Source organism: Citrobacter portucalensis, assembly GCF_023374935.1.
In the GTDB taxonomy this organism is placed as follows: domain Bacteria; phylum Pseudomonadota; class Gammaproteobacteria; order Enterobacterales; family Enterobacteriaceae; genus Citrobacter; species Citrobacter portucalensis.
Genome location: NZ_CP092466.1, coordinates 4484144 through 4714829, shown reverse-complemented (window position 1 = coordinate 4714829; position 230686 = coordinate 4484144). Strand labels below are relative to the sequence as shown.

Below are 230686 nucleotides of genomic sequence, written 5' to 3'. Positions count from 1 at the left end.
AATGGTTGCAGAAAAAGCAAGATGTCGAATTTAAGCTCAAGTTCTATCAGCAACACGGTGTTGAAACTAAGCTACAAAAGCAAATTGACTTTGAGCGGGATGAACGAAAAGCACAACAAGTCATTCAAGGTGCTGAGCATTATCTTTCCGAACTCAATAGTTTTGTGGCCAGTTTTGAAGATGAGCTAAAAAACCAGGCTTTGTATAAATCTGCCCAGAATCAGATATTTTTTGATGACTTTTTTGCGACCTACCAGCAGTTGATTACTGGCTTTGATGGCATCAAGCAAACAGTGCTCAATGGTCACAATACGGTTGCACTATTACAGCAGAAGCTAGCTGGCTTTGTACAACAAAAGCAGGCGCTAAAAGAAGAGTTTGCCGAGATTGAACGCAAACTGGCCACCGAGCTTAAGCAAGCCGGTGCACAGGCAATTAGCCCGCAAGAGTTTAAGCAGCTTAAAAGCCTATTAGACCAAGCCGATCAAATGTTAGCCATACTCGCCAAAAGCGAGCAGCAGTATGCAGATTTGAATCAATCCCTAGAGCGTGAATTAGCGCAGCTTAATGATTTATGGCTGGAGGAGTACCGCACTATTGAGCAGGTACTGAACAAAATCAATCGGGTTGATTCGCCCCTTAAAATTGTGCCGCAATTTAAAGCGAATAAGGCTGCCATGCTTAAGCACATTCAAGACTTGTATCGCGGGAGCCGTATTCGTGAAGCAACGTTGCAAAGTGTGGTGGATGAATACAGTGATTTCGCAGCGGCCTATCGCGACGTTGAAAAGCTGAAAAGCACGCTTAGCGGGTCTTTTGATACCTTCTGGCAGTATTTTGAAGACAACCTAGAAGCCTTGTTAACCTGGCAAGTGCCGAATGTATTTACTATCGAGTATCACGGCAAAGCACTGGCGCACCACTCGTTGGGGCAACGGGCATCGGCGTTGATGCTGTTTGTGCTAAGTCAGCAAGAAAACGACGTGGTGATCATTGATCAGCCAGAAGATGATTTGGACAACCAAACCATCTATGACGATGTCATCAAGCTGATTAGAGAGCTTAAACCTTCTACTCAGTTTATCTTTGCGACACACAACGCCAATATTCCGGTGCTGGGTGATGCGGAACAGGTGATTGCCTGTGAGTATCAAGATGACCATATCGCGTTAGTTAACGGCAGCATTGACTGTGCTGACGTTCAGCAACGCATTGTAAGTATTATGGAAGGTGGTGCCGAAGCCTTCGAGAAACGTAAGCAGGTATATGAAGCATGGAAACCGAAGAACTCTTAGCGATTATTGCCAACGGTGAAGATTCAAGGCATCAGTTTAAACAAAATATTACCCGAGCTGAGAGTTTGGTGCCGGAGTTGGCGGCATTCAGTAATTCTAAAGGCGGTTTATTGTTGATCGGGGTTACTGATGACGGTGACATTCAAGGGCTAACCGTTGACGATATGGGACGCATCAACCAGCTCGTTTCTAATGCAGCCAAGGATGTAAAACCACCGATTTCCGTTACCACGGAAAATGTTGCTTTACCCAGTGGTATGGTGATGGTTGTTGATGTGCCTGAAGGCATAAGCAAGCCTTATATGGATGGCAACCTACATGTATGGGTAAAAAATAGCGCTAACAAATCCAAAGTCAGTGCGCGAGAAGAGCTGTTGAGAATGTTTCAATCATCTGCGTTGGTCCATGCGGATGAGATATCTGTGAACGGTAGTTCTATTACAGACGTAGACCAAGAGTTTTTTGACGCATTTTTTGAAAGGGAGTACGGCGAACGAGTTGAAGACCAAGACGTATCCCGTGTTCAACTGCTTGAAAACATGAATTTGGCAAAGAACGGGCAGCTTAACATCTGCGGCACTTTGCTGTTTGCGTCACGTCCACAAATACGCTTACCCGTTTTTATTGTAAAAGCGGTGGCTTTTCCGGGTGTTGATATCGAAGACGAGCATTATATCGACAGCCAGGATATTAACGGCAAGCTATCGGATGTTTTCCAAAAGGTTCTGGGTTTTGTGTTGGCTAACATTCGCCATGTGCAGAATGAACAAGGCTTCAACTCAGTCGGCGAGCCTGAAATTCCGCGAATCGTGCTTGAAGAGCTTATTGCCAATGCGCTTATTCATCGCGATTACTTTGTATCCGCGCCGATTAAGGTTTTGGTGTTTGCTGATCGAATTGAAATCGTGAGCCCTGGTCACTTGCCCAATAACTTAACGATAGAAAATATCAAAATGGGTAACTCGAATGTTAGAAACCCAATTTTGGCCTCATTTGCCCCAAAAGTGTTGCCATATAGGGGCTTGGGGAGCGGCATAAAACGAGCGATAAAAGCCTATCCAGACATTGAGTTTATTGACGACAGGGCTGGCAATGCGTTTAAAGCCATTATCAAAAGACGCATAGAATAAGGATGTTAGAATGAGTAACGTTGGTCAGCGTGAGCGCGCTACCCAAAATCGTATCGTTCAGTTTTTTCAAACTGACTTAGGTTATCGCTATTTAGGCGATTGGCAGGATCGCGCTAATAATAAAAATATTGAAGTGGATATCCTCGTTAATTGGCTAAAAAAACGCGGTGTCAGCGAGGCGTTGATCAATCGTGCTATTCGCCAATTGGATACGGCAGCAGCGCTGGGCGAAGGTAAAAAGCTCTATTACGCCAACAAAGAGGTTTATCGCCTGCTGCGTTACGGCGTGAAAGATAAAGAAGGCGCAGGTCACTTAAACGAAACCGTGTGGCTGATTGACTGGAAAAACCCAGAAGCAAACGATTTTGCCATTGCCGAAGAAGTCTCTATCAAGGGCGAGAACAAAAAGCGTCCAGATATTGTGCTGTATGTCAATGGTATCGCGCTAGGTGTGATTGAGCTGAAACGCTCTTCTGTGTCGGTTTCCGAAGGTATTCGCCAGAACCTCGACAATCAGAAGAAAGATTTTATCCGTAACTTCTTTACCACCATGCAATTGGTGATGGCGGGTAACGACACACAAGGCTTGCGTTACGGCACCATTGAAACACCAGAGAAGCACTATCTTGAATGGAAAGAAGAGATAGAAAACGGGTATAACCATAAACTCGATTTCCATCTGAGCCGCGTGTGTAACAAAGCGCGCTTTCTGCAAATTGTCCATGATTTTATTGTTTTCGATGCGGGTATTAAAAAGACCTGTCGTCATAATCAGTTCTTTGGTATTGAAGCGGCAAAACGCCATATCGCAAGGCGAGAAGGCGGCATTATTTGGCACACGCAAGGTTCTGGTAAAAGCCTCACTATGGTGTGGCTGGCCAAATGGGTACGCGAAAATGTCAAAGACGCCCGTGTATTGATCGTGACCGATCGCACTGAGCTGGATGAGCAGATTGAAAAGGTGTTCACTGGTGTTGAGGAAGATATTTATCGCACCAAAAGCGGTGCCGATTTGGTGGCGACGCTCAATCAGCCCAACCCTTGGTTGGTTTGCTCTTTAGTCCATAAATTTGGTCGGCAGTCTGATTCGGAAAACGATACCGCGACGGATGAGTTTATTGCCGAGTTAAAGAAATCGCTACCATCGGACTTTAAAGCCAAAGGCGATTTGTTTGTGTTTGTGGACGAGTGTCACCGTACTCAATCGGGCAAGTTGCACGAGGCGATGAAATCCATCCTGCCAGAAGCCATGTTTGTCGGCTTCACCGGCACGCCCTTGATGAAGAAAGACAAGAAAAAATCGGTTGAGGTATTTGGCCCTTACATTCATACCTATAAATTTGATGAAGCCGTGGCCGATGGTGTGGTGCTTGATTTACGCTATGAAGCACGAGATATCGACCAAAATGTCACTTCGCAGAAAAAGGTCGATGAATGGTTTGAAGCCAAAACTCGCGGCTTATCTCGATTAGCGAAAACCCAGTTGAAACAGAAATGGGGCACCATGCAAAAGGTGCTGTCCAGTAAATCGCGTTTGCAGCAAATTGTGAACGATATCTTACTGGATATGGACACTAAGCCACGCCTGATGGATGGCTACGGCAATGCCATGTTGGTCTGCTCTAGTGTCTATCAAGCTTGTAAAGCTTATGAAATGTTCAGCCAAACAGATTTAGCCGGTAAGGTGGCTATTGTCACCAGTTTTCAGCCGACCGCTGCAAGCATTAAAGGGGAAGAAACCGGTGAGGGTTTAACGGAAAAGCTCTTTAAATACGATATTTACCGCAAAATGCTTGCGGATTACTTCGAGCAACCGGAAGACAAGGCCGCAAATCGCGTTGAAGAGTTTGAAAAAGAAGTTAAAAAGCAATTTATTGATGAGCCAGGACAAATGCGCTTGCTCATCGTGGTCGATAAGTTGCTGACTGGCTTCGACGCCCCTTCGGCTACCTATTTGTATATCGACAAACAGATGGCTGATCACAATCTGTTTCAGGCCATTTGCCGCGTGAACCGCTTGGATGGCGATGATAAAGAATACGGTTACATCATTGATTACAAAGATCTGTTCCACTCGTTGGATAAAGCGATTTCTGATTATACTCAAGGCGCATTTGATGGTTATGACAAGGAAGACGTTGCAGGGCTGCTGAAAGATCGTTTAGAGCAAGCCAAGCTCGATTTGGATAATGCGCTGGAAATGGTGCGCGCCTTGTGTGAGCCGGTAAAAGCGCCACGCAATACGGAAGACTACATTTATTATTTTTGTGGTAAGTCAGGTCTGAACCAAGACGAGCTCACCGAGAAAGAAGCACTGCGTTTAACGCTTTATCAGAACGTTGCCAAACTGCTGCGTGCGTTCGCCAATATCGCCAATGAAATGCCTGATGCAGGCTATTCTGCGCAAGATGTAGACTTGATAAGAGCAGAAGTTGCTCATTTTGAAAAAGTCCGTGACGAAGTAAAACTGGCCAGTGGCGATTTGGTAGAAATGAAACGCTTTGAGCCTGCCATGCGCCACTTGTTAGATATGTATATTCGTGCGGATGACAGCGAAGTACTGATGGATTTTGAAGAGCTGGGGCTTATTGAGCTCATTGTCGAAAAAGGTGCTGATGCCGTGGAGGCTTTGCCTGAAAGTATTCGTAAGAATCAGGAAGCCATGGCCGAAACCATCGAAAATAACGTGCGTAAAACCATCGTTGATGAAAACCCGGTTAACCCTAAGTATTACGAGCAAATGTCGGTGTTATTGGATGAGCTGATTGAGCTTCGTCGCCAAAAAGCGATTGAATATCAAGAGTATTTGGAAAAAATCCGCGAGTTGTCTCGTAAGGTTATACGTCCGGAGCAGACAGCGGCTAACTATCCGCCATCGATGGACTCTAATCCAAAACGCGCGTTTTACGATAATTTTGGTCAAGATGAAGTGCTGGCTACCAAAATAGATAGTGCCATTCGTTATACCAAAAAAGCGGATTGGGTGGGAGATCGCTTTAAGGAGCGAGAAATTGCCAATGCGGTGCGAGAAGAAACGACGGGGTATGATGTGGATATTCAGGGTGTAATGGAATTGGCAAAAGCGCAAAAAGAGTACCATTGATGCCTAAGGTAGAAATTGGTTCTATTGCGATGCAGTTAAATCGTAAGGCAATTAAAAACCTTCATATCAGCGTGTTGCCACCTGATGGGCGTGTGCGTGTTTCTGCTCCTGAATCTATGACAGAAACCGCAATCCGTATGGCAGTGATCAGCCGCATTCCTTGGATCAAGAAACAGCAGAGTGATTTTGCCAAACAACCTCGCCAATCTGATCGAGCAATGGTTAGCGGTGAATGTCATTACCTGTGGGGCAGGCGTTATCGTCTGAATCTTATTGAGCGTTCCGGAAAGCATGAAATCAAGCTAGGTCGTGGTCGATTGCATTTATATGTCAATCCCGCAACAACGCTTGAGAACAAGACGCTGGTAATGAACTCATATTATCGAGATGCACTTAAAGCGCGAATCGCTGAGTTACTGCCTGTTTGGGAGGACAAGATCGGCGTTACAGCTGCCGATTGGGGAGTCAAAAAGATGAAAACCAAATGGGGTAGCTGCAATATTAAGGCAAAGCGCATTTGGCTAAATTTAGAGCTCGCGAAAAAGCCTCCCGAATGTCTAGAGTACATATTGGTACATGAATTGGTGCATCTGCTAGAGCGTAATCATAATGAGCAATTTAAGGCGCACATGGATAGATTACTGCCTGATTGGCGAGAGCGCCGTGATTTGTTAAACCGAATGCCTTTAGCACACAACAGTTGGATTTATTAAGGATTTACGTATTTTGCGTGTAATTTGGTGCTCATAAAGAAGCCACTATGAACACAAAACAGAGCTCGACGTGTGAAATTCTGGGTGTTCACATAAATCAGAGTGCACCCTTTTAGGGGCTAGCTTTCCGTGTCAGACTTATATGTGACTGGTAGTTAAACTAAATGTAGTATTAACTTTCACATGTGAAAGTTCTAGGGTCACAGCTTAAAACCGTGATTTGAACCATCCGGTAGATCGACATGAAGGCGAAGTTTTCCTCCTGCTGATGCAACAAGCTGCTTCAGTCTCTGTAGGCTATCGATTGTGCAGTTATCAATGTGGCAGCCTGCATCAGCCCCGATACGTTCTAGTAACTCGATTAAATGGATATGGATTAGCTGCCTCGAAGCGATTTCTTTTGCGGAATCAACGAGCTCTTGAGGTTGTTCTGCAATGATATCTTCTAATTTTCTGCTCATTTTTTCGGCCTTTGGGTTGAGCTGAAAAACTTTCACATGTGAAAGTTTTTCCTAGAACAGTATGTGTGGGTATTTTAACCATCAAAGAGAAGTAAAACCAATTTTTCCTTGGCTGAATAAAGCTTGTTACCCCACTTACCATCGAATCAGCATACTTTTACTCTATTCCCTAACATGGAATCTTTTTCACCCCAAAAGGGCAATTACAGAGTTTTACTCGTCTGGGCGTCTGTTGTACTCTTTACTTATCGTCAGCGCTTGCTGGCTATAATGGTAGCTGGCCCAAAACAGCAATATATTAACCTAAGGAGACAATCCCTCTAGGGTACTCTTACATAATCATTGGAGAGAGGCATGACCAACCGGGTACTCCAAGCCCCGTTTGGTTTTTTGTTGAACGGGTGCTGTCGCTGAAAGTGTCAAGTTATTATCTTTACGTTTAGCGGGTAGCAATCCCATAGCACTAGCCCAGAATGTTGACAATATTGAGCTTAACTTAACAAGATTGGGTTGTTGTTACAGTAAAAGTCAATATTTTCAGTGGCTTGAGATGTTTTTGCGTTGTGTTATGTGAACTACCGTTCTAATCCCACTGCGCTACGCTGAAAATAATGGCTACCTCAAGACTGGGGTAGCCATATGCAATTTTGTTATCAGTTCAACACCATCGGCCAATCTGGCGGTGTGTGGCTCATCACGTCAACCATTACGGTTTCAATGTTCTTCCAGATAGCGGACATATCCACCAGGGTTATGCCGAGCAATCCAGTCGCAAACCAGCAGGCAAAAACCAGCCCCAAACCGCTGCTAATGACGGCCAGGCCAATATAATCTGATTTACGAAAACGGATATTGAGCGTACTGGCTAAAAACATCAGCACCGCGCTGAGTAGTTGCCACCGCAGAAGAACCACGCCAGTTGTTATTGTCGCCATGAAAAACGTCCTCAGAAAGTCTGGATGCCCAGGACAGCGCGGGGGTGTTCACCGAGGGTGTGATACTCTGGCTATCGACGGGCAATAACATGAATGAAACATTGTTTCTGTTACATGATTTTTGTGAACTATATCACATCTGGTCGTTTGTTCACCAGTATTGGCCGTTATTTTTGCAGGCTTATAACCACTCTAAATGTGTGGTTTTGTTTAATGAAGAGTTGATAATAAATAACCATCTTTTAAACATACATTTAATCTACTTGTTATATTTATCCTAAATTAAACGTTAAAAAAATTTAATGAATTTCTTAAATGCAGCCAGGATAATGCTCATAAAAAATTACTCCGTGGGGATAATAACGTTATGAAATAAGCATAACTTTAAGTTTGCCTTACGGAAAAATAATATCATCATCAACTATTATCAGACTTTTACATAGAGAAGTCTGTTGCTAATACTGATAGATTCATGCAACTTAATCAGTCGGTGTTTATAGCATCCTGCCTTGATGGGTTCTGGCATATACGAAACAGGGAAATAGGGCTGACATGAATCACAGTGCGCGACGCAAGATGCTGAAGTTCCTGGGAACATTCATGGTGGTATTGTTCCCCGTGGTGCTGGCGATATGGTTTGCGCACATCCGGGCGATGACCGAAACCCATAGCCAACTCCGCTCTTTTGCTCAACTGGTGTTAAATAAAACAGAATTGGTGATCCTACAAGCTGATTTGGCGCGTGATATGGCCCAGTTGTATCAGGGTAAGATGTGTACCCCGGCACATCAGAAAAGTATGCTAAATATTATTCGCGGTCGTTTATATATCAGTGAGCTAATTTATGCGCAGGGCGATCATTTTTTGTGCTCTACGTCTATGACGCCGCCTGTTACTTATATTATGCCGACACCTGACTATAAACGTACGCCGGATATCGCCATCTATTACTACCGCGATACCCCTTTTTTCGCTGGCTACAGAATGACGTACATGCAACGCGGGAACTACGTCGCAGTCATCAATCCATTGTCCTACAGCGAAGTCATGTCAGATGATCCGGATCTCTCCTGGGGCGTGTATGACACAGTAACAGATACGTTTTTCTCTGCCAGCGAAGCGGCAAATATTGCGCAGTTCGCGCCGCTCATACGCGGTGAAGCCTCGACCTTTCAACAAGACGATCGCTTCTACACCATCGTGCATTCTGAAAAACGTCCAATTGCGATTATTGTGTCGACCTCAGACAACCGAGTAAGTCAGATTTTCTATCACGAGGCGGTATTAACCATCCCCTTCGGGATTATCTGCAGCATCCTGATATTGCTAATGTGGTGGCGCACGCGCCAGGAATACTTATCCCCTCGGCGTTTGCTAAAACGCGCGATCAAAAAACGTCAGCTTTGCCTGCATTACCAGCCGATTATTGATATTAAGAATGGGCAATGTGTTGGTGCTGAAGCTCTGCTGCGCTGGCCGGGCTGTAAAGGTGAGGTGATGAGCCCGACGGAGTTTATTCCGCTGGCTGAAAAAGAGGGAATGATTGAGCGGATCACGGATTATGTCGTTGAAGAGGTGTTCAACGATTTGGGGTATTTTCTTTCGGCGCATCCTCAGCTTTCTATATCGATTAACCTTTCCGCTTCTGACTTTCATTCATCCCGATTGATTGCTCTGATTAACGACAAAAATCGTGAGTACTCCGTGGCGGCCCAGCAAATTAAAGTCGAAGTGACCGAGCGTGGGTTCATAGATGTACATAAAATGACCCCCGTAATCCAGGCGTTCCGCAAAGCGGGTTATGAAGTGGCATTTGATGATTTTGGCACGGGATATTCCAATCTGCATAATTTGTCAGCGCTGAATGTCGATATCCTGAAGATCGACAAATCGTTTATTAGCACGTTGTCCACTAACAGCACCAGTCACTTGATTGCCGAACATATTATTGAGATGGCACAAAGCTTACACCTGAAGACGATTGCGGAAGGGGTGGAAACGAAGGAGCAAATCGAATGGCTGCTTGAACGCGGCGTACAGTATTGTCAGGGCTGGTATTTTGCGAAGGCGCTGCCGCCGCAGGAGTTCATGCACTGGATACAACGGTCGCCCGCCATACTGACGCAGAGCGGGCAATAATCTTACAGACGATGGCGGTAGTCGCTGGGAGTACGATCAAATTCGCGGCGAAACACACGCGAGAAGGTTTGTTGCGACACATAACCAAGATCCATCGCGATATCAAAAATAGGTCGCTCAGTTGTCCGCAGTTCAACGGCGGCCAGCAAAAGCCGACGCTGGCGGATGTAGTCACCCAAGGTCTGGCGCGTCACCGTGCGGAACATTCTTTGTAAATACCACTTCGAGTAACCTGATTTTTTCGCCACCGCCTCAATGTTCAGCGGTTGATCGATATGTTCATCAATCCATTCAATAAGGGTCTGAATAATCTGCTGATGGGACATAGGGCTGCCTCTTTCTCAGTATTCGATTCGTCGTTTTGTCTGTGGGCGAGTATAATTCCTCAAGTTAACTTGAGGTAAAGCGATTTATGGAAAAGAAATTACCCCGGATAAAAGCGCTGCTCACACCAGGTGAAGTCGCCAAACGTAGCGGCGTGGCGGTATCGACCCTGCATTTCTATGAAAGCAAAGGGTTAATCAGTAGCATGCGCAACAGCGGCAATCAGCGCCGATACAAACGTGATGTGTTGCGTTACGTCGCGATAATCAAGATTGCTCAACGCATCGGGATCCCGCTGGCCACGATCGGTGACGCGTTAGGGGTATTACCTGAGGGGCATTCGCTTAGTGCCAAAGAGTGGAAGCAGCTCTCTTCGCAATGGCGTGAAGAACTGGACCGACGCATCCATACTTTGGTGGCGCTACGTGATGAGCTGGATGGGTGTATTGGTTGCGGATGCTTGTCACGTAGCGATTGCCCGTTGCGTAACCCTGGCGATCAGCTTGGCGAGCAGGGGACCGGAGCGCGCCTGCTGGAAGATGATTAATTGGTTTAAAATATGTGACGGGTATGAAGGATATAAAACTAAAGCGCCACAGAGGGCGCTTTAGTTTGGTTCCGGTCTTTGTCTTTCACTCTATCCCGCTGGTTCACGGGAGGGTTTCCCCCGACATCAACACCCCTCAGTCGAGCACATTAGGGGAGGTTCCGGCCTGTGTTGATAATGTAAGTGTAAGCCACCTCCCTCCATTTGCCAGTGAAATGGTGATTTTTTAGCCAAAAAATTTTACGCATCTGCACCTGTTTTCTTGCGCGAGTTGCGCGAAATAAACACGTCGATATTGTAATAACTCCGCGAAATTTGTTGCCAAATTGCGCATTGACGATAACGTTTGCGCATCGACTGGTTATTTCTTGCGCGTTATAAGAAGAAATGAGTAAAAAGCGGCAAAGTTCAGTTGAAAACCAGCGTATGATCGCTGGATAATCGTTTGCTTTTTTTTACCACCCGTTTTTTATGCGCGGAGCTAAACGTTTGCTTTTTTGCGACACCCCTATTGACGCAAACCTGGCACATGGAGAAAACGTTTAGCAGGCAGTGGATTGTCCAGCACGCATAATGACGAAAAAATAAACTCTCAGGGGATGTTTTCTATGTCTACGCCTTCAGCGCGTACCGGCGGTTCACTCGACGCCTGGTTTAAAATTTCGCTCCGCGGCAGTACCGTTCGTCAGGAAGTCGTTGCCGGATTAACGACCTTCCTGGCCATGGTCTACTCCGTTATCGTGGTTCCGGGGATGCTGGGTAAAGCCGGGTTCCCACCTGCTGCTGTATTTGTGGCGACCTGTCTGGTCGCGGGCGTCGGTTCTATTGTGATGGGCCTGTGGGCAAACCTGCCGCTGGCAATTGGTTGCGCCATTTCTCTGACCGCATTTACCGCATTCAGCCTGGTGCTGGGCCAACATATTAGCGTGCCCGTTGCGCTGGGTGCGGTGTTCCTGATGGGTGTCCTGTTTACCATCATTTCCGCGACCGGTATCCGTAGCTGGATCCTGCGCAATCTGCCGCAGGGCGTTGCGCATGGTACGGGGATTGGTATCGGCCTGTTCCTGCTGCTGATTGCGGCAAACGGTGTCGGTCTGGTAATTAAGAACCCGCTGGACGGCCTGCCGGTTGCGCTGGGTGACTTCGATACCTTCCCGGTCATTATGTCGTTAATTGGTCTGGCGGTGATTATTGGCCTCGAAAAACTGAAAGTACCGGGTGGCATTCTGCTGACCATTATCGGTATTTCTGTGGTTGGTCTGATTTTCGACCCGGCCGTGCATTTCTCCGGCATTTTTGCCATGCCGTCTCTGAGTGATGAAAACGGCAATTCGCTGATCGGCAGCCTGGATATCATGGGGGCACTGAACCCGATTGTCCTGCCGAGCGTGTTGGCGCTGGTCATGACCGCTGTCTTCGATGCAACCGGAACCATCCGCGCGGTAGCCGGACAGGCGAATCTGCTGGATAAAGACGGACAGATTATCGACGGTGGCAAGGCGCTGACCACTGACTCCCTGAGCAGTGTGTTCTCTGGTCTGGTGGGTGCAGCTCCGGCGGCGGTTTACATTGAATCCGCAGCGGGTACGGCGGCAGGCGGTAAAACTGGCCTGACAGCGATCACCGTTGGCGTGTTGTTCCTGCTGATTCTGTTCCTCTCTCCGCTCTCTTATCTTGTACCTGTGTACGCAACGGCACCTGCGCTGATGTATGTGGGTCTGTTGATGCTGAGCAATGTTGCGAAAATCGATTTCGCTGACTTTGTCGACGCAATGGCAGGACTGGTTACGGCCGTATTTATCGTGCTGACCTGTAACATCGTTACCGGCATCATGATTGGCTTTGCTACCCTGGTAATTGGCCGCATCGTTTCTGGTGAATGGCGCAAACTGAACATCGGCACCGTGGTGATCGCCATCGCGCTGGTGGCCTTCTACGCCGGCGGTTGGGCTATCTGATTCTGATTTCCTGATGATCCTAAAAACGGGTGGCTTTGGCCGCCCGTTTTCATTTTCAGAACACACTCGTTGTCTTTTGCGTTACTCTCAATTAGATAGAATTGAGGCACGACGCCTCTCATTAGCAATCATAAGAAACATCGCAAACAGGGAACGCATGGAAATCTTTTTCACCATACTCATCATGACCCTTGTGGTCTCGCTGTCGGGGGTATTTACTCGCGTATTGCCCTTCCAACTTCCTTTACCTCTTATGCAGATCGCCATCGGCGCCTTGCTGGCGTGGCCGACGTTTGGTTTGCATGTGGAATTCGATCCTGAGCTGTTCCTGGTTCTGTTCATCCCGCCGCTGCTCTTTGCCGATGGCTGGAAGACGCCAACGCGTGAGTTTCTTGAGCACGGGCGAGAGATTTTCGGCCTGGCGCTGGCGCTGGTGCTGGTCACGGTGGTCGGCATTGGCTTTATGATTTACTGGCTGGTGCCGGGGATCCCTCTCATCCCAGCCTTTGCTCTGGCTGCTGTGCTATCGCCAACCGATGCCGTCGCACTTTCCGGCATTGTGGGAGAGGGACGTATACCGAAGAAAATCATGGGTATCCTGCAGGGCGAAGCGTTGATGAACGACGCCTCCGGTCTGGTCTCTCTGAAGTTTGCCGTCGCCGTGGCGATGGGGACGATGGTGTTTACCGTTGGTGGCGCAACGCTTGAGTTCTTCAAAGTGGCGATTGGCGGCATCCTGGCTGGTTTTGTCGTCAGTTGGCTGTACGGCCGCTCCCTGCGCTTTCTCAGCCGCTGGGGCGGTGACGAGCCGGCAACGCAAATCGTCCTGCTGTTCCTGCTACCGTTTGCGTCTTACCTAATTGCGGAACATATCGGCGTTTCCGGTATCCTCGCGGCGGTCGCTGCCGGGATGACGATCACCCGTTCCGGGGTGATGCGCCGCGCGCCGCTGGCGATGCGTTTACGTGCTAACAGTACCTGGGCGATGCTGGAGTTTGTATTTAACGGCATGGTCTTCTTGCTGTTAGGGCTACAGTTACCGGGAATTCTGGAGTCTTCTTTGGCGGCGGCTGAGGCCGATCCGAATGTTGAAATCTGGATGCTGTTTACCGATGTCGTGCTGATTTACGTGGCGCTAATGCTGGTGCGTTTTGGCTGGCTGTGGACCATGAAAAAGTTCAGTCTGCGCTTCCTGAAGAAAAAACCGATGGAGTTTGGATCCTGGACGACGCGTGAAATCATGATCGCCTCTTTTGCCGGTGTACGCGGGGCCATTACCCTCGCCGGTGTGCTCTCCATTCCACTGTTGTTACCGGACGGTAGCGGCTTCCCGGCGCGATATGAGCTGATCTTCCTTGCCGCAGGCGTGATCCTGTTCTCGCTGTTTGTTGGCGTGGTGATGCTGCCGATTCTGCTACAACATCTGGAAGTGGCAGACCACTCGCAGCAGCAGAAAGAGGAACGTATTGCCCGCGCCGCCACGGCAGAAGTGGCGATTGTCGCGATCCAGAAAATGGAGGAGCGACTGGCCGCAGACACCGAAGAGAACATCGATAACCAGTTGCTCACCGAGGTGAGTTCACGCGTGATTGGTAACCTGCGCCGACGCGCCGACGGGCGCAACGATGTGGAAAGCTCGATGCAGGAAGAAAACCTCGAGCGACGTTTCCGCCTGGCAGCGCTGCGTTCAGAACGCGCGGAGCTTTATCACCTGCGCGCCACGCGTGAAATCAGCAATGAAACGCTGCAAAAACTACTGCACGACCTGGATTTGCTGGAAGCGCTGTTGATTGAGAATCAGTAAACGATAGCGCCTGATGCGCTACGCTTATCAGGCCTACAAAACCGGCAACAGCGATGTAGGCCGGATAAGGCGCTAGCCGCATCCGGCGAAGGGGTGCCTGATGCGCTACGCTTATCAGGCCTACAAGACCGGCAACAGCGATGTAGGCCGGATAAGGCGCTAGCCGCATCCGGCGAAGGGTGGGCCAAATGCCGCGCAACTGGCTGCAAGAAATTATTCATCGTGTAATTTGCGAGCGGCTTTCCTGAACGAATCCATCCCTCTTGTCGATTCCCTCTTTTCTCCATACGGTTGAGGAAAGGGGGAAACATGTCCAACTATCGACGAAATTACATCAATGGGGGAACCTGGTTTTTTACGGTAAATCTGCAGGACCGTCGAAGCCATCTTCTGACTCCCAACATTCACGCGCTTCGGTGTGCAATCGCTGCGGTCAATAAGGTTAGGCCTTTTCGCATCAATGCGTGGGTCGTTTTACCCGAGCATATGCATTGTATATGGACGTTACCTGGCAATGATGCGGATTATTCCTCTCGCTGGCGGGAAATTAAGAAGCATTTCACCCACTCATTGTCTTCCCGACATATCTGGCAATCTCGCTTTTGGGAGCACACCATCCGTGATGAACATGATTATCGCCAGCATGTTGATTATATTTACATTAACCCGGTGAAGCACGGTTGGGTAAAGCAGGTACAGGCTTGGCCTTTTTCAACATTTCATCGTGATGTGAGGCACGGTTTGTACCCGCAAGATTGGGCAGGTGAAATCATGGATTTTAATGCGGGTGAACGTGCCTGATGCGCTACGCTTATCAGGCCTGCAACACCGGCATACCGATGTAGGCCGGATAAGGCGTTAGCCGCATCCGGCATTTTACGACGCTTGCGGTAGCCAAAACCCTTCACAGCATTTGAGCCACGCCTGGGCGCTGTGCGACAGATACACGCCTTCGCGCCAAATCATGCCCAACTGCCAGCGTAAGTCACTCTCCAGAGGGATCCAGCGCAACGTTTGCTTATCCAGCCGCTGGCAAATCGGCTCCGGTAAAATGGCAATCCCGACCCCGGCTTGTACCATTGCCGCCAGAAAATCCCACTGCCCGCTGCGCACCGCGATGCGGGGTTTGACGTTGTGTTGGCTAAACAGCTCAAGCAATTGGCGGCTCAACGCGAAATCTTCGTTGTAGATAAGCAGCGGATGTTCCGCCAGCGCCTCGGGGGAAATGGATTCGCACGTTGTCCACTGACCGGAGCGAGGAACCAACACGCAGAGTGGATGGCTAAAAAGCGGTAAGGTTGCCAGACCGCTCTCTTCTTCAACTGGCAGCGCGGTCATCGCGACATCCAGGTCACCGTTCATTACCGCCTGCTGAACGGTTAAGCCGCCAAATTCAGAGACCTTCAGCTCAACGCCGGGATAGCGCTGGCGAAACAGGCCGATCGGCCCAGCCATTAACATCCCCACCATGGGCGGGATACCGAGGCGCAGCACGCCCTTGTTGAGGTGATTTATGTCACTGAGTTCCGCTTCAAGCTGGCGAAACTCGGCAAGGATCGCCAGGCCGCGTTCGAAAACGACCTGCCCGGTATCGGTTAACAGCAGTCGCCGACCATCGCGGATTAACAGCGTGCAGTTAAGCTCGTCTTCAAGGTTCTTCAACATCTTGCTGATGGTGGGCTGGGTGACAAAAAGCTTCTCCGCTGCGCGGGTAAAGCTCTGCTGACGAACCACCTCAACAAAATATCGCAGCGTTCTGATATCCATGATTATTCCTTAAGACTATGCCTGCAATGAGTTTAATTCATTTCAGTCCTGGACGGGGGCTCTCTATACTGGCGCTCTCTATTTTTTAAGGACATACCCTCATGGCTGTGGCGATAAGCCGCGTGACGCCTGCTGTTATTCATCGACTCCAGATTCCCGTTCAGGTTCTGTTGTATGCAGGTCTCTTTGTATTTGCTCAATATCTTGTCTCCTGGCTGCATCTGCCGCTTCCTGCCAACCTGGTCGGGATGGTGCTGATGCTGGCGTTAATTGTCTGTCGGGTTATCCCGCTGAACTGGATTCGCGCAGGTGCTCGCTGGTTACTGGCTGAAATGCTGCTGTTTTTTGTTCCGGCGGTGGTCGCCGTTGTGAACTACACGCAGCTGTTGCTGGTTGATGGCTGGCGTATATTTGCCGTGATTGCGATCAGTACGCTGATGGTGCTCGGCGCAACGGCGTGGGTGGTGGATAAAGTGTATCGCTATGAAATGCGCAGGCTAAACCGTGAGTAATTTCCAGTTAAGCGTGTTGTGTCTGGTGATTACGCTGGGTATCTACTTTGCCAATAAGCGCCTGTATCGCCGTTTTCGTAAATTACCCCTAATGCCATTAGTTCTCACCCCGGCCCTGCTGGTGCTGATGCTGGTCTTCGGCCATATCTCCTGGCAAAACTATATCGGTGAATCGCACTGGTTGCTGTGGTTGTTAGGCCCAGCGACCATCGCGTTTGCCGTTCCGGTGTATGACAACCTTGCCGTGATTAAGCGTCACTGGATGTCGCTGACGGCGGGCGTGGTAACGGCAACGCTGGTGGCCGTCACCAGTTCCGTATGGCTGGCGCGCCTGTTTATGTTGCCTGATGAGATCCAACGCAGTCTGGCGGTGCGCTCCGTCACCACACCGTTTGCGCTGGCGGCGGCAGAACCGTTGGGCGGGCAGCCGGACCTGGTGGCATTGTTCGTGGTGGTGACCGGCGTATTTGGTATGGCGGTCGGCGATGTGCTGTTTTTACGGCTTTCCATTCGTGAAGGGATGGCGAAAGGCGCAGGATTTGGCGCAGCATCGCACGGCGCAGGCACGGCACGCTCTTATGAACTCGGTCAGCAGGAAGGGGTCGTTGCCAGCCTGGTGATGATGCTTTCCGGCGTGGTAATGGTGCTGGTGGCACCGCTGGTGGCGAGGCTGATGTTCTGAGAAAGGATGTAATCCTCCGGCCCGAAAGCCGGAGGAGAAGGGAAGTTAGTGCGCGCGACCTTGTTCTACGCCGTACCCGGTCTGGGAACGGATGAACTGAGCACGGAACTGCTCGCGTTCGCGGTTGCCTTCTTCTGAGTTGTCGGTGGCAGAGAAGAACCAGATCCCGAGGAATGCTACGCTGATGGAGAACAGCGCCGGATACTCATACGGGAAAATGGCTTTTTCGTGACCGAGGATCTGGACCCAAATCGTTGGACCAAGAATCATCAGCACCACTGCCGTCAGCAGGCCTAACCAGCCACCCAACATTGCGCCACGCGTGGTCAGTTTCGACCAGTACATAGAGAGCAGAATGATGGGGAAGTTACAGCTCGCCGCGATGGCGAAAGCCAGGCCGACCATGAATGCGATGTTCTGGTTTTCGAACAGCACGCCGAGCACGATGGCAATCACGCCCAGCACCAGCACGGTGATTTTCGAAACCCGCAGCTCTTCACGTTCGGTGGCGCCTTTGCGGAACACGTTGGCGTACAGGTCGTGAGACACTGCCGATGCGCCCGCCAGCGTCAGACCGGCAACCACCGCCAGAATGGTGGCAAACGCCACGGCTGAGATGAAGCCGAGGAACAGGTTACCGCCCACCGCATTCGCCAGGTGAACCGCCGCCATGTTATTACCGCCAATCAGCGCGCCCGCAGCATCTTTGTACGCCGGATTAGCACCTACCAGCATGATTGCGCCAAAGCCGATGATAAAGGTCAGGATATAGAAATAACCCATAAAACCGGTGGCGTAGAACACACTCTTACGTGCTTCACGGGCATCGCTAACCGTGAAGAAGCGCATCAGGATGTGCGGCAAGCCCGCCGTACCAAACATCAGGCCGAGACCTAACGACAGTGCGGAGATTGGGTCTTTTACCAACCCGCCCGGGCTCATAATGGCTGAACCTTTCGGGTGTACCGCCATCGCTTCGGTGAACAGATTATTGAAGCTAAAGCCGACGTGCTTCATCACCATAAAGGCCATAAAGCTGGCACCGAACAGCAACAGTACGGCTTTGATGATCTGTACCCAGGTGGTCGCCAACATGCCGCCAAACAAAACGTACATCATCATCAGCACGCCAACCAGTACGACAGCGATGTGATAGTTCAGACCAAACAGCAGCTCAATCAGCTTACCTGCGCCAACCATCTGCGCGATCAGATACAGCGCAACCACCACCAGGGAACCACAGGCGGACAGAATACGGATTGGCCCTTGCTTCAGACGATAAGACGCAACGTCTGCAAAGGTGTAACGACCCAGGTTACGCAAACGCTCAGCAATCAGGAACAGGATAATTGGCCAGCCGACCAGGAAGCCGAGTGAATAGATCAGCCCGTCATAACCGGAGGTAAAGACCAGCGCGGAAATCCCGAGGAACGATGCCGCCGACATATAGTCGCCCGCAATCGCCAGCCCGTTCTGGAAACCGGTGATGTTACCGCCAGCGGTGTAGTAATCATTACGTGAACGTACGCGCTTAGACGCCCAGTAGGTAATGCCGAGCGTAAAGATGACGAAAATCAGGAACATAATAATCGCCTGCCAGTTGGTTGGCTGGCGTTGGACTGCACCGCTAATAGCATCCGCCGCGTTTGCGGCGAAGGGCAGCGTGGCGGCAAGCGCCGTCAGGACTCTCTTCATGATGCTTTAACCTCGTGCAAAACCGCATTGTTCAGGCGATCGAATTCACCGTTTGCCCGCCAGATATAGATCCCGGTCAGGATGAAGGAGATAAGGATCACACCGACCCCAATCGGAATACCGCGGGTGACGCTGGTTCCCGCGTGTAGCGGAGTACCCAGCCATCCCGGCGCAAAGGCAATCAATAATATAAAGCTGATATAAACTGCCAGCATGATGATGGACAGAATGGTGGCAAACCGTTGCCGTTTTTCTACTAACTCCCTGAAACGCGCACTGTCTTCTATCCGCTGATAAATTTGGTCATTCATCACAGAGCTCTCCAGAGGTCCCCCTGCGTCTTTCGTGCTACAGGTTCGTTGGCCGCACTCGCCCACCCCAGTCACATAGTGAACTATGCTCTTGGGGATGTGCTCGCTTGCCGCCTTCCTGTAACACGAAATCCTTTGGGGGAGGTTTTTTATATTTCCCTCCCGGTGAAGAGAGGGTAGGGTCAGATTTGTAGGCCGGATAAGACGCTTTCGCGTCGCCATCCGGCATTTTCAGGACTTTGTTATGATGGCATCGCGATGGCCTGCTTCTCTTCGAGCAGTTTCTCCACGACGCCAGGATCGGCGAGGGTCGAGGTATCGCCCAGATTGCTGGTATCGCCCGCCGCGATTTTGCGCAGGATGCGGCGCATGATTTTGCCGGAGCGGGTTTTCGGCAGTGAGTCGGTCCAGTGCAGCACGTCTGGCGTTGCCAACGGACCAATTTCTTTACGCACCCAGTTGCGAACCTCGGCGTACAACTCAGGTGACGGCTCTTCACCGTGATTCAGCGTGACGTAGGCGTAGATCGCCTGGCCTTTAATATTATGCGGAATTCCCACCACCGCGGCTTCGGCAATCTTCGGATGCGACACCAGCGCCGATTCGATTTCAGCCGTTCCCAGACGGTGGCCAGAGACGTTCAGCACATCGTCCACACGTCCGGTAATCCAGTAATAGCCATCTTCGTCACGGCGCGCGCCGTCGCCGCTGAAGTACATATTCTTGAAGGTAGAGAAGTAGGTTTGCTCAAAGCGTTCGTGATCGCCAAACAGCGTTCTCGCCTGGCCTGGCCACGAGTCGGTAATCACCAGGTTGCCTTCGGTCGCGCCTTCCAGCGGATTACCTTCGTTATCGACAATCGCAGGCTGCACGCCAAAGAACGGACGGGTTGCGGAACCGGCTTTCAGCTCGGTAGCGCCCGGCAGTGGGGTGATCATGAATCCCCCGGTTTCGGTCTGCCACCAGGTATCGACGACCGGACATTTTTCGTTGCCGATCTTCTTCCAGTACCACTCCCACGCTTCCGGGTTGATCGGCTCGCCAACGGAACCAAGGATACGCAGCGACGAACGGTCAGTACCTTCAATCGCTTTGTCGCCTTCTGCCATCAGTGCGCGAATGGCGGTCGGTGCGGTATACAGAATATTGACCTGGTGCTTGTCCACAACCTGTGACATACGCGCAGGCGTTGGCCAGTTTGGTACGCCTTCGAACATCAGCGTGGTTGCGCCGCAGGCCAGCGGGCCGTACAGCAGGTAGCTGTGTCCGGTTACCCAACCCACGTCAGCGGTGCACCAATAGATATCGCCTTGATGGTAATCAAACACGTACTTAAAGGTGGTTGCAGCGTAGACCAGATACCCGCCGGTAGTGTGCAGCACGCCTTTCGGCTTGCCGGTTGAACCGGAGGTATACAGGATAAACAGCGGATCTTCCGCGTTCATCTCTTCCGGTTGGTGTTCTGAGCTGGCTTTCTCGATAAGATCGGACCACCACAGGTCACGGCCTTCCTGCCACTCCGTTTTACCACCGGTACGTTTGAGGACGACCACATGTTCAACGGTCTTCACGTTCGGGTTTTTCAGCGCATCATCGACGTTCTTTTTCAACGGGATAGCGCGTCCGGCGCGTACGCCTTCATCGGCGGTGATCACCAGGCGTGAATTAGAGTCGATGATACGTCCGGCGACGGCTTCCGGTGAGAAACCACCAAAGATGACAGAATGCACGGCCCCAATGCGGGCACAGGCCAGCATGGCAACCGCAGCCTCTGGCACCATCGGCATATAAATGGCCACCACGTCACCTTTTTTAATGCCTAAATCCAGTAGCGTATTGGCGAAACGGCAGACATCGCGATGCAACTCGCGATAGGTAATGTTTTTGCTTTGGGTAGCGTCATCGCCCTCCCAGATAATGGCGGTACGATCGCCGTTTGCCTGCAGATGGCGGTCAAGGCAGTTTGCGGCCAGGTTCAGGGTGCCGTCTTCGTACCATTTAATAGACACGTTGCCTGGTGCGAAGGAGGTGTTCTTCACCTGGCTGTACGGCTTGATCCAATCAAGAATCTTTCCCTGCTCGCCCCAAAATGTGTCGGGTTCGTTAACGGATTGCTGGTATTTCTCTGCGTACTGCTCCGGATTTATCAGGCAACGATCCGCAATGTTTGCGGGAATAGCGTGTTTATGTATTTGGCTCATGGCTTTTGTTCTCCTTGTAGGATGTTAATAATATGTCTCATAAACGTTAAATGTAGGGGCTTTGAGAGTTTTGTTTAGTATTTGCGCGGCAGATCACGCAATAAACGAATTGTGCAAATTAGCGACAAACTGAATTTTGAAGGGAACTAGCAAAAATTGATTAAATCTCGCGATAACATGCAGTTACCTAAAGGATTGTTGAAAAGGTGATCTGTCTCTGAATTAGACAAAAGAGTGAGAGATTAGAGGGGTGTTATAACTCTAAAGTGGTATTTTACATACACTTACAATTGATTAAAGACAACATTTTAAGTGTGGTTTCTTGTTACAAATAGGGTGGAGCAATGTCATGACAGTATTCGTGTGGTTGCTGTTGTGGAAAACAATAAAAGAACCGCCATTGCAGATAATGGCGTCATCTGGATGAGACCCCTATGGCAAGGATAAAATCACGCGTACGCCGTTTCTTCAGCCTGTTATTACCTTTATTATTTATTTCTGCTGTTCACGCTGAACAAACTTCTGTACCTGCAAAAACCGTCACCGTTGAAGCGAAGAATGAAACTTTCGCACCTCAGCATCCCGATCAATATCTCTCCTGGAAAGCCACGTCTGAGCAATCAGCCCGTGAAGATGCGCTGGCAGAAGATCCGCGTCTGGTGATCCTGTGGGCGGGATACCCATTCTCGCGCGATTACAATAAACCGCGGGGACACGCGTATGCCGTGACCGATGTCCGTGAAACCTTACGCACAGGCGCACCAAAAACGGCAGAAGATGGTCCGTTGCCGATGGCCTGCTGGAGCTGTAAAAGCCCGGACGTAGCGCGTCTTATCCAGAAAGATGGTGAAGATGGCTACTTCCACGGTAAATGGGCGCGCGGCGGTCCGGAAATTGTTAACAACCTCGGTTGTGCGGATTGTCATAATACCGCGTCACCAGACTTCGCCAAAGGCAAGCCAGAACTGACCCTGTCGCGTCCTTATGCAGAACGCGCGATGGAAGCCATCGGTAAACCGTTTGAGAAAGCCGGTCGCTTTGACCAGCAATCCATGGTCTGTGGCCAGTGCCACGTGGAATACTACTTCGACGGTAAAAACAAAGCCGTTAAGTTCCCGTGGGACGACGGCATGAAAGTCGAGAACATGGAGAAATACTACGACAACATTGCTTTCTCTGACTGGACCAACTCCCTGTCTAAAACGCCGATGCTGAAAGCGCAGCACCCGGAGTATGAAACCTGGAGTGCGGGCATTCACGGCAAGAACAACGTGACCTGTATCGACTGCCACATGCCGAAAGTGCAAAACGCGGAAGGCAAGATCTACACCGACCATAAGATTGGTAACCCGTTCGATAACTTCCCTCAGACCTGCGCGAACTGCCACACCCAGGACAAAGCGTCCCTGCAAAAAGTGGTCGCCGAGCGTAAACAGGCCATTCATGACCTCAAAATCAAGGTTGAAGATCAGCTGGTTCATGCGCACTTCGAAGCGAAAGCCGCATGGGATGCTGGTGCGACTGAAGCGGAAATGAAGCCGATTCTGGAAGATATCCGCCACGCACAATGGCGCTGGGACCTGTCTATCGCCTCACACGGTATTCATATGCACGCGCCGGAAGAAGGTCTGCGGATGCTGGGTAGCGCAATGGATAAAGCCGCCGACGCGCGTACCAAACTGGTCCGTCTGCTGGCGACCAAAGGCATCACGCATGAAATTCCGTTGCCGGATATCTCGACCAAAGAGAAAGCCCAGGCGGCGATTGGTCTGAACATGCAGCAAATCAATGCTGAGAAGCAGGACTTCATCAAAACGGTGATTCCGCAGTGGGAAGAACAGGCACGTAAAAACGGTCTGTTAAGCCAATAACCCCATTCCGCCCCGCAAGGGGCGGATAACTCAACGGAGTGAATATGAGCGTATTACGTTCGTTATTAACTGCTGGGGTGCTGGCGTCAGGCTTGTTATGGAGCCTGAGTGGAATCACTGCCACGCCAACGCCGCAGGAGTCGGATCAACGCTGGACGGTTACCCAACAGCGTAATCCGGATGCCGCCTGTCTGGACTGTCATAAGCCGGATACCGAAGGCATGCATGGTAAGCATGCGGAAGTCATCAACCCGAATAACAAATTGCCGGTCACCTGCACCAACTGTCACGGCCAGCCGTCACCGAACCACCGTGAAGGGGTGAAAGATGTGATGCGCTTTAATGAGCCGATGTACAACGTGGAGCAGCAGAACAGCGTCTGTATGTCCTGTCACCTGCCTGAGCAGCTGCAAAAAGCGTTCTGGCCGCACGATGTCCACGTAACCAAAGTGGCGTGTGCCAGCTGTCACTCACTGCATCCGAAGCAAGACACGATGCAGACGCTGAGCGATAAAGGACGGATCAAGATTTGCGTCGATTGCCACAGCGATCAGCGTAACAATCCGAACTTTAACCCGGCGTCGGTACCGTTGCTTAAGGAGCATCCATGAGTTGCTCTCGTCGCCAGTTTATCACCGGCGTCGGCGCGCTGGTGGCAGTGAGCGGGACGGCGGGGCGCGTTGTGGCGAAGACGCTGAACATCAACGGCGTGCGTTACGGTATGGTACATGATGAGTCATTATGCATCGGCTGTACGGCCTGTATGGATGCTTGTCGCGAAGTCAACAACGTGCCGGAAGGTGTATCGCGTCTGACGATTATTCGCAGTGAGCCGCAAGGAACGTTTCCTGATGTGAAGTATCGCTTCTTCCGTCACTCGTGCCAGCACTGCGACCACGCTCCCTGCGTCGACGTCTGCCCGACGGGGGCATCGTATCGCGATGCCGCCAGCGGCATTGTGGATGTGAACCCGGACCTTTGCGTTGGCTGCCAGTACTGCATCGCCGCGTGTCCTTATCGCGTGCGCTTTATCCATCCGGTGAGCAAAACGGCGGATAAATGCGATTTCTGCCGGAAAACCAACCTGAAAGCGGGTAAACAGCCCGCCTGCGTTGAGTCATGCCCGACGAAGGCGCTGACGTTTGGTAATCTGGACGATCCTAACAGCGATATCTCCCGTTTGTTGCAGCAGAAAACGACCTACCGTTACAAGCTGGCGTTGGGTACAAAACCGAAGGTCTACCGCGTTCCCTTTAAATTTGGGGAGGTGAGCCAATGACATCCGCTTCTGCATTTCATTTTGAATCCCTGGTGTGGGACTGGCCCATTGCCATCTATCTGTTCCTGATTGGCATCTCAGCCGGACTGGTTACGCTGGCGATTCTGCTGCGTCGTTTCCATCCGGAGGCGGGTGGTTCGGACAGCACGCTGTTGCGCACTACGCTGGTGTTAGGCCCAGGGGCAATTATCCTCGGTCTGTTAATTCTGGTGTTCCACCTGACGCGTCCATGGACTTTCTGGAAACTGATGTTCCACTACAGCTTCACTTCGGTGATGTCGATGGGGGTCATGCTGTTCCAGTTGTACATGGTGGTGCTGGTGCTGTGGCTGGCAAAAATCTTTGAAAAAGAGGTGATTGCTCTGCAACAGCGCTGGCTGCCGCGGTTAGGTATCGTGCAGAAAGTGCTAACGCTGATCGCGCCGTTCCATCGTGCGCTTGAGACGTTAATGCTGGTGCTGGCGGTCCTGCTCGGGGCGTACACCGGCTTCCTGCTGTCGGCGCTGAAATCCTACCCGTTCCTGAATAACCCGATCCTGCCGGTGCTGTTCCTGTTCTCCGGGATCTCCTCCGGGGCAGCGGTGGCGCTGATCGCCATGGCGTTACGCCATCGTAGCAACCCGCACAGCACTGAAGCACATTTCGTGCATCGCATGGAAGTCCCGGTGGTGTGGCTGGAGATCTTCCTGCTGGCGGCGTTCTTTGTTGGTCTGGCGCTGGGCGATGACGGCAAAATGCGCGCGCTGGCGGCGGCACTGGGCGGCGGTTTCTGGACCTGGTGGTTCTGGCTTGGCGTGGCTGGGCTTGGGCTGATACTACCGATGCTGCTAAAACCCTGGGCCAACCGCAGTTCGACGTTTCATGGCGTGCTGGCAGTGTGCGGCGCCAGCCTGACCGGCGTACTGCTGCTGCGCTTTTTTATACTCTATGCGGGTCAGCTAACCGTTGCGTAAGGTGATATCTGGACGTTCTCCTTCCTGAAGCCGGTTTTCTGGCGCTGTTATTAAGCCTCGGGGTCAACGTGTTGACCCCGCTTGCCGTGTTGGTGGGTGTCCGCCAGCGCTGGCAAGGGGTGATGCGCCTGGCAAGCGTTGGTGTGTGGGCGCAATTTGCCCTGCTGCTGCTGGCTTTTGTCATTCTGGTATTCTGCTTTTTGACCAGCGATTTTTCGGTGGTCTACGTTGCTCAACACAGCTATAGCCTGCTGCCGTGGGGATTAAAACTGGCGGCGGTGTGGGGCGGTCATGAAGGATCGCTGCTGCTGTGGGTGCTGTTTCTTTCCGGCTGGAGCGCGCTGTTCGCTTTACGCTATCGGCGTGATACCGACGCGCTGTTTCCGCTGACGCTCAGCGTTCTTTCAATGATAACGGCCCTGCTGCTGCTGTTTGTGGTGGTATGGTCCGATCCGTTCGTGCGCATCTTCCCGCCTGCCATTGAAGGGCGCGACCTTAACCCGATGCTGCAACATCTCGGGTTAATCCTCCATCCACCTCTGCTGTATCTGGGTTACGGTGGTTTGATGGTGGCGGCAGGCGTGGCGCTGGCCTCGCTGCTACGTGGTGACTTTAATGCGCAGAGCGCCTGGGTGTGCTGGCGCTGGGCGCTGCCCGGCTGGTGCGCGCTGACGCTGGGAATTATCCTCGGCTCCTGGTGGGCCTATTGCGAGCTGGGCTGGGGCGGCTGGTGGTTCTGGGACCCGGTTGAAAATGCCTCCTTATTACCCTGGCTTTCCGCCAGCGCGCTGCTGCATAGCCTGTATATCACGCGCCAGCGCGGAATCTTCCGCCACTGGTCGCTGCTACTGGCGATCGTCACGCTGATTTTATCGCTGCTTGGGACGCTGATTGTACGTTCCGGCATTCTCGTTTCGGTGCATGCTTTCGCGTTGGATAACGTCCGCGCCGCGCCACTGTTTGCGCTGTTTACCGTGTTGAGTCTGGCGTCGCTCGGGCTGTACGCCTGGCGGGGCCAGCAAGTCCGGCAGAATGCGCGTTTTGGCGGTTGGTCACGCGAGATGCTGATTCTGGTTGCGCTGCTGCTCTTTAATGCGGTGCTGCTGATTGTGTTGATTGGCACGCTCTACCCGATGATTTACGGGCTGTTCGGCTGGGGACGGCTCTCCGTAGGCGCACCGTACTTTAACCGCGCTACGCTGCCCTTTGGCCTGCTGATGCTGCTGGTTATCGTGCTGGCAACGGTCAGAAGCCGCAACGTGTCTTTCCGCATCCAGCTTCCGGCACTGCTGGCGCATGCCGGGGTGCTGGTGTTTGCGGCGGGGATCGTCTTTTCCAGCGGTAGCCGTCAGGAGATAAGCCTGAACCTGAGCCCTGGGCAGCAGGTTGAACTGGCGGGTTACATTTTCCGTTTTGAGCGTCTCGACCTGGAAGCCAAAGGTAACTACACCAGTGAAAAAGCGCAGATCACTCTGTGGCACAATGAGAAACGTATTGGCAGCCTGCAACCTGAAAGGCGCTTCTATGCCGCGCGCCGTCAACAGATGATGGAGCCGGGGATCCGCTGGAATCTGATGCATGACTGGTACGCGGTAATGGGTGAAAAAACCGGACCTGACCGCTATGCCATGCGTTTGTACGTGCAGACCGGCGTGCGCTGGATTTGGGGTGGGGGACTGTTAATGGTCTTTGGCGCGATGCTGAGCGGATGGCGAGGGAGAAAGCGCGATGCGTAAATTAATTACAACGTTGCCGGATGGCGGCGTAAACGCCTTATCCGGCCTACAGGGGGCGCGAACCGTAGGCCGGATAAGCGCAGCGCCATCCGGCAAAAAGTTTTTACTCTTAACGCTCGTCCTGTTTTTCATCACTTTCGCCACCCATGCCCAGGTGGTGGACACATGGACGTTTGCCAACCCGCAGCAGCAGGAACAAGCGCTTTCTATTGCCAGCCAGCTTCGCTGCCCACAGTGTCAAAACCAAAACTTGCTGGAATCCAATGCACCGGTAGCGGTTAGTATGCGCCATCAGGTTTATAGCATGGTGGCGGAAGGGAAAAGCGAAGCCGAGATAACGACATGGATGACCGAGCGTTATGGTGACTTCGTGCGCTACAACCCGCCGCTGAATGAGCAAACGCTGCTGCTGTGGGCGTTGCCGTGCCTGCTGTTATTGCTGGTAGGTGTGGTGGTCTGGCGAGTGAGAAGACGTCAGCATACGGAGGAAGGTGAACAATGAACCAGTCCGAATCGCTGTTACGCCCAATGCCTGTGAAGCGGCTGACCGCTGCGGCGGTGCTGATGGTTGTGGCCTGCATTGGAGGCTACTTGTTGACGCCAAAATGGCAGGCGGTTCGTCAGGAGCAAACGAGACTGGCAGACCCTTTACATGCTTTCTCCGATGAAAATGTTCAGGAAAAACAGTTGCTTTTGCTGCAATTGCAGATTCGCGCTAATCCCCAGGACGGCGTGAAATGGGCGCAACTCGGGGAGTACTATCTTTGGCAAAACGCGTATCATAATGCGCTGCTGGCCTACGAACAGGCGCTGCGTGTCGGCGGTGAAAATGCTGAGATCTATTCAGCGATGGCAACGGTATTGTATTACCAGGCCGGACAACATATGACGCCGCCCACTCGCGAGATGATTGATAAGGCTCTGGCGCTGGACCCGGCAGAGGTCACCGCGCTGATGCTGTTAGCCTCAGATGCGTTTATGCAGGCAGACTACGCCCAGGCTATTTCAGTGTGGCAAAAGGTTATGGATTTAAATTCGCCTAGGGTGAACCGGGCACAGCTCGTTGACTCTATTAATATGGCGAAGTTATTGCAGAATCGGCAAAAATAAATTTGTTTTTTTTGTGATTTGTATCATTTGGCCTGTTTAAAAAACAGGCAAACGAACAAATGGGCGAAAAAAACTCACACCATGACTTCTTCATTTTTGAACATATTAAAATTCTTTTATAACAAAAAGTTATTCATCAATACCGCGATAAAATTGCATTTTTATGCATAAAATCAGCCAAAAGCCCTGTTCTTAGAGGGTTGCGCGGAATGCCATGCAGATGATAATGATAATAAGCGTTAAAAAACTCCATAAACGAACGCAACACAATTCATACCCTTTCAGTATGTACTATTCCCACACACCGCATGTGGAATAGCGCTCCATCGAGGAAGTCCGTTGTTATGAAAAATTTGAAAGTCAGCCTGGCATGGCAGATTCTAATCGCCATGGTGCTGGGCATTCTGCTAGGGAGTTACCTGCATTACCATAGTGACAGCCGTGAATGGCTGGTTGTAAACCTGCTGTCACCGGCGGGCGATATCTTTATCCATCTGATCAAAATGATCGTTGTGCCCATTGTCATCTCTACGCTGGTTGTCGGTATTGCCGGAGTCGGTGATGCAAAACAGCTGGGCCGCATTGGCGCCAAAACTATTCTCTATTTCGAAGTGATCACCACCGTGGCGATTATCCTTGGGATCACGCTGGCTAATGTGTTCCAGCCGGGTTCCGGGATTGATATGTCGCAACTGGCGACCGTAGATATTTCGAAATATCAAAGCACGACTGCAGAAGTACAGAGCCACGCGCATGGTTTGATGGGGACAATTTTGTCACTGGTGCCGACCAATATCGTCGCCTCGATGGCAAAAGGCGATATGCTGCCGATTATCTTCTTCTCGGTGCTGTTCGGTTTAGGCTTGTCTTCCCTGCCGGCAACTCACCGCGAACCGCTGGTTACCGTGTTCCGTTCTATTTCCGAAACCATGTTTAAAGTGACCCACATGGTTATGCGCTATGCGCCAGTCGGCGTTTTCGCGCTGATTGCCGTTACCGTCGCGAACTTCGGTTTTGCCTCTCTGTGGCCGCTGGCGAAGCTGGTGCTGTTGGTGCACTTTGCCATCCTGTTCTTCGCGCTGGTGGTGCTGGGGATTGTCGCGCGTATCTGCGGTTTGAGCATCTGGATCCTGATCCGCATTCTGAAAGACGAGTTGATTCTGGCTTACTCTACCGCCAGCTCCGAGAGCGTACTGCCGCGTATTATCGAGAAGATGGAAGCCTATGGCGCGCCAGCTTCAATCACCAGCTTTGTGGTGCCGACCGGCTACTCATTCAACCTTGATGGTTCAACGCTGTACCAGAGTATTGCTGCGATCTTTATTGCACAGCTGTACGGTATCGACCTGTCGCTGTGGCAGGAAATCGTGCTGGTGTTGACGTTGATGGTGACCTCGAAAGGGATTGCGGGCGTGCCGGGCGTATCATTCGTGGTGCTGCTGGCAACGCTGGGCAGCGTGGGGATCCCGCTGGAAGGCCTGGCGTTTATTGCTGGTGTTGACCGTATCCTCGACATGGCGCGTACCGCGCTGAACGTGGTGGGTAACGCACTGGCGGTGCTGGTTATCTCCAAGTGGGAACACAAATTTGACCGCAAAAAAGCGCTGGCCTATGAGCGCGAAGTATTAGGTAAGTTTGATAAGACCGCCTTGTAGGTCAGATAAGGCAACGCCGCCATCCGGCAACCTGCTCCGGGTTGCCTGATGGCGCTACGCTTATCAGGCCTACAACGACTACCCGTTGGTTAACTTTTCAAACTCTTCGCAGCCGGTATCGAATCCTTCCGTACAGCTCAGATTCAGCCAGTGCAGTGCCTTCTGTTTATTCTTCACGATAAAACCCTGCTCACCGTTTAAGAACATCATCCCGGCCCAGTATTCGGAATAGCCGGTGCGGGAAATGGCAGAGCTACGTTTGAAATACCACGTCGCTTTCTCATCGTCTGCAGGAATACCCACGCCGTTGGCGTAAATCAGCCCAAGCAGCATTTGCGCGTCGACGGCGGAGTCGTTTTCCAGGTCCTCGGAGGCGTTTTGCAGCAAGGTAATGGCTTTGGGGTAATCGGTGTGTCCAGCCTGAGTGTTGACCAGAATACGCGCCAGCGTAATTTCCCCGGTTTTACTGCCTGCCTGGGTCGCTTTTTCCGCCAGCGTTTTGGCCTGGGGGTAATCCAGACTGACCGGGTTAGTAATCTTAATCTGTGCCAGCAATGCGTAAGCATCGGCATCACCATTGTCGGCGGCTTTTTGCGCCCAATATTCCGCTTTACCCAAATCGCCTGAGCTAAACCAGGTATCAGCGAGGAAATATTGTGCACGTCGGTCTCCGGACTCGGCGGCTTTCAAAAACTGACTACCGGGCTCTTCGGCATGGACAAAGCATGTCATTAACACCATCAAGGCGAAAAGTCGTTTCATCTTATATTTAGATTTAGTGTAGGGAATGAACAGTATAGAGAGATTATGTGCATAAAAAAACGGCCTCCGAATGGAGGCCGTCAGGGGAAGCTTAACCCATCGCGCTTTCGCGTAGGCTGGCTTTCAGCTTGGTGTACTCATCAATGACATACTGCTCGGCAGCGCGCTGATCGGCAATGCGTTCAACGTTTACAGCACAGTACTTGTACTCCGGCGTTTTGGTAATCGGACTTAAGTTCTCGGTTACCAGTTCATTACATGCACCAATCCACCACTGGTAGGTCATGTAAATCGCGCCTTTGTTTGGACGATCGCTGACTGCCGCACGGGTAATGACCCGGCCTTTACGCGAGTTCACCCACACCAGCTCTTCATCCTGGATGCCCAGGCGTTCTGCGTCGGCGGTGTTGATCTGGGCATAGCCCGGTTCATCCGCCAGCGCGGCCAACGCCGCACAGTTACCGGTCATCGAACGGCAAGAGTAGTGGCCGACTTCACGCACTGTAGACAGTACCATCGGGTACTCCTCAGTGAGTTTGTCGATTGGCGCTACCCAGTCGCAGGTGAAGAACTGCGCCAGGCCGTTCGGGGTGTCGAACTTCTCTTTGAAGAGATAAGACGTACCCTGGTCGGCTTCTGAGGTGTCGCGGCAAGGCCACTGGATATAACCCAGTTCGCCCATTTTCTCGTAAGTGGCACCATAGAAATCCGGGCACAGATGACGCAACTCGTCCCAGATTTCCTGGGTGTTGTTGTAGTGCATCGGATAGCCCATACGGGTGGCGATTTCACTGATAATCTGCCAGTCCGTTTTCAGATCCCACTTCGGCTCAACGGCTTTAAAGAAGCGCTGGAAGCCACGGTCAGCTGCGGAGAATACGCCTTCATGCTCACCCCATGACGTAGACGGTAAAATAACGTCTGCGGCAGCGGCAGTTTTGGTCATGAAGATATCCTGCACGATAACCAGTTCCAGATCCTCAAAGCCTTTGCGCACTGCGGAGAGTTCAGCATCGGTTTGTAATGGATCTTCACCCATGATGTACGCCGCGCGGACTTCGCCATGCGCTGCACGGTGCGGCAGTTCGCTGATGCGATAACCGGTATGAGCAGGCAGACTTTCCACGCCCCAGGCTTTAGCGAACTTCTCGCGGTTAGCCGGATCTTTCACATACTGATAGCCCGGATAGGTATCCGGCAGCGCGCCCATGTCACATGCGCCCTGAACGTTGTTCTGCCCACGAACCGGGTTAACGCCCACGCTCGGCTTACCGAGGTTGCCGGTCAGCATTGCGAGGCTGGTCAGTGAACGCACGGTTTCCACGCCCTGATAGAACTGGGTAACACCCATGCCCCACAGGATTGCCGCGCTTTTCGCCGTGGCATACATACGTGCAGCCTGACGAATATCCTGCGCGCTAACGCCCGTGATATCTTCGACAGACTCCGGCGTATAGCCTTCGACGATCTTGCTGTACTCTTCGAATCCTTCCGTACGGGAGGCGACGAACGCCTGGTCGTACAGTTTTTCTTCGATGATGACATGCCCCATGGCGTTGAGCAGCGCGATGTTCGAGCCGTTTTTCAACGCGATGTGCATGTCGGCAATACGCGCGGTTTCAATTTTGCGCGGATCGCAGACGATGATTTTCGCCCCGTTACGTTTAGCATTAATCACGTGATTCGCCACGATCGGGTGGGAATCCGCCGGGTTATACCCGAAGATGAACACTAAATCCGTGTTATCAATTTCATTGATAGCATTACTCATTGCGCCGTTACCGACCGATTGGTGCAGACCTGCAACCGATGGGCCGTGTCAGACGCGAGCGCAGCAGTCAACGTTATTGGTACCAATAACGGCGCGCGCGAATTTTTGCATTACATAGTTGGTTTCGTTACCTGTACCGCGAGATGAACCGGTCGTCTGAATAGCGTCCGGGCCGTACTTCGCTTTGATGGCGCTCAGGCGATCGGCGACGTAATTCAGCGCTTCATCCCAGGAAACAGATTCCAGTTTGCCGCCACGCTGGCGACGGATCATAGGGGTTTTCAGACGAGGGGTCAGGATCTGGGTATCATTGATAAAATCCCAGCCATAGTAGCCCTTCAGACACAGGGTACCCTGGTTGGTTTTCCCCTGCGCCGCTTCAGCCCGGACGATTTTGCCGTTATCGACCACCAGGTTGATTTTGCAACCTGATGCGCAATATGGGCAAACCGTGACGACTTTTTTCATCGGTCTCGCTCCAGTTAATCAAATCGCGCATACGCGCTTGTCGTTTTTGTTATGCATCTTTTATGCCATGTTTTTATCAGGGGCATTAGTCGATATTACGGGCGAATTTTGCGCAAAACCCTGACGAAAAACAGGCTGTCGTCATATTTGACGTGACGAATCTCCAATACGTGACGCCCCGGCAGTGTGACCGAGGTTATGTTTCCCGCACATCCTTGTGCCTTATCGCTGTCACTCTGTGCAGAATCAATCACACTCATTTAAGTTGGCCAGAAATGGGGAAAAACAATGAAGCCAGCCATACTGGTTGTGGATGATGACATCGCTGTCTGCACGCTTTTACAGGATGTGCTGAGCGAACACGTCTTTACGGTGACCGCCTGTCACACCGGGCAGGAGGCGCTGCGCTGCATTGAGACTCAGCCGGATATCGCTCTGGTATTGCTGGACATGATGTTGCCCGATATCAACGGTCTGATGGTGTTGCAGCAGGTGCAAAAGATGAGACCCGGATTACCGGTAGTCATGCTGACGGGCTTAGGCAGCGAGTCGGATGTGGTGGTCGGACTGGAAATGGGGGCTGACGACTATATCGGTAAGCCGTTCAATGCGCGGGTGCTGGTGGCTCGGGTAAAGGCGGTGCTCAGACGCGTTGGCGTGTTAACGGCAGAAAGCGGCGGCCCACAGACCACGGGGCTTTCTTTTAATGGCTGGCATCTTGATACCGCCGGTTGCCAGTTACATAATCCCCAGCAGTTGAAGGTGGAGTTGACGCAAGGGGAATACAGCCTGCTGTTGGCGCTGGCCCAAAATGCCCGGCGGGTGCTGAGCCGGGAACAACTGCTGGAGCTGACGCGCAGCGACAGCGTTGAGGTGTTTGACCGCACTATTGACGTGTTAATCATGCGGTTGCGGCGAAAAATAGAGAACAACCCGCACCAGCCAATGTTGATCAAAACCCTGCGCGGGCTGGGTTATGTGTTTGCCGCCGACGTGCAACATCACGATAAGGCGGCGTGAACGTGTGCAGTTGCCGGATGCGGCGTAAACGCCTTATCCGGCCTACAAAAGCGATAACAACTCCGTAGGCCTGATAAGCGCAGCGCATCAGGCGTCAGCCATTTCTGCTTTCAACTCTGCCAGCGTCTTCGCGCCATCTATCGCATTCGCGCACAGCAAACTTGCCCGCGCACAGGCGTGTGCCAACCTGACGCTGTCCGTCAGCGACCAGCGCTCATGACAGCCATACAAAAATCCAGCGCAAAACGCATCTCCCGCCCCGACGCTGCCAACGATCTCCTCCTGCGCCAGGTACTGCGACGGGATCCAGACGCCCGGCAGATCCGGCGCTTCACCCCAGGCACCTTCCGGACAGTGGATCACCACCCGCTGGCGTACACCTGCATCCAATAATTCGCGTGCGGCGGTGGCGATGTGCGCAATATGCAGTTCGCCGTTGGGCTGGCGGATCTCCAGCCCGCTGAACTCCCCGGCTTCCAGCTCGTTAATCACCAGATAGTCTAGATGGCGCAGGGCTGGCATCACCAGCGGTTGATAGCGCGGGTCGCCCTTGCGTGAGACCAGATCCAGCGACGTTTCAAAGCCGTTGTCGCGCATTTGCGCCAGCAGGCGTGCGCTACGCGTCCCGTACTCCTCATCCGGCATGTCCAGACTGTCGAGCAGCAGCAGATATCCCAGATGGAAGATTTTCATCGAGGTATCCAGTTGCTCAAACGCAGGCAGATCGAGTAGCCGATTGGCACCGGGCGAGTGGAAAAAGGTGCGCTGACCGCTGGGATCGGTCATCACCTGCGACATCGACGTGGGGGCGAATGTGGTGCGCTGCACGTGTTGGCGATTAACGTGATACTGCTCCAGCATCGCCATGATGTAGTCGCCGTCGCTGTCCTGACCGATTAACCCCACCGCCTGTAACGGCAGCCCGGTGTGCATTTTTGCCAGCGTCAGCAGCACATTGAGCGGTGCACCGCCCGTGGCGCGTTCGCTACGGGTGATTTCCGCCAGCCAGCCGCGTTCCGGCCACTGCACAATTTGATGCACGTGATCGACCAGCATGTTACCTGCGGCGATAACGCCTTTGCGTTCCATCAGACCCGTCCCGCGCTGCCAAAAATGCGCATCTGTTCCGAAACGGTATCGGTAATGGCCTCTTCAATGCCGAGCAGCAGTTCGGCGAATTCGTCGTACAGCGGCTGGCGATTCGCCATCCGTGTTTCTACCGCCGACAGCGCCGCCTGCGACATGCCGGTATAGAAGTTGATTTTGTGAATGCCGAGTTCAATCGCACGCTTGAAATCGTCGTCGCTGATGCCGGAGCCGCCGTGCAGTACCAGCGGGATTGCCGCCTGCTGGCGAATGGCTTCCAGACGCGGGAAGTCGAGCAGCGGTTCGCCTTTGTATTTGCCGTGGGCATTGCCAATGGCGACCGCCAGCGCGTCAATCCCGGTTCTGTCGACGAAATCACGCGCCATCATTGGGTCGGTAAACAGCGACTCGTCGGCATGACCGTACAGCGCGCCGCCCTCATCACCGCCCACCGCACCCAGTTCGGCTTCCACCGACACGCCGACGGCATGGCACATTTTCACCACTTCGCGGGTCTGGCGGATATTTTCTTCATACTCCAGCGTGGAACCATCGAACATCACTGAACTGAAACCTAAGCGTAGCGCCCGCACCACTGACTCAAAGTGCAGGCCGTGGTCAAGGTTCAGCACCACCGGAATGTCATGCCGCGCGGCTTCGAACTTGACCGCCTCGACCAGAGAATCCAGCGAGATATATTTAAAATGTACTTCGGCGATATTGATGATAAACGGCGAACGTTCCTGCTTTGCCGCGGCAAACAGCGCGCGCAGGAAGTGTGAATCCAGAACATTAAATGCCCCTAAAGCATAGTGATGCTCACGGGCATGTGCAAGGCCATCAGCGAGAGATATCAACGGCATAATGCGCTCCTTGGTTAGCGGAACAGGCGATATTCGTTACACAGCACCAGCTGCGCCGGCTCGTCTTCTTCAATGTCGTTATAGCGGGCGATCGGTTGCAGAAAGTGGTTATCGTGGTCGTCGTCATTAACAGAAGAAACCTCGCCGACCAGCACGTCGCCAAAACCTTCTTCCGCCCAGAAGCTGTGATACAGGCCCGGCGGCAGGCAGATGCTTTCACCCGGCGTCAGGCGTAACTGACTGCCCGCTGCATGGGTTTGCCGACAGCCGTCAATCACTACGCTCACGTCGCTCTCCTCCGTTTGTTCCCGGATCCCCGCATTCCACAGTTCCACAACTAAATTGCCGCCGCCGCGATTGATAATGTCTTCGCGTTTGCGCCAGTGAAAATGCATCGGCGTGACCTGCGCATCGCGAACATGCATGATTTTCTCGGCGTAGCATTTCTCGTAAGGCATTCCTTTCGGCGAGCCATTACGCAGAGTGAACAGCGTTAACCCTTGCGCGGCGAAATTGTTGCCGCCAAATGCGGTGACATCCCAACCGAGCTTAAGGTCGAACACTTCGCTCCAGGCTGTGGCATCAAGCTTGCGCCATTGGGTCGGGGGGAAGCTGGCAAAAGGGGGGAGATGCACGTCGTGCTGAGAGAAAAACTGGCGCGTGTGGCCAAGGATCTCGTTTATTGCGGAGCGTTTCATTGATTCTCCTGTGGCTGATAAGATGACCTTTATGCGGCCCTCTCTCAAAGGGAGAGGGAGAAAACCAAAATCTTTCCTTAGGAACACATGGGCATAATCCAGTTACCTCTCCCCTCACAGCAGAATAGGGAATAGTTATATTTTATTGTGTTTTTTTATGGGAGGATGTGATTTATTCAATAAAAAAATAAATAAAAAGAATGCTTCTATAAATGTTATTGTAAATCATTGGGTTAATGTTTTGTTTTTTTTGTTCCCTCTCAGTTTTTGGAACCATTTGGATGTGACTGCTTGATCGTTGCCTCACGGTGAAAAACGAATGCGGCGTTATATAAATCGTTTTGTTAAAAAATTATTTCATTGAATCTAAAATCGCGTCAGTTAATCGTTTATTTATATGTCGTAATTATATTACGTGTTTGACTAATAATAATTAATTTACTTTCCAGATTTTTTCAGTAAAAAAACAACCTTTTTTTATTATTGTTGATATGCTGACAGGACTTTATTTCTTATGTATTACTTTCTTTTTGCAAGGGATGCGATAATGAAAAAGGGTTCGGGTTTCTATAATCTTGAAGGTATAGTTTCAGAGGAGAGTATCAATAAGTATTTATTCTCCGTAAGGGGCGAGAGTAAGTTAGGGTTGCTGGATGTTGAAACAATTGAAGGTCATGAAAAGTTAAGTAAACCATACAGTTATAAAATTACATTCACATCAAAACAAAAAAGCATCCCTCCTGACTCACTTCTTAACATTGAAGGCTCGCTGAAAATCAGAGCACCTAATCATAGCTGGAATAAATATATTCAAGGTTCTGAGATGTGGCTATATGAACGGCAAATTGAAGGCGTCATTACGTCATTTTCGCTTATTAGTACATCAGCGGATGAATCACTGTATGAAATCAGGCTGGAGCATAAGCTGGCATTACTCTCACGACGCAAGCGTTCGGCTATTTACCTGAACATAAATGTGCCGAAACTGGTCACGCAGATCCTCAAAGAACATGCTTTTGCCGATTATGAAATCGACTTTGATAATCTTGTTTGTATCTATCCCAACCGGGAAATGATCGTCCAGTGGGAGGAGTCGGATTTAGCGTTTATCAGCCGCATCCTGTCAGAAGTTGGGATCTGGTTCAGGATCGCAAATCATCATGCTGTTTCGCACATTATGGTGGTTATCTTCAGTGATTCACAATGCCAGTACATTTTTGATCAAAAGATTATGCACTCATCCCACGCTGGGCTGACATCAAATGATTATTCGATCGATAAGCTGGTATCAAAGCACAATGTTGTCTCGGCAGACGTTAGGGCGAAGAACTTTGATTACAGGCTGGCAAACTCGCTGATGCTAAATGCTGACGCCGATGTGTCTGCGGAAAGGGCTACGACATATGGCACAGAGTATCGCTATGCGGATATCCATCATCAGCCGGGATCGCAATTTGCCGAGGTGCAGCCAGGTGAATCCAGCTGGTTCTATGCCAAACTGCATCACGAAATTATTCTTAATAATCAGTCCATTTTAAACGGTGTGACCACCAGTCCGTCGATCGTGCCGGGGATGGTGCTGGAAATCGACGGTACCATTCCACATGCTTTCGACTCTGGATTTGTGGTAACGGCAATGCGGGTGACGGGGAGGCGAGATGCAGCGCTCCAGTCCCGGCTTATCGGTATTCCCTACAACCAGAACGTTTGTTTTCGACCTCAGCCGCTACCCCGGCCACGTATTGCGGGTACTGTTCCCGCGATCGTTTCATCATCAATAGACAATGACAAATATGCTCATATCGATGTGCAGGGTCGATATTGGGTGAAGTTTGATTTTGACCTCGACCAGCACAGGCAAGGTTATGAAAGCATGCCCGTTCGTCTGGCGCGGGTTTATGCCGGCGATACTTATGGTCATCACTTTCCGCTCATCCAGGGCACAGAGGTCGCCATTGCGTTTGAAGGCGGCGATCCGGAAAGACCTTTCATTGCGCATGCCTTGCATCATGCTCCAAAGCCTGACCCCGTCACCAGCCGCAACAATACCCGCAACGTCATCCGCACTGCGGGTCTTAATAAGCTGCGGATGGAGGATCGGCGCGGGCAGGAACACGTCAAACTGAGTACCGAGTACGGTAAAACGCAGTTGAATATGGGCCATCTTGTTGATGCTGGTGGTAAACCGCGCGGCGAAGGCGCAGAACTGCGCACCGATGACCGGGCGGTCCTGAGGGCGGCAAAGGGGATATTACTCACGACCGAGGCGCAGCCAAAAGCCCAGGGCAAGCAGCTTGATATGAGCGCAGTGGTTCAGCAGCTTCAGGCCGCGCTTACGTTGGCAACGTCGCTTCAGCAAAGTGCGCTGACGGCGCAGGCGTTAAATGTCGAACTTGGACCGCAGCAGCAGCTTAACGCCGCACTTGAACAGCTCACCCGCTCGGGACTGGTGGCCTACGCCGATCATGGTATGGCCCTGCTTACGCCACAAACGATGGCATTATCAGCAGACAAAGATTTGTCGCTAAACGCCGCCAGCAACGGCAGTTTTAACGTCTTTAAAAAACTCTCAATGGCCGTTGGACAGGGCCTGTCACTTTTCAGCAGAGCTATCGGAATCAAAATCATCGCCGCAAAAGATGATATTTCCGTCCAGGCGCAGCGCGGCGAAATGGGCCTGCTTTCTGATAAGCATTTTCATATTCAGAGTATGAACGGCAACGTAACCATCAGCGCCAGGAAGAATATCCAGCTTTTGTGCGGTGGTGGCGGTATCAGAATAAATGAAGACGGCTCTGTAAAAATATTCTCCCCCGCAAAAGTGCAGTTGAAAGGCACCACTCTTGACTGGAGCGGACCGGAGTCGGCGAAAGATAAAACCCCTGTCTTTCAGGAGGAGCAGTTTCATCGCCGTATTAAATTACATGGCTCTGGCAACCCGGACGATGTTCTGAAAAAGACAAAATTCAGACTGACTAAGGCATCAGGTGAAACCATTGAAGGCGTCACAGACGATGAAGGAATGACGCCGTTATTGGATATGACTGAAATGGACGAAATGAAAATGGAGATTTTGCCAAATGAGTAACAGTCCCTTTAATCCGCGGGTGGTGGCGACCGGTGTACAGGGCGTGCCTAAATCAACGGGCGGAAAAATGGCTGTCTGCGACGTGCCCGTTAAGTATCCCATGCCCTGTATTGTGATCCTTGTGCACGGTGTCAACGATGTTGGCGAGGCCTATCAGAATCAGGAGCAGGGTATTATCGCTGGCCTGAATGAACGTCTGGGCCGCACGGATATGTATCCGCATGAATGGCAGCAGTACAAAATGGATATGGGCGATGGCGAGCAGCAGAATGTAAAAATGCCCGGACGCAGCCCGGTAATTCCATTTTATTGGGGATATAAACCTGTCGATCATGCGACGTATATAGAAGACCAGCGGCGTTATCGCGAAGAACGGGCAAAATCAGGAGACGCCGCAAAACTGCCTTACAACGCCTATCAGGAAGATGACAACACAAAGCTGGAAAAGCTGGGGCATATTCCCCAAACCACCTTGAAATATCAGAATGATAATTTTGGCAACGTGCTGGACGATGTGTATGCCAAAGGCGGGGGTACCTTTGCCAATGCGACAACCACTATTCCGGATATGTTAGGCCCTGGCTCCGGTGGCCCTGCGAACGCTACGGCAGGATTTGCTTCATTTCATCTGAATGCTGGGGATTTTACGCACCCTATTTATGATAATCCGCACCGTATTTATCAGTTTTTTGCCGCGCAGCGGCTGGCTGATTTAATCCTGATGATTCGAAGAGAACCGGCAACAAAATTCGATCCCATTAATATTGTTGCGCACTCCCAGGGGACTATTATCACTATGCTGGCCAATATGCTGGTTATGCAGGCTAATGAGAAACCCGCTGACTGCGTGATACTTAATCATTCTCCCTACGCACTGGAAAAAACGGCTGCTGAAGGTATGACGCCTGGACATCATCAAACGGATCGCGCCCGACAGCAGACGTTTAAAAATTTCTGTCATTTAATGGCGACCAACGCCAGATATGGCAAGGGGGAATATCACACGCAGGCCGAGATTGATGAACTAGAAGGCGCGCTGTGCCTGAGTAAAACCAATTCTCAATGGCGCAAGAATAAACTCTATACGCGTAATAACTTTGGCAAGGTATATAACTATTTTTGCCCCAATGACAGTGTGGTTTCATTACTTAACGTTCAGGGGTTGGGCTGGCGGGGAGTCCCCCACGACATTGCCAGCGGCATAGACAATCTGCGCCAGCGGGTTTTCTGCGAAAATGGTCCGGAAATAGGCGGCAGCCCACTGAGCGTGCCTTTTGAAATGCCGGCGTTAAAAAAGGGTTGTTTTGATCAGGATACGCTGGCGACCAGACAATATACATTTGCGGATGTTGTTGTGAATGGTGAGCAGCTCCCCGTCACCTTCAGACACCAGTTACAGGGTGCGGGAAGTAAGTATAAATATTCGATAGCGCCGGGTTCACCCGATCAGGACATCTCATTTTCTGCAAAAGCCACGGTTATTGCGCGCACTGAGACAGATTTCAAAAATCTCAGCGGCGCAGGTTTCGATTATTTACAGCCGGGCCAGGAATTAACGCCAACTGAACTTGCGATGTTCTCCAAAAAATATGGTAAGCCTTATACCAAAGGCGTTGTTCTGGGCGGGGGATACAATAAGACCGTTCAGTTGATTTATGAAAAAACGCCGGATGAGCTGCAAAAAGAATGGCTGCAATCAGAGCGGATTGGTTACAGCCAGCATTCCTCTATTGTTATGTCGAGAGATGCCCCCGCGAAAGCGATGGCCTTCGATCTGGCGGTGGGGATATGCGGGGCATTCGATCACCGCTGCGGAGAATTCTGGACTGAGCTACTCCTGCGCGGAGACTGGCGTATGAAGCGTAATGGTCTGCCAATAACTGTGGATTATTATAATACAGGAGTTCTAAGTGCTTTATATACAAAACCATTTATGAACAGGCCGGATGATATTTTACCAAAAGGTCAATTTGGTGTTGTTAATGAATATTGCCATTCAACAACGGTTAAACCTGCCAGACATAATGAAATATACAATACCGAGACTCCCAATCTGCAATGGGATATGCCAAAACCGCTTAACGTTTAAGGATGAATTATGAAACCAGGAATTATGGTAAGAGTATTAATCGGCGCAGTTTCACTATTCTCTATCACTGCCTGTACAAAAAAAATACCCTCGCAGGTTATTTATCGTTACGACGATAATCGTTATCTGGAGTTAAAAGGCTATTATTGTGAGGGAGCACTTTGGTATCACGATGGTAAAAAAAATATTCACAAAGAGTTAATTGATGGAAGATTTGCCTCCTTCAGACTTTTCTCGGGAAACTATATTCATCCTTCTGATAAATATATACTTATCCCAAACTGGGAGCCGACTGCTTATCTGATATCGAAAGATTATGGACAAACGTGGCAGGTGGCAACATATATGGCCTCTTTCCCGGCGCTGGAGAGAAACTCAGATGGTATTATGCGCGACTATCCTGAAGGAAAAGAAATAAAAAGAGTGGTGGTGGTCAATAACCAGGCGTTTATTTCCACAGCGCAGGGCCATTTGTATATGAGTTCATATCCTTTTGACGACCCGCGTCTGGCGCCGGGTGGTCCGGGTATAGATTATCAATACTTTGATGACACCTATTATCTCTACAGACCTGGCAAGCATAAATCCGGTGGCAAGTATGTGGACGGCCATACCAGTCCTGAGTTTCCTGGTGCTGCGTGGGGAACGGTGGTGTTTATGAAAGCATCCTTAGCCAATTTAACGGAAGGTTATAAGGCTAACTATCAAAACCTGCCGGACAAAGAACCGGAGGTGGTGGGCTATAAGGGCTGGACCCGGATGTACTGCGATATGGATGCAGGGAAATAATCTGCAATGGGATATGCCAAAACCGCTTAACGTTTAAGGATTAGTTATGCTAATGGGAGATGTGGTAAGAGTAATCGTCGCAGCAATTTCACTATGTGCTATCACTGCCTGTACAAAAAAAACACCATCACAAGTTATTTATCGCTATGATGATAGCCGGTATCTCGAACTAAAAGGTTTCGATTGTGAAGGTGCACTTTGGTATCATGATACCAGGCGGAATATACATAAAGAATTAGTAAATGGCATTTATTCAACGTATCAGATATTTTCCGGGGTATATATTCATCCGTCAGATAAGTATATTCTTATACCGCGATGGGAGCCAGGTGCATACACAATATCTAAAGACTATGGACAAACGTGGCAGGTCGCAACGTATATGTCCCCATCTCAGGGGCAAGAGAAAAATTCTGATGGGAATATGGTAGATAGACCTGAAGGAAAAGAAATAAAAAGAGTGGTGGTAGTTAATAATCAGGCATTTATTACCACGGCGAAGGGGCATTTATATCTGAGCTCATACCCTTTTGACGACCCGCGTCTGGCGCCGGGTGGTCCGGGTATAGATTATCAATACTTTGATGACACCTATTATCTCTACAGGCCAGGCAAGCATAAATCCGGTGGCGAGTATGTGAACGGCCATATAAGACCTGAATCTCCAGGTGATGCCTGGGGAACGGTGGTGTTTATGAAAGCATCTTTAGCCCATTTAACGGAAGGTTATAAGGCCAACTATCAAAACCTGCCGGACAAAGAGCCGGAGGTGGTGGGCTATAAGGGCTGGACCCGAATGCACTGCGATATGGATGCAGGGAAATAATCTGCAATGGGATATGCCAAAACCGCTTAACGTTTAAGGATGAATTATGAATAAGGGAAGTGCGTTAAAAATAATAATCGGAACTATTTCGCTATGTGCTATCGCTGCCTGTACAAAAAGAACACCCTCACAGATTATTTATCGCTATGATGATAACCGATATCTGGAATTAAAAGGCTATAATTGTGAGGGAGCGCTTTGGTATCATGATATCAGGCGGAATATACATAAAGAATTAGTAAATGGCATTTATTCAACGTATCGGATATTTTCCGGAGTATATATTCATTCGTCAGATAAGTATATTCTGATACCGCGATGGGAGCCAGGTGCATACACAATATCTAAAGACTATGGACAAACGTGTCAGGTCGCAACGTATATGTCCCCATCTCAGGGGCAAGAGAAAAATTCTGATGGGAATATGGTAGATAGACCTGAAGGAAAAGAAATAAAAAGAGTGGTGGTAGTTAATAATCAGGCATTTATTACCACGGCGAAGGGGCATTTATATCTGAGCTCATACCCTTTTGACGACCCGCGTCTGGCGCCGGGTGGTCCGGGTATAGATTATCAATACTTTGATGACACCTATTATCTCTACAGGCCAGGCAAGCATAAATCCGGTGGCGAGTATGTGAACGGCCATACCAGTCCTGAGTTTCCAGGTGCTGCGTGGGGAACGGTGGTGTTTATGAAAGCATCTTTAGCCCATTTAACGGAAGGTTATAAGGCTAACTATCAAAACCTGCCGGACAAAGAGCCGGAGGTGGTGGGCTATAAGGGCTGGACCCGGATGCACTGCGATATGGATGCAGGGAAATAATATGAAAGGTGTAATCAGGCTAAACGATCCGCTGGAAAATGGCGGATATGTCAATAAATCTTCTGGTAGCAAGTTTATGGGAATTCCTGTCGCTTTACAGGGGGATACTGTGGTTTGTATTCTGCACAAAGGTACCTTCCCAATACTTGATTTTGAGCCAACCTGGACAATGGACGGCAAAGGCGTCGTTGTGGATGGCTGTAGGGCCGCATGTGGTTGTGTAATTAAAACCACACTGCCAACGGCGGGGACAAGCAAATGAGGAAATGGAAGATACCAAGCAAGAATCCCTATGAAGAACCAGAAAAATTCCCGCTTAATATTATGCTGATCATTAGCTGTGCTATCTTTCTGTTTTTTATAACGTACAATATATTCAGCTGGTTGCAGGACAAGAAAGTTCCTGATGATCTGATATGGAATGCAATAGGTATCCCGTCGCTAATAGTGTTAGCAATCTGGTGTGTGGTGGTAATCACTTACGGTGTTATATCTTTTCCATGTTACTATGCGGGTTATCTTGAGAAGTATGGTATGAACCAGTGGAAAAACTGGGCAATACGGGCATTGCCTCTTTTAGACTATTCATCCATTCTCCCGGTGCCTGAACTGGCATTAAAAATTCAGAAACTAGAGGGTGAAGCGCCAGCAGGTTCTGCAACGCCGTTACGCATTGATATTGAAGTTGACTCAATGGATGACACCAGAGTTGATAAAGTACTAAGGCAGTTGATAGAGCCCCTCAAATGTTCTCTTGTCAGGGATTATCGGCCTTTTACTACCTGGCTGTACGTTAAGGGAGCGGATGACACTATCGGCAATAGTTTCAAGGCGGTGCTGGCAAGTCTGAGCATCCCCAAAGATAAGGTCGGAAAAATTAATATTCTTCACAAATGTCCTGATTATTTTTTAATAAATGAGTGGGTTGATTTAAATATTTCTGAAAATAACCTGGTTATTACCGTTGAATTGCATGATGAAAATAATGCTGATTTTTTTGAAAGTGCTAACGCCTTTATTTTTACCAATACACAACTGCTTAAAGATAAAGACACACCTTTATATTTATTACGCATGATGGACAGTACCCCTTACTATCTTGATGAAATCGTAAGTACATATCTTTCTGCACAGCAAGTTGATGTTAGTAAAATTAAAAAACTATGGTTCAACTCACTGGATAAGCAGTCAAAATTCGTATTGTTTAGTGGGATAGAAAACGCAAAAACGAGCATTTTGGCCGATAGTCGATATGAACTGGAGGTCGTCACCGGGCGAAGCACAGAGGTTCAGCGCTGGGTTGTATTAGCGTTGGCTGCGGATGCTGCAAAATATGGTCAAGGCCATCAGTTATTCGCCAGTACATCCGCAGATACTATTCAATCCGGCATAATAGCTGCTAAATATCCAGGATCGTGTCCGGCACTTGATAAGCTGGATTTCCATGATTATTGGAGAGTCATAAAATTGTGCGCAATTATTTTATGGTGTATGGGATTTGTAAGTCTCGTACCACTGGAACTGTTCCAAAGTCACCCCTGGTATACGTTTACACCTTTAGTTATTGGTATTCCGGTTATTTATACGGCGGTTATGATTTTTTCTTTTATGCTGAGTCATAATATAGAGGAGGAAATGGATATTTATTACTCTCAGTTTTTATGAGGTAAGCGCCCTGACGGGCGCTCTTGCTTCTTTGACTCTCTTTGTGACAGGAGAGCATTAGTCGGTTCAGGATTTATTTAACCGTCCAACCCTTATAACTGCCGACGTTGTTTTTATCGATCATCGTCACCGGGATCAGCACGGGTTCTTTCGGAGCGGGTTTCCCCTGCAATATGTCATAGCCGATTTCGACCGCTTTGGCAGCCATCACCTGCGGATCTTGTGCCGGAGTCGCCACAAATAGTGAGTTTTCGCGCTTAAGCGCTTCTTCACCGTCCGGGGATCCATCTACGCCGACAATAAAGAATTCGCTACGCTGCGCCTGTTTTGCCGCCAGATCGGCACCGATCGCCGTCGGATCGTTAATGGCGAATACGCCGTCGATCTTCGGATTCGCCGCCAGTAACGCGGTCATGATCTCCAGCCCGCCTTCGCGACTGCCTTTGGCGTTTTGGTTATGCGACAGCACCTTGATGTCCGGGTGGCGTTTGAACTCAGTCTGGCAGCCTTCCACGCGGTTCTGGACGGCGGAAACCGGCGGCCCGTTGATGATGACGACGTTGCCTTTGCCTTTCAGGCGGTCGGTAATGTATTTACAGGCCATTTCACCTGCCTGGGTGTTATCGGAGGTAATGGTCGCGTCTGCGCCTTCCGCCGCCACGTCAACGGCAACCACCACAATCCCGGCGTCTTTCGCGCGTTTTACCGCCGGGCCGATGCCTTTGGAGTCGGCGGCGTTAAGGATAATCATGTCGACTTTTGCGGCAATAAAGTTGTCGATCTGCGACACCTGTTGCCCCAAATCGTAACCGCTGGAAACCAGCGTTACTTTAACGCTATCACCTGCCAGCTTGCGTGCTTCCAGCTCCGCGCCTTTGGTGATCTGCACGAAGAACGGGTTGGCCAGATCGCCCACCGTAACGCCGATCGATTTCAGTTCTTTTGCCTGCACAAACGGAGCTGCAGCAAGCAGGGCGCCAGCACAGAGCGCGGTTACTAATGGCTTCAAACGCATACTCGTTTCCTCACGTAGGGTATTGTTGTTATACGCCTGATGGCGCTGCGCTTATCAGGCCTACGAATGTTTAGGCCAGTAAGCTTGTCTATGCACTTTGATGGTGTCGGGTACGGTATTTGTCGATCAGCACCGCTATGATGATCACCGCCCCTTTGATCACCAGTTGCCAGAAATAGGAGACGCCCATCAGCGTCATGCCGTTATTGAGCGTGGCGATTATCAACGCCCCCACCAGCGTGCCGGTGATAGTGCCGATCCCGCCAACAAAGCTGGTGCCGCCGAGGATCACCGCCGCGATGGCGTCCAGCTCGTAACCCATACCTAAGTTGCCGTTGGCGCTATACAGCCGCGAGGCGCTCATCACCCCGCCAAGACCTGAGAGCAAACCGCTCATGCCGTAGACGAACAGCAGCACCAGCCACACTTTGATCCCGGTTAAACGTGCGGCCTGCATATTGCCGCCGACCGCGTAGATATGAACGCCGAGCGTGGTGCGGCGCAGAATGAACCAGCACACCACCACCACCGCCAGCGCAATGACCACCAGCCACGGAACCGGGCCGAGATAGTTGTTACCGATCCACTCAAAGCTGATATTGGAGTTAATCACCGTTGTACCGTCGGCCAGCAGATAGGCCGCACCGCGCAGCGCTGTATAGGTTCCAAGCGTGACGATAAACGGCGGTAGTCCGGCAAAAGCGACCAGCGCGCCGTTAAACAGCCCCAGCACCAGACCGAGCATCAGCGCCGCCGGAATCGACAGCATGGCAAGCTCAGGAATAAGAGAAACGACCATGGCTGCGACAGCGGTGGTACCGAGAATCGAGCCAACCGAGAGGTCGATCCCACCGGTCAAAATAATGAAGGTCATGCCAGCCGCCAGCACGATGTTGATTGAGGCCTGACGGGTAATATTCAGCAGGTTGCTTTCGGTAAAAAAGTTAGGCGCGATAAAGCCAAATACCGCCACAATCAGGATGAGAATCGGTAAGATACCGACCGTTTGCATCAGATCGCTCATCAGCATTTTTTTTGCGGAGGCGGATTTCGCCACCTGCTGGGGAGTGGTTGGATTATTCATGGGGCACCGCCTGATGGTGGGAGTCGTTCACGCCGGTTGCCAGCGTCATAATATTTTCCTGGGTAATACTTTGTCCGTTCAGCTCGCCGGCAATGCTGCCTTCCCGCATGACGTACACGCGATCGCTCATACCGACGACTTCCGGCAGTTCGCTGGAGATCATCAGGATCGCTACGCCTTTGCGCGCCATATCGTTCATGATCCGGTAGATCTCGCTTTTGGCACCGACGTCCACGCCGCGCGTGGGTTCATCGAGGATCAAAATACGTGGGCCGATCGCGACCCAGCGTGAAATCAGCAGTTTTTGCTGATTACCGCCGGACAGCCCACCCGCGCGTACCTGTGCGTGCGGCACGCGGATGTTGAGCAGCTTGATGGCGTCATCGGAAATAGCCTGCGCCTTTTTGCGATCAAGCATGCCCCAGTTGGCGTCACGCTCCAGCGTTGCCATGGTGATGTTTTCTGCCGCTGCCAGCTCTAAAAATAATCCCTGTTCTTTGCGGTTTTCCGTCAGAAAGCCAATGCCGTGGTCAATCGCCTCGCGGGGGGAGTGGATCACTACCGGTTCACCGTCTACTTCAATCATGCCGCCGATGGCTTTACGCACGCCAAAAATAAGCTGAGCCAGTTCAGAACGCCCGGCACCGACTAACCCGGCCAGGCCGACGATCTCCCCGGAGCGCACCAGCAAGCTGCACGGCTGGACTTTATGGCCGTCGGTCAGGTGATGAACATTGAGGCGTGCTTTACCTAAGGGAATGTCGCGCTCTTTGTTGAACAGATCGCTCAACGGACGGCCCACCATCATGCGTACCAGCTCCGAGGCGTTGAGCTTGTCGCGGGTCAGGCTGCCAACATATTGCCCGTCACGCAGGACGCTGACGCGGTCCGAAAGTTCGTACACTTCCGCCATGCGATGGCTGATGTAGATAATCGCCATCCCCTCATCGCGCAGGCGCATGATCAGTTCAAACAGGCGGTGGGTTTCACGTGAGGAGAGGGCGGCGGTGGGTTCATCCATTACCAGAATGCGGCTGTTACGGTGCAGGGCGCGGGCAATTTCCACCTGCTGCTGTTCGGCGATGGTCAACGTCATCACACGGTCGCTAGCCTTAAACTGGGCGCCGAGTCGGTCGATGACTTTCTGCGACTGCATGACCATCTCTTTACGCTGGACCAGCCCGCCGCGCGACAGCTCGCTGCCAAGAAAGATATTTTCCGCTACCGTCAGGTTCGGCGCGAGCTGCATCTCCTGATAAATCAGCGTGATGCCTGCGCTAAGCGCATCTTTAGGACCGCGAATATGGAACGGCTGACCGTCAATCAGGATCTCACCGCTGGTGGCGGTATAGGCGCCCGCGAGGATCTTCATCAGGGTGCTCTTCCCCGCGCCATTCTCGCCCATCAGGGCATGAATCTCACCTGGCCAGACCGTTAAATCGACCCCTTTCAGCGCATAAAATTTGCCAAACGCTTTAGCAATGTTGCGCATCTCCAGAACCGGTGTCCTGCTCATGGCGGATCTCCTGTGGGGTGGCCGATATCAGCAGTCCATCACAGGAATGTAAATGCAAAATGTCAGAAGCCGTTCATATTTGTCATATTGCGATTTTTCTTCACGGAGCGTGATATGCCGCAACCGGGACGTCACTTTTTCGCCAGTGCGCGCGGACGATTGCTGTTCTTCAATCTGCTGGTGGTGGCGGTCACGCTGATGGTAAGCGGCGTGGCGGTGCTGGGTTTTCAACACGCAAGCCAGATTCAGGAGCAGGTGCAGCAGCAAACCGTTGACGACATGACCGGTAGCATGAACCTGGCGCGGGATACGGCGAACGTGGCGACGGCGGCGGTGCGGCTGTCGCAGGTGGTCGGGGCGCTGGAATACAAAGGGGAAGCGGAGCGGCTGCAGGAGACGCAAAGGGCGCTGAAGCAGTCGCTGGAACAACTGGCTACCGCGCCGCTGGCACAGCAAGAGCCGGTGCTGGTCGAGCGTATTATCCAGCGCAGTAATGAACTACAAAGCAGCGTAGAAGGGATGTTGCAGCGCGGGCAGCGGCGACACCTGGAGCGTAACGCGTTGCTCAGTTCGCTGTATCAAAATCAAAGCTATTTACGTCATCTGCAAAAGTTGACCGGCGCGCAGGATGATGCGTTGCTGGGGCAGATGGACCGCTTAATTGTTGCCGCCATCGACACGCCCACGCCGCGTTCGGTGGTGAAACAACTGGATGCGGTGATGCCTGCGCTTCCCTTGCGCCATGCTAGTCCGCTGATTAGCGGTATCCTCAACGACTTCAACCAGGAGCTGCATAAGCTGGAGCCGCTCTCTTCCGCGCTGGAGCAGAGCGATTTGGCCATCAACTGGTATATGTTTCATATCAAAGCGCTGGTGGCGATCCTCAACAGCGATATCAATCAGTATGCCTCGCAGGTGGCGCTGATCTCAGAGCAGCGGGTGGCGCAAAGCCATCAGGAACTGCAATCCGGCGCGTTGTTTATTTTAGTGTTTGCGCTGCTGGCGGTGGTGATCACCGGTTTTGCCGGGTGGTATATCTACCGTAATCTCGGTTCCAACCTGACGGCCATTTCACGGGCGATGACCCGGCTGGCGCACGGTGAATCAGACGTCAGCGTCCCGGCCCTGCAGCGTCGCGATGAGCTGGGCGAGCTGGCCCGCGCTTTTAGCGTCTTTGCCCGTAACACCGCGTCGCTGGAGCACACAACCCGACTGCTAAAAGAAAAAACCAGCCAGATGGAAATCGATCGCACCGAACGTCAGGGGCTGGAAGAAGCGCTGTTGCACAGCCAAAAGCTGAAGGCGGTGGGGCAACTGACGGGTGGATTAGCACATGATTTCAATAACCTGCTGGCGGTTATTATTGGCAGTCTGGATCTGGTGAATCCGGAGTCGCCCGATGCGCCACGGGTCAATCGGGCGCTAAAAGCCGCCGAGCGTGGGGCGTTGCTTACCCAGCGACTGCTGGCCTTTTCGCGCAAACAGTCGTTGCACCCTCATGCGGTGGAGCTGAAAACGCTGCTGGAAAATCTGGGCGAACTGATGCGCCACTCTCTTCCGGCCATGTTGACGCTGGAGATTGAAGCCCAGTCTCCCGCCTGGCCCGCGTGGATTGACGTCAGCCAACTGGAAAACGCTATTATCAATCTGGTGATGAACGCCCGTGACGCCATGGACGGGCAGGCGGGCACGATTAAAATCCGTACCTGGAATCAGCGGGTCACGCGCAGCGATGGGCGCAAGCAGGATATGGTGATGCTGGAGGTTGCCGACCAGGGGAGCGGGATGTCACAGGAGGTGAAAGCCCAGGTCTTCGAGCCGTTTTTCACCACCAAACAGACCGGTAGCGGCAGCGGACTGGGGCTGTCGATGGTTTACGGTTTTGTGCGCCAGTCCGGAGGTCGGGTGGAGATTGAAAGCGCTCCCGGGCAGGGAACGACGGTCAGGCTGCAACTGCCTCGCGCCGTTGTGCCGGTGCAGGCTCAGGCAGAACCGGTGGCGGTACATGCGGCGAACAGCGGTGAAAAACTGGTGTTGGTGCTTGAGGATGAAGCCGATGTACGCCAGACGTTGTGCGAGCAGTTACACCTGCTGGGCTACCTGACGTTAGAGGCCGCCAACGGCGAACAGGCGATGCATATGCTGGCGGCTTCATCCGAGATTGATATTTTAATCAGCGACTTAATGCTACCAGGAGGGTTGAGCGGCGTGGATGTGGTGAATCATGCGCTGGCACATTATCCGCAGTTGTCCATCCTGCTGATTAGCGGTCAGGATTTACGTCCGGCGCATAACCCGGCGTTGCCGGATGTGGCGCTATTGCGAAAGCCTTTTACTCGGGGAGAGCTGGCGCAGGCGCTGCGGCATTCGCGTAATTGAGATTCCTCCGCTACCCGCGCAAATACGCTTTGATTACCGTGGGGCGAGTTTCTTGATGAGGCTGGTTTTATGCAACGCTCCGCGACATTCCTTCTTTTTAGTTTGCTAATGCTGACCACCGTATCGGCACAGGCGGATATTATCGATGACGCCATTGGTAATATTCAGCAGGCGATTAACGACGCATACAAACCGGACAACGGGCGGGATTATGATGACTCCCGTGATGAAAGCTGGCAGCGCCAGATGAGTGACGACCGGCGCAGGCAATATGACAATCGCCGCCGCCAGTTTGAAGATCGACGTCGCCAACTGGATGACCGCCAGCGCCAGCTCGATCAAGAACGGCGTCAGTTAGAGGACGAAGAGCGCAGAATGGAAGAAGATTACGATCGTTAGCGAAATCTTTCGCTGGCAAGATTATAGACTTCACTACGCTCGCGTTTACCGACGGCAACGACCACGATGACCAGGGTGTCGTCAATGACTTGATAAACAAGACGAAACCCTGATGTTCGTAGTTTGATTTTGTAGCAATCTTTTATTCCCCTGAGCTTTGCTGAAGGAATATGCGGATTTTCACAGCATTTCTTTAGTTTTTTGGCAAATTGCTGCTGAATAGCTTTATCAAGTTTTTGCCATTCTTTCAGCGCATCTTCCCTGAACTTTACCGTATAACTCATAAGTAGCTGTCCAGATCCACATCCACCAGGGGTTGTTGGCTACGTTCATGGACTAATTTAACCAGCTGTTGATCGTCCAGCGCATCGAGCATTTTTTCGTAAAGCTCTGCTGGCACGCAATAAAAAGCGGGCTGGTTACGGTTCAGAATTGCGACCGGAAACCCATCTCCTGCGCTAACAGTCGCCATCGGGTTCTTTTTTAGCTCACTCACACTCGCGGTGGTATCGCTTAAAATGATATGCGGCATAACCTCTCCTAAAGACCATTTAACTGGTCTTAATATAGGATTTAAGAGACCTGTTAACAAGTCTTATTGTCCGGGAAATTACTCCAGCACAATCTCCATTCCGTCATATCCTGCCTCAATCCCTACTGGTAGCGGATGTTCCATCATCCACAGGTCAAACTGATGGCTGATATGCGTCAGGATCACCCGTGGGCAGCGGATAACTTCGTTTAAGGCGATAACGGTGTTTAAATCACAATGATTGCGCGGTGGCTCGGCGCGCGGGGCATGGCTGCAGTCGATGATAATCACCTGAGGCTGGTTATTGTGGAGAAACTTCAACGTCTTGTCGGGAAGTACGGCGGTATCGGAGAGCCACGCCACGCGGCTATGTGCGGTCTCCAGCAGATAACCAAACGTCAGCTTTGAATGGTTGAGCGGTAGCGGTGTTACCTGCAATCCTTGCAGGTCGAACACCACGAACGGTGCCACGGTATGGCTAAAATCGAGGATGCCGGGATGCTTAAACAGATCGTCGCAACCCTGTTCATCCGACGGACCGTACACCGGGATAGTCGCCCCCACACCCCAGCGCAACGGAAACAGCCCTTGCACATGATCCATATGATAGTGGGTCAGTAGAAACTGCTGGAAGCTGCCCGCTGGCCAGTCGTCCATCAGATGTGGGAGCCCCGCGTCCAGCAGCGTCACCGTATTATTGAACTTGACCACCCCGCTACAAGGGCGTCGACGGTATTGCGCCTGTAAGCGTGCTCGTTGGCAGGCCGCACAGTCGCAGCCATATGTCGGCACCAGCTGCGCGCCGCCCGTTCCCGTCAGCGTAATGGTCAGACTCATGGCTCCCCCTACAACGGTTTAGTGAAGCGAAAATGGCTCTGGGTATAGCCTTCGCGCTGATAAAAACGGTGAGCGTTAAGGCGTTGAGTGCTGGTGGAAAGCTCGGTCATCTCTGCACCCGCTTCGCGCGCGGTGGCTTCGGCCCAGGCCAGTAACTGACTGCCTACCGTTAATCCTCGCGCCTGCGGCATCACCACCAGTTCCTGTATTTCGCCAATCCAGTTAGCGTGGTGCAGATGAAACTGCAGGTGCAGACCGATCAAGCCGACGACCTGTCCGTCGAGCAGCGCCAGTTGGTAGTGCATATTGGGATCTTGCAGATTTGCGGCGTACCCGGCACTAAAGGCCTGCAGGTCGAATTGACCCTGTTTCAACTCACAGATGAGCGCATAAACCGCATCGGTATCGTATAGCGTTGCGCGGCGTAATTCACAGACAGACATGTTTCTTCTCCTTGCGTCCCATCAGTGTGAGTAGTGTATCGACAGACTGTAGTAAACTTCCATCGTTGTTCAGGACGTGGCAGTCATACGGGGCGTAGCGGGCTGCGCGCTCAAGACGGGCGGCGATTTCCGTTTCGCTCTCCCGTCCACGAGCCTGCAAGCGCTGGCGTAAAATCGCCGGAGAAACCTGTAAGCAAATGGAGAGTAAAGATGTGCCGTAACGGGCCTGCGCCTGGGGCAGATGTGCACGCGAGCCGTTGACCACCACATCAAAACCGGCGTGTAGCCAGAGGTCAATCTCCACACCAACGCCGTAGTAGAAGCCATTGGCGTGCCAGCTCAGTGCCAGCAGGTTCTGCCCGGCGCGGGTAAAAAATTCTTGTTCGCTCAGCGCAATATGATTTTCATTCCCGGCGTTGGCGGCGCGGGTGATGTAACGGTGCGCCACCAGCAGTTGCGCCGGTTCCTGCTGGCGGAGTTCGGCCAGCAGACTGTCCTTACCGGAGCCGGATGGCCCCATCAGCCAGATCAGTTTACCCATAGTCAGAATACCCTTTTGCCCTGACGCCAGACGTGGTCGATATGGATGTTGCCGCCTTTGCGGTGTGCCAGCACCAGATCCGCGCGTTTGCCTTCGGCTACAACGCCACGATCGTCGAGATTTAATGCCCGCGCCGGATTGCGGGTCACCATGTGAATGGCCTGCGGCAGGGTAAAGCGGTTGGCGTCGTCATCCGCCACGCGAAATGCCGCGTCGAGCAGGCTGGCGGGGTAGTAATCGGAAGAAAGAATATCCAGTAGCCCCAGCTCAGCCAGCTTATGCGCCGCCACATTGCCGGAATGAGATCCTCCGCGCACGATGTTCGGCGCGCCCATCAGCACGTTCATACCATGCAGGCGCGAGGCTTCAGCCGCTTCGAAGGTGGTGGGAAATTCGGCGATCACGCTGCCAAGCTGGTGCGATTCCAGCACATGATCATGGGTGGCATCATCATGGCTCGCCAGCGCAATCTGGCGCTCACGACACATCTGGGCAATCGCCGCGCGATTGGGCTGTGACCAACGCGCCGCCAGCGCTAACTGTTCTTCTTCATAGCGGGCCATCTGCTCGTCGGTGAGCGAATACTTGCCTTGATAATACTCGCGGTACTTCTCGCGATTGGCGAACTGACGCTGGCCTGGCGAGTGATCCATCAGCGACACCAGCGTTACCGGCTCGCGGCTGACCAGTTTTTCAAACAGCGGCAGGGTAGTGTGATGCGGCAGCTCACAGCGCAGGTGCAGGCGATGCTCGGCGCGATTGACCCCGCGCTTTTGCGTCTCTTCGACTGCATTGATCATCTTCTCCAGATTTTCCAGACGGTCGCCGCCGTCGCGTACATCGCCAATTGCCACCGCGTCCAGCACGGTGGTAATGCCGCTGGCGACCATTAGCGCGTCGTGACTGCTCATCGCCGAGTGGGCAGGCCAGTCTACCTTCGGGCGCGGGGTGAAAAATTTGTCGAGATTATCGGTATGCAGCTCGATAAGCCCTGGTAGCAGCCAGCCGCCTTCGCCGTCCAGCGCCTCAGGTAGACGGCTCTGGGTTTCGGCAAAGGCGCGAATAACGCCGCCCTCAATTTCCAGCGATCCTTGCACCACTTCATCTTCCAGCACCAGCTTTACGTTGTTAATAATCATGCTGTGGTTCCCATCAGGTGCAGACGATCCGCTACGCGGTCGCGCACGGTTTGATCGTGAAAAATGCCGACAATGGCTGCGCCGCGGGCTTTCGCTTCTTCAATCAATGCAACGACGGCGGCGCTATTTTTGGCGTCCAATGAGGCGGTAGGCTCATCGAGTAGCAGAATCGGGTAATCGACGATAAACCCGCGGGCGATGTTGACGCGCTGCTGCTCGCCACCGGAAAAGGTTGATGGCGCAAGGTGCCACAGGCGTTCCGGTACGTTCAGGCGGGTAAGCAGGTTAGCTGCTTTGGCTGTACACTCCTCACGGGAGACCCCCAGATCCAGCAGCGGTTGCATCACCACGTCCAGCGCGGAAATCCTCGGGATCACGCGCAGGAACTGGCTCACCCAGCCGATGGTTGAACGGCGAACCTCCAGTACTTTGCGCGCCGGGGCCTGCACCAGATCGACCCATTCATCGCTGTGGCGGATGTGGATGTGTCCTTCATCCGGCAGGTAGTTGGCGTACAGCGAACGCAGCAATGTAGATTTGCCGCTGCCCGAGTGACCGTGCAGCACCACGCATTCGCCGCTTTTAACGTCCAGAGTGGCGTTTTGCAGCACCGGCAGACGCACGCCGTTTTGCTGATGCAGGACAAAGGTTTTACTGACATTTTCAACGCGGATCGCGTTCATTTTTAGCCTCTTTAGACATTTTTGCGTTCAATTGCCTGATGGCGCTTCGCTTATCAGGCCTACAACCAATGACGCTCCGTAGGCCGGATAAGACGTAGCCGCCATCCGGCACAAGCGATACCACTCCGTAGGCCGGATAAGGCATAGCCGCCATCCGGCACAAGCGATGCCGCTCCGTAGGCCGGATAAGGCATAGCCGCCATCCGGCACAAGCGATGCCGCTCCGTAGGCCGGATAAGGCGCAGCCGCCATCCGGCACAAGCGATACCGCTCCGTAGGCCGGATAAGGCATAGCCACCATCCGGCACAAGCGATACCACTCCGTAGGCCGGATAAGGCATAGCCACCATCCGGCACAAGCGATACCACTCCGTAGGCCGGATAAGGCATAGCCGCCATCCGGCACAAGCGATGCCGCTCCGTAGGCCGGATAAGGCATAGCCACCATCCGGCGCAAGCGATACCGCTCCGTAGGCCGGATAAGGCATAGCCGCCATCCGGCACAACAAAAAATCAGTTCTGCAACACCGACGACACCAGCAACTGGGTATACGGATGATGCGGGTCGTCGAGTACGCGGTCGGTTAACCCACTTTCCACCACCTGACCCTGCTTCATCACCAGCAAACGGTCCGCCAGTAGACGCGCCACGCCCAGATCGTGGGTGACAATCACCACCGCCAGATCCAGTTCCACCACCAGGCCACGCAGCAAATCCAGCAGTTTGGCCTGTACCGACACGTCCAGCCCGCCGGTGGGTTCATCCATAAACACCAGCTTTGGGTGGGTGACGAGGTTGCGGGCAATCTGCAGGCGCTGCTGCATGCCGCCAGAAAAGGTGGTGGGCAGATCGTCGATACGCGAGGCAGGGATCTCTACCTCCTCCAGCCAGCGCTGCGCGGTGGCGCGGATGTCGCCATAGTGGCGCGCGCCGGTGGCCATCAGGCGTTCGCCGATATTGCCGCCTGCGGAGACCTGACGGCGAAGGCCATCCAGCGGATGCTGATGCACCACGCCCCATTCGGTGCGCAGCAGACGGCGACGGTCGGCCTCATTCATGCCGTACAGCGAACGGTTCTGATACAAAATCTCACCGCTCTGCGGCGTCAGCCGTGAAGAGATCGATTTCAGCAGGGTGGTTTTGCCGGAACCGGACTCGCCGACGATGCCCAGCACTTCGCCAGGCCACAGGTTAAACGAGACGTCGCTGAAGCCTTTGCCCGGCGCGTAGAGATGGGTCAGGTTGTTGACTGAAAGCAGCGGTTGCGTCATTTGCTGAGGGCCTCGCTCTGTTGGCGGCAGTAGTCGGTGTCGGAGCAGACAAACATGCGTTTGCCGGTGTCATCGAGCACCACTTCATCGAGATAGCTGTGGGTTGAGCCGCAGATGGCGCAAGGCTCATCCCAGCTCTGCACGGTAAACGGGTGATCGTCGAAATCGAGGCTCTCTACGCGGGTGTAAGGTGGAACGGCATAGATGCGTTTTTCGCGACCTGCGCCAAACAGTTGCAGGGCCGGCATCATGTCCATCTTCGGATTGTCGAATTTCGGGATGGGCGACGGGTCCATGACGTAGCGGTTATTGACCTTCACCGGATAGGCGTAGGTGGTGGCGATATGGCCGAAGCGGGCGATATCTTCATACAGTTTCACCTGCATGATGCCGTACTCTTCCAGCGCGTGCATGGTGCGAGTTTCCGTTTCACGCGGTTCGATAAAGCGCAGCGGCTCAGGGATCGGTACCTGGAAGATGATTATCTGATCTTCCACCAGCGGCGTTTCCGGGATGCGGTGGCGGGTCTGGATCAGCGTCGCATCTTCCGTACGCTCAGTGGTATTCACCCCGGTCACACGCTTGAAGAAATTACGAATCGACACGGCGTTAGTGGTGTCGTCTGCGCCCTGGTCAATCACCTTCAGTACGTCCGGCTCGCCAATCACGCTGGCGGTAAGCTGAATACCGCCGGTTCCCCAGCCGTAGGGCATCGGCATTTCACGTCCGCCAAACGGGACCTGGTAACCCGGGATTGCCACCGCTTTCAGAATTGCGCGGCGGATCATGCGTTTGGTCTGCTCATCAAGATAGGCAAAGTTGTAGCCGGAGAGGTTAGTGGTCACGGGTGGCCTCCTGTTGCAGGCGTTTGAGCAGTTCCAGTTCGGCCTGGAAATCGACGTAATGGGGAAGTTTGAGGTGCGAAACAAAACCCGCCGCCTCGACGTTATCCGCATGCGCCAGCACGAACTCTTCGTCCTGCGCCGGTCCTGTGACCGTTTCATCGTATTCGGCTGCCTGTAGGGCGCGGTCCACCAGCGCCATCGCCATCGCTTTACGTTCGCTCATACCGAACACCAGCCCGTAGCCGCGGGTAAAATGGGGAGATTCGTTTTCTGGTGCGACAAACCCGTTCACCATTTCGCATTCGGTCATCAGCAGTTCGCCGACGTTCACCGCAAATCCCAGCTCTTCCGGTACGGTTTCCAGTGCCACATAGCCGCTGCGGATTTCGGTGGCAAACGGGTGGTTGCGCCCGTAGCCGCGCTGGGTGGAGTAGGCCAACGCCAGCAGATAGCCCTCATCACCGCGCATCAGCTGTTGCAGACGTGAAGCACGTGAGCAGGGGTAAACCGGCGGCGTGCGGGTGATGTCGTCGGGTGTCGCGCCATCATCCTCTTCACGCTTTGCCAGCCCCTGGTTGGCCAGCAGGGAAAAAACGTGCGGGGAGGCATCCTGCGCGCTATCCGCGCAGCGCAGAGGCGGCGTTTCGCCATTGGCCAGCAGGGTAAAATCCAGCAGGCGATGGGTGTAGTCATAGGTTGGACCCAACAGTTGCCCGCCGGGAATATCTTTGTAGACCGCCGAGATTCGGCGCTCAAGGCGCATTTCTGCGCTGTTAACCGGTTCACTGACCGCCACTTTTGCCAGCGTAGTGCGGTAGGCGCGGAGCAAGAAGATGGCTTCGACGTTATCGCCGCTGGCCTGCTTCAGCGCCAGTGCCGCCAGTTCGCGGTCGGCAATGCCGCCTTCGGTCATCACCCGGTCAACGGCCAGGTTCATCTGCTGTTCGATTTGCGCCACGCTCAGTTCAGCTATGGTTTCATCGCCCCGGCGTCGGTTTTCCTGTAGGGCGTGGGCGTTGGCTATCGCCTTTTCGCCCCCTTTGACGGCGACGTACATCAGCACACCTCCACATGGGTGGTTCGCGGAATAGCCAGCAGGCGTTCGCCGCAGGTGAGGATCAAATCGACCCCCAGTGGGAACGGGTGCGGGCGTTCGGTGAGTTCGTGAATCAGGCATTCCGGCAGCTGTGGCGCGATCATGCGCTCTTCGGCAATGCCCGCTCCGGTCAGACGCAGCATGCGTCCGCCGCTTAAGCCAGAGACCTGCACAATCAGCGTGGCGCTGGTCTCTGGCGCGACGGCTGAACCGGCGGAGAGGGCGTTAAGCTGTTCGCTGCTGATGCGCTCGTCGGCGACGGCAAAGGCCGCCAGCTGCGGCTGATCCACCAGCGGCGCGTTGGTATGAAAACGCAGGTTCTGGCGGGCAATATCGTTATCCATCGACGGCGCCAGCCAGACCGGCGTGTCGCCATCGACCAGGGTCAGCAGCACGCTGGTGGTCGCCAGACCCAGCGGCTGCCAGCCGTGTTTCAGTTGATGCAGGGCGACGATTACGCCCGGTTCGCTCATGGCTTTCAGCAGGCGACGAAAGCTCTGCTGAGCATCCTGAACGGGTAAATTAAAAGCGGTCAGAAGTGCTGTAGATCGTGTCATGCGTTATCTCCGCGTACCAGCGTGAAGAAGTCGACCCGGCTGGCGTTGACTTCGGCACGGCGTGCGTTAATCAGCGCATCGCGTTCCGCTTCCAGCGGGGCAATTAAGGTTTCCATTAGGTTCTGGAAATGCGTTTGTTCCTGCAGCAGTGCGTCAATCACCGCGCACTGCTCGGCATGTTGTTTATTGCGTCCCAGCAGGTAGCTGTAACCCAGCGTGCCGCTCTGCAGGCGTACCACTGCGCGGGTAAGCGTGGTGTCGCCAGCAAAGAAGCGGTTGCCGGTACCGCCCATACGGGCCTGGATCTGCATCAGTCCGCTTTCCGGAGCGCGGATAAGTTCATAGTCCGGCGTTAGTTTGAGCGCGGTGATGCGGGCGTTCAGGGCATCGGCATTGCTGTAAGCCAGCGCGCGCATCCAGCGCTGGCGGGTGGCGGTATCGAAATGCATTCAGTGCTCCATAGTGAATTCGATCATGTCGGCGCGGGTCAGGCTGACGGAGTATTCCGCCGCGTGTTCTTCGCCTTCACGGTGGTTCAGGGTGCGCACGCACAGCAGCGGCGCCATATTGGGGATTTCCAGTACCTTGCTCTCTTTGGCCTGCGCGCGGCGGGCGCTGATGCGCGTTTGCGTGCGTAGCAGCGTCAGACCGGACTGTTCGCGCAGGTAGTCATGCAGTGAACCGCTGTTGAAGCCTTGCAGCAGCGGCCACAGCGAGAGGTCGGAAAAATAGTGGTCGATCTGGCACAGTGCGATACCGTTAACCCGGCGCAGGGTGCGCAGGTGAATCACGTTATCGCCCTCGTTTATGCTGAGCGCATCGGCAATGTGGCTGGAGGCCGGACGCAGCACCGCCAGCAGTTTTTCGCTGGTGGGATGGCTGCCCTGGTCCAGCAGATTCTGACTAAAGCGCGCCTGGGCATTAAGCGGGTAATCGAACGGGCGCGTCAGCACCAGCACGCCGACGCCCTGACGACGCTGAACCCAACCGCGTTCAACCAACTGGTCAATGGCGCGGCGCAGGGTGTGGCGGTTTACCTCGTAGCGCGCGGCAAGCTGCTGCTCGGCGGGCAGATAGTCACCGCAGCGATAATGTTGACGTAGCTCCTGCTCAAGTCTCGCGGCAATTTCCTGATAACGCGTTGGATAACTGGTCGGATGTGTAGACAAGTGCATAGCAATCAATGCCTCGCTAATCAGATAAAGTGCTTACGCAAACGCTGGGAAAGGAAATCCAACAGGCTGACGGTGACGATGATTAACACCATCAAGGCGCAGGTTTGCTGGAACTGAAAGCCGCGAATCGCTTCCCATAAGGTCACGCCAATACCGCCTGCACCCACCATTCCGACCACCGTGGCCGAGCGAACGTTGGATTCAAAGCGATACAGCGAGTAGGAGATAAGCAGCGGCATCACCTGCGGCAGAACGCCGTACAGAATCTCTTCAATTTTGTTGGCACCGGTGGCGCGAATGCCTTCTACCGGACCTGGCTCAATAGCTTCTACCGCTTCGGAAAGCAGTTTGGAGAGCACCCCGGTAGTGTGGATAAACAGCGCCATCACCCCGGCGAATGGGCCTAAGCCGACGGCGACCACGAACAGCATCGCGAAGACCATTTCATTGATGGCGCGGCAGGCGTCCATCGCTCTGCGCATCGGCTGGTAAATCCACCACGGCACGAGGTTATCGGCGCACATCAGGCCGAAGGGAATTGATAGCACAACGGCAAGGGCAGTCCCCCAGACGGCAATTTGCAGGGTGACGGCCATTTCACCGAGATAGTCCTGCCACTGGCTGAAGTCCGGCGGGAAGAAGTCGGCGGCGAAGGTCGCCATATTGCCGGAATCCTGGATCAGCGTGAGCGGGGCCATTTCGGCACCTTTCCACGAGACCACCAGCACGGCGAGAAGAATGGCCCAGCTCAGCAGCGAGAACCAGCTACGTTTGGGCGGGGCGACGGTGATGGTTTGCATGTTTAGCTCCTGGGTGTCGATGTTTCGGGTCTGTTGTAGGCCGGATAAGGTGCTGGCACCGCCATCCGGCATGGAATCCCTTGCATTGCCTGATGGCGCTGCGCTTATCAGGCCTACAATTTGGTCACCAGGTTTACTGCACCGCTTTGGTGACGCTGGTCATAGCGCCCAGTGCGGCGGTCAGACGGTCAAGGTCATCGAGCTGCGCTTTCAATGCCGAGGTTTTGCTGGTTTTCTCTTCCTCGTTCAGCCCTTTGTTGTCCTTCACACCCTGCATCTCTTTAAACAGTGCCAGCTGGCGAATCGGCACCAGTTGCAGATCGCTGGAGGCGCGGAACGGTGCCCATCCCAGGCGTTCCAGTACGGTTTTCTGTTCCGGCGTTTTGCCGTAATTCATAAAGAAGTCGTACACCTTGTCCTTGGTGGTTTCGGAGAGGTTTTTACGCCAGACGATCGGATCGCCCGGGATCAGCGGCGACTTCCAGATCACCTTCAGTTCTTTCAGTTTTTCCGGCGCGGAAGTTTTCAGCTTGTCGAGGTTTTCGGTGTTGTTGGTGGCGACATCGACCTGCTTGTTGGCGACGGCCAGCGCGTTGGTTTCGTGTCCGGCGTTAACGGTGCGTTTGAAGTCGCTGGCGGAGATGTTGTTTTTGGCGAAGACGTAGTAACCGGGGACGAGGAAGCCTGACGTTGAGTTGGGATCGCCGTTGCCGAAGGTCAGATCCTTACGTTTGGCGATCAGATCGTTCAGGTTATTGATCGGACTGTCTTTGTTAACGATCAACACGCTCCAGTAACCTGGGGATCCGTCGGCGGCGACGGTCTGGGCAAACACTTGCCCATTAGCGCGATCCACCGCTTCCATTGCCGAGAGGTTGCCGTACCAGGCGATATCAACTTTGTTAAAGCGCATTCCCTGGATGATCCCGGCGTAGTCCGGGGCGAAGAAGGCGTTCACTTTCACGCCCAGTGATTTTTCCATGTCCTTCAGGAACGGTTCCCACTGCGGTTTCAGGTTTTGCTGTGATTCGGTCGAAATAATGCCAAAGTTCAGCGCTTTTTCCTGCTCTTCGGCATGGGCCGGGGTGAGCAGTGTGCTGAGACTAAACATGCTGGTGAAAGCCAGCGCGGCAACGGTCTTATAGCTCATTTCCATTCCTCATTGTGGGGATGTCAGGCAGCCTGCGCGTTCTGTTCGACGCGGTTCATGCTGCGGTAGAGATGGTCAAAACGATCGTTATCAAAATGCTGGCTGCTGCCATCAAAGAAGACGTTGCCCTGGCGCAGCGCGACGATGCGTTCGCAGTAGCGCAGGGCGTAATCCACCTGATGCAGCGTGACGACCACGGTGATGCCGTCGGTCTGGTTTATGTCGCGTAGGGTGTCCATCACGATCCGTGCGGATTCCGGGTCCAGCGAAGCAATCGGCTCATCGGCGAGGATCACTTTGGCCTGCTGCATCAGCGCGCGGGCGATTGCGACACGCTGCTGCTGACCGCCCGAAAGCGTGGAAACGCGCTGGTATGCAAAGTGCGCCATGCCCACGCGGGTCAGCGCCTGGAGCGCGCGCTGTTTTTGTTCCTGGCTAAACCAGCTAAAACAGGTACGCCAGAACGGCGTGCTGCCGAGCGCGCCAATCAGGACGTTCTCCAGCACCGTCAGGCGGTTCACCAGATTGAACTGCTGGAAGATGTAGCCGGTGTGGGCGCGGCTTTTGCGGATATCGCGCGCCAGGCGGCCTTCATGTTGAACGGTGCGGCCCAGCAGCTCGACGCGGCTACCGGGGGATTTATTACCGGTGATCAAACCGCTTAAATGACGTAAAAGGGTGGATTTGCCGGAGCCAGACGGCCCAAGCAGAGCCACCATCTCACCGGAACAGATGTTCAGATCAACCGCATTGAGCGCCTGATGTTGATTGAAGGACTTGGAGAGTTTCTCGACGCGAATAATCGTTTGCATGATGCGGCCTCCCTAAAAAAGTGGCCCCATCGTGGCGGATTAATGTGACGTTTTCGTTAAGGGATGGTTACTCGACGATGAAGAGTTGAGTGCTATTTGATGACAGTACGGGAGGGCTGGCCTCCCGTTGGATTACTCTGTAGGGTGTTGCTGTTGTTTGACGACGTTGATCATCCACGGCACGCCATACTGGTCGCTCACTTTACCGAAACCGTGGGCCCAGAAGGTTTCCTGCCAGTCCATTTCGATTTTTCCGTTTGCTGCCAGGTTATCAAACCAGCGTTTGCCTTCATCGACGTTTTGCGTGTCGAGCACCAGCGTGAAGCCAGAGTAGTGAGCATTTCCGTGCGGGGCGCTATCGCTCATCATGATGTCACTGCCCGCAACGCGCAGGTTGGCGTGGGCGATGGCGGTGTCGGGGAATTTCATGCCTGAAGGGCAACCATCTTCGCTTGCCTGCGCCGATTTGGGCATTTCACCGAAGTTGATTTTGTAGAGTAGCTCAGCGCCTAACGTTTTTTGATAGTAGGCGATAGCGTCAGCGCAGTTGCCTGCAAAGGAGATATAGGGACTTAACGGCATAATCTTTACCTCAGGTAAAAGAAGCCAATTAAGTGTAGTTAGCGTCTGCAAAAATAAACCAGGCGGGAAGTATGAGCTTCCCGCCTGGCAGATGAGCTGGTGTTGACCTGATTAGCGTCGCGTTATCAGGCAATTAGCATCAGTTCTTTTTCACAAACTCAGATTTCAGCTTCATTGGGCCAAAGCCATCGATTTTGCAATCGATGTTGTGGTCACCTTCAACCAGACGAATGTTTTTCACTTTGGTACCAATCTTCAGCATGGAAGAGCTACCTTTTACCTTCAGGTCTTTCACGACGGTAACGCTGTCGCCGTCAGCCAGCAGGTTGCCGTTGGCATCTTTAACGATCAGTTCGTCGCTGTCCTGCGCCGGTTCAGCATCGTTCCATTCGTGAGCGCATTCCGGGCAGATGAACATGCCGTTATCTTCGTAAGTGTATTCGGAGTTGCATTGCGGGCAGTGTGGTAATGACATGTGGATTTCCTCAAAAGTCAGCAGGGGCAAATGCGCCCAAAAAATGGCAGATTGCCGAAAAAGGCCGCAATTATACATAAAATCCCTGCATTTGTCGGGACTACTGCGCGATTACGCAAAATGATCTGCTGTAAAGACCCTCTGCTTTCACCTCAATGAAAGTATGGCGGAATATTTTTTAAGGGAAATTGCTACGCTTAGATATTTAAGATAAGGTGAGGCGAAATATCTGATATTCATAGGTAACATTGCTTAGAAATGCCTAAGTCATTGTGATTGAATATCATTGAACCCCTTAAATTTAGTAGGGGGATTCCGCTGGCATTTTTTAAAACTGAACTACGCTGTCTATCTTTCTTACTTATTTTCATAAGTGAGAGGCATCAGGCCAGCGGTTATACACCAAATTTATTTTAATAATATCAATTGGTTGTTTTGATTTTAATTATTTCTATACGTAATTATAAAAGCCAAAAAATCTATAAATAAAACGATTGGGCTAAATAAAAGTAATGCCATTTGCGTTAAGGAAAAATTTTCCATGCACACACAGACAATTTATGAATTAAGTCAGGAAGCGGAACGCTTGCTGATGCTCTCGCTTGAACATCTCAGGCAATTGCAAAAATTGCCCGTGACCTCGTTGGATGATGTCGCGCTAAAACAAGGAGAGCATAGCAGTCAGGTTGTTCAGCCCCTGCATTTCAGCGCGCGTGGCATGGATGTCCAGCAAGCAACGCTCAATAATGAGCTGCGCAAGATTACGCGTCTGGAAATGGTGCTGGCGATTGTTGGCACGATGAAAGCGGGAAAATCGACGACGATTAACGCGATTGTGGGGACAGAGGTGTTACCTAATCGTAATCGCCCCATGACGGCGTTACCAACGCTAATACGCCATACGCCGGGGCAGAAAGAGCCGGTGCTGCATTTTTCACATGTCGCGCCGATCGATGCCTTAATGAAGGTTTTGCAGCAACGCGTGCGCGAGTGCGATCGCCTGCGTCTTACGCAGACCCTGGAAATTGACAAGGATATGAATGTCCTGCTGCAACATATTGAAAATGGTGTGGCATTTGAACGGTATTATCTTGGCGCACAGCCTATTTTCCATTGTCTTAAAAGCCTGAACGACCTGGTGCGCCTGTCAAAAGCATTGGACGTTGATTTTCCTTTTGCTGCCTATGCTGCGATTGAGCATATTCCGGTTATTGAGGTTGAATTTGTCCATTTGGCTGGACAGGCAAGCTACCCAGGGCAATTAACGCTGCTGGATACGCCGGGGCCGAACGAGGCGGGACAACCGCACTTACAAAAAATGCTCAATGAACAGCTGGTGCGGGCCTCTGCGGTGCTGGCGGTGTTGGATTACACCCAACTGAAATCGATTTCCGATGAGGAAGTGCGTCAGGCGATTATGGCGGTCGGCAAGTCAGTTCCTCTGTATGCGCTGGTGAACAAGTTCGATCAGAAAGACCGCAACAGTGACGATGAAGACCAGGTGCGGGCGTTGATTTCCGGCACATTGATGCAAGGCGGAATCGCCCCTGAAAGAATTTATCCGGTCTCCTCAATGTGGGGCTATCTGGCGAACAGGGCGCGTCATGAGCTGACGATGCGCGGGCGACTGCCGGATCATCAGGAGCAACGTTGGGTGCAGGATTTTGCCGAAGCGGCGCTTGGCAGACGCTGGCGCACCACCGATCTTGACGATACGGAACACATCCGCCATGCCGCCGACCTGTTGTGGGAAGACTCGCTGTTTGAACAGCCGATCCAGAAAGTGATCCACGCCGCTTATGCTAATGCTTCGTTGTATGCGCTTCGCTCTGCGTCACATAAGTTATTGAACTATGCACAAAGCGTGCACGAATATCTGGAATTTCGCGCCCACGGGTTAACGGTCGCCTATGACAAACTGCGGCTGAACATCACGCATATTGAAGAGGATATGCAGCAGTTAGAAGTGAGCCAGGGGCGGGTGAGCGATGAAGTCAGCCATGAAGTAGAACTGGCGCTGGAGGCTGCCGCTGCCTATCTCAGTGAGCAACAGACTGAGATTCTTTGCGGTATCAATACGTTCTTTGTCAAAGATAACGTCCTGATGATGTCACAACACGGTCTGGGGAATGCTGTGAATACGGCAGAAATGGCCGGAGAGATGTTGGTGCTGCATGATGAAGGGCAGGCGAAAATTGTGTTAGATAAAATTCGCTCATCCTGTGAGGGGGTATTGCTGGCGGCGCAGGAAAGCATCAGCCGGGACTTAGCCCTGCGTTTTGAACAGCTTGAGTCGACGCTCTCCCGGGCGCTAAATGACGCGATGCGGCCAATTGAGCAAAGGGTGAAAGAGGAGCTAAACCACGCCGGTTTTCGTGCGCGGATCCGTTTTCCAGCGTTCCATACGGCGATGTTTAATTTCAATACCCGCCAATTGTTTAACGAGGCCATTGAGCAGGATATTCCGGCAGAAAATGCGCCGTCTACTGGCGGTGTGGTGCGTGACACTTTCTCTCGTTGGCTAAATCAACCCAACTGGGGATGGAATGATTACGTCGAAACAAAAACGCGTTATCTCATTGATATGGGCGCATTGCATAAAAACCTTGTGCAGTACGTCTCCCAGTTTTGCCAACAAATTCGTAAAGCTTTAGCTGCTCAGGTCGATATCTCCGTTACGGCTGGCATGGCCACATTTTTTGCTGATTTCTCTCTGTGCCTGGCGCAATTGCAGGCGAGTCTGAGTGAGAGCCTGACGCTACGCCAACAAAATGAATCGGCGGTGAATGCAATGAATGAGCAATTGCAGCAGCGCATTACGATTGCGGCATGGCTTTATGAAGATTCCCGATTGCTGCGTGACGATATCAATACCCTTTTTGCAACCGAGCACACATGACTAACGTTTTACTGGAAGGCCCCGGGAGGACGCTGGAGTGTGTCTACCCGAAGTTTATGGTCGATCTGGTTCAGGGAGATGAAACCAAACGTTCCGGCGGTTTTCTGCAACAGCAGAAGCGGCTGCGTGCGCGTCTGACGCAGGAAGTGTTATCCCAAACGCAACTGCGTGCGTGGGTGATGGCGGGAGTGTCCAGCGAGCATCTGGTGATGCGCCTTAAGCTGGTGGAGAAGCTGGCAGGCATGATTGACCCGGGTCATCTGGCGCTGGTACGGATCGCCGAAGGGCTGATGTTTTTGCAACAAACAGAACACCCGCGTGGGCTTTCAACCCCCGGTCTTTTACAGCAAATAAATTCACTGACTGACTGGTTTACCCAACGCGCGGCGTATAAAGAGAAGGCGCTGACCCAGCGCGGCCTCACGGTTCAGGCGGGCGAGCATAGCGAACAAATTTTTACCCGCTGGCGGGCTGGCGCGTATGACGGCTGGTCGTTACCAGGACGCTGTTTTGTCGCGCTGGAGGAGCTACGTTGGGGGGCTTTTGGTGATGCCTGCCGGTTAGCGAATGCCGATGTGGTGTTAATGCTAAAAGATAACCTGCGAACCATGGCGGCTCAGGCATTGGCGGACAGCGTGAATGCAGCGCCCGCTACGCGTCATTACTATCATCATTGGCTCAGCACGCCAGCTGTCGGCGGATCGGGCGAGTATAACGATATGCTGAGCTGGCTGGGGAGCTGGTGCGATGCGCAACGCCATCCGGTAAGCTGGTCGGTGACGCAGCGGTGGCAAAACGTGGCCTTGGGGATGCCGCGATTGTGTTCGGCAAAGCGGCTGGTCGATGCGATGGTTGAGGAGATTTTTGCACCGACCCTGCTCGTCAATTGAGCAGGGCTGGTGAGTAGGATAAAGGCAGGTTTAGTGGTGCAGAGAGTCTGCCGGGGTGGCCACCGCTTCGTTGGTGACCAGGTTTTTATTAAAACGTTTGGCGTACAGCGCGGTGATAATCGGCACCAGAATGGCGGTGACAATTACGCTGGCGGCAACCAGCGCCGTAGCGGATGCGGCAACCGGTTCGAACGCTGGGTTAATCTGGGCGATAATCACCGGGTTTGCTACCGCAGCGCCTGCTGCTGAAGAGGCTGCAACGCCTGCCGTACCGTTCCCGCCACCAATAACACGGTCAGCAATAATCAGCGGGATACCGGTGATGACGATAACCGCGACACCCAGCATGATACCCAGCAGACCGGTATCAACGATCACGCTCAGGTTAATAGTGTTACCCAACGCGAAGCCGAAGAACGGGATCAACACCGGTGTGGCTTTGCTGAAGAAAGAACGCAGGTCGTGATCCAGGTTGCCCAACGTAAAGCCAATCAGGAACGGTAATACCGCGCCGATGAAATGGTGTGGCTCGAAGGAGGCCAGACCCGCAGAGCCGAGGATCACCATGGTCATTAACGGACCGGATTCCAGAGACATCAACACAAATGCGCCGGACTCTTCTTTGGTGCCGTACTGGTTCATCAGGCTGGCGTACAAACCACCGTTGGTCATGTCCATTGCGGAGACAATTGCCAAAACTGAGAGGCCTGCAAAGAACCCGGTTTGAATACCGGTATCAGGAATAAATGAAGCAGCAATCATTGCCACTACCCACGCCACGGCTATTTTGGTTATTACCAGCGTACCGGACTTGCGTAATACCGTACCGGTTGCCCGCAAATCAATAGATGCGCCGATACAAAAAAACCACACTGCCAGAATCGGTACCGTTCCGCTGATCATTCCTTTGGTAAACGAACCGAAATACGCACCGGTATCCGGAGCTAACGTATTTAACACTGCGCCTAATAACAGAGGAATCAACATCATTCCGCCGGGGATGCGTTCAATCGTGGCTTTAATTTTCATAAACGTCCTCATGTCTTGTCGCTGCTAAAACTCGCGCAAGAGGGTAAAAATTAATAAATTCAAATGGTTACTGGTATTTCTTGACAAAGAAAATCGCTATCTCTTTGTTTTATAAAATCTAACGCGGCATACGTTGAGCGTGTTGCTGCTCCCAGGGATATTGCGTCTGGAATTAGTTTGCATTCATGGGAACATTGATTCAATCAAAATAAAACGATGTTTTAGTTATCTTCATCACATATTCCGAGCAAAAGTTCCCGGCCGCTCTGATTATTAAAAAAGCTGTGATCTTTTTGTGAAGGGATTAGGTGGTTTTTTTGCTAGCAGAATAATAGTGACCGCTGTGATTGTTGGTGCAATAAAGCGATTTATTCTTGTATTTAATTGTCAGTAAATCGCAAGCATTACATGTAAAAAAGCTGACTAAGAATGACCTAATTTACGCATGTTGACGAAATGAAAAACTATATGTGAAGTTGATCACAAATTTAAACGCTGTTAGGGTAAAGAGGTCATTAACCGCCCAATCAGGCGTCAACAGGTTCGGTTGTACTGTGCGTTTCTCGTCAGTGTAAGTAAACCTGCTACGCTTGTTACAGGGAATGCGCCTGTGCATTCCCCGCTCGGTGATGACCCTGACGCATGGGCGTTAGGGGACTCGAACTGGAGCGTGACAGGGCTAAGTCTATGAGGACGAGTATGCTAAAAAGGAAAAAAATAAAACCGATAACGCTGCGCGACGTTACCATCATTGATGACGGTAAATTGCGAAAAGCCATTACCGCAGCGTCGTTAGGTAATGCGATGGAGTGGTTCGATTTTGGTGTTTATGGATTTGTTGCTTACGCATTAGGTAAAGTGTTCTTCCCGGGGGCTGACCCCAGCGTGCAGATGGTTGCTGCACTCGCCACCTTCTCTGTTCCCTTTCTGATTCGACCGCTTGGCGGATTGTTCTTCGGTATGCTCGGCGATAAATACGGTCGTCAGAAGATACTCGCTATCACCATCGTGATCATGTCGATCAGTACATTCTGTATCGGTCTTATTCCCTCTTATGCCTCAATTGGTATCTGGGCACCGATTCTGCTGTTGCTGTGTAAGATGGCGCAGGGGTTCTCGGTCGGCGGAGAGTATACCGGGGCATCGATTTTTGTCGCAGAGTACTCGCCAGACCGTAAGCGCGGATTTATGGGCAGTTGGCTGGACTTCGGCTCGATTGCCGGGTTTGTGCTGGGCGCGGGCGTGGTGGTCCTGATCTCAACTATCGTCGGCGAGGATAACTTCCTTGAGTGGGGCTGGCGTATTCCGTTCTTCCTGGCGCTACCGTTAGGGCTGATTGGTTTGTACCTGCGCCATGCGCTGGAAGAGACGCCGGCGTTCCAGCAGCACGTGGATAAACTGGAGCAGGGCGATCGTCAGGGTCTGCAGGAAGGTCCTAAGGTCTCGTTTAAAGAGATTGCGACTAAGCACTGGCGCAGCCTGTTGGCATGTGTTGGTCTGGTGATTGCCACCAACGTCACCTACTACATGCTGCTCACCTATATGCCGAGCTATCTGTCGCATAACCTGCATTACTCTGAAGACCACGGCGTGTTGATTATTATCGCCATCATGATTGGTATGCTGTTTGTGCAGCCGATTATGGGGTTGCTCAGCGACCGTTTTGGGCGTCGTCCGTTTGTGATCATGGGCAGTATTGCGCTGTTTGTGCTGGCGATTCCGGCATTTATTCTGATTAACAGTAACGTTATCGGCCTGATTTTCGCCGGGTTGCTGATGTTGGCGGTGATCCTCAACTGCTTTACCGGGGTGATGGCGTCAACGTTACCGGCGATGTTCCCGACGCATATTCGCTACAGTGCGCTGGCCGCCGCGTTTAATATCTCGGTATTAATCGCCGGTCTGACTCCGACATTGGCCGCATGGCTGGTGGAAAGCTCGCAGAATCTGATGATGCCCGCTTATTATCTGATGGTGATTGCGGTAGTAGGTTTGATTACCGGCGTGACCATGAAAGAGACGGCTAATCAGCCGCTGAAAGGCGCGACACCTGCTGCTTCGGATATTCAGGAAGCGAAAGAGATCCTCGGCGAACACTACGATAACATTGAACAGAAAATCGAAGATATCGATCAGGAAATTGCTGAGCTACAGGTTAAGCGCACGCGTCTGGTGCAGCAGCATCCGCGTATTGAAGAGTAACGGTATTATTGCCTGATGGCACTACGTTTATCAGGCCTACGGGCAGCATTGTACTCAGTAGGCCGGATAAGGCGCTAGCCGCCATCCGGCGCATGGCCCGGGCATTCGTGTTATTGCCTGATGGCACTACGTTTATCAGGCCTACGGGCAGCATTGTACTCAGTAGGCCGGATAAGGCGCTAGCCGCCATCCGGCGCATGGCCCGGGCATTCGTGTTAATGCCTGATGGCACTACGTTTATCAGGCCTACGGGCAGCATTGTACTCAGTAGGCCGGATAAGGCGCTAGCCGCCATCCGGCGCATGGCCTGGACATTCGTGTTATTGCCTGATGGCACTATGCTTATCGGGCCTACGGGCAGCATTGTACTCAGTAGGTCGGATAAGGTGTCTTATGATATCAACTTAAGGTTGGCTTAATCTGTGTCAGGCAAACTCTCCTCCATAGTTTCGGAGGAGAGTGTCATGAAAACCCGTATTTATGAAAGTTTGACCACCGTGTGCAGCGTGCTGATCGTCAGCAGCTTTTTGTATGTGTGGGTGAGCTCTTACTGATTTTTCGCCAATTCCACCCATGCGCGAGTGCCGCTGGCTCCCTGGCGATTTTGCAGATAGAAATGCCCGTGATGTAACTGGGTGATGCGACTGACAATGCTCAGCCCCAGCCCAATCCCACCAAAACGGCTGTCCATACGGACGAATGCTTTACTCAACTCCCCGCATTTACTTTCATCAATGCCCGGCCCTTCATCCTCGACGGCCAGGACGGCATCATGCTCGGTGTTCAGGCTAATCGTAATATGGGTGCCTTCCGGGCTGTAACGATGCGCGTTTTCCACCAGATTTCGTAGCAGCATCCGCAACAGCGTAGCATCGCCACGCACGACAACGTCCGCCGCGCTTTGTGGCAGGAGCAGCGTCTGTTTCCGTTGGTCCAGCATGGTGCTGAGTTCATCGTAAGAGGGCAGAATAACGTCCTCCAGCAGTTTGACATGCTGATAGCTCCCGGCCGAAAACGACTGTCCGACGCGGGCGAGTTGCAGCAGCTGCGATACGCTGTCCATCATTTGATCAAGGCGGGCAATCAACGGCGTAACGTCGACCTTATGGGTTTTGGATAATAATTCCAGATGCAGGCGAACGCCTGACAGCGGTGTGCGCAGTTCGTGGGCGACATCGGCGGTAAATAAACGTTCGTTTTCAATAGTGCTGGTCAGCCGCGTTACCAGGTCATTGAGCGCTGAGACAACGGCCTGGATCTCAACGGTTGAGCTGTGAATTTCAATCGGGGCCAGGTTATCGGCTGCTCGTGCCTCTAACTCTTTTTGCAGATCGGCAAGGGGACGGGTTATTCGTCGCACCGCCTGGTAGCAAATTAGCAGCGTCAGGCTGACCATAAAGATGCCGGGGACGATCAGGCTGGCGATAGCCTCGCGGATCTCATGCATGATGTGGCGATCGTTGTTACGGTTATCGCGCAGCGCCTGTTCGAATAACTGTATTTGCTCGGTACTTTCGTGCCACAACCAGAAGGTGCTAATGAGCTGAAAGACCAGCAGAATTAGACCGATCGTCAGTATTAACCGTTGGCGAAGAGGGAGAGGTCGTTTTAGATATTGCAGCAGCTTCACTTAGCTTTCCTCAGTGGCGACCAGCATATAGCCAAATCCCCTGACCGTGCGGATACGTGATTTCCCCACTTTATCGCGCAGATTATGGATGTGGACTTCCAGAGTATTGGTCGACGGTTCGTTATCCCAACTGTAGATGTCGTTATACAGAATTTCCCGGTGAACAGGACTGCCTGCCTTGAGCATCAGACGCGACAGGAGCGCGTATTCTTTCGGCGTTAAGATAACCTCTTGTCCGTCCATCCACACCTGGCGACGACCGATATTCAGCGTCAGATTGCTGACAATTAATTCACTTTCACCCTGATTGTTGTGGCGACGCAGAAGTGCCCGGATGCGGGCGTGCAGTTCTTCCAGTGCGAACGGTTTGACCAGATAGTCATCGGCACCCACGTCCAGCCCGCTGACCCGGTCTTTGAGCGTGTCACGGGCGGTGAGGATCAGCACGGGGAGAGAGTATTTCTTCTGTCTGATGCGGGTCAGGAAGTGCAAGCCGTCTTCATCCGGCAAGCCCAGGTCCAGAACAACCAGACTGTAATGTCCGGTCTCCAGACACTGCTCGGCTGCACGGGCGGTTGACACGCCATCACAGGCGTAGCCTTCTGTTTGCGCAGCGAGTATCAGTCCCTGTAATAACAACGTATCGTCTTCAACAATCAGGATTTTCATTCGTTTAGTCTCCCCGGCAGGGTTGCAGAATATCATCTGCCGCCTGATATTTCTGTGTTTGCACGCCCGTTAATCCCAGCAGAGTTGAGAAGAGATTATCCTGCGAGAAGTCTTCTGAGCTTGCCCGTTTTTGCAAACATGTCTGAGAGACCTGATAGCGTTGCTGATAATCCTCGGAGAGCCACAGCAGCATCGGCACATGTTTTTGTGTATCTGGTGCAATCGAATACGGCAGGCCGTGCAAATAGACGCCATTTTCCCCTAAGGATTCGCCGTGATCGGAAAGATACACCAGGCTGGTGGTGAAATTATCCTGATGTTCTTTCAGTATATTGATCGCTTTATCAACAATATAGTCAACGTAAAGAATGGTGTTGTCGTAAGTATTGACCAACTGTTGCTGCGAACAGGTCTGGATTTCGTTGGTATCGCAGGTTGGCGTAAATTTCTTAAACTGCGCAGGATAGCGGTTGTAATAGGTCGGACCGTGGCTGCCGATGGTATGCAGCACAATCACGCCGTCGCCTTGCAGATTATTAATGTACTCTTCCAGCCCGTGGAACAGGACTTCATCGTAGCATTCGCCGTCAATACACTGCCCTGGCAGGTTCAACTTAGTCATATTCTGGTGTGGAACCCGGTCGCAAGCCCCTTTGCAGCCGCCGTCGTTATCGTTCCACAGAACGTTAATTCCCGCCCGCTGAATGATGTCGAGTACGCCTTCCTGATGCTGTGCCAGTTCTTCGTCGTAGTGCGCGCGTGGCATATCCGAGAACATGCAGGGTACTGATACTGCCGTTGCCGTTCCGCAGGATGTGGTGCGGGGGAAATAGACCACATCATCTTTTTCCAGCAGCGGATTGGTCTGGCGCGAGTAGCCTGACAGCGAGAAGTTATCGCCGCGCGAGGTCTCGCCGAGAACCACAATCGTCAGGTTCTTACGCTTTTCTTTCACCATCAACGGATTGCGATGTGCATCCTCGCCAATGCGCACCAGCGGCAGGTGGGCCAGTCGCTGGTGTGAATACCAGGATGACGTCGCCACAATGCTGTTGGATGGACTGAGGGATTTCACCAGTTCTTTGTTGTTGCGAAACAGTGAGGCGTAATCTTTATAGAAGAACGCAGCGACCAGTACGATCAGTAGCGCGGAGATCAGAATGTTCGCGCCACGAAATAGTACGCTGCGCATAACTGGCGTGATCGGTTTGATTTTTACCCAGCAGGCAATGAGCGCGGCCAGAATGCCGCTCACCCCGAGTGTGATGAGCATTTGCGGCGTCAGCAAAGCAAAGGTTTCGGCGGGCGTAGTGTCCATCATATTGGCGATCATCGAGCGGTCGATGATGATGCCGTAGGTCATGATGAAATATTGGGCCGATGCGCCAACCAGAATGAAAATGCATGCCACCAGGCGATTAAGCCACAGGAATGAGGCCAGCGTCAGCACGATGTTCATGACGCTGAACGCGACGACCGGCATTGATAAAAACACCAGCACGTTACGCACAGAGTCCAGAGGCAGGTCTTGCAGCACTTGTTTATAGAACGCAATGTTCAGGAAGGTCGCAAGATAAAATGAGATCAGCAGAAGCCAGCTGATTAGCCCGAGAGTGGGCCTTTTAAACAAGAGCTTTAACATTAAGGGGGTTCCATCGACTATGTGGCGCAAATCCTCTCAAAGTAAAATTAAGCCAACCTTAAGTTCTTAATGTTGATTTTTCGAAGAGCGGTAGGAGAACGTTGACCCGATGAACTTACGCCATCGGGCCACGACGATTGTTGGCGTTAGTTATTGTTTACCGGGGCATCCAGTGGATACGGGTTTTTATGGATCCGGTTGTAGTTCAATGCGTACAGCGCGGTGATGATCATCAGCGTGACGAACGACCACATCACTTCTTTGGCACCGGAACCGACAACCGCCCAGATGCAGTAGACAAAGGCGATAAAGGTCACCAGTAAGTACATCGGGCGTGCTTTACCAAAGTGGCCATGGCCGAGCAGCAGCAGCGCGGCGCAGGTGTACAGATACGGCACCAGGGTGAAGATAACGGAAACCGAAGAGACCAGACCAAACTCTTTCGCTGCGTTTGGCGACATGCTGCTGAACTGGAAGATGGTCATCAGGATGCCGACGATAATTAACCCGGCCACTGGCGTACCGGCTTTGTTCACGCGGGCAAAAATCGGTGGGAACAGGCCGTCATCGGCTGCGGCTTTGGCGGTTTGCCCGGCAAGCAGCGTCCAGCCGCCCAGAGAACCAAGACACCCGGCAGCAGCACAGAAGGAAACTATCGCCCCAGCGGTGTCACCCAGCGCCATACGTGCGGCATCACCGAACGGAGAGGCTGATACACGCAGCGCCGCGTTAGGGATCATACCCATGATTGCGGTGGTGGAGAGCACGTAGCAAACAGCGGCAATCAGCACGCCGCCCATGGTAGCGATAGGTACGTTACGTTTGGGATTTTTAACCACGCCAGCCGCAACGGAGGCGCTTTCCACCCCGATAAATGACCACAAGGTGACGTTCAGAGTGCTTTGAATCGCGCCAAAGGTGTTCATCCCGCTGACGTTCCAGGCTGCCATATAGGTTTCACCGCGGAACCAGAACCAGCCGAAGACGGCAATCCCGACAATTGGCACCAGTGCCAGTACCGTTGCGACGGCCTGCACGCGGGTGATCATTTTCGGTCCGACAATGTTCAGTAATACGAAGATCCACAGCACTACGACGCAGGTTAGCGTCAGGACCAGCGGATCTTTTAAGATGGGGAAGAAGTAGCTCAGGTAACCGACGCCAATGACCACCATGGCGATGTTACCAATCCAGCAGGCCAGCCAGTACAGCACGTTGGTCTGGTAGCCCAAAAAAGGACCGAAGCAGCGGCGGGCGTAAGCATAAGAACCACCGGGACTGGAGTCTAAGGACGACATTTTGGCGTACACCATCGACAGTGCCAGAGCACCGATAATCGTGACCAACCATCCGTAGATTGCAATCCCGCCAGTTGACGCAAGGTTTGCGGGTAGCAGGAATACACCGGAACCCATAATATTCCCCGACACCATAAGGGTGACGGGGATTAAGCCCACTTTGTGAGCATCAGCATCCGTCGACATATTTTTTAACTCCTGATAAGGATAAATGACGCCTTATCATACCTCGTCAAAAGTCTGTTTAATGATGACGGAGCTGGGGTATCGCTAATGCTGATATTATTATGGCTTATCGCTAACTGATTAAAAATCAGGCGGCGGATGGCTCCCTATGTTGGCTAACATAATGCAGAGGCGTCATCCCATAGAACTCTTTGAATACGGAGATAAAGTATGAGGTACTGTTATATCCACACAGTTGAGAGACCTGAGAAATGTTTTTGCCGTCCATCAGTAATTGATTGACAGCATATCGCATGCGACATGTGGTAATTATTTGGCTGTAACTTGTATTTTCACTTTTGAGCTTTTTCTTTAACAAACTGGGACTCAGACATAAGCAACTGGCAACCATGCTTAAATTCCAGTCTTTATGTATATCGCTCTCAATAATGTGATAAACGCTATCGCTGATACAGTTGCGTAGCATATACATGAGCAAAGAAATAAACTTTTTGCTGTCGAGAAAGCGTGATAACACCGTGAACAGTAGCGAACGCGTACGCTCTCTTTCAGCTTCGTTCACTGTGTCCATTACGCTGTGTTGGGCAGCCACCCTGAAGACATCCGGCGTCAGACACGCGGCGGTCATCACTGGGCTGGCACTGCGTTGCCAGAGTGGGATCTGTGAAAGGTCTTTATTTAAAAAGCGCAGATAATCTTTAATGATATCGCGGCTGATATGTACGACCAATGCGTTATTAAGTGATGAGAAATCGATAATATTATTATCGCATGCCACCAGTGCCATATGATTAGCTTTTAAACTGATGGCTTCTTTACCGTTAATCCTTAACCAAACATCCTTCTCCGTTAATACAACAACACAAGCTTCTTTGCTGCAAAGCCTCATACCCAACTCCAGGAATATGAACATAAAACACCGTAGCTCAACATCAGATGAGCCAAATCGGCTAAATTGAAATTGTATGATGAAACCAGGACTGCAATAAAATAACGTGTCTGAAATTAATTACAATGTTTGGCGGGATTTTTCTTATGTACACATTTTTGTACGCAAGTGGAAAGGCGCTATTTGCGTATAAAAAAAGCGCGGGGTGGTCCCGCGCAAAAAGGTATGACAATGTTATTGTTTTGCAGCAATACTCAGGAATTACTCAAGCATGACATGTCTACCTTAAACATCGGACTATCTATAAAACGACATTATGCTTTCACGCACATAACGTGGTACACACCGTCAATAATTTCCGTTCCTTCGGTTTCATGTTCAAATCCAGGGAAGTGGTGGTCCCAGGACTGCAACGAACGTAGATAACTAATCTGCGGGCTATTGGCGTCGCCAAAGTTTTCCCCGGACAGCAGCATCGGAATTCCTGGTGGGTAAGGAATAACGGAATTCGCGGCTATACGACCCGGCAGATTTTCAATGGCCACCATCTCAACGTTATCGCTGACTATCGCGTTATAGGCTTCACGCGGGGTGATTTCAGCAACAGGCAGGCCGGAGTAGGCCGCGTTAAGACGTGCGCCTGGGTTGTTCTCTTTCAGCCAGGCGAACATGGTGTCGCCCAGATCGTGAATGCCCATGTTGGCGTAAGTGTCTGGATGTTCCTCAACCAGTTCTGGCATCACCTGTGCCAGCGGGGTATTGGCATCGTAATGGTGTTTGAAAGAGCACAACGTGTTGATCAGTGTGCCCCATTTCCCGCGGGTAATCCCCATGGAGAACAGGAACATAATCTGGAAATCGGTGGTGCGTGTCGGCACGATGCCGTGACGGCCAAGCCAGGCGGTGACCAGTGCAGCCGGTACGCCGTTCTCTTCCAGTTCACCATCGTCGCCCATCCCCGGAGCCAGAATGCTGACTTTGATCGGGTCCAGCATGCTCCAGTTATCCGGCAGGTCTTTAAATCCGTGCCAGGATTCACCCGGGCGCATTACCCAGCAGTTCTGGTCGGTGGTCAGGAGTTGGGTTGGCGCATCGGCAAAGTCATAGGTTTTGCCGGTCTGCGGATCGGTCACAATCTCTTTGTTCCACGGTTTGAAGAACCAGTCGCCTTCGGCGGTGAATTCTTTGTACAACCGTGCCATGGCCTGACGGAAATCGACCGCTTCGTCGATCACTTCCTGGGTGAGCGACAGGCCGCTGTTACCGTCCATCATGGAGACCGCCACGTCGTTTGAGGCGCAGATGGCATACAGCGGAGAGGTAGTGGCGTGCATCATGTACGCCTGGTTAAAGCGGGAGAAGTTCACGGCCCCACGACCTTCACGAACGTGAATGTAAGATGCCTGAGAAAGCGCATTCAGCAGTTTGTGGGTCGAGTGGGTGGCAAAAACGGTAGGACCGTTATGATCGCCCGGCGCGCCACGCATGGCGTAGTGATCGGCGTAAATTGGGTTGAAGCGAGCATAGCCATACCAGGCCTCATCGAAATGGATGCGATCGCTGGTTTGCGCGAGCAGGTCCTGGGCCTCTTTGGCGTTGTAGCAAACACCGTCGTAGGTACAGTTGGTCACAACGCTGTAAGACGGTTTTTGCCCGGCTTTACCTTTGGTCAGCGGGCTTTCGCTGATCTTTTTCTGCAATGTTTCAGGCTGCATTTCCTGCGGGTAGATAGGCCCGATAATGCCGTACCGGTTGCGGCTTGGCACCATGTACACCGGTTTTGCCCCGGTGAGGATAAGCCCCTGCTCGATGGATTTATGGCAGTTACGATCCAGCACCACGACGTCATCATCGGTCATACAAGCCTGCATGATGGTGCGGTTAGAGCCGGAAGTCCCGACCACCACGGACCAGGAGCGGTCAGCGCCAAACACGCGGGCGGCATATTTTTCGCTCTCGCCAAACGCGCCGGTATGATCCAGCAGCGAGCCGAGCGATGCGCGTTCAATACCCATGTCGCTACGGAATAAGTTTTCACCATAGTAATCATGGTAGAAACGACCGGCCGGCGTTTTGGTGAATCCGACGCCGCCCTGGTGACCCGGAGCTGCCCAGGAGTATTCATGGATGTCGCCGTACTTCATCAGCGCGCTGAACAGCGGTGGCAGAAGTTGTTGGCGGTAGCGGGTCATCGCCGCAACGGCGCGACCGGCGATAAAGTCTGCGGTATCTTCCAGAATCCAGGCGAATTCATCGACAAGCTCCAGCAGGTCGCGATCCAGCGATGCGGTGGCTTTTTCGCGATCGCCCAGCAGGAAAACGGGAACGTTTTGCTGGCGCTCGTGGAGCTTGCCGATCAATTGCCTGACGTTCAGATGCTCGTCTTGTTGTTCCATTTGATAGCTGAACATCAGGCAATCAATGGCTTCATTGGCGGCGAGGATTGCGTAACCATCGTCGAATGAGGTGGACTTAATGACGGTAACATTTTGGCGGCTTAATGCGTCAGCCAGACGTTCGACAGCGCTACCGACCCAGGTGTCCTGATGCAGAAACTCACTTTCAACAATTAATACTTTCATCATCTTTTACCCGGTTGTGGAAAGGTTGCAATCTATGAATTGCAGACACACCGTATGAATGTGACGCAGGCAAGTATTATCCTGTCAAAATGGGCTGTAAAGCGGGTAAAAAATAGTCCGATTTGTGTTTAATTTGTTTTTAAACAGTAGGTTATGTTTGCTTGTTGGCGGTTTTTCACCGCCGTTTATCGACAGGGGGAATATTTTTTTGGCTGATACTGATATTGCCGAATGATATTAACCAGCGATTGTTTGCCGATGCTGCTGGCTTAGTTTGCGGTACTGCTGCGGCGACATGCCGACAAACTTGCTGAAGGTGTCATAAAAACGGCTGCTGGATCGGAATCCGGCGGTCAACGCAACGTCGAGAATGGTTTTATCGGTATCGCTAAGCAATGCGCGGACGTGATTAATCCGCATTGCCGTGATGTACTGCTTCAGGGTGAGTTGCATTACGCGTTGGAAAATCCCCATCGCGTAGTTGGCGTTGAGCTTCACGTGTTCCGCGACGTCGTTGATGGTGAGCGCCTGATCATAGTTGTCGGCAATAAAGCTCAGCATTTGGCTGACGTAAAACTGGGCGTGCCTCGACACGCTGTTTTTGTGGGTCCGCGAGGTTTTATTGACCAGGATAGGCTGCCAACCGGAAAGGCTAAACCGTTTGAGCATCAGACCAATTTCATCAATGGCGAGCTGGCGAATTTGTTCGTTCGGGTTGCTCAGTTCCTGTTGCCAGCGCTGAACCTCAAAGGTGCTCAACTGCTGCGACGCCAGCGATTTGATGACCATTCCATGTGTAACATGGTTGATCAGCTCGCGATCCAGCGGCCAGGAGAGGAAAAGGTGCATCGGTAAATTGAAGATAGCCATACTTTGGCAGTTGCCCGGACGCGTGAGCTGATGCGGTGTACAGGCCCAGAATAGCGTGATGTGTCCCTGTTTTATCTGCACGACTTCGTTGTTGATAAGGTACTCGACGTCACCATCAAACGGAACATTGATCTCCACCTGCCCATGCCAGTGGCTGGCAGGCATAGCATGCGGTGAGCGCAACTCGATATCCATCCGTTGATATTCTGAGTACAGCGATAGCGGGCTGCGGGTTTGTTCTTCATCGCTACTGCACATGTGCGGATCGGGAGGGAGAGGCGATGTCGGTAATGTACTCATGGTTGCTCCATTTCCTGAATTATCAGAATCATGTCATTTAACACGTATTAAGGCTGAGAATCAGGACACAAATTGGACCGTTACCATTGAGCATAGCGACATTTTGCGGCCGCATACTCTGCTTTTTGGGTAATTTTGTCCCATAAACTCAGATCCAATAGGGCGCAGAGTGATGATCTGAGTTTATGGGAATGCTCAGCAGGGAAGTCGGAGGTTTTCATCTATGCGCTGTGCCACCATGACTGTGTTCACTAATGTTCTGGAGAGTCATGATGTCTGCACCCAAAATTACCTTTATCGGCGCCGGTTCCACGATTTTCGTCAAAAATATTCTTGGGGACGTCTTTCACCGCGATGCGCTTAAATCTGCGCATATCGCCTTGATGGATCTCGATCCTACGCGTCTGGAAGAGTCACACGTTGTTGTGCGCAAGTTGATGGATTCTGCGGGCGCGTCTGGACGAATCACCTGCTATACCGATCAAAAAGCAGCATTACAGGATGCTGATTTTGTGGTGGTCGCTTTCCAGATTGGCGGCTATGAACCTTGTACCGTCACCGATTTTACGGTGTGTAAACGCCATGGTCTGGAGCAGACGATTGCCGACACGCTGGGGCCGGGCGGCATTATGCGCGCGCTGCGCACCATCCCGCATTTATGGCAGATTTGTGAGGATATGACCGAAGTCTGTCCGCAGGCCACAATGCTTAACTACGTTAACCCGATGGCAATGAACACCTGGGCAATGTATGCGCGCTATCCGCATATTAAGCAGGTTGGGTTGTGTCATTCGGTGCAGGGGACGGCGGAGGAGTTGGCCCGCGATCTGAACATCGACCCTGCTTCTTTGCGCTATCGCAGTGCCGGGATCAACCATATGGCGTTTTATCTGGAGCTGGAGCGCAAAACGGCGGACGGTGCCTATGTGAATCTCTACCCGGAACTGCTGGCGGCCTATGAATCCGGTCAGGCGCCGAAACCAAATATTCACGGAAATACCCGTTGCCAGAACATTGTGCGTTATGAAATGTTCAAAAAATTGGGGTATTTCGTCACCGAATCGTCGGAGCACTTCGCTGAATATACGCCGTGGTTTATCAAACCGGGGCGTGAAGATCTGATTGAGCGCTATAAGGTGCCATTGGATGAATATCCGAAACGTTGTGTGGAACAGTTGGCGAACTGGAAAAAAGAGCTGGAAGAGTACAAAACGGCTGAGCGGATCGACATTAAACCGTCGCGCGAATATGCCAGCACTATCATGAACGCTATCTGGACCGGTGAACCGAGCGTCGTGTATGGCAACGTTCGCAATGACAATCTGATCGATAACCTGCCGCAAGGCTGCTGCGTTGAGGTCGCTTGTCTGGTTGATGCGAATGGTATTCAGCCAACGAAAGTCGGGACTCTCCCGTCACATTTGGCGGCCATGATGCAAACCAATATCAATGTTCAGACCCTGCTAACGGAAGCCATCCTAACGGAGAATCGCGATCGCGTTTATCACGCGGCGATGATGGATCCGCATACCGCCGCGGTACTGGGGATTGAAGAGATTTATGCTCTGGTGGACGACCTGATCGCGTCTCACGGCGACTGGCTGCCGGCCTGGCTGCACCGTTAATACACAATCACGCCGGGCATTGCATCCGGCGTTTAACCTCTGACGTTTCCTCTTACAGAAGGCGGGCGCTGGTAACAGCGACCCGATACCCTATGAGCATATCTCTGACAACAAAACTCAGTTATGGATTTGGAGCGTTTGGTAAGGATTTCGCCATCGGTATTGTGTACATGTACCTGATGTATTACTACACCGACGTAGTGGGATTATCGGTGGGGCTGGTCGGAACGTTGTTCCTGGCGGCAAGGATCTGGGATGCGGTAAACGATCCCATCATGGGCTGGATTGTGAACGCCACCCGATCGCGCTGGGGAAAATTTAAACCCTGGATCTTGCTCGGTACGCTGGCGAACTCATTGGTGCTGTTTTTGCTTTTTAGCGCACATCTTTTTGAGGGTACTGCGCAGGTCGTATTTGTTTGCGTGACGTATATATTATGGGGAATGACCTACACCATTATGGATATTCCATTCTGGTCACTGGTGCCAACCATTACGCTGGATAAACGCGAGCGTGAACAACTGGTGCCGTACCCCCGTTTCTTCGCCAGCCTTTCTGGGTTTGTTACCGCAGGCGTGACGCTGCCTTTTGTGAGCTATGTTGGCGGAGCAGATCGTGGTTTTGGTTTTCAGATGTTTACACTAATTCTCATCGCGTTCTTTATCGTTTCCACCGTTGTGACGCTACGGAATGTGCATGAGGTTTATTCGTCAGACAGTGAGGCCACGGCAGACAGCAGTCGTCTTGGGTTGAAAGCGATCGTTGGGCTCATCTATAAAAATGACCAGCTATCCTGCCTGTTAGGTATGGCACTGGCTTACAATATTGCATCTAATATCATTGCTGGCTTTGCCATTTACTATTTTACCTACGTGATTGGCGATGCAAGTCTCTTCCCGTACTACATGTCTTACGCAGGTGCGGCAAACCTGTTGACGCTGATTTTCTTTCCTCGGCTGGTAAACGCGTTGTCACGACGGATCTTGTGGGCTGGGGCATCGGTGTTGCCGGTGCTTAGCTGTAGCGTACTACTGGTGATGGCGCTGGCAGATTTCCATAATATCTTACTGATTGTTATAGCGGGTGTTTTACTGAATATTGGTTCTGCGCTTTTCTGGGTGTTGCAGGTCATTATGGTGGCGGATACCGTTGATTACGGCGAATACAAACTTAATGTTCGTTGTGAAAGTATCGCTTATTCGGTGCAGACAATGGTGGTAAAAGGTGGGTCAGCATTTGCCTCTTTCTTTATCGCGTTGATACTCGGAGTGATTAATTACGCGCCAAATGTCGCGCAGTCTGCCGAAACCATCGTTGGCATGCAGTTTATTATGATAGCGCTACCCGCACTCTTTTTTGTGGTGACCTTAGTCCTATATTTCCGCTTTTATCGACTGAATGGCGACACCCTGCGCAGGATCCAGATCCATTTACTGGATAAGTATCGCAAGGTGCCGCAGCACCATGAGCAACCGGATATCCCGGCTATTGCGGTAGTGGCTCCAGGCGATGTGAAGGCATAGCGATGGAATGGCATTCGTTGATTGGGTATTTGGCGGCCAGCCTGACAACGCTCTCTTTCTTACCGCAAGCCATTAAGGTTATTGCCACCCGCAACACGCAAGGCATCTCCAGTTTGATGTATGTGATGTTTGTGTGCGGGCTGGTTTTGTGGCTGATTTACGGATTATTGATTGAAGATACTGCCGTCAGCATGGCGAACTTTCTGACACTGTTGTTCGCCTTGCCGATTCTGGTTATCAAGTATCGCAGTAGGTAATGTAGATTGCCGGAGAAGCGTTAGCGCTCTCCGGCCGTTTTCAACTGCCGATTGTGCCAGCCCGCTAACGCGAGGACCATTGTTAACGCACCGAGCAGGGCGCAGAACATGTCCGACTGGGTATCCCACGGATCACCTTGCGTGCCAAGGAAGTCATCCGCACCTTGTCCCATTGCCAGCGCCGCCCACCATTCGATCAGTTCATACATTGCGCTAATCGCCAGTGCTACGCAGCAGACCAAAAATGCCAGCATCTTACGACCACGGACAATATTGCCGCGCACTAAAATCTCTCTTGCCGTCAGGGCTGGTACCAGCCCCTGGAAGAAGTGGCCCAGCTTGTCATAGGGGTTTCGACTGAGATCCAGCCATTCCTGAACCTGAAAACCGACGGGGACTTTGGCGTAGGTATACATCCCGCCTACCATCAGAATGATGGCGTGCAAGAAAATCAACGTATAAAGCAGCGGCGTCAATGGGTACTGCTTCATGGTTGCCAGTAACAGCGGGACGACAATAATGACTGGCGTGACTTCCATCAGCCAGGTGATTTTCTCCGAGGCAGAGATACCGGTGTAGATAAGAATCAGCGCCAGGATCAATGCGCCGGTGCGCAAGATTGTGGGGTTCAGAGTGCGGAGCATTGCGAATTCACACGTAATGGAAAAGGTCACTATTCCCTGTGAACGGCAAAAATTCAATACCAGTAAATGGGGGGATAAAGTTGGCCCGGGGGGATCGCTGGACTGACGCCAAAAATTTAGTGCCAGTCCAGTGCCGGGCCGAATGGGTTACTTCGCGCAGTTAGCGCATTGTTTGCTGACGATTTGCTGGAAGAAATCGTTGCCTTTGTCATCGACCAGAATGAAAGCCGGGAAATCTTCTACTTCGATTTTCCAGATAGCTTCCATACCCAGCTCCGGGTATTCCACGCATTCCAGATGCTTAATGCTCTGCTGCGCCAGTACCGCTGCTGGTCCACCGATGCTGCCCAAGTAGAAGCCGCCGTGTTTGTGGCAGGCGTCAGTCACCTGCTGGCTACGGTTACCTTTTGCCAGCATGATCATGCTGCCGCCGTGAGACTGCAACAGGTCAACGTAGGAGTCCATACGACCCGCGGTGGTTGGACCTAAAGAACCGGACGGGTAGCCTGCAGGCGTTTTGGCCGGACCCGCGTAGTAGATCGGATGATCTTTCACGTACTGCGGCAGACCTTCGCCGGACTCAATACGTTCTTTTAACTTCGCGTGGGCAATGTCACGACCAACAATGATAGTACCGCTCAGTGACAGACGAGTAGAAACCGGGTACTGAGAGAGCTGGGCGAGGATCTCTTTCATTGGGCGGTTAAGGTCAACTTTAACCACTTCGCCTTCGCCCGCCTGGCGCAGAGATTCCGGAATGTACTGACCTGGGTTATGTTCCAGTTTTTCAATCCAGATCCCTTCGCGGTTGATCTTGGCCTTGATGTTACGGTCTGCGGAGCAAGAAACACCCATACCAACCGGGCAGGACGCGCCATGGCGAGGCAGGCGGATCACGCGGATATCATGTGCGAAGTATTTCCCGCCGAACTGAGCACCAAGGCCGAGTTTCTGCGCTTCTTCCAGCAGTTCTTGTTCCAGTTGCAGATCGCGGAACGCCTGGCCGTGAGCATTACCTTCAGTCGGCAGCGCGTCATAGTAGTGTGTGCTGGCCAGCTTCACCGTCTTGAGGGTGCTTTCCGCTGACGTACCGCCAATAACGAATGCGATGTGATACGGAGGGCAAGCTGCGGTACCCAGCGTGCGCATTTTCTCAACCAGGAAGTTTTTCAGTTTGCCGGGAGTCAGCAGCGCTTTGGTTTCCTGATACAGATAGGTTTTGTTGGCTGAGCCGCCGCCTTTGGCCACGCACAGGAATTTGTATTCGTCGCCGTCCACGCTGTACAGATCGATCTGTGCGGGCAGGTTGGTGCCGGTATTCACTTCTTTGTACATATCCAGCGCCGCGTTTTGTGAGTAGCGCAGGTTATCTTCGATATAGGTATTAAATACGCCTTTGGAGAGCGCCGCTTCATCGCCGCCGCCGGTCCAAACACGCTGACCTTTTTTACCCATGATGATTGCCGTACCGGTGTCCTGGCAGGTTGGCAACACGCCTTTGGCGGCGATTTCGGAGTTTCTCAGGAACTGCAGCGCCACGTACTTATCGTTTTCGCTGGCTTCGGGATCATGGAGAATTGAGGCGACTTGCTGTTGGTGTTCTGGGCGGAGCATGAAGGAGGCATCGTGGAAGGCTTGCTGGGCCAGTAGTGTAAGTGCTTCAGGGGCTACTTTCAGGATTGTTTCGCCTTCAAACTCGCCGACGCTGACGTGATCGGATGTCAGCAGGTAGTACTCAGTTTTGTCTTCCCCCAGTGGGAAAGCCGCCTGGTAAGTGAATTCAACTTTTGACATTTGCTTCCAGCCTTTTCATTTTTCTCAGGAATTTTAAAATTCTCTGTGTCTTCATGGTGGCGTGCCGTACCAACGTGGACGGCACGCGAACTGTGATTACAGGAAACCGTACATTGCGGCGAAGATCCAACCAAAGACACAGGATACGCTTACGCCGATCAAGCCAGGCAGAATGAAGCTGTGGTTGATAACGAAGCGGCCGATGTGGGTGGTGCCGGAACGGTCAAACTGGATAGCAGCCAGATCGCTCGGGTAGGTCGGCAGAATGTAGTAACCGTAACATGCCGGAGCAGAAGCCACGATGTACGCGGGATCAACCCCGATTGCCAGCGCGACCGGAACAATCGCTGCCAGCGCCGCTGCCTGGGAGTTTACAAATTTGGATACCAGCAGCAGAACAATTGCATAGGCCCACGGATACTCTTTCACCATATTGCCCAGCACACCTTCGATTTCTGTCATGTGCGCGCCGAACATTGTTTCTGCCATCCAGGCAATACCGTACACCGCCACAATCGCGATCATACCGGAACGGAAGACTTCGTTTTTAGATATTGAAGCGGGATTGGTCTTCGTCAAGATAATAATCAGCGCACCGGTCAGCAGCATGAACATCTGGATAACCAGCACCATTGACAGCGGTTTGCCGCTAAAGGTAGGACGCAGCTCAGAGAACGCGCCAAGCACGGCAACAACGGCGATAGCAGCCAGGAAGATCCACATGGCCAGCCAGTTGCTTTTCGGCAGCTTTTTGTCTAACAGCGTGGCGGTATCGCCATACACATAGTTGTGGTTTTCAGGTACGGAAATGAACTTCTGGAATTCTTCATCTTTATCCAGATCCTTACCACGGAACCAGCTGAAGATACCGATCGCCAGGATACCCAACAGGGTAGACGGGATGGTGATGCTGAGCAGGTCGAGGAATTCGAGATGCTTGCCTTCAAACGTTACGTTACCCAGCATTGCCACCAGTGACACCACGGCTACAGAAACCGGGCTGGCGATAATCCCCATCTGCGCGCCGATAGAACTCGCCGCCATCGGACGTTCCGGGCGAATATTGTTCTTAATGGCAACGTCATAAATGATTGGCAGGATGGTGTATACCACGTGCCCTGTACCGCAGAGAATCGTCAGGGTGCAGGTAACGAAAGGTGCGACGATGGAAACGTATTTTGGGTTACGGCGCAGCAGCTTTTCAGCGATTTGCAGCATAACGTCAAGGCCGCCGGAGGCTTGCAAGGTTGCCGATGCGGCCACCACGGCAATAATAACCAGCATGACATCTACAGGTGGTTTACCCGGCTGGAGATGGAAAACGAAAACCAGAATGACCAGGCCGATACCGCCTAATAAACCCAGCGCGATACCGCCCTTTCTGGCACCATAAAACAAACATATTAATATTATGAGAAGTTGTATACTAAATAACATTTTATTTACCCTCGCGAAAAACCCAGTCAATTTTTTGAAAAATGGATCTGTGCCACATTCTTTTTTGCCAGAATAAGCATCAAAAAATGGTCAGTATTCGATATGTCCGTATTTGCGATTAATGTTCAAATGTCTTGCTAGAATGTTTTTTTAAAGTTATGGCGATATTTAGTTTTTTTCTGTGGCTTTGATCAGAGGTGAGAATCCTCAGGCGATGGGAAGCAGAGCTGAACATGGAGAGCCGCGGTTGACGCTGTAATTTATCTGTTTTGCGTTTTCCGCTATTACATGAACCACCGGCAGAATGAGTGAGTGGGTTATTTATGTGATCACGGTCACGCCATTTCATGATGTGATGAAGTTGGCGTGGGGATACTTTTATTTGCTCACAAAAATGTACGGTGTCCATGGTACGTAGCATGGTCTCCATTGCTACCAGTCTAGATTTTGTATGTCTGGTTAATTTCAGACTAATCCTTTATGGGTAAAAATACACACTCTGCGAGTTAGATAATACTTAATTAACTTTTGTTATCGATTTTGAAATTAAAAACAGTGTGATGTTTGTCAATATTAAAATAATACATTTAACATGCCGGATACAAATATATTTGATCTAACGCAAATTTATAATTTTACAGTGCCAGCTGGTGAAATTGGGATTTTTCATTATTTTAATAATTGTTACTTTCAAATAACAAATAATCCCAAGTGTATTTATTGGCAATATTGTTTAAGCAATGAGTAGTGTTCAGCCTGCACGCGATAACGATAAACAGGTCTGCCGGTCACGCCATAATGGATGCTGGTAAATAAGATGTGACAATTGACGAGCCAGATAAGGTATTTACGGCAAGAGACGCGCGAGATATTGACCTCGTTGGCCAGCTCATCCGTGGAGAACTCCTGATCCTGGTGCTCATCAATCCACTGACACAGCGTGCGTAACGTTTGTGGCGTTAACCCTTTAGGTAAGCGCCGTGCTTCCTGTTCATTGGAAGAGCTGCCGTGAATCAGCTGGTCAAGCTCAGACTGTTCATAATACTGATGCTTGTCCATCTCATTTTTCTTGTGCAGCCAGCCGGTGAGCGCCTCTTCAAACCGGGAAGCCTGGAAAGGTTTGATCAGGTAGTCAACAACACCGTAGTGAAGTGAATCTTTGATGGTGGTGGCATCAGCGGCGGAAGAGATGACGATGACATCACACTTGCAACCTTCGCTGTGCAGAACCGGTAGCAGGTCCAGACCGTTTTCTTTTTGCATATAAATATCTAGCAAAATCAGATCGATATGATGACCGCTATGAAAGATTATCTCTTTTGCTTTCTCCAGCGTGGAGGCTGTGCCGCAGCAGTGAAAACCGGAGAGTTGCGCGACATAACGGCGGTTTAATTCCGCTACCATTGCATCGTCATCGACAATTAAGACATTGATCATCTGCTGGCCCTCTCACCATTCCACGGTAACTGTACAAAAAATTGGGTGAAGATCCCAGGTTCAGACTCGACGGAAATATTACCGCCAACGTTTTCAACCTGTTGTTTAACAAGCGCTAAACCAACGCCCCGTTCGGTTCCTTTTGACGAAACGCCCTTCTCAAAGATGTGCTCAATGTTTTCGGGGGCAATCCCCGGACCATCGTCATTCACTTCGCAATGCAACCAGCCGTGTCGATAATGCAAGGATACGCTGATCTCACCACCAGGTTCTTGACCTAGCGCTTCCAGGGCGTTTTCAATCAGATTCCCCAGAACGGTAATCAGCACCGCCACCTGATCTTCGTTGCTATTTTCCGGTAACTGGCTTTCATTGCTAATGACCAGACTATGGCCTAAATCAGATGTGCGATTAATCTTACTGAGTAAAAATCCTGCGATCACCGGTGATTTTATTTTTCCTAACAGTGAGCCAATTTCTTCCTGATAATTGTTTGCGGTCTTCAGGATGTAATTTTCAAGCTGCTTATAACTTTTCAGATGCAATAATCCCAGAATCACGTGCAATTTATTCATGAATTCGTGGGATCGTTCACGAAGTGCGTCGGCATAGTTGACCATACCATCCAGACGTTGCATTAGTTTTCGGACTTCAGTCTTATCTCTGAATGTTGAAATGGCACCGATGATTTTACCGTTGCTGAGTACCGGGACCGTGTTAATTAAGAGTAGCCGATCCTTCACCATGATCTCTTCATCGCGGCGCGGCGTTCCGTCATGTAGTACCTGTGAAAAATCGACCACCTGTGACCACGCATGGCTGAGTGTGGAGAGCTGGGCATCATCTTGTGATTTGTGATAATCCAGCAGCTCCTGCGCAGCCTGGTTAATCAGGGTCACTTCACCGCATTCGTCAACGGCAATAACACCTTCCTTTATAGAGTGCAGCATCGCCTGGCGTTGTTCGAACAGATTGGAGATTTCATAAGGCTCCAGGCCAAACAGAATGCGCTTGAGGACTTTGACAAATACCCATGTACCGAGCAGTCCAACCAGTACGCCAAATAAGATTGACCAGATGATGCTGCCGCGGCTGTTATTGATCTGCTCAGTCACCCGGCTTAGCTCAAGGCCGATCGACACGACGCCAATCTGCCGGTGATGTTCGTCATAGATAGGAGTAAATACACGTAGAGCTTTAGCCAGGAATCCGCGATTAATGGCGACATTCTCTTTACCCTGCAGGGCCAGCAATATGTCATCACCTTTAAATGGCTGACCGATTCGCTGCGCTTCGGGATGGGAGTAACGAATGCTTTGCATATCAGTGACGACGATGAACAAAAAGTCGTTGCTCTTATTCACCGCCTGGGCAATCGCCTGAATGCCGCTTTCCTCGGGCTTTTTCATTAGTCCCTGGCGGATCTCCGGAGAGTTGGCTAGCGTTCGTGCGACCGCAAGCGCTTTACTCGCTAATGCATCGCGCGTCATGTTGCTGATCTGCGAGAAATAAATCAGATGAACGACAAGCAGCACGGAGAAGAGTACTGCACTAACCATGAGGATCACGGTGGTGCCAAGCTTCATCGGGCGTTTACGTATAGCAGTACGTTGCAGGGAGTATCTCATCACGGTCCTGAAATCACGGTTTGTGCGGGTATTATTGCCTGATGGGGTGCGTAATTCAAAGGTGGTAGGGATTATGGCGCTTAAGTTGTCAGTCCTTCTTCTTTATATAGCGTAGAGTGAATTTCTTTCTATATAGAGGTTTTCATAATAGAGGTTTTCATACCGATTCTCTCCCTTTTTAGGGACGCTTACAGATAATTTCCTTACGATTGTGGATAACTCTGTGTGTAAATGGGTATAAGGCGGGGTTTTGCTGTGGAATGCAGCAGTCAGTCATTTTTCTGTCATTTAAGGGTTGCGGGCCGCAGGAAACTCCCTATAATGCGCCTCCATCGACACGGCGGATGTGAATCACTTCACACAAACAGCCGGTTCGGTTGAAGAGAAAAACCTGAAAATGAGGGTTGACTCTGAAAGAGGAAAGCGTAATATACGCCACCTCGCGACAGAGCGCTAAAGCGCGTCGCAACTGCTCTTTAACAATTTATCAGACAATCTGTGTGGGCACTCGAAGATACGGATTCTTAACGTCGCAAGACGAAAAATGAATACCAAGTCTCAACGAGTGAACACGTAATTCATTACGAAGTTTAATTCATTGAGCATCAAACTTTTAAATTGAAGAGTTTGATCATGGCTCAGATTGAACGCTGGCGGCAGGCCTAACACATGCAAGTCGAACGGTAGCACAGAGGAGCTTGCTCCTTGGGTGACGAGTGGCGGACGGGTGAGTAATGTCTGGGAAACTGCCCGATGGAGGGGGATAACTACTGGAAACGGTAGCTAATACCGCATAACGTCGCAAGACCAAAGAGGGGGACCTTCGGGCCTCTTGCCATCGGATGTGCCCAGATGGGATTAGCTAGTAGGTGGGGTAACGGCTCACCTAGGCGACGATCCCTAGCTGGTCTGAGAGGATGACCAGCCACACTGGAACTGAGACACGGTCCAGACTCCTACGGGAGGCAGCAGTGGGGAATATTGCACAATGGGCGCAAGCCTGATGCAGCCATGCCGCGTGTATGAAGAAGGCCTTCGGGTTGTAAAGTACTTTCAGCGAGGAGGAAGGTGTTGTGGTTAATAACCGCAGCAATTGACGTTACTCGCAGAAGAAGCACCGGCTAACTCCGTGCCAGCAGCCGCGGTAATACGGAGGGTGCAAGCGTTAATCGGAATTACTGGGCGTAAAGCGCACGCAGGCGGTCTGTCAAGTCGGATGTGAAATCCCCGGGCTCAACCTGGGAACTGCATCCGAAACTGGCAGGCTAGAGTCTTGTAGAGGGGGGTAGAATTCCAGGTGTAGCGGTGAAATGCGTAGAGATCTGGAGGAATACCGGTGGCGAAGGCGGCCCCCTGGACAAAGACTGACGCTCAGGTGCGAAAGCGTGGGGAGCAAACAGGATTAGATACCCTGGTAGTCCACGCCGTAAACGATGTCGACTTGGAGGTTGTGCCCTTGAGGCGTGGCTTCCGGAGCTAACGCGTTAAGTCGACCGCCTGGGGAGTACGGCCGCAAGGTTAAAACTCAAATGAATTGACGGGGGCCCGCACAAGCGGTGGAGCATGTGGTTTAATTCGATGCAACGCGAAGAACCTTACCTACTCTTGACATCCAGAGAACTTAGCAGAGATGCTTTGGTGCCTTCGGGAACTCTGAGACAGGTGCTGCATGGCTGTCGTCAGCTCGTGTTGTGAAATGTTGGGTTAAGTCCCGCAACGAGCGCAACCCTTATCCTTTGTTGCCAGCGATTCGGTCGGGAACTCAAAGGAGACTGCCAGTGATAAACTGGAGGAAGGTGGGGATGACGTCAAGTCATCATGGCCCTTACGAGTAGGGCTACACACGTGCTACAATGGCATATACAAAGAGAAGCGACCTCGCGAGAGCAAGCGGACCTCATAAAGTATGTCGTAGTCCGGATTGGAGTCTGCAACTCGACTCCATGAAGTCGGAATCGCTAGTAATCGTGGATCAGAATGCCACGGTGAATACGTTCCCGGGCCTTGTACACACCGCCCGTCACACCATGGGAGTGGGTTGCAAAAGAAGTAGGTAGCTTAACCTTCGGGAGGGCGCTTACCACTTTGTGATTCATGACTGGGGTGAAGTCGTAACAAGGTAACCGTAGGGGAACCTGCGGTTGGATCACCTCCTTACCTTAAAGAACCGACCTTTGCAGTGCTCACACAGATTGTCTGATGAAAAGTAAATAGCAAGGCGTCTTGCGATTGAGACTTCAGTGTCCCCTTCGTCTAGAGGCCCAGGACACCGCCCTTTCACGGCGGTAACAGGGGTTCGAATCCCCTAGGGGACGCCACTTGCTGGTATGTGTGAGTGAAAGTCGCCGACCGAAGTATCTCAAAACTGACTTTCGAGTCACGTTTGAGATATTTGCTCTTTAAAAATCTGGATCAAGCTGAAAATTGAAACGACACACTGTTTCATTTCTCCGTAATAAGAAATGAAAAGCGGTGTGTTCGAGTCTCTCAAATTTTTGCAAGTCGATGATGAATCGAAAGAAACATCTTCGGGTTGTGAGGTTAAGCGACTAAGCGTACACGGTGGATGCCCTGGCAGTCAGAGGCGATGAAGGACGTGCTAATCTGCGATAAGCGTCGGTAAGGTGATATGAACCGTTATAACCGGCGATTTCCGAATGGGGAAACCCAGTGTGATTCGTCACACTATCATTACGTGAATACATAGCGTAATGAAGCGAACCGGGGGAACTGAAACATCTAAGTACCCCGAGGAAAAGAAATCAACCGAGATTCCCCCAGTAGCGGCGAGCGAACGGGGAGCAGCCCAGAGTCTGAATCAGCATGTGTGTTAGTGGAAGCGTCTGGAAAGTCGCACGATACAGGGTGAAAGTCCCGTACACAAAAGTGCATGTGTTGTGAACTCGAAGAGTAGGGCGGGACACGTGGTATCCTGTCTGAATATGGGGGGACCATCCTCCAAGGCTAAATACTCCTGACTGACCGATAGTGAACCAGTACCGTGAGGGAAAGGCGAAAAGAACCCCGGCGAGGGGAGTGAAAAAGAACCTGAAACCGTGTACGTACAAGCAGTGGGAGCACCCTTTGGGGTGTGACTGCGTACCTTTTGTATAATGGGTCAGCGACTTATATTCTGTAGCAAGGTTAACCGAATAGGGGAGCCGAAGGGAAACCGAGTCTTAACTGGGCGTTAAGTTGCAGGGTATAGACCCGAAACCCGGTGATCTAGCCATGGGCAGGTTGAAGGTTGGGTAACACTAACTGGAGGACCGAACCGACTAATGTTGAAAAATTAGCGGATGACTTGTGGCTGGGGGTGAAAGGCCAATCAAACCGGGAGATAGCTGGTTCTCCCCGAAAGCTATTTAGGTAGCGCCTCGTGAACTCATCTTCGGGGGTAGAGCACTGTTTCGGCTAGGGGGTCATCCCGACTTACCAACCCGATGCAAACTGCGAATACCGAAGAATGTTATCACGGGAGACACACGGCGGGTGCTAACGTCCGTCGTGAAGAGGGAAACAACCCAGACCGCCAGCTAAGGTCCCAAAGTCATGGTTAAGTGGGAAACGATGTGGGAAGGCACAGACAGCCAGGATGTTGGCTTAGAAGCAGCCATCATTTAAAGAAAGCGTAATAGCTCACTGGTCGAGTCGGCCTGCGCGGAAGATGTAACGGGGCTAAACCATGCACCGAAGCTGCGGCAGCGACACTATGTGTTGTTGGGTAGGGGAGCGTTCTGTAAGCCGTTGAAGGTGTGTCGTGAGGCATGCTGGAGGTATCAGAAGTGCGAATGCTGACATAAGTAACGATAATGCGGGTGAAAAACCCGCACGCCGGAAGACCAAGGGTTCCTGTCCAACGTTAATCGGGGCAGGGTGAGTCGACCCCTAAGGCGAGGCCGAAAGGCGTAGTCGATGGGAAACAGGTTAATATTCCTGTACTTGGTGTTACTGCGAAGGGGGGACGGAGAAGGCTATGTTAGCCGGGCGACGGTTGTCCCGGTTTAAGCATGTAGGCGGAGGTTCCAGGTAAATCCGGTACCTTTTAACGCTGAGGTGTGATGACGAGGCACTACGGTGCTGAAGTAACAAATGCCCTGCTTCCAGGAAAAGCCTCTAAGCATCAGGTAACACGAAATCGTACCCCAAACCGACACAGGTGGTCAGGTAGAGAATACCAAGGCGCTTGAGAGAACTCGGGTGAAGGAACTAGGCAAAATGGTGCCGTAACTTCGGGAGAAGGCACGCTGATATGTAGGTGAAGTGATTTACTCATGGAGCTGAAATCAGTCGAAGATACCAGCTGGCTGCAACTGTTTATTAAAAACACAGCACTGTGCAAACACGAAAGTGGACGTATACGGTGTGACGCCTGCCCGGTGCCGGAAGGTTAATTGATGGGGTTATCCGTAAGGAGAAGCTCTTGATCGAAGCCCCGGTAAACGGCGGCCGTAACTATAACGGTCCTAAGGTAGCGAAATTCCTTGTCGGGTAAGTTCCGACCTGCACGAATGGCGTAATGATGGCCAGGCTGTCTCCACCCGAGACTCAGTGAAATTGAACTCGCTGTGAAGATGCAGTGTACCCGCGGCAAGACGGAAAGACCCCGTGAACCTTTACTATAGCTTGACACTGAACACTGGTCCTTGATGTGTAGGATAGGTGGGAGGCTTTGAAGTGTGGACGCCAGTCTGCATGGAGCCATCCTTGAAATACCACCCTTTAATGGCTGGTGTTCTAACGTAGACCCGTAATCCGGGTTGCGGACAGTGTCTGGTGGGTAGTTTGACTGGGGCGGTCTCCTCCTAAAGAGTAACGGAGGAGCACGAAGGTTAGCTAATCCTGGTCGGACATCAGGAGGTTAGTGCAAAGGCATAAGCTAGCTTGACTGCGAGAGTGACGGCTCGAGCAGGTGCGAAAGCAGGTCTTAGTGATCCGGTGGTTCTGAATGGAAGGGCCATCGCTCAACGGATAAAAGGTACTCCGGGGATAACAGGCTGATACCGCCCAAGAGTTCATATCGACGGCGGTGTTTGGCACCTCGATGTCGGCTCATCACATCCTGGGGCTGAAGTAGGTCCCAAGGGTATGGCTGTTCGCCATTTAAAGTGGTACGCGAGCTGGGTTTAGAACGTCGTGAGACAGTTCGGTCCCTATCTGCCGTGGGCGCTGGAGAATTGAGGGGGGCTGCTCCTAGTACGAGAGGACCGGAGTGGACGCATCACTGGTGTTCGGGTTGTCATGCCAATGGCATTGCCCGGTAGCTAAATGCGGAAGAGATAAGTGCTGAAAGCATCTAAGCACGAAACTTGCCCCGAGATGAGTTCTCCCTGACCCTTTAAGGGTCCTGAAGGAACGTTGAAGACGACGACGTTGATAGGTCGGGTGTGTAAGTGTAGCGATACATTGAGCTAACCGATACTAATGAACCGTGAGGCTTAACCTTACAACGCCGAAGATGTTTTGGCGAAGAGAGATATTTTCAGCCTGATACAGATAACATCGACATGCCCAGGAGGTGTGTTGATAAACAGAATTTGCCTGGCGGCTGTAGCGCGGTGGTCCCACCTGACCCCATGCCGAACTCAGAAGTGAAACGCCGTAGCGCCGATGGTAGTGTGGGGTCTCCCCATGCGAGAGTAGGGAACTGCCAGGCATCAAATAAAAGCGAAAGGCTCAGTCGAAAGACTGGGCCTTTTGTTTTATCTGTTGTCTGTCGGTGAGCGCTCTCCTGCCCAGGACAAATCCGCCGGGAGCGGATTTGAACGTTGCGCAGCAACGGCCCGGAGGGTGGCGGGCAGGACGCCCGCCATAAACTGCCAGGCATTAATTAAAGTGAAGAAGCCCATCCTGACGGATGGGCTTTTTTGCGTCTGTGCGGGATGAAAACCGCCGGATGCGGCGTGCCGCCTTATCCGGCCTGCAGGGGCCGGGCTGAACGTATTTTGTAGGCCTGATAAGCGCAGCGCATCAGGCACATCACAACACCGCACCATCGGGTGCAAAGCTATATCCTGAGCCTCCATAACACAAGCCATCCTGCGGTATATGCAGTAAACCCCCAATCTGAATTTTCTGTATTACCTCCCGAAAATATCAGGATCGCCTGCGACAGTTACGTGTACCTTTATCTATAAGTAAGGGTCTATCCGGAGAATAAAGTGTTCGGAAAAATGGTATTAAACTACATGCCAGGGCTAAAAAATTTATTAGCGTACGATAAAAGCTGGCTAAAACATGATGTTAAAGCCGGGTTATCCGTTGCTGCCGTAGCACTACCGGTTGCGATTGCTTACGCTGAGTTGGCGGGAGTCGGGGCTATCGTCGGATTATATTCCTGTGTTTTGCCAATGCTAGCTTATGCGCTGTTTGGTTCTTCCCGCCAATTGATTGTTGGTCCTGATGCCACGACCTGCGCGGTAATTGCAGCCGTTGTAGTTCCTCTTTCTGCCGGAAACCCAGAACTTCACTGGCAGTTGACAATTGTCATGACTGTGATGATGGGGGGATGGTGCCTGCTTGCCAGTAAATTTCGCCTGGGTGCGCTTGCTGACTTGCTTTCGCATCCCATTCTAACGGGTCTGCTTAACGGGGTTGCCGTGACGATTATTGTCGGGCAACTCGGTAAGGTGTTGGGGATTACGCTTGATGAAGAGCAAGTGATTGAGAAGATCATTGCCCTGCCTGGCCGACTCTCAGAAATTCATTTATTAACCTTAGGTATCTCCATCCTAACGTTAGCGATTTTAATAGCTATCAAAACGTTTCGTAGCCAATGGCCAGCACCGTTGATTGCTATTGTGATAACAACGGCGCTGGTATGGATTACATCTGCGCAGCAGTATGGGATTGCCACTATTGGGGGATCGGGATTTCAGTCTGGTTTGCCCGTCGTTCACTGGGGATCGTTTCAGCCTGGTCTGGCGCGTGATTTATTGATCCCTGCGCTGAACCTGGCGTTAGTCAGTTTTGTTAGCCTGATGCTAACCGCTCGCAGTTTTGCCGCAAAAAACGGATACGAAATAAATGCTGATGCTGAGTTCAGGGCTTTGGGTGTCGCGAATCTAATGTCTGGCTTATCTCAGGGGTTTGCGATTAGCGGAGCCGATTCCCGGACTGCGGTAAATGATTCCTCTGGAGGGAAAAGCCAGCTTGTTTCCGTTGTTGCTGCCTTAATCATCGGAATCGTCGTGGTATTTTTCACGCAGCCATTACAATTTATTCCGGTATCTGCATTAGGCATTGTTCTAATTTATGCATCGTGGTCATTAATTGATTTACGCGGACTCTGGAACCTGAGGCGAAGAAATAAACCCGCATTTCGCCTGGCGTTCTTCACCTTTGGCTGTGTTCTGATTATTGGTGTTATTCAGGGCATTGGCCTTGCGGTATTGCTGGGTCTGTTGCAGTTCCTGCGCACAGTTTTCCGTCCTACTGAACACTTATTGGGAATTGACGAACATGGAATGATTCACTCATTAGGTAATTCAACTGATGTGAAAATGATCCCTGGCGTGTTGATGTACCGATTTAACTCACCGCTGACTTATTTTAATGTGGCCTATTTTAAGCGCCGCGTTTTGAATTTAGTCGATGGTGCAGTACTACAACCTAAATGGGTGGTCATTGACGCCGTTTCTTGCTTTACCTATTCAGATATCAGCGTTCTGGCAACCATTAATGAGTTAAAACGGGACCTGAAGGGGCGGCAGATTAAGTTAATTCTTGCGGGCCGAAAAACGGAGTTAACACGCTGGTTTAAGGAGAGTCGACCGACAATGAAAGATGACGACATGATTCTGGCACCAGACCTTTATTTGGCGCTCCGGTTCATTCAAAGCAAAGAAAGCATGAGTGAGGGTGAATCTGGCGTTGTTGAATAATGCAGATTTAGGTAAGTGATCAGGCTGGATGGAAGGTCTGGGGGCGGATTTTTCGTCCAGCAGGACCTGACATTGACCGGAATCCACAAAGCAAGGAAATCAGCCCGTAAACTGATTTTGCCGAATCAACATAACGCCGGGCCCGAGGTGCCTGTGGCGATGAACATGCCCAGGCACCCATTTGCTAAAGGGCGATCAGCATCCGCGCGGGGACGGTGAGATCCCCGGCAGAGCATTGATACCGACATGCTACCTGAAATATAAGCAGTGTGACTGTTGTTAACCTTACGCTATGAATGCGACAGATCGCTTAAATGCTTTCCTTCCCATTGCTGGCTTCGAGCTCGCGAATCAGGCGCTTGTTGATCTTGCCGACGCTGGTTTTGGGAATTTCCGGGACTATCCTTATCTGCCGTGGGATCGCCCATTTAGTGATGTGGCCGCGGTCGACGAATCCTTGCAGATGTGCCGCTATGGCCTGCGGCTCCAGGTCTTCTCCTTCCTTGCAAACCACCAGAGCCAGGGGGCGTTCGCCCCACTGTTCATCAGGTATCCCGACGACGGCTACCGACCTGACCGCCGCGTGTGAGCTGATGAGGCTTTCCAGCTCCAGCGTGCTTATCCACTCACCGCCCGTCTTGATTACGTCTTTGATGCGATCCTTGATTTCCACTATCCCATGGGGATCGATAGAGGCAATGTCGCCGGTATGCAGCCAACTGCCATTCCATAGCTCAGCTCCTTTCTCGGGTTCCTTCAGGTAGCCCTGAGTCAGCCAAGGGGCTCGCACCACTATTTCACCCAGGGCTTCGCCGTCGTGCACTACCTCCCGACCTTCGCCATCGACGATACGCAGATCCACCAACGGAACAGGCAGGCCGGTTCGAATCCGCAAGGGTAACTGCTCATCCATGGGAAGGGCCAGCTCGGCATCGCTTAAGTGGGTCATACAGAGCAGGGGACAGGTTTCAGACATACCATAGCCAGCGTGAATGCGTATGCCCTTATGGTGGGCCTGTGTCGCCAGTCCAAGGGACAGTGAACTGCCACCCAGCAACATCTTCCATCCCGACAGATCGGTCCGTGTGGCTTCGTCGCACTCGAGGATCATTTGCAAGATGGTTGGCACACAGTGCGAGAAGGTTACACCCTCATCGTGATAGAACCGCACCAGCTTGTTGGGTTCGTAACGACCGGGGTAGACCTGCTTCACACCAAGCATTGTTGCGACATAGGGAGCGCCCCAGGCGTGCACGTGAAACATAGGAGTGATCGGCATGTAGACATCGTTCGATCGTAGCAGCGACTGTCCCTCGTGGGCTGCCAGGAGGCCCAACTCATTGAGCGTGTGCAGGACCAGCTGACGATGGCTGAAGTAGACCCCCTTGGGATTGCCCGTGGTTCCAGTGGTGTAGAACAAGGTCGCTACCGAGTTTTCATCGAAGTCGGGGAAGTCAAAGCGATCTCCCGCTGCGGCCAGAAGGGGCTCATATTCCCCCAGCACCGGCAGGCTGGTTGCCTTCGATTCTTCGTCGCTAAGCTGGATGTATCCCCGGACAGTGGTCAGTGTCTCTGCCAGTGACTCGACAACCGGCAAGAAGTCGTCGTGCACCAGTACCAGGTTGTCCTCGGCATGATTCATGGTGTAAGCGATTTGGTCCGCCGAGAAGCGGACGTTCACCGTGTGTAGCACGGCACCAATCATAGGCACCGCGAAGAAGCACTCGAGGGCGCGATGGCTGTCCCAATCTAAGAGGGCGACGGTGTCTCCAGGCATGACACCGGCCGCTGTCAGCATGTTTGCCAGGCGATGGATGCGCTGTTTGAGGGTGCGATAGTCGTAACGCAGCTTGTCGGCGTAGACGATTTCTCGCTCGGGATGAGAACGCCCACCCGACAGCAGCAAGCTCTTGATCAGCAGCGGATAGGCATGGGCTCCCTGCGCTGACTGTATGACTCTTGTTTTCACCATCCAGGTTCCTCGTTGACTCATTATTTGCTCGGTATGATGGCAATTGTAGATGAAGGTTGGTATTTACTCCCTGGCGTTTGCTTCAGATGTCGAGGCGGCACACCAGCTCCAGCCCCTGGGGATGAATGTGCGTACCCTGCAACGCCATCTGGAAGAGGGGGGCGACCTTCAGCGAGCTTATCAATGAAGTGCGGCGCGACCTGGCGCTCCCGCAACAGTATTGTGCCCAAGGTTGTTCAGATAAATTACTCAAATTTAGCCTACGGTTAAGCACGCCAGACAAAGAGGTGTGCCTGATACCGCTATATTTTGCCGTACTATGGTGGTTCCAGTGAAAGGTTTAACTGTCGTGATGAGGTGGGGTAGGAGTTTCTGTGGTCAGAACGATAAGAAATCTCGCGGAGCCCAGAAAGCAAAAAACCCGCCATAGGCGGGTTCTTCTAAATAGTGGTGCCCGGACTCGGAATCGAACCAAGGACACGGGGATTTTCAATCCCCTGCTCTACCGACTGAGCTATCCGGGCAACGGGGCGCATTAAACCGTATTCACGTCTGTCAGTCAATAAAATTTCTGGAAACATTGTTCAACCGCTTAATATTACGGCAATCTGCATGGTTATGCCTGAAGTTTGCACAAAACTATCCGGCAGAGGCGACGAAAACAGATAATGTTCGCTTAGGTCAGCGCACCGCCCATTCGGCACTGGGCAAAGCGCAGGATATCTTCAGCCAGGCGGTGTGCCGTTTCGACATCAGCATGACTACGATTAACCAGCATGCGGCTCAGGCAGCCTTCCAGCACCAGTTCCATCTGTTTGGCGACCATTGCCGGGTCGTCAACTTCCAGCGTCGTCAGCAGCTCATGGGTGAAGTCATGTGCCGCCTTTTTTTGCTGATCGGCTAACTGATGGATCGGATGCCCGGGATCGGGGTAAAACGTACAAGCGGCGATGAACAGACAGCCGGGATAGCGATTATTGCTCACGCATTCGGACAGCGCAGTGTAGCGCGCCAGTAATTTCTGCTCAGCGCTCAGCGTGTCATCCAGCAAAAGCTGACGCCGCCAGATATCCACCCGCTGGCTGAGGTAGCGTAGCGCATCGTACAGAATGGCCTCTTTATCGGGCCAAAAGCGCTGCAGTTCATCCAGAGGATAATCGATGCGTTCGGCCACCATTTCCAGCGTGGTATTGGCTATCCCTTGCACCTCAAGTAATTTCAGGGCTTCTCCCAGGACATCTTCACGTTGCACGGTATTCTCCTCCGTATTTCCTGTTGCAAGTGTCGCTCACGGTTGGCGATCGCGCAAATGTGCGCTGAAGGTCGCGGCATCCATAAAGCCCGTAACCCGAGCTTCCGGGTGCTCTTTCCCCTCGGCATCAAAGAACAAGATAGTCGGCAAACCTAAAACCTGTAGATGTTTCAGGAGAGCGACATCCTGGGCATTGTTTGCTGTCACATCCGCCTGCAATAGCACCGTGTTGCCTAGCGCTTGCTGAACCTGCGGATTACTGAACGTGTACTTTTCAAATTCCTTACAGGCTACACACCAGTCGGCATACAGATCCAGCATGACTGGTCTGCCTTTAGCTTGCGCCAGTGCTTGATTTAACGCATCTACCGATGCCACCGGTGTGAAGTTAAGATGTGCCTGGGTTTGAGCATGTGGCGCGCCGAACGCCCAGTCTTGCAATGGACGTACACTGACAAGCGCTGCGGCTAACAGGACAATCTGCACGATGCGCATCCAGGCGTGCTTTGCCTGCAGGCTGGTGATGAACGCCCAGCCAAAGAACGCGACGCCTAGCAGTGACCATAAGCGAACGCCCCACTCGTCGCCAACGATACGTTCGAGTAAGAAGACGGGAAGCGCCAGAATGACAAAGCCAAAAGCGGTTTTGACATGTTCCATCCATGGGCCACTTTTAGGCAGCAGGCGGTTGCCAAATACGGTAATCAGCATCAGGGGTAATCCCATCCCCAACGCATACAGATACAGTGTGCCGCCTCCCAGCCACATGTTCCCGCTCTGAGCGATATACAGCAAAATCGCGCTTAGCGGGGCCGTTGTGCAAGGAGAACAGATGAGGCCAGCAATCGCCCCCATCGCAAAGACGCTGCCGGGAGATCCGCCTTGCTGGCGGTTACTCATTAGCGTGAGACGCGTTTGCAGTGATGAAGGCAATTGCAGCGTGAACAAGCCAAACATCGACAGAGCCAGCAGCGTAAAGATGACGGCAAGGCCAATCAGGACGTAGGGATGCTGAAGCGCAGCCTGAAACTGCAAACCGGCGGCTGCAACAACCAAACCCAGCGCGGTATAGGTGAGCGCCATACCTTGAACGTAGATAAACGTCAGCAACAGTGCCCGTCCGGTTGATAAGCGTTGCTTGCCACCCAGTACGATACCGGAAATCAACGGATACATCGGCAATACGCAAGGCGTAAACGCGATACCAATTCCGATCAGCAATGCCCACAGCGCGGAGAAGGGGAGTTGGGCCGTGGGCTGCGGTTTTTCTTGCGGATCTGCAGTGGCTGGGGCTGGTGCAGGGGCCGCCGCGGAACCAGAAGACACTTCACTTAATGGCACCGTTTTTGTTTCTGGTGGATAGCAAAATCCAGCGTCGGCGCAGCCCTGATATGTGACCGTTAATGTTGCGCCAGACTTAGCCTGATTGACCGTGATCGGGACAGTCAGCTGTTTACGGTAAATCTCACTTTTGCCGTAAAACTCATCTTCATGCCAGACGCCTGGCGGCAGTTTTACCTCAGCAATATCGGCCTGAGATGGCGTAATGCTTATCTGTTTGCGATACAGATAGTAGCCATCTTTAACCTGCCATGTGAGGTTCAGATCGTGTTGGTTTTGCTGAAAATCAAAAACAAACGCCCGATCGGCAGGAACAAACTGCGAGCGGCCAGGCGCGTCAAATAATCCGGCAAAGGTAGATGTGCTGCACAGCAGCAGGATCAGCGTAAGGATGCGTTGAGCCATGAGCGGTAATCAAAGTCTCCGTGAGTGACGGGTAAAACCAGAAGTTCAGGTGTTTGATATGGATGATGTGACTTCAGGCAATCGAGAAGGGCTTGCTGGTGTGTGACGGTGGTTTTTAAAATCATCTGGACTTCATATTCCTGTTCCAGTTTGCCTTCCCAATAGTAGAGGGAGGTCGCACCGGGTAGCAGGGTCACGCAAGCAGCCAGCTTTTCCGCCAGCACTTTGGCGGCGAGATCCTGGGCGGTTGCTTCATCCGGGGCGGTACAGAGCACCACAACGGTATCGGGGATGGAAATATCCTGACTCTTTACATCAAGCATAAACACCTCGAAAGAACAGAGTAACCAGCAAAAGAATGGTCACTATACAACGGACGAGGGAAGGATGTTAGTTAAAGCGGGGTGGGGAGGAGGAACTGCAGGGCGCCCAGGCACCCTGCAGGAAAAACTTACAGCATGAAGCTGCCCAGCAAGAAGCCGAAGCAGACAGCCAGAACCACACCCAGAGTACCCGGGATGAAGAACGGATGGTTAAAGACGAATTTACCAATGCGAGTTGTACCGGTGTCATCCATCTGAACTGCCGCAACCAGAGTTGGGTAGGTTGGCAGAATGAACAGGCCAGAAACCGCGGCGAAAGACGCAACAGCAGTCAGTGGGGAAACGTTCAGAGCCAGAGCCATCGGCATCAGTGCTTTAGCGGTTGCAGCCTGAGAGTACAGCAGTGCAGAAGCAAAGAAGAAGATGACAGCCAGCAGCCACGGATGACCCTGAATTACGCTACCTGCAGTATCTTTGATCCAGTCAATGTTGTGAGATACGAAGGTATCACCCAGCCATGCAACACCCAGGATACAAATACAGGCGCTCATACCGGCTTTGAAAGTGCTGGAGTTCAGGATGGAGTCAGTTTCAACGCGGCAGATGATTGTGGTCAGCGTCGCGATGCTCAGCATGATGATCAGGATTGCGTTGGTGGTGTTCATCAGCGGTTTAGCGACCAGACCGAGGCTTGGGCTGTTGACGATCGCATATACGACGACACAAACCACGCCCAGCAGGAACAACCAAACAGAAGTTTTTGCGCCCGCTTTGATTTCAACTTGTCTTTCACCACGCAGTTCAACCAGGCCTTCTTCCAGACGCTTACGATAAATCGGATCGTCAGACAGTTTGGAGTTGAACAGCGCAGTTACCAGGAAGGACATGACCAGAACAGCCAGCAGGGTGGACGGAATGACCACGGACAGCAGGTGAATGTAGCTGATGCCATGACCTTCCATTACGGAAGACATGTAAACCACGGCTGCGGAGATTGGAGAAGCCGTAATCGCAATCTGTGCAGAAACCACTGCAGTAGAGAGCGGACGGCAAGGTTTGATCCCTTGTTCTTTCGCAACTTCAGCGATAACTGGCAGCGTGGCCAGAGAGATGTTGCCGGTACCTGCGAAGATAGTCAGGAAATAGGTCACGATAGGTGCAAGGATCGTGATGTATTTCGGGTTTTTACGCAGCAGTTTTTCAGTTTGATGAACCAGATAGTCCAGACCACCTGCAATCTGCATAGCTGAAATGGCAGCGATAACCGCCATGATGATGGAAATAACATCGAACGGGATATTACCGGGTTTTACGCCGATAGCGGCGAGAACCAGAACACCCAGCCCACCTGCAAATCCAATACCGATACCCCCAAGTCTGGCACCTAAAAAGATTGCCAGCAAAACGATGATAAGTTCTAAAACTATCATATTAGCCTTCCTTGTTGTTTAACAAGTTGATATTAAATTGTTGTTTTTAAGTAACTTCGAGTAAGAAAAAAGGCACGTCATCATGACGTGCCTTCTCCGGTACTACCCTACACGATTACTGTTCGCTTTCATCAGTATAACGTTTTGCTTTATAAGCAGGGTGCATCAGGTTCTGTGCAGAGAAGATATCGTCCAGTTCAGACTCGGTCAACAGACCGCGCTCCAGGACAACTTCACGTACGCTCTTACCGGTTTCGGCACAAATTTTACCGACGATGTCGCCGTTGTGGTGACCAATGAACGGGTTGAGGTAAGTAACGATGCCGATGGAGTTGAATACAAACGCTTCACAGACTTCTTTGTTAGCAGTGATGCCACTAACGCATTTTTCCAGCAGGTTGTAGCAAGCATTGCTCAGAATGTGAATGGATTCAAACATTGCCTGACCAATGACCGGCTCCATTACGTTCAGCTGCAGCTGACCAGCTTCAGATGCCATGGTTACAGTGATGTCGTTACCGATGACTTTGAAGCACACCTGGTTTACGACTTCCGGAACAACCGGGTTCACTTTAGCTGGCATGATAGAAGAACCAGCTTGCAGTTCCGGCAGGTTGATCTCGTTCAGACCCGCACGCGGACCAGAGGAGAGCAAACGCAGGTCGTTACAGATTTTGGACATCTTCACAGCCAGACGTTTCAGTGCGCCGTGCACCATAACGTATGCGCCACAGTCAGAAGTTGCTTCAATCAGGTCTTCTGCAGGAACACAGGCGAAGCCGGTGACTTCAGCCAGTTTCTGTACTGCCAGCGGAGAGTACTCTTTCGGCGTGTTCAGACCAGTACCGATTGCTGTCGCGCCGAGGTTAACTTCCAGCAGCAGCTCAGCGGTACGGCTAATGTTTTTCACTTCTTCTTTCAACAGTACGCTAAAAGCATGGAATTCCTGACCGAGGGTCATCGGTACAGCATCCTGCAGCTGGGTACGACCCATTTTCAGGATGTCCTGGAATTCAACAGCTTTTTTCTCGAAGCCTTCGCGCAGCTGGTTGAGTGCATCAATCAGTTTGATGATGGATGCGTATACAGCGATACGGAAGCCAGTTGGGTATGCGTCGTTGGTAGACTGACATTTGTTAACGTGGTCGTTCGGGTTCAGGTACTGATATTCACCTTTCTGGTGACCCATCAGTTCCAGACCGATATTGGCCAGAACTTCGTTGGTGTTCATGTTGACGGAGGTACCCGCACCACCCTGGTAAACGTCTACCGGGAACTGATCCATGCATTTTCCGTTATTCAGGACTTCATCACACGCCGCGATGATGGCATTTGCCACACTCTTAGGAATGGTTTGCAGCTCTTTGTTGGCCATAGCCGCTGCCTTTTTAACCATTACCATACCGCGAACAAATTCAGGAATATCGCTGATTTTGTTGTTGCTAATGTAGAAGTTTTCAATCGCTCTCAGAGTGTGGACACCGTAGTAGGCGTCCGCTGGAACTTCCCTGGTACCCAACAAGTCTTCTTCGATACGAATGTTGTTTAACATGTGAACCTTCTTTTTCAAGCTGCCAATGATTTGACTAAACACACAGGATATATGTGATTTCGATTGTTTCTCGACCGACGATTATCCCCTGCATCGGTCTGATACCCGAGATCATATGCTGGTTCAGGATTTCTACCGTAATCTGGATCACTTAAAGCGTGGAATTTACCCCTTATTTATTATTCTGTGAAATGGATCACCACTTTGTGATTAACCCCAAATATTAGTGTACAAGCCACTTGAAATTTTGCTAACCACCACAATATCAAATCGATGCGATTAACATAATTTTTCGAACAGAAGTTGAACAAAACGGCTGTTATTAACAGGAGATCCCTTTGCGCTGGATACCATTACTTGCCATTTTTCTCTATGTTTACATAGAGATATCTATTTTTATTCAGGTTGCCCATGTGATGGGCGTCCTGATGACGCTGATTTTGGTTATTTTTACATCGGTTATCGGTATGTCTCTGGTTCGTAATCAGGGATTTAAGAACTTTTTACTGATGCAACAGAAAATGGCGGCAGGTGAAAGTCCGGCTGCAGAAATGATCAAAAGCGTATCGCTGATTATTGCCGGTCTGCTGTTGGTGCTGCCCGGATTTTTCACCGATTTCCTCGGTCTTCTTCTTTTATTACCCCCGGTGCAAAAACATCTGACGATGAAACTGCTGCCACATTTGCGTTTTTCGCGTATGCCTGGCGGTGGTTTTAGCGCCGGAACGGGTGGCGGTGAGACTTTTGATGGTGAATTTCAGCGCAAGGATGACAAGCGCGACAGCATCGAACATAAAGACGATCGTCGGGATTAAGCATCAGTATGTAGGCCGGATAAGCATTAGCGTCATCCGGCAAAAGTGTTTATAGGCCGGATGATGGCGTCAACGTTGCCTTATCCGGCCTGCGGGGTAAAAACAGCCACAGTCCTGCCAGCATAATCAACGCGTATAGACTCTTCCAGCCGACCATCGCCAGTAGCAGTAGGCACAGCAGACCGCCAATGACTGCCAGTACGCGATAATGCCCTTTCAGTAATCGACAACCTGCCAGCATGCACAGCAGATAAATCATAATAAAGATGCCGTTGGCGTAGACGATTAACGCATCGAGATTGATTTGCAGCATATAGATGCACAGAGTACTGATTACGCAACAGCCCAATACGGCGTTTAGCGCATTGCGCGGAAGGTGTCGGGGGGACAGACGAGCCAGATAACTCTCCGGCTTATACTGCGCTTGCGACCAGACCAGCCGGGCGAAGCTTTGTATATAAATGTTGAGGCTGGCAAAACAGGCCAGATAACCAATGATGCAGGCGACCCACAGAGCTTGTACGCCAAACAGTTGCACGACGATCTCTGGCAGCGACGCTGCGGCCGCCATTTGCTCGCCGTAGGCACCAAAATGGAGAACGACAACGGTGCATGCCCAATAAACAGACCCTGCCAGCAGCAGGCCGATCATCAGTGCGCGTGGGAAGTCTCGCTCCGGATTTTTGAATTCAGACGCCAGGTGAGCAAACGCTTCAAGGCCGACAAAGCACCAGAACATGACCGACAACGCGGCGAACAGGCCGGGAAGCTCAATATCGGTAATCGCAGGGAAGGGGATTTCGCCAGGTGTCAGATCGCCCGCCCACCAGATAGCAACAATCAGGGCAACAATCAGTCCTGCAATGACCGTTTGTAGATTCGCGCTGGAGCTTGCGCCGCGAGAGCCGATGTACCAAACCAATGCCAGCGTACCGAGCTCAGCCAGCAAAAGCTGCTCGTCATGCCAGCCAAACATCGCCTGACCGAATCCGGCGGCGATATGCAATGCCGCAGGCAAACCGACAGGAATGACCGACAAAAATAGCCATCCGGTGACGCGCTCCAGGCGTGAACCAAAGGCCATGCCGACAAAATGCGCCACACCGCCTGCGCTGGGAAAATGACGACCCAGTACGGCGAAGACAATCGCCACAGGAAAGACCAAAACAATCAGCACCGGCCATGCCCACAGGCTGTTGTTGCCCGCAACCAGTGCGGCCAGCGCGGGGACGGCAAAAACGCCTGTACCTAACAATGATGTCGACAACAGGCCAACGCCCTGAGCCAGTCCCAGCTCTTGTTTCAGTCCGCTCATAAATTGTTATCCGGTTATGCCCATTGATCGGGCTACAGCGCAGATTTTTGATGGTATCACAATCAGATTTGCTTATGACGACGTGACTGAAATCGTTATGAAATGTGAGGTGCGTCGGCGTTTTGACGGGATTTTCTGCTGATAAAAAATTTTTTTCGCTTGCCCCCTTGAAGGCACAAAACCCCATCCCCATCTCTCTGGTCACTAGCCGGGAAACCGTTTACGGGCCGGCGTCACCCATAACTGATAAAGACTTTCTCAAAGGAGAGCTATCAATGAGTATTCGTCCGTTACATGATCGTGTGATCGTCAAACGTAAAGAAGTTGAATCCAAATCTGCTGGCGGCATCGTACTGACTGGTTCTGCAGCAGGTAAATCAACTCGTGGCGAAATCATCGCTGTCGGTAAGGGTCGCATCCTGGACAACGGTACCGTACAGCCGCTGGACGTGAAAGTCGGCGATATCGTTATTTTCAACGATGGCTACGGAGTTAAATCTGAGAAGATCGACAATGAAGAAGTGTTGATCATGTCTGAAAGCGACATCCTGGCGATTGTTGAAGCCTAATCCGCGAACGACACTGAACATACGAATTTAAGGGAAAGAGAAAATGGCAGCTAAAGACGTAAAATTCGGTAACGACGCTCGTGTGAAAATGCTGCGCGGCGTAAACGTACTGGCAGATGCAGTGAAAGTTACCCTCGGTCCAAAAGGCCGTAACGTAGTTCTGGATAAATCTTTCGGTGCACCGACCATCACTAAAGATGGTGTTTCCGTAGCACGTGAAATCGAACTGGAAGACAAGTTCGAAAACATGGGTGCGCAGATGGTGAAAGAAGTTGCCTCTAAAGCGAACGACGCTGCAGGTGACGGTACCACCACCGCAACCGTACTGGCTCAGTCCATCATCACTGAAGGTCTGAAAGCCGTTGCTGCGGGCATGAATCCGATGGATCTGAAACGTGGTATCGACAAAGCTGTCGCTGCTGCTGTTGAAGAACTGAAAGCACTGTCCGTACCGTGCTCCGACTCTAAAGCTATTGCTCAGGTTGGTACCATCTCCGCTAACTCCGACGAAACCGTAGGTAAACTGATCGCTGAAGCGATGGACAAAGTCGGTAAAGAAGGCGTGATCACCGTTGAAGACGGTACCGGTCTGCAGGACGAACTGGACGTGGTTGAAGGTATGCAGTTCGACCGTGGCTACCTGTCTCCTTACTTCATCAACAAGCCGGAAACTGGCGCAGTAGAACTGGAAAGCCCGTTCATCCTGCTGGCTGACAAGAAAATCTCCAACATCCGCGAAATGCTGCCGGTTCTGGAAGCTGTAGCGAAAGCAGGCAAACCGCTGCTGATCATCGCTGAAGATGTTGAAGGCGAAGCGCTGGCAACTCTGGTTGTTAACACCATGCGCGGTATCGTGAAAGTCGCTGCAGTTAAAGCACCTGGCTTCGGCGATCGTCGTAAAGCAATGCTGCAGGATATCGCTACCCTGACCGGTGGTACCGTTATCTCTGAAGAGATCGGTATGGAGCTGGAAAAAGCAACTCTGGAAGATCTGGGTCAGGCGAAACGCGTTGTTATCAACAAAGATACCACCACCATCATCGATGGCGTGGGCGACGAAGCTGCAATCCAGGGTCGCGTGACTCAGATTCGTCAGCAGATCGAAGAAGCAACTTCTGACTATGACCGTGAAAAACTGCAGGAGCGCGTAGCGAAACTGGCAGGCGGCGTTGCGGTTATCAAAGTTGGTGCTGCGACTGAAGTTGAAATGAAAGAGAAGAAAGCCCGCGTTGAAGATGCCCTGCACGCTACCCGTGCTGCGGTAGAAGAAGGCGTGGTTGCTGGTGGTGGTGTTGCGCTGATTCGCGTAGCGTCTAAAATTGCCGGCCTGAAAGGTCAGAACGAAGACCAAAACGTAGGTATCAAAGTTGCGCTGCGCGCAATGGAATCCCCACTGCGTCAAATCGTACTGAACTGCGGCGAAGAGCCGTCTGTAGTGGCTAACACCGTAAAAGCGGGTGACGGTAACTACGGTTACAACGCTGCAACTGAAGAATACGGCAACATGATCGACATGGGTATCCTGGATCCAACCAAAGTAACTCGTTCTGCTCTGCAGTACGCGGCTTCTGTTGCGGGTCTGATGATCACCACCGAGTGCATGGTTACCGACCTGCCGAAAGGCGATGCGCCTGACTTAGGTGCTGCCGGTATGGGTGGCATGGGTGGAATGGGCGGCATGATGTAATTTAATCTTCATACTTCAAGCCGCAGGTTCGTTGGCCGCGTCCGTTCACCCCAGTCACTTACTCATGTAAGCTCCTGGGGATTCATGAACTTGCCGCCTGCCTGCAACTTGAATTATTTGATTAAATACGCATCTCGCGAAAAATGAGAAACCCTCGGGCAGAAATGTCTGGGGGTTTTTCTTTTGGTCATCTTTTTAGTATATGATTCAGCTACGGACATAAGGTCCAACTAATTGAATATGGGGAATGACATGCACGTGAAATATTTAGCAGGGATCGTTGGTGCCGCGCTACTGATGGCGGGTTGTAGCTCCAGCAATGAACTGAGTTCAGCCGGGCAAAGCGTACGTTTTGTTGAAGACAAGCCTGGCGCAGAGTGCCAATTGATAGGCACTGCAACCGGTAAGCAAAGCAACTGGCTTTCAGGCCAGCACGGCGAAGAGGGCGGCTCAATGCGTGGCGCAGCAAACGATCTGCGTAACCAGGCTGCGGCAATGGGCGGTAACGTGATTTATGGCGTCAGCAGCCCATCGCAGGGAATGCTGTCCAGCTTTGTTCCTACCGCCAGTGAGATGATTGGACAGGTTTATAAGTGCCCTAATTGAGAACTGCTGCTGATGCCGGATGGCGACGCTAAAGCGTCTTATCCGGCCTACGGTACGAATGATCGTAGGCCTGATAAGCGCAGCGCCATCAGGCATTCTGAGTCTTATGCGCAGACTGAACGCGTAAATGATGCAATGCGCGCAGGCACTGATCCTGATTGAGCTTTTGCGTCTTATCACCCGTCAACGTTCTGACAAACACCTGGCACGGTACACCGGCAAGTTTTTTCAGCCGCGGGCTGAAGTCGAGAAGGCGGCGAGTAATGGCTTCGGCTTCTTTGCTACCGGAAAGGGCGCGAGTTTTCACGACCGAACCACAGAACTGGGCTTTTCCTTTATCATCTGTATAGCGGTAAATAATCGCCAGATAATGATTAAACAGGTTATGTTTCCATTCGGGTTGTGTATAAGAGTCGTATTCCAGATTGTCGTTTTGCTGACAATCAACATCGTACAGCGGCAGGAAATCCAGCAGCGATGTTATTCGTAGCGCGAGTTCTCTCATGCCAGCATTATTTATTGCGTGAATAATTGCATGCGCCAGCACCTGAATCTGTAATTCATTAACCAGTAATTCGCATGTTTGTCCGTCATGCAACGTCAGAGAAAATGTTAAATTCTCGCCTTTGTCATCCACTAACATCAGCGAATTTATGCGGCGGTTAATATCCGCATTTTTTAGTTCATCTTCCTGAATTGACGGAATATTCTCGTGCATTTTTTTGCTGGCTTTATCACATGCCTTTTCATATTGTATACGCTCGTCTTTGTTTAGCTGAGAAATAGCGTACAGCCGGCTCTCCAGCGCGATAAGCAGGTCTCTAAGTCCAAGTGGAGAGAGAAAAAAGAGTGATTCCTTGTTTCTTGGTTCTTTTATTTTTAATGCCATGGCAACAAATTCATTCTTTTGACGAATAATGCCAGTATTAATGCCCTTAATACTTATAGCCATAAAAGGTTCTCCCTAACCATATATTTATTAATATTCTGCATTTGAAATTATTGATAAAATTTACGAATGAATGATTTAACTGCGCTAATTAAAATAGCACAGATTAAAAGCGAGGCTCCACTTGTGGGGATTTAAATAATAAGTAATCGTGGTGAGTGTCCGGAATCGGACACTCAGTAATGGCTATTGTTGACGTAACTGCAGATCCAGCGGTGTTTTACTTGGCTCTCCACCAATTTCACGCGCCAGTTTGGGGACCATATAGCCGGAAACTAGCGTCAGAAGCTCACGCATAATGCGACGCGCTTCATCGTCGCTTACCATAAAGTGTGCGGCACCCTGCACTTTATCCAGCACGTGCAGGTAATAGGGCATTACACCGGCATCAAACAGTGCGTTGCTAAGGTTAGCCAGGGTTTGTGCGTTATCGTTCACGCCTCGCAGCAATACGCTCTGGTTGAGTAACGTAACGCCCGCGGCGCGCAGACTGCTCATCGCCTGGCGAAACGTCTCATCAATTTCATTGGCATGGTTAATGTGATTGACCAGCAGAATCTGCAAGGAGGAGTGCGCAAAACGCTCGACCAGTCCTTCTGTAATGCGCGCCGGGATCACTATCGGCAAACGGCTGTGAATACGCAGACGCTTAATGTGCGGGATAGCTTCCAGTTGCGTGAGCAACCAGTCCAGTTCGTGGTCCTTGGCCATTAACGGATCGCCACCAGAAAAGATGATTTCATCCAGCTCAGGGTGCGCGTTAATGTAGTCGATGGCGACCTGCCAGTTGCGCTTATTGCCCTGATTTTCGGCGTATGGGAAATGCCGGCGGAAGCAATAGCGACAATTTACCGCGCAACCGCCTTTAACCAGCAGCAGTGCCCGATTACGATATTTATGCAGCAGACCGGGAACCACGCTGTGCTGTTCTTCCAGTGGGTCGGTTGAGTAGCCTGGCGCGGCCACAAACTCTTCCTGGGCAGTCAGTACCTGACGTAAAAGCGGATCGTCCGGGTTGCCTTTCTCCATGCGGGCAATAAACGCACGCGGCACGCGCAGGGCGAAAAGCCGTCTCGCGTCGCGTCCGGCCAACAGTTTTTCATCTGCATCTATGTTCAAAAGATGCAGAAGTTCATCGGGATCGGTCACAACATCGGCAAGTTGCGATAACCAATCTTCTCTGGATGGGGTATTTAGGGTTACAATATGCGCCATTTTGTGGCTTAGCTACCAGTTAACAATTTTCAGAGGGCCTTATGGCAACGTACTATAGCAACGATTTTCGTGCTGGTCTTAAAATCATGTTGGACGGCGAACCTTATGCGGTTGAAGCCAGCGAATTCGTTAAACCAGGTAAAGGCCAGGCGTTTGCGCGCGTTAAGCTGCGTCGCCTGCTGACCGGTACTCGCGTAGAGAAAACCTTCAAGTCTACTGACTCCGCTGAAGGCGCAGACGTAGCCGACATGAACCTGACCTTCCTGTATAGCGACGGTGAGTTCTGGCACTTTATGAATAATACCACTTTCGAACAGCTGGCTGCAGACGAGAAAGCGGTAGGCGATAACGCTAAATGGCTGCTGGACCAGGCTGAATGCATCGTGACCCTGTGGAACGGTCAGCCGATCTCCGTAACTCCGCCGAACTTCGTTGAGCTGGAAGTTGTTGAAACCGACCCAGGTCTGAAAGGCGATACCGCTGGTACTGGCGGCAAACCGGCTACCCTGTCTACCGGCGCAGTCGTTAAAGTTCCGCTGTTCGTACAGATCGGCGAAGTGATCAAAGTGGATACCCGCTCCGGCGAATACGTTTCTCGCGTAAAATAAGTCTTCCATTTGATCTTATGGCGCAGGTTGCTGCGCCATACTTTTTCCAGGGCAGGAATGATGAAACGTCTTCTCGGTCTTGTAATGCTACTCCTTTTCACCAGCACCCTCCTGACAGGATGCAATACCGCGCGCGGCTTCGGTGAAGACATTAAACATCTTGGCAATTCAATTTCTCACGCCGCCAGCTAATCCTTTCATATAGTCTTAAAAACGGTTGTTTATCCATCACACTCCCGGATCTTGTCTATTATTAAGTAGCTATACACAAACAATATTGGCTAGAAAAGGAAGACGTTATGGTTAAGAAGACAATTGCTGCGATCTTTTCTGTGTTGGTACTTTCTTCCGTTTTAACCGCGTGTAATACCACACGAGGCGTAGGACAGGATATCTCTGAAGGCGGTAGCGCAATCTCTGGTGCAGCGACAAAAGCTCAGCAATAGCAATAATGAAGAACGGTACGACGTCGTGTCGTACCGTTAATCTCCCTTCCCTGGGAGTGACAGGAACGGCGAGAAGCGGTTCCCCAGGTGCAGTTTCATACGGATATTCCGCTTATAGGTGTAGACCGTTTTGCCATGAATGCTGAGCGCGTCGGCAATGGCATTGTTACTCACACCATCCATCCACATTGATAATACTTTCTCCTCTTGCGGCGTAAGCAAAGGCGTGGTGTTTTTGGCTATTTCTAATGCGGGGCGAACCTGAAGCGCTTCCTGAATTGTGTGGGAGAGTGTGTTCAGCGTGGTGTGCTTGGTCAAGACCGAATGGGCTACGGATTGAGAGGCCACGATGGGGGCATGCTGTCTGTCTGCTGATTGCAGTAAAATCAGTGGGATGACGCCACAACTCATAAAAAAAGGTTTAATTGGCGGACTGGAGTGCGTCTCGCTAATAAAACTGTATAAATCCGCGATCACCAGATGCGGTTTCCATTGCAAAATATGCTCTTTTGCTAACAGGAGATTATTGATTCCTGATACCAGAAATGAGGAGCTGAACCTGCCAGAATGATTAAGCAAGGCCTCTATCCCTGTGCGGGTAAAGTGGCACCGGTCAATCACTAAAATTTTAAGCATAAACGTTTCGCATTCAGAAGAGGGGCAATCGACTTTCTGGTTTCAGAAAGCCCTTCATCATAGAGAACTCCGATGAGTGCCAAATGCGGGAACTACGCCGCTAATTATGCTTAATTCTTGCTTTTAGCAGGCAGTGAATAAAAAGGTTGAAATTCATTTTCTTCCGGGCAAAAATGCCATTTCACACATCAGCTTTGCAGGACGACCTGCAAACGCTTCATTCACCGGGGACGGCCCCATAGTTCTGGAGCCTGATATGTCCTGGATCGTTTTATTAATTGCAGGTTTGCTCGAAGTCGTATGGGCGATTGGCCTGAAATACACCCACGGTTTTACGCGTCTTACGCCAAGCATTATCACTATTGCGGCGATGATCGTCAGTATCGCCATGCTCTCCTGGGCAATGCGCACGTTGCCTGTTGGAACAGCTTATGCGGTCTGGACCGGTATTGGCGCTGTTGGGGCGGCCATTACAGGGATTTTGCTGCTGGGTGAGTCTGCCAGCCCGGCACGTTTGCTGAGCCTTGGGCTGATCGTTGCTGGTATTATTGGTCTGAAGCTGAGCACTCACTAAGCGCCAGGCTGTTTCACCCAAATCAGTTTATTCACTTCAAACCCTTCCCGGGTCGCGATGGCTAACATTTGCTGTTTCATTTCATCTGAAATAGTAGGGGTCCGTGAAAGGATCCACAGGTAGTCGCGATCCGGACCACAAACCAGCGCGTGACGATATTCCCGGTCGAGTGCAATTACGTTATACCCGCCATAGAAGGGGCCGAAAAAAGAAACTTTAAGCGCGGCTCTGCTTGGGTCGCCGGTGAAATAGGCTTTCCCTTCCGTTTTCTGCCACATCTCCCTGTCAGGGTTATAGCCCTTGTTAATAACGTTGATGCCGCCGTCGTCGCGCAAGCTGTATGTTGCGGTCACTTTATCCAACCCGCGCTCGAAACGATGGTCGAAGCGTGCAATTTCATACCAGGTTCCCAGATAGCGTTTGGCATCAAAGTTATTTACCACGGTAACGCCTTTGGGCGGTGTCGGGGAACTACACGCGACAACCAGGAATGCAGCCGTAACTGCAGCAACGACGGGCAAAATGCGCATGGGATTTTCCTTGCTGTATTTTTGTTAAGTGTAGATGACAACAGGAAAAAAAGAGAAAGAAAGGAGGCCCAATATCCTGGGCCTCATCGTTAGTTATTGCAGCTTTTCAAGAATGCGCCAGGCCGCCTCGACACGGACAGGGTTAGGATAGCTTTTGTTTGCCAGCATCACGATGCCAAGGTTTTTTTCTGGAACGAAGGCTACGTAGCTGCCAAATCCTCCAGTGGATCCCGTTTTATGCACCCATGAGGCTTTCACTGCGGGGGCAGGCGGGTTTACCTCAACGGCGGGAAGCGCTGCCAATGCCACTTTGCTGTCGCTACCGTTGATGATTGAATCAGCTTTCAGCGGCCAGTTCAGCATCTCCCAGCCTAATCCCTGGTACATATCACCAATACGCCAGTAGCGAGACTGCGCAAGCGCAATGCCCTGCTGGAGCGTTTTCTCCTGAACGCGGCTGGCGTCCATGTTGACCTGAACCCAGCGGGCCATATCAATAACACTGGATTTCACGCCATAGGCTTCGGCATCAAGTTGTCCCGGAGAAACGTGTACAGCCTTCCCTTCGCGATAGCCCCAGGCATAATCTTTTTGTTCGTTCTGCGGAACTGTAATCCAGGTATGCGCCAGTTTTAATGGTTGCAGGACGCGTCTGGTCATTGCCTCTTCGTAACTCATTCCTGAGGGTTTCACCGCCAGCGCGCCAAACAGACCAATGCTGGAGTTAGCGTAAAGACGCTTAGCGCCCGGGGCCCATTGCGGCTGCCAGTTTTGATAAAAACGCAGTAATGCGGCTTTATCCGTAACGTCATCGGGGATCTGCAGCGGCAGGCCGCCTGCCGTGTAGGTGGCTAAGTGCAGCAGGCTGATACCCTGCCACTGTTTGCCTGTCAGTTCTGGCCAGTATTTCGTGACCGGATCGCTGAGCTTAATTTCGCCGCGGGCGATAGCATCGCCGCCCAACACGCCGTTAAACGTCTTACTGACCGACCCTAGCTCAAACAGAGTTTGCTGCGTGACTGGGTGGTTATTGGTGATATCGGCTTTACCCCAGGTGAAATAATAGGGTTTTCCCTGGTAGATAACGGCAACAGCCATACCCGGAATAGCCTGCTCCTGCATCAACGGGGTGATGGTGCGATTAACGATATCGGCAATCTGTTGTTCTGTTTTGGCGGCGGCAAACGTGGATAAAGGGGCTGTCAGCAGCAGAGCGCAGCATAACGATTTTTTCATCATGAAATCAGTTCCGTAATTAAAAGCAAAAGGGTGTCCGGGCCCGTCAGACGCAATCAGTGTGTTTGATTTGCACCGTGTTGACAAACGGTTAAATTTAGCAGCAGATATAAGTTTTTCTAACAGGCCGAATGATGACGCGTAGCTATATCCCTCTTAACTCGCTGCGGGCTTTTGAAGCCGCGGCCAGACATCTCAGTTTTACCCGCGCCGCGATTGAGCTCAACGTGACGCATTCTGCCATCAGTCAGCATGTAAAAGCGCTGGAGCAGCAGCTAAATTGTCAGCTTTTTGTGCGCGGTTCTCGTGGATTAATGTTGACGACTGAAGGGGAAAGTCTGTTACCTGTACTTAATGACTCTTTCGATCGTATGGCGGGGATGCTGGATCGTTTTGCCACCAAACAGACCCAGGAAAAACTTAAAATTGGCGTGGTGGGGACCTTTGCGGTTGGGTGTCTGTTTCCTCTACTGGGCGATTTTAAGCGCAGTTACCCGCATATTGATTTGCATATTTCTACCCATAATAACCGCGTGGATCCCGCTGCCGAAGGGCTGGATTATACCATTCGCTACGGAGGGGGAGCCTGGCACGATACCGACGCGCAATATTTATGTAGCGCGTTGATGTCTCCACTGTGTTCGCCAACATTGGCTTCGCAGATTCAAACGCCTGCGGACATCCTGAAATTTCCGTTATTACGATCGTATCGGCGGGATGAATGGACGCTTTGGATGCAGGCCGCCGGAGAGGTGCCCCCGTCACCGACGCACAACGTGGTGGTGTTTGATTCGTCCGTCACCATGCTGGAAGCCGCGCAGGCGGGGATCGGAGTGGCAATTGCACCAGTCAGAATGTTCACGCATTTACTCAGTAGGGAACGAATCGTTCAACCGTTTTTAACGCAGATTGATTTGGGAAGTTACTGGATAACGCGTTTGCAATCGCGTCCGGAGACACCCGCGATGCGTGAATTTTCCCGTTGGTTGACAGGAATGCTGCACAAATAAAAAGGCCCGCCAATGGCGGGCCTGATAATTAACGCATGTACTTAGATGGTCAGAATACCAATAGCCGTTACAACGGTCAGGATTGCTGCCAGTCCGTAGAAGACCCATTTGCCAGCAGGCACGTGGATTTTCAGGTCATGCATCGCGTGGTGCATACGGTGTAAACCACACCACAGCGGCAGAACGATCATCAGGAACAGAAACGCACGTCCGATGAAGCTCTGAGCGAATGCCAGTACGCGTTCATAGCTGAAAGCATCAGGAACAAAGCCCAGCGGCAGCATAATGCCTACCAGCAGGATCATTACTGGCGCAATGATTGCGCTCCACATACCGCCTGCACCAAACAGGCCCCAGAATACGGGTTCGTCAGAGCGTTTTGGATTTGGATTAATCATTCCGGACTCCTTACCAGAACAGGGCAACAAACAGTATGACTACTGTCGCAACCACAGTAACTGCCCAGAGACCTTTGATGATCGGCTCTGGCCCCATTTTTTCGTCTTTAACGATGATGTTGGCTGCTTTTGGCGCCAGCTCAAACCAGGTTTTGGTATGCAGCAGTGCTGCTGCCAGGGCGATAATGTTAAGGATTACCACCACCGGGTTTTGCAAAAAGGCGACAAAGCCCATCCAGGACTCTGCACCATGCTTGAGTGCAAACAGGCCGATAATCAGTTCAATGCTGAACCAGACTGCCGGAACTGCCGTGCCTTCACGCAGCATGTAAAAACGATAAAATGGCAGCTTTTTCCACCAGGTGGACGTCATTGGCCGCACATAGGCTTTACGTTTAGTCGTCATCGTGCACTCCTTAGCGTGGTTTCAGGGTAGCGATAAGAAAGTCTTTTGAACTTTCAACTTTACCCTGCTGAATGGCCGCAGCCGGATCGACGTGTTTCGGGCAGACTTCGGAGCAGTAGCCCACGAAAGTACAGGTCCAGACGCCGTTCGGGCTGTTCAACTGAGCCATACGCTCCTTCTTACCGTGGTCGCGGCTATCTTCGTTGTAACGATGCGCCAGCGTAATCGCAGCCGGTCCAATGAACTCAGGGTTCAGGCCGAACTGCGGACACGCGGCATAGCACAGACCACAGTTGATGCAACCGGAGAACTGATGATACTTCGCCATCTGCGCCGGAGTCTGGGTGTTTGGACCCTGATCCGGTGTACGCGGGTTACCGATAATGTACGGTTTGATTGCTTCCAGGCTTTCGATAAAGTGCGTCATGTCGACGACCAGATCGCGCTCAATCGGGAAGTTGCCCAGCGCTTCAACCTTCATGCCGTTGGTGTAATCACGCAGGAAGGTTTTGCATGCCAGTTTCGGTACATTGTTGACCATCATGCCGCAGGAGCCGCAGATCGCCATACGGCAGGACCAGCGGTAGCTCAGGTCCGGTGCCAGGTTATCCTTGATGTAGCCCAGCGCATCCAGCAGTGACGTGGTTTCATCATAAGGAACTTCGTAGAAAGCACTGTGCGGCGCGGTATCGGTTTCCGGGTTATAGCGCACCACCTCAACTTTCAGGTTTTTCATCTCAGCCATTCGCCTTCTCCTTCTTATCGGCTGCTTCCGCTTCGCCACCGTAAACACGTTTAGCTGGTGGCAGAGTGGTGATTTTCACGTCGCTGTATTCCAGGCGAGTCGTGCCGTCAGCATCGCGGAAGGCGAGGGTGTGTTTGAGGAAGTTCACATCGTCACGCTCGGTGCAGCCTTCATCCAGACGCTGGTGCGCGCCGCGGGATTCTTTACGCGCCAGAGCAGAGTGCGCCATACATTCAGCAACGTTCAGACCGTGACCCAGTTCGATGGTATACAGCAGGTCGGTGTTGAAGACGCTGGAGGTATCAGTGATACGTACGCGCTTGAAGCGTTCCTGCAGTTCCGCCAGCTTATCAACGGTTTTCTGCATGAGTTCCGGCGTACGGTAGATACCGCAACCTTCTTCCATGGACAGGCCCATTTCGTCACGGATCTTAGACCAGTTTTCGTTACCTTCCTGATTAACCAGATCTTTCAGACGTTTTTCAACGCCAGCAACCTGTGCATCAAGAGCGGCACTGTTTGCAGCGCCAGCCGTTGCAGCGCGTTCTGCTGCCTGCTCACCGGCCATACGACCGAAGACCACCAGTTCTGCCAGGGAGTTAGAGCCCAGACGGTTAGCGCCATGCAGACCAACAGAGGAACATTCGCCGACAGCGAACAGACCTTTAATGCGGGTTTCACAGTGCTGATCGGTTTCGATACCGCCCATGGTGTAGTGCGCGGTCGGACGTACCGGGATCGGTTCTTTAACTGGATCGACACCCACGTAAGCTTTCGCCAGTTCGCAGATGAACGGTAAACGTTCGAGCAGTTTTTTCTCGCCGAGGTGACGCAGGTCGAGGTGAACCACATCGCCACGCGGAGTGGAAATGGTGTTGCCTTTGCGCCATTCGTGCCAGAACGCCTGAGAAACTTTGTCGCGCGGACCGAGTTCCATGTATTTGTTTTTTGGCTCGCCCAGCGGGGTTTCCGGACCCATGCCGTAGTCTTGCAGATAACGGTAGCCGTTTTTGTTGACCAGAATACCGCCTTCACCACGGCAGCCTTCAGTCATCAGGATACCGGAGCCTGGCAGACCTGTTGGGTGATACTGAACGAATTCCATATCACGCAGCGGAACGCCGTGGCTCAGCGCCATGCCCATACCGTCGCCGGTTACGATGCCGCCGTTGGTGTTGTAACGGTAAACACGACCTGCGCCGCCCGTTGCCATAACAACAGCGTTAGCACGGATTTGCACCAGCGTGCCTTCCATCATGTTCATGGCAACCAGGCCGCGAGCATGACCGTCGTCAACCAGGATATCCAGAACGAAGTGTTCGTCAAAGCGCTGAATCTGCGGGAACTGCAAAGATGTTTGGAACAGCGTATGCAGCATGTGGAAGCCGGTCTTATCCGCGGCAAACCAGGTACGCTCGATTTTCATGCCGCCGAAGCGACGTACGTTGACGCTACCGTCTTCACGACGGCTCCATGGGCAGCCCCATTGTTCCAGTTGCGTCATTTCAGTTGGGCAGTGGTGGACAAAGTAATCCACGACATCCTGCTCACACAGCCAGTCTCCGCCTGCTACCGTATCGTGAAAATGGTAGTCAAAGCTGTCATGATCCTGCGCGACAGCAGCAGAGCCGCCTTCGGCAGCAACGGTATGGCTGCGCATTGGGTACACTTTTGAGATCAGTGCGATTTTAGCGTTGGGATTTGCTTGTGCGGCAGCAATTGCAGCACGTAATCCCGCGCCACCGGCGCCTATAATGGCAAGATCGGCTTGAAAGGTTTGCACGACATTCCTCCAGATTGTTGTTATTTCATCCCTGCCTGAAATCAGATGCTTCATCGGCTTCAAACAGGTTATGAACGCGTTTCCACTGCTCCTTTATAGGTACAATAGTATAGTCTTAGGGATGTGCGGGAAATTTGACGTGTTCGATTTTTTTAGCGTGTCATAGGGGGGAATTATCATTGAATTTGATTAATTTAATTACTAAACCACCCTAAGTCGCTTTTTTTATCCAATTGCCAGTGATGATTAGTGCTGCCTGAAATTTGTCTCGTTAGCGCGATACGAGTAGACTTCGTGCCCTTGTCATAAATCGGAGAAACAACCATGAGCGAAACGGCAACCTGGCAGCCGAGCGCGTCCATCCCCAATCTGTTAAAACGTGCAGCAATTATAGCGGAGATTCGCCGCTTTTTTGCCGATCGTGGCGTGCTTGAGGTTGAGACCCCTTGTATGAGTCAGGCAACGGTAACGGACATCCACCTGTTCCCGTTCGAAACGCGTTTCGTTGGCCCTGGACACTCCCAGGGAATGAATCTCTATTTAATGACCAGCCCTGAATACCATATGAAGCGCCTGCTGGTGGCAGGATGCGGCCCGGTGTATCAACTGTGCCGCAGCTTCCGTAATGAAGAGATGGGGCGCCATCATAACCCTGAATTCACCATGCTTGAGTGGTATCGTCCGCACTACGATATGTATCGCCTGATGAATGAAGTGGATGATTTGCTCCAGCAGGTGCTGGACTGCTCACCTGCGGAAAGCCTTTCTTACCAGCAGGCCTTCCAGCGCCATCTGGAGATTGACCCGCTGTCTGCGGATAAAACCCAACTGCGGGAAGTGGCGGCGAAATTGGATCTCAGCAATATCGCTGATACCGAAGAAGACCGGGATACCTTACTGCAACTGCTGTTTACGATGGGTGTTGAACCGCATATTGGTAAAGACAAGCCGACGTTTGTGTATCATTTCCCGGCCAGCCAGGCATCACTGGCGCAAATCAGTACCGAAGATCACCGCGTGGCTGAACGTTTCGAGGTTTATTTCAAAGGTATTGAGCTGGCGAATGGTTTCCATGAATTAACCGACGCGCGCGAACAGCAGCAGCGGTTTGAACAGGATAACCGCAAACGTGCCGCACGAGGCTTACCACAGCAACCTATCGATACCAACCTGCTGGAAGCGCTGAAAGTCGGCATGCCGGATTGCTCAGGCGTGGCGCTGGGCGTTGACCGTCTGGTGATGCTGGCGCTGGGCGCAGAGAGCCTGGCCGAGGTAATCGCATTTACCGTCGATCGCGCATAACTTACTCTTCTGCAATACAAAGTGGTGGCTTAATCGCCACTTTGTAGCATATTTTTTCATTTCCCTTCTAATAGCCACAATTTACACCTGGATATTTGATATCGTTTAGGTATCAATTCTGTGTTGATTTTTTTATCGCTGAACTCTGCAAAGAGAGCAGTGCCAACCGGTGAGCGGCGTTTGTTAAACGCTTGCCAGAGTAAGGGATGGTTTAATGACCCAAACAATAAAAAAGATGAGCCTGATAGGTCTCATTCTCATGATATTTACGTCAGTTTTCGGTTTTGCTAATAGCCCCTCCGCGTTCTATTTAATGGGGTATAGTGCAATACCGTGGTATATATTTTCTGCATTATTATTCTTTATTCCATTTGCTTTAATGATGGCGGAAATGGGTTCTGCCTATCGGAAAGAAGAGGGGGGAATCTATTCGTGGATGAATAATAGCGTTGGACCACGCTATGCGTTTATCGGCACGTTTATGTGGTTTTCTTCTTATGTGATATGGATGGTTAGTACTGCGGCGAAAGTCTGGGTACCTTTTTCAACCTTCTTGTTTGGCGCAGACATGACGCAGCACTGGCGTATTGCAGGGCTTGAGCCTACGCAGGTTGTCGGACTGCTCGCAGTCGGTTGGATGATCCTGGTGACCTGCGTGGCATCCCGGGGTATTAATAAGATTGCGCGTATTACGGCTGTAGGTGGAATTGCCGTAATGTGTCTTAATTTAGTTCTGTTGTTAGTGAGTGTCGCTATTTTGTTATTAACTGGTGGCCACTTTGCACAGGATATTAATTTCATCTCTTCGCCTAATCCAGGATATCAGTCTGGACTGGCAATGTTGTCATTTGTTGTGTTTGCCATTTTTGCTTACGGCGGAATTGAAGCTGTAGGGGGACTGGTTGATAAAACAGAAAAACCAGAAAAGAACTTTGCTAAAGGTATTGTCTTTGCCGCTATTGTCATTTCTGTTGGTTATTCACTGGCCATCTTTTTATGGGGCGTTAGCACTAACTGGCAGCAGGTATTAAGTAATAGCTCAGTTAACCTCGGGAATATTACCTATATCCTGATGAAAAGCCTCGGAATGACGTTGGGTAACGCGCTACATCTTTCCCCTGATGCCGCAATGGTGATGGGCGTATGGTTTGCACGTATTACCGGGCTTTCCATGTTCCTTGCCTACACCGGCGCTTTTTTCACCCTCAGCTACTCACCGCTGAAAGCGATTATTCAGGGCACGCCGAAGGCGTTGTGGCCCGCGCCGATGACCAAACTGAATGCCGTAGGGATGCCGACGACGGCAATGTGGTTACAGTGCCTGCTGGTGAGCCTGTTTATCCTGTTGGTTTCATTTGGTGGCGATACGGCATCAGCGTTCTATAACAAACTGACGCTGATGGCGAACGTCTCGATGACGCTGCCGTATCTGTTCCTGGCGCTGGCGTTTCCTTTCTTTAAATCCCGTCCGGGTCTGGAAAGGCCGTTTGTTGTCTTTAAAACCCGAGCGGCGACGCTGCTGGCAACGGGAGTGGTCGTGCTGGTGGTGACGTTTGCCAACGTGTTCACCATCATCCAGCCGGTAATTGAAGCCGGGGACTGGAACAGCGCACTGTGGATGACCGGCGGTCCGATCTTCTTCTCACTGCTGGCGATGGCGATTTATCAGAACTACAGCCGTCGCACGACCAACGAGCCTGAGTGGGCGGTGGAATAAAGGCCATCTGGCGTTTATTGCCTGTTGCCGATCCGGACGCATATTAAGCCCGAAAATGTCTGTAATCGGCGATGAAATGCCCGATGGCGCAAGCTTATCGGGCCTACAGGTTAATTGCAGACCCGTAGGCCGGATAAGACCCAACGGGTCGCCATCCGGCATTTCTTGCCTGCATTGTGCGTTACAAACTCCCTGCCGGGCGACTGCCTCTTCCTGCAGAACTTAATGTTCTCCCTGTTTGCTTACCGCCGAGGCTCTCCAGACGCATCTGGAACGGAGGGAACGGCATATCAATACCGTGCTCGCGGAAGCCTGCCAGAATCAGTTGATGGATTTCATGGCGCAGCGGCATGCGATGTCCCATCTCTGCGGCATAAATACGCAGTTCGAAGATTTGAATCCCCTGCTGCAGGTCAACCAGGAAGACTTCAGGTGCCGGATTATCGATAACCAGCGAACAGCGCTGCGCGGCAGTCAGCAGGATCTGCGTAACCTCCTCGCTATTCGCCTCAGACGGTGCCGGGATGGTTAACACCACACGGGTAACGGAATCGGATAACGACCAGTTGATAAACTGTTCAGTGATAAAGGCTTTGTTGGGCACGATGATCTCTTTGCGGTCCCAGTCGCTGATAGTGGTGGCGCGGGTATTAATTTTCGTCACGCTACCGGTAAGATCGCGAATCGTCACCGTGTCGCCAATGCGGATTGGTTTTTCAAACAGGATAATCAGGCCGGAAATAAAGTTGGCGAAGATCTCCTGCAAACCAAAGCCCAGACCGACACCGAGAGCCGCCACCAGCCATTGCAGTTTGGACCATTCAATACCGATCATCGAGAAACCAACCAGACCGCCAATCAGCATCAGCAAATACTTGGTAATGGTGGTGATGGCATAACCGGTGCCGGGGGTTAAATCCAGATGTTGCAGTAGTGCCAGCTCCAGCAGTGCGGGTAGGTTGCGCACTAACTGGGTGGTGATGATGAATACCAGAATCGCGATAAGCACCGCGCCCAGCGTTATCGGTTCTAAGCTTTCCACGCCCTGAACCGTGGAGGTGACATCCCACAATGAGATGTTTTCCAGGAAGCCGAAAGCGGAGTGAATTTCTGACCACAGTACAATGACCGAGAGCAGGGCGATAAGCATCAGGATAGAACGCACCAGGCGCAGCGATTGCGCGCTGATAGCATCCAAATCCACTTCGCTTTCATCAACGTCGATCGCGCCTTCAAGGCTGGTGGAATGCGGCGGTTCTTCTTCACCCCGCGCGCGCTGTGCCAGCATTTCAGCGCGTCGATGCTTGGCGCGGTCAAACGCCAGGCGGCGACGCTGAATCAGCATCCAACGGCGGATAACGTGATACACCACCAGTAATAAGAACCAAATCGCTACAGACGTTTCCAGACGTGCCAGCAGGGCTTGTGATGTGGCGAGGTAGCCTACTGCCGCGGCGAGAATGGCAATCAGCGGCGCACCCATCAGCATATTCCACAGCATGCTGTTGACCATGTTATCGCTGTTGCCCTCTTTATCGAGGTACAGCGGTATCCCGGCGCGTTTCAGGCTCAGGGTTACGACAGCCAGCGCACCGCAAATCAGAATAAAGCACAGACGCCCCAGTGAGGCGGAGAATTCCCGGTCATTGAGGTTATCAAACATAATAACCGCCATGATCAACGGGACAATCAGCCCGATGCTCATCAGGTAATAGTGCATGGCTTTCGCGACGCGGTTCCGCGGCCAGCCAAAGTGGGCAATGAACAGACCGTTGGGACGTGCAAAGGTGGCGCAGATCATTACTGCCCATAGCATGGGCACCGTGGCGGTAACGCCATCGCCGATCGCGACAGCCAACGGATAAGGCCAGGCTTCCTGCAATCCGTAACCGAGCGTTGCCCACAGCACTGGCAACGGCGAAGCGACGAGTATTGACCAGAATACCGTGCGTATTGTCAGCCAGAAGTGATCCTGGGTGACTTTCCCGACCCGCGCGGATGAGCGTTCAAGGAAACGGGTGAAGTGCTTGCGCGAAGAGAGGCTAAAGCCAACTAACACCAACGCCGCGAACAGCGGTAGCAGCGTTTCTTTGCTGGTCAGCATCATGATGCTGGCTTTGCCCAACTGATTAAACGTATCTAATGAGATCAGACGCCGCAGATCCTGAACGATGTCGACAGGCCAGGAGAGGGAGATAGGGCTAACGTCTGACGTCCAGAACAGGTAGCGGTGCGTCGCTTCGTTGACCTCTTTTAGCGCATCTTCCAGTTGGCTGTTGGAAACTTTGAGCTTGGTCAGCTCAAGGATCAGCGTATCGCCGCCCTGTAACAATGAGTTCAGCAGCTCACGCTGGGTGCGTAGCTGGGCGTTGAGGATGCTGCTCTGTTCAGCGGTCAGCGGTTGTCCATCGGCCTGATGAATCTGACGCAGTTGCGGCTGTTTGTTGAGGAGATCCTCATAGCGCATGCGGTGTACGCGAAGCTGCGCCATTTCGGTATCCAACTGCTGAGGTTTAGGCATTTCCGGCAGACGGGATACCTGCGCTCGCAGCGCTTCTCCCAGCATATTTGAAACCCCAAGCCACTGAGACTGCTCTCGCAGCGTATTCAATGCCTGACGCACCTGCAGCGTTTGGCTGGCGGCCTGACGCTGCTGCGAAGCGACCAGATCCATACGCTGTGCTTGCTGGTTCAAGGCCTGAGAAAGCTCGCGGTTTACCTTGAACTGGTCGACAATACCCTCCGGCAGTCCCGCGCTGTTTTCCGCCAGCAGTTCAGTGCTTTCCAGCGCTCGCTCAGCTTCACGCTGACGCTGACTGTTAAGCTGGTTGCGCAAAGCCTGCAGGTAAGCGTCGAGTTGTTGACTCTGTTTTTCCGCCAGTTCGGAGCGCATACGCGCCAGTTCCTGACGGTTATTGGCGGAAAGCTGCGCCAGCTCCAGTTCATCGACCTGGGCTTTAAGTTTGGCGGATTCAGCCTGCATCGCCTGATTCTGTGCGGAATTGCCGTTGGCGGTACCAATGCGTCGCTCAAGCTCATTGAGCTGGCGGCGGGCATCGGTTTGCTGTTGAGGAAGCTGGCTTAACGAGTCGGCGATTTCCCGGGCGCGATCCTGCTCCTGTTGGGCCTGACGACTCTTTTCCAGCAGTTGGCTGCTAACCTGGAGGATCTCCTGGTTTAACGCATCGGTAGTGAGTCCGGTTGGCACATTGCGCGGTTCATCACGCAGGTTGCTAAGCTGCGCGCGTAACGTTGCGGACAGCTTGGGGAAGTTATCAATAACCTGCTGGTATTGCTGGGCGCGCTCGAGAGAGCCTTTACGCTCCTCAAGGGCATTCAGCGCGGACTGGAGCGCCTCGACGGTTTCTGGCTGAGCGGGTTTTGCCGCTTTTGCCTGCTCCAGTTCCTGGGTGAGTTGTTTGGCATCGGGGGCCGTCGCAGCGTACGCCCCCAGGCTGAGGCACCAGGCCATCAGAAAAGTGATAATCAGGCGCACAGCAGCGATTCCTATGTTTAACTTTCGTCTTTTTTGTCGTCAACCAGCGGGCTGGCATCGTGTTCTGCTTCGATCTCTTCTTTCGCCAGCGGGGCCGGTTCTGCCTCTGGCGTCACGAAAGTCTCGGTCGAGATGGCCATTGGTTGGCCGATTTTGGTCACGGACAGATCCTGCAACTGCTCAACCAGGTTAACTTTGCCAGGTGCGAACAGGTTGATGACGGTGGAACCGAGCTTAAAGCGGCCCATTTCCTGACCTTTCAGCAGCGCCACCGACCCTTCGCTTTCGCCTTCCGGCCAGGTCCAGCGCTTGATGACGCCTTCACGCGGTGGAGTAATGGTGCCAGCCCATGCGGTTTCAATACTGCCGACGATGGTCGCGCCGACCAGAATCTGCACCATCGGGCCAAATTCGGTATCAAACAGACAGATTACACGTTCGTTGCGGGCAAACAGGTTCGGTACGTTTTGCGCAGTCAGGATGTTTACAGAGAAGAGATCGCCCGGCACGTACATCATTTCACGCAGGATACCGTTACACGGCATGTGTACACGGTGGTAATCGCGTGGAGACAAGTAAGTGGTCACAAACGTACCGTTGCGGAATTTGTCCGCCATCTGATAGTTGCCAGCCAGCAGCGCTTCAAGGGTATAACTGTGCCCTTTAGCCTGCAGCAGTTTGTCTTCCTCGATGTTGCCTAACTGGTTAATCACACCGTCAGCGGGCATGACCAGTACGTTTGGATCGGTATTAATCGGACGAGCATCGTCGCGCAGCGGGCGAACAAAGAAGTCGTTGAAGGTGCGATAGCTGGCGGTGTCCGGCTTTTGCGCCTCTTTCATATCGACCTTGTAATATTTCACGAACAGATCGATAACCAGTTTGGTCAGCCATCCCGCTCGTTTGCTCGCACCCCAACCCGCCAGGCGAGTGAGCCATAGTTTCGGCAGAATGTATTGTAGCGAAAGCTTAAATGAGTTTAACAAGGTAGCCTCCAGGCCATAATTTGTTCCCGATCCGGCATACGGGCCGGATCCTGAAAAAAGGGGGACGATTCTAGCGATGCTTAGCTTAGTTGTCAGTTGTCTGTATCAGAAAAGTTTTTACGCGTTTTTACCTGCGCCATGCTTTCCAGGATGCGGTGATAATTTTCAAACCGGGTTTCGGCTATGGCCCCTTTTTCTACAGCCTCACGGATAGCGCAGCCTGGATCGGTATCATGCTTGCAGTCGCGGTATTTGCAATGGCCCAGGTAGTCATGAAATTCGACAAAGCCATGCGTGATTTGTTCCGGCTCCAGATGCCACAGTCCAAACTCACGTACACCAGGGGAGTCGATAACGTCGCCGCCGTGCGGGAAGTGATACAGGCGAGAGGCCGTGGTGGTGTGCTGTCCAAGGCCGGAGTTGTCAGAGACATCATTGGTCAGGATCTCTTCCTGCAGGCCGAGGAGGTTATTGAGCAGGCTGGATTTACCTACGCCCGATTGACCGGCAAAAATGCTGATGCGATCGGTTAATGCTTCTTCAAGCGGTTTCAGGCCGTCTTTTGTGCGGCTTGATACCATCAACACCCGATAGCCAATGTTGCGATAGATATCCATCTGTTCGTTAACGAAGGCCATGCCTTCATCATCCAGCAGATCGATCTTATTCAGCACGATAATCGGTTCAACGTGTAGCGTTTCGCAGGCTACCAGATACCGGTCGATAATATTGAGTGACAGCTCGGGTAAGATGGCTGAGACAATAACGATCTGGTCGATGTTGGCGGCAATAGGCTTTACCCCGTCGTAAAAGTCGGGGCGTGTCAGTACCGAGGTACGATCGTGTACCGCTTCAACGATACCTTTGACATTCACGCCTTCAGCTGCCGCTTTACCCGGGCGCCAGACTACGCGATCGCCAGTAACCAGCGAGCGAATTGTACGGCGGATGTTGCAGCGGTGAATTTCACCGTCAGCAGACTCTACGTCGGCATGCATGCCAAAACGGCTGATAACGATGCCTTCAGCGGTTTCGCCAAACAGGTTGTCGTCGTAGTCGGGCTTCTCCGTGGACGTTTTAAGACGACGCTGGTGATTGGCGTTCACACGGCGCTGTTGGCCTTTGGAGAGTTTATTCTTACTCAATCGGACTGGCTCCTGGTCGCCCATGATGGGCAAAACATTTATGATACACACAATTTTAGATCAATGTAGTCACACTGAATGTGACGCTGAAGGGTGGAAAATAGCATGAGTGCCAATGAAAACAACCTGATTTGGATCGATCTGGAGATGACAGGTCTGGATCCCGAGCGCGATCGCATTATTGAGATCGCCACGCTGGTGACGGATGCCAACCTGAATATTCTGGCTGAAGGACCGACAATTGCGGTGCACCAGTCCGACGAACAGCTGGCATTAATGGATGACTGGAACGTACGTACGCATACCGGTAGCGGGCTGGTGGAGCGCGTGAAGGCGAGCACCATGGGCGATCGTGAAGCTGAACTGGCCACGCTGGCTTTTTTGAAAGAGTGGGTTCCGGAAGGGAAATCACCTATCTGCGGCAACAGCATCGGGCAGGATCGTCGTTTCCTGTTTAAATACATGCCGGAGCTGGAGGCGTATTTCCATTATCGCTATCTGGACGTCAGTACGCTCAAAGAACTGGCGCGTCGTTGGAAGCCGGAAATCCTTGCGGGCTTCACCAAGCAGGGAACACATCAGGCGATGGACGACATTCGTGAATCTGTTGCTGAGCTTGCTTACTATCGCGAACATTTTATTAATCTTTGATTTTGTTCTCCGGTGGCTTGCGCCACCGGTTTTTTGACGCTAAATTGTTCAGCTTGATTGCAAATTAATCACTTGAACAAATTTTCGAAAAAAACGCTTTCAGGGGGGTTGCAGCTAAACGGATTTCTCGTATAATGCGCCTCCCGTAACGACGCAGAAATGCGAATTACGACAGCAACAAAAGCAGTACAGATTTGCGGGAATAGCTCAGTTGGTAGAGCACGACCTTGCCAAGGTCGGGGTCGCGAGTTCGAGTCTCGTTTCCCGCTCCAAAATTTGAAAATGCTTGTAAAGCACAGACCACCAATCGCAGGATTTCGAATTGCGACAAGGCGGCAACTGAATGAGTCCTTAGGAGCTTACTAAAGTAAGTGACTCAGGCGAATGAAGGCAGCCAACGCAGTAGCGGTTCGAAAGACGAAGATTAAGCGGGAATAGCTCAGTTGGTAGAGCACGACCTTGCCAAGGTCGGGGTCGCGAGTTCGAGTCTCGTTTCCCGCTCCAAAATTTGAAAGTGCTTATTAAGCACAGACACACCCAAGCGGGAATAGCTCAGTTGGTAGAGCACGACCTTGCCAAGGTCGGGGTCGCGAGTTCGAGTCTCGTTTCCCGCTCCAAATTCTTACCCCAATAAAAATATCCATAACGAATAATCGCGTTGGGGACGTTTTGTTTCGTCATTGACATACTCTTGTAAACAGACTTATCCACAGGTTCGGGTATTATTCCTGGAATGCAAAAAACTTCGCCGGGTGAATAGTATCATTTTAACTATTTGAAATTATTAATTTAATTATCATTTCAAATTGTTAATGCGATCACTTGACGATTTTTTCCCTCTTGAATATCAATGTGTTTTTATTTTTATACACAAGCTGTGGATGACTTAAGCATCGCGCGGCAGACCCTTCTCAATGACCCTGACCAAACGTTGTTTCTGCGGTAGCTGCACCTCAACTACGCAGGCATTTCGCTTCTCGATTTGCTGAGCAACCGCCCACTCTATGTGTTCGTCGAGAAGTGGGTGCTCACCTCTGCGACTTTCCAGTGCGCGAAGAATGGCTTCATTCCAGGGAGCATTACCCAACGCAACGGCGATATTTCGCAGCCAGCGCAGGTGGCCAATACGACGAATGGCAGACCCCTCCGTGACTTTTAAAAACCACGCTTCGCTCCAGCGAAACAGCTCTATTAACTCCGGAGCATGAAGCTGCTTGCGCGGGTTGAAGTCATCCTCTGCCGTCAACTGTGAATAGCGGTTCCACGGGCAAATGAGCTGGCAATCATCGCAGCCGTAAATTCGATTCCCCAACAATGGACGAAATTCTTCCGGGATCGCGCCTTCCAGTTCGATAGTGAGATAAGAGATACAGCGGCGCGCATCCACCGTGTAGGGTTCAACAATGGCCCCGGTGGGACAGATGGTCATGCAGGCGACGCATTTCCCACATCCTTCTTCTACTGGTTGGTCGATCGGTAGGGGTAAGTCGATCAGTAATTCCCCGAGGAAGAAAAATGAACCGGCTTCGCGATTGAGGATAAGTGAGTGCTTACCTGTCCAGCCAAGCCCGGCTTTTTCCGCTAACGGACGCTCAAGAATGGGCGCAGAATCGACAAAAGGTCTAAAATTCAGCGAAACGCAGTGCTGTTGAATCATCTCTCCCAGCTTTTTTAAGCGGTTACGTAGCAGCTTATGGTAGTCGCGCCCCAGCGCGTAACGGCTGACGTAACCCAGAGAAGGATTCTTCAACGTGCTGGCGAAGGCCGCATTGGCAGGAAGATAGTTCATACGTACGCTGATGACACGTAGCGTACCGGGCAATAATTCGTGAGGTCGGGCGCGCATCATGCCGTGACGGGCCATCCAGTCCATCTCGCCGTGGTATTGTTTATCCAGCCAGGCCTGCAGTTTGGGTTCCGCTTCGCTGAGGTCGGTATCGGCAATCCCGACCTGCTGAAAGCCAAGCTCCAGCCCCCACTGCTTAATATTTTGCGCTAACTGATTGAGATCGAGGGGCTCTGACATGACGGACCATACAATGAAGAAAAACCCCGCAAGTATACCACACTCCATCTGGCACGCCGATGACATCAGGCGGATGGAGCGAGAGGTGGCAGACAGTTCAGGGCTGACGCTGTACGAACTGATGCAACGGGCGGGAGAGGCGGCGTTTCAGGTCACTCGTGAGGCTTATCCGAACGCCCGGCACTGGCTGGTGCTATGTGGTCATGGCAACAACGGCGGTGATGGTTACGTAGTGGCAAGACTTGCCAAAGCGCTGGGTCTTGAAGTTACGTTGCTGGCGCAGGAAAGTGACAAACCGCTCCCCGAGGAGGCGCAGCAGGCGCGTGATGCCTGGCTTAACGCTGGTGGCGTCATTCACGCGGCGGATATCAATTGGCCAAATAACGTGGACGTCATTATTGATGCGCTGTCAGGCACTGGCTTAAAACATGCGCCGCGTGAGTCTCTCTCGGTATTGATTGAACGTGCCAATTCTCACCCAGCCCCCACCGTGGCGATAGATATTCCCTCCGGCCTGCTAGCGCAGACGGGAGCGACGCCGGGCGCGGTCATCAACGCAGCGCATACCATTACCTTTATTGCACTCAAGCCGGGCCTGCTCACCGGTAAAGCGCGCGATGTCACCGGGCGTCTGCATGTTAACGCACTTGGGCTGGACGACTGGCTGGCGGGGCAGAATGCGCCAATACAACGTTTTGATGCTCAACAGCTTGCACACTGGCTAACACCGCGTCGACCCACCTCGCACAAAGGCTCCCACGGTCGACTGGTGATTATCGGCGGTGACCACGGTACGGCAGGCGCAATACGCATGGCCGGGGAAGCCGCGCTGCGAGCAGGTGCCGGGCTGGTCAAAGTGCTGACGCGCAGTGAAAACATTGCGCCTATTTTGACAGCCAGACCGGAACTGATGGTCGATGCGCTGACGCCGCAGACGCTGGAAGAGAGCCTGGCGTGGGCGGATGTAGTGGTGATAGGCCCCGGGCTTGGTCAGCAGGAGTGGGGCAAAAAAGCGCTGCAAAAAGTGGAGAATTTTCGCAAACCGATGCTCTGGGATGCGGATGCGCTGAACCTGCTGGCAATCAACCCCGATAAACGTCACAATCGCGTGATCACGCCGCATCCAGGTGAAGCCGCGCGACTGCTGGGTTGTTCCATTGCAGAAATTGAAGACGATCGCTTACTTTGTGCACAACGTCTGGTAAAACGGTACGGAGGCGTGGTGGTGCTGAAAGGCGCGGGTACGGTTGTTGCTGCTGAACAGGCGGAGTTGGGTATTATTGATACCGGCAATGCCGGGATGGCCAGCGGCGGAATGGGGGATGTGCTTTCCGGTATTATTGGCGCATTGCTCGGACAGAAGCTTACCCCGTATGATGCAGCATGTGCGGGATGTGTTGCGCACGGAGCGGCGGCGGATGTGCTGGCGGCGCGTTTTGGTACGCGCGGCATGCTGGCGACAGATCTCTTTACCACGCTACAGCGTATTGTTAACCCTGATGTGATTGACGTTTATCATGATGAATCGAGTAATTCCACTACCTGATGAGCAGGCGACTTTAGACCTGGGACTGCGGGTAGCCAAAGCCTGTGACGGCGCGACGGTTATATATTTGTACGGCGACCTGGGGGCGGGTAAAACCACCTTCAGCCGAGGATTTCTGCAGGCGTTAGGTCATAAAGGTAATGTAAAAAGCCCCACCTACACGCTGGTTGAGCCCTATTCACTCGATAACTTGATGGTATATCACTTCGATTTATACCGACTTGCGGACCCAGAGGAGCTGGAATTTATGGGGATCCGCGATTATTTTGCCAATGATGCCATCTGCCTGGTGGAATGGCCGCAACAAGGTAAAGGTGTACTGCCAGACCCGGACGTCGAAATACACATTGAATACCAGGCGCAAGGTCGAGAGGCGCGTGTAAGCGCAGTCTCCTCATCAGGTGATTTATTGCTGGCGCGTTTAGCCGATTAACCTTAAGGGTGGCGGGATGATTTATCGCATCAGAAACTGGCTGATGGCAACCCTGGTCCTGCTGTGCGCGCAGGCAGGGGCCGCCAGCCTCTCCGATCTTCAGGTGTCCAATGGCGATCAACAGGCGCGGATTACGCTGAGCTTTATTGGCGATCCTGAATATGCCGTTTCGCAGGACGGGAAACGAACCGTCGCGCTGGATATTAAACAAACCGGTGTGATTCAGGGGTTACCGCTGCTGTTTAGCGGCAATAATCTGGTGAAATCTATCCGTTCCGGCACGCCAAAAGATGCGCAGTCTCTGCGCCTGGTGGTGGATTTAACCGAGAACGGTAAAGCCGAAGCAGTAAAACGCCAGAACGGCGGCAATTATACCGTCGTGTTTACCATCAACGCTGATGCGCCGCCGCCTCCACCTCCCGTGGTTGCAAAGCGTGTTGAAGCGCCGATTGTTGCCCCACGTCCTGTCGAGCCAGCGCGCAATCCGTTTAAAGCAGAAAACGATCGCACTACGGCTGTGACTAACAGCAATACCTCCACGCGCCCTGCGGCGCGCGCCAGTTCCAGCAACGGCGATAAAGTGGTGATTGCCATTGATGCCGGACACGGTGGACAGGATCCTGGCGCTATTGGTCCTGGCGGCACGCGTGAGAAAAACGTCACGATTGCCGTGGCGCGCAAGCTGCGCAGTTTGCTCAATGATGATCCGATGTTTAAAGGCGTACTCACCCGTGATGGTGATTACTTTATCTCGGTGATGGGGCGTTCAGACGTCGCGCGTAAACAAAACGCCAATTTCCTGGTTTCTATTCACGCGGATGCCGCGCCAAATCGTGATGCCACAGGTGCTTCCGTTTGGGTGCTGTCAAACCGTCGGGCGAACAGTGAGATGGCCGGCTGGCTGGAACAGCACGAGAAGCAATCGGAGTTGTTGGGCGGCGCGGGCGATGTGCTGGCAAACAGCCAGTCCGATCCTTACCTCAGCCAGGCCGTACTGGATCTGCAGTTCGGTCATTCGCAGCGCGTAGGGTATGATGTGGCGACTAGCATGATCGGCCAGTTAGAACGTATTGGTTCGATGCATAAGCGTCGTCCAGAACACGCCAGTCTTGGCGTACTGCGTTCGCCTGATATCCCGTCAGTGTTGGTTGAAACTGGCTTTATCAGTAACAACAGCGAAGAACGTCTGTTGGCGAGCGATGATTACCAGCAGCAACTGGCTGAGGCGATTTACAAAGGATTGCGTAACTATTTCCAGGCGCACCCGATGCAAACCGGGCCGCAGGGCGCACCGGCGCAAACCGCCAGCGCCATATCGCCGGGTAACACGTTAACAAATTAAGGATTAGCCATGCCGATTCAGGTTCTACCGCCACAGCTGGCGAACCAGATTGCCGCAGGCGAGGTGGTAGAACGGCCTGCGTCAGTGGTGAAAGAGCTGGTGGAAAACAGCATCGATGCCGGTGCGACGCGCATTGATATCGATATTGAACGCGGCGGCGCGAAGCTTATCCGTATTCGTGACAACGGCTGCGGGATTAAAAAAGACGAGCTGGCGTTGGCGTTGGCGCGTCATGCCACCAGTAAAATAGCCTCGCTTGACGATCTTGAAGCCATCGTAAGCCTCGGATTTCGCGGTGAAGCGCTGGCCAGTATCAGCTCCGTGTCTCGTTTAACCCTGACGTCGCGTACGCAAGAACAACCCGAAGCCTGGCAGGCGTATGCCGAAGGGCGTGACATGGATGTCACAGTTAAACCCGCTGCGCATCCGGTGGGAACCACGCTGGAGGTGCTGGATCTGTTCTACAACACCCCGGCGCGGCGCAAATTTATGCGCACCGAGAAAACCGAATTTAATCATATCGACGAGATTATTCGCCGCATTGCGCTGGCGCGTTTTGATGTGACGATAAATTTGTCGCACAACGGCAAAGTGGTGCGTCAGTACAGGGCAGTGGCCGCGGATGGGCAGAAAGAGCGCCGACTGGGCGCGATTTGCGGCACGCCGTTTCTGGAGCATGCGCTGGCGATCGAATGGCAGCATGGTGATTTAACATTGCGCGGCTGGGTGGCCGATCCTAACCACACAACGGCAGCACTGGCAGAAATCCAGTACTGCTACGTGAATGGTCGGATGATGCGCGACCGGCTGATCAACCATGCTATCCGCCAGGCCTGTGAAGATAAGCTGGGAGCCGATCAACAGCCCGCTTTTGTGTTGTATCTGGAAATCGATCCGCATCAAGTGGATGTCAACGTACACCCAGCTAAACATGAGGTCCGTTTCCATCAATCCCGGCTGGTGCACGATTTTATTTACCAGGGCGTGTTGAGTGTCCTGCAACAGCAGCTTGAAACGCCGCTGCCGTTGGCTGATGACGACGAACCCGCCCCAAGGCACATTCCGGAAAACCGCGTTGCTGCTGGACGCAACCATTTTGCCGAGCCGGCTCCCGCGCGTGAACCTGCGACACCGCGGTACTCAGCATCCGCTGGCACTGGAAGTGGCAATAGTGGTGGCAGTAGTGGTGGCGGTGGCCGTCAGGCGGAAGCCAGTTGGCCTCATGCTCAACCCGGATACCAAAAGCAGCAGGGCGAAATTTATCAGCAACTGATGCAGACGCCTGCTCCAACGCGTAAAACGCCGGTCTCTGAAACGCCATCGACGCCTCTGACTGGCAACAGTCAGGGCTTTGGCCGGGTGCTAACGATTGTTGGTGCAGACTGCGCGTTACTCGAGTGTGATGGCCATATTCGGTTGTTGGCATTACCGGTGGCTGAGCGTTGGTTGCGTCAGGCGCAGTTAACGCCGGGTCAGGGAGCGGTTTGTGCTCAACCGTTACTGATCCCTTTACGTCTAAAAGTGACCGCTGATGAAAAAGCGGCACTGCAAAAAGGACAGAGCCAACTGGCTGAGTTGGGCATTGAATTTCAGCTGGATGCGCAGCATGTGACCATCCGGGCGGTGCCTTTACCCTTACGCCAACAAAATTTACAAATCTTGATTCCTGAACTGATAGGCTACCTGGCGCAGCAATCCGTATTCGAGCCGGGCAATATTGCACAGTGGATCGCACGTAACCTGATGAGCGAGCATCCACAGTGGAGCATGGCACAGGCGATTACGCTGTTAGCGGATGTTGAGCGGCTCTGCCCACAACTCGTGAAGGCACCGCCGGGTGGTCTGTTACAACCTGTTGATTTACATTCGGTATTGAATGCCCTGAAACATGAGTGATACCCGTAAGGCGAGCCTGCCAAAGGCGATTTTTTTGATGGGGCCAACGGCCTCCGGTAAAACGGCATTAGCAATTGAATTGCGTAAAGTTTTGCCCATAGAGTTGATAAGCGTTGATTCCGCCCTTATTTACAAGGGGATGGATATCGGTACAGCTAAGCCTGATGCAGCTGAATTACAGGCCGCACCGCACCGATTGCTGGATATCCGCGATCCATCGCAGGCGTACTCCGCTGCGGATTTTCGTCGCGATGCGTTAGCCGAGATGGCCGACATCACCGCCGCGGGCCGTATCCCGTTGCTGGTGGGCGGCACAATGTTATATTTCAAAGCCTTGCTTGAAGGACTGTCGCCGTTACCGTCGGCGGACCCGGTAGTCAGGGCCAGAATTGAGCAGCAGGCGGCAGAGCAGGGTTGGGACGCGTTACACCGACAGCTTCAGGACATCGATCCCGTGGCAGCGGCGCGTATTCATCCAAATGATCCGCAAAGACTTTCCCGGGCACTGGAAGTTTTTTTCATTTCGGGTAAAACTTTAACGGAGCTGACGCAAACGTCAGGAGATGCTTTGCCGTATCAGGTGCATCAGTTTGCAATCGCCCCGGCGAGCCGTGAACTGCTCCATCAGCGAATTGAGCAGCGTTTTCATCAGATGTTAGCTTCAGGTTTTGAAGCAGAAGTCCGGGCGCTTTTTGCCCGTGGAGATTTGCATACGGATTTGCCTTCCATTCGTTGTGTAGGGTATCGCCAGATGTGGTCATACATTGAAGGTGAAATTTCATACGATGAAATGGTTTATAGAGGTGTTTGCGCCACGAGGCAGTTGGCGAAGCGACAGGTAACCTGGTTGCGTGGTTGGGAAGGGGTGCACTGGCTTGACAGTGAAAAGCCTGACCAGGCGCGAAACGAAGTATTACAGGTTGTTGGTGCTATCGCGAACTGAATGTGTACAATTGAAACGTATCGTGCGCAATTTTTCAGAATCGAAAGGTTCAAAGTACAAATAAGCATATAAGGAAAAGAGAGAATGGCTAAGGGGCAATCTTTACAAGATCCGTTCCTGAACGCACTGCGTCGGGAACGTGTTCCAGTTTCTATTTATTTGGTGAATGGTATTAAGCTGCAAGGTCAAATCGAGTCTTTTGATCAGTTCGTGATCCTGTTGAAAAACACGGTCAGCCAGATGGTTTATAAGCACGCGATTTCTACTGTTGTCCCGTCTCGTCCGGTTTCTCATCACAGCAATAATGCCACCGGCGGCACAGGCAGCAACTACCATCACGGTAGCAACGCGCAAGGTTCATCTGCGCAACAGGACAGCGAAGAAACCGAATAAGGTTATTAGCTGTTTTACATACGGGGAGCCAGCGATCCTGTGTTCCCCGTTGATTTATATTAAGGGGTTGACGCTTGTTTGACCGTTATGATGCCGGTGAGCAGGCGGTACTGGTACACATCTATTTTTCGCAAGACAAAGATATGGAAGACCTCCAGGAGTTTGAATCTCTGGTTTCTTCCGCCGGTGTCGAAGCAATGCAGGTGATTACCGGGAGCCGTAAAGCACCGCACCCGAAGTATTTTGTTGGTGAAGGTAAGGCAATCGAAATTGCCGAGGCCGTAAAAGCGACTGGCGCTGCGGTGGTGATTTTTGATCATGCTCTAAGCCCTGCCCAGGAACGTAACCTGGAACAGTTGTGCCAGTGTCTTGTTATCGACAGGACTGGTCTCATTTTAGATATTTTTGCCCAGCGTGCGCGAACCCATGAGGGTAAGTTGCAGGTTGAGCTGGCGCAGTTGCGCCATATGGCTACGCGTCTGGTTCGTGGCTGGACTCACCTTGAACGGCAAAAGGGCGGGATTGGTTTGCGCGGCCCGGGTGAAACCCAGCTCGAAACCGACCGTCGTTTGCTGCGTAATCGCATTTTGCAGATACAGTCGCGCCTGGAAAAAGTTGAAAAGCAACGTGAGCAGGGGCGACAGTCGCGCAAGAAAGCGGATGTCCCAACCGTATCACTGGTGGGATATACCAACGCCGGAAAATCCACCCTGTTCAACCAGATCACCGAAGCCCAGGTCTACGCAGCAGATCAGCTGTTTGCGACCCTGGACCCGACGCTACGCAGAATAGACGTTGCGGACGTGGGTGAGACTGTGCTGGCGGATACCGTTGGGTTTATCCGTCATTTGCCGCACGACCTGGTGGCGGCGTTTAAGGCCACCTTGCAGGAAACACGTCAGGCGACATTGCTGCTGCACGTTATTGATGCAGCAGATTTTCGTGTGCAGGAAAACATTGAGGCCGTCGATACGGTGCTCGAAGAGATCGATGCGCATGAGATCCCGACCCTGCTGGTGATGAATAAAATCGATATGTTGGATGACTTTGAGCCGCGTATCGACAGAGATGAAGAGAATAAACCCATTCGCGTTTGGGTATCAGCGCAAACGGGGATTGGTATACCACAACTTTTTCAGGCTTTGACTGAGCGACTTTCCGGTGAGGTGGCGCAGCATACGTTGCGTTTGCCGCCGCAGGAAGGGCGTTTGAGAAGCCGGTTTTATCAACTTCAGGCAATAGAAAAAGAGTGGATGGAGGAGGACGGCAGCGTAGGTCTGCAGGTTCGTATGCCGATCGTAGACTGGCGTCGCCTCTGTAAACAAGAACCGGCACTGGAAGACTATGTTGTCTGATCTGACGGATATGGCCTGAAGATTTTTTCGCCTCTATACCTTGTGGATTTTGTGCGGCAGGAAGGCGGCAAGTCCTGAAATCTCCAGGAGCATAGTCAACTATGTGACTGGCGTTGAGGGACGCAGCCAACGCAACGGCAGCGCAAAAGACGCAGGTATAGCATCGCATAACAAATATGGAGCACAAAAATGGCGTGGAATCAGCCCGGTAATAACGGACAAGACCGCGACCCCTGGGGAAGCAGCAAACCTGGCGGCAACCCTGAGGGAAATGGAAACAAAGGTGGTCGCGAGCAGGGACCTCCCGATCTGGACGATATCTTCCGCAAACTGAGTAAAAAGCTCGGTGGTCTGGGTGGCGGTAAAGGTACTGGCTCTGGCGGCGGTAGTTCATCGCAAGGCCCGCGTCCGCAACTGGGCGGTCGAGTCTTTACTATCGCAGCGGCCGCTATCGTCATTATCTGGGCGGCCAGCGGTTTCTATACCATTAAAGAAGCGGAACGCGGCGTGGTGACACGCTTCGGTAAATTCAGCCATTTGGTTGAACCGGGTCTGAACTGGAAACCGACCTTTGTCGATGAAGTGACACCGGTCAACGTTGAAGCCGTGCGTGAACTTGCCGCATCCGGCGTCATGCTGACCTCTGACGAAAACGTCGTGCGCGTCGAAATGAACGTACAGTACCGCGTGACCGATCCGCAGCGTTACCTGTTTAGCGTAACCAGCGCGGATGACAGTCTGCGTCAGGCTACCGACAGTGCTCTGCGTGGGGTTATCGGTAAATACACCATGGACCGTATCCTGACCGAAGGGCGTACCGTTATTCGTAGCGATACCCAACGTGAACTGGAAGAAACGATCCGTCCGTACAACATGGGTATTACCCTGCTGGACGTCAACTTCCAGGCTGCACGTCCGCCGGAAGAAGTAAAAGCCGCGTTTGACGATGCTATCGCAGCACGTGAAAACGAACAGCAGTACATCCGTGAAGCGGAAGCGTACACCAACGAAGTTCAGCCGCGTGCAAACGGTCAGGCGCAGCGTATTCTGGAAGAAGCGCGTGCGTATAAGACTCAGACAATCCTGGAAGCACAGGGTGAAGTGGCTCGCTTCGCAAAAATTCTGCCGGAATATAAAGCCGCACCGCAAATTACCCGCGAGCGTCTGTATATCGAAACCATGGAAAAAGTGCTGAGCAATACCCGCAAAGTCCTGGTTAACGATAAAGGCAGCAATTTGATGGTTCTGCCGCTGGATCAAATGCTGAAAGGTGGTAGTGCGCCAGCAGCAAAGACTGACAGCAGTTCAAACCTGCTGCGTCTGCCGCCAGCAACGACTTCCAGCACTGGAGCAAGCAACACATCGTCCACCAGTCAGGGCGATATTATGGATCAACGCCGCGCGAATGCGCAGCGTAACGACTACCAGCGTCAGGGGGAATAACGATGCGTAAGTCAGTTATTGCGATTATCATCATCGTTCTGGTAGTTCTGTTCATGTCTGTCTTTGTGGTCAAAGAAGGCGAGCGCGGTATTACTCTGCGCTTTGGTAAAGTTCTGCGTGACGATGAAAACAAGCCGCTGGTCGTAGCACCTGGCCTGCACTTCAAGATTCCGTTTATTGAATCTGTGAAGATGCTGGATGCGCGTATTCAGACCATGGACAACCAGGCCGATCGCTTTGTTACCAAAGAGAAGAAAGACCTGATCGTTGACTCCTACATCAAGTGGCGCATCAGTGACTTTAGCCGTTACTACCTGGCAACGGGCGGTGGCGATGTTTCTCAGGCGGAAGTCCTGCTGAAACGTAAGTTCTCTGACCGTCTGCGTTCTGAAATTGGTCGTCTGGACGTGAAGGACATCGTTACCGATTCCCGCGGTCGTCTGACCCTGGAAGTTCGTGACGCGCTGAACTCCGGTTCTGCTGGCACGGAAGACGAAGTGGCGACTCCGGCAGCAGATAGCGCGATTGCCGAAGCGGCTGAACGTGTTCAGGCTGAAACGAACGGTAAAGTACCGGTCATCAACCCGAACAGTATGGCGGCATTGGGCATCGAAGTTGTTGACGTGCGTATTAAGCAAATCAACCTGCCTGCTGAAGTGTCCGAGGCTATCTACAACCGTATGCGCGCTGAGCGTGAAGCGGTAGCGCGTCGCCATCGTTCACAAGGCCAGGAAGAGGCGGAAAAACTGCGTGCAACGGCTGACTATGAAGTCACTAAAACGCTGGCAGAATCTGAGCGTCAGGGCCGTATTATGCGCGGTGAAGGCGATGCAGAAGCCGCTAAGCTGTTTGCCGATGCGTTCAGTCAGGATCCGGACTTCTACGCCTTCATCCGTAGCCTGCGTGCTTACGAGAAGAGCTTTGAAGGGAATCAGGACGTAATGGTCATGAGCCCAGACAGCGATTTCTTCCGCTACATGAAGACACCAAATACCGCGACACGCTAATCGCGTTCCAGCGGTTTTAAAGCAGCAAAACCACCGGCATCTCCAGGGATGCGGTGGTTTTCTTTTTATATAAGGGCGATGGATGAATTCAACAATTTTGCTGGCGCTCGCGCTGGTTTTGGTGCTGGAAGGGCTGGGTCCGATGCTTTATCCCAGCGCATGGAAGAAAATGATCTCTGCAATGGCGCAACTTCCCGAAAATATTTTGCGTCGTTTTGGTGGAGGTCTTGTGGTTGCGGGCGTTGTGGTCTACTACATGTTGAGGAAAACGATTGGCTGATCAATAAGTAGACTAATTTGCGGATTTTCGCATGCAAAAAGTGCTGTATATCTGAAAAAGCGGTGGTAGAATCCATTTTTAAGCAAACGGTGATTTTGAAAAATGGGTAACAACGTCGTCGTACTGGGCACCCAATGGGGTGACGAAGGTAAAGGGAAGATCGTCGATCTTCTGACTGAACGGGCTAAATATGTTGTGCGCTACCAGGGTGGTCACAACGCAGGCCATACTCTCGTAATCAACGGTGAAAAAACCGTCCTCCATCTTATTCCATCAGGCATTCTTCGCGAAAACGTAATCAGCATCATCGGTAACGGTGTTGTTCTGTCTCCGTCCGCGCTGATGAAAGAAATGAAAGGACTGGAAGATCGTGGTATCCCGGTTCGCGAGCGCCTGCTGCTGTCTGAAGCTTGTCCGCTGATCCTTGATTATCACGTTGCGTTGGATAACGCTCGTGAGAAAGCGCGTGGCGAGAAAGCGATCGGTACTACCGGTCGTGGTATCGGTCCGGCTTATGAAGACAAAGTAGCTCGTCGCGGTCTGCGTGTTGGCGATCTGTTTGATAAAGCAACTTTCGCTGAAAAACTGAAAGAAGTGATGGAATATCACAACTTCCAGCTGGTGAATTTCTATAAAGTTGAAGCAGTTGACTACCAGAAAGTGCTGGATGATGTGATGGCTATCGCCGACATCCTGACCTCAATGGTTGTTGATGTTTCCGATCTGCTGGACCAGGCGCGTAAGCGTGGCGATTTCGTCATGTTTGAAGGTGCGCAGGGTACGCTGCTGGATATCGACCACGGTACCTATCCGTACGTAACGTCCTCCAACACCACCGCAGGTGGCGTAGCAACCGGCTCCGGCCTGGGCCCACGTTATGTGGACTACGTTCTGGGTATCATCAAAGCTTACTCTACTCGTGTAGGTGCGGGTCCGTTCCCGACTGAGCTGTTTGATGACGTTGGCGAGTTCCTGTGCAAACAAGGTAACGAGTATGGCGCGACCACCGGTCGTCGTCGTCGTACCGGTTGGCTGGATTCCGTTGCTGTACGCCGTGCAGTACAGATTAACTCCCTGTCTGGCTTCTGCCTGACCAAACTGGACGTACTGGACGGTTTGAAAGAGGTGAAAATCTGTGTTGCTTACCGTATGCCGGATGGCCGCGAAGTAACGACTACTCCGCTGGCAGCTGACGACTGGAAAGGTATCGAGCCGATTTACGAAACCATGCCGGGTTGGTCTGAATCCACCTTCGGCGTGAAGGAACGTAGCGGTCTGCCGCAGGCAGCGCTGAACTACATCAAGCGTATTGAAGAACTGACCGGTGTGCCGATTGATATTATCTCAACTGGCCCAGACCGTACTGAAACCATGATCCTGCGCGACCCGTTCGACGCATAATTCTGGTTATAGCGTAGCGTCAAACGGCGCTGCGCTTGCACTAATTTAGGCCGGATAAGGTGCTTTGCATCAGAATCCGGCTTAAAATCACGTAAGTTCCTCGCTTTTTTCCTTCCCGAACTGAAATAAATTAGCGACCTGGCTGGTGGCTGGTTTATCATCAATGTAATTAATACTACCAGGTTTATCCGTTTTATCCCTTTTCCTGAGGTTGATGTGCAGTTAACAAGTTTCACCGATTACGGATTACGTGCGCTAATCTACATGGCGTCACTTCCCGAAGGACGTATGACCAGTATTTCTGAGGTGACAGAAGTCTACGGCGTGTCCCGTAATCATATGGTCAAAATAATCAATCAACTTAGCCGGGCGGGCTTTGTTACTGCTATTCGAGGAAAAAATGGCGGTATCCGCCTGGGTAAACCCGCTAAGGATATTGGTATTGGTGATGTGGTTCGCGAGCTGGAACCCTTATCGTTGGTCAACTGTAGCAGCGAGTTTTGCCACATTACCCCGGCCTGTCGACTCAAACAGGCGCTTTCTAAAGCAGTGCAAAGTTTTCTCACGGAACTGGACAACTACACACTTGCTGATTTGGTTGAAAAGAATCAACCGCTTTATAAATTATTGCTGGTGGAGTAACGACTCCCGCCAGCAGCGATGATGACGGAGGAACCGACATGTCACAAGATCCTTTCCAGGAACGCGAAGCAGAAAAATACGCGAATCCTATCCCGAGCCGGGAATTTATCCTCGAACATTTAACTAAACGTGAAAAGCCGGCCAACCGCGATGAGCTGGCCGCTGAACTCAATATTGAAGGTGAAGAGCAGCAAGAAGCGCTGCGTCGTCGCCTGCGCGCGATGGAGCGTGACGGACAACTGGTCTTCACCCGTCGTCAATGCTATGCGCTGCCGGAGCGTCTCGACCTGCTGAAAGGTACCGTTATTGGCCACCGTGATGGCTACGGCTTTCTGCGCGTTGAAGGCCGCAAAGATGACCTGTATCTGTCCAGCGAGCAAATGAAAACCTGCATTCATGGCGATCAGGTGCTGGCGCAGCCGTTGGGCGCGGACCGTAAAGGTCGCCGCGAAGCGCGTATTGTGCGCGTACTGGTGCCGAAAACCAGCCAGATTGTCGGCCGCTACTTCACCGACGCTGGTGTTGGATTTGTCGTCCCAGACGACAGCCGCCTGAGCTTCGATATTCTGATCCCGCCGGAAGAGGTAATGGGCGCTCGTATGGGCTTTGTGGTTGTCGTTGAACTGACCCAGCGTCCAACTCGCCGCACTAAAGCGGTGGGTAAAATTGTTGAAGTGCTGGGTGACAACATGGGAACCAGCATGGCCGTTGATATGGCCCTGCGTACTCATGAAATCCCATATATCTGGCCGCAGGCGGTTGAGAAACAGGTCGCCGGGCTGAAAGAAGAAGTGCCGGAAGAGGCGAAAGTAGGACGTGTCGATCTGCGCTCCCTGCCGCTGGTGACTATCGATGGCGAAGATGCGCGCGACTTCGACGATGCGGTTTATTGCGAGAAGAAACGCGGCGGTGGTTGGCGTTTATGGGTGGCGATTGCTGACGTAAGCTATTACGTTCGCCCGCCGACTCCGCTGGACCAGGAAGCGCGTAGCCGTGGCACATCCGTTTACTTCCCGTCGCAGGTTGTTCCGATGCTGCCGGAAGTGCTGTCTAACGGATTGTGTTCACTCAACCCGCAGGTGGACCGGTTGTGTATGGTCTGTGAAATGACCATTTCGTCGAAAGGCCGTTTAACCGGCTTTAAATTCTACGAAGCGGTCATGAGTTCTCACGCACGTCTGACCTACACCAAGGTCTGGCACATGCTGCAGGGCGACCAGGAGCTGCGTGAGCAGTACGCACCGCTGGTTAAACACATTGAAGAGCTGCATAACCTCTACAAAGTGCTGGATAAGGCCCGTGAAGAGCGTGGCGGTATCTCGTTTGAAAGTGAAGAGGCGAAGTTTATCTTCAATGCTGAACGCCGTATTGAGCGTATCGAGCAGACGCAGCGTAACGACGCGCACAAGCTGATTGAAGAGTGCATGATCATGGCGAACATCTCCGCGGCACGATTCGTTGAGAAAGCCAAAGAGCCAGCGCTGTTCCGTATTCACGATAAGCCGACGACCGAAGCGATTAACTCGTTCCGTTCCGTCCTGTCAGAGCTGGGGCTGGAGCTGCCTGGTGGCAACAAACCTGAGCCGCGTGATTACGCTGAACTGCTGGAGTCGATTGCTGACCGTCCTGACGCAGAAATGCTGCAAACCATGCTGCTGCGTTCGATGAAGCAGGCAATTTACGATCCGGAAAACCGTGGTCACTTTGGCCTGGCGCTGCAATCTTATGCACACTTTACTTCACCGATTCGTCGTTACCCGGATCTCTCCTTGCACCGGGCGATTAAGTATCTGCTGGCGCAGGAGCAGGGCCATAAGGGCAACACCACGGAAACCGGTGGCTACCATTATTCGATGGAAGAGATGCTGCAACTGGGTCAGCACTGTTCGATGGCCGAGCGCCGTGCTGATGAAGCCACGCGTGATGTCTCTGACTGGCTGAAGTGCGACTTTATGCTGGACCAGGTGGGTAATGTCTTCAAAGGCGTGATTGCCAGCGTGACCGGATTTGGTTTCTTTGTCCGTCTTGATGAACTGTTTATCGACGGTCTGGTGCATGTCTCCTCTCTGGATAACGACTACTATCGTTTCGACCAGGTTGGGCAGCGCCTGACGGGGGAATCCAGCGGCCAGATGTATCGCCTGGGCGATCGCGTGGAAGTTCGCGTGGAAGCAGTCAACATGGACGAGCGTAAGATCGACTTCAGCTTGATCTCCAGCGAACGTGCGCCGCGTAATGAAGGTAAAACCGCCCGCGAAAAAGCCAAAAAAGGCGATGCGGGTAAAAATACCGGTAAACGTCGTCAGATGGGCAAAAAGGTGAATTTCGAGCCGGACAGCGCTTTCCGCGGCGAGAAGAAAGGCAGAGCCAAACCTCAGGCGGATAAGAATGCGGCTGAGAAGAAAGGCGATAAAAAAGCGAAAAAGCCCTCGGCAAAAACGCTTAAAATTGCTGCCGCCACTAAAGCTAAACGTGCGGCGAAAAAGAAAGTCGCACAATAACAGCCATAGACTGTAAGTCGGGCAACCTTCGCGTTGCCCGGCGTTACGCATAAACTATTAACGAGTACATTCATGAGTGAAATGATTTACGGCATCCATGCGGTGCAGGCCCTGCTGGAACGTGCGCCTGAGCGCTTCCAGGACGTCTTTATTCTCAAAGGTCGTGAAGATAAACGCCTGCTGCCGCTGATCCACGCACTGGAAGCACAGGGTGTTGTCATTCAACTGGCTAACCGTCAGTTTCTGGATGAGAAAAGCGAGGGTGCGGTACATCAGGGGATTATTGCTCGCGTGAAGCCGGGCCGTCAGTATCAGGAAAACGATCTGCCGGATCTGATTGCTACGCTCGATCAGCCGTTCTTTTTGATCCTCGATGGCGTCACCGATCCGCATAACCTGGGCGCATGCCTGCGTAGCGCCGATGCCGCTGGCGTACATGCTGTAATCGTACCGAAGGATCGTTCCGCACAGTTGAATGCGACGGCGAAAAAAGTGGCCTGTGGTGCGGCAGAAAGCGTACCGCTGATCCGCGTGACCAACCTGGCGCGCACCATGCGTATGCTGCAGGAAGAGAATATCTGGATCGTCGGAACCGCAGGTGAAGCCGACCATACTCTCTATCAGAGCAAAATGACCGGTCGTCTGGCGCTGGTGATGGGCGCAGAGGGTGAAGGTATGCGCCGTCTGACCCGCGAACACTGTGACGAACTGATCAGCATCCCGATGGCAGGGAGCGTTTCGTCATTGAACGTTTCAGTTGCGACGGGCATCTGCCTGTTTGAAGCCGTCCGCCAGCGCGGCTAATTCATTCTCTATGTCTCTTAAGCCATCCCTCGGGATGGCTTTTTTGTGACCTGAATCCCAGGCACTCTCTTGTCTGGCTGACCATACTTAAAGCGACGGCCATTGACGGAGGGAGACACAATGCACTGGCAAACGCATACCGTTTTTAACCAACCTGTACCGCTCAATAACAGTAACTTATATTTGTCCGATGGCGCGCTGTGCGAAGCGGTTATCCGCGAAGGCGCTGGTTGGGACAGCGATCTTCTCGCCAGTATTGGTCAGCAGCTAGGGACTGCCGAGTCGCTCGAACTGGGCCGTCTGGCCAATGCTTTTCCACCTGAACTGATGCGCTACGACCCGCAGGGGCAGCGACTGGATGATGTGCGTTTTCATCCTGCCTGGCATTTGCTGATGCAGGGATTGTGCGCCAACCGCGTACATAATCTGGCCTGGGAAGAAGATGCGAGGCAGGGAACATTTGTTGCCCGGGCGGCGCGTTTCATGCTGCATGCGCAGGTTGAAGCAGGTACGTTGTGTCCGGTGACCATGACTTTTGCCGCCACGCCGCTGTTACTTCAAATGTTACCCGCCCCCTTTCATGACTGGATAACGCCGCTGCTAAGCGACCGTTATGACTCGCATTTACTGCCTGGTGGGCAAAAGCGTGGGCTGCTTATTGGCATGGGCATGACCGAGAAGCAGGGTGGTTCAGATGTGCTGAGCAATACCACTCAGGCAGAACGTCTTGCTGACGGCTCGTATCGGCTGGTGGGACATAAGTGGTTTTTCTCCGTGCCGCAAAGCGATGCCCATTTAGTGCTGGCCCAGGCTAAGGGGGGATTATCCTGCTTTTTTGTGCCGCGATTTTTACCTGACGGGCAGCGTAATGCTATCCGTCTTGAGAGATTGAAAGATAAGTTAGGCAACCGCTCCAACGCCAGCTGCGAGGTTGAATTCCACGATGCGATTGGCTGGCTATTGGGTGACGAAGGGGAAGGTATACGCCATATCCTGAAAATGGGGGGGATGACGCGTTTTGACTGTGCGCTCGGTAGTCACGGTATGATGCGGCGTGCTTTTTCCGTCGCGATTTACCATGCGCACCAGCGGCAGGTCTTTGGCAAGCCATTGATTGAACAGCCGATGATGCGTCAAGTGTTAGGTCGGATGGCGCTCCAACTGGAAGGTCAAACGGCGTTACTGTTTCGACTGGCGCGGGCCTGGGACCGCCGTGCTGATGCTAAAGAAGCGCTGTGGGCCAGGTTGTTCACGCCAGCAGCGAAATTCTCCGTTTGCAAAAGCGGTATGCCATTTGTGGCAGAAGCGATGGAAGTGCTGGGTGGGATTGGCTATTGCGAGGAGAGCGAGCTGCCGCGTTTGTATCGTGAAATGCCGGTAAACAGTATCTGGGAAGGCTCTGGCAACATTATGTGCCTTGATGTATTGCGGGTACTGACCAAACAATCCGGCATATACGAGATGCTCAGTGAAGCCTTTGCGGAAGTCAAAGGGCAAGACCGACATTACGATCGAATGGTACGTCAGCTCCAGCAGCGTTTACGTAAACCCAGCGAGGCATTGGGGCGGGAGATTACGCAGCAGCTTTTCCAGCTTGGTTGCGGAGCGCAGATGTTGCGCTATGCCTCTCCACCAGTGGCGCAGGCCTGGTGCCAAATGATGCTTGATACGCGGGGGGGACTACGATTGTCTGAGCAGGTGCTGAATGATTTGCTTCTGCGGGCAACGGGGGGATTACGGTAATAATATGCCTGATGGCGACGCTTTCGCGTCTTATCATGTCTACAGTTCACTGTAGCTCAGATAAGTTTACGCCATCCGGCAATGTGTTAAGCATAGAGTATGGCCTGTACGCGCCAGTTGTCGGGCTGCTGATCTTCGTACATTTGAATGATCCGATACCATGAGGCACCTTGTTCATCCGCTTTTAACGCGACAACACGTTCTACATCCTGCGGATTTCCTGCAATGTTACTGACAGATATCTGGCCAATTTCGTTCAGGCCAGTAACACAGTCAGCACTGGCGAATTCGGCAGACTGCGCCGTAGTACCTACCAGTCCGGCAGAAAGCAGCAGTGAGGATAAGGCAAGTGATTGTTTCATCGTCAGCTCCATTATTCGTACCCCTACACACGGCAGGGCATTCCATCGCGATAATAAACCTCAAGCTTCCTGCTGTTGGTTTATTGTGCACAGGTAAACGCATAGGGGCGCAAAGCAATGTAAAGCTGACTAAATTTCAACCCAATGTTATTTACGATACAAAATAGCCTGTGAATACCATTGGCCTGTCACGATAGTTTCATCCACTAATAAAACCACGTAGTAATCAGCTTTAGCCGCGGCGGCTTTGGCACGGATCTCTGCCAGCGCATCATCCGGAGAGCCTCTTACCAGCGCGCTAACCGTCCCTAATCGCTGTAACCCATTACTCTGGTCACGGCGGATCTCCTGCGGGTGGTCGGCAACTGGCGGTGCGGGTTGTGGCGTTCCCTGTAGCACACTACAGGCGCTTAAAAACATAACCAACAACAAAGAGGCAAACCGACGCATAACTCTATCTCGTTTCCTGATAGCCATAGTGTAGTGCCTTATTAATTTCCCTTTAGGGGAATGTTCCCGAATTGTTATCTCTCACGCGATTTTCGAATGAAAATGTTGCGAAAGCGTAACCCAGTTCTCAACATTATGAATCATTGCCGAACACATTCGCTTGCGTTAAGTATTGCTGCATGGCATACCAGAAAGAAAGAGGCGACAAATGATCGAAATTGAAACACGACAGTTGGCGGGTATCCCTGTCCTGCACGCCGTTCCGGCTGGCAAACGCGAATGTTCACTCCCTTGTATTATCTTCTATCACGGGTTTACCTCTTCAAGCCTGGTTTACAGCTATTTTGCCGTTGCTCTGGCTCAGGCTGGGTTCCGGGTCGTCATGCCAGATGCGCCAGACCATGGCGCTCGCTTCAAAAGCGATGCCCAGGTGCGGATGCATCGCTTCTGGCATATTTTGCAGCAAAATATGCAGGAGTTTACGACGTTACGTGCGGCGCTGGTGGCGGAAAATTGGCTTTCAGATGAGCGGCTTGCCGTCGGTGGGGCGTCGATGGGGGGAATGACAGCATTGGGCATAATGGCGCGCCATCCTGAGGTTAAATGTGTAGCCAGCCTGATGGGTTCAGGCTATTTTACCCGGCTTGCGCAGACGCTGTTTCCCCCTTTACTGGTTCAGACCCCAGAGCAACAGGCGGAATTTGATGCCGTTATCGCCCCGCTTGCCGAATGGGATGTTACGCATCAGTTACCACGCCTCGCTGACAGGCCGTTGCTGCTGTGGCATGGACAGGATGATGATGTTGTACCGGCTGTTGAAACTTTCCGCTTACAGCAAGCGCTGATTCAGGCAGGTTTGGACAACAATCTGACCTGCCTGTGGGAAGCGGGCGTACGACATCGCATCACGCCAGAAGCGCTGGCTGCGACGGTGACGTTTTTCCGCCAGCACCTTTAAACGCGCATAATGCTCACGCCCTGAGCTTCGAGCTGTTGCAGGATCTCAGGGTTCGCATTTTTGCCGGTAATCAGCATATCGATTTGATCGGCGCGGCTGAACAGCATCCCCGCGCGTTCACCGACCTTACTGCTATCGACCAACACCACCAGTTTGCCCACCACGTTAAGCATCTTCTGCTCCGCCATCGCGGTGAGCATATCGGTTTTATACAGTCCATCTGCGGTCAACCCTTTGCCACTGGTGAACATCCAGTGCCCGGCATACAGGCTATTTTCACTGCCTTGCGGGCTAAGCGTGATGGATTGGCTTTTGTTATATTGCCCTCCCATGATGATCACGCTGTCATGCTCCTGGTCGATCAGATAGTTTGCCAGCGGCAGATAATTAGTGATGATCTGCACCGGCTTGCCGCACATTTCGCGACCCAGCAGAAAGGCGGTCGATCCGCAGTTGATCACCACGCTTTCACCCGCATTCACAAGCTGGGATGCCGCCTTGGCAATGCGAACTTTTTCATCGTGGTTCTGTGCCTGGTGCAGATTCATTGGCGTCCAGCGCGGTCGCTGCTGGGTAATAGCTTCTGCGCCGTTGCGGACTTTCTTGAGTTTGCCGCTTTCATCGAGTTTGTTGATATCCCGGCGTGCTGTGGCGGGTGAAATCCCCAGACGCTCAATCACGTTCTCAACGGTAACAAAGCCCAACTGCGCCAGCATATCCAGCAATATTTGATGTCTTTGTGCTTCAGTCATGAGCTATTCCGATACAAATTGATTTGAAAAGATGATATTTGAAATAGCCTGGAAATACTAAAGTAAATGGGAAAAAATGCCGGGATGGCCCGGCATTTTGTGTGGATCACAAGAACGATTTAAACGGTAAATCCGGTTCAATCGTGAAGCAGTCGTCAAAGCCGCGCGGATAGTGATATTCAAAGTTATCTTTGTCCAGCGGCCAGGTAAACTTGCCACCCACCTGCCAGATAAAAGGCTTAAAGCCATACTTCAGCCGATCCTTTTTCATCTCCCACAGTACGCGGATCTCCTGAGGATCGGCCTGGAAGTTTGACCAGATATCGTGATGGAAAGGGATCACCACTTTTGTATTCAGGGCCTCCGCCATACGCAGCATGTCGGAACTGGTCATTTTGTCCGTAATACCCCGTGGGTTCTCGCCGTAGGATCCGAGCGCGACGTCGATCTGGTGCTCATTGCCATGCTTTGCATAGTAGTTGGAGTAGTGTGAATCACCGCTGTGATAAAGCGTACCGCCCGGCGTTTTGAACAGATAGTTTACGGCACGGGCATCCATACCATCCGGCAGCACACCTGCCGCTTTTTGATCGGCAGGAAGCGTGATCAATGCCGTACGATCAAACGCATCAAGCGCGTGAATTTCAATATCTTTCACTTTCACCACATCGCCAGGTTTTACCACGATGCAGCGCTCTTTTGGTACACCCCAACCGATCCACAGATCCACACAAGTCTGCGGTCCAATAAACGGCACGTCGTCGGCACAGTTCTGCATGACGGCTGCCGCAACATTTACGTCGATGTGATCGTTATGATCGTGCGTGGCCAGCACCGCATCGATCTGACGAATGGCAAACGGATCAAGAACAAACGGTGTGGTGCGCAGGTTTGGCTGCAGTTTCTTCACGCCCGCCATGCGTTGCATCTGGTGACCGGTTTTCATCAGCGGGTTACCGTGACTCTGTTTACCCGTACCGCACCAGAAATCGACGCAGACGTTAGTTCCGCCTTCAGACTTTAGCCAAATTCCGGTACAGCCAAGCCACCACATAGCGAAAGTGCCAGGTGCGACCTGTTCCTGCTCGATCTCTTCATTGAGCCAGCTTCCCCACTCCGGGAATGTGCTCAGAATCCATGATTCACGCGTGATGCTTTTTACTTTACTCATCGCAATTACCTTCATGTTTGTTCAAGTTGAATCAAATGATGATTTGTTTTGATTGATACTGACATCATTTTCTCAAGAAGGCAATGCGCTGATTTTTGGTGTTGAATGGGAAAATGTGAACAAATTACAACGTGACAACATGGTTTATATGAAATGTATTTTTGTATTTTATTGTTTTAAATGAATTTATTTTGACGTGTATGAATTTGAAGTAAATCCACTCTGCAAGTAAGAGAATTATTTGCGTACTTCATCACATTTAATCAAATTCAATCTTGTTGTGATTACTTTTGAAAATTAGAGTGAGGGCACAACATCCTGGGCATCTGTAATGAATGTTCAGCAACTTCGTCTACTGGAGATCGTTATGGAGATCCTCTACAACATCTTTACCGTCTTTTTTAATCAGGTCATGACCAATGCACCGTTGCTGTTGGGTATTGTGACCTGCCTCGGCTATATCCTGTTGCGTAAAAGTGTCAGCGTCATTATCAAAGGCACGATCAAAACGATTATCGGTTTTATGTTATTGCAGGCAGGGTCGGGCATTCTGACCAGCACGTTTAAACCGGTGGTGGCGAAGATGTCTGAGGTTTACGGTATCAATGGCGCGATCTCCGATACCTATGCCTCCATGATGGCAACCATCGAACGAATGGGTGATGCCTACAGTTGGGTAGGGTACGCCGTACTGTTAGCGCTGGCGCTGAACATTTGTTACGTACTGCTACGGCGTATTACCGGTATTCGAACCATCATGCTGACTGGGCACATCATGTTCCAGCAGGCGGGGCTGATTGCTGTCTCTTTCTACATCTTTGGTTACCCGATGTGGACCACCATCATCTGTACCGCGGTGCTGGTGTCGCTCTACTGGGGGATTACCTCCAATATGATGTACAAACCGACGCAGGAAGTGACCGACGGCTGCGGTTTTTCCATCGGTCACCAGCAGCAGTTCGCCTCATGGATTGCTTACAAAGTCGCGCCGTATCTGGGTAAGAAAGAGGAGAGCGTAGAAGATCTCAAGCTGCCAGGCTGGCTGAATATCTTCCATGACAACATCGTTTCCACCGCGATTGTGATGACCATCTTTTTCGGGGCGATCCTGCTCTCTTTCGGCATAGATGTGGTTCAGGCGATGGCGGGTAAAACCCACTGGACGGTCTATATCCTGCAAACCGGTTTTTCGTTTGCTGTCGCTATCTTCATCATCACCCAGGGCGTACGTATGTTCGTTGCTGAACTTTCAGAAGCGTTCAACGGTATCTCTCAACGTCTGATCCCCGGCGCGGTGTTGGCTATCGACTGCGCAGCGATTTACAGCTTTGCCCCCAACGCGGTGGTCTGGGGCTTTATGTGGGGCACCATCGGCCAACTGATTGCAGTAGGTATTCTGGTTGCCTGCGGCTCTTCCATCCTGATTATCCCAGGCTTTATCCCGATGTTCTTCTCGAACGCCACTATCGGCGTATTTGCTAACCACTTTGGCGGCTGGCGCGCGGCGCTCAAGATTTGCCTGGTGATGGGGATGATCGAAATCTTCGGCTGCGTTTGGGCGGTGAAACTCACCGGTATGAGCGCCTGGATGGGCATGGCGGACTGGTCAATTCTGGCACCGCCGATGATGCAAGGCTTTGCCTCCATCGGCATCGTGTTTATGGCCGTCATTATTCTGATTGCACTGGCTTATATGTTTTTCGCAGGACGCACGTTGCGCGCTGAGGAAGACGCAGAAAAACAACTGGCAGAACACTCTGCTTAATAAGGAGTTCCGATTATGACCGTACGTATTCTGGCTGTGTGTGGCAATGGGCAGGGCAGTTCCATGATCATGAAAATGAAGGTGGACCAGTTTTTAACCCAGTCAAATATTGACCATACGGTAAACAGCTGCGCCGTGGGTGAATACAAAAGTGAACTGAGCGGTGCGGATATCATCATCGCTTCTACGCATATCGCCGGTGAGATTACCGTTTCTGGCAATAAATATGTCGTTGGCGTACGCAACATGCTGTCTCCTGCCGATTTTGGGCCAAAACTGCTGGAAGTGATCAAAGCGCATTTCCCGCAGGACGTGAAGTAAGGGGCGGCATATGAAATTACGTGACTCGCTGGCAGACAATAATTCCATCCTTTTGCAAGCCGAGGCCAGTACCTGGCAGGAAGCGGTAAAGCTTGGTGTGGATCTGTTGGTTAAGGCCGATGTGGTTGAACCACGCTACTACCAGGCCATTCTTGATGGCGTTGAGCAGTTTGGCCCGTACTTTGTGATTGCGCCAGGCCTGGCAATGCCGCACGGCCGTCCGGAGGAAGGGGTTAAGAAAACCGGTTTTGCGCTGGTGACGCTGAAAACGCCGCGGGTGTTTAACCACGAAGATAACGACCCGGTCGATATTCTGATAACGATGGCGGCAGTTGACGCCAACACGCATCAGGAAGTGGGCATCATGCAGATCGTGAATCTCTTTGATGACGAAGCCAATTTTGACCGTTTACGCGCCTGCCGCACCGCGCAGGAAGTGTTGGATTTAATTGATAACGCCACTGCGGCGGCTGTTTAAAAGGATACCAAAATGTCATTACCTATGTTGCAGGTTGCGCTGGATAACCAATCAATGTCTTCCGCGTATGAAACGACGCGTTTGATTGCCGAAGAGGTCGATATCATTGAGGTGGGCACTATTCTTTGCGTGGCAGAGGGCGTGCGCGCCGTACGCGATCTGAAGGCGCTTTACCCGCATAAAATTGTGCTGGCGGACGCCAAAATTGCCGATGCGGGAAAAATCCTCTCCCGCATGTGTTTCGAAGCCAACGCTGACTGGGTCACCGTCATCTGCTGTGCGGATATCAACACCACCAAGGGGGCACTGGAGGTGGCGAAAGAATTTAACGGTGATGTACAGATTGAACTGACGGGTTACTGGACCTGGGAGCAGGCGCAAGAGTGGCGTGACGCGGGCATTGGGCAAGTTGTGTATCACCGCAGCCGTGATGCGCAGGCAGCGGGTGTGGCATGGGGAGAGGCGGATATCAGCGCGATCAAACGCCTGTCCGAGATGGGCTTTAAAGTCACCGTCACCGGCGGTCTGGCGTTGGAAGATCTGCCGCTGTTCCAGGGAATTCCGATTCACGTCTTTATTGCCGGTCGCAGCATTCGCGATGCCGCCTCTCCGGTGGAAGCGGCCCGTCAGTTCAAACGTTCTATCGCCCAGCTGTGGGGATAAGGAGCGACTATGTTGTCGAAACAGGTCCCGCTCGGTATTTATGAAAAGGCACTCCCCGGCGGGGAGTGCTGGCTGGAGCGTTTGCAGCTGGCGAAGGAACTGGGCTTTGACTTTGTCGAAATGTCGGTTGATGAAACCGACGCTCGCCTGGCGCGTCTTGACTGGAACCGCGAGCAGCGACTGGCGCTGGTGGCCGCTATCGCCGAGACAGGGATACGGGTACCGTCCATGTGCCTGAGCGCTCATCGTCGTTTCCCGCTTGGCAGTGAAGATGATGCGGTGCGCGAACAGGGGCTGGAGATCATGCGTAAAGCCATTCAGTTTGCGCAGGATATCGGTATTCGCGTTATTCAACTGGCGGGTTACGACGTTTATTACCAGCAGGCCAATAACGAAACGCGTCGTCGGTTTCGCGATGGGCTGAAAGAAAGCGTAGAGATGGCGAGCCGTGCACAGGTGACGCTGGCGATGGAAATCATGGATTATCCACTGATGAATTCGATCAGTAAGGCGCTGGGATACGCTCACTATCTCAACAATCCGTGGTTCCAGCTGTATCCCGATATCGGCAATTTGTCGGCGTGGGACAACGACGTGCAGATGGAGTTGCAGGCGGGAATGGGCCATATCGTTGCCGTACACGTGAAAGATACTAAACCCGGCGTATTCAAAAATGTGCCGTTTGGTGAAGGGGTTGTCGATTTTGAACGTTGTTTCGAAACGCTCAAACAGAGTGGCTATTGCGGACCGTATCTGATTGAGATGTGGAGTGAAACGTCGGACGACCCGGCTCGTGAAGTGGCGAAGGCGCGCGACTGGGTGAAAGCGCGTATGGCCAGCGCCGGTCTGGTGGAGGCGGTGTAATGCAAAAACTCAAACAGCAGGTTTTTGAGGCCAATATGGATCTGCCGCGCTACGGGCTGGTGACGTTTACCTGGGGTAATGTCAGCGCCATCGACCGCGAACGCGGGCTGGTGGTGATTAAGCCCAGCGGCGTCGACTACCAGACAATGACAGTGGACGACATGGTAGTTGTGGATCTGCACGGCAACGTGGTGGAAGGACGCTATCGTCCTTCTTCCGATACCGCCACCCATCTGGCGCTGTATCGTCGCTATTCCTCTCTTGGCGGCGTGGTGCATACCCACTCAACCCACGCGACGGCATGGGCGCAGGCAGGTCTGGCAATTCCTGCGCTAGGCACGACGCATGCGGACTACTTCTTTGGCGATATCCCCTGCACCCGGGCGTTAACTGAAGCGGAAGTTCAGGATGAGTATGAGCTGAATACCGGCAGGGTGATTGTTGAAACGCTGGGGGAGGTGGAACCTTTGCATACGCCAGGCGTAGTGGTGTACCAGCATGGCCCGTTTGCCTGGGGCAAAGATGCTCATGACGCGGTACATAACGCGGTGGTGATGGAAGAGGTGGCAAAAATGGCATGGATTGCGCGTGGCATTAATCCGGCTCTTAGCCCCATCGACAGTTATCTGATGAATAAACACTTCATGCGTAAGCACGGCCCAAACGCCTACTACGGGCAGAAGTAACGTCTTTGCCCCGGACAACGTGCATCTACGGATGTGCGTCACCGATCTGTTCGGGGCAATCTTCAGCGTTGCTGGTAAGCCGCTGGTGTAAATCGCATTCCTGCTAAAACTATCGCACAAATGACAGCACCAGCGTAAAACGTCGAGGCTGCGCCCATCGTTTCCCACAGAATGCCCGCGCCGGTACTGGCTACCAGTAGGGCGATGCCACTGATCAGATTAAACATACCGAAGGCCGTACCGCGTAGCTCTGCTGGCGCGGTATGCGCAATCATGGCAGCCAGCAACCCTTGCGTCATGCCCATATGAATCCCCCACAGTCCCACGCCTATCAGCAACGTGCTCCAGTGGTGACTCATCGCCAGAGTGATATCCGCCGCGATCAGGACCAGCAGGCCCGCCTGTAACATGCGGGTGTGGTTCATGCTGTCAGACATTTTACCAAAAGGATAAGCCGACAGACTGTAGACCAGATTCATGGCGACCATCACCAGCGGAATGGCAAACAGTGGGATATCCATTTGATATGCGCGCAACACGAGAAACGCTTCGCTAAAGCGGGCGAGCGTGAAGAGCGCGCCCAGTCCCACGACCCACCAGTAAGCTGCACTCAGCTTTTTCAGGTTTTCCCGTCGTAATGGATTGGTGCGTTTATCAGTGACGGGGGTTTTCGGTTCACTCAGGCCAAACCATAGCAGGGTGATAGAGAGTACTCCAGGGATGACGGCAACCCAGAAGATAGTGTGAAAATCGTTGTTCCATAGCAGCATTAGCCCGACGGCGAGCAGGGGGCCCAGAAATGCGCCAATGGTATCCAAAGACTGGCGCAGACCATAGGCGGCACCGCGGATCTCGGACGGGGTGACATCTGCGACTAACGCATCCCTGGGGGCGCCGCGAATACCTTTACCCACACGATCAATCATGCGAGCGCTGAATACCATGCCTGATGAGCCCGCCATCGCGAACAGGGGCTTACTTAGTGCCCCCAAACCATAACCGAGCATCGCCAGCCCTTTGCGCTTTCCCAGATAATCACTGAGGACGCCGGAAAAAACCTTAATGATGAGCGCGGTGGCTTCAGCTAATCCTTCAATCAGGCCAATGATAATGACGCTGGCTCCCAGCGTGGTTGCCATAAACAACGGCAGCAGGCTATGGATCATTTCGGAGGAGACATCCATGAGCAGACTCACGCCGCCCAGCACCCAAACGCCTTTTGGTATGCGATTCAGCGTCGCATAGCGTGCAAACATGGTTTCGCTCCAGAGAATCAGTTCGGTAATGCTTTATTTAATCAGTAAATGATGACCAGGATAAGATACAAAGAAAAATAATTCTCATTTACCTGATGCGCAAAAAAAGCCCCCAGTGAAGGGGGCAAGTCAAACTGTGGCAATGTTCTCGTTGGTTATTTCTGGTGTTAACGATAAATATCTGCACTGGCGTGCATATTTCCGTTACTACCGGGTTCCCTGGTGAGGATCACGTGGTAGTAGGTTGCGCCTTGCGCATCGGTCTCTTCATTCAGGGCCTGAGTGGCTTCACTTTCAGTGGCGAAGTTATGATTTATGTAAATGACGCCTAAGCTCTGCACATCATCCATGTTCCTGGCCTGATGGTTATCAATTTTGATGGCTGCCGTTGCATTTGCACTGAGCAAAAGCACAGCCAGAAGGGTCAAAACACGGGCTCGCATATGTACCTCCTCGACTGCGGTCTCTGGTTGCCTCTCTCCTGTGAGTGATTAACTTCTGATGTAATTTTAACCGCTACCAGCGCAGTCGATAGCGACCATTTCTGATGCAGTTGTTCAAAAAATTACCGCATAGCCATCTTTTCTTTAATTAACAGTCTGCTGGTGTATACCGCTGCGGTGAAAAAATACCTGCCTTTCGCGCATAAGCTCTTACTAAATAGTCAATTTAATCGGGTGAGTACGCCGTTTATAGTGAGCCGGATAATTAATATAACTTTATGATAATAAGGCAAAAACTTATGGATACTTCATTCATGGATTTCAGCTATTTCGTGGTTATGTTTATGGTCGCGCTGGTGGCTGGCTTTATTAACGTGGTGTCGGGTGGTGGTGGATTTCTCTCTATTGGCGCACTCTTAATTTCTGGTTTACCCCCGGCTAATGCGCTGGCAACCAATAAAATTCAGGCTCTGGGTAGCTCGCTGACCTCCGGAATTTACTTTTTACGCCGAGGACATATCAACGTGCAGGAGCACAAGTATGTGTTTTTATCTGCCTTTATCGGTTCTGCGCTGGGAACGACGCTTATCCAGTTCATTGAACCGGAACTGCTGAAGAAACTGCTCCCAATCCTGATTATCGCAGTCGCCATTTACTTTATTTTTGCGCCAAACCTTAGCGAACCGAAAAGAAAGCAGCAGGTATCCCTGTTTCTCTTCTCGTTGATCGGTGGGGGATGTATTGGTTTTTATGATGGCTTTCTCGGGGCTGGGGCAGGTTCCTTTTATACCCTCAGCTATATTCTGCTGTGGGGATACAGTATTGATAAAGCGCAAATCCACTCGAATTTTATTAACCTGGCGTCGAACATCGCCTCGATTTTGTTCTTCATTTTCGGCGGTAAAATGATCTGGTCGCTGGGTTTGGTGATGTTTGCAGGGCAATCCCTTGGCGCACGTCTTGGTGCGACAGTCGTACTGACGCGCGGTAAGAAAGTCATCCGACCCATGATTGTCATTGTCTCCATTTGTATCAGCATCAAAATGCTGCTGGATATGTATTAATGGCAACATGATAAATAATCGTACAAGCACCTTGAGTTTACCTGCTGACCCCAGTATTATGACGCGTCATTTTTCAGCCGACCTTTAACACGTTCCTTGCCTCCATGGGCCTCGGCTGACCCAGACAGGAGGCTGAATAATCCGTAAGGAGCAATTCGATGCGTCATTACGAAATCGTTTTTATGGTCCATCCTGACCAGAGCGAACAGGTTCCGGGTATGATCGAACGCTACACTGCTGCCATCACTGGTGCAGAAGGCACGATCCACCGTCTGGAAGACTGGGGCCGCCGTCAGCTGGCTTACCCGATCAACAAACTGCACAAAGCTCACTACGTTCTGATGAACGTTGAAGCGCCGCAGGAAGTGATCGATGAGCTGGAAACTACCTTCCGCTTCAACGATGCCGTTATCCGCAGCATGGTTATGCGTACTAAACACGCTGTTACCGAAGCATCTCCTATGGTTAAAGCGAAAGACGAGCGTCGTGAACGTCGCGATGATTTCGCTAACGAAACCGCAGATGATGCTGAAGCTGGGGATTCTGAAGAGTAATTTCTGATGACCAACCGTCTGGCGTTGTCCGGCACTGTGTGCAGGGCCCCCCTTCGAAAGGTCAGTCCATCAGGAATTCCTCATTGCCAGTTCGTGCTTGAGCATCGTTCTGTGCAGGAGGAAGCCGGGTTTCACCGGCAGGCGTGGTGCCAAATGCCCGTTATTATTAGCGGACACGAAAACCAGGCCATTACTCACAGTATAACGGTCGGTAGCGCAGTGACCGTTCAGGGGTTCATATCTTGCCACAAGGCAAAGAACGGCCTGAGCAAAATGGTTCTGCATGCCGAGCAGATTGAATTGATAGATTCTGGAGACTAGCCATATGGCACGTTATTTCCGTCGTCGCAAGTTCTGCCGTTTCACCGCGGAAGGCGTTCAAGAGATCGACTATAAAGATATCGCTACGCTGAAAAACTACATCACCGAAAGCGGTAAGATTGTCCCAAGCCGTATCACCGGTACCCGTGCAAAATACCAGCGTCAGCTGGCTCGCGCTATCAAACGCGCTCGCTACCTGTCCCTGCTGCCGTACACTGATCGTCATCAGTAATCGGTCACGGTCCATTAATACGACTTTGAGAGGATAAGGTAATGCAAGTTATTCTGCTTGATAAAGTAGCAAACCTGGGTAGCCTGGGTGATCAGGTTAACGTTAAAGCGGGCTATGCTCGTAACTTCCTGGTACCACAGGGTAAAGCTGTTCCTGCTACCAAGAAAAACGTTGAATTTTTCGAAGCGCGTCGCGCTGAGCTGGAAGCTAAACTGGCTGACGTTCTGTCCGCTGCTGAAGCTCGTGCTGAGAAAATCAACGCACTGGAAACCGTAACCATCGCGTCTAAAGCTGGCGACGAAGGTAAACTGTTCGGTTCCATCGGTACTCGCGACATCGCTGACGCTGTAACTGCAGCTGGCGTTGAAGTAGCTAAGAGCGAAGTTCGTCTGCCGAACGGCGTTCTGCGTACCACTGGCGAGCACGAAGTGAGCTTCCAGGTTCACAGCGAAGTGTTTGCTAAGCTGACTGTAAACGTAGTTGCAGAATAAGTTTTTATTCTGATGACCGCGTAAAAGCGCCGGCCCTGTGCCGGCGTTTTGCTTTTCTGTTCCCCCGCTTTTCTCTCTGGCTATTCTTTATCCTTTTCGGGATAATCACAAAAATAAAACATTATTTCAAAGTGGTGATGGAATGGAACCAACGCACCAACCTCTGTTTGCGCGTAAAAATATTGTCTACCTGAGCGCGGCGTTCTGCTGCCTGCTGTGGGGGAGCGCCTATCCGGCGATCAAAAGCGGATATGAGATCTTCCAGATTGCCACGGATGACATTCCCTCAAAGATTGTCTTTGCCGGATATCGCTTTCTGTTTGCGGGATTATTGCTGCTACTGCTGGCGGTAGCGCAGCGTAAACCGATTGGCCGGTTAAGCCCGCGTCAGTACGGCCAACTCACGCTGTTGGGGCTAACGCAAACCTCGCTGCAATACATCTTCTTCTACATTGGCCTGGCGTTCACGACGGGAGTGAAAGGGTCCATCATGAATGCGACCGGGACCTTCTTCAGCGTGCTGCTGGCCCATTTTATCTACCATAACGACAAACTGAGCTACAACAAAGCGCTGGGCTGTATTCTGGGCTTTACCGGCGTAATGGTGGTGAACTTTAGCAGTGGAATGGATTTTAGCTTCAGCCTGTTAGGCGACGGCTCAGTAGTGATGGCAGCCTTTATTCTCTCTGCTGCCACGCTATATGGAAAACGTATTTCTCAGACGGTGGACCCGACGGTAATGACAGGGTACCAGTTGGGCGGTGGCGGCCTGGCGTTGGTTATCGGCGGCTACGCTTTTGGCGGCACGCTAACCGTACACGGTGCGTCTTCGGTGGCGATTCTCGGCTACCTGACGTTACTCTCTTCGGTCGCTTTCGCCTTGTGGAGTATTCTGCTCAAACATAATCGCGTGGGGATGATTGCGCCGTTTAACTTCCTGATCCCGGTTTCGGGTGCAGTGCTGTCGGCAATATTCCTCGGTGAAAACATTCTCGAATGGAAATATGCGGTAGCGCTGGTGCTGGTGTGTTCGGGGATCTGGTGGGTGAACAAGGTGAAACGCTGACGTTTCACCTTGATGCCTGATGGCGTTATCGCTTATCAGGCCTGGAATCGCGGGGTCACAGCGCTTAACGGGCGCGAATAAAACTGCCGTTAGGCTGGCGGGTAAACAGGACCTGCTGGCCATTTCCGGTATCAATGGTTAATCCTGTCACTACGCCATTGGCATTCTGCCTGATCTGTATCATCTGACCGTCTTTCAGATTGCTCAGTGGTTTTCCGGCGCCTTCAACCTGTGCCATCGCATACACATCGGTTGGCGGGAGGTTATGGTCACGGAATACCTGCGCCAGCGTTTTACCTGAGTCTACGCGGTAGGAGCGCCACTGCTGGTCAATTCCGCTATCCTGTTGGAAAGGTTGTGTCTGCGGCTGAGATTGCTGGACCTGAGGCTGCGCATCAGGTTCGCCTTCCTGGATTGGCTCTGGCGCAACCGGAGCGACCTGGCCGGGATCATTTTGCGGCGGGACAAGCTGTGCCTGCAACTGAGCCTCGGTCGGTGGCTGCGATTGTGACTGTAAATCCAGCTGGGCAGTACGCGTCACTACAGGGGGATCGCTGGTGTCACTGGAAGGGAGCAGGAAACCTATCACCAACACAATAGCAGCAATAATAATGCCGCGGCGGTGCATAGGCGGTAGCGGGTCCATAATGCGAAAATTGTCCGGTGCATGCCAGATTTTCGCCAGGGTTGGTTTTAATTCAAAGCGCCCGGGCATGGCTTTCCTCCTGCTCCGCGTCTCGTTCCTCGATCATAGAGTATAGATGGCTAACGCTATGATGTTCGTCATATTACCCGCTTTCGTGACGTCAACGCGGGATATTCCTATTGTTTATGTTTCCTCGCGATTTGTCATCTGTTCCCGAGACAAAGTTTTACCGGATGCGGCATGGCTGATATGCTGCCCGCTACTTTACATCCGATGAAAGGAAATATGATGGCTAACCCGACTTTTGACACTATCGAAGCGCAAGCAAGCTACGGCATTGGTTTGCAGGTAGGACAACAGCTGAGCGAATCCGGACTGGAAGGACTGTTGCCTGAAGCGCTGGTAGCGGGTATCGCTGACGCGCTGGAAGGTAAGCACCCGGCAGTGCCGGTTGATGTTGTGCATCGCGCACTGCGTGAAATCCACGAACGTGCTGATGCAGTTCGTCGCGAGCGTTTCCAGGCTATGGCGGCTGATGGCGTCAAATATCTGGAAGAAAACCGTGAGAAAGACGGTGTGAACAGCACTGAATCCGGTTTGCAGTTCCGTGTTCTGACCCAGGGTGAAGGTGCTATTCCGGCACGTACTGACCGCGTTCGCGTGCACTACACCGGTAAGCTGATCGACGGTACCGTATTTGACAGCTCTGTCGCACGTGGCGAACCGGCTGAATTCCCGGTTAACGGCGTAATCCCAGGCTGGATTGAAGCGCTGACCCTGATGCCGGTAGGTTCCAAATGGGAACTGACTATTCCTCAGGAACTGGCTTACGGCGAGCGTGGCGCTGGCGCGTCCATTCCTCCGTTCAGCACGCTGGTATTCGAAGTTGAGCTGCTTGAGATCCTGTAAGCAGTGACTTCTGTTCCCCCCGAGGCCGGGGGGAGCAAAAAAATAGCGTGAAAAGCTATAGTTACGTCGTTGTCGATATTTTATCTTGCAAATGCCCCATCAGCGTGTATTTTTGTGAGCTGATTCGCGCTATCAGAGTGATATGACACTCACTTTAAACATTAAATTAACATTATATCTAAATCTTAGTATTCATCCCGCCAATTCTTACCTAATATCGATGAGTCCTGATAACAGGATCGTCGTATCATAGACACACTAAAGGCCGTAGAGCCTGAACAACACAGACAGGTACAGGAAGAAAAAACATGGTAGATCAGGTAAAAGTCGACACCGCTGAAGAGGCGTCGTCTGAACAGTCGCTACGGCGCAATCTCACAAACCGTCATATTCAACTTATTGCTATTGGTGGCGCTATCGGTACTGGCCTGTTTATGGGCTCCGGTAAAACCATCAGTCTCGCCGGACCGTCGATCATCTTTGTGTATATGATCATCGGTTTTATGCTGTTTTTCGTGATGCGTGCAATGGGTGAATTGCTGCTCTCGAATCTGGAGTACAAATCGTTTAGTGATTTTGCCTCTGACCTGCTCGGGCCATGGGCCGGGTATTTTACCGGTTGGACCTACTGGTTTTGCTGGGTCGTTACCGGGATGGCAGACGTTGTCGCCATTACCGCGTATGCGCAATTCTGGTTCCCCGAACTGTCAGACTGGGTCGCCTCGCTGGCGGTGATCGTGCTGCTGCTGAGCCTTAACCTCGCCACCGTAAAAATGTTCGGTGAGATGGAGTTTTGGTTCGCGATGATCAAAATCGTTGCCATTATCGGCCTGATTGTCGTCGGTCTGGTGATGGTGCTGACGCACTTCCAGTCGCCAACCGGCGTTCAGGCATCGTTCACGCACTTGTGGAATGACGGTGGCTGGTTCCCGAAAGGTCTGAGCGGCTTCTTTGCCGGCTTCCAGATAGCGGTGTTCGCATTTGTGGGTATTGAGCTGGTGGGTACGACCGCAGCGGAAACCAAGGACCCGGAGAAATCTCTGCCGCGCGCCATTAACTCGATTCCAATCCGTATCATCATGTTCTACGTGTTCGCGCTGATCGTGATTATGTCCGTTACGCCGTGGAGCTCGGTAGTGCCAACCAAGAGCCCATTCGTTGAACTGTTTGTGCTGGTTGGTCTGCCTGCTGCGGCGAGCCTGATCAACTTTGTTGTACTGACTTCAGCTGCCTCTTCTGCAAACAGCGGCGTGTTCTCTACCAGCCGTATGCTGTTCGGTCTGGCGCAGGAAGGCGTTGCGCCTAAAGCGTTTGCCAAGCTGTCTAAACGCGCAGTTCCAGCGAAGGGTTTAACCTTCTCCTGTATCTGTCTGCTGGGCGGCGTGGTGATGCTGTACGTGAACCCGAGCGTGATTGGCGCCTTCACCATGATCACCACTGTATCGGCGATTCTGTTCATGTTCGTCTGGACCATCATTCTTTGCTCGTACCTGGTGTACCGCAAGCAACGTCCTCACCTGCATGAAAAATCAATCTACAAGATGCCGTTAGGCAAGCTGATGTGCTGGGTATGTATGGCGTTTTTCGTCTTCGTACTGGTACTGCTGACACTGGAAGAAGATACCCGCCAGGCGCTGATCGTGACGCCGCTGTGGTTCATCGCGCTGGGTCTGGGCTGGTTGTTTATCGGTAAGAAACGTATGGCAGGCGTGCGTTAATCGCTAAGACGTGAGATGTAGGCCGGATAAGGCGTTTACGCCGCATCCGGCACTATGCTGGCGGGATTGCCTGATGCGGCTTCGCCTTATCAGGCCTACGTTCGAGGTCGTTGTAGGCCCGGAAAGCGCTAGCGCTACCGGGCTTTTTTATTCACCTGCGAGGGCTCGCGGGAACAACACATTGTTTTCCAGGCTGATGTGTTCCATCAGGTCGTCGATCATCTCGTTAATGCCGTTATACATGGCTTTCCAGGTAGTGCAGGCCTCTGGTGGCGGCGTGACGTTATGGGTGATGTGTTTGATCACTTCTACCAGTTCACCCGCATCGTCATGTTCGCTTTCCATCACGCTGATTGGCCCCATCGCCTGGCTACCCATGCCCTGTTTGATCATCGGGAACAGGATCTGTTCTTCTTTCATCATGTGGCTGGACAGCTCTTCATGCAGCATGGTCAGGTTTTTCGCCAGACCGCGCGGTACGTTCGGTTTGTCTGCGTGAACGCGTTCAACTTTAGTGGCCTGCAGGATCAGCTCCGGCAGCTGTTCGCGGTGTCTGTCGTGATAACGCACGATGATATGGTCGATGATTTCAGCCAGAGCCACGGTACGCCAGTCTTTCTCCAGCGGCTGTTCAGCCAGCTGCGCGAGCTGCGCCTCAATAACGTCTAAATCCAGCTCTTTACGCGCGGCAGCGCGTGCCAGCGTTTGCTTACCGCCGCAGCAGTAATCCATATCGTATTTACGAAACAGGGCCGAAGCGCGAGGAATAGAGAGCGCCAGTTCACCTAAAGGTTGATCGCGATAAGACATTGCCGTTACCTCATTCTCAATAATATAAGGTGTATTTTAAATGCAACTTATGGCGAAGGATATAACCCTTTCGGGGTGGGGTATTTTGTGATGGACGTCACGAAAATTTCTTATCTCGTTAAGATGCTGAATCTTATTGGAAAGGAGAGATACGGCGAAAAAATCCGCACGACAGGATTAAATAAGCGCACGCCGCTGCCGATAGTTAGACCTCAGACAATACCTGCATAATAAAAGGCAACAGATGTTCAAACGAATCAAAGTGATAACCTTACTTATCACCGTGCTACTCGCGCTGGGCGCAATGCAGCTCATCTCCGCAGGCGTCTTTATTGGCGCACTCAATAACGATAAACAGAACTTTAACGTGTCTCAACTTTCCAGCCAGAACGTGGCCGAGTTTACCGATGCGTGGATTAGCCTGAACCAGGCTCGCGTCACGCTCAACCGGGGCATGCTGCGTTTACAGGGAACGATGGCCAGCGATATTAACGGCGGTCAGTTGCAGGAGCTGGTGAACACGGCAAATCGCCTGTTGGCCGAATCGAAAGAGCATTACGATAAATACTACGCTCTGCCGGAAACGCCGGGGCTGGATGAGCATCTGGCCGATCGACTGGAAGAGCAGTACGGCATCTATTCTGCGACGCTGGCAAAAATGAACGCGCTGCTGGCTGAAGGAAAGCTGGAAGAGATGTTCAAGCAGAATGCCGAGCAAAAGCAAACGGCCATGCAGGAAGTTTATCGGCAATGGCGTAGCGCGCAAACGGCGCTGGCCACTGCCGGAGTGCAGGACAATGAGAGTGATTACCAGAAGATAATCTGGCTGCTGTCCGCGGTGATGCTGATTGTCGTCACCGTGATTATCGCCAGTTGGCTGGCGATGCAGCGAGTGCTGCTCAAGCCGCTCCACGAGGTGATGGGACATATTCGCCACATTGCCGCAGGCGATTTGACGCACCCCATCAGCGCCGACGGCAGTAATGAAATGGCGCTGCTGGCAAGCAACGTCCGTGACATGCAGCAGGCGCTGGCGAATACGGTCAGCGTGGTGCGTGACGGGGCTGATACCATCTATACCGGCGCGGGTGAAATCGCCGCAGGCAGTAACGATCTCTCTTCACGTACCGAGCAGCAGGCTGCCTCTCTGGAAGAGACCGCAGCCAGCATGGAACAACTTACCGCAACCGTGAGACAGAACGCAGATAACGCGCGTCAGGCGACCAGTCTGGCAAAAAATGCTTCACAGACGGCGCAAAAAGGCGGAACCGTTGTCGATAGCGTGGTGCGTACGATGGATGAAATCGCCACCAGTTCCAGCAAAATCGCGCAAATTACCAATGTTATCGACGGTATTGCCTTCCAGACCAATATCCTTGCGCTAAACGCGGCGGTGGAAGCGGCGCGTGCGGGCGAGCAGGGGCGCGGATTTGCCGTGGTCGCAGGCGAGGTTCGGACGCTGGCGCAGCGTAGCGCTCAGGCGGCGAAGGAGATCAAAGCGCTGATTGATGACTCAGGGAATCGGGTCAATGCCGGTACGGCGCTGGTGCATGAAGCGGGAGAAACGATGGCGGAAATAGTTAGCGCCGTGACCCGCGTGACCGACATCATGGGGGAGATTGCCTCAGCTTCTGATGAACAAAGTCGGGGTATCGATCAGGTAGGCCTGGCGGTTGCCGAAATGGATCGCGTCACGCAGCAAAACGCCTCGCTGGTAGAAGAGTCCGCTTCCGCCGCTGCCGCGCTTGAAGAGCAGGCCGCGCGGTTGAACCAGACGGTAGCGGTGTTTAAAGTGTCGCGCCGGATGGCGGCGTAAACGCCTGATCCGGCCTACATGAGATCGTACAGTCCTTGTAGGCCGGATAAGCAGCGCCATCCGGCATATTATGATTGTGAAACCACCACGACGCTCGGTTTCTGCGGCTTGGCTCTGACGGCTATCACCACCCCAACCATCAGCAGTGCTATTCCGCTTACCGTCAGCAGAGGTGGAAATTCCTCGCGCAGAATAAAGGTGTACAACAGGCCAGCCAGCGTTTCGAAGACAATCAGCGGGCCGAGGATCACCGTCGGTAATTTTTGGCTGGCGACGTTCCAGCACAGTGCGCCAACCCACGAACACAATACCGCAATGGCTATCATCAGGCCGATAAACACACCCGGACGCGGACCGAAGGGCAGAGCGAAGTCCGGCGTTTGCCCGTTCAGCCACAGGCAGGCGGCAATATAACCGAGCAGAGAAACGGGCAACGTTACCAAAGCCTGGGCCGTCGCCCACATCATCGGGTGCTTATCCGGATTCTCGCGCAGCCAGCGGGCATTACGCAGCGCATACCATGCCCAACACACCACCGAGACAAGCGCCAGCGCGATGCCGGAACCATAACGCCAGCCACTAAAGTCTGGTAACCCCTGATTCAGCTCCGAGATATTCACGCACAGCAGTCCTATACCAATCAATACCAGCGCAGGCGACAGACGCCACCATGATAATTTGCCGTCACGCTGGCTGTAGAGTAGGTTAGCGAAGACTGGGATCACCACCGGTAATGTACCAATAATCATTGTGGAGACCGGTGCGCCGGTGCGCTGGATGGCGCTTGCCAGGCAAACGTAATAAATCAGATTCCCCATCATTGTTAGCGTCAGCGCAGTTACCCAGTCTTTCCGCACGAGTTGACGCAGGCGCGCACGTCCCAGCCAGGCAATCGGCAATGCGATCAGCCCCAGCGCCAGATAACGCCCCATCGACTGCAATACCGCTGGGTATTCCGGTACGATCAGCGGTCCAACAAAAATTAATCCCCACATCAGCCCGGCCAACAGGGCATACAACACACCGCTAATCATTTTGGACATCCACATCGTTTAACAATAAGTCGAGTGTAGGCAGGAAAAATGCTGCCGTATTGTATGAGATTGCTGATCAACGCCGGACGACTTGTTTCTGATAACGTACCGGCGTAATGCCGTAGCGATGGGTAAACGCGCGGGTGAGATGCGACTGGTCGGTGAGGCCGGTTGCGGCGGCGACCTCTGCGGCGGGCATACCGTAAGTGAGAAAACCTTTGGCTCGCCACAGCCGGATCGCCATCAGCATCTGGTGCGGCGTGACGTGGAAATGAGACTTAAACTGGCGCTGAAAATGCCAGGGACTCAGCGATGCAACCCGCGCCAGCTCGTCGAGCGTGACCGGATGCATATAATTATCATGCAGATACTCGCGTACCCGTTCAAAGCGATGCGCCCCCTCCGGCAATACCGGCGCATGGCGGGCCAGCGGCTGGAACGTGTCGATCAGATCGAGTAGGAGTCCTTTTTGCGCCAGCGGATCCTCCGTGTTCCACAGGCCGTGGATCAGCGAGCAGATCTGGCGCGAGCGCAGCGGATCGTGACGCGTTACGTCATGAAACCACCAGTGGCGGATCCCGGTGACCTCTTCCAGAAGGTCGGGTTCAAGGTAAATCATCCGATAGCGCCAGCCGTCGGCGGTTTCGGCTTCGCCGGTATGCAGCTCATCGGGATTCATGGTGACGACGGAATGGGCGGGGGCAACATACTGCGTGCCGCGATAACGAAAACGTTCGGCTCCGGCTTCTATCGCGCCAATGCCAAACGCTTCATGGGTGTGCGGCTCGAAAGCGTAACGCGAGATGTGTGCATGATACAGCTCAACGCCCGGCACCTGCGCCAGATGGCGAAAGCGGGCGCTGTCTTTCTCATCAATAAACTGCTCAGGTACACCTTGCACGTTTTCTCTCCCCACGCATCATCCTGTCATTATCAGAGAGGATGCGCGGGGATGCCACCACAATTAACTAATTTTTAACACTTACACGATGCCTTTGACGCTGTCAGCCAACGAGGTTGTCGGGCGACCAATCAGTTTGCTCAGCGTATGGCTGTCGTCGAACAGACCACCTTTGGAGGCGCCAGTGTCTGAGTCAGCCAGCATGTCCGCCAGCCCGGCAGGCAGGCCTACACCTTTTAGCGCGGCGGCAAAATCTGCTTCGCTCAGGTTCTGATACACCACTTTTTTACCACTCTGTTTTGCCAGCTCGGCAGCCAACTGGCTCAGGGTCCAGCCTGCGTCGCCCGCCAGCTCATAGGTTTTACCGGAATGACCGTCTTCACTGATGACGCGTGCGGCGGCAGCGGCATAGTCGGCGCGGGTCGCTGAGGCAATTTTGCCTTCACCTGCAGCCCCGATAAACACGCCATGTTCCAGTGCAGCCGGTGCGCTGGCGAGATAGTTTTCGGTGTACCAGCCGTTACGCAGCAGCGCGTAGGCGATACCGGATTCAGCCAGCATCTTCTCGGTTGCCACATGCTCATCAGCCAGCCCCAGCGGGGAGGTGTCGGCGTGCAGCAGGCTGGTGTAGGCGATGAATTTCACGTGCGCGGCTTTCGCTGCGTTGATCACGTTACGATGCTGCGGGGCACGTTGTCCCACTTCGCTGGAGGAGATCAGCAGTAGCTTGTCGATACCCTGTAAGGCAGTTGTAAAGGCGGCTTCATCGCTGTAATCCGCCTGACGAACGGTAATGCCCTGCTGGCTAAGCGCCGTCGCTTTAGCGGGATTACGCACAATTGCCACAATCTGGCTGGCAGGAACGGTTTTCAGCAGAGATTCAATAACGTGTTGGCCCAGTTGGCCGGTGGCGCCGGTAATTGCGATCATGGGGTGACTCCTTGGTATTGGTCTTGTGTTTAATCACGCTAACACCTAAACTTACTTTTAGTAAGTACGCACAAAAAGGTTAGTATGAAAATGACAGCTTCGACGCTCTCCCAGCAGTTACGCGATGGCAACTTGTTTGCCGAACAGTGTCCCTCCCGTGAGGTGTTAAAACACGTCACCAGCCGCTGGGGCGTGTTGATTCTGGTGGCGCTGCGCGACGGTACGCACCGTTTCAGCGATTTGCGCCGTAAGATGGGCGGGGTCAGTGAAAAGATGCTGGCGCAATCCCTGCAAGCGTTAGAGCATGACGGGTTTATCAATCGGGTGTCGTATCCGGTGGTACCGCCGCACGTGGAGTATAGCCTGACGCCGTTGGGTGAGCAGGTGAGCGATAAAGTCGCCGCGCTGGCGGACTGGATAGAACTGAATTTGCCGCAAGTTTTAGCGCAGCGGGACGAACGGGCTGCGTAGTTTTGTAGGCCGGATAAGACGCTATTGCGCCGCATCCGGCACGAAAATTACTTACTTAAATCCAGCTGATAAATAGCGAAACCGATGTCATCGGTCGCGACTTTCTTCAGCGGATACTGGCCTTTCTCTTTAATAAATGCCGCGGCTTTGTCAGACGGTGATGTTTCAAAGCGAATATCCAGTGGTGTATCGCTATGAATTGGCGCCAGACGCCAGTTGTTATCTGCCGCCGGGTGAATTTCACCGGCACGCTTCGTCTCAGCACCAATCCACGCGGCCAGCACCGAGCGGTTTTCATCCGGAGAAGCAAACGCGATGTGGCTGTCGCCGGTTCCGGCAAACTTACCGCCGTAGGCGCGGTAGTTGTTGGTCGCGACGAGGAAGGTGGCATTCGGATCGATTGGTTTGCCGTTAAAGGTCAGATTTTTAATACGTTCCGCTTTCGGGTTAATGGTCTGACATTCACCGTCGTAGCGGGCGGGTTGTGAAACATCAATCTGATAATTCACGCCGTCAATCACGTCGAAATTATAGGTACGGAAGCCATCCCAGTTAATCAACGACTGTGGTTTGCTGCTGTGGATATCAATCTGATTGAACTGCCCGGCGGAACATTCCAGCCACTCTTTCACCTCTTTACCGCTGGCTTTCACCACCACCAGAGTGTTGGGATAGAGATACAAATCAGCGGCGTTACGGAAGGTTAACTGGCCTTTTTCGACTTCTACGAAGCTTGCCGGATCGTTCTTGCGTCCACCGACCTTAAACGGCGCGGCGGCGGAAAGTACCGGCAGTTTTGCCAGATCCGGATCGCCCTGAATAAAGTGTTCCACATAGGCTTTCTGCGCGTTGTTCACCACCTGTACGGTCGGGTCATCCTGTACCAGCGCCAGATAGCTGTACATGTTGTCGGCGGATTTACCGATCGGTTTGCTGACAAACTCACGCGTGGCGTCGTGATCGGCTTTCAGGATCTCAACGATTTTTTTGTCTTCTGCTGCCAGTGATTTTTTGGCTGCGGCGTCATAGATCGGGCGCGCCTCGGCTTTCGCCTGAGTGACCTGCCATTTACCGCTGTCGTTATTCAACACTAAATCCACCACGCCCAGGTGATCGCCCCACATACCCGGCATCACCGCAGGAACCCCATTCAGCGTACCTTTTGTGATATCTGCGCCTTTAATATTGGCAAAGTCTTTACCCGGGAAGACGGCGTGAGCGTGACCAAACATAATGGCATCCACGCCCGGTACTTCGCTGAGGTAATAAACGGAGTTTTCCGCCATCGTTTGATATGGGTCGGCAGAAAGCCCGGAGTGAGCAACCACCACCACAACATCGGCGCCTTTTTCTCTCATTTCCGGAACGTATTTGCGTGCAGTTTCCGTAATGTCGTTCACCGTGACTTTGCCGCTGAGGTTGGCTTTATCCCAGGTCATAATCTGCGGTGGAACAAAGCCGATATAGCCAATCTTCAGCGTCTGCTTGTTCCCTTCCTTGTCGACCACTTCAGTGTCTTTGATCAAGTAAGGCGTAAACAGCGGCTTTTTGGTCTTCACGTCGATGATATTGGCGTTAACGTAAGGGAACTTCGCTCCGGCTAGCGCGTTGTGCAGATACTCCAGACCGTAGTTGAATTCATGGTTGCCGAGGTTACCCACCGCGTAATCCAGGGTATTCAGCGCCTTATATACCGGGTGAGTTTCGCCCGCTTTCAGCCCCTTGGCCGCCATGTAATCCCCGAGCGGGCTACCCTGAATCAGATCGCCATTATCAACCAGCACGCTGTTTTTGACTTCACCACGCGCAGCGTTGATCAAACTTGCCGTACGTACCAGACCGAATTTTTCTGTCGGTGTATCTTTGTAATAATCGAAATCCATAATATTGCTATGCAAATCAGTGGTTTCCATTATACGCAGATCGACGGTCGCGGCATTGACGCTGGCTGCAATCAGCGTTGCCAGAAGCGTTGCACTAAACTTAATCATCAGGGGCATCCTTTTAAGATCTAAGCCACAAAAGAAAATGTATATAAATCTTCTTGCTTACAGAACTGTGAATCATGACATGAATATAGCGTTTAAAACCGCAGACGCTATCACAGTTGGCGGATCCCCTGACGATCGGGTATAAGTAAAACAACGAGTTAACACCACTGACAGAAACGAGGTGGAGAATGCTAGAACATGTATGCCAGCTTGCACGGAACGCGGGCGATGCCATTATGCAGGTCTACGATGGAATCAAACCGATGGAGATTACCAGCAAGCAGGATGATTCTCCGGTTACGGCGGCAGATATCGCCGCACATACGGTGATCCTCGAAGGATTACTGGCGCTGACGCCGGATATTCCGGTTCTGTCTGAAGAGGCGCCTCCTGGCTGGGATGTTCGCCAGCATTGGCAGCGCTACTGGCTGGTGGACCCGCTGGACGGGACCAAAGAGTTCATTAAGCGTAACGGTGAATTTACCGTCAATATTGCGCTGATCGAGAAAGGAAAGCCGGTTCTGGGCGTGGTTTACGCGCCGGTAATGAAAGTGATGTACAGCGCAGCAGAAGGTAAAGCGTGGAAAGAAGAGTGCGGCGTACGCAAACAAATTCAGGTTCGTGACGCGCGTCCGCCGCTGGTGGTCATTAGCCGCTCGCATGCCGACAATGAGTTAAAAGAATATCTGCAACAGTTGGGTGAGCACCAGACCACGTCGATTGGCTCATCGCTGAAGTTCTGCCTGGTGGCGGAAGGGCACGCACAGCTGTATCCGCGTTTTGGGCCAACCAACGTGTGGGATACCGCCGCTGGCCATGCCGTTGCAGCCGCAGCCGGAGCGCACGTTCACGACTGGCAGGGGAAACCTCTGGATTACACCCCACGTGAATCGTTCCTCAACCCCGGCTTCCGCGTCTCTATTTACTGAGTAATTTGTGCAGCAGGGCAATTACCTGCTGCACCTCTTCCTGCGTTAATGCGCCATCTTTTGCCCACTGCACGCGTCCGTCCTTGTCGAGTACGGCGATAGCGGAGCTCTCTTCATCCAGTTGCCAGGCTTTACGCGCAATGCCATTGCTGTCGACAATGAATTGCGACCACGGGTAGAGCTTCTTATTGCTCTCCAGACTGCTGCGCACAAACATACCGGAACCGGGAATGGCGTCATCCGTGTTGACGATAGTGGTGGTCTGGTATTTGTCGTGCGGCAGGTTGGCGGCTTTGATTGCCTCGATCAGCGTCGCATTTTTCTCTTTGGCGGAGGTGCGTCCGGCAATGTGTTGCACAATTCGCACTTTGCCTGGCAACTGCGCGCTATTCCAGCTTTTGTAGCTAAACTTATCGTTATCGAGAATCAGTTCGCCACGATCGGCGATCCCCACCGGCGGTACGCGCTGGTCAGTCTCAAACTTATGTGCGGAGGCAATCATCGGCAGTAGCAGGCACGACAGCGCCAGCAGTTTTCGTAAGGTCATAGGTTTTCCTTCTTTCTTTTATTTTGCAGGTGATCCGACCACTTGGGTCTGGAATTTAATCATATGTGCGAATGATGCTTTTTCCCGCAAGCGCGATGCCAGTTTGCGGACGGGCGCACAAATCCTGCGAAAAATGAAGGCTTATACTGAAGACAGCGAAGCGTTGAAAAGATAATTCTGAATAATTGTAACTTGAAGGTAAATAAACTTATACACGCTGGAAACATCAACGAGATAGTCTATAGTCATAGGGCATTAAAATTTGCGCCTGAGGATTGTCGGACCGATTGTGGTACCGCAAAGGCGTAATGCTCAGCAGGAGACAACAATGAAAATTTTCCAACGATACAACCCGCTGCAGGTGGCGAAGTACGTGAAGATCCTGTTTCGTGGACGGTTATATATCAAGGATGTAGGCGCTTTTGAATTTGATAAGGGTAAGATTCTTATCCCAAAAGTGAAGGACAAACTGCATTTTTCCGTGATGTCCGAAGTTAACCGTCAGGTCTTGCGTCTGCAAACTGAGATGGCTTGATCAAAGTGCTATGCAGTAGTTAAAAAAACGGCTCCTGATGGGAGCCGTTGATGTTTCTGTAAGGCGTTAAGATGCCTTTGCCTCTTCTTTTGCATCTGGCAGTTTTGGTACCAGAACAGTAGGTTTGCTGTCCAGACGCGTCACCAGCAGCTGATCGATCTTGTAGTTATCGATATCCACCACTTCAAATTTGTAGCCTGAATACTTCACCGAGTCGGTGCGTTTCGGGATTTTACGCAGCATAAACATCATAAAACCACCAATGGTTTCATAGTTGCCGGACTGCGGGAACTCGTCGATATCCAGCACGCGCATCACGTCATCAATCGGCGTACCGCCGTCGACTAACCATGAGTTTTCATCACGTGCCACAATCTGCTCTTCCAGACCCTGACCTACCAGATCGCCCATCAGCGTCGTCATAACGTCGTTGAGGGTGATAATCCCCACCACCAGCGCGTACTCGTTCATGATGACGGCAAAGTCTTCGCCTGCGGTCTTGAAGCTTTCCAGCGCTTCAGAGAGCGTCAGCGTGTCCGGGACGATCAGCGTATTGCGGATCTGTACGCCGCTGTTCAGCGCCATGCTTTGGTTCGCCAGTACGCGGTTGAGGAGATCCTTTGAATCAACATAACCAATGATGTGGTCGATATCTTCGTTACACACCAGGAATTTGGAGTGCGGATGTTCCGCCACCTTGTTCTTCAGGCTTTGCTCATCTTCATGGAGATCGAACCAGATAATATTCTCGCGCGAGGTCATTGAAGACGGGACGGTACGGGATTCCAGTTCGAATACATTTTCAATCAGCTCATGCTCCTGCTTGCGCAGAACACCCGCCAGCGCACCCGCTTCGACCACGGCGTAAATGTCGTCCGAGGTGATGTCGTCTTTACGCACCATTGGGATCTTAAACAGACGGAAAATGTTGTTTGCCAGACCGTTAAAGAACCACACCAGCGGGCGGAAGACCAGCAGGCAGAAGCGCATCGGGTTGATGATACGCAAAGCCACAGCTTCTGGCGCAATCATACCGATGCGTTTCGGGGTTAAATCCGCGAACAGGATGAACAGGCCAGTAACCAGCGAGAACGACAGAATAAAGCTTAACTGTTCGGACAGCTCTGGAGCGAAGTACTTCGAGAAAAGGCTGTAAAACGCCGGAGAGAATGCTGCATCACCGACGATACCGCCGAGAATGGCGACCGCGTTAAGGCCAATTTGCACGACGGTAAAAAACATGCCGGGGTTTTCCTGCATCTTCAAAACACGTTGTGCGTTTACGTTGCCTTCATCGGCAAGTAGTTTAAGTTTTATTTTGCGTGATGCAGCAAGCGAGATCTCAGATATCGAGAAAAACGCACTCACGGCGATCAGGCAGAGAATGACTAAAATACTGTTTAACATATCTTATCCGACCGTTCGGGTCAGATCCTCGGAAGGGAGAAGTTGATACTCGTCGTCTTTCAAGCTGCAGGTGCGTTAGCTGCACTCATTCACCCCAGTCACATAGTTCTCTATGCTCCTGGGGATTCACGAGTTTGCCGCCTGCCTGCAACTCGAAATCCTTAGAGTATAAATCCAATGGAATATTCATTGAAAACCGGCTCGTGGAAGTGAGCCGGTAAATTCAGAAGCTAGTATAGCGTAAGGTACTGTAAAGTCGCCAGAGGGGGAAATTATCCTTGTGGGGGCAGGCAAACACCAATACCACCAATGCCACAGTAACCGTAAGGATTTTTGTGCAGATACTGCTGGTGATCGTCCTCGGCATAATAGAACGGGGTTGCCGTAGTGATTTCCGTGGTAATGGTGCGCTCGTCGCCTGCGGCGGTCATTGCTGCCTGAAAACGTTCAAGGCTGGCCTGTGCGGCGGCGGTTTGTTCCGGCGTTAACGGGTAAATGGCGGAGCGATACTGCGTGCCCTGGTCGTTCCCCTGACGCATGCCTTGAGCCGGGTCGTGATTTTCCCAGAACACCTGCAGCAGTTGTTCGTAGCTGATAACATGCGGGTCATAGACGATGCGTACCGCTTCGGCATGCCCGGTATCGCCAGAACACACTTCACGATAGGTTGGGTTTGGGGTGTAGCCGCCGGTGTACCCGGCCGCTGTGCTGTAGACCCCTGGCAATGACCAAAATAAACGCTCAACGCCCCAGAAACATCCCATGGCGAAATACGCTATTTCCATACCGTCGGGCACGTTGGTCATCGAATGTTGGTTAACCGCATGCAGCGTTGCCACTGGCATCGGGGTGTTGCGTCCAGGTAGCGCATCTGCTTGAGTAACAAGATGCTTTCTATCAAATAAACTCATGGCCGTTCTCCCGAAATCAGTCATTTGGGTTAAGGTTGTAACGAGACGCGTCTTTGCCCACAATAAACGGCGTGAATACGTCTAGAGTTAAACATAAGAAATATTTGGGTTGTCGTCTGTTTTTCAACTCTTATTGTTGATTTTTTGTTAAGCCGAGGAACGGCATAGTATTTTTTTCCAGGGGTGGGAAAAAAGGATATTCAGGAGAAAATGTGCCACATATCCGTCAGTTATGTTGGGTGGGATTACTGTGCTTAAGTGGCTCCGCCGCCGCCGCGAATGTTCGCTTACAGGTCGAAGGATTATCAGGACCGCTGGAGAAAAACGTCCGTGCGCAGCTCTCCACGATTCAAAGTGATGAAGTCACTCCAGACCGACGCTTTCGTGCGCGCGTTGATGATGCCATCCGCGAAGGGCTAAAAGCGCTGGGCTACTTTGAGCCGACCATCGATTTTGAGCTGCGTCCACCGCCGGCAAAAGGCCGCCAGGTGCTGATTGCCAAAGTGACCCCCGGCGAGCCGGTGCTGATTGGTGGCACTGAGGTGATTTTGCGCGGTGGCGCGCGTACGGATAAAGATTATCTGGATCTGCTGAAAACGCGCCCGGCAATCGGCACCGTGCTGAATCAGGGGGACTATGACAACTTCAAAAAGTCACTCACCAGCGTGGCGCTGCGTAAAGGTTATTTCGACAGTGAATTTAATAAAAGCCAGCTCGGGATAGCGCTTGAGCGCCGCCAGGCGTTCTGGGATATCGATTACAACAGCGGCGAACGCTATCGCTTTGGGCATGTCACCTTTGAAGGCTCGCAAATTCGCGATGAGTATCTGCAAAATCTGGTGCCCTTTAAAGAAGGTGAAGAGTACGAGTCGAAAGATCTGGGCGAACTGAACCGTCGTCTGTCGGCGACCGGATGGTTTAATTCTGTGGTTGTCGCGCCAGAATTTGATAAAGCCCGCAAAACCAAGGTGCTGCCGCTGAAAGGCGTGGTCTCACCGCGAACCGAAAACACTATCGAAACCGGGGTCGGTTATTCAACTGACGTCGGGCCACGGGTGAAGACCTCGTGGAAAAAACCGTGGATGAACTCCTACGGGCACAGCCTGACGACCAGCGCCAGTATCTCGGCGCCAGAGCAGGTGCTTGATTTCAGCTATAAAATGCCGCTGTTAAAGAACCCGCTGGAACAGTATTACCTGGTACAGGGCGGCTTTAAGCGTACCGATTTAAACGACACCGAGCAGGATTCCACAACGCTTGCGGTTTCCCGTTACTGGGACCTCTCCAGCGGCTGGCAGCGCGCGATTAACCTGCGCTGGAGCCTCGACCACTTTACGCAGGGTAACGTCACCAACACCACTATGCTGCTCTATCCGGGCGTGATGATCAGCCGGACGCGTTCACGCGGCGGCCTGATGCCTGTCTGGGGCGATTCCCAGCGCTACTCTATTGATTACTCGAACACCGCCTGGGGTTCAGATGTTGATTTCTCCGTCTTCCAGGCGCAAAACGTCTGGATCCGCACGCTGTACGACAGGCACCGCTTTGTGATGCGCGGCAACCTCGGCTGGATTGAAACCGGCGACTTCGACAAAGTGCCGCCGGATCTGCGTTTCTTCGCCGGGGGCGATCGCAGCATTCGTGGTTACAAATACAAATCTATTTCGCCTGAAGGCAGCGACGGCAAGCTGAAAGGGGCCTCGAAGCTGGCGACCGGCTCGCTGGAATATCAGTACAACGTGACCGGAAAATGGTGGGGCGCAATGTTTGTCGATAGCGGTGAAGCGGTCAGCGATATCCGCAAAAGCGATTTCAAAACCGGCGCCGGGGTCGGCGTACGCTGGCAATCGCCGGTCGGACCTATCAAGCTCGACTTTGCCGTCCCGGTCGGCGACAAAGATGAACATGGTTTACAGTTTTACATCGGTCTGGGGCCTGAATTATGAGTTTATGGAAGAAGATAAGCCTCGGCGTGCTGATTTTTATCCTGCTGCTGTTAGGCACGGTGGCGTTCCTCGTTGGCACCACCTCGGGCCTGCATCTGATCTTCAAAGCGGCTAATCGTTGGGTTCCGGGTCTGGAAATTGGTCAGGTCACCGGCGGCTGGCGGGATCTATCGCTCAAAAATATTCGTTACGACCAGCCTGGCGTGGCGGTGAATGCTGGTGAAGTGCATCTGGCCGTGGGGCTTAACTGCCTGTGGGACAGCAGCCTGTGCGTCAACGATCTGGCGCTGAAAAACATCAACGTGGCGATCGACAGCAAAAAGATGCCGCCATCTGCGCCGGTTGAAGAAGAAGAGAGCGGTCCGCTCAACCTTTCCACGCCTTACCCAATCACGCTTTCGCGCGTGGCGCTTAACAACATCAATATCAAAATCGATGACACCACGGTTTCGGTGCTGGATTTTACCTCCGGCCTGAACTGGCAGGAAAAAACGCTGACGTTGAAGCCAACGTCATTACAGGGGCTGCTGATTGCTCTGCCTAAAGTGGCGGAAGTGGCACAGGAAGAGGTTGTCGAACCGAAGATTCAAAACCCGCAGCCGGATGAAAAACCGCTCGGTGAAACGCTAAAAGATCTGTTCTCAAAGCCGGTACTGCCGGAAATGACAGATGTCCATCTGCCGCTCAATCTCAATATTGAAGAGTTTCGCGGCGAGCAGCTGCGCGTGACCGGGGATACGGATTTAACAGTACATAGTATGCTGCTGAAAGTGAGCAGCATTGACGGCAACATGAAGCTCGACGCGCTGGATATCGACTCGAATCAGGGAACGGTAAAAGCCAGCGGTACGGCGCAGCTCACCAACACATGGCCGGTGGATATTACCCTCAACAGCACGCTGAACGTCGATCCATTAAAAGGCGAAAAGGTGAAGCTGAAGGTTGGCGGCGCGCTGCGCGAACAGCTGGAAGTCGGCGTCAATCTGTCTGGTCCGGTAGATATGGACCTGCGTGCGCAGACGCGCCTGGCAGAAGCCGGATTGCCGCTCAACATTGAGGTGGTGAGTAAGCAGGTTTACTGGCCGTTTACCGGTGAGAAACAGTTCCAGGCCGATGACATCAAGCTCAAACTGACCGGCAAGATGACCGACTATACGCTGTCGATGCGTACCGCCGTGAAAGGTCAGGATATTCCTCCAGCTACTATCACGCTGGACGCCAAAGGCAACGAGCAGCAGATCAATCTCGACAAACTCAGCGTTGCGGCGCTGGAAGGGAAAACCGAGCTGAAAGCGCTGGTGGACTGGCAGCAGGCGATCAGCTGGCGCGGGGAGCTAACGCTGGATGGTATCAATACCGCGAAAGCGATCCCGGACTGGCCGTCAAAACTGAATGGCCTGGTGAAAACGCGCGGCAGTCTGTACGGCGGAAGCTGGCAGATGGAGGTTCCGGAGCTGAAGCTGACCGGCAACGTGAAGCAGAACAAGGTCAATGTGAACGGTTCGCTGAAGGGGAACAGCTACCTGCAGTGGACGATTCCGGGCCTGCATCTGGAACTGGGACGTAACAGTGCGGACGTAAAAGGCGAGCTGGGGGTTAAAGACCTCAACCTCGACGCGACGATTGATGCCCCAAGCCTGGATAACGCGCTGCCGGGGCTGGGCGGTACGGCGAAAGGGCTGGTAAAAGTTCGCGGTACGGTTGAAGCACCACAGCTGCTGGCGGATATTACCGCCCGTGGTCTGCGCTGGCAGGAGCTTTCCGTTGCTCAGGTTCGCGTCGAAGGCGATGTGAAATCGGCCGAGCAAATCGCCGGTAATCTCAACGTTCGCGTAGAGCGAATTGTACAACCTGACGTGAATATTGGTCTGGTAACGCTCAACGCCAAAGGCAGTGAAAAGCAGCATGAACTGCAGTTACGTATTCAGGGTGAGCCGGTTTCCGGGCAACTGGATCTTGCCGGGAGCTTTGATCGCAAAGAACAGCGCTGGAAAGGGGAGTTAAGCAATACCCGCTTCCAGACGCCGGTCGGTCCGTGGTCGCTCAACCGGGCTATCGCGCTGGATTATCGTAATCAGGAACAGAAAATTAGTATCGGACCGCACTGCTGGAACAACCCGAATGCGGAGCTGTGCGTACCACAAACCATTGATGCCGGTGCAGAAGGTCGCGCGGTGGTGAATCTTAACCGCTTCGACCTGGCGATGCTAAAACCGTTTATGCCGGAGACAACCCAGGCCAGCGGTGTGTTCACCGGCAAAGCTGATGTGAGCTGGGACACTACCAAAGAGGGGCTGCCACAGGGGCAGGTCACCCTGAGCGGACGTAACGTGAAGGTCACGCAAAGCGTGAATGATGCCCCGCTCCCCGTGGCGTTTGAAACGCTGAATCTGACCGCCGACCTGCACAATAACCGTGCCGAGTTGGGCTGGCTGATTCGTCTGACCAACAACGGGCAGTTTGACGGGCAGGTGCAGGTAACGGACCCGCAAGGGCGTCGTAATCTGGGCGGTAACGTCAATATTCGCAACTTCAATCTGGCGATGGTGAACCCCATCTTCTCGCGCGGTGAAAAAGCGGCAGGGATGATCAACGCCAACCTGCGGCTGGGCGGCGATGTGCAAAGCCCGCAGTTGCTTGGACAGCTGCAACTGAGTGGTCTGGATATTGACGGTAACTTCATGCCGTTTGACATGCAGCCAAGCCAGTTAGCCGTTAACTTCACCGGAACACGCTCAACGCTGGCGGGCGTGGTGCGTACGCAGCAGGGCGAAATTAACCTGAGCGGCAATGCCGACTGGAGTCAGATAGACAACTGGCGGGCGCGCGTTGCGGCTAAAGGCAGCAGGGTACGTATTACCGTACCGCCGATGGTCCGCCTCGACGTATCGCCGGACGTGGTCTTTGAAGCCACGCCGAGCCTGTTTACTCTCGATGGCAACGTGGATGTGCCGTGGGCGCGTATCGTGGTACATGACCTGCCGGAAAGTGCGGTTGGGGTTTCCAGCGATATGGTTATGCTTAACAACAACCTGCAGCCCGAGAAACCGCAGACCGCCGGCATTCCGATCAACAGCAACCTGAACATCCACGTCGGTAACAACGTGCGTCTTGACGCCTTTGGTCTGAAAGCGCGTCTGACGGGCGATCTGAAAGTGGTGCAGGATAAGCAAGGTCTGGGGCTTAACGGGCAAATTAATATCCCGAGCGGTCGCTTCCACGCCTATGGTCAGGATCTGATTGTGCGTAAGGGCGAGCTGTTGTTCTCCGGTCCGCCGGATCAGCCGTTGCTCAACATCGAGGCAATTCGTAACCCGGATGCCACCGAAGACGACGTGATCGCTGGCGTTCGCGTCACCGGTACCGCCGATGAACCGAAGGCGGAGATCTTCTCCGACCCGGCAATGTCGCAGCAAATGGCGCTTTCCTACCTGCTACGTGGACAAGGGCTGGATAGCGAACAGAGCGATAGCGCAGCGATGACTTCAATGCTTATTGGTCTGGGGGTTGCACAAAGTGGTCAGGTTGTGGGTAAAATCGGGGAGACATTTGGCGTAAGCAATCTGGCACTGGACACGCAAGGGGTGGGCGACTCATCTCAGGTGGTTGTCAGCGGATACGTACTGCCAGGTCTGCAGGTGAAATATGGTGTGGGTATATTTGACTCCTTAGCGACACTCACGCTACGTTATCGTCTGATGCCTAAGCTATATCTGGAAGCAGTGTCTGGCGTAGATCAGGCACTTGATTTGCTCTATCAGTTCGAGTTTTAGCAATGCGAATATTTGTCTACGGCAGTTTACGAACCAAACAAGGCAACAGCCACTGGATGACCAATGCCCTGTTGCTGGGAAATTTCAGTATCGATAACTACCAGTTGTACAGCCTGGGCCACTATCCAGGCGCGGTTCCGGGAAATGGAACAGTACACGGGGAAGTTTATCGTATTGATAACGCCACGCTGGCAGAGCTTGACGCTCTGCGTACCCGCGGCGGTGAATACGCACGCCAGTTAATTCAAACGCCGTACGGAAGTGCATGGATGTACGTGTACCAACGTCCGGTTGATGGCTTAACGCTGATTGAAAGCGGTAACTGGTTAGACAGAGACCAGTACTGATATATCGCCTACCAGAATAAACAACGCCGCCTTCGGGTGGCGTTGTTTATTAAAGGCTTAAAACTCCACGCGCGCGCCGAGGTTATAGCGGCGGCCTTCCACCTGCGCGGATTCATTCCATGCAGTCGTCAGTTTCGGATCTTCATCCAGCACGTTGTAGATCCCTGCCATCAGCTGCGTGTGCTTATTGAGCTTATAACGTACGCCTACGTCGACCATCGTGTAGTCATCGTACTTATAGTTATTGCCGCTGTTGCGGTTACTGCTGCGGTAATTCACCGTACTCCATACGTCCAGACTCTGCGTTGCCGCCCAGTTCAGCGACAGGTTCGCCATATGGCGCGGGTAATCGTTGAGCGCGTAGCCTTTGTTTACGCCGCTTTTCTGTTCGCTATGGTTCCAGGTGTAGTTAGCGTTGGCTTTTACATCGGCGCTAATCTGCCAGTCGGCATTCAGTTCTATGCCGTACACGTCCGCCTTGCTGACGTTGAAGTATTTACTGACGGAGTCCGCCTTGTAGCCATTCACGGAGCACTGATTCGTCGATGTAGTTTCGCAAATGGTTTGTTCAGCAATTTTGTCTTTGAACTGCGTATAGAAGACGGTGCTATCCAGTGACAGCGCATTCCCCGTCCAGTAGAGACCCAGCTCAGAGTTAACGCTTTGTTCTGGTTTCAGATCGTCGTTACCGACGGTCAGGAAGGGATAAGGTACGGTCGAGCCGTATGGGGTGACAAAGTCGCTGGATGTCGCACGCAGCTCAGGTTTTTTATAACCAGCGGAAACGCCGCCCTTCAGCGCCCAGTCATTGCTGAAGGCCCAGTTACCGTACATTTTCGGCGTAATATGTGTGCCAAAGTTATCATCCTGGTCCATACGCGCTGATGTAGTCAGGATAAAGTCGTCAATGCTCCAGCCGTCTTCAGCAAACAATGCCCAACCGTTACGGCTGATTTTTGTCACTGGCTCAGATCCGGGCAGCGTTTTGTTGGCCACATCAAAGCGGTCATTCAGCTCTTCGCGGGTGAAATTCGCCCCAACGGTCAGTTTATGGTTGTCGAGCGTGAAGGTGGTTTGCGAATTAGCGACGTAGTTCTCCATCTGCACATACTGCGGCGACTGGCCGTCATAAACGTACTTCGAACGGCCTTTTTCATAGTTTATGTAGTTGGTCGTTGCAATGGTGTCGTCGGCATACCAGCCGGTATGCGTTAGGGTGGCGGCGTTACGATCGAACAGCCATGACCACGGCGCGCCGCGCTTCTGGGTACGGTTTTTCTCCTGCTCACCGGTGACCACATTGAGGTCGAACAGGTTATTTTCGCTAGCGGCCAGGCCCAGCGTCATATCAACGGATTTACGGTTGTGTTTACCGAAATAGTTATTGCGATCGTCATCGCGACGGTCAAGCCAGTCGGCCGCTACGCTAAGGCCGAGAACATCGGGCACAATCGGCCCCATGGTAAACAGATTCATCTGGCTGGTATTACCCAAATACTGGTGTTCCTGAAGCCAGGTATTGGCGGCAATTGCCGTCGTCCACTCTTTTGCGCCATACGGTTTTTTGGTAATCACGTTGACCACACCGCCGATGGCATCTGATCCGTACAGCGAGGACATGGGCCCGCGGATAACTTCGATACGCTCAATGGCCTCCATCGGCGGTAAGAAGTTGGCTTCAGTACCGATGTCATGTCCGTAAGGGCGAGATTCACCGGTATTTTGTTTGACGCTGTTGACCATAAACGCGGTATAGGACGGGTCCATGCCGCGGATCATAATGCTGCCAGCGTTCATACCGCTGCTGTTGGTGACCGAGACGCCAGGAAGGTTTTTAATCGCTTCACCAATGCTACGGTCCGGCTGAATATCCAGCGTTTTACGATCGATAACGGAAATGGTGGCCGGCGCTTCGCGCTTTTGCTGCGAGAACCCGGATGCGGTGATCACCATTTCATCTTCGCTATTGCGTGAGGTTTCGGTGAGTTCTTCTGCCTGAGTGGGGAAAATAACACCGCCTGAGAATGCAACGATCCCTGTCAGCGTAATAAGTTGACGCGTTTTCATAATATAGACACCTGAAAAGTAAAAAATAAAAGCATCACCTTGCAGCCCAGAAAAGCTGCAAGGTGTCAGAAGCGTTTTTAATTATTAATATTTGGAGAGGTCGATTTGCATCACGTAGTCGGGCTTCACACCGGTCATTTTTTCCGGCTGTTTGACGCTGACATACAGGGTGTTGGCATCAGACGAGAGCGCCAGGCTGTTAGGTAACGCATTGGTTTCAATGCTTTGTTTTACCTGATAAGTCTTGCTGTCCACAATGCTGATGCGCTTTGCATTACGGTGGGTGATATACACTTCCTGGCGCTTTTCGTTATATATCACTGCCAGGGAGTTGATAACCTTAATGGGGGCAATAACCTTACCGGTATTAATATCAACAACCAGTACATCCGCTAAATCAGGATCGGTCAGGAATGCGCGATTATTTTTTGCATCCAAAGCAATATTCAGGAAAAAATGTTTTTTGCCTGGCTCAATACTAAAGCGGTTAATAATTTGATGGTTAGTGGTATCCAGCGTAATAAGTTCGTTGCGGCCATTTACGACATACAGGCGGTTCTTATTGGCATCTACGGCCATACCGGTCGGATACTGGCCCATGTTTTCAAGGGTGGCGATTTTCTCGCGCTTTTGCGTATCCACCACCCAGACAATGCCCTTTTCAGCCACGCCGGAAACGTACAGGCGGTGATGCTGTTTATCGAGCACCATTTCGCGGGTATGGACAATTTCTTTCGGGTTTTTGGCTTCGCTCAGTTGCAGTATCGCCAGCTCTTTACCGCTGCGGGTATCAATGAGCGTGACCGAACCCTCCAGCGTGTTGCCGACATAGAGCACCTGGTTTTCTGCATCCAGGGCAGTGGCAAAGGCACGACGGCTGGTTTCGATAACTTCAGTCGTGGTGAGCTTTTCCAGATCGAGTTTATAGATAAGCCCGCTGGTTTTATCTTTATCAAACGACGGCGACGAGGCAGCAAAAAGCGCATTCTGCTGGCTATCAACCGCCAGTTCATACACGCCGTTGCCAACGTCGCGGGTCAGAAAATCTTGCTCAGGTAGCGTCTGCGCCACGCTGGACAGGCTGGTAAATAACAGTGCTGTGGCGAGAGCCACGCAGGAATAGCGTTTCAGGGACTTCACATTGTGGAGGTTCATTGACTTTTATTCACATTTATTTACATGCTGAGAATGATAATGAGATCTAATCTCATTCGCAATTAAGATAAATGAAATGTGACTACCCAATCTGGTAGGTCAAAAAGAAAACAGCGAAGGGGAGGGGGAAAAGAAAGTAGAAATTAAAAAACCCTTACTAACCAGGGGCTGGCGTTCAGGGCTTTAAGCTAACGCGAACTTACTTCTTCGCGCGCTCGAAGGAAGCAACGATTTCAGCTTTAGCAGCTTCAGCGTTGTCCCAACCGTCAACTTTCACCCATTTGCCCGCTTCGAGATCTTTGTAGTGTTCGAAGAAGTGGGTGATCTGCGCTTTCAGCAGTTCCGGCAGGTCGGTCACATCTTTGATGTGATCGTATTCTTTGCTCAGCTTGGTGTGCGGTACCGCAACCAGTTTTGCATCTTCACCGGATTCGTCGGTCATTTTCAGTACGCCAACCGGACGGCAACGGATCACTGAACCTGGCTCCAGCGGGTACGGAGTCGGGACCAGAACGTCTACCGGGTCACCGTCCAGAGACAGGGTGTGGTTGATGTAACCGTAGTTGCACGGATAGAACATCGCGGTGGACATGAAGCGGTCAACGAACAGGGCGCCGCTCTCTTTGTCAACTTCGTATTTGATCGGATCTGCGTTCGCAGGGATCTCGATAACAACGTAGATATCTTCCGGCAGGTCTTTACCGGCAGGGACGTTGAGTAAGCTCATGTCTGTTTCCTTTAAATAAGCTATGGCAAACAAGTGGCGGGTATTATAGCCAACTCGCGCGGAATGTCTCCGCTTGTTTTCGCTTTCTCTGCGTGCATTTTCTTCTTTTTACCTCTCTCTCGTGACAGAAAAATCCATATCTTCAGCCGCATTTTTCATAGTGAGATGAAAGCGATTACAAAGTTGTGATTAACGTTTTATTTACTTTTTTGAAGTGTGATGTAACGCAATCCGTTACATGCTCAATTGTCTATAGTTTTTTCGCAACGGTTAATTAACCAACAATAATCACCCTACGAGGACGCACTTATGTGGAAGCGCTTACTTTTAGTCACAGCAGTTTCGGCAGCCATGTCGTCTATGGCAATGGCAGCCCCTTTAACCGTAGGATTTTCGCAGGTTGGCTCTGAATCCGGCTGGCGCGCCGCAGAAACCAATGTCGCGAAAAGCGAGGCCGAAAAGCGGGGAATTACGCTGAAAATCGCTGATGGCCAGCAAAAGCAGGAAAACCAGATTAAAGCAGTCCGCTCATTTGTTGCGCAGGGCGTCGACGCCATCTTTATTGCGCCGGTCGTGGCAACGGGTTGGGAGCCGGTGTTAAAAGAAGCTAAAGATGCCGACATTCCGGTCTTTTTGCTCGATCGTTCCATCGATGTAAAAGACAAATCTCTCTATATGACCACCGTCACCGCCGACAACGTGCTGGAAGGTAAATTGATCGGCGACTGGCTGATTAAACAAGTGGATGGCAAGCCGTGTAACGTCGTTGAGCTGCAAGGGACCGTTGGGGCCAGCGTGGCGATCGATCGTAAGAAAGGCTTTGCTGAAGCTATCGCTAATGCGCCAAACATCAAAATTATTCGCTCTCAGTCCGGTGACTTCACCCGCAGTAAAGGGAAAGAAGTGATGGAGAGCTTTATCAAAGCGGAAAACAACGGCAAGAACATCTGTATGGTTTACGCCCACAACGATGACATGGTGATCGGTGCGATTCAGGCGATCAAAGAAGCGGGCCTGAAACCTGGCAAAGATATTCTCACCGGTTCTATCGATGGCGTACCGGATATCTACAAAGCGATGATTGACGGCGAAGCCAACGCCAGCGTCGAACTGACGCCGAATATGGCCGGCCCGGCATTCGACGCGCTGGAGAAATTCAAAAAAGACGGCACGATGCCTGAGAAGCTGACCATTACCAAGTCGATCCTCTATCTGCCGGATACGGCGAAAGAAGAGTTAGAGAAGAAGAAAAACATGGGCTACTAAGCCTTCATGAAAATGCCGGGGGCGCTGCGCTTGCCCGGCCTACATTACGCTCTTTTGTAGGCCGGATAAGCGTAGCGCCATCCGGCGTGATGCAGGGGGAACCATGACCACCGACCAACATCAGGAAATCCTCCGCACCGAAGGATTAAGCAAATTCTTTCCCGGCGTCAAAGCGTTGGATAACGTGGATTTCAGCTTGCGTCGTGGCGAGATTATGGCGCTGCTGGGAGAAAACGGAGCCGGCAAATCGACGCTCATCAAAGCGCTGACCGGCGTTTACCATGCCGATCGCGGCACTATCTGGCTCGAAGGCCAACCGATCACCCCCAAAAACACCGCCCATGCCCAACAACTGGGGATTGGCACCGTGTACCAGGAAGTGAACCTCCTGCCCAATATGTCGGTTGCCGATAACTTATTTATTGGTCGTGAACCGCGGCGTTTTGGCCTGCTTCAGCGCAAGCAGATGGAAAAACGCGCGACGGAACTGATGGCGTCATACGGTTTTTCCCTTGACGTGCGCGAGCCGCTGAACCGCTTTTCCGTGGCGATGCAACAAATCGTCGCCATCTGTCGGGCGATCGATCTCTCCGCGAAAGTGCTGATCCTCGATGAACCCACCGCCAGCCTCGATACCCAGGAAGTTGAAATGCTGTTTGGCCTGATGCGACATCTGCGCGATCGGGGCGTCAGTCTGATCTTCGTCACCCACTTTCTCGATCAGGTTTATCAGGTCAGCGATCGCATTACCGTCCTGCGGAACGGCGGCTTCGTTGGCTGCCGTGAAACCCGAGAACTGCCTCAGATCGAACTGGTCAAAATGATGCTGGGCCGTGAACTGGATACCCATGCACTACAGCGTGCGGGCCGCACGTTGCTGAGTGATAAACCGGTGGCGGCATTCAGCGGCTTTGGCAAAAAAGGCACCATCGCGCCATTTGATCTACAGGTGCGTCCCGGTGAGATCGTCGGTCTCGCCGGACTACTGGGGTCCGGGCGAACGGAAACGGCGGAGGTGATCTTCGGTATTAAACCCGCAGACAGCGGAAGTGCGCTGATTAAAGGCAAACCGCAGACCTTGCGATCGCCACATCAGGCTTCGTGTCTGGGGATCGGTTTCTGTCCGGAGGATCGCAAAACGGATGGCATTATTGCTGCCGCTTCGGTGCGGGAAAACATCATTCTGGCATTGCAGGCGCAGCGCGGCTGGCTGCGGCCTATTCCCCGGAAAGAGCAAAACGAGATTGCCGAGCGTTTTATCCGCCAGCTTGGTATTCGTACTCCGAACGCTGAGCAACCGATCGAATTTCTCTCCGGCGGCAATCAGCAAAAAGTATTGCTCTCGCGCTGGTTACTGACCAAACCGCAGTTCCTGATCCTCGATGAACCCACGCGTGGGATCGACGTTGGCGCGCATGCGGAGATCATCCGCCTGATCGAAACGCTGTGCGCGGATGGTCTGGCGCTGCTGGTCATTTCATCCGAACTGGAAGAGTTAGTGGGCTATGCCGATCGGGTCATTATTATGCGCGATCGCAAACAGGTGGCCGAGATCCCCCTGGCTGAACTGTCCGTACCGGCGATCATGAATGCCATTGCGGCCTAAGGAGACTATGGTGATGCCTCAATCTCTCCCTCAATCCAATCCGTCTAAACGGCGGTTCCGTTGGCCAAAGGGGATGCCACAGCTGGTGGCGTTACTGCTGGTGCTGCTGGTGGATAGCCTGGTCGCCCCGCATTTCTACCAGGTGATTTTGCAGGATGGTCGGCTGTTCGGTAGCCCGATTGATATTCTCAACCGTGCCGCGCCCGTGGCGCTATTGGCGATTGGTATGACGCTGGTGATTGCAACCGGTGGCATCGACCTTTCCGTGGGGGCCGTCATGGCTATTGCTGGCGCCACTACCGCGGCGATGACGGTGGCCGGGCACAGTCTGCCGGTAGTGCTGCTTGCCGCCTTAGGCTCCGGCATTCTGGCTGGGCTGTGGAACGGGATTCTGGTGGCCATCCTCAAGATCCAACCGTTTGTCGCCACGCTAATCCTGATGGTGGCCGGGCGCGGGGTGGCGCAGCTTATCACTTCCGGGCAGATCGTCACCTTTAACTCGCCCGAACTGTCATGGTTTGGCAGCGGCTCGCTCTTACTGTTCCCTACGCCGGTAATTATTGCACTGCTCACGCTGGTGGTGTTCTGGCTGCTGACGCGGAAAACGGCGCTGGGTATGTTTATCGAAGCGGTGGGTATCAACATTCGTGCGGCAAAAAACGCCGGGGTGAACACCCGCATTATCGTGATGCTCACCTATGTGCTGAGCGGCCTGTGCGCGGCTATCGCTGGCATTATCGTCACGGCGGACATTCGCGGGGCAGATGCCAATAACGCCGGATTATGGCTGGAGCTGGATGCCATCCTGGCGGTGGTTATCGGCGGCGGATCGCTGATGGGCGGGCGCTTTAACCTGCTGCTGTCGGTGGTAGGCGCACTGATTATTCAGGGCATGAATACCGGGATTTTGCTGTCGGGCTTCCAGCCGGAACTGAATCAGGTGGTCAAAGCCGTGGTGGTGTTGTGTGTGCTGGTCGTGCAGTCACAACGCTTTATCAGCCTGATAAAAGGAGTGCGTGGTCATGATAAAACGTAATTTACCGCTGATGATCACCCTCGGCGTGTTTGTGCTGGGTTATCTCTACTGCCTGACGCAGTTTCCCGCTTTTGCTTCCACCCGGGTCATTTGCAATATCCTGACCGATAACGCCTTTCTGGGCATTATTGCCGTAGGCATGACCTTCGTGATCCTCTCTGGCGGGATCGACCTTTCCGTTGGCTCGGTGATCGCCTTTACCGGCGTATTTCTGGCAAAGGCCATTGGCTATTGGGGCATTTCTCCGCTGCTGGCGTTCCCTTTGGTTTTGCTGATGGGCTGCGCGTTTGGTGCGTTTATGGGGTTACTGATTGATGCGCTGAAGATCCCGGCATTTATTATCACTCTGGCGGGAATGTTCTTCCTGCGCGGCGTCAGCTATCTGGTCTCAGAAGAATCCATCCCAATTAACCATCCGGTTTATGACATGCTCTCAAGCCTGGCATGGAAAATTCCCGGCGGTGGTCGCCTGAGCGCGATGGGATTGCTGATGCTGGCGGTTGTCGTCATCGGCATATTCCTGGCGCACCGTACGCGCTTTGGTAATCAGGTTTACGCGATTGGCGGCAACGCCACTTCTGCCAACCTGATGGGCATCTCAACCCGCAGCACCACCATCCGCATTTATATGCTGTCTACCGGGCTTGCGACGCTTGCCGGCATTGTCTTTTCCATTTACACCCAGGCGGGCTATGCGCTGGCGGGCGTTGGCGTCGAACTGGATGCGATAGCCTCAGTTGTGATTGGTGGAACGCTGCTCAGCGGTGGGGTCGGTACAGTGTTAGGGACGTTGTTTGGCGTCGCTATTCAGGGGCTGATCCAGACCTACATTAATTTTGACGGCACATTAAGTTCCTGGTGGACGAAGATCGCGATTGGCATTTTATTGTTTATTTTTATAGCGTTACAACGCGGTCTGACGGTGCTTTGGGAAAATCGTCAAAGCTCGCCGGTTACCCGAGTGGGTACGGCGGCAACACCAAAGTAACATCCTGATTTTGCACAAAACATTTAAATACCTAAACTTTTTCCGGTTGTAGTCGATAGGTTCTGTACAGGTCTGTTTTAACCCTACAACCGGAAATATAACGATGCCAAAATCCCTTTCAATTCGATCAAGTTTGTTGGTGTTATTGTCTCTGCTGACGTTCCTTCTGTTACTGACCGGTGGCATGGGGCTATATGCGTCTACCCGTGTCATTACCTCTTTGATTTATCACGGTATTATGAGCGCTGCAATGTTGGCTGCTATCGCATTGCTGGCGGTCATTTGGTTTATGCTGCGAAATAAGTTTCTCAAACCGTTGGATAACATGGTTGAGCAACTGGAACGTCTGGCAACGGGGGATTTGTCGCCGGTTACCGCGTTGTCGGCCAGCGCCGAATTCAACCGCCTGAACGCGGCAATGGATGACATGCGCCATGCGCTGGGCGACTCGGTACAGCGCGTACGCGATGCCAGCTCGCAAATTGATATTGGCAGTCGTGAACTGACGGCCGGTAACCAGCACCTGGCGCAACGCACTGAATCGACAGCCACTTCGCTGGAGCAGACCGCCGCCAGCATGGAAGAACTCACGGCGACGGTGAAACAGAATGCGCAGAACGCGGAACAGGCGCACCAACTGGCAAAATCGGTGTCGGATACCGCCGATCGCGGTAGCGAAATGGTATGCTATGTGATCGAGAAAATGCGCGATATTTCCGGAAGTTCCAGCCGAATCGCCGACATCCTCAGCGTGATTGATGGCATTGCTTTCCAGACCAATATTCTGGCGCTCAATGCTTCCGTTGAAGCTGCGCGGGCTGGTGAGCAGGGGCGGGGCTTTGCGGTTGTGGCTGGTGAAGTGCGTAATCTGGCCAGCCGCAGCGCCGAGGCGGCCAAAGAGATCCGTACGCTAATCAGCGATTCGCACACCCATGTGGGGGAAGGCAGTGAACTGGCGCAGCAGGCGGGCGAAACCATGGATGAAATCGCGACCGAGGTTATGCGTATGACCAAACTGATGCGTGAAATTGCCAGTGCGTCCCAGGAACAGAGTCGCGGCATAGAGCAGGTGAATATCGCGGTGATTCAGATGGATGAAACGGCGCAGCAAAACGCGGCGCTGGTACAGCAGTCTTCAGCGGCTACCCGCTCGCTGGAAGAGCAGTCTTCAGCGCTAATCGAAGCAATGGCCGTATTTAAGCTACAGAAAGCGTAAGCAGACGATGGATTTTGTAGGCCGGATGGCAACGCTACGCGTTTTATCCGGCCTACGTCCGTGCGATGAATAATAATTACGCGTCCGGGAACTCGCGGATAAAGCGTTCTACATCTTCAACCATATGGTCGTTACCCACGAAGAAGGAACGGCGCTGGTGCAGACTTTCTGGGGTGATATCCAGAATGCGTTCTTTACCATCGCTGGCTTTGCCGCCCGCCTGCTCGGCCAGGAAGGCCATCGGGTTGCATTCATACAGCAGACGCAGTTTCCCTTGCGGGTGGCTGGCGGTGCTTGGGTACAGGTAGATTCCGCCTTTCAGCAGATTGCGATGGAAATCCGCAACCAGAGAGCCAATGTAGCGCGAGGTATACGGGCGCTGGGTTGGCTTATCTTCTTCCTGGCAGAATTTAATGTACTTCTTCACGCCGTTCGGGAATTTGATGTAGTTACCTTCGTTAATGGAGTACGTGCTGCCTTTCGCCGGGAAGCGCATACGTTCCTGGCTGAGGCAGAATACGCCCAGAGAAGGATCGTAGGTGAAGGCATGTACGCCACAGCCGGTGGTATACACCAGCATGGTGGAAGAACCATAAACAACGTAACCTGCAGCAACCTGCTTATTGCCCGGCTGCAGGAAATCCTCTTCCGTAACCGGTGTGCCGACTGGGGTTACGCGGCGATAAATAGAGAAAATCGTACCGACAGAGACGTTAACATCGATGTTGGATGAGCCATCCAGCGGATCCATTAGCACAACGTATTTAGCGTGTTCACAGCCTTCAAAGACGACGATTTCATCTTCTTCTTCTGAGGCAATGCCCGCCACAATGTCGCGCGCCTTCAGTGCAGCTTTCAGTTTTTCGTTCGCGAACAGATCGAGTTTTTGCTGAACCTCTCCCTGCACGTTCTCAGCACCGCTGGCACCCAGGATATCGACCAGACCGGCCTTATTGATATCGCGGTGGATGATCTTGGCGCCCAGCTTTATTGCCGACAACAAAGCAGTGAGTTCACCGGTAGCATGAGAAAACTCGTGCTGCTTTTCGACAATAAATTCACCTAACGTTTTCATAACACTTTCCCTGCAATTTATGTGGAGTAAAGCGACCGCAACAATATTAACAAATATTTCCATTGCTGCGCTTAGGTGAATCGCGCCAGCAAACTGCGGAATATCCTGAAATGCGTTTCTCACTTGCCGGACATGTGCGTAAAATGGCCCCCAGATTAAAAAAGGATAGTGACGTATGCGCATTCATATTTTGGGAATTTGTGGCACTTTCATGGGCGGTCTGGCGATGCTGGCGCGCTCGCTCGGTCATGAAGTAACCGGTTCGGACGCCAATGTGTATCCGCCGATGAGTACCTTACTTGAGAAGCAAGGCATTGATCTGATTCAGGGTTACGATGCCAGTCAGCTCGACCCACAGCCGGACCTGGTGATCATTGGCAATGCCATGACCCGTGGTAATCCGTGCGTGGAAGCGGTGCTGGAAAAGAACATTCCGTACATGTCTGGCCCGCAGTGGCTGCATGACTTTGTCTTGCGCGATCGCTGGGTACTGGCGGTTGCGGGTACGCACGGTAAAACCACCACCGCCGGGATGGCGACCTGGATCCTCGAAGCCTGCGGCTATAAACCTGGCTTTGTGATCGGCGGCGTTCCGGGCAACTTTGAGGTTTCCGCGCGCCTCGGCGAGAGCGACTTCTTCGTGATTGAAGCGGATGAGTACGACTGTGCGTTCTTCGACAAGCGTTCTAAATTCGTACATTACTGCCCGCGCACGCTGATCCTCAATAATCTTGAGTTCGATCACGCGGATATCTTTGACGATCTTAAAGCTATTCAGAAACAGTTCCACCATCTGGTGCGTATCGTGCCGGGCCAGGGACGCATCATCTACCCGGAAAACGACATCAATCTGAAACAGACGATGGCGATGGGCTGCTGGAGCGAACAAGAGCTGGTGGGCGAACAAGGTCACTGGCAGGCGAAAAAGCTGACCACAGATGCCTCCGAGTGGGAAGTGTGGCTGGACGGTGAAAAAGTCGGCGAAGTGAAGTGGGGCCTGGTGGGCGAGCACAACATGCACAACGGCCTGATGGCGATTGCAGCCGCGCGTCATGTTGGCGTCGTGCCTGCGGATGCGGCCAATGCATTGGGCTCGTTCATCAACGCCCGTCGCCGTCTTGAGCTGCGCGGTGAAGCCAATGGCGTGACGGTGTATGACGATTTTGCCCATCACCCGACGGCCATTCTGGCAACGCTTGCGGCACTGCGCGGTAAAGTGGGCGGCACGGCGCGCATCATCGCGGTGCTGGAACCTCGCTCGAACACCATGAAAATGGGTCTGTGCAAAGACGATCTGGCGCCGTCGTTAGGGCGTGCAGACGAAGTGTTCCTGCTGCAACCCCCGCACATTCCGTGGCAGGTAGCAGAAGTCGCTGAAGCCTGCGTTCAGCCGGCACACTGGAGCGGCGATGTGGATGCACTGGCAGATATGGTGGTGAAAACCGCACAGCCTGGCGATCACATTCTGGTGATGAGCAACGGCGGGTTTGGCGGTATTCATCAAAAACTGCTGGATGGTCTGGCGAAGAAAGCTCAGGCAGAAGAAGAGTAAAAAAATGCCCGGTGGCGCTACGCTTACCGGGCCTACAAAGGATCGTAGGCCGGATAAGGTATTTGCACCGCCATCCGGCACTTTCGGCGGACGAAGAGGTTACGCCTCGTTTTCCGCCAGTTCACGCAGATACTGGAAGATCTGGCGGGAAGATTTTGGCGGCTTGTTGCCCGCTTTTTCTTTCCTGGCGTTACGCACCAGCGAACGCAGTTGCTGACGGTCGGCGTCAGGCCACAGGTTCATCACTTCTTCGATAGCTTCATCGCTACCGTCAACCATACGGTCACGCAGTTGCTCCAGCTTATGGAAGACAACGACCTGTTGGTTATGACGGTTTTTTAGCTTGTCCAACGCCTGACGGATAGGATCAACATCGCGCTGGCGCAACATTTTGCCAATCAGCTGCAGCTGACGACGGCGACCTTCCATCTTAATACGCTGGGCCAGCTCAATCGCGGCACGTAAATCCGCATCGAGCGGGATTTTGTCCAGCGCGTTTTTCCCCAGTTTTACCAGTTCCACACCCAGGTGTTTTAACTCCTCGGCGTCACGTTTTATTTCACTTTTACTGACCCAGATAATTTCATCGTCTTCGTCTTCGATGTCATCACCGGGAACGTCGTCGAGCCAGTCTTCGGGCTGCTTAGTCATGTCAGGCTCCTTAAAAAAAGAGGCTAATGTTACCAGTTAAGATGCGCACTGAAAAACGGTTCTCTGTTAGACTTCAGAGAAACTCTCTCTACATTATGGCATTTGCGATGAAAGTAATCTCACAAGTTGAAGCGCAGCGTAAGATTCTGGAAGAAGCAGTCTCGACGGCACTGGAATTAGCATCAGGTAAGTCGGATGGCGCGGAAGTCGCTGTGAGCAAGACCACGGGTATTAGCGTCAGCACCCGTTATGGTGAAGTGGAGAACGTCGAATTCAATAGCGATGGTGCACTGGGGATTACGGTTTACCACCAGAACCGTAAGGGCAGCGCATCGTCCACCGATTTAAGCCCGCAGGCGATTGCACGCACCGTGCAGGCCGCGCTGGACATTGCACGTTACACTTCGCCGGACCCGTGCGCGGGCGTGGCAGATAAAGAACTGCTGGCCTTTGATGCGCCCGATCTGGACCTGTTCCACCCGGCGGAAGTTTCCCCTGACGAAGCTATCGAACTGGCTGCCCGCGCTGAACAGGCGGCGTTGCAGGCCGACAAACGCATCACCAACACCGAAGGCGGCAGCTTTAACAGCCACTATGGTATCAAAGTGTTTGGCAACAGCCACGGTATGCTGCAGGGCTACTGCTCCACGCGCCATTCCCTTTCCAGTTGCGTAATCGCAGAAGAAAATGGTGATATGGAGCGTGATTACGCTTACACCATTGGCCGGGCGATGGGCGATCTGCAAACGCCGGAGTGGGTGGGGGCAGACTGCGCTCGCCGTACCTTATCTCGCCTGTCTCCGCGTAAGCTTTCCACCATGAAAGCGCCGGTGATTTTCGCCAATGAAGTGGCGACCGGACTGTTCGGACACCTGGTTGGCGCCATTGCGGGCGGCTCGGTGTACCGCAAATCCACCTTCCTGCTCGACTCGCTGGGCAAGCAAATTCTGCCGGAATGGCTGACCATTGAAGAACATCCACACTTGCTGAAAGGGCTGGCGTCTTCACCGTTCGACAGCGAAGGCGTACGGACCGAACGCCGCGACATTATTAAAGACGGTGTGCTGACTCAGTGGCTGCTGACCAACTACTCCGCACGTAAGCTGGGGCTTAAGAGCACCGGTCATGCAGGCGGGATCCACAACTGGCGAATTCCGGGACAGGGTCTAAGCTTCGAGCAGTTGCTCAAAGAGATGGGCACAGGTCTTGTGGTTACCGAGCTGATGGGACAGGGCGTAAGCGGCATTACCGGCGATTACTCGCGCGGCGCGGCGGGCTTCTGGGTCGAAAACGGTGAAATTCAGTACCCGGTGAGTGAAATTACCATCGCCGGTAACTTAAAAGAGATGTGGCGTAATATCGTCACCGTCGGCAACGATATTGAAACGCGCAGTAATATTCAGTGTGGTTCGGTCCTGTTGCCGGAGATGAAGATCGCCGGGCAATAATACCCGTCATACTTCAAGCTGTGGCGTGAATTATTGAGGGTATCTGGCGTTTGTTTATTTTTGAATAATAAAAAAGGAAGTGAGCAATGCGTAAACACCTGTTAGCGATCGTCGCAGCTTCAACGCTGGTTCTTGGTTCTTCTGCGTTTGCAGCCGATCTTGAAGACGATATGGGGATCCTCAACGACAACCTGAAAATCGTCGAAAAAACGGATAATGCGACTGAACTGAAAGATGCGTTAACCAAAATGCGTGCAGCTGCGCTGGACGCGCAAAAGGGAACGCCGCCGAAGCTGGAAAACAAATCCCCGGACAGCCCGGAGATGAAGGATTTCCGCCACGGCTTTGACACGCTGATCGGTCAGATCGACGGTGCGTTGAAGCTGGCGAACGAAGGTAAAGTTAAAGAGGCGAAAGCCGTTGCGGAAGAGCTGAAAACCACGCGCAACGAAAACCACAAGAAGTTCCGCTAATCTGCGCTATCCGGCCTGCATACCCGTAGGTCGGATACAACACCCCGCTACTGCACGTCCCATAAGTAAACGCTATCCCCATCACATTTTTTCATTTTTATCGCCCATTCATTGTTCGCACTTCCTTCCATTTTTCTGCTCGCTCTTGCGATCTCAATCACATTCTTCCAGTGATAAATCGTGGTTCCAGCTCTTTTTGCGGCACAGATCACTATCGCTGCACACCTTTCCACTTCGAAGTGGAAAACAACTCGCTACAAACTCATAACCTCCGTCGCTAATTTATCCTCAGAGACATTAACGGGGTAAGACGAGTGAATAACGGAGCTGTAATGAATGACATGGGGGAATCGGTGGAACTGGCCGACCGCATGCTGGCGCAGGTGTATGCCTTGCTGCGTGAACGCAACATTATTCCCAACGCCGTACAGGAACAGATGCTGACGTCGCATGTTCGCGCCATGGCGCACCGCTCGGTAACGGGTGAACCCTTACCAGAGGTCGATGCCAGCTTGTTTGATGAAATATCTGCCGAATCAATGGCGCTTGCCCGCGACGTGGTCGCCGAGTTTGGCAATCTTCCTGAGGAAGAGGCCTGGCTGCTGTCGGTGCACTTCGAAGTCGCGAAAGACAACCTTTAAGGAGCAAAAGATGGAACAGATTACCGTAGTGATTGGCGATCGTCTGGGTAAAGGCCAGAAAGTGGCGGCAGGCGTAGAGAAAGCGGGTGGCCGTGCCGTTGTGGTGCCGGGCGTTGCAGCAGATATGAAGCTGGGTGACGTGATGAAAGCGGAAAACGCCACCTTTGGTATCTCGTTTTGCGGCAGCGGTGGTGCGGGTGCGATTACCGCGCAGACCAAATACGGCTACAAGGCGAAATACGGCATGCGATCGGTCGATGAAGGGGTAACCGCCATCAACGAAGGGTGCAACGTACTGGGATTCGGCTTTATGGACAAAGAAGAGCTCGGCGAGCGCCTGGTGCAGGCGTGGCAAAAGAAATACGGCGCTTAAGCATGAAAGAGCAATTCACCACCACGGTGAGAGTCACGGGTAAGGGCGAGACCAAAGCTCGCGCCTTTGCCGATGCCCTGAACCACGTTCAGGCTGCGGTGATGAAAGCGTCGCCGCATATCTTACTGCGTATTGAGCCACAGGATGTGCAGGTTGTTCAAGCGCGTGAATCGGTGCGTAAAGAGGCGTTTTTATTCCTCTTATTGCGCCGGGAAAGACGCACTTTCAGCGTGGAGCTGGACGTGACCGTCAACGTGACTGCCATCAATCTCGACAAGGTGGATTTCGTTACGCAACGCTGATTTTCTATTAAAAGGCATAATTATGTTCCTGATAATATTAATAAAATCGCTCATCATCGGCGCGTTGGTTGGCGTTGGTGTCGGCGCTGGGGCTGCACGCATGTTTCATGCGCCTACCACTCAAGGGATGGGCGCGTTTCGTACTCTGGGAGAACTGAATTCCTGCGAAGGGGATCCGGCTTCTCACTTCTCGTTCGGCCTGGGCTTCTTCTTTAACGCCTGGGCTTCCTCTGTTGCGGCGGGGGCGTTCACGCAGGACGTCGACCATCGCATCATCCCCAACTGGGGCGCCGCCGCGCTGATGATTAAAAATCGCAACGTCGGTGAAACGCTGCACGACCCCAAACACATGGCAATTGCCTGCGGCGTTATCGGGATGATCGTGGTGACCTTCCTGAACCTCACCGCATCATCTGTACCGGAAGCCTTGCAGGTTACCGCCGTCAAGGTGCTGGTGCCCGCGGCTAACCTGCTGGTTAACACCGTGATGCCAGTAATCTTCTGGCTGGCGGCGATCGATGCCGGTAAGAAATCTGGCTTCTGGGCCACCGTTTTTGGCGGCGCGGCGCAGCTGATCATGGGTAACGCCGTTCCGGGTCTGGTTCTCGGCATTTTGATCGGCAAAGGTGTTGAAGAGAGCGGCTGGAACCACGTCACTAAAGTGATGATGGTGGCTATCGTCGCGCTGTTTGTCCTGAGCGGCTTCTTCCGTGGCTTCGACATGAAGATGATCGAATCCTTCCATCTGACCGTGCCTAACTGGCTCGAACTTATCCACAACTCGCTCAGCGGCAAATAACGGAGGTCATCATGGAACAGAATAAAGGTTTTTGGTTCGCTGACTGGTCGTTCCCGATCTTCGTGGGCCTGCTCTCCTCTGGCGTGTTTGCCGGAACACACATGTACTACCTGTACGGTATTGGCGCATTTAACGAAGTGGCTTTTGTGGCGATGCTGAAGGCGGGAATGGATACCGGATCCTACGGAGCAGTGGCGGCATTTGGCGCAAGCTTCCTGTTTGCCCGCATCATTGAAGGTTCGCTGGTGGGGATTTTGGATATCGGCGGGGCGATTCAAACCGGGGTTGGGTTAGGTGTTCCGGCGCTGCTGCTGGGCGCGGGCATTATCTTCCCGGTCGCCAACTTCGCCGCCTCGCTGGTCACCGGTCTGGTGATTGGTCTGGCGATTGGCTACATCATCATTCTGGCGCGTAAGTTCACCATCAACCAGAGCGACTCGACCTACGGTGCGGACGTCATGATGGGGGCCGGTAACGCCTCCGGACGCTTCCTCGGGCCGTTGATTATCCTCAGCGCGATGACGGCTTCGATTCCTATCGGAATCGGTTCTCTGGCAGGCGCGCTGCTGTTTTACCTGTGGCAAAAACCGATTACCGGCGGGGCGATCCTCGGCGCAATGATCCTCGGGTCCATCTTCCCGATTGCCATTAGTTGATGGTGTGTCGTTGTAGGCCGGATAAGGCGCAGCCGCCATCCGGCAATGACGCCTGATGGCGCTGCGCTTATCAGGCCTACACGACCGCCCCCATTTCAACAGGAGAGAGAGACATGTTTGATTTACTCCTGCGCCGTGCGCGCCTCGTTGACGATACGGTGAGCGATATTGCGCTCAAAGACGGCAAGATTGCGGCGTTGGGCGACGTTGATGGCCCGGCGCTGAAAACCATCGAGCTGGGCGGTGAGTGCTACGTCAGCGCAGGCTGGATTGACTCCCACGTTCATTGCTACCCGAAATCCCCGATTTACCACGACCAGCCGGATAGCGTTGGTATTGCGACCGGCGTCACTACCGTAGTGGATGCGGGCAGCACCGGGGCGGATGACATCGACGATTTTTACACCCTGACCCGGGAAGCTGCCACCGAAGTGTACGCGTTGCTGAATATCTCCCGCGTTGGGCTTATCGCCCAGAATGAGCTGGCCAACATGGCCAATATTGACGCTGATGCGGTGCGAGAGGCGGTGAAACGCCACCCTGATTTTATCGTCGGTCTGAAGGCACGTATGAGCAGCAGCGTAGTCGGTGAAAATGGCATCACGCCGCTGGATCGCGCCAAAGCGATGCAAGCGCAGAACGGTGATCTGCCGCTGATGGTGCACATCGGCAACAACCCGCCGGACCTGGATGAGATCGCCGAGCGCCTGAGCGCAGGTGACATCATTACCCACTGTTACAACGGTAAGCCGAATCGCATTCTGACGCCGCAAGGCGAGCTGCGGGTGTCAGTGACGCGGGCGATTTCACGCGGCGTGCGTCTGGACGTTGGGCATGGCACCGCCAGCCTGAGCTTTGCGGTGGCAAAACGCGCTATCGAACTGGGTATTTTGCCGCACACCATCAGCTCCGATATTTACTGTCGTAACCGTATCAGCGGCCCGGTGCATTCCCTGGCGAATGTGATGTCGAAATTCCTCGCCATTGGGATGTCGCTTCCGCAGGTCATTGAATGCGTTACCGCCAATGCCGCCGATGGTCTGCGCCTGAAACAGAAGGGGCGGCTGCAGGTCGGTCTGGACGCCGATTTAACCCTCTTTACGCTTAAGCGCCAGCCAACCGTGCTGGTAGATGCAGAAAACGACAGCCTGCAGGCTGAACAACTGCTGGTGCCGCTTGCCGCAATACGTGCGGGCAAGGGCTATATGACCGAACAAGGGAGCGCGGAACATGCCTTCGATTTTTGAGAAATACGATTTAAAACAGGTGATTAATACCTCCGGCCGCATGACGGCGCTCGGCGTTTCCACGCCGCGACCAGAAGTGGTTGAAGCCGCGATGGCGGGGATGAACCAATATTTCGAGATGAAAGACCTGGTCAATAAAACCGGCGACTACATCGCGAAATTACTGGAAGTGGAAGGGGCAACGGTTGTCTCTTGCGCCTCGGCCGGGATCGCCCTGTCGGTGGCTGGCGTATTGGTTAAAGACAGCGACTGGCTGCTGGAGAACCTGCACGTCACGCCCATCGAGAACAACGAAATCGTGTTGCCCAGAGGTCACAACGTCAACTTTGGCGCACCGGTGGGCACCATGGTAGCGCTTGGCGGCGGCAAGTTAGTGGAAGCCGGTTATGCCAACGAATGTTCCGCGGCGCAGTTGGCGGCGGCCATTACACCGCGTACGGCGGCCATTCTGTATATCAAATCTCACCACTGCGTCCAGAAAAGTATGCTCAGCGTGGAGCAGGCTGCGGTGGTGGCGCGTACGCATAATCTGCCGCTGATAGTGGACGCGGCGGCGGAAGAGGATTTGCAGTGCTACTACCGGGTTGGTGCAGATCTGGTGATTTATAGCGGCGCCAAGGCGATAGAAGGACCAACCAGCGGTCTGGTGATTGGTAAAACCCAATATGTTGAGTGGGTGAAGCGCCAGACGGCGGGGATTGGCCGGGCGATGAAGGTGGGCAAAGAGGGAATTCTTGGACTGACCTGCGCCATCGAACTGTATCTGAACGCGCAGAAAGAGAACGGCGCGGAGATGGTCGAGAAAATGACGCCGTTCATTAATGCGTTGAACCAGCTTAACGGCGTGAGCGCCCGCGTGGTGTGGGATAGTGCAGGGCGCGACATCGCACGCACGGAAATTAAGTTTGATGAAGCGGTAACCGGGATCGCCACGGGGGAACTGGTCGACGCGCTGAAACAGGGGGAGTACGCGATTTACTTCCGTGGTTACAAAGCCAATGAAGGCATTATCGAAGCCGATGTGCGCAGCGTCGATCGCGCGCAGCTGGAGATTGTGGCCCGTCGAATTGGTGAAGTGATTTCGCAGGAGAAAAACGCATGAAACTGACCCCTAACTTTTATCGCGACCGCGTCTGCCTGAACGTGCTGGCAGGCTCCAAAGAAAATGCCCGGGATATTTACGCGGCGGCGGAAGGACACGTGCTGGTTGGCGTGTTGTCAAAGAATTACCCGGATGTCGCAAGCGCGGTAGCGGATATGCGTGAATACGCGGCCCTTATCAACAATGCGCTCTCCGTAGGGCTGGGGGCGGGCGATCCTAACCAGTCGGCGATGGTCAGTGAAATCTCCCGTCAGGTGCAGCCACAGCATGTCAATCAGGTCTTTACCGGCGTGGCCACCAGTCGCGCGCTGCTGGGCCAGCAGGAGACAGTGGTCAACGGTCTGGTCTCGCCAACCGGCACGCCGGGCAAGGTGAAAATCTCCACTGGTCCGTTGAGCAGCCAGACGCCGGACGGTATTGTGCCGATAGAAACCGCGATTGCGCTGCTCAAAGACATGGGCGGTAGCTCAATTAAATACTTCCCGATGGGCGGCCTGAAATGCCGTGACGAGTACATTGCGGTCGCGCAGGCCTGCGCCCGTCATGACTTCTGGCTGGAGCCAACCGGCGGTATCGATCTGGATAATTTCACTGAAATCCTGCAAATTGCCCTCGATGCCGGAGTGAGTAAAATCATTCCTCACATCTATAGTTCGATTATTGATAAGGTGAGTGGTAACACTCGTCCGGACGACGTACGCCAGCTGATGGCGATGACCCGGGCCTGCGTAGGCTAACTGACAGATGAGGAAACTGACGTGCGATTCCCCAACCAACGTTTAGCACAGCTGTTTGACATGTTGCAAAACGAAGCGCTTCCACAGGACGAGCTGGCGCAGCGGTTGTCGGTTTCCACACGCACCGTACGGGCGGATATCACCGCGCTAAACGCGCTGCTCACCCAGCACGGCGCACAGTTTGTCCTCAGCCGGGGTAATGGTTATCAGCTCAAAATTGACGACCCGGCAAGTTTTCACACCCTGCAAACGCAGCAGCCCAATACGTTGCTGCGCATCCCACGCACCAGCCAGGAACGGATACACTGGCTGGTGGTACGTTTTCTGACATCGGCTTTCTCACTGAAGCTGGAAGATTTAGCTGATGAATGGTTTATCAGCCGAGCGACGCTGCAAAACGATATGGCTGAGGTGCGCGAGCATCTGCAACGTTATCATCTGACGCTGGAAACGCGTCCCCGTCACGGCATGAAGCTGTTCGGCAGCGAAATGGCGATCCGCGCCTGTTTGACCGATCTGCTGTGGACGCTGGCACAGCAGGATCCGCAGCACCCGTTAGTAACGCAAGAAGCGCTGAATGCAGGGCTTACTGAACAGTTGCAACCCGTTTTGCAGGACATTTTTGCCCGTTTCCATATTCGTCTGACCGATGAGGGCGAGCTGTTTTTACGCTTGTACTGCGCGGTGGCGGTACGGCGGATTAGCGAAGGGTATCCACTCCCGGATTTTGCCGCAGAAGAGGCCGATCAATCGGTGTGCCTGGCCACGCGGGAAATCGCGGCGGTACTGCACCGCCTGGCAGACAAACCGCTTTCCGTTTCCGAAGAAAACTGGCTACAGGTGCATATTGCTGCCCGCCAGGTTCAGGAGATCGCGCCCAGTGCTATCAATGCGGATGATGACGAAGCGTTGGTCAATTACATCCTGCGTTTTATCAACACCCAGTACAACTACAACCTGTTGAATGACAAACAGTTGCATGCTGACCTGCTGACGCATATTAAGACGATGATCACCCGGGTGCGTTACCAGATAATGATCCCCAATCCGCTGCTGGAAAATATTAAACAGCACTACCCCATGGCGTGGGACATGACGCTGGCCGCCGTCTCGGGATGGGGAAAATATACGCCGTACACCATCAGTGAAAATGAGATTGGCTTCCTCGTGCTGCATATCGGTGTTGGGCTGGAGCGTAGTTACAACATCGGTTACCAGAGACAGCCGAAGGTTCTGCTGGTATGCGATGCCGGAAATGCGATGGCGCGGATGATTGAGGCGGTGCTGGCGCGTAAGTATCCGCAGATAGAGATCGTCGATACCGTAACGCTGCGCGACTACGAACAGCGGGAAAGCATCAGCGAAGATTTTGTCATCTCTACCGCGCGGATCGGTGAAAAAGATAAGCCGGTGGTGATGATTGCGCCATTCCCTACCGATTATCAACTGGAGCAAATTGGCAAACTGGTGCTGGTCGACAGAACCCGTCCGTGGATGTTGAACAAATTCTTCGATGCCGCCCATTTTCGTGTGATTGACGAGTCAATGGATCAACAAACGTTGTTCAAAACCTTATGCCGTCAGTTGCAGGATGAAGGTTTTGTCGATGCGGAGTTTCTTGATTCGGTGGTTGAGCGTGAGGCCATCGTCAGCACCATGCTGGGTGACAGCATTGCCTTGCCGCACGCCCTTGGTCTGCTGGCAAAGAAAACGGTGGTCTACACCATCCTCGCCCCACAGGGTATCGCCTGGGGCGATGAAACGGCCCACGTGATCTTCTTGCTCGCCATCAGCAAGAGTGAATACGAAGAGGCGATGGCTATCTACGATATCTTCGTCACCTTCCTGCGCGAACGCGCGATGACGCGGCTCTGCGCGTGCCGTAATTTCACTGAGTTCAAAGCGGTTGCGATGGAGTGTGTGAGCCGTTTTTGAGAAGCGTTATCCAGAATTCGATGTAATGCGAATGTAATGCTAAACTGCATTACACATTCGATTTTACTGGAGGCATAATGGCCACGCTGAACGTCCGTCTGGATGACAAACTCAAAAATGAGGCTTATGCCGTGCTGGAAAAACTGAATATTACTCCAACGGAAGCTGTGCGATTACTGTTTCAGTACGTCGCGGAAACGGGGCGCATGCCGGTGAAAACCGTCACCCTTAGCGACAGTGAAGATGCACTCATTCAGACAGTCCGGGAAAGGCTTGCCAGCCCGCAAAAGGGAATCAAGGTTAGTCTGGATGACTTATGAGCTGGAATTCGACCCGAGAGCCTTAAAAGAGTGGCATAAACTGGGTGATACGGTGAAGACTCAGTTTAAGAAGAAGTTGGCCGACGTGTTGTTGAACCCCAGAATTGACTCTGCCCGTTTAAATGGTCTTCCTGACTGCTATAAAATTAAGCTTAAATCGTCCGGGTACCGTCTGGTGTACCAGGTTCGGGATGAGGTTGTGGTCGTGTTTGTTGTCGCGGTAGGTAAGCGAGAACATTCAGCCGTTTATCACGATGCAAACAAACGGCTTTAGCGATTAACGCAAATGATGTACAACCTGGTTGCTGCTACCGCGCCAGATCAGCGCCGGGTCTTTAAGATCCTGCACAAATTTACCATCGACCAGCACGTTGATGAGATCCACCACCTGCATTTGTGCGGCGTTGAGTTCATCAAGCTTGTAGCCGGTCCACACCCAGATATCTTTCCCCGGACACTCAGCGTGAATACGCTGTACCAGTTGCAGGATATCCGGCACGTTTTGCGGATGCAGCGGATCGCCGCCGGACAGCGAAATACCCTGGCGAGGGATTCGCGTGTCGTTCAGATCGGCAATGATCTTGTCTTCCATCTCTTTGGTAAACGGCTGGCCGGAATTGAGTCGCCAGGTGCTTTTGTTATAGCAACCGGGACATTCGTGCACGCATCCTGACACAAACAGGGTGCAGCGGGTTCCTGGGCCGTTGACGATATCGACGGGATAGTATTGATGGTAGCGCATAGCGGGTGTCCAGAAAGCATGTAGGCCGGATAAGGTGCTTGCACCGCATCCGGCAACATTGTGATGCCTGATGACGACGCGATTGCGTCTTATCAGGCCTACGGCCTTTGCAAACGGAAATTAACCTATCTGCCCATTACCTAAATGCTTAACGCGGCGCTTCACTTCTTCCTGCTTACCGGCGTTAAACGGACGAGCGTCCGGGCTGCCTAAATAACCGCATACGCGGCGAGTGACCGATACGCGCGCGGCGTCGTGGTTACCACATTTCGGGCAGGTAAAGCCTTTGCTGGTGCACTCGAACTCACCGGTAAAGCCGCACTCGTAGCATTCATCGATTGGCGTGTTGGTCCCGTAATACGGCACGTGCTGATAGCTGTAATCCCAGACGTCTTCCAGTGCTTTCAGGTTGTGCTGAATGTTCGGGTACTCGCCGTAGCAAATGAAACCTCCATTCGCCAGCGGCGGGTACGGCGCTTCAAAATCGATCTTGTCGTACGGGTTAACCTTTTTCTCCACGTCGAGGTGGAAACTGTTGGTGTAGTAACCTTTGTCGGTAACACCCGGCACCACGCCAAACTCGGCGGTATCCAGACGGCAGAAACGATCGCACAGGTTTTCACTTGGTGTACTGTACAGACTAAAGCCGTAGCCGGTTTCGTCTTTCCACTGATCGACCGCCTGACGCAGACGTTCCACAATGGCGATAGCTTTAGCGCGAAGCTGCTCGCTGTCGTACAAGTGTTTGTCGCCAAACAGCGCGTTGATGGTTTCGTGAATGCCGATGTAACCCAGAGAAATCGACGCGCGGCCGTTTTTAAAGATTTCTGACACGTCATCGTCTGCTTTCAGACGCACGCCGCAGGCCCCTTCCATATACAGGATTGGTGCAACGCGGGCCTTCACGCCTTCCAGACGCGCAATGCGGGTCATCAGCGCTTTACGCGCCAGGATCAGACGGTCGTCGAGCAGTTTCCAGAAGGTGGTTTCATCGCCATGAGCTTCCAGCGCGATACGAGGCAGGTTAAGGCTGATAACGCCGAGGTTGTTACGGCCATCGTGGACCTGTTCGCCGTTCTCGTTTTCCCATACGCCCAGGAAGCTGCGGCAGCCCATCGGCGTTTTGAAGGAGCCGGTCACTTTAACCACCTGATCGTAGTTCAGGATATCCGGATACATACGCTTGCTCGCGCACTCCAGCGCCAGCTGCTTGATGTCATAGTTCGGATCGCCAAACTTGTGGTTCAGACCGTCACGAATCGCAAACACCAGTTTCGGGAACACGGCGGTTTTACGATTTTTACCCAGGCCAGCAATGCGGTTACGCAAAATGGACTGCTGGATCAAACGCGATTCCCAGCTGGTTCCCAGGCCGAAACCGAAGGTGACGAACGGCGTCTGACCGTTGGCGGTATGCAGGGTATTCACTTCATACTCAAGGGACTGGAATGCGTCGTAGCACTCTTTCTCGGTACGGGAATGCGCATAACCGTCGGCATCTGGGATCTGCCACTCTTCAGCGGTTTTGCGATGCTTATTAAAGCTCTCGGTCACGAACGGTGCGAGAACTTCGTCAATACGGTTAATGGTGGTACCGCCATAAATATGGCTGGCAACCTGCGCGATAATTTGCGCGGTGACGGCCGTCGCGGTGGAGATGGATTTTGGCGGCTCAATCTCCGCGTTACCCATCTTAAAGCCCTGCGTCAGCATACCTTTCAGGTCGATCAGCATGCAGTTAAACATTGGGAAGAACGGAGAGTAGTCGAGATCGTGATAGTGAATATCACCACGCTCGTGCGCCTGGACGACATCACGCGGCAACAGGTGTTGACGCGCATAGTGTTTGGCGACGATACCGGCCAGCAGGTCGCGCTGGGTCGGGATCACTTTGCTGTCTTTGTTGGCGTTTTCGTTCAGCAGAGCAGAGTTGGTTTGCTCAACCAGACCACGAATTTCCTGGTTCAGACGGCCACGTTTCTCACGCTGTATATCACGGTCGTGGCGATATTCGATGTACGCACGGGCGAGTTGTTTGTACGGACCTGACATCAGCTGGTTTTCTACCGCTGTCTGGATCTCGTTAATATCGACCTGGCTGCGCTCATTCATCTGGCTACTAACGACTTCTGCGACGGTGGCACAGTAATCTGCGTCATCGACTCCCGCTGCTTTAGCTGCACGCAGAATGGCTTCTTTGATGCGCTCTGATTTAAACGGCACTTTACAGCCATCTCGTTTCATCACATGCGGTGTCATGATCACTCCATATTTATAAGAACAGGTTATCCACAGAGGTTGGAGAAGCGGCCATGGCTTTATTCATCTATCTGGCCAATGACTTCCCGCAATCCTGACCCACTTTATCCACAATTCCACCGTTAAACGGTGCACTGTAGTTGTAGCAATTGTAGTCGATTAATACAACATATTGGGTCGGCGTGCATTTTAAGTTCTATATGTAGTGATTTGCATCAAGGATGTTTACGATTTATTTGATGTAGCGCAAAGTAAAAATCGGAGCGTACAGATGACGGGCAGTACAGCGATTGTAAATTGTGGGCAGAAAATTCTGATTAATTATTCAACAAAAACAGGAAGCTAAGCTAAGCGTATGTAGCAACGCCCGGTAGCGCTATGCGTACCGGGCCTGAACATAATTGCAAGCTATTTTTGCAACCACCAGACGGCCTCAAAAGGACGCAGTGTCATGTCCCCAGGTTGGCTGGCAACCTCGGCATAGTTGTGCATCAGCACCTGCCAGTTTCCGTCGGTCTGGGATGGCTGCCAGTTCTGGAAGGTATCGCTTAGATTGGCAATGACCAGCAGCCGCTGCCCTTGCCACTCTCGTTGATAGCACCACAGATGCGGGCTGTCCGGTAGCAGATCCTGGTAGTCGCCCCAGGTGATAACCGGCTCCGCTTTGCGCAAGGCGATCAGCTTCTGATAGGTGTAGAACACCGAGTCGGTATCGTTCAGTGCTGCCGCCACGTTGATGTCTGCCGCGTTGTCACACAGATTGATCCATGGCTCGCCGCGGGTGAAGCCCGCGTGTTTGCTGCTATCCCATTGCATCGGCGTGCGGCTGTTATCGCGTGATTTACTGGCGAGGATCGCCAGCAGTTCTTGCGCATCGCGTCCCTGGCCGTTCAACTCGGCAAACATGTTATGGCTTTCCACATCGCGATAATCGGTAATCTGGCGGAAGTGCGGGTTGGTCATGCCAATCTCTTCACCCTGGTAGATGTAGGGGGTGCCCTGCATGCCATGCAGCACCATCGCCAGCATTTTGGCCGACGGAACGCGGTATTTACCTTCATCGCCAAAACGCGACACGATGCGCGGCTGATCGTGGTTACACCAGAACAGCGCGTTCCATGCCTGATTGTGCATGCCCTGCTGCCAGTGGTGGAACAGGGCTTTTAGCGCCACATAATCGGGTTTTGCTAACGTCCACTTCTCACCGTTGGGGTAATCTACTTTCAGGTGGTGGAAGTTAAAGGTCATCGACAGTTCACTACCATCTTGTGCGGCGTACTGCTGGCAATGTTCCAGCGTAGTGGAAGACATTTCGCCGACCGTCATCAGGTTGCGTGGGGTAAAAACATCGCGGTTCATCTCACGCAAAAATTCATGCGCGCGTGGGCCGTCGGTATAAAAACGGCGTCCATCGCCGTCGGGGTCGTTCGGGAAGTCCTGATCTTTAGAGATAAGATTCACCACGTCGAGGCGCAGTCCGTCCACGCCGCGATCGGCCCAGAACTCGCACACTTTCTTTAACTCGGCGCGGACCGCCGGGTTTTCCCAGTTCAGGTCGGCTTGTTCCGGAGCAAAGAGGTGTAGATAGTACTGCTCGCTTTCGGCGTGCCAGCCCCAGGCGTTGCCGCCAAACTTGGAGCGCCAGTTATTTGGCGGGCAGTCTGGCGTGCCGTCGCGCCAGAAATAAAACTGACGATACGGGCTGTCTTTATCCAGCGCTTCACGAAACCAGGCGTGCTGGGTTGAGGTGTGGTTAAACACCATGTCGAGAATAATACGGATGCCGCGCGCTTTCGCCTGCGCCACCAGTTCGTCAAAGTCTTCCAGCGTGCCGTAGGCCGGATCGACAGACGTGTAGTCTGCGACGTCGTAACCGTTATCAACCTGCGGTGAAATATAGAACGGCGTCAGCCAGATGGCATCAACGCCCAGCTTTTGCAGATAGTCGAGGCGCTGCGTCACGCCGCGTAAATCTCCGGTGCCGCTGCCGGTGGTGTCCTGAAAACTCTTGGGGTAAACCTGATAGATAACGCCGTTTTGCCACCAGTGGGGAATATTCATGGTTGTTTCCTGGAAATACGCTGGGGCGCAACTGCGCCCCGAAGAAAAGTTAGACAATCTGTAATGTGCCCAGACGGTGTTTACGCTGGTAAACGAATGAGGTCAGTATCATTGGGATAACAATCGCAATGACCATCGCCATGCCAAAGACCTGCCAGTAAGTCGGCTGGATGGAGAGGATGCCTGGCAAACCGCCGACGCCAATCCCGTTTGCCAACACACCGTTCAGGCCGCACAGCAGTCCGGCGAGACCGGAGCCGATCATCGCGCACAGCATCGGGAAGCGGTATTTCAGGTTGATCCCGTACATTGCTGGTTCAGTTACCCCGAGATAGGCGGAGATCGCGGCAGGAACGGAAATTTCACGTTCGTTGTGTTTGCGACTGGAGATAATGATCCCGACCACCGCAGAGGCCTGAGCGATATTCGATAGGGCGATCAGTGGCCATACTGGCGTGCCGCCCATGCTCTGAATCATCTGCATATCGATAGCCAGCGTGGTCTGATGCACGCCGGTGATCACCAGCGGGGCGTACAGGAAGCCGAACAGCGCCGCGCCAATCGGAGCAAAACTGCCGGTCAGCAGATGACGGACCGCAAACGCGACACCGTCGCCGATCATGCGGCCAAACGGACCAATAAAGGCATGGGCGAGGAACACGGCGAGGATCAGCGAGCACACCGGGACGATCACCAGATACAGGTAATCCGGGACGATGCGCTTCATGCGTGTTTCAATAAATCCGAGCGCCAGACCAGCCAACAGTGCCGGAATGACCTGCGCCTGGTAGCCCACTTTCTCAATGCTGAACAGGCCGAAGTTCCACACTTCCGGCACCTGCTGGCCGAGCAAATAGGCGTTCATCAGTTGCGGTGAAACCAGGGTTACGCCCAGCACAATACCGAGGATCGGCGTACCGCCCATTTTCTTCACCGCCGACCAGCAGATCCCGACCGGCAAATAGAAGAAGATCGCTTCGCCAATCAGCCACAGGAAGTCATAGAGGGTTTTCAGCGAAGGATGCATCTGCGCCAGCGTCTGCCCGTTACTCATGGGCAGATCGCCGATCACGTTACGGAAACCTAAGATCAGGCCGCCGCTAATCAGTGCTGGCAGCAGAGGGAAGAAGATCTCCGCGAAGTGAGAAATCAACTGCTCGTGCCATTTCATATTCTGCCGCGCCGCTTTCTTTGCCTGCTCTTTGTCGGCGCTGGCCTGACCGGTTGTCGCCAACAGCGCTTTGTAGTAATCGCCCACCTCGGTGCCAATTACCACCTGAAACTGCCCGGCGTTGGTGAAGCAGCCTTTGACCATTGGCAACAATTCGATCTCTTTCGGCCTGGCGTTCGCAGGCTGATTCAGCACAAAACGCAGGCGAGTAATGCAGTGACTCACCGTAGCGATATTGTCGCGCCCGCCAACCAGCTCAATCAGCCGGTCGATGTCTGCTTGTTTTATTTTGCTCATGATGGTGTGTGTTCCCCGTAGACCGGAAAAGACGCTGTTGCGTCGTCATTCGGCAACTCTCTCGTTGTTGACGCCAGAGTATATCTTCGATGAATTTTTAAAAATGGGAACGTTCCCGAAACGCAGCGAAGATCACAAATTAATGCTCAGAAAGCGATCAGGAGAGGGTGGAAGGAATAACGATTTGTCGTGGTTCGCTACGGCCGTTGATCTGTTCGATCAGCTGCGAGGCCGCTTGTCGCCCGGCTTCGGCGTATCCTGGATCGACGGTGATAATTTCCGGATGGAGGAATTTCATCAGCGGCGTGCTGCCCACGCTTGCCAACTGCAGGTTCTCTATTCGCTGCTCCTGCAAGTATTTGCTGACGCCAAGGGCAAGGGTATCCGTCGCACAGACTAAAGCGGTGGTTTCCGGAGTGATGACGTTGGCGGCCTGCTCATAGCCCTGCTTCATGGCCAGACCCGGCAGCGCGGCCACAGGATGCAGTTTATGTTTTTTACAGAATGCCAGGTAAGCCTCATGGCGGCGTTTACCAGTGGTCACATCGCTATGCGGAACACCAAGAAAGCTAATATGGCGATGCTCGCGTTCGTATAAACGCTGCATCAGGGTACGAATGGCACCCTCATCGTCATAGCAGACGGAGGCAAAGCCTTTGGCATCTCTTGCCAGAAGCACCAGAGAATCCTGCCAGGAGGCGAGCATGGCTTCAGTAATGCCGGTAAAACCAAACAGCACCACGCCATCAATGTTGCGGCGTCTGAGCATGCCGAGATGTTCTTCAACCAGCTCGGGCGAGAACTGGCTTTCCATCATGATCGGATCGTAGCCCTGTTCATAAAAGGCGGGCAGCATGGTCTGCACGGCGAGATTTTCTGAAAGAGAATCCAGGCGCGTGACGATAATCGCCACCACCTTGTCGCTTTGTCCGCGCATGGCGCGTGCGGAGCGGGAAGGGGAAAAACCGTGCTGATTCATCACCGCCTCAACGCGTTCGCGGGTGCGTTCACTCACGCCGCTTTCATTGTTGAGCACACGGGAAACGGTTGATTTTCCCACACCGCTTAAGCGGGCGATGTCTTTAATGGTCAGCCGATTTTGCATCCTGTTTTCCCGTGTTGCGTGTGAAGTTATGCCAAATAGAGAATAACTTTACTCAAGCGCGGCGCAATGGGCAAAGTCTGGTATACGTTTGGTTTAGTTTCCATGGTTTATCATACCGCCATAATTGCCACAAACCTTATGGTTTTCTGCGTATAATCCGCGACGCAAATCATTCACTTACCGGAGGCTATATGGATCCCGATCCCACCCCTCTCCCGAGATGGAGAAACAACCCTTTCCGGTAAGCCTGTCTTTCACTGTCTTACCGGAGCAGTAAGACAGTGACGTTCTGACGTCCCTGTTGTGATTTTAATATTGCCACCAGGCAAGGCTTTGCCACGCCTGAAGGATTTACTGCGCCTGTTTATACAGGTGCAGAGGGACTGCCTATGTTCAAAAATATGACCCGCCAGCTGTTTGCCCGGCTAAACCGCCATTTACCGCATCGTCTGGTGCATCGTGATCCATTGCCGAATGCTCAGACCGTTGCCAGCACGCCGATCCCGCCATCGCTAAGCGAACATTGCCTGAAAATGGCGCTGATGGACGAAGACGCGCTGTGGAAAACGTTCGGCGCTCATCCGGAAGGCTTAAACGCCGCAGAAGTCGAAAACGCCCGCGAAATACATGGCGAGAACCAGTTGCCGGCGCAGAAGCCGTCGCCCTGGTGGGTGCATCTGTGGGTCTGCTACCGCAATCCGTTTAATATACTGCTGACCATTCTCGGGGCGATTTCCTATGCCACCGAAGATCTGTTTGCCGCTGGCGTCATCGCCCTGATGGTCGTCATCTCTACGCTGCTGAATTTTGTGCAAGAGGCGCGTTCCACCAAAGCGGCTGATGCGCTGAAAGCGATGGTCAGCAACACCGCCACGGTGCTGCGCGTCATCAACGAGAAAGGGGAGAACGGCTGGGTTGAACTGCCGATCGACCAGTTGGTTCCCGGCGATGTCATCAAGCTGGCGGCAGGGGATATGATCCCGGCCGATCTGCGCGTGGTACAGGCTCGTGACCTGTTCGTAGCCCAGGCTTCGCTGACCGGTGAATCGCTGCCGGTGGAGAAAGTGGCAACCAGTCGCGATCCGCAGCAAAGCAACCCGCTGGAATGCGATACCCTGTGCTTTATGGGCACCAACGTGGTGAGCGGCACGGCGCAGGCCATCGTGATTTCAACCGGAGCCAATACCTGGTTTGGGCAACTGGCCGGTCGCGTCAGCGAGCAGGAAAGCGAGCAGAATGCCTTCCAGAAAGGGATCAGCCGCGTCAGCATGCTGCTGATCCGCTTTATGCTGGTGATGGCGCCCATCGTGCTTATCATCAACGGCTACACCAAAGGTGACTGGTGGGAAGCGGCGCTGTTTGCCCTGTCTGTGGCGGTGGGACTGACACCGGAAATGCTGCCGATGATCGTCACCTCAACGCTGGCGCGTGGGGCGGTGAAGCTGTCAAAACAAAAGGTTATCGTTAAACACCTCGACGCTATCCAGAACTTTGGCGCGATGGATATCCTGTGCACCGATAAAACCGGCACCCTGACTCAGGATAAAATTGTACTTGAGAATCATACGGATATCTCTGGTAAACCCAGCGAACATGTCCTGCATTCTGCGTGGCTGAACAGCCATTATCAGACCGGGCTGAAGAATCTGCTGGATACGGCGGTGCTGGAAGGTGTGGACGAAGAATCAGCCCGCCAGCTCTCGACTCGCTGGCAGAAAATCGATGAGATCCCGTTTGATTTTGAACGTCGCCGCATGTCGGTAGTGGTGGCAGAAGAAACCGATGTGCACCAGTTGGTCTGTAAAGGGGCGCTACAGGAGATCCTCAGCGTGTGTACCCAGGTGCGTCACAACGGTGAGATAGTCCCGTTAGATGACAACATGCTGCGTCGGGTGAAACGCGTTACGGACACGCTGAACCGCCAGGGGCTGCGTGTGGTGGCGGTGGCGACGAAATACCTGCCAGCGCGTGAAGGTGATTACCAGCGTATTGATGAATCAGATCTGATCCTCGAAGGCTATATTGCGTTCCTCGATCCGCCGAAAGAGACCACCGCACCTGCGCTTAAAGCGCTGAAAGCCAGCGGCATTACGGTGAAAATCCTCACTGGCGATAGCGAATTGGTGGCGGCAAAAGTGTGTCATGAAGTGGGCCTGGATGCGGGGGATGTGGTTATCGGTAGCAGCATTGAAGGGTTAAGCGATGATGAGCTGGCTCGGCTTGCTCAGCGCACCACTCTGTTTGCCCGTCTGACGCCAATGCACAAAGAGCGCATTGTCACGCTGCTCAAGCGCGAAGGCCATGTGGTCGGCTTTATGGGCGATGGCATCAACGACGCCCCGGCGCTGCGCGCGGCGGACATTGGTATCTCCGTTGATGGCGCGGTCGATATTGCGCGTGAAGCGGCGGATATCATTCTGCTGGAAAAGAGCCTGATGGTGCTGGAAGAAGGGGTGATTGAAGGACGCCGTACCTTCTCTAACATGCTGAAGTACATCAAAATGACGGCCAGTTCAAACTTCGGTAACGTGTTTAGCGTACTGGTGGCGAGCGCCTTCTTACCGTTCCTGCCGATGTTACCGCTGCACTTACTGATTCAGAACCTGCTGTACGATGTATCCCAGGTGGCGATTCCGTTTGATAACGTCGACGAAGAGCAGATCAAAAAGCCGCAGCGCTGGAATCCCAGCGAATTGGGCCGCTTTATGATCTTCTTTGGACCGATCAGCTCGATCTTTGACATTCTGACCTTTTGCCTGATGTGGTTCGTCTTCCATGCCAATACGCCTGAACATCAGACGTTGTTCCAGTCTGGCTGGTTCGTGGTGGGCCTGCTGTCGCAAACGTTGATTGTGCATATGATCCGTACCCGTCGTGTGCCGTTCATCCAGAGCCGCGCCGCGTGGCCGCTGATGTTGATGACGCTGGTGGTGATGGTTGTCGGCATTGCATTACCGTTCTCGCCGCTGGCCAGCTATCTGCAATTGCAGGCATTGCCGCTGAGCTACTTCCCGTGGCTGATTGCGATTCTGGCGGGTTACATGACATTGACTCAATTAGTGAAAGGTTTTTATAGCCGTCGCTACGGCTGGCAGTAAACATCAAACGCCTCAGCAGGATGGTGTTAATACCATCCTGCATTCCTCATTTTCATTCGAAGATATTACCTCGCAACATTAGTGTTTTATTTTTATTGAAATGCTAACGGGTGTTATTAGTATCAAATCGCCTTCCTTGCGTTGTTTTTTTATCAATAAAACGATCTGCATTGCAAAAATGAAACAGTGTGCTAAAAATTTTAAGCATCTGCGGTTTTTTGTGAACGCAGTCATCGAAATAAATTGTTACACCAGTTAGTCTGCGCAGGTAACGTCGTTAAGAAAGTTTCTCGCTGCCCGTTTTTAATTCCGGCAGTCATTTGCTCTGCAAGCTATTCCTGTTAATGGATATTATGAACTTCTGGAGAAGGACAAATGAAACTGACAAAAAACCTGTTAAGTCTGTGTATTGGCGCGTCTGTATTCCTGGCGAGTCATGCAACGCTGGCACAAACTTTTCGCGCCGCAGATGTGCATCCGGCTGATTACCCGAACGTTGTCGCAGTGAAACATATGGGGGAAAAACTTAGCGCTGCGACCGACGGCCGTCTGGAGATTAAAACCTTTCCTGGTGGCGTGTTAGGCGATGAAAAACAGATGATTGAACAGGCGCAATTAGGCGCTATCGATATTATTCGTGTCTCAATGACGCCTGTTGCCGCCATTCTCCCTGAAATTAACGTGTTTACCCTGCCATATATTTTCCGCGATGAGGACCATCTGCATAAGGTTCTCGACGGCATGATCGGGCAGGAAATTGGCGACCGTCTGACGGCCAATACCAAATCGCGGCTGGTGTTTCTCGGCTGGATGGATGCCGGCACGCGTAACCTGATCACCAAAAATCCGGTGGTGAAACCGGAAGATTTACACGGTATGAAAATCCGTGTTCAAGGAAGTCCGATAGCGCTGGATACCCTGAAAGCGATGGGCGCTAACTCCGTTGTCATGGGCGTCAGTGAAGTATTTAGCGGCATGCAGACCGGCGTTATTGATGGCACGGAAAATAACCCGCCAACGTTTGTTGCGCATAACTATTTGCCGGTCGTGAAAAACTATACCTGGAGCAAACACTTTATTATTCCTGAGCTTTTTCTGTTTTCGAAAGCTAAATGGGATAAGTTGAAAAAAGAAGATCAGGATCTCATTATTAAACTCGCCAAGGAAGCACAGATAGAGCAACGAAAACTTTGGCAGGATTATAATGCGAAATCACTGGAGACCATGAAAGCCAACGGCGTTCAGTTCCACGATATTGATACGGATTATTTCTATAAAGCCACGCAGTCAGTGCGGGATAATTATGGTAAAGACCACCAGGATTTGATCAAACGTATTCAGGATGTGAAGTAATTCATCAGGTGGAGGATATCAACCCTCCGCCTGAATCTTTTGATTAATTCGAGGTGATAATTATGGGTGAATGCTATTCATCGGTAATGGATTTTCTTTATCGGGTGTCAATGTGGATTGCCGGTATCGCATTATTGGTCATGGTCGCCATTATCCCCATTGGCATATTCGCGCGTTATGTTCTGAATAACGCCCTGTCATGGCCTGAACCCGTCGCTATTCTCTGTATGGTGACATTCACCTTTATTGGCGCGGCGGTGAGCTATCGTGCAGGCTCGCATATCGCGGTGAGCATGGTGATTGACCGTCTGGGGGATGCTTCCCGCCGTTATTGCTCGGTAATCGCTGACGTTATGTTGGTGGCGATAAGTCTGTTCATTCTGTGGTACGGAACCAATCTCTGTCTTGAACTGTGGGACCAGCCTGTGGCGGAATTCCCGCTTTTAAGCGCCGGGCAAAACTATCTTCCGTTGCCGATAGGCTCTGCCATAACGCTGCTGTTTATCGCTGAAAAGATTTTCCGTGGTCCGCAGTACCAACGTCCCGTTGTCATGCTGGGATCGACCAGCTAGTTACCGCCCCCATTTCAGAAAGGAAAGCAGATGGATGCATTTATTCTCGTCTTTACGCTCGGCATTATGCTGGCGATTGGGGTACCGGTAGCGTACGCAGTTGGCATTAGCGCCATCATTGGGGCCTGGTACATAGATATTCCACTGGAAGCGGTAATGATCCAACTGACCAGTGGGGTGAATAAGTTTTCGCTGCTGGCGATCCCATTCTTTATTCTGGCCGGGGCTATTATGGCCGAAGGGGGAATTGCGCGGCGACTGGTGAACTTTGCCTATATTTTTGTTGGTTTTATCCGCGGCGGACTGTCGCTGGTAAATATTGTGGCATCAACCTTTTTTGGTGCTATTTCCGGATCGTCCGTGGCGGATACCGCGTCCATCGGTTCGGTAATGATCCCGGAGATGGATAAAAAAGGTTATCCGCGTGACTTTGCCGCAGCGGTAACGGCCAGCGGTTCGGTACAGGCGATTCTTACGCCGCCCAGCCATAACTCGGTTATCTACTCGCTGGCAACCGGTGGCACGGTGTCGATTGCCGCGCTGTTCATCGCCGGGATCCTGCCGGGGCTGCTGTTAAGCCTCAGCCTGATGGTGATGTGTGTGGCGTTCGCGCACAAGCGCGGTTATCCAAAAGGAGAACGTGTACCGTTTCGCCAGGCGCTGAAGATTTTCGTTGATACGCTGTGGGGCCTGATGACCGTTGTGATCATCATGGGCGGTATCCTGTCAGGTATCTTTACCGCAACGGAGTCTGCGGCAATTGCCTGCCTGTGGGCCTTCTTTGTCACCATGTTTATCTATCGTGACTATAAATGGTCTGAGCTGCCGAAGCTGATGTTCCGCACGGTGAAAACGGTCACTATCGTCATGATCCTGATAGGCTTTGCCGCCGCGTTCGGTGCCGTCATGACCTATATGCAGTTGCCGATGCGTATCACTGAAGCCTTCACCAGCATCTCGGACAACAAATACGTCATCCTGATGTGTATTAACATCATGCTGCTGCTGATCGGTACGCTGATGGATATGGCACCGCTGATCCTTATTCTGACGCCGGTTCTGCTGCCGGTGACCAACGCGCTCGGCATTGATCCGGTTCATTTTGGTATGATCATGCTGGTGAACTTAGGGATCGGCCTGATTACGCCGCCGGTAGGGTCGGTGCTGTTTGTGGCCAGTGCGGTGAGTAAACAGAAAATAGAGCAGGTGGTGAAGGCGATGTTGCCATTCTACCTTGTGCTATTCCTGGTGCTGATGCTCGTGACGTACATTCCGGCGATTTCGCTGTTCCTGCCGAAACTGTTTGGTGTGATGTGATAAATGCCCGGTGGCGCTCGCGCTTACCGGGCCAACCTAAATTCATTCCGGGCTTCCATGCCCGTTTTTTTTTGTGTTTCACCCAATACAGCTAAATATTTTCTGAATTATGGCATTGCCAGTGTCTTCCAACAGAATATGCTAGATTATAAATGTTAACATCTTGTCATGTTAATTATTCTTAGGAAGTATTATGATCGGTTATATATTGGGGAGAGAGGAACCTGAATATAGTGTTGATGTTGGAAGTGGTGAATGGTGTAGTGCGGGGCATTTTTCAGATCAATTTTATTATTATAAATATTACCTGGAGCAGTTGATTGATGGGAGCTTATATTTAAAGTATCGCTATCCTTTTTCACGAGAAAATTTACTGCATTATTTGCAAAATACGGGTGAAGACATACATATTAACTTAACTGATATAATGGGAAAATCAGCCCAGTTAAGGGATAATTATGTACAATTATTGAATGAGGCAAAGAGTTTTTGTAAAACATTACCGCCAGGTCAACATGAGTTTACTTCTGCGCATGTTAATACTGATGATTTTATTTCTAGCGATCCAGACTTGTTTTATGCTATAGGAGGTTATCAATACTGGGGTAAAGGTCGGGTGCAAATTACCGAAGATAAATATAAAAATAAGATGAGCAATGGTAGTAGATTATGTAGTTATAATTTGACATTTCAGTTTAAGTTTTTTGACAGGTATAACTGGAATGTAAGTGTCGCAAATTCTGGCGTTCGTTTAGGTAGTGTCGTTCCTGTGAGTGATACTTTTATGGGGAGGTTTCATCAGGAGTGTCTGGCCAGAGAGTACAATATTTTTGGTGCCATTGAGTCAGAGGTAAAATGGCATGACTGAGCATAGCACTTTATTTTACATGGAAAAAATACTCACTTTCGCTTTAGTTTGTGCCTTTTGTTATATGCTGTATATTATTTCGGTTTGCTGGTTACCCGTGCGTGAAAGTCACTATCTTCTGGTTGTACAATGGTGCCGTAACGATGATTCAAATACCCACTATGCAAAGAATTTATCTTGGCATGGTTTATATGTTTATTTGGAGAAATCGTCTGGGAATATTATTGTAAGGGAAATGAACACTCCTCTACACGATCCATTTCAGCCTTACCGGTACGTTTACCGTAAAATTGCACATGAAAATGATATATCCTTGGTCGCAGAGAAATGGGGGGTAATTAAGTGTCAGGAAAAAAATAAAGCGCTCATTGGTTCATCTGGCTATTCTTTTTTATGGGGACATGATCAATGAACACTTTTATAAGACGAACTACTCTAAAAATATTTTTTTTACTAATTATAATGTTTATCTGTGTTTTTTCTATTAATTCAGTTGAAAGATATAACAATATTGTTAGTTTTAATATTCACAATAAGATAGTTTATACATTGGAAAAGATGAAAAATGATAGTGATGATGATATTAAATTTAATGTTTATAGTTCAAGGTTGAACTGGGTTTTAGGACAAACCTGTTTCTCAGAGAATATAGAATTACAGCAGAAAGGGGAAATGGAATTATATAATTGGGGAGTGGGGATAATCGAAAATGAAACCATTACCTTAAAGTATAATGGAAGAGAATTGATTTTTTCAGTTATAGGCTGCAATACTTAAGGAACCCTGCCAGAGCAGGGCTCTCTAATAAGACTTAGCGACGAACGGCGATCGCTTCAATCTCGATTTTCACGTCTTTCGGCAGACGGGCAACTTCTACGCAAGAACGCGCAGGGAAGGTCGCGTTGTGTTCGGTGAAGAACGCTTCGTAGGTCGCGTTTACAGTTGCGAAATCGTTCAGGTCTTTTACGAAGACGGTCGTTTTTACGATGTCGCCCACTTTCAGGCCTGCTGCTTCAACGATAGCTTTTACGTTTTCCAGCGACTGACGTGCCTGAGCGGACACGTCTTCCGCTACGGCACCGGTTTTCGGATCGACCGGGATCTGACCGGAAGTGATTACCATGCTACCCAGATCAACGCCCTGAACGTATGGGCCGATTGCTGCTGGTGCATTTTCCGTCGCGATAGTCTTGCTCATGATTTCTCCTGAATTACAGCGGTAGTAGAATGTTCCCGCTCATTATAGGGAGCCGGGATCTCATAACCAACCCCAATTAGTTGGCCAGCACCACATAATGCGAAAACTCTTTTTCACAGTATTTGCATTTGAGTGCGATGTCATCAGCACGCTTTTTCACTGCAAAACTGGAGGAAACCGGCTCAGCATGGCTGATACAGTTGCTGTTCGGGCAAACCAGTACATTGTCGATACGCTCAGGCAGGCTCGGACGAGATTTACCCACCACGTCGTAATCGTCAATGCGGTTTACCGTTGCCTGCGGGGCGTACAGGGAGAGCTGGTTTACCTGCTCGTCGGTCAGGAACGTGTTTTCAATTTTAATCAGGTCCTTACGGCCCATCTCGCCTGACGGCAGGTTCAGACCGATGGTGATACGCTGGTCGGTTTCCGTCAGTTTGAACAGCGTCAGCAGCTTAAAACCAACCTGTGCGGGAATATGGTCAATCACGGTGCCACGTTTGATGGCTTCAACCTGCAGTTTGTTATCGTGTGTCATCTCTTTTTCTCCCTTACAGTGCCAGTTCGCTATTCAGTACCAGTGCCAGTAACGCCTGGCGGGCGAAGATGCCGTTGCCAGCCTGCTGGAAATACCAGGCGTGCGGCGTCTTGTCGACGTCGGTGGTGATCTCATCGATACGCGGCAGCGGATGCAGTACCTTCATGTTTGCTCTGGCGCCGTTCAGATCGCTGGCGCGCAGAACAAACTGCGCTTTCACGTTGGCGTATTCGGACGGGTCCAGACGCTCTTTTTGTACGCGGGTCATATAGAGGATATCGACCTCCGCCATCACCTCTTCAATAGTGCCGTGGAGGCTCCAGGCGATACCTTTTTCATTCAACATATCCAGAATGTATTGCGGCATCGCCAACGCGTCCGGGGCGATGAAGTAGAAACGGTTACCTTCGAACTTCGCCAGCGCCTGGGTCAGGGAATGGACGGTGCGGCCATATTTCAGGTCACCCACCATGGCGATGTGCAGATTGTCCAGGCGACCCTGAGTTTCCTGAATGGTGAACAGATCCAGCAGCGTTTGGGTGGGATGTTGGTTGGAGCCGTCGCCTGCGTTCAGTACCGGAACGTTACCGGAGAACTCCGTAGCCAGGCGCGCGGCGCCTTCCTGCGGATGGCGCATTACGATGGCGTCGACATAGGTGCTGATGACGGAAATAGTGTCGGCCAGCGTTTCACCTTTTTTGCCCAGAGAGGTATTGCTGCTGTCAGAGAAACCCACCACGCTGGCGCCCAGGCGGTGCATGGAGGTTTCAAAGGATAAACGGGTGCGGGTTGAGGCTTCAAAGAAGCAGCTGGCGATAACCTTATGCTTTAACAGCTCCGGCTGTGGGTTAGCTTTTAATTTCGCCGCTGTTGCGAGGACCAGATTGAGGTCATCGCGGCTGAGGTCGTTTATGGAAATGATGTGTTTTTGATAGAGCGGGTTAGCCATGTTTATCTCCTGACGCCTGGGCAAAAAAAAAGCCCCTCAATTGAGGGGCTCGGAATGGGTGATCAACGGAAAGAAAAACGGCAGGCCAGCGTCCTTTTTCAGACGCGGTAAGACAAAATGTCGTACACACTGAACCATACATCCTCCCGGCAAATTGTCCGCGATTATACTCAGCTCCGTTATGGGATCAAGCGAAAAATTCACAAATTATTCATCGCAAACGATTCTCATGAATATTCATTCACCCTGAATGCCAAACAGCAACAATGGGATAAACATGCGTTGACGCAAAATATCGGCAAATAGCAGTAGTATGGCAGACCGTTTTTTCGTATAACAACTAAAATGAAACGATGTTTTAATTAAGGGGTTTAAGATGATTGTCGGCAATATTCACAACCTGGATGCCTGGCTGCCGGAAGAGCTGCGTCAGGCGATTGAACACATTAAAGCGCATGTGACGGATGCGACGGAAAAGGGTAAGCACGACATCGACGGCGATCGTCTGTTTTATCTGATTGCTGAAGATATGACGGAGCCGTTTGCACAGCGCCGCGCTGAGTATCACGCGCGCTATCTGGATATTCAGATCCTGCTCAAAGGTCAGGAAGGCATGACCTTCAGCACGCAGCCTG

Annotated in this window: 208 protein-coding genes, 5 tRNA genes, 3 rRNA genes and 1 pseudogene (2 of these 217 cut by a window edge); 121 read left to right on the top strand and 96 right to left on the bottom strand. The window is 52.3% G+C overall.

Translation table 11 applies throughout. The annotated features are described in order from the left end of the window. The 4 genes in view from LY264_RS22770 to LY264_RS22755 are tightly spaced (at most 10 nt apart) and all read left to right on the top strand, a layout consistent with a single transcriptional unit that may run on beyond the window. A protein-coding gene (locus LY264_RS22770) for a TrlF family AAA-like ATPase (RefSeq protein ID WP_072667561.1) crosses the window boundary here: on the top strand, window positions 1-1295 show its 3' portion. 1333 nt of this gene lie to the left of the window's left edge; only the last 1295 of its 2628 coding nucleotides appear in the window; its start codon lies beyond the left edge, outside the window; its stop codon occupies window positions 1293-1295. Further along, entirely contained in the window at window positions 1274-2425 is a 1152-nt protein-coding gene (locus LY264_RS22765; RefSeq protein ID WP_072667560.1) for an RNA-binding domain-containing protein, read from the top strand. The genes LY264_RS22770 and LY264_RS22765 overlap by 22 nt, the downstream gene beginning before the upstream one ends. Before the next feature lie 10 nt (window positions 2426-2435). Next, entirely contained in the window at window positions 2436-5528 is a 3093-nt protein-coding gene (locus LY264_RS22760; protein WP_072667559.1) for a type I restriction endonuclease subunit R, read from the top strand. Continuing rightward, on the top strand, window positions 5528-6241 hold the full coding sequence (locus LY264_RS22755; protein WP_064115028.1) for a M48 family metallopeptidase: 714 nt from the start codon (window positions 5528-5530) through the stop codon (window positions 6239-6241). Before LY264_RS22760 ends, LY264_RS22755 begins: the two co-directional genes overlap by 1 nt. A 200-nt stretch (window positions 6242-6441) precedes the next feature. Here LY264_RS22755 and LY264_RS22750 read toward each other — a convergent pair whose 3' ends face one another. After that, window positions 6442-6702, bottom strand: a complete 261-nt coding sequence (locus LY264_RS22750; RefSeq protein WP_064115029.1) for a hypothetical protein — start codon at window positions 6700-6702, stop codon at window positions 6442-6444. Window positions 6703-7355: 653 nt separating this feature from the next. After that, window positions 7356-7637 carry a YjcB family protein gene (locus tag LY264_RS22745; protein WP_003826625.1) on the bottom strand — a complete coding sequence of 94 codons (282 nt, stop codon included), beginning with the start codon at window positions 7635-7637 and terminating at the stop codon, window positions 7356-7358. Window positions 7638-8189: 552 nt separating this feature from the next. On the opposite strand from LY264_RS22745, the gene LY264_RS22740 reads away from it, so the two are divergent. Beyond that, a complete protein-coding gene (locus LY264_RS22740) occupies window positions 8190-9776 on the top strand; it encodes an EAL domain-containing protein (protein WP_048215121.1) in 1587 nt (528 codons plus the stop codon). Window positions 9777-9778: 2 nt separating this feature from the next. Here the strand turns inward: LY264_RS22740 and soxS are convergent, their stop codons facing one another. Next, a complete protein-coding gene (soxS, locus tag LY264_RS22735) occupies window positions 9779-10102 on the bottom strand; it encodes a superoxide response transcriptional regulator SoxS (protein WP_003031731.1) in 324 nt (107 codons plus the stop codon). Between the two features lie 86 nt (window positions 10103-10188). Here soxS and soxR point away from each other — a divergent pair, with 86 nt between their 5' ends. The 4 genes from soxR (at window position 10189) to LY264_RS22715 (ending at window position 15210) form a co-directional block, all read left to right on the top strand. After that, complete coding sequence (gene soxR / locus LY264_RS22730) at window positions 10189-10647, top strand: redox-sensitive transcriptional activator SoxR (protein WP_003826630.1); 459 nt, start codon at window positions 10189-10191, stop codon at window positions 10645-10647. 608 nt (window positions 10648-11255) lie between these two features. After that, on the top strand, window positions 11256-12605 hold the full coding sequence (gene ghxP, locus LY264_RS22725; protein WP_003826632.1) for a guanine/hypoxanthine transporter GhxP: 1350 nt from the start codon (window positions 11256-11258) through the stop codon (window positions 12603-12605). A gap of 157 nt (window positions 12606-12762) precedes the next feature. Continuing rightward, window positions 12763-14409: a Na+/H+ antiporter gene (locus LY264_RS22720; RefSeq protein ID WP_003826634.1), complete on the top strand. Its 1647-nt coding sequence runs from the start codon at window positions 12763-12765 to the stop codon at window positions 14407-14409. Between the two features lie 309 nt (window positions 14410-14718). After that, window positions 14719-15210: an REP-associated tyrosine transposase gene (locus LY264_RS22715; protein ID WP_048227483.1), complete on the top strand. Its 492-nt coding sequence runs from the start codon at window positions 14719-14721 to the stop codon at window positions 15208-15210. A gap of 75 nt (window positions 15211-15285) precedes the next feature. Here the strand turns inward: LY264_RS22715 and LY264_RS22710 are convergent, their stop codons facing one another. Further along, complete coding sequence (locus tag LY264_RS22710; RefSeq protein ID WP_032942105.1) at window positions 15286-16176, bottom strand: LysR family transcriptional regulator; 891 nt, start codon at window positions 16174-16176, stop codon at window positions 15286-15288. A 101-nt stretch (window positions 16177-16277) separates the two neighbouring features. Between LY264_RS22710 and LY264_RS22705 the strand changes: the two genes are divergently transcribed. Both LY264_RS22705 and LY264_RS22700 read left to right on the top strand, forming a co-directional pair. Continuing rightward, complete coding sequence (locus tag LY264_RS22705; RefSeq protein ID WP_003826638.1) at window positions 16278-16688, top strand: CidA/LrgA family protein; 411 nt, start codon at window positions 16278-16280, stop codon at window positions 16686-16688. Beyond that, the gene (locus LY264_RS22700) at window positions 16681-17370 is read left to right on the top strand and encodes an LrgB family protein (RefSeq protein ID WP_003031745.1); all 690 of its coding nucleotides are present in this window, start codon (window positions 16681-16683) and stop codon (window positions 17368-17370) included. Before LY264_RS22705 ends, LY264_RS22700 begins: the two co-directional genes overlap by 8 nt. Before the next feature lie 45 nt (window positions 17371-17415). On the opposite strand, the gene actP is transcribed toward LY264_RS22700, so the two are convergent. The 3 genes from actP to acs all read right to left on the bottom strand — a co-directional run bounded on the left by actP (window position 17416) and on the right by acs (window position 21577). Continuing rightward, complete coding sequence (gene actP / locus LY264_RS22695) at window positions 17416-19065, bottom strand: cation/acetate symporter ActP (protein WP_008786931.1); 1650 nt, start codon at window positions 19063-19065, stop codon at window positions 17416-17418. Beyond that, on the bottom strand, window positions 19062-19376 hold the full coding sequence (locus LY264_RS22690) for a DUF485 domain-containing protein (RefSeq protein WP_003031750.1): 315 nt from the start codon (window positions 19374-19376) through the stop codon (window positions 19062-19064). Before LY264_RS22690 ends, actP begins: the two co-directional genes overlap by 4 nt. Window positions 19377-19618: 242 nt before the next feature. Beyond that, entirely contained in the window at window positions 19619-21577 is a 1959-nt protein-coding gene (gene acs / locus LY264_RS22685) for an acetate--CoA ligase (RefSeq protein ID WP_003826645.1), read from the bottom strand. 434 nt (window positions 21578-22011) lie between these two features. Between acs and nrfA the strand changes: the two genes are divergently transcribed. The 7 genes and pseudogenes from nrfA to gltP all read left to right on the top strand — a co-directional run bounded on the left by nrfA (window position 22012) and on the right by gltP (window position 30181). Beyond that, window positions 22012-23448, top strand: coding sequence for an ammonia-forming nitrite reductase cytochrome c552 subunit (gene nrfA, locus LY264_RS22680; RefSeq protein WP_048227482.1), 1437 nt, complete (start codon window positions 22012-22014; stop codon window positions 23446-23448). 44 nt (window positions 23449-23492) lie between these two features. Further along, window positions 23493-24059 (top strand): cytochrome c nitrite reductase pentaheme subunit, encoded by a 567-nt coding sequence (gene nrfB / locus LY264_RS22675; protein WP_043018095.1) that lies wholly within the window; start codon window positions 23493-23495, stop codon window positions 24057-24059. Continuing rightward, window positions 24056-24727: a cytochrome c nitrite reductase Fe-S protein gene (nrfC, locus tag LY264_RS22670; protein ID WP_003031761.1), complete on the top strand. Its 672-nt coding sequence runs from the start codon at window positions 24056-24058 to the stop codon at window positions 24725-24727. The genes nrfB and nrfC overlap by 4 nt, the downstream gene beginning before the upstream one ends. Next, complete coding sequence (gene nrfD, locus LY264_RS22665; protein ID WP_032942109.1) at window positions 24724-25680, top strand: cytochrome c nitrite reductase subunit NrfD; 957 nt, start codon at window positions 24724-24726, stop codon at window positions 25678-25680. The genes nrfC and nrfD overlap by 4 nt, the downstream gene beginning before the upstream one ends. Window positions 25681-25688: 8 nt before the next feature. After that, window positions 25689-27918 (top strand): annotated as a pseudogene (nrfF, locus tag LY264_RS22660) (heme lyase NrfEFG subunit NrfF). Then, on the top strand, window positions 27915-28526 hold the full coding sequence (gene nrfG, locus LY264_RS22655) for a heme lyase NrfEFG subunit NrfG (protein ID WP_048227479.1): 612 nt from the start codon (window positions 27915-27917) through the stop codon (window positions 28524-28526). Before nrfF ends, nrfG begins: the two are co-directional and overlap by 4 nt. Before the next feature lie 344 nt (window positions 28527-28870). Further along, window positions 28871-30181, top strand: coding sequence for a glutamate/aspartate:proton symporter GltP (gene gltP / locus LY264_RS22650; protein WP_020996087.1), 1311 nt, complete (start codon window positions 28871-28873; stop codon window positions 30179-30181). A 78-nt stretch (window positions 30182-30259) separates the two neighbouring features. Here gltP and yjcO read toward each other — a convergent pair whose 3' ends face one another. Then, the gene (gene yjcO, locus LY264_RS22645) at window positions 30260-30943 is read right to left on the bottom strand and encodes a Sel1 family TPR-like repeat protein YjcO (protein ID WP_048215118.1); all 684 of its coding nucleotides are present in this window, start codon (window positions 30941-30943) and stop codon (window positions 30260-30262) included. A gap of 91 nt (window positions 30944-31034) precedes the next feature. Beyond that, window positions 31035-33182, bottom strand: a complete 2148-nt coding sequence (gene fdhF, locus LY264_RS22640; RefSeq protein ID WP_081305660.1) for a formate dehydrogenase subunit alpha — start codon at window positions 33180-33182, stop codon at window positions 31035-31037. 288 nt (window positions 33183-33470) lie between these two features. On the opposite strand from fdhF, the gene LY264_RS22635 reads away from it, so the two are divergent. Next, window positions 33471-34202: a response regulator transcription factor gene (locus tag LY264_RS22635; RefSeq protein ID WP_008786942.1), complete on the top strand. Its 732-nt coding sequence runs from the start codon at window positions 33471-33473 to the stop codon at window positions 34200-34202. Between the two features lie 87 nt (window positions 34203-34289). On the opposite strand, the gene LY264_RS22630 is transcribed toward LY264_RS22635, so the two are convergent. The 3 genes from LY264_RS22630 to LY264_RS22620 are packed head-to-tail and all read right to left on the bottom strand — an operon-like array spanning window position 34290 to window position 36849. Beyond that, window positions 34290-35294, bottom strand: a complete 1005-nt coding sequence (locus LY264_RS22630; protein WP_122983985.1) for a carbohydrate kinase family protein — start codon at window positions 35292-35294, stop codon at window positions 34290-34292. After that, a complete protein-coding gene (locus tag LY264_RS22625; protein WP_048227477.1) occupies window positions 35291-36151 on the bottom strand; it encodes a ketose 1,6-bisphosphate aldolase in 861 nt (286 codons plus the stop codon). Before LY264_RS22625 ends, LY264_RS22630 begins: the two co-directional genes overlap by 4 nt. Before the next feature lie 14 nt (window positions 36152-36165). Continuing rightward, window positions 36166-36849: a D-lyxose/D-mannose isomerase gene (locus LY264_RS22620; RefSeq protein ID WP_048227476.1), complete on the bottom strand. Its 684-nt coding sequence runs from the start codon at window positions 36847-36849 to the stop codon at window positions 36166-36168. A 547-nt stretch (window positions 36850-37396) separates the two neighbouring features. Here LY264_RS22620 and LY264_RS22615 point away from each other — a divergent pair. Genes LY264_RS22615 through LY264_RS22585 form a run of 7 tightly spaced genes read left to right on the top strand, consistent with a single transcriptional unit; the run spans window position 37397 to window position 46132 of the window. Further along, on the top strand, window positions 37397-39937 hold the full coding sequence (locus tag LY264_RS22615) for a type VI secretion system Vgr family protein (RefSeq protein ID WP_048227475.1): 2541 nt from the start codon (window positions 37397-37399) through the stop codon (window positions 39935-39937). Beyond that, the gene (locus tag LY264_RS22610; RefSeq protein WP_048227474.1) at window positions 39930-42026 is read left to right on the top strand and encodes a T6SS effector phospholipase Tle3 domain-containing protein; all 2097 of its coding nucleotides are present in this window, start codon (window positions 39930-39932) and stop codon (window positions 42024-42026) included. Before LY264_RS22615 ends, LY264_RS22610 begins: the two co-directional genes overlap by 8 nt. Before the next feature lie 9 nt (window positions 42027-42035). Beyond that, window positions 42036-42815: a T6SS immunity protein Tli3 family protein gene (locus LY264_RS22605; RefSeq protein ID WP_048227473.1), complete on the top strand. Its 780-nt coding sequence runs from the start codon at window positions 42036-42038 to the stop codon at window positions 42813-42815. A 46-nt stretch (window positions 42816-42861) separates the two neighbouring features. After that, a complete protein-coding gene (locus LY264_RS22600) occupies window positions 42862-43641 on the top strand; it encodes a T6SS immunity protein Tli3 family protein (protein ID WP_048227472.1) in 780 nt (259 codons plus the stop codon). Between the two features lie 46 nt (window positions 43642-43687). Continuing rightward, window positions 43688-44467: a T6SS immunity protein Tli3 family protein gene (locus tag LY264_RS22595; protein WP_048227471.1), complete on the top strand. Its 780-nt coding sequence runs from the start codon at window positions 43688-43690 to the stop codon at window positions 44465-44467. A 1-nt stretch (window position 44468) separates the two neighbouring features. After that, window positions 44469-44729, top strand: coding sequence for a PAAR domain-containing protein (locus LY264_RS22590; protein WP_048227470.1), 261 nt, complete (start codon window positions 44469-44471; stop codon window positions 44727-44729). Then, on the top strand, window positions 44726-46132 hold the full coding sequence (locus LY264_RS22585) for a hypothetical protein (RefSeq protein WP_048227469.1): 1407 nt from the start codon (window positions 44726-44728) through the stop codon (window positions 46130-46132). The genes LY264_RS22590 and LY264_RS22585 overlap by 4 nt, the downstream gene beginning before the upstream one ends. A gap of 73 nt (window positions 46133-46205) precedes the next feature. Here LY264_RS22585 and LY264_RS22580 read toward each other — a convergent pair whose 3' ends face one another. From LY264_RS22580 to LY264_RS22570, 3 genes are all read right to left on the bottom strand, one after another. After that, complete coding sequence (locus LY264_RS22580; RefSeq protein WP_003826688.1) at window positions 46206-47147, bottom strand: ABC transporter substrate-binding protein; 942 nt, start codon at window positions 47145-47147, stop codon at window positions 46206-46208. Window positions 47148-47235: 88 nt separating this feature from the next. Continuing rightward, complete coding sequence (locus tag LY264_RS22575; RefSeq protein WP_008786947.1) at window positions 47236-48231, bottom strand: ABC transporter permease subunit; 996 nt, start codon at window positions 48229-48231, stop codon at window positions 47236-47238. Next, on the bottom strand, window positions 48224-49747 hold the full coding sequence (locus LY264_RS22570) for a sugar ABC transporter ATP-binding protein (protein WP_003844755.1): 1524 nt from the start codon (window positions 49745-49747) through the stop codon (window positions 48224-48226). The genes LY264_RS22575 and LY264_RS22570 overlap by 8 nt, the downstream gene beginning before the upstream one ends. Window positions 49748-49861: 114 nt before the next feature. Here LY264_RS22570 and LY264_RS22565 point away from each other — a divergent pair, with 114 nt between their 5' ends. Both LY264_RS22565 and yjdP read left to right on the top strand, forming a co-directional pair. Then, a complete protein-coding gene (locus LY264_RS22565) occupies window positions 49862-52126 on the top strand; it encodes a hybrid sensor histidine kinase/response regulator (RefSeq protein ID WP_048227468.1) in 2265 nt (754 codons plus the stop codon). A 69-nt stretch (window positions 52127-52195) separates the two neighbouring features. Then, window positions 52196-52525, top strand: coding sequence for a DDRRRQL repeat protein YjdP (yjdP, locus tag LY264_RS22560; RefSeq protein ID WP_003031807.1), 330 nt, complete (start codon window positions 52196-52198; stop codon window positions 52523-52525). On the opposite strand, the gene LY264_RS22555 is transcribed toward yjdP, so the two are convergent. The 18 genes from LY264_RS22555 to LY264_RS22470 all read right to left on the bottom strand — a co-directional run bounded on the left by LY264_RS22555 (window position 52522) and on the right by LY264_RS22470 (window position 65464). Continuing rightward, the gene (locus LY264_RS22555; RefSeq protein WP_048227467.1) at window positions 52522-52809 is read right to left on the bottom strand and encodes a type II toxin-antitoxin system RelE family toxin; all 288 of its coding nucleotides are present in this window, start codon (window positions 52807-52809) and stop codon (window positions 52522-52524) included. The two genes, yjdP and LY264_RS22555, sit on opposite strands and share 4 nt — an antisense overlap. Then, complete coding sequence (locus tag LY264_RS22550) at window positions 52806-53057, bottom strand: type II toxin-antitoxin system Phd/YefM family antitoxin (protein ID WP_006688247.1); 252 nt, start codon at window positions 53055-53057, stop codon at window positions 52806-52808. Before LY264_RS22550 ends, LY264_RS22555 begins: the two co-directional genes overlap by 4 nt. Window positions 53058-53135: 78 nt before the next feature. After that, the gene (phnP, locus tag LY264_RS22545) at window positions 53136-53894 is read right to left on the bottom strand and encodes a phosphonate metabolism protein PhnP (protein ID WP_048227466.1); all 759 of its coding nucleotides are present in this window, start codon (window positions 53892-53894) and stop codon (window positions 53136-53138) included. 8 nt (window positions 53895-53902) lie between these two features. After that, window positions 53903-54337, bottom strand: a complete 435-nt coding sequence (gene phnO, locus LY264_RS22540) for an aminoalkylphosphonate N-acetyltransferase (protein ID WP_048215113.1) — start codon at window positions 54335-54337, stop codon at window positions 53903-53905. Then, window positions 54324-54878, bottom strand: coding sequence for a ribose 1,5-bisphosphokinase (gene phnN, locus LY264_RS22535; RefSeq protein WP_048215112.1), 555 nt, complete (start codon window positions 54876-54878; stop codon window positions 54324-54326). Before phnN ends, phnO begins: the two co-directional genes overlap by 14 nt. Window positions 54879-54880: 2 nt before the next feature. Beyond that, the gene (gene phnM / locus LY264_RS22530) at window positions 54881-56017 is read right to left on the bottom strand and encodes an alpha-D-ribose 1-methylphosphonate 5-triphosphate diphosphatase (RefSeq protein ID WP_048227465.1); all 1137 of its coding nucleotides are present in this window, start codon (window positions 56015-56017) and stop codon (window positions 54881-54883) included. Further along, window positions 56014-56700, bottom strand: coding sequence for a phosphonate C-P lyase system protein PhnL (gene phnL / locus LY264_RS22525; protein ID WP_048227464.1), 687 nt, complete (start codon window positions 56698-56700; stop codon window positions 56014-56016). The genes phnM and phnL overlap by 4 nt, the downstream gene beginning before the upstream one ends. A gap of 513 nt (window positions 56701-57213) precedes the next feature. Then, on the bottom strand, window positions 57214-57972 hold the full coding sequence (gene phnK / locus LY264_RS22520) for a phosphonate C-P lyase system protein PhnK (RefSeq protein ID WP_048227463.1): 759 nt from the start codon (window positions 57970-57972) through the stop codon (window positions 57214-57216). Then, a complete protein-coding gene (phnJ, locus tag LY264_RS22515; protein ID WP_234096745.1) occupies window positions 57969-58760 on the bottom strand; it encodes an alpha-D-ribose 1-methylphosphonate 5-phosphate C-P-lyase PhnJ in 792 nt (263 codons plus the stop codon). Before phnJ ends, phnK begins: the two co-directional genes overlap by 4 nt. A 46-nt stretch (window positions 58761-58806) precedes the next feature. Continuing rightward, the gene (locus tag LY264_RS22510) at window positions 58807-59874 is read right to left on the bottom strand and encodes a carbon-phosphorus lyase complex subunit (RefSeq protein ID WP_071692477.1); all 1068 of its coding nucleotides are present in this window, start codon (window positions 59872-59874) and stop codon (window positions 58807-58809) included. Beyond that, a complete protein-coding gene (phnH, locus tag LY264_RS22505) occupies window positions 59874-60470 on the bottom strand; it encodes a phosphonate C-P lyase system protein PhnH (RefSeq protein ID WP_008786957.1) in 597 nt (198 codons plus the stop codon). Before phnH ends, LY264_RS22510 begins: the two co-directional genes overlap by 1 nt. Next, window positions 60467-60919, bottom strand: a complete 453-nt coding sequence (phnG, locus tag LY264_RS22500; RefSeq protein ID WP_048227460.1) for a phosphonate C-P lyase system protein PhnG — start codon at window positions 60917-60919, stop codon at window positions 60467-60469. Before phnG ends, phnH begins: the two co-directional genes overlap by 4 nt. Next, entirely contained in the window at window positions 60920-61645 is a 726-nt protein-coding gene (phnF, locus tag LY264_RS22495) for a phosphonate metabolism transcriptional regulator PhnF (protein WP_048227459.1), read from the bottom strand. It lies immediately after the preceding gene. Between the two features lie 20 nt (window positions 61646-61665). Continuing rightward, window positions 61666-62445 carry a phosphonate ABC transporter, permease protein PhnE gene (phnE, locus tag LY264_RS22490; protein ID WP_038636402.1) on the bottom strand — a complete coding sequence of 260 codons (780 nt, stop codon included), beginning with the start codon at window positions 62443-62445 and terminating at the stop codon, window positions 61666-61668. 133 nt (window positions 62446-62578) lie between these two features. Continuing rightward, window positions 62579-63595: a phosphonate ABC transporter substrate-binding protein gene (phnD, locus tag LY264_RS22485; RefSeq protein WP_008786961.1), complete on the bottom strand. Its 1017-nt coding sequence runs from the start codon at window positions 63593-63595 to the stop codon at window positions 62579-62581. A gap of 23 nt (window positions 63596-63618) precedes the next feature. Then, window positions 63619-64407 (bottom strand): phosphonate ABC transporter ATP-binding protein, encoded by a 789-nt coding sequence (phnC, locus tag LY264_RS22480; protein ID WP_048227458.1) that lies wholly within the window; start codon window positions 64405-64407, stop codon window positions 63619-63621. 132 nt (window positions 64408-64539) lie between these two features. After that, window positions 64540-64989, bottom strand: coding sequence for a VOC family metalloprotein YjdN (yjdN, locus tag LY264_RS22475; RefSeq protein ID WP_048227457.1), 450 nt, complete (start codon window positions 64987-64989; stop codon window positions 64540-64542). Window positions 64990-65128: 139 nt separating this feature from the next. Then, window positions 65129-65464 (bottom strand): zinc ribbon domain-containing protein YjdM, encoded by a 336-nt coding sequence (locus LY264_RS22470; protein ID WP_003031835.1) that lies wholly within the window; start codon window positions 65462-65464, stop codon window positions 65129-65131. A 541-nt stretch (window positions 65465-66005) separates the two neighbouring features. Here LY264_RS22470 and crfC point away from each other — a divergent pair. Together crfC and LY264_RS22460 are read left to right on the top strand one after the other, a co-directional pair. Next, on the top strand, window positions 66006-68363 hold the full coding sequence (gene crfC / locus LY264_RS22465) for a clamp-binding protein CrfC (RefSeq protein WP_048227456.1): 2358 nt from the start codon (window positions 66006-66008) through the stop codon (window positions 68361-68363). Next, window positions 68360-69253, top strand: a complete 894-nt coding sequence (locus LY264_RS22460; RefSeq protein ID WP_048227455.1) for a diguanylate cyclase regulator RdcB family protein — start codon at window positions 68360-68362, stop codon at window positions 69251-69253. The genes crfC and LY264_RS22460 overlap by 4 nt, the downstream gene beginning before the upstream one ends. 30 nt (window positions 69254-69283) lie before the next feature. On the opposite strand, the gene kdgT is transcribed toward LY264_RS22460, so the two are convergent. After that, complete coding sequence (kdgT, locus tag LY264_RS22455) at window positions 69284-70282, bottom strand: 2-keto-3-deoxygluconate transporter (RefSeq protein ID WP_048227454.1); 999 nt, start codon at window positions 70280-70282, stop codon at window positions 69284-69286. Between the two features lie 699 nt (window positions 70283-70981). On the opposite strand from kdgT, the gene proP reads away from it, so the two are divergent. Continuing rightward, a complete protein-coding gene (gene proP, locus LY264_RS22450) occupies window positions 70982-72484 on the top strand; it encodes a glycine betaine/L-proline transporter ProP (RefSeq protein WP_003826737.1) in 1503 nt (500 codons plus the stop codon). Between the two features lie 464 nt (window positions 72485-72948). Further along, window positions 72949-73038 carry an LpxT activity modulator PmrR gene (gene pmrR, locus LY264_RS22445; protein ID WP_003826741.1) on the top strand — a complete coding sequence of 30 codons (90 nt, stop codon included), beginning with the start codon at window positions 72949-72951 and terminating at the stop codon, window positions 73036-73038. Here pmrR and pmrB read toward each other — a convergent pair. The 7 genes from pmrB to melR form a co-directional block, all read right to left on the bottom strand. Beyond that, entirely contained in the window at window positions 73032-74105 is a 1074-nt protein-coding gene (gene pmrB, locus LY264_RS22440; protein WP_103015279.1) for a two-component system sensor histidine kinase PmrB, read from the bottom strand. The genes pmrR and pmrB overlap by 7 nt on opposite strands. Before the next feature lie 9 nt (window positions 74106-74114). Beyond that, window positions 74115-74783 carry a two-component system response regulator PmrA gene (pmrA, locus tag LY264_RS22435; RefSeq protein ID WP_008786966.1) on the bottom strand — a complete coding sequence of 223 codons (669 nt, stop codon included), beginning with the start codon at window positions 74781-74783 and terminating at the stop codon, window positions 74115-74117. A 4-nt stretch (window positions 74784-74787) separates the two neighbouring features. Then, complete coding sequence (gene eptA, locus LY264_RS22430) at window positions 74788-76425, bottom strand: phosphoethanolamine transferase EptA (protein WP_048227452.1); 1638 nt, start codon at window positions 76423-76425, stop codon at window positions 74788-74790. Window positions 76426-76571: 146 nt separating this feature from the next. Beyond that, complete coding sequence (gene adiC, locus LY264_RS22425; protein ID WP_003031853.1) at window positions 76572-77909, bottom strand: arginine/agmatine antiporter; 1338 nt, start codon at window positions 77907-77909, stop codon at window positions 76572-76574. A 127-nt stretch (window positions 77910-78036) separates the two neighbouring features. After that, on the bottom strand, window positions 78037-78798 hold the full coding sequence (locus LY264_RS22420) for an AraC family transcriptional regulator (protein ID WP_008786968.1): 762 nt from the start codon (window positions 78796-78798) through the stop codon (window positions 78037-78039). Between the two features lie 314 nt (window positions 78799-79112). After that, entirely contained in the window at window positions 79113-81380 is a 2268-nt protein-coding gene (gene adiA, locus LY264_RS22415) for an arginine decarboxylase (protein WP_020996085.1), read from the bottom strand. A gap of 237 nt (window positions 81381-81617) precedes the next feature. Then, entirely contained in the window at window positions 81618-82550 is a 933-nt protein-coding gene (gene melR / locus LY264_RS22410) for a transcriptional regulator MelR (RefSeq protein ID WP_048227451.1), read from the bottom strand. Between the two features lie 269 nt (window positions 82551-82819). On the opposite strand from melR, the gene melA reads away from it, so the two are divergent. The 3 genes from melA to LY264_RS22395 all read left to right on the top strand — a co-directional run bounded on the left by melA (window position 82820) and on the right by LY264_RS22395 (window position 85955). Then, window positions 82820-84175, top strand: a complete 1356-nt coding sequence (gene melA / locus LY264_RS22405) for an alpha-galactosidase (protein WP_008786970.1) — start codon at window positions 82820-82822, stop codon at window positions 84173-84175. A 92-nt stretch (window positions 84176-84267) separates the two neighbouring features. Continuing rightward, window positions 84268-85698 (top strand): melibiose:sodium transporter MelB, encoded by a 1431-nt coding sequence (gene melB / locus LY264_RS22400; RefSeq protein ID WP_048227450.1) that lies wholly within the window; start codon window positions 84268-84270, stop codon window positions 85696-85698. 2 nt (window positions 85699-85700) lie between these two features. Beyond that, window positions 85701-85955, top strand: coding sequence for a SemiSWEET transporter (locus LY264_RS22395; RefSeq protein WP_071692454.1), 255 nt, complete (start codon window positions 85701-85703; stop codon window positions 85953-85955). A gap of 20 nt (window positions 85956-85975) precedes the next feature. On the opposite strand, the gene LY264_RS22390 is transcribed toward LY264_RS22395, so the two are convergent. From LY264_RS22390 to LY264_RS22370, 5 genes are all read right to left on the bottom strand, one after another. Then, entirely contained in the window at window positions 85976-86599 is a 624-nt protein-coding gene (locus LY264_RS22390) for a DUF2238 domain-containing protein (protein ID WP_071692453.1), read from the bottom strand. Window positions 86600-86746: 147 nt separating this feature from the next. After that, on the bottom strand, window positions 86747-88393 hold the full coding sequence (gene fumA / locus LY264_RS22385) for a class I fumarate hydratase FumA (RefSeq protein WP_008786974.1): 1647 nt from the start codon (window positions 88391-88393) through the stop codon (window positions 86747-86749). Between the two features lie 96 nt (window positions 88394-88489). Then, window positions 88490-89830 carry an anaerobic C4-dicarboxylate transporter DcuB gene (gene dcuB, locus LY264_RS22380; RefSeq protein ID WP_003031873.1) on the bottom strand — a complete coding sequence of 447 codons (1341 nt, stop codon included), beginning with the start codon at window positions 89828-89830 and terminating at the stop codon, window positions 88490-88492. Between the two features lie 717 nt (window positions 89831-90547). After that, window positions 90548-91267, bottom strand: coding sequence for a two-component system response regulator DcuR (gene dcuR / locus LY264_RS22375; protein ID WP_008786975.1), 720 nt, complete (start codon window positions 91265-91267; stop codon window positions 90548-90550). Beyond that, a complete protein-coding gene (locus tag LY264_RS22370) occupies window positions 91264-92895 on the bottom strand; it encodes a sensor histidine kinase (protein WP_003826772.1) in 1632 nt (543 codons plus the stop codon). Before LY264_RS22370 ends, dcuR begins: the two co-directional genes overlap by 4 nt. Window positions 92896-93510: 615 nt before the next feature. Here LY264_RS22370 and LY264_RS22365 point away from each other — a divergent pair. From LY264_RS22365 to LY264_RS22345, 5 genes are all read left to right on the top strand, one after another. Beyond that, window positions 93511-95052: ribosomal RNA gene (locus LY264_RS22365) — 16S ribosomal RNA — on the top strand. Window positions 95053-95137: 85 nt separating this feature from the next. Next, window positions 95138-95213, top strand: a tRNA-Glu gene (locus LY264_RS22360). A 221-nt stretch (window positions 95214-95434) separates the two neighbouring features. Next, window positions 95435-98341, top strand: a 23S ribosomal RNA gene (locus LY264_RS22355). A 94-nt stretch (window positions 98342-98435) separates the two neighbouring features. Continuing rightward, window positions 98436-98551 (top strand): 5S ribosomal RNA (rrf, locus tag LY264_RS22350). The 16S, 23S and 5S rRNA genes sit together here with 1 tRNA gene alongside, the layout of an rRNA operon. Window positions 98552-99056: 505 nt before the next feature. Then, on the top strand, window positions 99057-100778 hold the full coding sequence (locus tag LY264_RS22345; protein ID WP_008785980.1) for a SulP family inorganic anion transporter: 1722 nt from the start codon (window positions 99057-99059) through the stop codon (window positions 100776-100778). 310 nt (window positions 100779-101088) lie between these two features. On the opposite strand, the gene LY264_RS22340 is transcribed toward LY264_RS22345, so the two are convergent. Further along, entirely contained in the window at window positions 101089-102750 is a 1662-nt protein-coding gene (locus LY264_RS22340; RefSeq protein ID WP_048215098.1) for a fatty acid--CoA ligase, read from the bottom strand. Window positions 102751-102799: 49 nt separating this feature from the next. Here LY264_RS22340 and LY264_RS22335 point away from each other — a divergent pair, with 49 nt between their 5' ends. After that, complete coding sequence (locus LY264_RS22335; RefSeq protein ID WP_156174656.1) at window positions 102800-102937, top strand: hypothetical protein; 138 nt, start codon at window positions 102800-102802, stop codon at window positions 102935-102937. A gap of 261 nt (window positions 102938-103198) precedes the next feature. Here the strand turns inward: LY264_RS22335 and LY264_RS22330 are convergent. The 6 genes from LY264_RS22330 to aspA all read right to left on the bottom strand — a co-directional run bounded on the left by LY264_RS22330 (window position 103199) and on the right by aspA (window position 109053). After that, window positions 103199-103274, bottom strand: a tRNA-Phe gene (locus LY264_RS22330). Between the two features lie 152 nt (window positions 103275-103426). Continuing rightward, window positions 103427-104002: a transcriptional regulator gene (locus tag LY264_RS22325; RefSeq protein WP_008785982.1), complete on the bottom strand. Its 576-nt coding sequence runs from the start codon at window positions 104000-104002 to the stop codon at window positions 103427-103429. A 36-nt stretch (window positions 104003-104038) separates the two neighbouring features. Beyond that, complete coding sequence (locus LY264_RS22320; protein WP_048227214.1) at window positions 104039-105748, bottom strand: protein-disulfide reductase DsbD; 1710 nt, start codon at window positions 105746-105748, stop codon at window positions 104039-104041. Next, window positions 105724-106071: a divalent cation tolerance protein CutA gene (cutA, locus tag LY264_RS22315; protein ID WP_003025447.1), complete on the bottom strand. Its 348-nt coding sequence runs from the start codon at window positions 106069-106071 to the stop codon at window positions 105724-105726. Before cutA ends, LY264_RS22320 begins: the two co-directional genes overlap by 25 nt. A gap of 128 nt (window positions 106072-106199) precedes the next feature. Beyond that, complete coding sequence (gene dcuA / locus LY264_RS22310; RefSeq protein ID WP_003830670.1) at window positions 106200-107501, bottom strand: anaerobic C4-dicarboxylate transporter DcuA; 1302 nt, start codon at window positions 107499-107501, stop codon at window positions 106200-106202. Window positions 107502-107616: 115 nt separating this feature from the next. Continuing rightward, window positions 107617-109053 (bottom strand): aspartate ammonia-lyase, encoded by a 1437-nt coding sequence (aspA, locus tag LY264_RS22305; RefSeq protein ID WP_048215096.1) that lies wholly within the window; start codon window positions 109051-109053, stop codon window positions 107617-107619. Window positions 109054-109391: 338 nt separating this feature from the next. Between aspA and LY264_RS22300 the strand changes: the two genes are divergently transcribed. Then, window positions 109392-109868, top strand: a complete 477-nt coding sequence (locus tag LY264_RS22300; RefSeq protein ID WP_003025457.1) for an FxsA family protein — start codon at window positions 109392-109394, stop codon at window positions 109866-109868. 49 nt (window positions 109869-109917) lie between these two features. Here the strand turns inward: LY264_RS22300 and yjeH are convergent, their stop codons facing one another. Next, window positions 109918-111183 (bottom strand): L-methionine/branched-chain amino acid transporter, encoded by a 1266-nt coding sequence (yjeH, locus tag LY264_RS22295; RefSeq protein WP_008785985.1) that lies wholly within the window; start codon window positions 111181-111183, stop codon window positions 109918-109920. 275 nt (window positions 111184-111458) lie between these two features. On the opposite strand from yjeH, the gene LY264_RS22290 reads away from it, so the two are divergent. The 3 genes from LY264_RS22290 (at window position 111459) to LY264_RS22280 (ending at window position 114045) form a co-directional block, all read left to right on the top strand. Next, window positions 111459-111752 carry a co-chaperone GroES gene (locus LY264_RS22290; RefSeq protein ID WP_000027827.1) on the top strand — a complete coding sequence of 98 codons (294 nt, stop codon included), beginning with the start codon at window positions 111459-111461 and terminating at the stop codon, window positions 111750-111752. A gap of 43 nt (window positions 111753-111795) precedes the next feature. Next, on the top strand, window positions 111796-113439 hold the full coding sequence (gene groL, locus LY264_RS22285; protein ID WP_003830576.1) for a chaperonin GroEL: 1644 nt from the start codon (window positions 111796-111798) through the stop codon (window positions 113437-113439). Between the two features lie 252 nt (window positions 113440-113691). Then, on the top strand, window positions 113692-114045 hold the full coding sequence (locus LY264_RS22280) for a DUF4156 domain-containing protein (protein ID WP_003025468.1): 354 nt from the start codon (window positions 113692-113694) through the stop codon (window positions 114043-114045). Between the two features lie 88 nt (window positions 114046-114133). Here LY264_RS22280 and yjeJ read toward each other — a convergent pair whose 3' ends face one another. Both yjeJ and epmB read right to left on the bottom strand, forming a co-directional pair. Next, the gene (gene yjeJ, locus LY264_RS22275) at window positions 114134-114997 is read right to left on the bottom strand and encodes a YjeJ family protein (protein ID WP_048227213.1); all 864 of its coding nucleotides are present in this window, start codon (window positions 114995-114997) and stop codon (window positions 114134-114136) included. Window positions 114998-115180: 183 nt separating this feature from the next. Continuing rightward, a complete protein-coding gene (epmB, locus tag LY264_RS22270) occupies window positions 115181-116209 on the bottom strand; it encodes an EF-P beta-lysylation protein EpmB (protein WP_008785989.1) in 1029 nt (342 codons plus the stop codon). A 41-nt stretch (window positions 116210-116250) separates the two neighbouring features. Between epmB and efp the strand changes: the two genes are divergently transcribed. From efp to ecnB, 3 genes are all read left to right on the top strand, one after another. After that, the gene (efp, locus tag LY264_RS22265; RefSeq protein WP_003025478.1) at window positions 116251-116817 is read left to right on the top strand and encodes an elongation factor P; all 567 of its coding nucleotides are present in this window, start codon (window positions 116251-116253) and stop codon (window positions 116815-116817) included. Between the two features lie 57 nt (window positions 116818-116874). Next, window positions 116875-117009, top strand: coding sequence for a lipoprotein antitoxin entericidin A (gene ecnA, locus LY264_RS22260; protein WP_003830568.1), 135 nt, complete (start codon window positions 116875-116877; stop codon window positions 117007-117009). A 107-nt stretch (window positions 117010-117116) separates the two neighbouring features. After that, complete coding sequence (gene ecnB, locus LY264_RS22255; protein ID WP_003025482.1) at window positions 117117-117263, top strand: lipoprotein toxin entericidin B; 147 nt, start codon at window positions 117117-117119, stop codon at window positions 117261-117263. 36 nt (window positions 117264-117299) lie between these two features. Here ecnB and LY264_RS22250 read toward each other — a convergent pair whose 3' ends face one another. Then, window positions 117300-117899, bottom strand: coding sequence for a LuxR C-terminal-related transcriptional regulator (locus LY264_RS22250; RefSeq protein ID WP_048227212.1), 600 nt, complete (start codon window positions 117897-117899; stop codon window positions 117300-117302). 256 nt (window positions 117900-118155) lie between these two features. Between LY264_RS22250 and sugE the strand changes: the two genes are divergently transcribed. Continuing rightward, entirely contained in the window at window positions 118156-118473 is a 318-nt protein-coding gene (gene sugE / locus LY264_RS22245; RefSeq protein ID WP_000118520.1) for a quaternary ammonium compound efflux SMR transporter SugE, read from the top strand. Here sugE and LY264_RS22240 read toward each other — a convergent pair. Together LY264_RS22240 and LY264_RS22235 are read right to left on the bottom strand one after the other, a co-directional pair. After that, complete coding sequence (locus LY264_RS22240; RefSeq protein ID WP_001221666.1) at window positions 118470-119003, bottom strand: lipocalin family protein; 534 nt, start codon at window positions 119001-119003, stop codon at window positions 118470-118472. The two genes, sugE and LY264_RS22240, sit on opposite strands and share 4 nt — an antisense overlap. A gap of 93 nt (window positions 119004-119096) precedes the next feature. Then, complete coding sequence (locus LY264_RS22235; protein WP_063859867.1) at window positions 119097-120242, bottom strand: class C beta-lactamase CMY-77; 1146 nt, start codon at window positions 120240-120242, stop codon at window positions 119097-119099. 131 nt (window positions 120243-120373) lie between these two features. On the opposite strand from LY264_RS22235, the gene ampR reads away from it, so the two are divergent. After that, window positions 120374-121249 (top strand): LysR family transcriptional regulator AmpR, encoded by an 876-nt coding sequence (gene ampR / locus LY264_RS22230; protein ID WP_048227210.1) that lies wholly within the window; start codon window positions 120374-120376, stop codon window positions 121247-121249. A 41-nt stretch (window positions 121250-121290) separates the two neighbouring features. Here the strand turns inward: ampR and frdD are convergent, their stop codons facing one another. Genes frdD through frdA form a run of 4 tightly spaced genes read right to left on the bottom strand, consistent with a single transcriptional unit; the run spans window position 121291 to window position 124581 of the window. Next, the gene (gene frdD / locus LY264_RS22225) at window positions 121291-121647 is read right to left on the bottom strand and encodes a fumarate reductase subunit FrdD (protein WP_003025535.1); all 357 of its coding nucleotides are present in this window, start codon (window positions 121645-121647) and stop codon (window positions 121291-121293) included. Between the two features lie 10 nt (window positions 121648-121657). Then, a complete protein-coding gene (frdC, locus tag LY264_RS22220; protein WP_003025537.1) occupies window positions 121658-122053 on the bottom strand; it encodes a fumarate reductase subunit FrdC in 396 nt (131 codons plus the stop codon). A 10-nt stretch (window positions 122054-122063) separates the two neighbouring features. After that, window positions 122064-122798 carry a fumarate reductase iron-sulfur protein gene (gene frdB, locus LY264_RS22215; RefSeq protein WP_003025540.1) on the bottom strand — a complete coding sequence of 245 codons (735 nt, stop codon included), beginning with the start codon at window positions 122796-122798 and terminating at the stop codon, window positions 122064-122066. Then, on the bottom strand, window positions 122791-124581 hold the full coding sequence (gene frdA, locus LY264_RS22210) for a fumarate reductase (quinol) flavoprotein subunit (RefSeq protein ID WP_003830519.1): 1791 nt from the start codon (window positions 124579-124581) through the stop codon (window positions 122791-122793). The genes frdB and frdA overlap by 8 nt, the downstream gene beginning before the upstream one ends. Before the next feature lie 324 nt (window positions 124582-124905). Between frdA and epmA the strand changes: the two genes are divergently transcribed. After that, window positions 124906-125883, top strand: a complete 978-nt coding sequence (gene epmA / locus LY264_RS22205; RefSeq protein WP_048215093.1) for an elongation factor P--(R)-beta-lysine ligase — start codon at window positions 124906-124908, stop codon at window positions 125881-125883. Window positions 125884-126097: 214 nt separating this feature from the next. Then, window positions 126098-127600 carry a glutamate/gamma-aminobutyrate family transporter YjeM gene (gene yjeM, locus LY264_RS22200; protein WP_008785995.1) on the top strand — a complete coding sequence of 501 codons (1503 nt, stop codon included), beginning with the start codon at window positions 126098-126100 and terminating at the stop codon, window positions 127598-127600. 181 nt (window positions 127601-127781) lie between these two features. On the opposite strand, the gene mscM is transcribed toward yjeM, so the two are convergent. The 3 genes from mscM to rsgA form a co-directional block, all read right to left on the bottom strand. Further along, a complete protein-coding gene (gene mscM / locus LY264_RS22195; protein ID WP_008785996.1) occupies window positions 127782-131096 on the bottom strand; it encodes a miniconductance mechanosensitive channel MscM in 3315 nt (1104 codons plus the stop codon). A gap of 17 nt (window positions 131097-131113) precedes the next feature. Beyond that, the gene (gene asd / locus LY264_RS22190) at window positions 131114-132082 is read right to left on the bottom strand and encodes an archaetidylserine decarboxylase (RefSeq protein WP_008785997.1); all 969 of its coding nucleotides are present in this window, start codon (window positions 132080-132082) and stop codon (window positions 131114-131116) included. A gap of 92 nt (window positions 132083-132174) precedes the next feature. Continuing rightward, window positions 132175-133227 (bottom strand): small ribosomal subunit biogenesis GTPase RsgA, encoded by a 1053-nt coding sequence (gene rsgA / locus LY264_RS22185; RefSeq protein WP_170974257.1) that lies wholly within the window; start codon window positions 133225-133227, stop codon window positions 132175-132177. Between the two features lie 105 nt (window positions 133228-133332). Here rsgA and orn point away from each other — a divergent pair, with 105 nt between their 5' ends. The 4 genes from orn (at window position 133333) to LY264_RS22165 (ending at window position 134495) form a co-directional block, all read left to right on the top strand. Then, a complete protein-coding gene (gene orn, locus LY264_RS22180) occupies window positions 133333-133878 on the top strand; it encodes an oligoribonuclease (RefSeq protein WP_020996267.1) in 546 nt (181 codons plus the stop codon). 196 nt (window positions 133879-134074) lie between these two features. Next, window positions 134075-134150: transfer RNA gene (locus tag LY264_RS22175), tRNA-Gly, on the top strand. Between the two features lie 156 nt (window positions 134151-134306). Then, window positions 134307-134382, top strand: a tRNA-Gly gene (locus LY264_RS22170). Window positions 134383-134419: 37 nt separating this feature from the next. Then, window positions 134420-134495: transfer RNA gene (locus tag LY264_RS22165), tRNA-Gly, on the top strand. 269 nt (window positions 134496-134764) lie between these two features. On the opposite strand, the gene queG is transcribed toward LY264_RS22165, so the two are convergent. Beyond that, a complete protein-coding gene (gene queG, locus LY264_RS22160) occupies window positions 134765-135904 on the bottom strand; it encodes a tRNA epoxyqueuosine(34) reductase QueG (protein ID WP_048227209.1) in 1140 nt (379 codons plus the stop codon). On the opposite strand from queG, the gene nnr reads away from it, so the two are divergent. The 15 genes from nnr to LY264_RS22085 all read left to right on the top strand — a co-directional run bounded on the left by nnr (window position 135903) and on the right by LY264_RS22085 (window position 153633). Then, on the top strand, window positions 135903-137450 hold the full coding sequence (gene nnr, locus LY264_RS22155; protein ID WP_048227208.1) for a bifunctional ADP-dependent NAD(P)H-hydrate dehydratase/NAD(P)H-hydrate epimerase: 1548 nt from the start codon (window positions 135903-135905) through the stop codon (window positions 137448-137450). The genes queG and nnr overlap by 2 nt on opposite strands. Further along, the gene (gene tsaE / locus LY264_RS22150; protein ID WP_008786002.1) at window positions 137422-137883 is read left to right on the top strand and encodes a tRNA (adenosine(37)-N6)-threonylcarbamoyltransferase complex ATPase subunit type 1 TsaE; all 462 of its coding nucleotides are present in this window, start codon (window positions 137422-137424) and stop codon (window positions 137881-137883) included. Before nnr ends, tsaE begins: the two co-directional genes overlap by 29 nt. Before the next feature lie 16 nt (window positions 137884-137899). After that, a complete protein-coding gene (gene amiB / locus LY264_RS22145; protein ID WP_048227207.1) occupies window positions 137900-139225 on the top strand; it encodes an N-acetylmuramoyl-L-alanine amidase AmiB in 1326 nt (441 codons plus the stop codon). Between the two features lie 9 nt (window positions 139226-139234). Beyond that, window positions 139235-141121, top strand: a complete 1887-nt coding sequence (gene mutL, locus LY264_RS22140; RefSeq protein ID WP_048227206.1) for a DNA mismatch repair endonuclease MutL — start codon at window positions 139235-139237, stop codon at window positions 141119-141121. Next, window positions 141114-142064, top strand: a complete 951-nt coding sequence (miaA, locus tag LY264_RS22135) for a tRNA (adenosine(37)-N6)-dimethylallyltransferase MiaA (protein WP_048227205.1) — start codon at window positions 141114-141116, stop codon at window positions 142062-142064. Before mutL ends, miaA begins: the two co-directional genes overlap by 8 nt. An 84-nt stretch (window positions 142065-142148) precedes the next feature. After that, a complete protein-coding gene (hfq, locus tag LY264_RS22130; protein ID WP_003025584.1) occupies window positions 142149-142457 on the top strand; it encodes an RNA chaperone Hfq in 309 nt (102 codons plus the stop codon). A 74-nt stretch (window positions 142458-142531) separates the two neighbouring features. Further along, window positions 142532-143812 (top strand): ribosome rescue GTPase HflX, encoded by a 1281-nt coding sequence (gene hflX, locus LY264_RS22125; protein WP_003830495.1) that lies wholly within the window; start codon window positions 142532-142534, stop codon window positions 143810-143812. 189 nt (window positions 143813-144001) lie between these two features. Further along, complete coding sequence (gene hflK / locus LY264_RS22120; protein ID WP_008786005.1) at window positions 144002-145255, top strand: FtsH protease activity modulator HflK; 1254 nt, start codon at window positions 144002-144004, stop codon at window positions 145253-145255. Between the two features lie 2 nt (window positions 145256-145257). Beyond that, the gene (hflC, locus tag LY264_RS22115) at window positions 145258-146262 is read left to right on the top strand and encodes a protease modulator HflC (protein WP_003830491.1); all 1005 of its coding nucleotides are present in this window, start codon (window positions 145258-145260) and stop codon (window positions 146260-146262) included. A gap of 82 nt (window positions 146263-146344) precedes the next feature. Further along, window positions 146345-146542, top strand: coding sequence for a DUF2065 domain-containing protein (locus LY264_RS22110; RefSeq protein ID WP_003025602.1), 198 nt, complete (start codon window positions 146345-146347; stop codon window positions 146540-146542). 102 nt (window positions 146543-146644) lie between these two features. After that, the gene (gene purA, locus LY264_RS22105) at window positions 146645-147943 is read left to right on the top strand and encodes an adenylosuccinate synthase (protein ID WP_003025606.1); all 1299 of its coding nucleotides are present in this window, start codon (window positions 146645-146647) and stop codon (window positions 147941-147943) included. Between the two features lie 216 nt (window positions 147944-148159). Next, complete coding sequence (nsrR, locus tag LY264_RS22100) at window positions 148160-148585, top strand: nitric oxide-sensing transcriptional repressor NsrR (protein WP_003830485.1); 426 nt, start codon at window positions 148160-148162, stop codon at window positions 148583-148585. 38 nt (window positions 148586-148623) lie between these two features. Continuing rightward, window positions 148624-151086, top strand: a complete 2463-nt coding sequence (gene rnr / locus LY264_RS22095) for a ribonuclease R (protein ID WP_008786007.1) — start codon at window positions 148624-148626, stop codon at window positions 151084-151086. A 72-nt stretch (window positions 151087-151158) separates the two neighbouring features. Then, the gene (rlmB, locus tag LY264_RS22090; RefSeq protein ID WP_003830482.1) at window positions 151159-151890 is read left to right on the top strand and encodes a 23S rRNA (guanosine(2251)-2'-O)-methyltransferase RlmB; all 732 of its coding nucleotides are present in this window, start codon (window positions 151159-151161) and stop codon (window positions 151888-151890) included. 120 nt (window positions 151891-152010) lie between these two features. Further along, the gene (locus tag LY264_RS22085; protein WP_048227204.1) at window positions 152011-153633 is read left to right on the top strand and encodes an isovaleryl-CoA dehydrogenase; all 1623 of its coding nucleotides are present in this window, start codon (window positions 152011-152013) and stop codon (window positions 153631-153633) included. Between the two features lie 86 nt (window positions 153634-153719). On the opposite strand, the gene yjfN is transcribed toward LY264_RS22085, so the two are convergent. Both yjfN and bsmA read right to left on the bottom strand, forming a co-directional pair. Further along, window positions 153720-153995 (bottom strand): DUF1471 family protease activator YjfN, encoded by a 276-nt coding sequence (gene yjfN / locus LY264_RS22080; RefSeq protein ID WP_003830465.1) that lies wholly within the window; start codon window positions 153993-153995, stop codon window positions 153720-153722. 147 nt (window positions 153996-154142) lie between these two features. After that, window positions 154143-154472 carry a biofilm peroxide resistance protein BsmA gene (gene bsmA / locus LY264_RS22075; RefSeq protein ID WP_057066585.1) on the bottom strand — a complete coding sequence of 110 codons (330 nt, stop codon included), beginning with the start codon at window positions 154470-154472 and terminating at the stop codon, window positions 154143-154145. A 181-nt stretch (window positions 154473-154653) separates the two neighbouring features. Between bsmA and yjfP the strand changes: the two genes are divergently transcribed. Beyond that, the gene (yjfP, locus tag LY264_RS22070; protein ID WP_048227203.1) at window positions 154654-155403 is read left to right on the top strand and encodes an esterase; all 750 of its coding nucleotides are present in this window, start codon (window positions 154654-154656) and stop codon (window positions 155401-155403) included. Here yjfP and ulaR read toward each other — a convergent pair. Both ulaR and ulaG read right to left on the bottom strand, forming a co-directional pair. Further along, window positions 155400-156155 carry an HTH-type transcriptional regulator UlaR gene (ulaR, locus tag LY264_RS22065; protein WP_003025646.1) on the bottom strand — a complete coding sequence of 252 codons (756 nt, stop codon included), beginning with the start codon at window positions 156153-156155 and terminating at the stop codon, window positions 155400-155402. The two genes, yjfP and ulaR, sit on opposite strands and share 4 nt — an antisense overlap. Window positions 156156-156261: 106 nt before the next feature. Continuing rightward, window positions 156262-157326 (bottom strand): L-ascorbate 6-phosphate lactonase, encoded by a 1065-nt coding sequence (gene ulaG / locus LY264_RS22060; RefSeq protein WP_003025649.1) that lies wholly within the window; start codon window positions 157324-157326, stop codon window positions 156262-156264. A 367-nt stretch (window positions 157327-157693) separates the two neighbouring features. Here ulaG and ulaA point away from each other — a divergent pair, with 367 nt between their 5' ends. From ulaA to LY264_RS22030, 6 genes are read left to right on the top strand one after another with little or no spacing between them, the layout of a single operon-like run. Then, the gene (gene ulaA / locus LY264_RS22055) at window positions 157694-159091 is read left to right on the top strand and encodes a PTS ascorbate transporter subunit IIC (RefSeq protein WP_003830456.1); all 1398 of its coding nucleotides are present in this window, start codon (window positions 157694-157696) and stop codon (window positions 159089-159091) included. Window positions 159092-159106: 15 nt separating this feature from the next. Further along, window positions 159107-159412 carry a PTS ascorbate transporter subunit IIB gene (gene ulaB / locus LY264_RS22050; protein ID WP_003025655.1) on the top strand — a complete coding sequence of 102 codons (306 nt, stop codon included), beginning with the start codon at window positions 159107-159109 and terminating at the stop codon, window positions 159410-159412. Window positions 159413-159422: 10 nt separating this feature from the next. Continuing rightward, complete coding sequence (gene ulaC / locus LY264_RS22045; RefSeq protein WP_048227202.1) at window positions 159423-159890, top strand: PTS ascorbate transporter subunit IIA; 468 nt, start codon at window positions 159423-159425, stop codon at window positions 159888-159890. 12 nt (window positions 159891-159902) lie between these two features. Next, window positions 159903-160553, top strand: coding sequence for a 3-keto-L-gulonate-6-phosphate decarboxylase UlaD (gene ulaD / locus LY264_RS22040; protein ID WP_003025660.1), 651 nt, complete (start codon window positions 159903-159905; stop codon window positions 160551-160553). Window positions 160554-160562: 9 nt separating this feature from the next. Beyond that, window positions 160563-161417, top strand: a complete 855-nt coding sequence (locus LY264_RS22035) for an L-ribulose-5-phosphate 3-epimerase (protein ID WP_043018185.1) — start codon at window positions 160563-160565, stop codon at window positions 161415-161417. Continuing rightward, on the top strand, window positions 161417-162103 hold the full coding sequence (locus tag LY264_RS22030) for an L-ribulose-5-phosphate 4-epimerase (protein ID WP_048215080.1): 687 nt from the start codon (window positions 161417-161419) through the stop codon (window positions 162101-162103). Before LY264_RS22035 ends, LY264_RS22030 begins: the two co-directional genes overlap by 1 nt. Before the next feature lie 62 nt (window positions 162104-162165). Here LY264_RS22030 and LY264_RS22025 read toward each other — a convergent pair whose 3' ends face one another. Continuing rightward, complete coding sequence (locus tag LY264_RS22025) at window positions 162166-163359, bottom strand: MFS transporter (RefSeq protein ID WP_048227201.1); 1194 nt, start codon at window positions 163357-163359, stop codon at window positions 162166-162168. A gap of 167 nt (window positions 163360-163526) precedes the next feature. Beyond that, a complete protein-coding gene (gene yjfY / locus LY264_RS22020; protein WP_003025668.1) occupies window positions 163527-163802 on the bottom strand; it encodes a DUF1471 family protein YjfY in 276 nt (91 codons plus the stop codon). Between the two features lie 299 nt (window positions 163803-164101). Here yjfY and LY264_RS22015 point away from each other — a divergent pair, with 299 nt between their 5' ends. The 6 genes from LY264_RS22015 to LY264_RS21985 all read left to right on the top strand — a co-directional run bounded on the left by LY264_RS22015 (window position 164102) and on the right by LY264_RS21985 (window position 167530). After that, window positions 164102-164866, top strand: a complete 765-nt coding sequence (locus LY264_RS22015; RefSeq protein ID WP_003830447.1) for a TSUP family transporter — start codon at window positions 164102-164104, stop codon at window positions 164864-164866. Between the two features lie 158 nt (window positions 164867-165024). Continuing rightward, entirely contained in the window at window positions 165025-165420 is a 396-nt protein-coding gene (gene rpsF, locus LY264_RS22005; protein WP_003025672.1) for a 30S ribosomal protein S6, read from the top strand. A 6-nt stretch (window positions 165421-165426) separates the two neighbouring features. Beyond that, complete coding sequence (priB, locus tag LY264_RS22000; protein ID WP_003025674.1) at window positions 165427-165741, top strand: primosomal replication protein N; 315 nt, start codon at window positions 165427-165429, stop codon at window positions 165739-165741. Window positions 165742-165745: 4 nt separating this feature from the next. Next, window positions 165746-165973, top strand: a complete 228-nt coding sequence (rpsR, locus tag LY264_RS21995) for a 30S ribosomal protein S18 (RefSeq protein WP_000135199.1) — start codon at window positions 165746-165748, stop codon at window positions 165971-165973. 41 nt (window positions 165974-166014) lie between these two features. Continuing rightward, complete coding sequence (gene rplI, locus LY264_RS21990) at window positions 166015-166464, top strand: 50S ribosomal protein L9 (RefSeq protein WP_003025676.1); 450 nt, start codon at window positions 166015-166017, stop codon at window positions 166462-166464. Between the two features lie 142 nt (window positions 166465-166606). Then, on the top strand, window positions 166607-167530 hold the full coding sequence (locus tag LY264_RS21985) for a DMT family transporter (protein ID WP_048215078.1): 924 nt from the start codon (window positions 166607-166609) through the stop codon (window positions 167528-167530). 64 nt (window positions 167531-167594) lie between these two features. Here LY264_RS21985 and LY264_RS21980 read toward each other — a convergent pair whose 3' ends face one another. Then, window positions 167595-168245 (bottom strand): LysM-like peptidoglycan-binding domain-containing protein, encoded by a 651-nt coding sequence (locus LY264_RS21980; RefSeq protein ID WP_048227200.1) that lies wholly within the window; start codon window positions 168243-168245, stop codon window positions 167595-167597. 219 nt (window positions 168246-168464) lie between these two features. Here LY264_RS21980 and fklB point away from each other — a divergent pair, with 219 nt between their 5' ends. Then, the gene (gene fklB / locus LY264_RS21975) at window positions 168465-169085 is read left to right on the top strand and encodes a BamJ family beta-barrel-assembly machinery protein (protein ID WP_032934269.1); all 621 of its coding nucleotides are present in this window, start codon (window positions 168465-168467) and stop codon (window positions 169083-169085) included. Between the two features lie 308 nt (window positions 169086-169393). Beyond that, the gene (cycA, locus tag LY264_RS21970) at window positions 169394-170803 is read left to right on the top strand and encodes a D-serine/D-alanine/glycine transporter (RefSeq protein ID WP_048227199.1); all 1410 of its coding nucleotides are present in this window, start codon (window positions 169394-169396) and stop codon (window positions 170801-170803) included. Between the two features lie 147 nt (window positions 170804-170950). Here cycA and ytfE read toward each other — a convergent pair whose 3' ends face one another. After that, window positions 170951-171613 (bottom strand): iron-sulfur cluster repair protein YtfE, encoded by a 663-nt coding sequence (gene ytfE / locus LY264_RS21965; protein ID WP_003025690.1) that lies wholly within the window; start codon window positions 171611-171613, stop codon window positions 170951-170953. A 244-nt stretch (window positions 171614-171857) separates the two neighbouring features. Between ytfE and LY264_RS21960 the strand changes: the two genes are divergently transcribed. Beyond that, window positions 171858-173429, top strand: coding sequence for a methyl-accepting chemotaxis protein (locus LY264_RS21960; RefSeq protein ID WP_048227198.1), 1572 nt, complete (start codon window positions 171858-171860; stop codon window positions 173427-173429). A gap of 68 nt (window positions 173430-173497) precedes the next feature. On the opposite strand, the gene LY264_RS21955 is transcribed toward LY264_RS21960, so the two are convergent. The 3 genes from LY264_RS21955 to LY264_RS21945 form a co-directional block, all read right to left on the bottom strand. Further along, window positions 173498-174463 (bottom strand): DMT family transporter, encoded by a 966-nt coding sequence (locus tag LY264_RS21955; RefSeq protein ID WP_003830433.1) that lies wholly within the window; start codon window positions 174461-174463, stop codon window positions 173498-173500. 76 nt (window positions 174464-174539) lie between these two features. Next, window positions 174540-175364 (bottom strand): AraC family transcriptional regulator, encoded by an 825-nt coding sequence (locus LY264_RS21950; RefSeq protein WP_032944272.1) that lies wholly within the window; start codon window positions 175362-175364, stop codon window positions 174540-174542. Between the two features lie 81 nt (window positions 175365-175445). Continuing rightward, window positions 175446-176294 carry an SDR family oxidoreductase gene (locus LY264_RS21945; RefSeq protein WP_048227197.1) on the bottom strand — a complete coding sequence of 283 codons (849 nt, stop codon included), beginning with the start codon at window positions 176292-176294 and terminating at the stop codon, window positions 175446-175448. Between the two features lie 90 nt (window positions 176295-176384). Between LY264_RS21945 and LY264_RS21940 the strand changes: the two genes are divergently transcribed. Further along, window positions 176385-176765, top strand: a complete 381-nt coding sequence (locus LY264_RS21940; RefSeq protein WP_032934267.1) for a winged helix-turn-helix transcriptional regulator — start codon at window positions 176385-176387, stop codon at window positions 176763-176765. A gap of 47 nt (window positions 176766-176812) precedes the next feature. Here the strand turns inward: LY264_RS21940 and cpdB are convergent, their stop codons facing one another. Beyond that, complete coding sequence (cpdB, locus tag LY264_RS21935) at window positions 176813-178756, bottom strand: 2',3'-cyclic-nucleotide 2'-phosphodiesterase (protein WP_122983997.1); 1944 nt, start codon at window positions 178754-178756, stop codon at window positions 176813-176815. Between the two features lie 188 nt (window positions 178757-178944). On the opposite strand from cpdB, the gene cysQ reads away from it, so the two are divergent. Next, on the top strand, window positions 178945-179685 hold the full coding sequence (cysQ, locus tag LY264_RS21930; RefSeq protein WP_008786026.1) for a 3'(2'),5'-bisphosphate nucleotidase CysQ: 741 nt from the start codon (window positions 178945-178947) through the stop codon (window positions 179683-179685). On the opposite strand, the gene LY264_RS21925 is transcribed toward cysQ, so the two are convergent. Beyond that, a complete protein-coding gene (locus LY264_RS21925) occupies window positions 179675-180232 on the bottom strand; it encodes a YtfJ family protein (RefSeq protein WP_048215073.1) in 558 nt (185 codons plus the stop codon). The genes cysQ and LY264_RS21925 overlap by 11 nt on opposite strands. A 328-nt stretch (window positions 180233-180560) precedes the next feature. Between LY264_RS21925 and LY264_RS21920 the strand changes: the two genes are divergently transcribed. After that, the gene (locus tag LY264_RS21920; RefSeq protein WP_003025710.1) at window positions 180561-180767 is read left to right on the top strand and encodes a DUF1107 domain-containing protein; all 207 of its coding nucleotides are present in this window, start codon (window positions 180561-180563) and stop codon (window positions 180765-180767) included. A gap of 66 nt (window positions 180768-180833) precedes the next feature. On the opposite strand, the gene paeA is transcribed toward LY264_RS21920, so the two are convergent. Both paeA and msrA read right to left on the bottom strand, forming a co-directional pair. Next, window positions 180834-182174 (bottom strand): polyamine export protein PaeA, encoded by a 1341-nt coding sequence (paeA, locus tag LY264_RS21915; protein WP_003025713.1) that lies wholly within the window; start codon window positions 182172-182174, stop codon window positions 180834-180836. 272 nt (window positions 182175-182446) lie between these two features. Further along, window positions 182447-183085 (bottom strand): peptide-methionine (S)-S-oxide reductase MsrA, encoded by a 639-nt coding sequence (gene msrA, locus LY264_RS21910; protein WP_003830412.1) that lies wholly within the window; start codon window positions 183083-183085, stop codon window positions 182447-182449. Between the two features lie 212 nt (window positions 183086-183297). On the opposite strand from msrA, the gene tamA reads away from it, so the two are divergent. From tamA to LY264_RS21895, 3 genes are read left to right on the top strand one after another with little or no spacing between them, the layout of a single operon-like run. Then, window positions 183298-185031 carry an autotransporter assembly complex protein TamA gene (gene tamA, locus LY264_RS21905; protein ID WP_042312760.1) on the top strand — a complete coding sequence of 578 codons (1734 nt, stop codon included), beginning with the start codon at window positions 183298-183300 and terminating at the stop codon, window positions 185029-185031. Further along, entirely contained in the window at window positions 185028-188804 is a 3777-nt protein-coding gene (gene tamB, locus LY264_RS21900; RefSeq protein ID WP_048227195.1) for an autotransporter assembly complex protein TamB, read from the top strand. Before tamA ends, tamB begins: the two co-directional genes overlap by 4 nt. Window positions 188805-188806: 2 nt before the next feature. Then, the gene (locus tag LY264_RS21895; protein WP_003025723.1) at window positions 188807-189151 is read left to right on the top strand and encodes a gamma-glutamylcyclotransferase family protein; all 345 of its coding nucleotides are present in this window, start codon (window positions 188807-188809) and stop codon (window positions 189149-189151) included. 57 nt (window positions 189152-189208) lie between these two features. Here LY264_RS21895 and LY264_RS21890 read toward each other — a convergent pair whose 3' ends face one another. The 3 genes from LY264_RS21890 to ppa form a co-directional block, all read right to left on the bottom strand. Further along, window positions 189209-191218 (bottom strand): TonB-dependent receptor domain-containing protein, encoded by a 2010-nt coding sequence (locus LY264_RS21890; RefSeq protein WP_020996258.1) that lies wholly within the window; start codon window positions 191216-191218, stop codon window positions 189209-189211. Between the two features lie 84 nt (window positions 191219-191302). Further along, the gene (gene yncE, locus LY264_RS21885) at window positions 191303-192373 is read right to left on the bottom strand and encodes a 7-bladed beta-propeller protein YncE (protein ID WP_071692263.1); all 1071 of its coding nucleotides are present in this window, start codon (window positions 192371-192373) and stop codon (window positions 191303-191305) included. A gap of 199 nt (window positions 192374-192572) precedes the next feature. Continuing rightward, complete coding sequence (ppa, locus tag LY264_RS21880; protein ID WP_003025726.1) at window positions 192573-193100, bottom strand: inorganic diphosphatase; 528 nt, start codon at window positions 193098-193100, stop codon at window positions 192573-192575. Between the two features lie 309 nt (window positions 193101-193409). Here ppa and ytfQ point away from each other — a divergent pair, with 309 nt between their 5' ends. The 5 genes from ytfQ to LY264_RS21855 all read left to right on the top strand — a co-directional run bounded on the left by ytfQ (window position 193410) and on the right by LY264_RS21855 (window position 199212). Continuing rightward, complete coding sequence (gene ytfQ / locus LY264_RS21875; protein WP_008786033.1) at window positions 193410-194366, top strand: galactofuranose ABC transporter substrate-binding protein YtfQ; 957 nt, start codon at window positions 193410-193412, stop codon at window positions 194364-194366. 103 nt (window positions 194367-194469) lie between these two features. Beyond that, window positions 194470-195972, top strand: coding sequence for a galactofuranose ABC transporter, ATP-binding protein YtfR (ytfR, locus tag LY264_RS21870; protein WP_048215067.1), 1503 nt, complete (start codon window positions 194470-194472; stop codon window positions 195970-195972). Window positions 195973-195985: 13 nt separating this feature from the next. Continuing rightward, a complete protein-coding gene (gene ytfT, locus LY264_RS21865) occupies window positions 195986-197008 on the top strand; it encodes a galactofuranose ABC transporter, ATP-binding protein YtfT (protein ID WP_003830397.1) in 1023 nt (340 codons plus the stop codon). Then, the gene (yjfF, locus tag LY264_RS21860; RefSeq protein WP_048215066.1) at window positions 196995-197996 is read left to right on the top strand and encodes a galactofuranose ABC transporter, permease protein YjfF; all 1002 of its coding nucleotides are present in this window, start codon (window positions 196995-196997) and stop codon (window positions 197994-197996) included. The genes ytfT and yjfF overlap by 14 nt, the downstream gene beginning before the upstream one ends. A 103-nt stretch (window positions 197997-198099) precedes the next feature. Then, window positions 198100-199212 (top strand): methyl-accepting chemotaxis protein, encoded by a 1113-nt coding sequence (locus LY264_RS21855; protein ID WP_008786037.1) that lies wholly within the window; start codon window positions 198100-198102, stop codon window positions 199210-199212. Between the two features lie 76 nt (window positions 199213-199288). Here LY264_RS21855 and fbp read toward each other — a convergent pair whose 3' ends face one another. Next, a complete protein-coding gene (gene fbp, locus LY264_RS21850) occupies window positions 199289-200287 on the bottom strand; it encodes a class 1 fructose-bisphosphatase (RefSeq protein WP_003830390.1) in 999 nt (332 codons plus the stop codon). A 175-nt stretch (window positions 200288-200462) separates the two neighbouring features. On the opposite strand from fbp, the gene mpl reads away from it, so the two are divergent. After that, window positions 200463-201839, top strand: coding sequence for a UDP-N-acetylmuramate:L-alanyl-gamma-D-glutamyl-meso-diaminopimelate ligase (gene mpl / locus LY264_RS21845; protein ID WP_003830388.1), 1377 nt, complete (start codon window positions 200463-200465; stop codon window positions 201837-201839). Window positions 201840-201938: 99 nt separating this feature from the next. On the opposite strand, the gene yjgA is transcribed toward mpl, so the two are convergent. Next, on the bottom strand, window positions 201939-202490 hold the full coding sequence (yjgA, locus tag LY264_RS21840; protein WP_008786039.1) for a ribosome biogenesis factor YjgA: 552 nt from the start codon (window positions 202488-202490) through the stop codon (window positions 201939-201941). 95 nt (window positions 202491-202585) lie between these two features. On the opposite strand from yjgA, the gene pmbA reads away from it, so the two are divergent. The 13 genes from pmbA to LY264_RS21775 all read left to right on the top strand — a co-directional run bounded on the left by pmbA (window position 202586) and on the right by LY264_RS21775 (window position 212797). Beyond that, window positions 202586-203938 carry a metalloprotease PmbA gene (gene pmbA / locus LY264_RS21835; protein WP_003830385.1) on the top strand — a complete coding sequence of 451 codons (1353 nt, stop codon included), beginning with the start codon at window positions 202586-202588 and terminating at the stop codon, window positions 203936-203938. Window positions 203939-204024: 86 nt separating this feature from the next. Beyond that, window positions 204025-204411 (top strand): cytochrome b562, encoded by a 387-nt coding sequence (cybC, locus tag LY264_RS21830; RefSeq protein ID WP_003025756.1) that lies wholly within the window; start codon window positions 204025-204027, stop codon window positions 204409-204411. A gap of 332 nt (window positions 204412-204743) precedes the next feature. Beyond that, window positions 204744-205052, top strand: a complete 309-nt coding sequence (locus LY264_RS21825) for a glycine dehydrogenase (RefSeq protein ID WP_003025758.1) — start codon at window positions 204744-204746, stop codon at window positions 205050-205052. Between the two features lie 10 nt (window positions 205053-205062). Next, window positions 205063-205425, top strand: coding sequence for an SFCGS family glycine-rich protein (locus LY264_RS21820; protein WP_008786042.1), 363 nt, complete (start codon window positions 205063-205065; stop codon window positions 205423-205425). Between the two features lie 2 nt (window positions 205426-205427). After that, window positions 205428-205727: a DUF4312 family protein gene (locus LY264_RS21815; RefSeq protein ID WP_048227193.1), complete on the top strand. Its 300-nt coding sequence runs from the start codon at window positions 205428-205430 to the stop codon at window positions 205725-205727. A 22-nt stretch (window positions 205728-205749) separates the two neighbouring features. Continuing rightward, on the top strand, window positions 205750-206526 hold the full coding sequence (locus LY264_RS21810) for a DUF4311 domain-containing protein (RefSeq protein WP_071692264.1): 777 nt from the start codon (window positions 205750-205752) through the stop codon (window positions 206524-206526). A gap of 11 nt (window positions 206527-206537) precedes the next feature. Next, on the top strand, window positions 206538-207182 hold the full coding sequence (locus tag LY264_RS21805; protein WP_003830379.1) for a DUF4310 family protein: 645 nt from the start codon (window positions 206538-206540) through the stop codon (window positions 207180-207182). A gap of 113 nt (window positions 207183-207295) precedes the next feature. Beyond that, window positions 207296-208429 (top strand): amidohydrolase/deacetylase family metallohydrolase, encoded by a 1134-nt coding sequence (locus tag LY264_RS21800; protein ID WP_048227192.1) that lies wholly within the window; start codon window positions 207296-207298, stop codon window positions 208427-208429. After that, window positions 208413-209531: a DgaE family pyridoxal phosphate-dependent ammonia lyase gene (locus LY264_RS21795; RefSeq protein WP_048227191.1), complete on the top strand. Its 1119-nt coding sequence runs from the start codon at window positions 208413-208415 to the stop codon at window positions 209529-209531. The genes LY264_RS21800 and LY264_RS21795 overlap by 17 nt, the downstream gene beginning before the upstream one ends. Next, window positions 209528-210268 (top strand): 2-dehydro-3-deoxy-phosphogluconate aldolase, encoded by a 741-nt coding sequence (gene dagF / locus LY264_RS21790; protein WP_048227190.1) that lies wholly within the window; start codon window positions 209528-209530, stop codon window positions 210266-210268. The genes LY264_RS21795 and dagF overlap by 4 nt, the downstream gene beginning before the upstream one ends. Window positions 210269-210289: 21 nt before the next feature. After that, the gene (locus LY264_RS21785) at window positions 210290-212203 is read left to right on the top strand and encodes a BglG family transcription antiterminator (RefSeq protein ID WP_048227189.1); all 1914 of its coding nucleotides are present in this window, start codon (window positions 210290-210292) and stop codon (window positions 212201-212203) included. 77 nt (window positions 212204-212280) lie between these two features. Beyond that, the gene (locus LY264_RS21780; RefSeq protein WP_003830370.1) at window positions 212281-212523 is read left to right on the top strand and encodes a type II toxin-antitoxin system RelB/DinJ family antitoxin; all 243 of its coding nucleotides are present in this window, start codon (window positions 212281-212283) and stop codon (window positions 212521-212523) included. Further along, window positions 212513-212797 (top strand): type II toxin-antitoxin system RelE family toxin, encoded by a 285-nt coding sequence (locus tag LY264_RS21775; protein WP_048227188.1) that lies wholly within the window; start codon window positions 212513-212515, stop codon window positions 212795-212797. Before LY264_RS21780 ends, LY264_RS21775 begins: the two co-directional genes overlap by 11 nt. Window positions 212798-212800: 3 nt before the next feature. On the opposite strand, the gene nrdG is transcribed toward LY264_RS21775, so the two are convergent. The 5 genes from nrdG to treR all read right to left on the bottom strand — a co-directional run bounded on the left by nrdG (window position 212801) and on the right by treR (window position 220158). Then, complete coding sequence (gene nrdG, locus LY264_RS21770) at window positions 212801-213265, bottom strand: anaerobic ribonucleoside-triphosphate reductase-activating protein (protein ID WP_048227187.1); 465 nt, start codon at window positions 213263-213265, stop codon at window positions 212801-212803. A 120-nt stretch (window positions 213266-213385) separates the two neighbouring features. Beyond that, a complete protein-coding gene (nrdD, locus tag LY264_RS21765; RefSeq protein ID WP_048215057.1) occupies window positions 213386-215524 on the bottom strand; it encodes an anaerobic ribonucleoside-triphosphate reductase in 2139 nt (712 codons plus the stop codon). A gap of 408 nt (window positions 215525-215932) precedes the next feature. Next, complete coding sequence (treC, locus tag LY264_RS21760) at window positions 215933-217585, bottom strand: alpha,alpha-phosphotrehalase (RefSeq protein ID WP_048215056.1); 1653 nt, start codon at window positions 217583-217585, stop codon at window positions 215933-215935. 49 nt (window positions 217586-217634) lie between these two features. Beyond that, window positions 217635-219053, bottom strand: coding sequence for a PTS trehalose transporter subunit IIBC (treB, locus tag LY264_RS21755; RefSeq protein WP_048227186.1), 1419 nt, complete (start codon window positions 219051-219053; stop codon window positions 217635-217637). A gap of 157 nt (window positions 219054-219210) precedes the next feature. Beyond that, window positions 219211-220158, bottom strand: a complete 948-nt coding sequence (treR, locus tag LY264_RS21750; protein ID WP_032942194.1) for a trehalose operon repressor TreR — start codon at window positions 220156-220158, stop codon at window positions 219211-219213. A 191-nt stretch (window positions 220159-220349) separates the two neighbouring features. On the opposite strand from treR, the gene mgtL reads away from it, so the two are divergent. The 8 genes from mgtL to LY264_RS21715 all read left to right on the top strand — a co-directional run bounded on the left by mgtL (window position 220350) and on the right by LY264_RS21715 (window position 228143). Next, window positions 220350-220403, top strand: a complete 54-nt coding sequence (gene mgtL / locus LY264_RS26025) for a mgtA regulatory leader peptide MgtL (RefSeq protein WP_223240846.1) — start codon at window positions 220350-220352, stop codon at window positions 220401-220403. A gap of 144 nt (window positions 220404-220547) precedes the next feature. After that, window positions 220548-223256, top strand: a complete 2709-nt coding sequence (gene mgtA / locus LY264_RS21745; protein ID WP_048215054.1) for a magnesium-translocating P-type ATPase — start codon at window positions 220548-220550, stop codon at window positions 223254-223256. A 375-nt stretch (window positions 223257-223631) separates the two neighbouring features. Continuing rightward, the gene (locus LY264_RS21740) at window positions 223632-224609 is read left to right on the top strand and encodes a TRAP transporter substrate-binding protein (protein WP_048215053.1); all 978 of its coding nucleotides are present in this window, start codon (window positions 223632-223634) and stop codon (window positions 224607-224609) included. A 62-nt stretch (window positions 224610-224671) separates the two neighbouring features. Further along, window positions 224672-225181: a TRAP transporter small permease gene (locus LY264_RS21735; RefSeq protein ID WP_020996255.1), complete on the top strand. Its 510-nt coding sequence runs from the start codon at window positions 224672-224674 to the stop codon at window positions 225179-225181. 30 nt (window positions 225182-225211) lie between these two features. Continuing rightward, complete coding sequence (locus LY264_RS21730) at window positions 225212-226498, top strand: TRAP transporter large permease (protein ID WP_003830349.1); 1287 nt, start codon at window positions 225212-225214, stop codon at window positions 226496-226498. A 193-nt stretch (window positions 226499-226691) separates the two neighbouring features. After that, the gene (locus tag LY264_RS21725; RefSeq protein WP_240498917.1) at window positions 226692-227366 is read left to right on the top strand and encodes a hypothetical protein; all 675 of its coding nucleotides are present in this window, start codon (window positions 226692-226694) and stop codon (window positions 227364-227366) included. Then, the gene (locus tag LY264_RS21720) at window positions 227359-227778 is read left to right on the top strand and encodes a hypothetical protein (protein WP_048227185.1); all 420 of its coding nucleotides are present in this window, start codon (window positions 227359-227361) and stop codon (window positions 227776-227778) included. Before LY264_RS21725 ends, LY264_RS21720 begins: the two co-directional genes overlap by 8 nt. Beyond that, complete coding sequence (locus LY264_RS21715; protein ID WP_048227184.1) at window positions 227775-228143, top strand: hypothetical protein; 369 nt, start codon at window positions 227775-227777, stop codon at window positions 228141-228143. The genes LY264_RS21720 and LY264_RS21715 overlap by 4 nt, the downstream gene beginning before the upstream one ends. A 34-nt stretch (window positions 228144-228177) precedes the next feature. Here the strand turns inward: LY264_RS21715 and ridA are convergent, their stop codons facing one another. From ridA to pyrL, 4 genes are all read right to left on the bottom strand, one after another. Continuing rightward, window positions 228178-228564, bottom strand: coding sequence for a 2-iminobutanoate/2-iminopropanoate deaminase (gene ridA, locus LY264_RS21710; protein ID WP_000047544.1), 387 nt, complete (start codon window positions 228562-228564; stop codon window positions 228178-228180). 76 nt (window positions 228565-228640) lie between these two features. Beyond that, window positions 228641-229102, bottom strand: coding sequence for an aspartate carbamoyltransferase regulatory subunit (gene pyrI / locus LY264_RS21705; RefSeq protein WP_003025816.1), 462 nt, complete (start codon window positions 229100-229102; stop codon window positions 228641-228643). Between the two features lie 13 nt (window positions 229103-229115). Next, window positions 229116-230051 (bottom strand): aspartate carbamoyltransferase, encoded by a 936-nt coding sequence (gene pyrB / locus LY264_RS21700; protein ID WP_003025818.1) that lies wholly within the window; start codon window positions 230049-230051, stop codon window positions 229116-229118. Window positions 230052-230087: 36 nt separating this feature from the next. Continuing rightward, window positions 230088-230189: a pyr operon leader peptide gene (pyrL, locus tag LY264_RS21695; RefSeq protein WP_003025819.1), complete on the bottom strand. Its 102-nt coding sequence runs from the start codon at window positions 230187-230189 to the stop codon at window positions 230088-230090. Window positions 230190-230427: 238 nt separating this feature from the next. Between pyrL and LY264_RS21690 the strand changes: the two genes are divergently transcribed. Next, window positions 230428-230686, top strand: the 5' portion of a protein-coding gene (locus LY264_RS21690) for a YhcH/YjgK/YiaL family protein (RefSeq protein ID WP_008786059.1). The gene runs 194 nt beyond the window's last position; 259 of the gene's 453 nt are visible here — the first part of the coding sequence; its start codon is at window positions 230428-230430; its stop codon lies beyond the right edge, outside the window.

Bases quoted from the DNA above. Each gene is read 5' to 3' on its own strand.
- LY264_RS22460 (WP_048227455.1), top strand. From the start codon at position 68,360: ATGACTAACGTTTTACTGGAAGGCCCCGGGAGGACGCTGGAGTGTGTC.
- ecnB (WP_003025482.1), top strand. From the start codon at position 117,117: ATGGTTAAGAAGACAATTGCTGCGATCTTTTCTGTGTTGGTACTTTCT.
- yjeM (WP_008785995.1), top strand. From the start codon at position 126,098: ATGACCCAAACAATAAAAAAGATGAGCCTGATAGGTCTCATTCTCATG.
- hfq (WP_003025584.1), top strand. From the start codon at position 142,149: ATGGCTAAGGGGCAATCTTTACAAGATCCGTTCCTGAACGCACTGCGT.
- ulaA (WP_003830456.1), top strand. From the start codon at position 157,694: ATGGAGATCCTCTACAACATCTTTACCGTCTTTTTTAATCAGGTCATG.
- LY264_RS22240 (WP_001221666.1), bottom strand. From the start codon at position 119,003: ATGCGCATTTTGCCCGTCGTTGCTGCAGTTACGGCTGCATTCCTGGTT.
- LY264_RS22510 (WP_071692477.1), bottom strand. From the start codon at position 59,874: ATGTACGTCGCCGTCAAAGGGGGCGAAAAGGCGATAGCCAACGCCCAC.
- yjfF (WP_048215066.1), top strand. From the start codon at position 196,995: ATGATAAAACGTAATTTACCGCTGATGATCACCCTCGGCGTGTTTGTG.
- proP (WP_003826737.1), top strand. From the start codon at position 70,982: ATGCTAAAAAGGAAAAAAATAAAACCGATAACGCTGCGCGACGTTACC.
- phnD (WP_008786961.1), bottom strand. From the start codon at position 63,595: ATGAGCTATAAGACCGTTGCCGCGCTGGCTTTCACCAGCATGTTTAGT.
- LY264_RS22625 (WP_048227477.1), bottom strand. From the start codon at position 36,151: ATGCCGTTGATATCTCTCGCTGATGGCCTTGCACATGCCCGTGAGCAT.
- rplI (WP_003025676.1), top strand. From the start codon at position 166,015: ATGCAAGTTATTCTGCTTGATAAAGTAGCAAACCTGGGTAGCCTGGGT.
- bsmA (WP_057066585.1), bottom strand. From the start codon at position 154,472: ATGGCTATCAGGAAACGAGATAGAGTTATGCGTCGGTTTGCCTCTTTG.
- LY264_RS22290 (WP_000027827.1), top strand. From the start codon at position 111,459: ATGAGTATTCGTCCGTTACATGATCGTGTGATCGTCAAACGTAAAGAA.
- ulaR (WP_003025646.1), bottom strand. From the start codon at position 156,155: ATGACTGAAGCACAAAGACATCAAATATTGCTGGATATGCTGGCGCAG.
- ampR (WP_048227210.1), top strand. From the start codon at position 120,374: ATGACGCGTAGCTATATCCCTCTTAACTCGCTGCGGGCTTTTGAAGCC.
- sugE (WP_000118520.1), top strand. From the start codon at position 118,156: ATGTCCTGGATCGTTTTATTAATTGCAGGTTTGCTCGAAGTCGTATGG.
- LY264_RS21825 (WP_003025758.1), top strand. From the start codon at position 204,744: ATGAATGACATGGGGGAATCGGTGGAACTGGCCGACCGCATGCTGGCG.
- nrdD (WP_048215057.1), bottom strand. From the start codon at position 215,524: ATGACACCGCATGTGATGAAACGAGATGGCTGTAAAGTGCCGTTTAAA.
- nnr (WP_048227208.1), top strand. From the start codon at position 135,903: ATGACGGACCATACAATGAAGAAAAACCCCGCAAGTATACCACACTCC.
- phnN (WP_048215112.1), bottom strand. From the start codon at position 54,878: ATGGGTAAACTGATCTGGCTGATGGGGCCATCCGGCTCCGGTAAGGAC.
- soxR (WP_003826630.1), top strand. From the start codon at position 10,189: ATGGAAAAGAAATTACCCCGGATAAAAGCGCTGCTCACACCAGGTGAA.
- phnJ (WP_234096745.1), bottom strand. From the start codon at position 58,760: ATGATCCGCCGCGCAATTCTGAAAGCGGTGGCAATCCCGGGTTACCAG.
- LY264_RS21810 (WP_071692264.1), top strand. From the start codon at position 205,750: ATGTTCCTGATAATATTAATAAAATCGCTCATCATCGGCGCGTTGGTT.
- yjeJ (WP_048227213.1), bottom strand. From the start codon at position 114,997: ATGGCTATAAGTATTAAGGGCATTAATACTGGCATTATTCGTCAAAAG.
- ppa (WP_003025726.1), bottom strand. From the start codon at position 193,100: ATGAGCTTACTCAACGTCCCTGCCGGTAAAGACCTGCCGGAAGATATC.
- LY264_RS22635 (WP_008786942.1), top strand. From the start codon at position 33,471: ATGAAGCCAGCCATACTGGTTGTGGATGATGACATCGCTGTCTGCACG.
- miaA (WP_048227205.1), top strand. From the start codon at position 141,114: ATGAGTGATACCCGTAAGGCGAGCCTGCCAAAGGCGATTTTTTTGATG.
- hflK (WP_008786005.1), top strand. From the start codon at position 144,002: ATGGCGTGGAATCAGCCCGGTAATAACGGACAAGACCGCGACCCCTGG.
- pyrL (WP_003025819.1), bottom strand. From the start codon at position 230,189: ATGGTTCAGTGTGTACGACATTTTGTCTTACCGCGTCTGAAAAAGGAC.
- nrfC (WP_003031761.1), top strand. From the start codon at position 24,056: ATGAGTTGCTCTCGTCGCCAGTTTATCACCGGCGTCGGCGCGCTGGTG.
- LY264_RS21940 (WP_032934267.1), top strand. From the start codon at position 176,385: ATGACAGCTTCGACGCTCTCCCAGCAGTTACGCGATGGCAACTTGTTT.
- tamB (WP_048227195.1), top strand. From the start codon at position 185,028: ATGAGTTTATGGAAGAAGATAAGCCTCGGCGTGCTGATTTTTATCCTG.
- phnP (WP_048227466.1), bottom strand. From the start codon at position 53,894: ATGAGTCTGACCATTACGCTGACGGGAACGGGCGGCGCGCAGCTGGTG.
- epmA (WP_048215093.1), top strand. From the start codon at position 124,906: ATGAGCGAAACGGCAACCTGGCAGCCGAGCGCGTCCATCCCCAATCTG.
- yjdP (WP_003031807.1), top strand. From the start codon at position 52,196: ATGCAACGCTCCGCGACATTCCTTCTTTTTAGTTTGCTAATGCTGACC.
- LY264_RS22550 (WP_006688247.1), bottom strand. From the start codon at position 53,057: ATGCCGCATATCATTTTAAGCGATACCACCGCGAGTGTGAGTGAGCTA.
- LY264_RS21795 (WP_048227191.1), top strand. From the start codon at position 208,413: ATGCCTTCGATTTTTGAGAAATACGATTTAAAACAGGTGATTAATACC.
- LY264_RS22745 (WP_003826625.1), bottom strand. From the start codon at position 7,637: ATGGCGACAATAACAACTGGCGTGGTTCTTCTGCGGTGGCAACTACTC.
- LY264_RS22585 (WP_048227469.1), top strand. From the start codon at position 44,726: ATGAGGAAATGGAAGATACCAAGCAAGAATCCCTATGAAGAACCAGAA.
- frdD (WP_003025535.1), bottom strand. From the start codon at position 121,647: ATGATTAATCCAAATCCAAAACGCTCTGACGAACCCGTATTCTGGGGC.
- phnM (WP_048227465.1), bottom strand. From the start codon at position 56,017: ATGATTATTAACAACGTAAAGCTGGTGCTGGAAGATGAAGTGGTGCAA.
- LY264_RS22320 (WP_048227214.1), bottom strand. From the start codon at position 105,748: ATGGCTCAACGCATCCTTACGCTGATCCTGCTGCTGTGCAGCACATCT.
- acs (WP_003826645.1), bottom strand. From the start codon at position 21,577: ATGAGCCAAATACATAAACACGCTATTCCCGCAAACATTGCGGATCGT.
- LY264_RS22710 (WP_032942105.1), bottom strand. From the start codon at position 16,176: ATGGATATCAGAACGCTGCGATATTTTGTTGAGGTGGTTCGTCAGCAG.
- LY264_RS22765 (WP_072667560.1), top strand. From the start codon at position 1,274: ATGGAAACCGAAGAACTCTTAGCGATTATTGCCAACGGTGAAGATTCA.
- fumA (WP_008786974.1), bottom strand. From the start codon at position 88,393: ATGTCAAAAGTTGAATTCACTTACCAGGCGGCTTTCCCACTGGGGGAA.
- LY264_RS21980 (WP_048227200.1), bottom strand. From the start codon at position 168,245: ATGCCCGGGCGCTTTGAATTAAAACCAACCCTGGCGAAAATCTGGCAT.
- yjfP (WP_048227203.1), top strand. From the start codon at position 154,654: ATGATCGAAATTGAAACACGACAGTTGGCGGGTATCCCTGTCCTGCAC.
- aspA (WP_048215096.1), bottom strand. From the start codon at position 109,053: ATGTTAAACAACATTCGTATCGAAGAAGACTTGTTGGGTACCAGGGAA.
- pmbA (WP_003830385.1), top strand. From the start codon at position 202,586: ATGGCATTTGCGATGAAAGTAATCTCACAAGTTGAAGCGCAGCGTAAG.
- LY264_RS22025 (WP_048227201.1), bottom strand. From the start codon at position 163,359: ATGTTTGCACGCTATGCGACGCTGAATCGCATACCAAAAGGCGTTTGG.
- dcuR (WP_008786975.1), bottom strand. From the start codon at position 91,267: ATGATCAATGTCTTAATTGTCGATGACGATGCAATGGTAGCGGAATTA.
- actP (WP_008786931.1), bottom strand. From the start codon at position 19,065: ATGAAGAGAGTCCTGACGGCGCTTGCCGCCACGCTGCCCTTCGCCGCA.
- LY264_RS21945 (WP_048227197.1), bottom strand. From the start codon at position 176,294: ATGATCGCAATTACCGGCGCCACCGGCCAACTGGGCCAACACGTTATT.
- nrfD (WP_032942109.1), top strand. From the start codon at position 24,724: ATGACATCCGCTTCTGCATTTCATTTTGAATCCCTGGTGTGGGACTGG.
- LY264_RS22030 (WP_048215080.1), top strand. From the start codon at position 161,417: ATGCAAAAACTCAAACAGCAGGTTTTTGAGGCCAATATGGATCTGCCG.
- LY264_RS21735 (WP_020996255.1), top strand. From the start codon at position 224,672: ATGGGTGAATGCTATTCATCGGTAATGGATTTTCTTTATCGGGTGTCA.
- dagF (WP_048227190.1), top strand. From the start codon at position 209,528: ATGAAACTGACCCCTAACTTTTATCGCGACCGCGTCTGCCTGAACGTG.
- ghxP (WP_003826632.1), top strand. From the start codon at position 11,256: ATGTCTACGCCTTCAGCGCGTACCGGCGGTTCACTCGACGCCTGGTTT.
- LY264_RS21955 (WP_003830433.1), bottom strand. From the start codon at position 174,463: ATGATTAGCGGTGTGTTGTATGCCCTGTTGGCCGGGCTGATGTGGGGA.
- mgtA (WP_048215054.1), top strand. From the start codon at position 220,548: ATGTTCAAAAATATGACCCGCCAGCTGTTTGCCCGGCTAAACCGCCAT.
- LY264_RS22620 (WP_048227476.1), bottom strand. From the start codon at position 36,849: ATGAAACGCTCCGCAATAAACGAGATCCTTGGCCACACGCGCCAGTTT.
- melB (WP_048227450.1), top strand. From the start codon at position 84,268: ATGAGCATATCTCTGACAACAAAACTCAGTTATGGATTTGGAGCGTTT.
- LY264_RS22570 (WP_003844755.1), bottom strand. From the start codon at position 49,747: ATGAGCAGGACACCGGTTCTGGAGATGCGCAACATTGCTAAAGCGTTT.
- mutL (WP_048227206.1), top strand. From the start codon at position 139,235: ATGCCGATTCAGGTTCTACCGCCACAGCTGGCGAACCAGATTGCCGCA.
- LY264_RS21740 (WP_048215053.1), top strand. From the start codon at position 223,632: ATGAAACTGACAAAAAACCTGTTAAGTCTGTGTATTGGCGCGTCTGTA.
- queG (WP_048227209.1), bottom strand. From the start codon at position 135,904: ATGTCAGAGCCCCTCGATCTCAATCAGTTAGCGCAAAATATTAAGCAG.
- phnF (WP_048227459.1), bottom strand. From the start codon at position 61,645: ATGCACTTGTCTACACATCCGACCAGTTATCCAACGCGTTATCAGGAA.
- rpsR (WP_000135199.1), top strand. From the start codon at position 165,746: ATGGCACGTTATTTCCGTCGTCGCAAGTTCTGCCGTTTCACCGCGGAA.
- LY264_RS22575 (WP_008786947.1), bottom strand. From the start codon at position 48,231: ATGAATAATCCAACCACTCCCCAGCAGGTGGCGAAATCCGCCTCCGCA.
- phnH (WP_008786957.1), bottom strand. From the start codon at position 60,470: ATGACACGATCTACAGCACTTCTGACCGCTTTTAATTTACCCGTTCAG.
- LY264_RS22565 (WP_048227468.1), top strand. From the start codon at position 49,862: ATGCCGCAACCGGGACGTCACTTTTTCGCCAGTGCGCGCGGACGATTG.
- melR (WP_048227451.1), bottom strand. From the start codon at position 82,550: ATGAGTACATTACCGACATCGCCTCTCCCTCCCGATCCGCACATGTGC.
- yjfN (WP_003830465.1), bottom strand. From the start codon at position 153,995: ATGAAACAATCACTTGCCTTATCCTCACTGCTGCTTTCTGCCGGACTG.
- LY264_RS21730 (WP_003830349.1), top strand. From the start codon at position 225,212: ATGGATGCATTTATTCTCGTCTTTACGCTCGGCATTATGCTGGCGATT.
- amiB (WP_048227207.1), top strand. From the start codon at position 137,900: ATGATTTATCGCATCAGAAACTGGCTGATGGCAACCCTGGTCCTGCTG.
- msrA (WP_003830412.1), bottom strand. From the start codon at position 183,085: ATGAGTTTATTTGATAGAAAGCATCTTGTTACTCAAGCAGATGCGCTA.
- LY264_RS21780 (WP_003830370.1), top strand. From the start codon at position 212,281: ATGGCCACGCTGAACGTCCGTCTGGATGACAAACTCAAAAATGAGGCT.
- ulaG (WP_003025649.1), bottom strand. From the start codon at position 157,326: ATGAGTAAAGTAAAAAGCATCACGCGTGAATCATGGATTCTGAGCACA.
- groL (WP_003830576.1), top strand. From the start codon at position 111,796: ATGGCAGCTAAAGACGTAAAATTCGGTAACGACGCTCGTGTGAAAATG.
- rlmB (WP_003830482.1), top strand. From the start codon at position 151,159: ATGAGTGAAATGATTTACGGCATCCATGCGGTGCAGGCCCTGCTGGAA.
- LY264_RS21815 (WP_048227193.1), top strand. From the start codon at position 205,428: ATGAAAGAGCAATTCACCACCACGGTGAGAGTCACGGGTAAGGGCGAG.
- pyrI (WP_003025816.1), bottom strand. From the start codon at position 229,102: ATGACACACGATAACAAACTGCAGGTTGAAGCCATCAAACGTGGCACC.
- LY264_RS22595 (WP_048227471.1), top strand. From the start codon at position 43,688: ATGAATAAGGGAAGTGCGTTAAAAATAATAATCGGAACTATTTCGCTA.
- ecnA (WP_003830568.1), top strand. From the start codon at position 116,875: ATGATGAAACGTCTTCTCGGTCTTGTAATGCTACTCCTTTTCACCAGC.
- LY264_RS22370 (WP_003826772.1), bottom strand. From the start codon at position 92,895: ATGAGATACTCCCTGCAACGTACTGCTATACGTAAACGCCCGATGAAG.
- LY264_RS22740 (WP_048215121.1), top strand. From the start codon at position 8,190: ATGAATCACAGTGCGCGACGCAAGATGCTGAAGTTCCTGGGAACATTC.
- rnr (WP_008786007.1), top strand. From the start codon at position 148,624: ATGTCACAAGATCCTTTCCAGGAACGCGAAGCAGAAAAATACGCGAAT.
- ytfT (WP_003830397.1), top strand. From the start codon at position 195,986: ATGCCTCAATCTCTCCCTCAATCCAATCCGTCTAAACGGCGGTTCCGT.
- ulaC (WP_048227202.1), top strand. From the start codon at position 159,423: ATGAAATTACGTGACTCGCTGGCAGACAATAATTCCATCCTTTTGCAA.
- treR (WP_032942194.1), bottom strand. From the start codon at position 220,158: ATGCAAAATCGGCTGACCATTAAAGACATCGCCCGCTTAAGCGGTGTG.
- yncE (WP_071692263.1), bottom strand. From the start codon at position 192,373: ATGAACCTCCACAATGTGAAGTCCCTGAAACGCTATTCCTGCGTGGCT.
- LY264_RS21715 (WP_048227184.1), top strand. From the start codon at position 227,775: ATGAACACTTTTATAAGACGAACTACTCTAAAAATATTTTTTTTACTA.
- paeA (WP_003025713.1), bottom strand. From the start codon at position 182,174: ATGTTAAACAGTATTTTAGTCATTCTCTGCCTGATCGCCGTGAGTGCG.
- melA (WP_008786970.1), top strand. From the start codon at position 82,820: ATGATGTCTGCACCCAAAATTACCTTTATCGGCGCCGGTTCCACGATT.
- LY264_RS22615 (WP_048227475.1), top strand. From the start codon at position 37,397: ATGAAAAAGGGTTCGGGTTTCTATAATCTTGAAGGTATAGTTTCAGAG.
- rpsF (WP_003025672.1), top strand. From the start codon at position 165,025: ATGCGTCATTACGAAATCGTTTTTATGGTCCATCCTGACCAGAGCGAA.
- LY264_RS22420 (WP_008786968.1), bottom strand. From the start codon at position 78,798: ATGAGGCTTTGCAGCAAAGAAGCTTGTGTTGTTGTATTAACGGAGAAG.
- dcuB (WP_003031873.1), bottom strand. From the start codon at position 89,830: ATGTTATTTAGTATACAACTTCTCATAATATTAATATGTTTGTTTTAT.
- orn (WP_020996267.1), top strand. From the start codon at position 133,333: ATGAGTGCCAATGAAAACAACCTGATTTGGATCGATCTGGAGATGACA.
- tsaE (WP_008786002.1), top strand. From the start codon at position 137,422: ATGATGAATCGAGTAATTCCACTACCTGATGAGCAGGCGACTTTAGAC.
- LY264_RS22715 (WP_048227483.1), top strand. From the start codon at position 14,719: ATGTCCAACTATCGACGAAATTACATCAATGGGGGAACCTGGTTTTTT.
- LY264_RS22760 (WP_072667559.1), top strand. From the start codon at position 2,436: ATGAGTAACGTTGGTCAGCGTGAGCGCGCTACCCAAAATCGTATCGTT.
- pmrR (WP_003826741.1), top strand. From the start codon at position 72,949: ATGAAAACCCGTATTTATGAAAGTTTGACCACCGTGTGCAGCGTGCTG.
- nrfG (WP_048227479.1), top strand. From the start codon at position 27,915: ATGAACCAGTCCGAATCGCTGTTACGCCCAATGCCTGTGAAGCGGCTG.
- adiA (WP_020996085.1), bottom strand. From the start codon at position 81,380: ATGAAAGTATTAATTGTTGAAAGTGAGTTTCTGCATCAGGACACCTGG.
- gltP (WP_020996087.1), top strand. From the start codon at position 28,871: ATGAAAAATTTGAAAGTCAGCCTGGCATGGCAGATTCTAATCGCCATG.
- nrfA (WP_048227482.1), top strand. From the start codon at position 22,012: ATGGCAAGGATAAAATCACGCGTACGCCGTTTCTTCAGCCTGTTATTA.
- LY264_RS21855 (WP_008786037.1), top strand. From the start codon at position 198,100: ATGCCAAAATCCCTTTCAATTCGATCAAGTTTGTTGGTGTTATTGTCT.
- LY264_RS22580 (WP_003826688.1), bottom strand. From the start codon at position 47,147: ATGCGTTTGAAGCCATTAGTAACCGCGCTCTGTGCTGGCGCCCTGCTT.
- yjgA (WP_008786039.1), bottom strand. From the start codon at position 202,490: ATGACTAAGCAGCCCGAAGACTGGCTCGACGACGTTCCCGGTGATGAC.
- eptA (WP_048227452.1), bottom strand. From the start codon at position 76,425: ATGTTAAAGCTCTTGTTTAAAAGGCCCACTCTCGGGCTAATCAGCTGG.
- yjeH (WP_008785985.1), bottom strand. From the start codon at position 111,183: ATGAGCGGACTGAAACAAGAGCTGGGACTGGCTCAGGGCGTTGGCCTG.
- LY264_RS22755 (WP_064115028.1), top strand. From the start codon at position 5,528: ATGCCTAAGGTAGAAATTGGTTCTATTGCGATGCAGTTAAATCGTAAG.
- phnK (WP_048227463.1), bottom strand. From the start codon at position 57,972: ATGACGCAACCGCTGCTTTCAGTCAACAACCTGACCCATCTCTACGCG.
- LY264_RS22335 (WP_156174656.1), top strand. From the start codon at position 102,800: ATGAAGGTTGGTATTTACTCCCTGGCGTTTGCTTCAGATGTCGAGGCG.
- priB (WP_003025674.1), top strand. From the start codon at position 165,427: ATGACCAACCGTCTGGCGTTGTCCGGCACTGTGTGCAGGGCCCCCCTT.
- yjdN (WP_048227457.1), bottom strand. From the start codon at position 64,989: ATGCCGTTAAGTCCCTATATCTCCTTTGCAGGCAACTGCGCTGACGCT.
- LY264_RS22390 (WP_071692453.1), bottom strand. From the start codon at position 86,599: ATGCTCCGCACTCTGAACCCCACAATCTTGCGCACCGGCGCATTGATC.
- crfC (WP_048227456.1), top strand. From the start codon at position 66,006: ATGCACACACAGACAATTTATGAATTAAGTCAGGAAGCGGAACGCTTG.
- fbp (WP_003830390.1), bottom strand. From the start codon at position 200,287: ATGAAAACGTTAGGTGAATTTATTGTCGAAAAGCAGCACGAGTTTTCT.
- LY264_RS22280 (WP_003025468.1), top strand. From the start codon at position 113,692: ATGCACGTGAAATATTTAGCAGGGATCGTTGGTGCCGCGCTACTGATG.
- LY264_RS22015 (WP_003830447.1), top strand. From the start codon at position 164,102: ATGGATACTTCATTCATGGATTTCAGCTATTTCGTGGTTATGTTTATG.
- LY264_RS21960 (WP_048227198.1), top strand. From the start codon at position 171,858: ATGTTCAAACGAATCAAAGTGATAACCTTACTTATCACCGTGCTACTC.
- phnC (WP_048227458.1), bottom strand. From the start codon at position 64,407: ATGCAAACGATTATTCGCGTCGAGAAACTCTCCAAGTCCTTCAATCAA.
- LY264_RS21775 (WP_048227188.1), top strand. From the start codon at position 212,513: ATGACTTATGAGCTGGAATTCGACCCGAGAGCCTTAAAAGAGTGGCAT.
- frdB (WP_003025540.1), bottom strand. From the start codon at position 122,798: ATGGCTGAGATGAAAAACCTGAAAGTTGAGGTGGTGCGCTATAACCCG.
- cysQ (WP_008786026.1), top strand. From the start codon at position 178,945: ATGCTAGAACATGTATGCCAGCTTGCACGGAACGCGGGCGATGCCATT.
- LY264_RS22110 (WP_003025602.1), top strand. From the start codon at position 146,345: ATGAATTCAACAATTTTGCTGGCGCTCGCGCTGGTTTTGGTGCTGGAA.
- ytfR (WP_048215067.1), top strand. From the start codon at position 194,470: ATGACCACCGACCAACATCAGGAAATCCTCCGCACCGAAGGATTAAGC.
- frdC (WP_003025537.1), bottom strand. From the start codon at position 122,053: ATGACGACTAAACGTAAAGCCTATGTGCGGCCAATGACGTCCACCTGG.
- fklB (WP_032934269.1), top strand. From the start codon at position 168,465: ATGGCTAACCCGACTTTTGACACTATCGAAGCGCAAGCAAGCTACGGC.
- LY264_RS22720 (WP_003826634.1), top strand. From the start codon at position 12,763: ATGGAAATCTTTTTCACCATACTCATCATGACCCTTGTGGTCTCGCTG.
- efp (WP_003025478.1), top strand. From the start codon at position 116,251: ATGGCAACGTACTATAGCAACGATTTTCGTGCTGGTCTTAAAATCATG.
- LY264_RS21985 (WP_048215078.1), top strand. From the start codon at position 166,607: ATGGAACCAACGCACCAACCTCTGTTTGCGCGTAAAAATATTGTCTAC.
- cutA (WP_003025447.1), bottom strand. From the start codon at position 106,071: ATGCTTGATGTAAAGAGTCAGGATATTTCCATCCCCGATACCGTTGTG.
- LY264_RS22395 (WP_071692454.1), top strand. From the start codon at position 85,701: ATGGAATGGCATTCGTTGATTGGGTATTTGGCGGCCAGCCTGACAACG.
- LY264_RS21925 (WP_048215073.1), bottom strand. From the start codon at position 180,232: ATGACCTTACGAAAACTGCTGGCGCTGTCGTGCCTGCTACTGCCGATG.
- LY264_RS22555 (WP_048227467.1), bottom strand. From the start codon at position 52,809: ATGAGTTATACGGTAAAGTTCAGGGAAGATGCGCTGAAAGAATGGCAA.
- LY264_RS22605 (WP_048227473.1), top strand. From the start codon at position 42,036: ATGAAACCAGGAATTATGGTAAGAGTATTAATCGGCGCAGTTTCACTA.
- ridA (WP_000047544.1), bottom strand. From the start codon at position 228,564: ATGAGCAAGACTATCGCGACGGAAAATGCACCAGCAGCAATCGGCCCA.
- nrfB (WP_043018095.1), top strand. From the start codon at position 23,493: ATGAGCGTATTACGTTCGTTATTAACTGCTGGGGTGCTGGCGTCAGGC.
- nrdG (WP_048227187.1), bottom strand. From the start codon at position 213,265: ATGCGCTACCATCAATACTATCCCGTCGATATCGTCAACGGCCCAGGA.
- LY264_RS22600 (WP_048227472.1), top strand. From the start codon at position 42,862: ATGCTAATGGGAGATGTGGTAAGAGTAATCGTCGCAGCAATTTCACTA.
- ulaB (WP_003025655.1), top strand. From the start codon at position 159,107: ATGACCGTACGTATTCTGGCTGTGTGTGGCAATGGGCAGGGCAGTTCC.
- LY264_RS22750 (WP_064115029.1), bottom strand. From the start codon at position 6,702: ATGAGCAGAAAATTAGAAGATATCATTGCAGAACAACCTCAAGAGCTC.
- soxS (WP_003031731.1), bottom strand. From the start codon at position 10,102: ATGTCCCATCAGCAGATTATTCAGACCCTTATTGAATGGATTGATGAA.
- epmB (WP_008785989.1), bottom strand. From the start codon at position 116,209: ATGGCGCATATTGTAACCCTAAATACCCCATCCAGAGAAGATTGGTTA.
- LY264_RS22235 (WP_063859867.1), bottom strand. From the start codon at position 120,242: ATGATGAAAAAATCGTTATGCTGCGCTCTGCTGCTGACAGCCCCTTTA.
- ytfE (WP_003025690.1), bottom strand. From the start codon at position 171,613: ATGTCTTATCGCGATCAACCTTTAGGTGAACTGGCGCTCTCTATTCCT.
- kdgT (WP_048227454.1), bottom strand. From the start codon at position 70,282: ATGAAAATTAAAGCCACGATTGAACGCATCCCCGGCGGAATGATGTTG.
- LY264_RS21800 (WP_048227192.1), top strand. From the start codon at position 207,296: ATGTTTGATTTACTCCTGCGCCGTGCGCGCCTCGTTGACGATACGGTG.
- LY264_RS21725 (WP_240498917.1), top strand. From the start codon at position 226,692: ATGATCGGTTATATATTGGGGAGAGAGGAACCTGAATATAGTGTTGAT.
- phnG (WP_048227460.1), bottom strand. From the start codon at position 60,919: ATGCATTTCGATACCGCCACCCGCCAGCGCTGGATGCGCGCGCTGGCT.
- LY264_RS22705 (WP_003826638.1), top strand. From the start codon at position 16,278: ATGGCTGTGGCGATAAGCCGCGTGACGCCTGCTGTTATTCATCGACTC.
- LY264_RS22035 (WP_043018185.1), top strand. From the start codon at position 160,563: ATGTTGTCGAAACAGGTCCCGCTCGGTATTTATGAAAAGGCACTCCCC.
- LY264_RS22250 (WP_048227212.1), bottom strand. From the start codon at position 117,899: ATGCTTAAAATTTTAGTGATTGACCGGTGCCACTTTACCCGCACAGGG.
- pmrA (WP_008786966.1), bottom strand. From the start codon at position 74,783: ATGAAAATCCTGATTGTTGAAGACGATACGTTGTTATTACAGGGACTG.
- ulaD (WP_003025660.1), top strand. From the start codon at position 159,903: ATGTCATTACCTATGTTGCAGGTTGCGCTGGATAACCAATCAATGTCT.
- pyrB (WP_003025818.1), bottom strand. From the start codon at position 230,051: ATGGCTAACCCGCTCTATCAAAAACACATCATTTCCATAAACGACCTC.
- phnE (WP_038636402.1), bottom strand. From the start codon at position 62,445: ATGCAAACCATCACCGTCGCCCCGCCCAAACGTAGCTGGTTCTCGCTG.
- hflC (WP_003830491.1), top strand. From the start codon at position 145,258: ATGCGTAAGTCAGTTATTGCGATTATCATCATCGTTCTGGTAGTTCTG.
- LY264_RS21890 (WP_020996258.1), bottom strand. From the start codon at position 191,218: ATGAAAACGCGTCAACTTATTACGCTGACAGGGATCGTTGCATTCTCA.
- phnO (WP_048215113.1), bottom strand. From the start codon at position 54,337: ATGTCTGTCTGTGAATTACGCCGCGCAACGCTATACGATACCGATGCG.
- LY264_RS22470 (WP_003031835.1), bottom strand. From the start codon at position 65,464: ATGTCATTACCACACTGCCCGCAATGCAACTCCGAATACACTTACGAA.
- yjfY (WP_003025668.1), bottom strand. From the start codon at position 163,802: ATGCGAGCCCGTGTTTTGACCCTTCTGGCTGTGCTTTTGCTCAGTGCA.
- cybC (WP_003025756.1), top strand. From the start codon at position 204,025: ATGCGTAAACACCTGTTAGCGATCGTCGCAGCTTCAACGCTGGTTCTT.
- adiC (WP_003031853.1), bottom strand. From the start codon at position 77,909: ATGTCGACGGATGCTGATGCTCACAAAGTGGGCTTAATCCCCGTCACC.
- cpdB (WP_122983997.1), bottom strand. From the start codon at position 178,756: ATGATTAAGTTTAGTGCAACGCTTCTGGCAACGCTGATTGCAGCCAGC.
- LY264_RS22340 (WP_048215098.1), bottom strand. From the start codon at position 102,750: ATGGTGAAAACAAGAGTCATACAGTCAGCGCAGGGAGCCCATGCCTAT.
- treC (WP_048215056.1), bottom strand. From the start codon at position 217,585: ATGAATATTCCCCACTGGTGGCAAAACGGCGTTATCTATCAGGTTTAC.
- LY264_RS21895 (WP_003025723.1), top strand. From the start codon at position 188,807: ATGCGAATATTTGTCTACGGCAGTTTACGAACCAAACAAGGCAACAGC.
- LY264_RS21805 (WP_003830379.1), top strand. From the start codon at position 206,538: ATGGAACAGAATAAAGGTTTTTGGTTCGCTGACTGGTCGTTCCCGATC.
- purA (WP_003025606.1), top strand. From the start codon at position 146,645: ATGGGTAACAACGTCGTCGTACTGGGCACCCAATGGGGTGACGAAGGT.
- ytfQ (WP_008786033.1), top strand. From the start codon at position 193,410: ATGTGGAAGCGCTTACTTTTAGTCACAGCAGTTTCGGCAGCCATGTCG.
- LY264_RS22690 (WP_003031750.1), bottom strand. From the start codon at position 19,376: ATGAATGACCAAATTTATCAGCGGATAGAAGACAGTGCGCGTTTCAGG.
- mpl (WP_003830388.1), top strand. From the start codon at position 200,463: ATGCGCATTCATATTTTGGGAATTTGTGGCACTTTCATGGGCGGTCTG.
- dcuA (WP_003830670.1), bottom strand. From the start codon at position 107,501: ATGATAGTTTTAGAACTTATCATCGTTTTGCTGGCAATCTTTTTAGGT.
- LY264_RS21820 (WP_008786042.1), top strand. From the start codon at position 205,063: ATGGAACAGATTACCGTAGTGATTGGCGATCGTCTGGGTAAAGGCCAG.
- cycA (WP_048227199.1), top strand. From the start codon at position 169,394: ATGGTAGATCAGGTAAAAGTCGACACCGCTGAAGAGGCGTCGTCTGAA.
- LY264_RS22610 (WP_048227474.1), top strand. From the start codon at position 39,930: ATGAGTAACAGTCCCTTTAATCCGCGGGTGGTGGCGACCGGTGTACAG.
- LY264_RS22590 (WP_048227470.1), top strand. From the start codon at position 44,469: ATGAAAGGTGTAATCAGGCTAAACGATCCGCTGGAAAATGGCGGATAT.
- phnL (WP_048227464.1), bottom strand. From the start codon at position 56,700: ATGAACGCGATCCGCGTTGAAAATGTCAGTAAAACCTTTGTCCTGCAT.
- LY264_RS21720 (WP_048227185.1), top strand. From the start codon at position 227,359: ATGACTGAGCATAGCACTTTATTTTACATGGAAAAAATACTCACTTTC.
- yjcO (WP_048215118.1), bottom strand. From the start codon at position 30,943: ATGAAACGACTTTTCGCCTTGATGGTGTTAATGACATGCTTTGTCCAT.
- LY264_RS22085 (WP_048227204.1), top strand. From the start codon at position 152,011: ATGCACTGGCAAACGCATACCGTTTTTAACCAACCTGTACCGCTCAAT.
- LY264_RS21920 (WP_003025710.1), top strand. From the start codon at position 180,561: ATGAAAATTTTCCAACGATACAACCCGCTGCAGGTGGCGAAGTACGTG.
- treB (WP_048227186.1), bottom strand. From the start codon at position 219,053: ATGAGCAAAATAAAACAAGCAGACATCGACCGGCTGATTGAGCTGGTT.